This is a genomic window from Methylobacterium sp. 2A (genome assembly GCF_009806555.1).
Lineage (GTDB): Bacteria > Pseudomonadota > Alphaproteobacteria > Rhizobiales > Beijerinckiaceae > Methylobacterium.
In genome coordinates, this window is the sequence record NZ_VUOK01000048.1 from 1 (window position 1) to 230,686 (window position 230,686).

The 230,686-nt window shown below is 69.3% G+C and carries 199 protein-coding genes, 1 tRNA gene and 5 pseudogenes (1 of these 205 cut by a window edge); 112 read left to right on the forward strand and 93 right to left on the reverse strand.

Going from position 1 to position 230,686, the window contains the following annotated elements:
- Positions 1-874: 874 nt before the first annotated feature.
- Complete coding sequence (locus tag FVE89_RS21385; protein WP_160536290.1) at positions 875-1,375, forward strand: DUF305 domain-containing protein; 501 nt, start codon at positions 875-877, stop codon at positions 1,373-1,375.
- Positions 1,376-1,642: 267 nt separating this feature from the next.
- Here the strand turns inward: FVE89_RS21385 and FVE89_RS21390 are convergent, their stop codons facing one another.
- The 6 genes from FVE89_RS21390 to FVE89_RS21415 form a co-directional block, all read right to left on the reverse strand.
- Positions 1,643-2,695 (reverse strand): DNA polymerase III subunit delta', encoded by a 1,053-nt coding sequence (locus tag FVE89_RS21390; RefSeq protein ID WP_160536291.1) that lies wholly within the window; start codon positions 2,693-2,695, stop codon positions 1,643-1,645.
- Positions 2,696-3,075: 380 nt separating this feature from the next.
- Positions 3,076-3,786 (reverse strand): dTMP kinase, encoded by a 711-nt coding sequence (tmk, locus tag FVE89_RS21395; protein WP_342390008.1) that lies wholly within the window; start codon positions 3,784-3,786, stop codon positions 3,076-3,078.
- Between the two features lie 10 nt (positions 3,787-3,796).
- Entirely contained in the window at positions 3,797-5,032 is a 1,236-nt protein-coding gene (locus tag FVE89_RS21400) for a D-alanyl-D-alanine carboxypeptidase family protein (RefSeq protein WP_160536293.1), read from the reverse strand.
- 143 nt (positions 5,033-5,175) lie between these two features.
- Positions 5,176-6,588, reverse strand: coding sequence for a septal ring lytic transglycosylase RlpA family protein (locus tag FVE89_RS21405; protein ID WP_160536482.1), 1,413 nt, complete (start codon positions 6,586-6,588; stop codon positions 5,176-5,178).
- A gap of 433 nt (positions 6,589-7,021) precedes the next feature.
- The gene (locus FVE89_RS21410) at positions 7,022-7,348 is read right to left on the reverse strand and encodes a ribbon-helix-helix domain-containing protein (RefSeq protein WP_160536294.1); all 327 of its coding nucleotides are present in this window, start codon (positions 7,346-7,348) and stop codon (positions 7,022-7,024) included.
- Positions 7,332-7,979: a ParA family protein gene (locus FVE89_RS21415; protein WP_160536295.1), complete on the reverse strand. Its 648-nt coding sequence runs from the start codon at positions 7,977-7,979 to the stop codon at positions 7,332-7,334. Before FVE89_RS21415 ends, FVE89_RS21410 begins: the two co-directional genes overlap by 17 nt.
- A 369-nt stretch (positions 7,980-8,348) precedes the next feature.
- Between FVE89_RS21415 and FVE89_RS21420 the strand changes: the two genes are divergently transcribed.
- The gene (locus FVE89_RS21420; protein ID WP_160536296.1) at positions 8,349-8,909 is read left to right on the forward strand and encodes a PAS domain-containing protein; all 561 of its coding nucleotides are present in this window, start codon (positions 8,349-8,351) and stop codon (positions 8,907-8,909) included.
- A 221-nt stretch (positions 8,910-9,130) separates the two neighbouring features.
- Entirely contained in the window at positions 9,131-10,768 is a 1,638-nt protein-coding gene (locus tag FVE89_RS21425; protein ID WP_160536297.1) for an acyl-CoA synthetase, read from the forward strand.
- 144 nt (positions 10,769-10,912) lie between these two features.
- Here the strand turns inward: FVE89_RS21425 and FVE89_RS30630 are convergent, their stop codons facing one another.
- Positions 10,913-11,077, reverse strand: a complete 165-nt coding sequence (locus tag FVE89_RS30630; RefSeq protein ID WP_202131007.1) for a hypothetical protein — start codon at positions 11,075-11,077, stop codon at positions 10,913-10,915.
- A gap of 268 nt (positions 11,078-11,345) precedes the next feature.
- Here FVE89_RS30630 and FVE89_RS21430 point away from each other — a divergent pair, with 268 nt between their 5' ends.
- Positions 11,346-12,590 carry an alpha/beta hydrolase gene (locus FVE89_RS21430; protein ID WP_160536298.1) on the forward strand — a complete coding sequence of 415 codons (1,245 nt, stop codon included), beginning with the start codon at positions 11,346-11,348 and terminating at the stop codon, positions 12,588-12,590.
- A gap of 337 nt (positions 12,591-12,927) precedes the next feature.
- On the opposite strand, the gene FVE89_RS21435 is transcribed toward FVE89_RS21430, so the two are convergent.
- A complete protein-coding gene (locus FVE89_RS21435; protein WP_160536299.1) occupies positions 12,928-14,397 on the reverse strand; it encodes a hypothetical protein in 1,470 nt (489 codons plus the stop codon).
- A 437-nt stretch (positions 14,398-14,834) separates the two neighbouring features.
- On the opposite strand from FVE89_RS21435, the gene FVE89_RS21440 reads away from it, so the two are divergent.
- Positions 14,835-17,099, forward strand: a complete 2,265-nt coding sequence (locus FVE89_RS21440; protein ID WP_160536300.1) for a TonB-dependent siderophore receptor — start codon at positions 14,835-14,837, stop codon at positions 17,097-17,099.
- Positions 17,100-17,268: 169 nt separating this feature from the next.
- On the forward strand, positions 17,269-18,132 hold the full coding sequence (gene mazG / locus FVE89_RS21445; protein WP_160536301.1) for a nucleoside triphosphate pyrophosphohydrolase: 864 nt from the start codon (positions 17,269-17,271) through the stop codon (positions 18,130-18,132).
- A gap of 143 nt (positions 18,133-18,275) precedes the next feature.
- On the opposite strand, the gene FVE89_RS21450 is transcribed toward mazG, so the two are convergent.
- Positions 18,276-18,881, reverse strand: coding sequence for a DUF2239 family protein (locus tag FVE89_RS21450; RefSeq protein ID WP_160536302.1), 606 nt, complete (start codon positions 18,879-18,881; stop codon positions 18,276-18,278).
- A 118-nt stretch (positions 18,882-18,999) separates the two neighbouring features.
- On the opposite strand from FVE89_RS21450, the gene FVE89_RS21455 reads away from it, so the two are divergent.
- From FVE89_RS21455 to FVE89_RS21465, 3 genes are all read left to right on the forward strand, one after another.
- Positions 19,000-19,335: a GIY-YIG nuclease family protein gene (locus FVE89_RS21455; RefSeq protein ID WP_160536303.1), complete on the forward strand. Its 336-nt coding sequence runs from the start codon at positions 19,000-19,002 to the stop codon at positions 19,333-19,335.
- A gap of 23 nt (positions 19,336-19,358) precedes the next feature.
- Positions 19,359-20,261, forward strand: coding sequence for an alpha/beta hydrolase (locus tag FVE89_RS21460; RefSeq protein ID WP_342390007.1), 903 nt, complete (start codon positions 19,359-19,361; stop codon positions 20,259-20,261).
- Between the two features lie 205 nt (positions 20,262-20,466).
- On the forward strand, positions 20,467-20,799 hold the full coding sequence (locus FVE89_RS21465) for a hypothetical protein (protein ID WP_160536305.1): 333 nt from the start codon (positions 20,467-20,469) through the stop codon (positions 20,797-20,799).
- Positions 20,800-20,808: 9 nt separating this feature from the next.
- On the opposite strand, the gene FVE89_RS21470 is transcribed toward FVE89_RS21465, so the two are convergent.
- The 6 genes from FVE89_RS21470 to pabB form a co-directional block, all read right to left on the reverse strand.
- Positions 20,809-22,506 (reverse strand): HAMP domain-containing methyl-accepting chemotaxis protein, encoded by a 1,698-nt coding sequence (locus tag FVE89_RS21470; protein ID WP_160536306.1) that lies wholly within the window; start codon positions 22,504-22,506, stop codon positions 20,809-20,811.
- Positions 22,507-22,844: 338 nt separating this feature from the next.
- Positions 22,845-23,378: a ferritin-like domain-containing protein gene (locus FVE89_RS21475; protein ID WP_160536307.1), complete on the reverse strand. Its 534-nt coding sequence runs from the start codon at positions 23,376-23,378 to the stop codon at positions 22,845-22,847.
- A gap of 219 nt (positions 23,379-23,597) precedes the next feature.
- Positions 23,598-24,044: a DoxX family protein gene (locus FVE89_RS21480; RefSeq protein WP_160536308.1), complete on the reverse strand. Its 447-nt coding sequence runs from the start codon at positions 24,042-24,044 to the stop codon at positions 23,598-23,600.
- Positions 24,041-24,895, reverse strand: coding sequence for an aminotransferase class IV (locus FVE89_RS21485; RefSeq protein ID WP_160536309.1), 855 nt, complete (start codon positions 24,893-24,895; stop codon positions 24,041-24,043). Before FVE89_RS21485 ends, FVE89_RS21480 begins: the two co-directional genes overlap by 4 nt.
- Entirely contained in the window at positions 24,882-25,496 is a 615-nt protein-coding gene (locus tag FVE89_RS21490) for an aminodeoxychorismate/anthranilate synthase component II (protein ID WP_160536310.1), read from the reverse strand. The genes FVE89_RS21485 and FVE89_RS21490 overlap by 14 nt, the downstream gene beginning before the upstream one ends.
- Entirely contained in the window at positions 25,493-26,863 is a 1,371-nt protein-coding gene (gene pabB, locus FVE89_RS21495; protein ID WP_160536311.1) for an aminodeoxychorismate synthase component I, read from the reverse strand. Before pabB ends, FVE89_RS21490 begins: the two co-directional genes overlap by 4 nt.
- A 523-nt stretch (positions 26,864-27,386) precedes the next feature.
- Here pabB and rimO point away from each other — a divergent pair.
- The gene (gene rimO / locus FVE89_RS21500) at positions 27,387-28,736 is read left to right on the forward strand and encodes a 30S ribosomal protein S12 methylthiotransferase RimO (RefSeq protein ID WP_160536312.1); all 1,350 of its coding nucleotides are present in this window, start codon (positions 27,387-27,389) and stop codon (positions 28,734-28,736) included.
- 39 nt (positions 28,737-28,775) lie between these two features.
- Here the strand turns inward: rimO and FVE89_RS21505 are convergent, their stop codons facing one another.
- Both FVE89_RS21505 and FVE89_RS21510 read right to left on the reverse strand, forming a co-directional pair.
- Positions 28,776-29,372: a hypothetical protein gene (locus FVE89_RS21505; RefSeq protein WP_160536313.1), complete on the reverse strand. Its 597-nt coding sequence runs from the start codon at positions 29,370-29,372 to the stop codon at positions 28,776-28,778.
- Positions 29,373-29,395: 23 nt separating this feature from the next.
- Entirely contained in the window at positions 29,396-29,701 is a 306-nt protein-coding gene (locus FVE89_RS21510) for a hypothetical protein (RefSeq protein WP_160536314.1), read from the reverse strand.
- Positions 29,702-29,978: 277 nt separating this feature from the next.
- Here FVE89_RS21510 and dinB point away from each other — a divergent pair, with 277 nt between their 5' ends.
- Entirely contained in the window at positions 29,979-31,061 is a 1,083-nt protein-coding gene (gene dinB / locus FVE89_RS21515) for a DNA polymerase IV (RefSeq protein WP_160536315.1), read from the forward strand.
- Positions 31,062-31,214: 153 nt separating this feature from the next.
- Positions 31,215-31,466, forward strand: a complete 252-nt coding sequence (locus FVE89_RS21520) for a hypothetical protein (RefSeq protein WP_160536316.1) — start codon at positions 31,215-31,217, stop codon at positions 31,464-31,466.
- A 58-nt stretch (positions 31,467-31,524) separates the two neighbouring features.
- On the opposite strand, the gene FVE89_RS21525 is transcribed toward FVE89_RS21520, so the two are convergent.
- The 3 genes from FVE89_RS21525 to FVE89_RS21535 all read right to left on the reverse strand — a co-directional run bounded on the left by FVE89_RS21525 (position 31,525) and on the right by FVE89_RS21535 (position 33,430).
- On the reverse strand, positions 31,525-31,725 hold the full coding sequence (locus FVE89_RS21525; RefSeq protein WP_160536317.1) for a hypothetical protein: 201 nt from the start codon (positions 31,723-31,725) through the stop codon (positions 31,525-31,527).
- Positions 31,726-31,815: 90 nt separating this feature from the next.
- Positions 31,816-32,442, reverse strand: a complete 627-nt coding sequence (pncA, locus tag FVE89_RS21530) for a bifunctional nicotinamidase/pyrazinamidase (protein ID WP_160536318.1) — start codon at positions 32,440-32,442, stop codon at positions 31,816-31,818.
- Between the two features lie 10 nt (positions 32,443-32,452).
- Positions 32,453-33,430 (reverse strand): quinone oxidoreductase, encoded by a 978-nt coding sequence (locus FVE89_RS21535; RefSeq protein WP_160536319.1) that lies wholly within the window; start codon positions 33,428-33,430, stop codon positions 32,453-32,455.
- Positions 33,431-33,622: 192 nt separating this feature from the next.
- On the opposite strand from FVE89_RS21535, the gene FVE89_RS21540 reads away from it, so the two are divergent.
- Together FVE89_RS21540 and FVE89_RS21545 are read left to right on the forward strand one after the other, a co-directional pair.
- Positions 33,623-33,919, forward strand: coding sequence for a succinate dehydrogenase assembly factor 2 (locus tag FVE89_RS21540; protein ID WP_160536320.1), 297 nt, complete (start codon positions 33,623-33,625; stop codon positions 33,917-33,919).
- Between the two features lie 23 nt (positions 33,920-33,942).
- Entirely contained in the window at positions 33,943-34,173 is a 231-nt protein-coding gene (locus FVE89_RS21545; protein ID WP_160536321.1) for a hypothetical protein, read from the forward strand.
- 139 nt (positions 34,174-34,312) lie between these two features.
- Here FVE89_RS21545 and FVE89_RS21550 read toward each other — a convergent pair whose 3' ends face one another.
- The 7 genes from FVE89_RS21550 to msuE form a co-directional block, all read right to left on the reverse strand.
- On the reverse strand, positions 34,313-34,594 hold the full coding sequence (locus tag FVE89_RS21550) for a hypothetical protein (protein WP_160536322.1): 282 nt from the start codon (positions 34,592-34,594) through the stop codon (positions 34,313-34,315).
- A gap of 149 nt (positions 34,595-34,743) precedes the next feature.
- Entirely contained in the window at positions 34,744-35,919 is a 1,176-nt protein-coding gene (gene ssuD / locus FVE89_RS21555) for an FMNH2-dependent alkanesulfonate monooxygenase (RefSeq protein ID WP_160536323.1), read from the reverse strand.
- A 131-nt stretch (positions 35,920-36,050) separates the two neighbouring features.
- Positions 36,051-36,905, reverse strand: a complete 855-nt coding sequence (locus FVE89_RS21560) for an ATP-binding cassette domain-containing protein (RefSeq protein ID WP_202130979.1) — start codon at positions 36,903-36,905, stop codon at positions 36,051-36,053.
- A complete protein-coding gene (ssuC, locus tag FVE89_RS21565) occupies positions 36,905-37,687 on the reverse strand; it encodes an aliphatic sulfonate ABC transporter permease SsuC (RefSeq protein ID WP_160536324.1) in 783 nt (260 codons plus the stop codon). The genes FVE89_RS21560 and ssuC overlap by 1 nt, the downstream gene beginning before the upstream one ends.
- A complete protein-coding gene (locus tag FVE89_RS21570) occupies positions 37,687-38,712 on the reverse strand; it encodes a sulfonate ABC transporter substrate-binding protein (protein WP_160536325.1) in 1,026 nt (341 codons plus the stop codon). The genes ssuC and FVE89_RS21570 overlap by 1 nt, the downstream gene beginning before the upstream one ends.
- A gap of 5 nt (positions 38,713-38,717) precedes the next feature.
- Positions 38,718-39,677 carry an aliphatic sulfonate ABC transporter substrate-binding protein gene (locus tag FVE89_RS21575; protein ID WP_160536326.1) on the reverse strand — a complete coding sequence of 320 codons (960 nt, stop codon included), beginning with the start codon at positions 39,675-39,677 and terminating at the stop codon, positions 38,718-38,720.
- A 20-nt stretch (positions 39,678-39,697) separates the two neighbouring features.
- Positions 39,698-40,300, reverse strand: coding sequence for an FMN reductase (gene msuE / locus FVE89_RS21580; RefSeq protein WP_160536327.1), 603 nt, complete (start codon positions 40,298-40,300; stop codon positions 39,698-39,700).
- A 522-nt stretch (positions 40,301-40,822) separates the two neighbouring features.
- Between msuE and FVE89_RS21585 the strand changes: the two genes are divergently transcribed.
- A complete protein-coding gene (locus FVE89_RS21585; protein WP_160536328.1) occupies positions 40,823-41,023 on the forward strand; it encodes a hypothetical protein in 201 nt (66 codons plus the stop codon).
- A gap of 184 nt (positions 41,024-41,207) precedes the next feature.
- Here FVE89_RS21585 and FVE89_RS21590 read toward each other — a convergent pair whose 3' ends face one another.
- The 4 genes from FVE89_RS21590 to FVE89_RS21605 form a co-directional block, all read right to left on the reverse strand.
- Positions 41,208-42,689 (reverse strand): carbohydrate porin, encoded by a 1,482-nt coding sequence (locus FVE89_RS21590; RefSeq protein WP_202130980.1) that lies wholly within the window; start codon positions 42,687-42,689, stop codon positions 41,208-41,210.
- A 120-nt stretch (positions 42,690-42,809) separates the two neighbouring features.
- Positions 42,810-43,736: a Gfo/Idh/MocA family oxidoreductase gene (locus FVE89_RS21595; protein WP_160536330.1), complete on the reverse strand. Its 927-nt coding sequence runs from the start codon at positions 43,734-43,736 to the stop codon at positions 42,810-42,812.
- A gap of 1 nt (position 43,737) precedes the next feature.
- Positions 43,738-44,718, reverse strand: a complete 981-nt coding sequence (araD1, locus tag FVE89_RS21600; RefSeq protein ID WP_160536331.1) for an AraD1 family protein — start codon at positions 44,716-44,718, stop codon at positions 43,738-43,740.
- 84 nt (positions 44,719-44,802) lie between these two features.
- Complete coding sequence (locus FVE89_RS21605) at positions 44,803-46,410, reverse strand: aldehyde dehydrogenase (NADP(+)) (protein WP_160536332.1); 1,608 nt, start codon at positions 46,408-46,410, stop codon at positions 44,803-44,805.
- Between the two features lie 143 nt (positions 46,411-46,553).
- Here FVE89_RS21605 and FVE89_RS21610 point away from each other — a divergent pair, with 143 nt between their 5' ends.
- A complete protein-coding gene (locus FVE89_RS21610; RefSeq protein ID WP_160536333.1) occupies positions 46,554-47,294 on the forward strand; it encodes a FadR/GntR family transcriptional regulator in 741 nt (246 codons plus the stop codon).
- A gap of 389 nt (positions 47,295-47,683) precedes the next feature.
- On the opposite strand, the gene FVE89_RS21615 is transcribed toward FVE89_RS21610, so the two are convergent.
- Positions 47,684-49,483: an IlvD/Edd family dehydratase gene (locus FVE89_RS21615; RefSeq protein ID WP_160536334.1), complete on the reverse strand. Its 1,800-nt coding sequence runs from the start codon at positions 49,481-49,483 to the stop codon at positions 47,684-47,686.
- Positions 49,480-50,631 carry an aldose epimerase family protein gene (locus tag FVE89_RS21620; protein WP_202130981.1) on the reverse strand — a complete coding sequence of 384 codons (1,152 nt, stop codon included), beginning with the start codon at positions 50,629-50,631 and terminating at the stop codon, positions 49,480-49,482. Before FVE89_RS21620 ends, FVE89_RS21615 begins: the two co-directional genes overlap by 4 nt.
- A 149-nt stretch (positions 50,632-50,780) precedes the next feature.
- Here FVE89_RS21620 and FVE89_RS21625 point away from each other — a divergent pair, with 149 nt between their 5' ends.
- The 4 genes from FVE89_RS21625 (at position 50,781) to FVE89_RS21640 (ending at position 53,978) form a co-directional block, all read left to right on the forward strand.
- Complete coding sequence (locus tag FVE89_RS21625) at positions 50,781-52,085, forward strand: sugar MFS transporter (protein ID WP_160536335.1); 1,305 nt, start codon at positions 50,781-50,783, stop codon at positions 52,083-52,085.
- 15 nt (positions 52,086-52,100) lie between these two features.
- Positions 52,101-52,976: an SMP-30/gluconolactonase/LRE family protein gene (locus tag FVE89_RS21630; RefSeq protein WP_160536336.1), complete on the forward strand. Its 876-nt coding sequence runs from the start codon at positions 52,101-52,103 to the stop codon at positions 52,974-52,976.
- 185 nt (positions 52,977-53,161) lie between these two features.
- Positions 53,162-53,392: a hypothetical protein gene (locus FVE89_RS21635; protein ID WP_160536337.1), complete on the forward strand. Its 231-nt coding sequence runs from the start codon at positions 53,162-53,164 to the stop codon at positions 53,390-53,392.
- A 4-nt stretch (positions 53,393-53,396) separates the two neighbouring features.
- A complete protein-coding gene (locus tag FVE89_RS21640; protein WP_160536338.1) occupies positions 53,397-53,978 on the forward strand; it encodes a hypothetical protein in 582 nt (193 codons plus the stop codon).
- 31 nt (positions 53,979-54,009) lie between these two features.
- Here FVE89_RS21640 and FVE89_RS21645 read toward each other — a convergent pair whose 3' ends face one another.
- The gene (locus FVE89_RS21645) at positions 54,010-54,315 is read right to left on the reverse strand and encodes a hypothetical protein (protein WP_160536339.1); all 306 of its coding nucleotides are present in this window, start codon (positions 54,313-54,315) and stop codon (positions 54,010-54,012) included.
- A complete protein-coding gene (gene fdh, locus FVE89_RS21650) occupies positions 54,312-57,527 on the reverse strand; it encodes a formate dehydrogenase (RefSeq protein ID WP_160536340.1) in 3,216 nt (1,071 codons plus the stop codon). The genes FVE89_RS21645 and fdh overlap by 4 nt, the downstream gene beginning before the upstream one ends.
- A 226-nt stretch (positions 57,528-57,753) precedes the next feature.
- On the opposite strand from fdh, the gene FVE89_RS21655 reads away from it, so the two are divergent.
- From FVE89_RS21655 to FVE89_RS21790, 27 genes are all read left to right on the forward strand, one after another.
- A complete protein-coding gene (locus FVE89_RS21655) occupies positions 57,754-57,990 on the forward strand; it encodes a hypothetical protein (RefSeq protein ID WP_160536341.1) in 237 nt (78 codons plus the stop codon).
- A gap of 20 nt (positions 57,991-58,010) precedes the next feature.
- Entirely contained in the window at positions 58,011-58,925 is a 915-nt protein-coding gene (locus tag FVE89_RS21660; RefSeq protein ID WP_160536485.1) for a 4Fe-4S dicluster domain-containing protein, read from the forward strand.
- Complete coding sequence (gene nrfD / locus FVE89_RS21665; protein WP_160536342.1) at positions 58,922-59,983, forward strand: NrfD/PsrC family molybdoenzyme membrane anchor subunit; 1,062 nt, start codon at positions 58,922-58,924, stop codon at positions 59,981-59,983. Before FVE89_RS21660 ends, nrfD (FVE89_RS21665) begins: the two co-directional genes overlap by 4 nt.
- A gap of 589 nt (positions 59,984-60,572) precedes the next feature.
- Positions 60,573-61,688 carry an NAD-dependent epimerase/dehydratase family protein gene (locus FVE89_RS21670; RefSeq protein ID WP_160536343.1) on the forward strand — a complete coding sequence of 372 codons (1,116 nt, stop codon included), beginning with the start codon at positions 60,573-60,575 and terminating at the stop codon, positions 61,686-61,688.
- Positions 61,685-62,746, forward strand: a complete 1,062-nt coding sequence (locus FVE89_RS21675) for an SDR family NAD(P)-dependent oxidoreductase (protein WP_160536344.1) — start codon at positions 61,685-61,687, stop codon at positions 62,744-62,746. Before FVE89_RS21670 ends, FVE89_RS21675 begins: the two co-directional genes overlap by 4 nt.
- 10 nt (positions 62,747-62,756) lie before the next feature.
- The gene (locus tag FVE89_RS21680; protein WP_160536345.1) at positions 62,757-64,064 is read left to right on the forward strand and encodes a TIGR04295 family B12-binding domain-containing radical SAM protein; all 1,308 of its coding nucleotides are present in this window, start codon (positions 62,757-62,759) and stop codon (positions 64,062-64,064) included.
- On the forward strand, positions 64,049-65,182 hold the full coding sequence (locus tag FVE89_RS21685) for a glycosyltransferase family 4 protein (RefSeq protein ID WP_160536346.1): 1,134 nt from the start codon (positions 64,049-64,051) through the stop codon (positions 65,180-65,182). The genes FVE89_RS21680 and FVE89_RS21685 overlap by 16 nt, the downstream gene beginning before the upstream one ends.
- A complete protein-coding gene (locus FVE89_RS31295) occupies positions 65,179-66,498 on the forward strand; it encodes a glycosyltransferase (protein ID WP_246731097.1) in 1,320 nt (439 codons plus the stop codon). Before FVE89_RS21685 ends, FVE89_RS31295 begins: the two co-directional genes overlap by 4 nt.
- A complete protein-coding gene (locus FVE89_RS21700; RefSeq protein ID WP_160536347.1) occupies positions 66,495-67,598 on the forward strand; it encodes a glycosyltransferase in 1,104 nt (367 codons plus the stop codon). The genes FVE89_RS31295 and FVE89_RS21700 overlap by 4 nt, the downstream gene beginning before the upstream one ends.
- On the forward strand, positions 67,595-68,707 hold the full coding sequence (locus FVE89_RS21705) for a glycosyltransferase (RefSeq protein WP_160536348.1): 1,113 nt from the start codon (positions 67,595-67,597) through the stop codon (positions 68,705-68,707). Before FVE89_RS21700 ends, FVE89_RS21705 begins: the two co-directional genes overlap by 4 nt.
- A gap of 15 nt (positions 68,708-68,722) precedes the next feature.
- Positions 68,723-69,730, forward strand: coding sequence for a UDP-glucuronic acid decarboxylase family protein (locus FVE89_RS21710; protein WP_160536349.1), 1,008 nt, complete (start codon positions 68,723-68,725; stop codon positions 69,728-69,730).
- Positions 69,731-70,036: 306 nt separating this feature from the next.
- Positions 70,037-71,119: an inositol-3-phosphate synthase gene (locus FVE89_RS21715; protein ID WP_160536350.1), complete on the forward strand. Its 1,083-nt coding sequence runs from the start codon at positions 70,037-70,039 to the stop codon at positions 71,117-71,119.
- Positions 71,120-71,228: 109 nt separating this feature from the next.
- Complete coding sequence (locus tag FVE89_RS21720) at positions 71,229-71,819, forward strand: histidine phosphatase family protein (RefSeq protein ID WP_160536351.1); 591 nt, start codon at positions 71,229-71,231, stop codon at positions 71,817-71,819.
- Positions 71,816-72,604, forward strand: coding sequence for a TIGR04290 family methyltransferase (locus FVE89_RS21725; protein WP_160536352.1), 789 nt, complete (start codon positions 71,816-71,818; stop codon positions 72,602-72,604). The genes FVE89_RS21720 and FVE89_RS21725 overlap by 4 nt, the downstream gene beginning before the upstream one ends.
- Positions 72,601-73,515 (forward strand): beta-xylosidase, encoded by a 915-nt coding sequence (locus tag FVE89_RS21730; RefSeq protein WP_160536353.1) that lies wholly within the window; start codon positions 72,601-72,603, stop codon positions 73,513-73,515. Before FVE89_RS21725 ends, FVE89_RS21730 begins: the two co-directional genes overlap by 4 nt.
- Positions 73,516-73,603: 88 nt before the next feature.
- Positions 73,604-74,263, forward strand: a complete 660-nt coding sequence (locus tag FVE89_RS21735; RefSeq protein WP_160536354.1) for a cytochrome c3 family protein — start codon at positions 73,604-73,606, stop codon at positions 74,261-74,263.
- Positions 74,251-77,055, forward strand: coding sequence for a 4Fe-4S dicluster domain-containing protein (locus tag FVE89_RS21740; protein ID WP_160536355.1), 2,805 nt, complete (start codon positions 74,251-74,253; stop codon positions 77,053-77,055). Before FVE89_RS21735 ends, FVE89_RS21740 begins: the two co-directional genes overlap by 13 nt.
- Entirely contained in the window at positions 77,052-78,410 is a 1,359-nt protein-coding gene (gene nrfD / locus FVE89_RS21745; protein ID WP_160536356.1) for an NrfD/PsrC family molybdoenzyme membrane anchor subunit, read from the forward strand. Before FVE89_RS21740 ends, nrfD (FVE89_RS21745) begins: the two co-directional genes overlap by 4 nt.
- The gene (locus FVE89_RS21750) at positions 78,407-78,922 is read left to right on the forward strand and encodes a DUF3341 domain-containing protein (protein WP_160536357.1); all 516 of its coding nucleotides are present in this window, start codon (positions 78,407-78,409) and stop codon (positions 78,920-78,922) included. Before nrfD (FVE89_RS21745) ends, FVE89_RS21750 begins: the two co-directional genes overlap by 4 nt.
- Positions 78,919-79,446 carry a cytochrome c gene (locus tag FVE89_RS21755; RefSeq protein WP_160536358.1) on the forward strand — a complete coding sequence of 176 codons (528 nt, stop codon included), beginning with the start codon at positions 78,919-78,921 and terminating at the stop codon, positions 79,444-79,446. Before FVE89_RS21750 ends, FVE89_RS21755 begins: the two co-directional genes overlap by 4 nt.
- Positions 79,443-80,420, forward strand: a complete 978-nt coding sequence (locus FVE89_RS21760) for a hypothetical protein (protein WP_160536359.1) — start codon at positions 79,443-79,445, stop codon at positions 80,418-80,420. Before FVE89_RS21755 ends, FVE89_RS21760 begins: the two co-directional genes overlap by 4 nt.
- Positions 80,413-80,934, forward strand: a complete 522-nt coding sequence (locus tag FVE89_RS21765; protein ID WP_160536360.1) for a hypothetical protein — start codon at positions 80,413-80,415, stop codon at positions 80,932-80,934. Before FVE89_RS21760 ends, FVE89_RS21765 begins: the two co-directional genes overlap by 8 nt.
- The gene (gene coxB / locus FVE89_RS21770; RefSeq protein WP_160536361.1) at positions 80,931-82,013 is read left to right on the forward strand and encodes a cytochrome c oxidase subunit II; all 1,083 of its coding nucleotides are present in this window, start codon (positions 80,931-80,933) and stop codon (positions 82,011-82,013) included. Before FVE89_RS21765 ends, coxB begins: the two co-directional genes overlap by 4 nt.
- Positions 82,014-82,047: 34 nt before the next feature.
- Entirely contained in the window at positions 82,048-83,745 is a 1,698-nt protein-coding gene (gene ctaD / locus FVE89_RS21775) for a cytochrome c oxidase subunit I (RefSeq protein ID WP_160536362.1), read from the forward strand.
- Positions 83,742-84,419 carry a cytochrome c oxidase subunit 3 gene (locus FVE89_RS21780; RefSeq protein WP_160536363.1) on the forward strand — a complete coding sequence of 226 codons (678 nt, stop codon included), beginning with the start codon at positions 83,742-83,744 and terminating at the stop codon, positions 84,417-84,419. Before ctaD ends, FVE89_RS21780 begins: the two co-directional genes overlap by 4 nt.
- Positions 84,416-84,712: a cytochrome C oxidase subunit IV family protein gene (locus FVE89_RS21785; protein ID WP_160536364.1), complete on the forward strand. Its 297-nt coding sequence runs from the start codon at positions 84,416-84,418 to the stop codon at positions 84,710-84,712. Before FVE89_RS21780 ends, FVE89_RS21785 begins: the two co-directional genes overlap by 4 nt.
- A gap of 348 nt (positions 84,713-85,060) precedes the next feature.
- Positions 85,061-86,098: a LacI family DNA-binding transcriptional regulator gene (locus FVE89_RS21790; RefSeq protein ID WP_160536365.1), complete on the forward strand. Its 1,038-nt coding sequence runs from the start codon at positions 85,061-85,063 to the stop codon at positions 86,096-86,098.
- A gap of 12 nt (positions 86,099-86,110) precedes the next feature.
- Here the strand turns inward: FVE89_RS21790 and FVE89_RS21795 are convergent, their stop codons facing one another.
- Genes FVE89_RS21795 through FVE89_RS21805 form a run of 3 tightly spaced genes read right to left on the reverse strand, consistent with a single transcriptional unit; the run spans position 86,111 to position 89,843 of the window.
- Positions 86,111-87,856, reverse strand: coding sequence for an ABC transporter ATP-binding protein (locus tag FVE89_RS21795; protein WP_160536366.1), 1,746 nt, complete (start codon positions 87,854-87,856; stop codon positions 86,111-86,113).
- 11 nt (positions 87,857-87,867) lie between these two features.
- Entirely contained in the window at positions 87,868-88,605 is a 738-nt protein-coding gene (fhuF, locus tag FVE89_RS21800) for a siderophore-iron reductase FhuF (RefSeq protein WP_160536367.1), read from the reverse strand.
- Entirely contained in the window at positions 88,602-89,843 is a 1,242-nt protein-coding gene (locus FVE89_RS21805; protein ID WP_160536368.1) for an MFS transporter, read from the reverse strand. The genes fhuF and FVE89_RS21805 overlap by 4 nt, the downstream gene beginning before the upstream one ends.
- A gap of 278 nt (positions 89,844-90,121) precedes the next feature.
- On the opposite strand from FVE89_RS21805, the gene FVE89_RS21810 reads away from it, so the two are divergent.
- Complete coding sequence (locus tag FVE89_RS21810; RefSeq protein WP_160536369.1) at positions 90,122-90,340, forward strand: hypothetical protein; 219 nt, start codon at positions 90,122-90,124, stop codon at positions 90,338-90,340.
- Between the two features lie 9 nt (positions 90,341-90,349).
- Here FVE89_RS21810 and FVE89_RS21815 read toward each other — a convergent pair whose 3' ends face one another.
- The 6 genes from FVE89_RS21815 to FVE89_RS21840 all read right to left on the reverse strand — a co-directional run bounded on the left by FVE89_RS21815 (position 90,350) and on the right by FVE89_RS21840 (position 97,631).
- Complete coding sequence (locus tag FVE89_RS21815) at positions 90,350-90,754, reverse strand: phage holin family protein (RefSeq protein ID WP_160536370.1); 405 nt, start codon at positions 90,752-90,754, stop codon at positions 90,350-90,352.
- Positions 90,755-90,823: 69 nt separating this feature from the next.
- On the reverse strand, positions 90,824-91,249 hold the full coding sequence (locus tag FVE89_RS21820) for an RNA polymerase sigma factor region1.1 domain-containing protein (RefSeq protein WP_160536371.1): 426 nt from the start codon (positions 91,247-91,249) through the stop codon (positions 90,824-90,826).
- Positions 91,250-91,321: 72 nt separating this feature from the next.
- Complete coding sequence (locus FVE89_RS21825) at positions 91,322-92,398, reverse strand: acyltransferase (protein ID WP_160536372.1); 1,077 nt, start codon at positions 92,396-92,398, stop codon at positions 91,322-91,324.
- Between the two features lie 189 nt (positions 92,399-92,587).
- Entirely contained in the window at positions 92,588-95,800 is a 3,213-nt protein-coding gene (locus FVE89_RS21830) for an ATP-binding protein (RefSeq protein ID WP_160536373.1), read from the reverse strand.
- Positions 95,797-96,657 (reverse strand): hypothetical protein, encoded by an 861-nt coding sequence (locus FVE89_RS30635; protein ID WP_202130983.1) that lies wholly within the window; start codon positions 96,655-96,657, stop codon positions 95,797-95,799. Before FVE89_RS30635 ends, FVE89_RS21830 begins: the two co-directional genes overlap by 4 nt.
- On the reverse strand, positions 96,654-97,631 hold the full coding sequence (locus FVE89_RS21840; protein WP_160536374.1) for a DUF559 domain-containing protein: 978 nt from the start codon (positions 97,629-97,631) through the stop codon (positions 96,654-96,656). Before FVE89_RS21840 ends, FVE89_RS30635 begins: the two co-directional genes overlap by 4 nt.
- 239 nt (positions 97,632-97,870) lie before the next feature.
- Between FVE89_RS21840 and FVE89_RS21845 the strand changes: the two genes are divergently transcribed.
- The 4 genes from FVE89_RS21845 (at position 97,871) to FVE89_RS21860 (ending at position 102,581) form a co-directional block, all read left to right on the forward strand.
- Positions 97,871-97,947 (forward strand) — tRNA-Arg (locus FVE89_RS21845).
- 631 nt (positions 97,948-98,578) lie between these two features.
- The gene (locus FVE89_RS31300; protein ID WP_246731115.1) at positions 98,579-99,058 is read left to right on the forward strand and encodes a site-specific integrase; all 480 of its coding nucleotides are present in this window, start codon (positions 98,579-98,581) and stop codon (positions 99,056-99,058) included.
- A 216-nt stretch (positions 99,059-99,274) separates the two neighbouring features.
- On the forward strand, positions 99,275-101,881 hold the full coding sequence (locus FVE89_RS21855) for a hypothetical protein (protein WP_160536376.1): 2,607 nt from the start codon (positions 99,275-99,277) through the stop codon (positions 101,879-101,881).
- A gap of 193 nt (positions 101,882-102,074) precedes the next feature.
- Complete coding sequence (locus FVE89_RS21860) at positions 102,075-102,581, forward strand: hypothetical protein (RefSeq protein ID WP_160536377.1); 507 nt, start codon at positions 102,075-102,077, stop codon at positions 102,579-102,581.
- 794 nt (positions 102,582-103,375) lie between these two features.
- Here the strand turns inward: FVE89_RS21860 and FVE89_RS21865 are convergent.
- The 7 genes and pseudogenes from FVE89_RS21865 to FVE89_RS21890 all read right to left on the reverse strand — a co-directional run bounded on the left by FVE89_RS21865 (position 103,376) and on the right by FVE89_RS21890 (position 110,674).
- A complete protein-coding gene (locus FVE89_RS21865) occupies positions 103,376-104,440 on the reverse strand; it encodes a hypothetical protein (protein ID WP_160536378.1) in 1,065 nt (354 codons plus the stop codon).
- The gene (locus tag FVE89_RS31305; RefSeq protein ID WP_246731102.1) at positions 104,421-105,326 is read right to left on the reverse strand and encodes an ADP-ribosylglycohydrolase family protein; all 906 of its coding nucleotides are present in this window, start codon (positions 105,324-105,326) and stop codon (positions 104,421-104,423) included. Before FVE89_RS31305 ends, FVE89_RS21865 begins: the two co-directional genes overlap by 20 nt.
- Positions 105,319-105,942, reverse strand: a complete 624-nt coding sequence (locus FVE89_RS31310; protein ID WP_246731103.1) for a cyclin-dependent kinase inhibitor 3 family protein — start codon at positions 105,940-105,942, stop codon at positions 105,319-105,321. The genes FVE89_RS31305 and FVE89_RS31310 overlap by 8 nt, the downstream gene beginning before the upstream one ends.
- 633 nt (positions 105,943-106,575) lie before the next feature.
- Positions 106,576-106,842, reverse strand: a pseudogene (locus tag FVE89_RS21875) (helix-turn-helix transcriptional regulator); the annotation flags it as partial.
- 24 nt (positions 106,843-106,866) lie between these two features.
- Positions 106,867-107,601: a hypothetical protein gene (locus FVE89_RS21880; protein ID WP_160536380.1), complete on the reverse strand. Its 735-nt coding sequence runs from the start codon at positions 107,599-107,601 to the stop codon at positions 106,867-106,869.
- 54 nt (positions 107,602-107,655) lie between these two features.
- Positions 107,656-110,022, reverse strand: coding sequence for a glycosyltransferase (locus FVE89_RS21885; protein ID WP_160536381.1), 2,367 nt, complete (start codon positions 110,020-110,022; stop codon positions 107,656-107,658).
- Positions 110,023-110,134: 112 nt separating this feature from the next.
- Entirely contained in the window at positions 110,135-110,674 is a 540-nt protein-coding gene (locus tag FVE89_RS21890; protein ID WP_160536382.1) for a glycosyltransferase family 4 protein, read from the reverse strand.
- A gap of 1,409 nt (positions 110,675-112,083) precedes the next feature.
- Between FVE89_RS21890 and FVE89_RS21895 the strand changes: the two genes are divergently transcribed.
- The 10 genes and pseudogenes from FVE89_RS21895 (at position 112,084) to FVE89_RS21935 (ending at position 122,654) form a co-directional block, all read left to right on the forward strand.
- Positions 112,084-112,488: a helix-turn-helix domain-containing protein gene (locus tag FVE89_RS21895; protein ID WP_160536383.1), complete on the forward strand. Its 405-nt coding sequence runs from the start codon at positions 112,084-112,086 to the stop codon at positions 112,486-112,488.
- Positions 112,489-112,640: 152 nt separating this feature from the next.
- Positions 112,641-112,934: pseudogene (locus FVE89_RS31315) on the forward strand (cation transporter); the annotation flags it as partial.
- Between the two features lie 275 nt (positions 112,935-113,209).
- Positions 113,210-113,524, forward strand: a complete 315-nt coding sequence (locus FVE89_RS21905; RefSeq protein ID WP_160536384.1) for a hypothetical protein — start codon at positions 113,210-113,212, stop codon at positions 113,522-113,524.
- 132 nt (positions 113,525-113,656) lie between these two features.
- A complete protein-coding gene (locus FVE89_RS21910; protein ID WP_160536385.1) occupies positions 113,657-114,991 on the forward strand; it encodes an efflux RND transporter periplasmic adaptor subunit in 1,335 nt (444 codons plus the stop codon).
- A gap of 14 nt (positions 114,992-115,005) precedes the next feature.
- A complete protein-coding gene (locus tag FVE89_RS21915; protein ID WP_160536487.1) occupies positions 115,006-118,254 on the forward strand; it encodes a CusA/CzcA family heavy metal efflux RND transporter in 3,249 nt (1,082 codons plus the stop codon).
- A gap of 71 nt (positions 118,255-118,325) precedes the next feature.
- A complete protein-coding gene (locus tag FVE89_RS21920; RefSeq protein WP_202130984.1) occupies positions 118,326-118,706 on the forward strand; it encodes a hypothetical protein in 381 nt (126 codons plus the stop codon).
- Positions 118,703-118,966, forward strand: coding sequence for a hypothetical protein (locus FVE89_RS30640; RefSeq protein ID WP_202130985.1), 264 nt, complete (start codon positions 118,703-118,705; stop codon positions 118,964-118,966). The genes FVE89_RS21920 and FVE89_RS30640 overlap by 4 nt, the downstream gene beginning before the upstream one ends.
- Positions 118,967-119,135: 169 nt before the next feature.
- Positions 119,136-119,534 (forward strand): hypothetical protein, encoded by a 399-nt coding sequence (locus tag FVE89_RS21925; protein ID WP_160536386.1) that lies wholly within the window; start codon positions 119,136-119,138, stop codon positions 119,532-119,534.
- Between the two features lie 149 nt (positions 119,535-119,683).
- Entirely contained in the window at positions 119,684-121,234 is a 1,551-nt protein-coding gene (locus FVE89_RS21930; RefSeq protein ID WP_202130986.1) for a TolC family outer membrane protein, read from the forward strand.
- A gap of 136 nt (positions 121,235-121,370) precedes the next feature.
- Positions 121,371-122,654 carry a multidrug ABC transporter ATPase gene (locus FVE89_RS21935; protein WP_160536387.1) on the forward strand — a complete coding sequence of 428 codons (1,284 nt, stop codon included), beginning with the start codon at positions 121,371-121,373 and terminating at the stop codon, positions 122,652-122,654.
- 18 nt (positions 122,655-122,672) lie between these two features.
- Here FVE89_RS21935 and FVE89_RS21940 read toward each other — a convergent pair whose 3' ends face one another.
- The 3 genes from FVE89_RS21940 to FVE89_RS21950 all read right to left on the reverse strand — a co-directional run bounded on the left by FVE89_RS21940 (position 122,673) and on the right by FVE89_RS21950 (position 126,953).
- Positions 122,673-123,929, reverse strand: coding sequence for a sodium:proton exchanger (locus FVE89_RS21940; protein WP_160536388.1), 1,257 nt, complete (start codon positions 123,927-123,929; stop codon positions 122,673-122,675).
- A 313-nt stretch (positions 123,930-124,242) separates the two neighbouring features.
- On the reverse strand, positions 124,243-124,758 hold the full coding sequence (lspA, locus tag FVE89_RS21945; RefSeq protein ID WP_160536389.1) for a signal peptidase II: 516 nt from the start codon (positions 124,756-124,758) through the stop codon (positions 124,243-124,245).
- Positions 124,758-126,953 carry a heavy metal translocating P-type ATPase gene (locus FVE89_RS21950; RefSeq protein ID WP_160536390.1) on the reverse strand — a complete coding sequence of 732 codons (2,196 nt, stop codon included), beginning with the start codon at positions 126,951-126,953 and terminating at the stop codon, positions 124,758-124,760. The genes lspA and FVE89_RS21950 overlap by 1 nt, the downstream gene beginning before the upstream one ends.
- 100 nt (positions 126,954-127,053) lie before the next feature.
- Between FVE89_RS21950 and FVE89_RS21955 the strand changes: the two genes are divergently transcribed.
- Positions 127,054-127,455, forward strand: a complete 402-nt coding sequence (locus tag FVE89_RS21955; protein ID WP_063110606.1) for a helix-turn-helix domain-containing protein — start codon at positions 127,054-127,056, stop codon at positions 127,453-127,455.
- 446 nt (positions 127,456-127,901) lie between these two features.
- Here the strand turns inward: FVE89_RS21955 and FVE89_RS21965 are convergent, their stop codons facing one another.
- From FVE89_RS21965 to FVE89_RS22015, 11 genes are all read right to left on the reverse strand, one after another.
- The gene (locus FVE89_RS21965) at positions 127,902-129,161 is read right to left on the reverse strand and encodes a multidrug ABC transporter ATPase (protein WP_342390002.1); all 1,260 of its coding nucleotides are present in this window, start codon (positions 129,159-129,161) and stop codon (positions 127,902-127,904) included.
- Positions 129,162-129,233: 72 nt separating this feature from the next.
- The gene (locus FVE89_RS21970) at positions 129,234-129,968 is read right to left on the reverse strand and encodes a DUF4396 domain-containing protein (protein ID WP_160536392.1); all 735 of its coding nucleotides are present in this window, start codon (positions 129,966-129,968) and stop codon (positions 129,234-129,236) included.
- 8 nt (positions 129,969-129,976) lie between these two features.
- Positions 129,977-132,436, reverse strand: coding sequence for a heavy metal translocating P-type ATPase (locus FVE89_RS21975; RefSeq protein ID WP_160536393.1), 2,460 nt, complete (start codon positions 132,434-132,436; stop codon positions 129,977-129,979).
- 67 nt (positions 132,437-132,503) lie between these two features.
- Positions 132,504-132,986, reverse strand: coding sequence for a DUF305 domain-containing protein (locus FVE89_RS21980; protein ID WP_160536394.1), 483 nt, complete (start codon positions 132,984-132,986; stop codon positions 132,504-132,506).
- A gap of 55 nt (positions 132,987-133,041) precedes the next feature.
- Positions 133,042-133,374 carry a four-helix bundle copper-binding protein gene (locus FVE89_RS21985; protein WP_160536395.1) on the reverse strand — a complete coding sequence of 111 codons (333 nt, stop codon included), beginning with the start codon at positions 133,372-133,374 and terminating at the stop codon, positions 133,042-133,044.
- Between the two features lie 180 nt (positions 133,375-133,554).
- On the reverse strand, positions 133,555-133,950 hold the full coding sequence (locus FVE89_RS21990; RefSeq protein WP_160536396.1) for a DUF305 domain-containing protein: 396 nt from the start codon (positions 133,948-133,950) through the stop codon (positions 133,555-133,557).
- Positions 133,951-133,978: 28 nt separating this feature from the next.
- A complete protein-coding gene (locus FVE89_RS21995; RefSeq protein WP_160536397.1) occupies positions 133,979-134,344 on the reverse strand; it encodes a hypothetical protein in 366 nt (121 codons plus the stop codon).
- Positions 134,345-134,368: 24 nt separating this feature from the next.
- Positions 134,369-137,518 (reverse strand): efflux RND transporter permease subunit, encoded by a 3,150-nt coding sequence (locus FVE89_RS22000; protein WP_160536398.1) that lies wholly within the window; start codon positions 137,516-137,518, stop codon positions 134,369-134,371.
- 11 nt (positions 137,519-137,529) lie between these two features.
- Positions 137,530-139,263 (reverse strand): efflux RND transporter periplasmic adaptor subunit, encoded by a 1,734-nt coding sequence (locus tag FVE89_RS22005; protein WP_160536399.1) that lies wholly within the window; start codon positions 139,261-139,263, stop codon positions 137,530-137,532.
- Between the two features lie 86 nt (positions 139,264-139,349).
- A complete protein-coding gene (locus FVE89_RS22010) occupies positions 139,350-139,820 on the reverse strand; it encodes a hypothetical protein (RefSeq protein WP_160536400.1) in 471 nt (156 codons plus the stop codon).
- A 91-nt stretch (positions 139,821-139,911) separates the two neighbouring features.
- Positions 139,912-140,124, reverse strand: a complete 213-nt coding sequence (locus FVE89_RS22015; RefSeq protein WP_160536401.1) for a heavy-metal-associated domain-containing protein — start codon at positions 140,122-140,124, stop codon at positions 139,912-139,914.
- Positions 140,125-140,588: 464 nt separating this feature from the next.
- Between FVE89_RS22015 and FVE89_RS22020 the strand changes: the two genes are divergently transcribed.
- On the forward strand, positions 140,589-141,329 hold the full coding sequence (locus FVE89_RS22020; RefSeq protein ID WP_160536402.1) for an NYN domain-containing protein: 741 nt from the start codon (positions 140,589-140,591) through the stop codon (positions 141,327-141,329).
- Positions 141,330-141,342: 13 nt separating this feature from the next.
- On the opposite strand, the gene FVE89_RS22025 is transcribed toward FVE89_RS22020, so the two are convergent.
- The 5 genes from FVE89_RS22025 to FVE89_RS22045 form a co-directional block, all read right to left on the reverse strand.
- Positions 141,343-141,819: a DUF411 domain-containing protein gene (locus FVE89_RS22025; RefSeq protein WP_202130987.1), complete on the reverse strand. Its 477-nt coding sequence runs from the start codon at positions 141,817-141,819 to the stop codon at positions 141,343-141,345.
- 18 nt (positions 141,820-141,837) lie between these two features.
- Entirely contained in the window at positions 141,838-145,011 is a 3,174-nt protein-coding gene (locus FVE89_RS22030) for a CusA/CzcA family heavy metal efflux RND transporter (RefSeq protein ID WP_160536404.1), read from the reverse strand.
- On the reverse strand, positions 145,008-146,543 hold the full coding sequence (locus FVE89_RS22035; protein ID WP_160536405.1) for an efflux RND transporter periplasmic adaptor subunit: 1,536 nt from the start codon (positions 146,541-146,543) through the stop codon (positions 145,008-145,010). Before FVE89_RS22035 ends, FVE89_RS22030 begins: the two co-directional genes overlap by 4 nt.
- Positions 146,540-146,950 (reverse strand): FixH family protein, encoded by a 411-nt coding sequence (locus tag FVE89_RS22040; protein ID WP_160536406.1) that lies wholly within the window; start codon positions 146,948-146,950, stop codon positions 146,540-146,542. Before FVE89_RS22040 ends, FVE89_RS22035 begins: the two co-directional genes overlap by 4 nt.
- 84 nt (positions 146,951-147,034) lie before the next feature.
- Positions 147,035-147,439, reverse strand: a complete 405-nt coding sequence (locus tag FVE89_RS22045; RefSeq protein WP_160536407.1) for a hypothetical protein — start codon at positions 147,437-147,439, stop codon at positions 147,035-147,037.
- Between the two features lie 805 nt (positions 147,440-148,244).
- Between FVE89_RS22045 and FVE89_RS22050 the strand changes: the two are divergent.
- Positions 148,245-148,922, forward strand: a pseudogene (locus FVE89_RS22050) (adenylate/guanylate cyclase domain-containing protein); the annotation flags it as partial.
- A gap of 69 nt (positions 148,923-148,991) precedes the next feature.
- Entirely contained in the window at positions 148,992-149,165 is a 174-nt protein-coding gene (locus tag FVE89_RS31320) for a PepSY domain-containing protein (protein ID WP_246731119.1), read from the forward strand.
- A 34-nt stretch (positions 149,166-149,199) separates the two neighbouring features.
- On the opposite strand, the gene FVE89_RS22055 is transcribed toward FVE89_RS31320, so the two are convergent.
- Positions 149,200-149,661 carry a hypothetical protein gene (locus FVE89_RS22055; RefSeq protein WP_160536409.1) on the reverse strand — a complete coding sequence of 154 codons (462 nt, stop codon included), beginning with the start codon at positions 149,659-149,661 and terminating at the stop codon, positions 149,200-149,202.
- A gap of 227 nt (positions 149,662-149,888) precedes the next feature.
- Here FVE89_RS22055 and FVE89_RS31325 point away from each other — a divergent pair, with 227 nt between their 5' ends.
- Positions 149,889-150,446 (forward strand): toll/interleukin-1 receptor domain-containing protein, encoded by a 558-nt coding sequence (locus tag FVE89_RS31325; RefSeq protein WP_281409000.1) that lies wholly within the window; start codon positions 149,889-149,891, stop codon positions 150,444-150,446.
- A gap of 26 nt (positions 150,447-150,472) precedes the next feature.
- On the opposite strand, the gene FVE89_RS22065 is transcribed toward FVE89_RS31325, so the two are convergent.
- Together FVE89_RS22065 and FVE89_RS22070 are read right to left on the reverse strand one after the other, a co-directional pair.
- A complete protein-coding gene (locus FVE89_RS22065; RefSeq protein ID WP_160536410.1) occupies positions 150,473-150,829 on the reverse strand; it encodes a hypothetical protein in 357 nt (118 codons plus the stop codon).
- A gap of 43 nt (positions 150,830-150,872) precedes the next feature.
- Complete coding sequence (locus FVE89_RS22070; RefSeq protein ID WP_160536411.1) at positions 150,873-151,997, reverse strand: DNA-binding protein; 1,125 nt, start codon at positions 151,995-151,997, stop codon at positions 150,873-150,875.
- A 577-nt stretch (positions 151,998-152,574) separates the two neighbouring features.
- Here FVE89_RS22070 and FVE89_RS22075 point away from each other — a divergent pair.
- From FVE89_RS22075 to FVE89_RS22150, 16 genes are all read left to right on the forward strand, one after another.
- Positions 152,575-153,360, forward strand: coding sequence for a hypothetical protein (locus FVE89_RS22075; RefSeq protein WP_160536412.1), 786 nt, complete (start codon positions 152,575-152,577; stop codon positions 153,358-153,360).
- Between the two features lie 13 nt (positions 153,361-153,373).
- Complete coding sequence (locus FVE89_RS22080; RefSeq protein WP_160536413.1) at positions 153,374-153,673, forward strand: hypothetical protein; 300 nt, start codon at positions 153,374-153,376, stop codon at positions 153,671-153,673.
- 302 nt (positions 153,674-153,975) lie between these two features.
- A complete protein-coding gene (locus FVE89_RS22085; protein ID WP_246731106.1) occupies positions 153,976-154,986 on the forward strand; it encodes a DUF6634 family protein in 1,011 nt (336 codons plus the stop codon).
- Between the two features lie 90 nt (positions 154,987-155,076).
- A complete protein-coding gene (locus FVE89_RS22090) occupies positions 155,077-155,511 on the forward strand; it encodes a hypothetical protein (RefSeq protein WP_160536415.1) in 435 nt (144 codons plus the stop codon).
- A gap of 9 nt (positions 155,512-155,520) precedes the next feature.
- On the forward strand, positions 155,521-156,315 hold the full coding sequence (locus FVE89_RS22095) for a metallophosphoesterase (RefSeq protein ID WP_342390000.1): 795 nt from the start codon (positions 155,521-155,523) through the stop codon (positions 156,313-156,315).
- A gap of 61 nt (positions 156,316-156,376) precedes the next feature.
- A complete protein-coding gene (locus tag FVE89_RS22100) occupies positions 156,377-158,323 on the forward strand; it encodes an AAA family ATPase (protein WP_160536417.1) in 1,947 nt (648 codons plus the stop codon).
- A complete protein-coding gene (locus tag FVE89_RS22105; RefSeq protein ID WP_160536418.1) occupies positions 158,320-159,285 on the forward strand; it encodes a metallophosphoesterase in 966 nt (321 codons plus the stop codon). Before FVE89_RS22100 ends, FVE89_RS22105 begins: the two co-directional genes overlap by 4 nt.
- 169 nt (positions 159,286-159,454) lie before the next feature.
- Positions 159,455-160,177: a 3'-5' exonuclease gene (locus FVE89_RS22110; protein WP_160536419.1), complete on the forward strand. Its 723-nt coding sequence runs from the start codon at positions 159,455-159,457 to the stop codon at positions 160,175-160,177.
- A 423-nt stretch (positions 160,178-160,600) separates the two neighbouring features.
- Positions 160,601-161,023: a hypothetical protein gene (locus FVE89_RS22115; RefSeq protein ID WP_160536420.1), complete on the forward strand. Its 423-nt coding sequence runs from the start codon at positions 160,601-160,603 to the stop codon at positions 161,021-161,023.
- A gap of 711 nt (positions 161,024-161,734) precedes the next feature.
- On the forward strand, positions 161,735-161,959 hold the full coding sequence (locus FVE89_RS22120; protein WP_160536421.1) for a hypothetical protein: 225 nt from the start codon (positions 161,735-161,737) through the stop codon (positions 161,957-161,959).
- Between the two features lie 166 nt (positions 161,960-162,125).
- Entirely contained in the window at positions 162,126-162,440 is a 315-nt protein-coding gene (locus FVE89_RS22125) for a hypothetical protein (protein WP_160536422.1), read from the forward strand.
- A 10-nt stretch (positions 162,441-162,450) separates the two neighbouring features.
- Complete coding sequence (locus FVE89_RS22130; protein WP_160536423.1) at positions 162,451-163,278, forward strand: hypothetical protein; 828 nt, start codon at positions 162,451-162,453, stop codon at positions 163,276-163,278.
- A complete protein-coding gene (locus FVE89_RS22135) occupies positions 163,275-164,030 on the forward strand; it encodes a hypothetical protein (protein WP_160536424.1) in 756 nt (251 codons plus the stop codon). The genes FVE89_RS22130 and FVE89_RS22135 overlap by 4 nt, the downstream gene beginning before the upstream one ends.
- A gap of 80 nt (positions 164,031-164,110) precedes the next feature.
- Positions 164,111-166,441: a hypothetical protein gene (locus FVE89_RS22140; protein WP_160536425.1), complete on the forward strand. Its 2,331-nt coding sequence runs from the start codon at positions 164,111-164,113 to the stop codon at positions 166,439-166,441.
- On the forward strand, positions 166,434-167,447 hold the full coding sequence (locus FVE89_RS22145) for a TniB family NTP-binding protein (RefSeq protein WP_160536426.1): 1,014 nt from the start codon (positions 166,434-166,436) through the stop codon (positions 167,445-167,447). The genes FVE89_RS22140 and FVE89_RS22145 overlap by 8 nt, the downstream gene beginning before the upstream one ends.
- 10 nt (positions 167,448-167,457) lie before the next feature.
- The gene (locus FVE89_RS22150; protein ID WP_160536427.1) at positions 167,458-169,782 is read left to right on the forward strand and encodes a TniQ family protein; all 2,325 of its coding nucleotides are present in this window, start codon (positions 167,458-167,460) and stop codon (positions 169,780-169,782) included.
- A 13-nt stretch (positions 169,783-169,795) separates the two neighbouring features.
- On the opposite strand, the gene FVE89_RS22155 is transcribed toward FVE89_RS22150, so the two are convergent.
- The 4 genes from FVE89_RS22155 to FVE89_RS22170 form a co-directional block, all read right to left on the reverse strand.
- On the reverse strand, positions 169,796-171,436 hold the full coding sequence (locus FVE89_RS22155) for a DUF2235 domain-containing protein (RefSeq protein ID WP_160536428.1): 1,641 nt from the start codon (positions 171,434-171,436) through the stop codon (positions 169,796-169,798).
- Between the two features lie 112 nt (positions 171,437-171,548).
- A complete protein-coding gene (locus tag FVE89_RS22160; protein ID WP_160536429.1) occupies positions 171,549-172,577 on the reverse strand; it encodes a CBASS cGAMP-activated phospholipase in 1,029 nt (342 codons plus the stop codon).
- Positions 172,574-173,047, reverse strand: coding sequence for a hypothetical protein (locus FVE89_RS22165; protein WP_160536430.1), 474 nt, complete (start codon positions 173,045-173,047; stop codon positions 172,574-172,576). The genes FVE89_RS22160 and FVE89_RS22165 overlap by 4 nt, the downstream gene beginning before the upstream one ends.
- On the reverse strand, positions 173,041-174,300 hold the full coding sequence (locus tag FVE89_RS22170) for a nucleotidyltransferase (RefSeq protein ID WP_160536431.1): 1,260 nt from the start codon (positions 174,298-174,300) through the stop codon (positions 173,041-173,043). The genes FVE89_RS22165 and FVE89_RS22170 overlap by 7 nt, the downstream gene beginning before the upstream one ends.
- Before the next feature lie 198 nt (positions 174,301-174,498).
- Between FVE89_RS22170 and FVE89_RS22175 the strand changes: the two genes are divergently transcribed.
- From FVE89_RS22175 to FVE89_RS22185, 3 genes are read left to right on the forward strand one after another with little or no spacing between them, the layout of a single operon-like run.
- Complete coding sequence (locus FVE89_RS22175; RefSeq protein WP_160536432.1) at positions 174,499-175,062, forward strand: hypothetical protein; 564 nt, start codon at positions 174,499-174,501, stop codon at positions 175,060-175,062.
- Between the two features lie 8 nt (positions 175,063-175,070).
- Entirely contained in the window at positions 175,071-175,628 is a 558-nt protein-coding gene (locus FVE89_RS22180) for a hypothetical protein (RefSeq protein ID WP_160536433.1), read from the forward strand.
- Between the two features lie 15 nt (positions 175,629-175,643).
- Positions 175,644-179,066, forward strand: coding sequence for an ATP-dependent helicase (locus FVE89_RS22185; protein ID WP_160536434.1), 3,423 nt, complete (start codon positions 175,644-175,646; stop codon positions 179,064-179,066).
- 254 nt (positions 179,067-179,320) lie between these two features.
- Here the strand turns inward: FVE89_RS22185 and FVE89_RS22190 are convergent, their stop codons facing one another.
- Both FVE89_RS22190 and FVE89_RS22195 read right to left on the reverse strand, forming a co-directional pair.
- A complete protein-coding gene (locus FVE89_RS22190) occupies positions 179,321-180,748 on the reverse strand; it encodes a hypothetical protein (protein WP_160536435.1) in 1,428 nt (475 codons plus the stop codon).
- The gene (locus FVE89_RS22195; protein ID WP_160536436.1) at positions 180,714-181,748 is read right to left on the reverse strand and encodes a nucleoid-associated protein; all 1,035 of its coding nucleotides are present in this window, start codon (positions 181,746-181,748) and stop codon (positions 180,714-180,716) included. The genes FVE89_RS22190 and FVE89_RS22195 overlap by 35 nt, the downstream gene beginning before the upstream one ends.
- A 1,272-nt stretch (positions 181,749-183,020) precedes the next feature.
- Between FVE89_RS22195 and FVE89_RS31330 the strand changes: the two are divergent.
- Positions 183,021-183,444 (forward strand): annotated as a pseudogene (locus FVE89_RS31330) (helix-turn-helix domain-containing protein); the annotation flags it as partial.
- Between the two features lie 166 nt (positions 183,445-183,610).
- On the opposite strand, the gene FVE89_RS22210 reads toward FVE89_RS31330, so the two are convergent.
- The 7 genes and pseudogenes from FVE89_RS22210 to asnB form a co-directional block, all read right to left on the reverse strand.
- Complete coding sequence (locus FVE89_RS22210) at positions 183,611-184,339, reverse strand: substrate-binding domain-containing protein (protein ID WP_160536439.1); 729 nt, start codon at positions 184,337-184,339, stop codon at positions 183,611-183,613.
- Between the two features lie 224 nt (positions 184,340-184,563).
- Positions 184,564-184,656 (reverse strand): annotated as a pseudogene (locus FVE89_RS22215) (tRNA (N6-threonylcarbamoyladenosine(37)-N6)-methyltransferase TrmO); the annotation flags it as partial.
- 221 nt (positions 184,657-184,877) lie between these two features.
- On the reverse strand, positions 184,878-185,651 hold the full coding sequence (locus FVE89_RS22220) for a response regulator transcription factor (protein ID WP_160536440.1): 774 nt from the start codon (positions 185,649-185,651) through the stop codon (positions 184,878-184,880).
- Positions 185,652-185,786: 135 nt separating this feature from the next.
- The gene (locus tag FVE89_RS22225; RefSeq protein WP_160536441.1) at positions 185,787-187,157 is read right to left on the reverse strand and encodes a nucleotide sugar dehydrogenase; all 1,371 of its coding nucleotides are present in this window, start codon (positions 187,155-187,157) and stop codon (positions 185,787-185,789) included.
- A 171-nt stretch (positions 187,158-187,328) separates the two neighbouring features.
- Complete coding sequence (locus FVE89_RS22230; RefSeq protein WP_160536442.1) at positions 187,329-188,678, reverse strand: polysaccharide biosynthesis C-terminal domain-containing protein; 1,350 nt, start codon at positions 188,676-188,678, stop codon at positions 187,329-187,331.
- 105 nt (positions 188,679-188,783) lie between these two features.
- Positions 188,784-190,964 (reverse strand): Wzz/FepE/Etk N-terminal domain-containing protein, encoded by a 2,181-nt coding sequence (locus FVE89_RS22235; protein WP_160536443.1) that lies wholly within the window; start codon positions 190,962-190,964, stop codon positions 188,784-188,786.
- A 37-nt stretch (positions 190,965-191,001) separates the two neighbouring features.
- Positions 191,002-193,017 carry an asparagine synthase (glutamine-hydrolyzing) gene (gene asnB, locus FVE89_RS22240; protein ID WP_160536444.1) on the reverse strand — a complete coding sequence of 672 codons (2,016 nt, stop codon included), beginning with the start codon at positions 193,015-193,017 and terminating at the stop codon, positions 191,002-191,004.
- Between the two features lie 308 nt (positions 193,018-193,325).
- Between asnB and FVE89_RS22245 the strand changes: the two genes are divergently transcribed.
- The 8 genes from FVE89_RS22245 to FVE89_RS22280 all read left to right on the forward strand — a co-directional run bounded on the left by FVE89_RS22245 (position 193,326) and on the right by FVE89_RS22280 (position 201,927).
- A complete protein-coding gene (locus FVE89_RS22245; protein ID WP_160536445.1) occupies positions 193,326-194,045 on the forward strand; it encodes a nucleotidyltransferase family protein in 720 nt (239 codons plus the stop codon).
- A gap of 110 nt (positions 194,046-194,155) precedes the next feature.
- A complete protein-coding gene (locus FVE89_RS22250; protein ID WP_160536446.1) occupies positions 194,156-195,298 on the forward strand; it encodes a DegT/DnrJ/EryC1/StrS aminotransferase family protein in 1,143 nt (380 codons plus the stop codon).
- A 2-nt stretch (positions 195,299-195,300) separates the two neighbouring features.
- Positions 195,301-196,044, forward strand: coding sequence for a sugar transferase (locus FVE89_RS22255; RefSeq protein ID WP_160536447.1), 744 nt, complete (start codon positions 195,301-195,303; stop codon positions 196,042-196,044).
- A 147-nt stretch (positions 196,045-196,191) separates the two neighbouring features.
- A complete protein-coding gene (locus FVE89_RS22260; protein ID WP_160536448.1) occupies positions 196,192-197,199 on the forward strand; it encodes an SDR family NAD(P)-dependent oxidoreductase in 1,008 nt (335 codons plus the stop codon).
- A gap of 8 nt (positions 197,200-197,207) precedes the next feature.
- The gene (locus tag FVE89_RS22265) at positions 197,208-198,488 is read left to right on the forward strand and encodes a hypothetical protein (protein WP_160536488.1); all 1,281 of its coding nucleotides are present in this window, start codon (positions 197,208-197,210) and stop codon (positions 198,486-198,488) included.
- Complete coding sequence (locus FVE89_RS22270; protein ID WP_160536449.1) at positions 198,485-199,777, forward strand: polysaccharide biosynthesis/export family protein; 1,293 nt, start codon at positions 198,485-198,487, stop codon at positions 199,775-199,777. The genes FVE89_RS22265 and FVE89_RS22270 overlap by 4 nt, the downstream gene beginning before the upstream one ends.
- Before the next feature lie 261 nt (positions 199,778-200,038).
- On the forward strand, positions 200,039-200,746 hold the full coding sequence (locus FVE89_RS22275) for a response regulator transcription factor (protein ID WP_160536450.1): 708 nt from the start codon (positions 200,039-200,041) through the stop codon (positions 200,744-200,746).
- A gap of 482 nt (positions 200,747-201,228) precedes the next feature.
- The gene (locus tag FVE89_RS22280; RefSeq protein WP_342389997.1) at positions 201,229-201,927 is read left to right on the forward strand and encodes a response regulator transcription factor; all 699 of its coding nucleotides are present in this window, start codon (positions 201,229-201,231) and stop codon (positions 201,925-201,927) included.
- Between the two features lie 250 nt (positions 201,928-202,177).
- Here FVE89_RS22280 and FVE89_RS22285 read toward each other — a convergent pair whose 3' ends face one another.
- The gene (locus FVE89_RS22285; RefSeq protein WP_160536452.1) at positions 202,178-203,437 is read right to left on the reverse strand and encodes a glycosyltransferase; all 1,260 of its coding nucleotides are present in this window, start codon (positions 203,435-203,437) and stop codon (positions 202,178-202,180) included.
- Positions 203,438-203,705: 268 nt separating this feature from the next.
- Between FVE89_RS22285 and FVE89_RS22290 the strand changes: the two genes are divergently transcribed.
- Positions 203,706-204,701: a polysaccharide deacetylase family protein gene (locus tag FVE89_RS22290; protein WP_160536453.1), complete on the forward strand. Its 996-nt coding sequence runs from the start codon at positions 203,706-203,708 to the stop codon at positions 204,699-204,701.
- Between the two features lie 174 nt (positions 204,702-204,875).
- Here FVE89_RS22290 and FVE89_RS22295 read toward each other — a convergent pair whose 3' ends face one another.
- Positions 204,876-205,967, reverse strand: a complete 1,092-nt coding sequence (locus FVE89_RS22295; protein ID WP_160536454.1) for an NAD-dependent epimerase/dehydratase family protein — start codon at positions 205,965-205,967, stop codon at positions 204,876-204,878.
- Between the two features lie 275 nt (positions 205,968-206,242).
- On the opposite strand from FVE89_RS22295, the gene glmS reads away from it, so the two are divergent.
- From glmS to glmM, 3 genes are all read left to right on the forward strand, one after another.
- Positions 206,243-208,069 (forward strand): glutamine--fructose-6-phosphate transaminase (isomerizing), encoded by a 1,827-nt coding sequence (gene glmS, locus FVE89_RS22300; RefSeq protein WP_160536455.1) that lies wholly within the window; start codon positions 206,243-206,245, stop codon positions 208,067-208,069.
- Positions 208,070-208,393: 324 nt separating this feature from the next.
- The gene (locus tag FVE89_RS22305) at positions 208,394-209,101 is read left to right on the forward strand and encodes a hypothetical protein (protein WP_160536456.1); all 708 of its coding nucleotides are present in this window, start codon (positions 208,394-208,396) and stop codon (positions 209,099-209,101) included.
- Between the two features lie 49 nt (positions 209,102-209,150).
- Positions 209,151-210,551, forward strand: a complete 1,401-nt coding sequence (glmM, locus tag FVE89_RS22310; RefSeq protein ID WP_160536457.1) for a phosphoglucosamine mutase — start codon at positions 209,151-209,153, stop codon at positions 210,549-210,551.
- Positions 210,552-210,623: 72 nt separating this feature from the next.
- On the opposite strand, the gene FVE89_RS22315 is transcribed toward glmM, so the two are convergent.
- Positions 210,624-212,036: an O-antigen ligase family protein gene (locus FVE89_RS22315; protein ID WP_160536458.1), complete on the reverse strand. Its 1,413-nt coding sequence runs from the start codon at positions 212,034-212,036 to the stop codon at positions 210,624-210,626.
- Positions 212,037-212,073: 37 nt separating this feature from the next.
- On the opposite strand from FVE89_RS22315, the gene FVE89_RS22320 reads away from it, so the two are divergent.
- The 5 genes from FVE89_RS22320 to ugpC all read left to right on the forward strand — a co-directional run bounded on the left by FVE89_RS22320 (position 212,074) and on the right by ugpC (position 217,873).
- Positions 212,074-213,411, forward strand: a complete 1,338-nt coding sequence (locus tag FVE89_RS22320) for an acyltransferase (protein WP_160536459.1) — start codon at positions 212,074-212,076, stop codon at positions 213,409-213,411.
- 276 nt (positions 213,412-213,687) lie between these two features.
- Complete coding sequence (ugpB, locus tag FVE89_RS22325; RefSeq protein ID WP_160536460.1) at positions 213,688-215,031, forward strand: sn-glycerol-3-phosphate ABC transporter substrate-binding protein UgpB; 1,344 nt, start codon at positions 213,688-213,690, stop codon at positions 215,029-215,031.
- Between the two features lie 27 nt (positions 215,032-215,058).
- The gene (locus tag FVE89_RS22330) at positions 215,059-215,940 is read left to right on the forward strand and encodes an ABC transporter permease subunit (RefSeq protein WP_160536461.1); all 882 of its coding nucleotides are present in this window, start codon (positions 215,059-215,061) and stop codon (positions 215,938-215,940) included.
- Positions 215,937-216,773: a sn-glycerol-3-phosphate ABC transporter permease UgpE gene (gene ugpE, locus FVE89_RS22335; protein WP_202131004.1), complete on the forward strand. Its 837-nt coding sequence runs from the start codon at positions 215,937-215,939 to the stop codon at positions 216,771-216,773. The genes FVE89_RS22330 and ugpE overlap by 4 nt, the downstream gene beginning before the upstream one ends.
- Entirely contained in the window at positions 216,773-217,873 is a 1,101-nt protein-coding gene (ugpC, locus tag FVE89_RS22340) for a sn-glycerol-3-phosphate ABC transporter ATP-binding protein UgpC (protein ID WP_160536463.1), read from the forward strand. Before ugpE ends, ugpC begins: the two co-directional genes overlap by 1 nt.
- Here the strand turns inward: ugpC and FVE89_RS22345 are convergent.
- Positions 217,843-218,832: an inorganic phosphate transporter gene (locus FVE89_RS22345; RefSeq protein ID WP_160536464.1), complete on the reverse strand. Its 990-nt coding sequence runs from the start codon at positions 218,830-218,832 to the stop codon at positions 217,843-217,845. The genes ugpC and FVE89_RS22345 overlap by 31 nt on opposite strands.
- Before the next feature lie 15 nt (positions 218,833-218,847).
- Positions 218,848-219,489 (reverse strand): DUF47 domain-containing protein, encoded by a 642-nt coding sequence (locus FVE89_RS22350; RefSeq protein WP_160536465.1) that lies wholly within the window; start codon positions 219,487-219,489, stop codon positions 218,848-218,850.
- Between the two features lie 339 nt (positions 219,490-219,828).
- Between FVE89_RS22350 and FVE89_RS22355 the strand changes: the two genes are divergently transcribed.
- From FVE89_RS22355 to FVE89_RS22365, 3 genes are all read left to right on the forward strand, one after another.
- Complete coding sequence (locus tag FVE89_RS22355) at positions 219,829-221,268, forward strand: phosphatase PAP2 family protein (protein ID WP_160536466.1); 1,440 nt, start codon at positions 219,829-219,831, stop codon at positions 221,266-221,268.
- 386 nt (positions 221,269-221,654) lie between these two features.
- A complete protein-coding gene (locus FVE89_RS22360; RefSeq protein WP_160536467.1) occupies positions 221,655-221,933 on the forward strand; it encodes a PepSY domain-containing protein in 279 nt (92 codons plus the stop codon).
- A complete protein-coding gene (locus tag FVE89_RS22365; protein WP_160536468.1) occupies positions 221,933-222,190 on the forward strand; it encodes a hypothetical protein in 258 nt (85 codons plus the stop codon). The genes FVE89_RS22360 and FVE89_RS22365 overlap by 1 nt, the downstream gene beginning before the upstream one ends.
- Positions 222,191-222,374: 184 nt before the next feature.
- Here the strand turns inward: FVE89_RS22365 and FVE89_RS22370 are convergent, their stop codons facing one another.
- Entirely contained in the window at positions 222,375-223,646 is a 1,272-nt protein-coding gene (locus tag FVE89_RS22370; protein ID WP_160536469.1) for an efflux RND transporter periplasmic adaptor subunit, read from the reverse strand.
- A 170-nt stretch (positions 223,647-223,816) separates the two neighbouring features.
- Here FVE89_RS22370 and FVE89_RS22375 point away from each other — a divergent pair, with 170 nt between their 5' ends.
- The 3 genes from FVE89_RS22375 to purD all read left to right on the forward strand — a co-directional run bounded on the left by FVE89_RS22375 (position 223,817) and on the right by purD (position 226,820).
- Entirely contained in the window at positions 223,817-225,037 is a 1,221-nt protein-coding gene (locus tag FVE89_RS22375) for an oxalate decarboxylase family bicupin (protein WP_160536470.1), read from the forward strand.
- A 73-nt stretch (positions 225,038-225,110) separates the two neighbouring features.
- Positions 225,111-225,449 carry a hypothetical protein gene (locus FVE89_RS22380; RefSeq protein WP_160536471.1) on the forward strand — a complete coding sequence of 113 codons (339 nt, stop codon included), beginning with the start codon at positions 225,111-225,113 and terminating at the stop codon, positions 225,447-225,449.
- A gap of 96 nt (positions 225,450-225,545) precedes the next feature.
- Positions 225,546-226,820: a phosphoribosylamine--glycine ligase gene (purD, locus tag FVE89_RS22385; RefSeq protein WP_160536472.1), complete on the forward strand. Its 1,275-nt coding sequence runs from the start codon at positions 225,546-225,548 to the stop codon at positions 226,818-226,820.
- 130 nt (positions 226,821-226,950) lie between these two features.
- Here the strand turns inward: purD and ggt are convergent, their stop codons facing one another.
- Positions 226,951-228,732, reverse strand: a complete 1,782-nt coding sequence (gene ggt / locus FVE89_RS22390) for a gamma-glutamyltransferase (protein WP_160536473.1) — start codon at positions 228,730-228,732, stop codon at positions 226,951-226,953.
- A 271-nt stretch (positions 228,733-229,003) separates the two neighbouring features.
- Between ggt and tsaD the strand changes: the two genes are divergently transcribed.
- Together tsaD and FVE89_RS22400 are read left to right on the forward strand one after the other, a co-directional pair.
- Complete coding sequence (tsaD, locus tag FVE89_RS22395) at positions 229,004-230,095, forward strand: tRNA (adenosine(37)-N6)-threonylcarbamoyltransferase complex transferase subunit TsaD (protein ID WP_160536474.1); 1,092 nt, start codon at positions 229,004-229,006, stop codon at positions 230,093-230,095.
- A protein-coding gene (locus FVE89_RS22400; protein ID WP_160536475.1) for a GNAT family N-acetyltransferase crosses the window boundary here: on the forward strand, positions 230,092-230,686 show its 5' portion. 257 nt of this gene lie beyond the right edge of the window; only the first 595 of its 852 coding nucleotides appear in the window; its start codon is at positions 230,092-230,094; the stop codon falls past the right edge of the window. Before tsaD ends, FVE89_RS22400 begins: the two co-directional genes overlap by 4 nt.

A 230,686-nucleotide genomic window follows, 5' to 3' on the forward strand; every position in this document is an offset into this window, starting at 1 on the left:
TGGGCGTCCATCCGAGGCTCCGGGTCCGGGGTTGCAGGCGTCGCAACCACAGCCTCGCTCGACACCCTCGGATGGACAACCTCCATAGCAATGACATCTAGCCGAACCGCCGACGCCGCGCAGGAGATCCAGCCCCGGTCGATGAACGGGCCGGGTCTCGCGCCTCTCGGCCGGAAAGCTGCTGACGGTGCCGCGTCGGACTGCCGAAGAGTAGACCCTCCCGCCTTCTGCCCGGCCTATGTGCGATGGGTTGGAAGCGGCTGTCAGGATCGCAGGAGGCCCGCATCGGACCGCGTCGCGCACGCATTGACGCCGAACCAGGCACACTGTTACGCGAGTCGCGTCCAGGACTGGAAACCCGTCGAAGGCTGAGCTTGGGCCTCATCGCGTACCTGACGAGGATCGTCGTTCTGGCCGTCATGCTGACGGCCGGCGGCGTTGTTGCGTCCGCGCAGGCGCACGAAGGACACGGCGGACCCCACACCATCGGACATGACCACGCGAAGCGCGTCGGCACCGCTGCGGGCGGTGTCGCGGCGAGGGCTGCGATCGGGGCGAGTTCCACACAGGATGGCTGCCGCGGCGGGATGCCCTCCTGCCCGTCTTGCAACCGCGATGCAGCGTGCTGCTCGCCCGCCGTAACCAGTGACGTCATCAGTGTCGTAGGCCCGAGCGACCGTGGTCGCCGGATCGCTTTCGCGACGCCGCCAGTCCTGTCCGGGCGCGAGCCCGAGCGTCCAGCCGAGCCTCCGAGACCGCTCGGCGCCTGAGCCGCGGCCCTCGCAGGTCGGCGCGGCCCATCTCCGACCCTCCCGGTTCATCGCCCGCGATCCGCCCTCGAGCGGTCGATGGGGCGTATTCCATAGGACATACCATGCGACATCTCGTTGCCGCGGCCACGCTGCTGGCCGCCACCACGGCTGCGTGGGCTCAGCATCCACGCCATGTTCACGACGCCGGACCAAAGCCGGCCGCGACGCAAACATTGGCCACGCGCGAGTTCATCGCCGCTCATCACAAGATGATGGCGGCGATGGATCAGCCATACACGGGCGATCCGGATGCGGATTTCCGCATCCAGATGATTCCGCATCACCAGGGTGCTATCGACATGGCCCGGGTCGCGCTGAGCCGCGCCAAGGACCCGTGGACACGACAGCTCGCCGAGGCGATCATCGTCGAGCAGCAGCGCGAGATCTACGACATGCGCGGCTGGCTAGCCCGGCATGGCTATGCCGCGCCTCCCGGTGGCGAGCCGGTCCATGTGATCGGTTGGAACTCCTACCGAACCCTGCCGGCGAATGCGGGATCTCTGCAGGAAACGCAGGGCCAGTCGTGGACCCCCGGATCGGGGCTGGCTCGGCAAGCACGGTAGGCCGAAGATCGACACGGTGGGCTGATACCGGCCCGCCGTGCTCAGATGGCGGCCCTGAATCCATCATCAGACGTAACAACCAGACTCGACACCCTCCGACCCGAATTCGTGGCGGGCACGGGGCGCGTCCGCTTCGATGCCGTGCCGTCCGAAGCGGACCGGCCGAAAGCCACCCCTGCCGAACCGACCGCTCTGCCGAGGCATGACCGTTGTCCGGAGATACCGGGGATGGATTGCACGGCCGGTCCGGGGCGATCCCGCCGCGCCCTACCCCACCTCCGCCAGCTCCCCGAACAGCGACAGCACCACCGGCCGCCGGTCGAGGTTATAGGTGGCCGCCTCCCGGGCGGCGCGGCCGAACCGCTCGGCGACCTCCACCAGGGCCGCGAGGCGCACGGGCGGCTCGTCCCGGCGCCGGTCGAGTTCGGAGGAGACGAAGCGCAGCACCGCGTCCTGGGCGGCCTCGAACCGCGCCTCCGCGTCCCGGCCCGCCAGGGTCTCGGCGAGCTTGAGCACCCGGCCCCAATCGGGATTGCGCGCCCGCGCCAGCAGGGTCTCCACCTCGGCCACGAGGCCGGCGGTCACCGGATCGAGCATCGCCAGCGCCCGGGCGACCGAGCCCTCGCTCAACGACACCGCCCGGGCGAGCGCCGCGTCGTCGGGCTGCGGGAACGGCGCGGGCAGGGCGCGCACCACCCGGGCGACCTCTTCAGGACTCAGAGGCCGCAGCGTCAGCGCCCGGCAGCGGGAGCGGATCGTCGGGAGCAGCCGGCCGGGCTGGTGCGACAGGATCAGGAACAGCGCCCGGGGCGGGGGCTCCTCCAGCACCTTGAGCAGGGCGTTGGCGGCGTTGGCGTTCAGATCCTCGGCGCTGTCGAGGATGCAGACCCGCCAGCCGGAATCCGCCGCCGTCGCGGCGAACAGGTCGAGCGCCCGGCGGACCATGTCGACCGCGATCTTGGTCGGCAGCGCCTTGGCGCCGGGCGCCCGGTGGCGGCGCAGGGCCACGAGGTTCGGGTGCGACAGGCCCGCCACCTTGCCGGTGACGGGATCGTCCGGCGCCACGTCGAGCCCGGCAGGCCCTCCGCCGCCTGGATAGGCCAGCAGGCGGCGCGCGACCCGGTAGGCCAGCGTCGCCTTGCCGATTCCGGGCGGCCCGCCGATCAGCCACGCATGGTGCAGGCGGCCCGCCGCGACCGACGCCGCGAAGGATTCCGCCGCGGCCTCGTGGCCGACGAGCGTCAGGGTCTCGCGCGGGCGCGGGAGGCCGGGCAGGTCGCCAGGCTCGACATCGTCGGCGGCGCGGTCGATGGGCGTCATGGCGCGTCCCGAAATCTCGTCCCGGCGGGTTCCAGCCCCTCTGGCGACCCCGCCACGGCTCCGCTTACAAAGATCGGCAGGCGGCGCCCAGCGCCTCGGGGCCGGTGGCGCACCGGCCTCGCACGGTGGGCCTCACCAACCCACTCCGCGACGGCCGCACGCGGCCCGATGCGGCCGGGAGTGCAGAGAATGGTTCTCTCTCTGGCATTCTCAAGATCGGAAAATGGCGAGTGGAGGTTCCATCTCCAGCTCGCCATTCATCCCATGATCTTGAGTTGGCTACACCTTAACGGGTGAATGCCAGGGATCGGCGGTAGCCCCCGCCGGTCCCACTCCCGAAGATAGCGCAGACGCGGCGCGCCGCAAACCGTCCAGCCTGGTCACGCCGCATCGCCCCGCGCGCCCTCCCCCGGCAGCAGGTCCGGCAGCCGCGCCGCGACGGTGGCGCGGATCGCGGCCTCGACCGAATCGGGATCGCGGCCCGCATCGATCACCGCGCAGCGCTCCGGCTCGGCCCGGGCGATCGCCAGAAAAGCCTCCCGCAGGCGGATGTGGAAATCGAGGGTTTCGGCTTCGAACCGGTCGGCCCCCTGCCCGGTCCGGGCACCGCGCCCGGCCGCGCGGGCGAGGCCGGCCTTGGGGTCGAGGTCGAGGATCAGGGTGAGATCGGGCCGGGTCGGGCCGACCACGACCCGCTCCAGCGCATCGAGCACCCCCGGTTCGAGGCCCCCGGCCGCCCCCTGATAGGCCCGGGTCGAGTCGATGAAGCGGTCGCACAGGACGGTCTCGCCCCGGCGCAAGGCCGGGCGGATCAGCCGGTCGAGGTGGTCGATCCGCGCGGCGCTGAACAGCAGCGCTTCCGCGAAGGGGCCGTAGGGCTTGGCGACCCCGCCGAGCAGCGCCGTCCGGATCTCTTCCGCGCGCGGCGAGCCGCCGGGCTCGCGGGTCACGCAGACGCCGTGTCCGGAACGCGCCCGCAGGGTCGCGGCGAGGCGGGCGATCTGGGTCGACTTGCCGGCGCCCTCCCCGCCCTCGACGGTGATGAAGACGCCCCGCGCGCCCGCGGAGTCTCCGATGCGTGGCACGGTCACGGCGGCGCGGTCACGACGGGTTGGCGGCCCCGGCGGCGGCCTTGTCGGCGCTGCTCTTGGCGCCTCCTTTGCCGGCCCGGTCGAGGGCCTTGCGCACGAGCCCGGTGCCGAATTCCAGCGCCGCATCCATGGCCCGCTGCGGCAGCGTGCCGGGCTCCACCGCGGCGCCGGCATAGAGCGGCTGGTCGAGGGCGACCGTGTCGCCGCGCTGGACGCGCAGGACACCGACCCGCTGGCCCTCCTCCACGGGGGCGACCAGCGGGCCGGTGTAGATCGCCTTGGCGCTCACCCGGTCGCTGGAGCCGCGGGGCAGCAGCACCCGCACCGGCTTCTTCGCCACCAGCGGCACCGAGCCCGATTGTCCGCCGAACACCGAGGCCTCGGCGACCGTCTCGCCGGGCGCGAAGATCTGCCGGGGCTCGAACGCGCGAAAACCCCATTCCATCAGCTTGCGCGCCTCGGAGGCCCGGTCGCGGGCGGTCTTGAGGCCCGAGACCACCAGCACCAGCCGCTGGCCGTTCTGCACCGCCGAGCCGGTCAGCGCGTAGCCGGATTCCTCCAGGTAGCCGGTCTTCAGCCCGTCCGCGCCGATGTCGAGGGCGAGAAGCGGGTTGCGGTTCTGCTGGCGGATCTTGTTCCAGGTGAACTCCTTCTCGGAGAAGATCTTGTAGTAGTCCGGGTAGGTCTCGATGATGTGCAGCGCGAGCTTCGCCATGTCCCGGGCCGTGACCTTCTGGTCGGGCGCCGAGTAGCCGGTGGCGTTGCGGAAGGTCGAGTTCGTCAGCCCGATCTCCTTGGCGCGCTCGTTCATCAGCCCGGCGAAGGCGTCCTCCGACCCGGCCATGTTCTCCGCGATGGTGATCGCCGCGTCGTTGCCCGACTGGACGATCAGCCCGCGCAGCAGGTCCGCCATCTTGATGCGGCTGTTGACCTGCGCGAACATCGAGGAGCCGCCGCCCCCCGCGCCGCCGCGCTTCCACGCGTCCTCGGTGACGGTGAACTCCGTGTCCATGGAGAGGCGGCCGGATTTCAGCGCCTCGAACACGATGTCGGTGGTCATCAGCTTGGCCATGCTGGCCGGCGAGAAGCGCTCGTCGGCGGCCTTCTCGAACAGGACCGAGCCGGAATCCGCGTCGATCAGGATCGCGTGCGGCGCCGCGGTCTGGAAACTCTGCGCGCCGGCGCCGGCGAGGCTGGCGCCCAGCGCGCAGGCGGCCGCGAGAAGGGTGAGAAGGGTCCTGCGCATCGCCGCTCCGTCCCGCGCCTGCCGATCGGCCAGGCAAACCCCAGCCGTATCGCAATAACAAGCGTGACCATATTACGGTTTCGACGGCGGATCGAACGCGAAATGCCGTCGCGGAGGCCGGATCGGCGCCGCAGGCCGCGGCGTCAGTAGATCCCGGCCATGCGGGACGGCCGCGTCCCGGCCGCCGCCGTCTTGGTCGGTGCCGCCTTGGTCGGCGCCCCCTTGGCGAGGGCTGCCTTGCCCGGCCCGTCCTTGGCCATCGCCATCTTGGACTGCACCTTGCCGGGCACGGCCGCCTGGGCGGCCGCTGCGATCTTCGCCGGGCTCGCCTGCGGCACGGCGGCGTGCAGAGCCGGCGCGTGCGGCGCGGTTCTGGGGGCCGGTGTGGCGGCGAGGCGCGCCAGGGCGAGCTTGGCCGGACCCGGCATCGCCGCGGACGCTTGAGCGAGATGCGTCGGAACCGCGGCGCCGGGCCGCGCCGGGCCGGAAACCGGGGCCGGCCGCCGGCCGGTCTCCGCCAGGGCGAGGCGGTTTGCCGCGGCGGTCTTCGACCCCGTGCCGTGCCCGCCCGCCCCGTGTCCGGCGGCCGGCGGGGCGGCGCCGACGGCGGCCGGGTTGAGGCCCGCGATCTTCAGGTGGGCGTCGGCGGCGACCGGCGCCGGGCGGAACTCCCGCACCCGCGGGGCCGTGGGCTGCACCGCCGCCGGGACCGTCACGGCGGCCGAGGCCAGCACGATCGGGGCGCGGACCGGCGCGGGGCGCGGCGCCGGGGCCGCCTCGGGCTCCGTCCGTTCCTGTGCCCGCTCCTGTGCCCGCTCCTGGACCCGCTCTTCGTCGGGCTTGAAGGCGAGCGGCGCCGGGGCGGAGCGCGCGTAGCGCTCGGTCTCCTCCGAGGGGCCGAGATCGGCCATCATCACGGTGGAGCGGCCGGCCGGGCGGCCGTCGGTGCGCAGGCTGGCGAGCAGCTTGCGGTCGTCGCTGCCGGCGACCGAGGCCTTGCCGACATATTCGACGCGCACATGCGCGGTGCCCTGGCGGTGGAAGCCCAGGGCGTCGGCCGCCTCCTCGGAGACGTCCATGACCCGGCCGGCATGGTAGGGGCCGCGGTCGTTGACCCGCACCACCATCGAGTAGCCGTTGTCGAGGTTGGTCACCCGGGCGTAGCTCGGCAGCGGCAGGGTCGGATGGGCGGCCGCGATCGAGTGGCGGTCGAACACCTCGCCGTTGGCGGTCATGCGGCCGTGGAAGGCGGAGCCGTACCAGGAGGCGAGACCCTCCCGCACGTAGCCCCGCGGGTCCTCCTTGGGCACGTAGGTCTGGCCGGCGACCACGTAGGGCTTGCCGGTGTAGCGGCGCCCGCCGCCCTTCGGGATCACGTCGCCCTCGTTGTAGAGGCGCGGGCTCGCCTTGACCCCGTATTTCGGGTCGATGCCGTTGCCGCTGGCGAGCTTCTGCTGGGGCTGGGTGGCGCAGTTGGCGGTCGCCAGGGCCACGCCCGAGACCGCCAGGAGCCGCAGGGCGAGGCGCGCAGGCCGGGGAAGCGTCGTGCGCACCATCGTGGGGATCACCAAACTCTACGCGTGACCGGGGTCCGGCGGCGGACCGGATCCGGCCGTGCGAAGGGGCACCGGCCGGGTCCACCCACACTTGTATCGGTTGCGTAAAGGAAGCCTGAACGCTGTCGGCAGCCGGGGTTCAGGGGCGGCGCCCGGCAGAGCCGGACCATTCGCCCGTGACCGCAACGTTGACGGATATGTGGCTGCACAGGAACAGGGAATGGCCTTACGGCAGCACGCCTCATTCCTCTCCCGCAGAGGCTACGACGTTCGCGCATCGCGGGCGGAGGCACGCTCTCTTCCCACACCCGCGCGATCCCGGGATCGTCAGGAGCGGCGGAAAGTGCTCGCTTTTCAGCGTATCGGCGCCAGACCCAGCGGGTGGATTCACCGGCCCGCAGACGGGGAGGGAGAGGCGCAGCGGCTCCCGCCCTCAGCGGTCCTGCGTCTCGGTCAGCTGCGCGATCGAGCGGGCGCCGCGCTGCTTGAACAGGAGGTCCAGCCCCTCCAGCATCAGGGTGTGCATCTTGGTCCGCTCGGCGTAGGCGAGGTCGCGGAGCTGGTCGTAGACCGGCGGCTCCAGATAGACCGACATCTGCCGGGCGCGCTGCTTGAGCGTGGCCGCCGGCTTCGGCGCCGGGGGCGCCAGGGCGAGCGACACGATCTCGGCGCCCTGCCGCCGGGTCAGCGATGCGGCCCTGTCCGGCGGGGTCGCCGAGGCGACGATCGCCGCGAGGCTGAGCTTAGGCGGCTTTGACATGCTGGCCCGTCCTCAGGGACTGCGTGCGGCGCTCGATCCAGGACCAGAGGCGCCGGACCTCCCCGGCGGCCTGCCCCTTGGGATTGAACTCGGTGACGCCCTGGCCGAGGCCGATCGCGTCCTGGTGGTCGGTGCGGGCCACGATGTTCACGTCGGGCAGGATGCCGAGCACCGCGAGCCCGTCGGCCGCGTCGCGGACCCGATAGGAGCGCGGCGGCGTCTGGTTCAGCACGAAGGCGAACTTCTTCTCCAGCCGGTAGACCGCCGCGAGCGTCGGCTTGAACGCGCGCAGGTCCGCGGGCGTCGGCCGGCACGGGATGATGCAGAGATCGGCCGCGCGAATCGCCGAGAGCGTGCCGGTGGAATCGACGCCGGGCGTATCGATGAACACGTAATCGTAGGCGGATTCGCGCAGGCGCTCCATCACGGCGTCGATCTGCGTGGCGTCGATCTGCGCCACCTCCGGGCCGTCGACGGTGCGGTGATCGAGCCAGTCCGAGATCGTGGCCTGACGGTCCATCTCCAGGATGCAGACCGTGTGGCCCGCCTCCCGGGCGGCCACCGCCAGGGAGATGCACAGCGTGCTCTTGCCGCTGCCGCCCTTCTGCGTGACGAAGGTGATCGCTTTCATCCTGGGCGTCCTCCAGAAGGCCCCGCGCATCCGTCCGGGCGCGTGCGACTCCCCGTCACTGCGCCGTTGGGGGCAACCTCAGGTGATCACGTCGCGCTCGACTGCGATCCGGAACCCCTGGCGCCCCGACGCACGGTGTGTCCGATATGGTTAACGGCCCGTTAAGATCAGCTGTGGCCCGGACCCTGCAAGCCGATCGGGTGTTTCCGCCAGTTGTTCAACTTTAGGTTAATAACTTTGGTCTAATATGGGTTAAGAGACTTCCCATGGACGTTACCATACTCTAGCTTGTCTGCCGTGACAGTAGGGAGGCGGTGGAGGTTGAAAACCTCAAGTTTAAACATGTTGGACGCTCCCGCAAGGAATGGCATGGCCGAAGCCCCGATTCCGCAATCCGTCCTCGACGCCTCGGGCGTGGTCGGCACGTGGGTCCACGATTACTGGGCCGGGCAGCTGGAACTCTCGGCTTCCTTTGCGGGGCTGCTCGGTCTCGACCCGGAGGCCGCCGCGAGCGGCGTCTCCCTTGAAGCCTTCCTCGACCGCACGCATCCCGAGGATCGCGTCCGGATCGAGAGCTACCTGCACGCGGCCGCGGTGATCGGCGGTTCCGTGGAGGCGGAGTTCCGGACCCGCGATACCCGCGCCGGCATCCGCACGCTGCTGATGCGCGGCCGGATCGAGCATGATCCGGCCGGCCGGGCCATGCGGGGGCGCGGCATCGCCATCGACCGGACCGAGGAGCAGGCGGCCAATCTCCTGCAGAGCGAGCGCGTGGTGAACCGGATGGCGGAGCATGTCATCGCCCTGCGCGAGCTCGCCCGTGCCCTGCACCGGCCGACGCTCACGGACCGGATCGAGCACCTGATGATCGAGATCGGCTTCGAACTCGCCCGCTTCCTGCCGGAGCCCGAGGACGAATCGCGGCATTAGAGCGGGCTCGCCAAAAGGCTCTCCCTCCGGCGGCCCTTCGGGACCGAGCCCGGGAGATCCCGTCCCGAGCAGTACCCTGGATCCGCGAAAGGTCTCGACTTTTCGAAGCCGGAAGCTGTGCGCGGGCTGGCGGGCGCCTCGACGGACGCGATTGATCGCGCCCGCGCCGGCAAGCTACTGTTCCGGCAAAGACTTGCCAGAACGACAGCCGGGAGGACGGGATGGCCCGCGACACGATCTACGACCGCGATCTCGATCGCGTGCCGGCCAACCACCAGCCGCTGACGCCCCTGCTCTACCTCGACCGGGCCGCGCGGGTGTTTCCCGACCACGTCGCGGTGATTCACGGCGCCCTGCGGCGGCCCTACCGGGACCTCTACGCCCGCGCCCGCCGCCTCGCTTCGGCGCTCGCGGCCCGGGGGATCGGCCGCGGCGACACGGTGGCGGCGCTTCTCGCCAACACCCCCGAGATGATCGAGGCCCATTACGGCGTGCCGATGACCGGGGCCGTGCTCAACACCCTCAACACCCGCCTCGACGCCGCCGCGATCCGCTTCTGCCTGGAGCACGGCGAGGCCAAGGTGCTGATCACCGACCGGGAGTTTTCCCGCATTGCCGCCGCGGCGCTGGAGGGGTTGGCGGCCCGGCCGTTCGTGATCGACGTCGACGATCCGGTCCATGACGGCCCCGGCGACCGGCTCGGCGGGACCGATTACGAGACGTTCCTGGCCGGCGGCGATCCGGAGCACGACTGGTCCCTGCCCGACGACGAGTGGGACGCGATCACGCTGAACTACACCTCGGGCACCACGGGCGACCCGAAGGGCGTGGTCTACCACCATCGCGGCGCGGCTTTGCTGGCGCTCGGCAACGTGGTCACGGGCGGGCTCGGGCAGCACCCGGTCTATCTCTGGACCCTGCCGATGTTCCACTGCAACGGCTGGTGCTTCCCCTGGACCCTGTCGATCGTGGCCGGCACCCATGTCTGCCTGCGGCAGGTCCGGGCCGACGCCATGTACCGGCTGATGGCCGCGCACGGGGTGACGCATCTCTGCGGCGCGCCGATCGTGATGCAGATGCTGATCAACGCCTCCGATGCCGAGCGCCGGGAGCTGCCCAAGCGGGTCGCCTTCTTCACGGCGGCGGCCCCGCCCCCCGAGGCGGTGCTGGCCGGCATGTCGGAGGCCGGGTTCGACGTCACCCATCTCTACGGGCTGACCGAGAGCTACGGGCCGGCGGTGGTCAATGCGTGGCACGCCGACTGGGACGCGCTCGCGGCCGACCAGCGGGCGGCCAGGAAGGCCCGTCAGGGCGTGCGCTATCCGGTGCTCGAGGCCCTCGACGTGCGCGATCCCGACACGCTGGAGCCGGTGCCGGCCGACGGGCGCACGATCGGCGAGGTGATGATGCGCGGCAACGTGGTGATGCGCGGCTACCTCAAGAACCCGGCGGCCACGCGGGCCGCCTTCAAGGGCGGCTGGTTCCGCACCGGCGACCTCGGGGTGAAGCACCCGGACGGCTACGTCCAGCTCAAGGACCGCTCGAAGGACATCATCATCTCAGGGGGCGAGAACATCTCGTCGATCGAGGTCGAGGATGCCCTGTTCAAGCACCCGGCGGTGGCGGGCGCCGCCGTGGTGGCCAAGCCCGACGCCAAATGGGGCGAGACGCCCTGCGCCTTCGTCGAGCTGAAGCCCGGGGCCTCGCCCAGCGCCGACGAGCTGATCCAATGGTGCCGGGGCCGGCTCGCCTCCTACAAGCTGCCCCGCCACGTGGTGTTCGGCGAATTGCCGAAGACCTCCACCGGCAAGGTGCAGAAGTTCCTCCTGCGCGAGCGGGCCCGTCAGGACGAGGCCTGAGCGCCGTTCGACACGCGCGAGAAGATCTGGTTTCGAAAAGTCGCGACCTTTCGCGGGTCCAGGGCGGAGCCCTGGTGCCGGACTGCGTCCGGTGTCGGGCTTCGCCCTGACAACCCGCCAAAGGGCGTGCCCTTTGAGAACCCTTCAGGCCTGCGGCGGAGTCCGGCGGTCGGCGCGCACCGGGACCCGCACGGCCCGCAGATCGGCGGCGATCTGGGCGAAGAACGCCTGGAACGACACGAGGCTGAACAGGGCGATGGAGGCGACCAGGGCGGCGGAGACCAGGGTCTTGGCGGTTGCAGGGTCCACGATGGAGGTCCTCGGCTCGGGTCTCGCCCGAGACGATCCGCGGGTGGATCCGGGCGAGGGGCCGGCGAACACGGCGCCGGCACCGTCCCAAGGTGGGCGTGCCGGCCCCACGGCGCCAGCACCGCCACGGTCGCGGCTGGCATGCGCCTGGGTTCAGGCTCGTCGGAACCCATACAACCGCCCCGTGTGCAGCTTTCTTCGGTGGCCGAGCGTTGCGTTTCCCGCAATAAGCGCCCGCGCGGAGCAGGGCGCACCCGGGAGAGACGGCATGGCCGGAAACGGCATCGCGAACGGCGCTTGCGCGGCGCTGCTCGCCGTTCAGGTAGCGGCCCTGGCCGTGGGGGCGGCCTGCGCGCAGGGGACGGTGCCGGCCGAGGTGCCGGTGCAGAGAGCCACGCAAGGGTCGGTGCGCGCACCCAGCGCGCCGCCGGACAATCCGGCCCAGGGCGAGCTGGTGACCCGGGCGGGCTATTTCTACATCGGCGGACGCTACCAGAAGCTCGGCGACAAGACCGTGATGGTCGGCCAGATGTTCGTGCAGTCGCGGACCCCGGCCCGGATCACGCAAGCCTACCCCGTGGTGATGGTGCACGGGCTCGCCCAGACCGGCGTGAACTTCCTCGCCACCGCGGACGGGCGCCCGGGCTGGGTCCAGCGCTTCGTCGAGAAGGGGTTCCAGGTCTACGTGGTCGATCAGGTCGGGCGCGGGCGCTCGGGCACCAACCCGGAGGTCTACGGCCCCTACGACCGGCTCGGCACCCGCAGCCTGGAGCGGACCCACACGGCCCCGGAGGTCTACGACCTGTACCCGCAGGCCAAGCTCCACACCCGCTGGCCGGGCGGCCCCGGCGTGCAGGGCAATGCCGCCTTCGACCAGTTCTTCGCGAGCCAGGTGCCGTTCCTCGCCAACAGCCAGCAGACCGAGGAGCTGGTCGATCCCGCGCTGCTGGCCCTCCTCGACAAGATCGGGCCGGCGATCCTGCTCACCCACGGCCAGGCGGCCCTGTTCGGCTGGGCGGCCTCGGATGCCCGGCCCGACCTCGTGAAGGCGCATGTGGCGGTCGAGCCGAGCGGGCCGCCCTTCTTCGACGTGCAGTTCCGCGGCGGCAAGGATTTCTGGGAGAAGAGCGGGGACGGGCGCGCCCGCGCCTACGGGCTGACCCGCATGCCGCTGACCTTCGACCCGCCCGTCAAGGCGCCCGAGGATCTGGTGGTGGTGCAGGAGGCCAAAGCCGCGGAGGGGCGCGTGCGCTGCTGGCTCCAGGGCGAGCCCGCCCGGACCCTGCCGAACCTCGCCAAGGTCCCGACCGTGCTGGTGACCGCGGAGGCCTCGTTCCACGCCACCTACGATGCCTGCACGGCCGCCTTCCTGACCCAGGCCGGCGCCAAGCCCGACGTGATCCCGCTGGCCGACCGGGGCCTGCGCGGCAACGGCCACATGATGATGCTGGAGACCAACAGCGACGCCGTGGCCGACCTGCTGGCCGAGTGGCTCGCGGGGCGGGTGAAGTAGGCACCGGGCGCCGGCCCTCCCCTACTATCCCACGATGTCTAAAGTGCGATTGGAGACCCGGTTTCAGGCCGATCCGGGTCAAAGGCCGCCGGACTCTCCCCCGCAGAGGCTACTCTGTTCACCCATCTTTGGTGGTCACCGACATTCGCGTGGGGGCGCGACGGGTCGCCCTCTTACTGCCGGAGCGGGGATAGCGATAATTGCAGGCGTAGGCCGACTTTGATCGAGAATACCCAGGCCAAAGTGTTTGTTGTCCTAGTAATTTTCATCCAAAGATGGCATGTAAGTTAATTTTTTTATAATACATCTAGATTTTTTGTTCCTCGCGGTCCCTTAATCAGGCCTTCGACCCAGATGGCTTGTTGTCGTTTCTCGCATCGATCAGCACTACGTCGGGATGCCCCTCGATGCCAAGTTCTTTCAAGACACCAATTACTTTCGCTTTCTCGGCAGCATCAAAATAGGCAATTACTTTGATGCCCTTCTTTGCGCTACTCGAGGCCTGATAAATGGGCAGTTGCTTCTCAAGATTTTGCTTAAGCTTGGTGTTTTTAGCCAACTTCATCTCGATGAGAGTTTTGTCAAAAGCCCCTCGACTAATCTTGAAGTCAACAGGCCCCCGACCGTCGTTCACTTCAGCGCTCGCATCTGACGGCGTACCACACCAGATGAACTTACACAGGATCTGAAGATCACTCTCACGCTGAATGGACTCGCCATTATGCCAGAAAATACGATGGCCGCCCTTGTTCTCTATAACATCTTTAAAAAATGCCAGCCGCTCGTGGGTTTCCTCATAGGTTGTGCCATTAATTCGATAGAAACCACTTTGGGATGCTAGCTGCGCTTGGATGTCCTTTACCTGATGCTCAAAAATAAATCTAGTCAAAGCAACTTTTGCTGAACTTTCGTCGGCGGCTTCTTCGCCGCGATCTTCTTTAAATTTAATATACCAATCAACCAGTTCTGGAAACTGCAAGTATGTTTTAATTGTTGCCTCTGCAATCTCCTTCTGGCTCGGCTCTTTGCCTTTAGGTTTTGCCAATACACTGTCGAAATAGGCAAACACTTGGCCCCGCAATTCAGCGTCAGGCAATGCTCTAGGTATCTCAGCGAACTGGCGAACCATGTCACCCTTGTTTATCCAGTTTTCCTCTCTGGTAAGCATATCTTTCGGGGTCAGTAGCACGTAGTCGCCGTTGATAAACGGTAGCTCATATTGCCCACGCTGCCATGAGCGCGTTTCATAGTTGAACTTTGCTTTCTCGATCCAAACTGTGCGGCGAAGTTTCGGTGGTATATACCCTCTGGCGAACTCCTGGGTGTAGCGGCAGATGTAGTCCAAGATCAGATTCAACGTGAAATCGCTGATGTTGTCTTTGCCAACGCCGCTGCTGATAAGGCAAACTTTCTCTAGATGGCTGCCTTTAGAGATGCGCTCTTTGCCGAAGTCCGCAAAGATAGTATGGAGATTGGCGCTAAGTGCCTCCGCAAAATCTTGCCCTAAGCCAGTACCGCCGTTGCCAACCTGAGAGAACCCGAGCCAGTTTTGCTTCACCTCCGGAAAGCGAAACCACGCTTTAATTAGATCGTCTGTGACGCGACCTGCTGCTACCTCATCCCTGAGAAAGATGAGGTATTTGAGGATCTCGCCGTGTAGTTGCTGATATTCTTCCTTCTCGCTGTGAAAAAGCAAGAACGGGTCAATAAATAATGGCAAGTCATTGATGAGGGAGACGTTGAAGGCGCCGTAGGCTTCTACATCGTCCTCCGACACCTCGAAAAAGTCATTGAAGAAAGTTGCCATGACAAACGGCTAGCAATTGAAGGCCAAATACACATGGCTTCGGTTCCTGTCAGTTTCAACCTAGCAGCATCCCCCGACCGTCTCCCGCGCGGGATTATAGGCATCGCGCCCGATCCTGACGTGGTATGGCCGGCTCCGATCCGTGAATCTGCTAGCCCTCGGAGGGGAGAGGGGGGGACCCGCGGCCGCCCGTCAGCCTGTCCCGGCGGCGATCTTCGTTCTCGCAGGCCCACTACCGATGCGTGTCGCCACGGCAACAGACCTCGCCGGAAGCGCGAAGGCCGCTTGCGGCAGGGCACGGCCGCGCGTACTCCGGGCGTAAGAAAATGCAGTTCCGACAGTAGTTTAGCACAATTCTAAACAGCGCGACAGCAGCGCCGGGCCCGCCTCCGGCGAACGCGGTCGGCTGCCCGCTTCGTCCCACACGGCCAGGTCCCATGCGCGTTGCTTACCCCCGCCCGACTGTCCCCGGCGCCACCCTGCGCGCCCTGCTCGCCGGCGCCTCCCTGTCCGTCCTGGCCCAGGCCGCGCCGGGCCTCGCCCAGGATGCGACGCCGCCGCGCCGCGGCGCGGGCAGCAATGCCCCGGCCGGGGCCAGCGTGCAGCTCGAGGAGCTGAGCGTCGAGAGCCAGGGCGGCGGCGCCCCGGTCGCGGCCCGGGCCGGGGCGGGCGCACGGGCGGTGGAGAGCCCGACCGGGCCGATCGACGGCTTCGTGGCGAAGCGCTCGGCCACCGCCACCAAGACCAACACGCCGCTGATCGAGACGCCGCAATCGATCACCGTGGTCGGCCGCCAGCAGCTCGACACCCAGAACGCCCAGACCCTGACGCAGGCGACCCAGTACGTCGCCGGCACCTATGCGGGCACCTTCGGCGCCGATACCCGCCTCGACTTCTTCCAGCTGCGCGGCTTCGTGGTCAGCGATTACGGCCTCTACCTCAACGGCCTGCAGCTCCTGAACTACGGCTTCGCCTACAGCCGGGTGGACACGTTCGGGCTGGAGCGGATCGAGGTGCTGCGCGGCCCCTCGGCGGTGCTGTTCGGCGCCGGCAATCCCGGCGGCCTGATCAACCAGATCAGCAAGCGCCCGACCGAGAACCCGTTCGGCTATATCGAGGTCGGCGGCGGCTCCTTCGACCAGCGCTACGCCGCCTTCGACGTCGGCGGCCCGGCCGACAAGGAGGGGCACTGGTTCACCCGGCTCACCGGCTATGCCCGCAACGGCGGCACGCAGGTCCAGGGGGCGCCGGACGACAGCTACTACATCGCCCCGGCCTTCACCTATAAGCCGGACGGGTCGACCAAGTTCACGGTGCTGTCGAGCTTCCAGCACGACAACACGGCGGTGACGGCGAACTTCCTGCCCTATTACGGCACGGCGCGGCCGACCGTGCTCGGCCTGCGCATCCCGCGCGCGCTCAACGTCGGCGATGCCGGCTTCAACACCTACCAGCGCGACCAGGCCTTCATCGGCTACGAGTTCGAGCACGTCTTCGACGACACCTGGGCGGTGCGCCAGAACGCCCGCTACGCCTACACGCAGAGCTACCAGAATTCCTATATCGGCCAGCTCGGCTACACCGACCCGCTCCAGACCCAGCTCGGCCGCTACCTGTTCCGGGACAACGCCAAGATCGCGCAGCTCGACGTCGACACCCAGGCCGAGGCCAAGTTCTCCGACGGCTTCTTCCGCCACGACTTCCTGATGGGCGTGGAGTACCGGAACTTCCAGATCCACGACAACCAGGCCTCGGGCTTCCCCGGCCCGGACCTGAACATCCTCGCGCCCTCTTACGGCCCGCAGGCGGTCTCGGCCTCGCCCTACCTGATCAACGCCGACTCGTTCCAGCAGGTCGGCCTCTACTTCCAGGACCAGATCAAGCTCACCCCGGAATTGACCCTGATCCTCGGCGGCCGCCAGGACTTCGTCCAGAACAAAGTCTACGACCGCCTGACCCCGGCCAACACCAACGGCCGCAACGACAGCGCCTTCACCTATCGCGCGGCGGCGATCTACAATTTCGACTTCGGCCTCGCGCCCTACATCATGTACGCGACCTCGTTCCAGCCCGAGATCGGCGTGGACATCAACAACCGCGCCTTCAAACCCGATACCGGCGATCAGGTCGAGGGCGGCGTCAAGTTCGAGCCGCCGGGCCAGGGCTATTTCCTGACGCTCGCCGGCTTCGACATCCACCGCAACAACGTGCTCACCCCCAACCCGGTGAACACGATCTTCCAGACGCAGGTCGGCGAAGTGCGCTCCACCGGCTTCGAGGCGCAGCTGGTGGCCAATATCGCCGACGGCCTCAACGTCGTGGCCTCCTTCACCAAGTTCGACTTCACCACCCTGCGGGACCTTGATCCGGTGCGGGTCGGCAAGACGCCGGTCAACATCCCGCAGACCCTCGCCTCGCTGTTTGCCGACTACACCATCCCGGTCGGGCCGTGGCGCGGCTTCGGCTTCGGCGGCGGCGTGCGCTATGTCGGGAGTTCGTTCGCGGACGTGGCCAACACCCTGCGGGTGCCCGACTACGTGCTGTTCGACGCGCAGGTCCACTACGATTACGAGAACTGGCGCTTCCAGGTGAACGCCTCGAACATCGGCGACCGGCGCTACGTCGCCTCCTGCCAGTCGAACGTGTCGTGCTTCTACGGCGACGCAAGGCGGGTGCTGGCGAAGGTCAGCTACAAATGGTGAGGTGAGAGCTGATCACGTCATGGTTTCGAAAGGGCGAGCCCTTTCGCGGGTCCAGGGCGGAGCCCTGGTCTTCGTCAGGGCTTCGCCCTGACAACCCACCAAAGGGCACGCCCTTTGGAAACCCGGGACCTGTTGCCACGCGGTCGGGAACGGCTCTAACCCCATCGGCATGAGCGAGACACACGAGTCGGGCGACGGGCCGGCGGAGACGGAACTGGGCCGGCTCCTGCGCCTGATGGCGGCGTTGCGCGACCCCGTCCGCGGCTGCGCCTGGGACGTGGCGCAGACACCCGCCACCATCGTGCCCTACACGATCGAGGAGGCCTACGAGGTCGCCGACGCGGTGGCGCGGGGCGATCTTGCCGACCTGCGCGACGAGCTCGGCGACCTGCTCCTGCAGGTCGTGTTCCACGCCCGCATGGCCGAGGAGCAGGGCGCCTTCGCGTTCGACGCCGTGGCCCGCGCCATCGGCGACAAGCTGGTCCGGCGCCATCCGCACGTCTTCGCCCCGGACGGGACGCTCCTGCCGGAGGGCTCTGCCCTGCGCGACCCGGCGCAGGTCGAGGCGCAATGGGCGGCGATCAAGGCGCAGGAACGGGCGGCGCGCGGCGAAGCGCAAACCGCGCCGGACCCGCTCGGCGGAGTCGCCCGCGCGCTCCCCGCTTTGACCCGAGCCGAAAAAATCTCCCGGCGGGCGGCCGGCTACGGGTTCGACTGGGGCAACGCCGCCCAGGTGATCGACAAGGTCCGCGAGGAGACCGACGAGGTCGCCGAAGCCCTGGCGGCGGGCGATAAGCGAGCGGTCGCGGACGAGATCGGCGACCTGCTGTTCTCGGTGGCCAACCTCGCCCGGCATGCCGGGATCGACCCGGAGGCGGCGCTTCGCGACGGCACCGCGAAGTTCGAGCGCCGCTTCGCCGCGATGGCAGCGCATCTGGCGGCGGCCGGGGGCGAACTCGGGCGGTCGGACCTCGCCGCCATGGAGGCCGCGTGGCAGGCGGTGAAGCGCGACGAGGCGAGGGGACGGGCGTAGCGGCCCGTCGCCCAAGTCGCGTCCTCGGTGCCCACGTGCGGGGTCCGCAAATGGTGGTTTCCGGAATGTTGGCTTTCTGACGCGGATCTTGAAAAGCTGCCGTTGCTGGGGCGGACCTCAGCCATCCGCCGCAGGTCGCTGGCTCAGGTGATGGCTGCAAGCTTCAGCGCATAGTCTCGGATGTCCGATGGCCATGCTGTCATGCGCTCTGCAAAGCCGTCGGCATCGCCGGCGAAAAGCGCCCGGATCACCTCCTCAAACCCAGGCAGATTGCCAGCCAACGCCGAAAGGAAGCGGTAGGCGGCCTCTCTCGCTGCCTTCATCTGGGTCTGCCCACCATCTGCCCGCCGCGCTTCGTCAACGAGGCGCCGCAACGCTTGCGATGCACCTCCTGGCTGGGATGCAAGCCACTCCCACTGACGGGGAAGCAGCGTCACCTCGCGGGCGATGACCCCGAGCTTCGGGCGACCACGGCTTCTTGGCGCACCATCAGGATCCGGTCGGCTCTCGGCAGTGCTCGGCGCGTCTCCCGCAGTCGGGAGTTCGGCGAACCGTGCGGTGATATCCGCCTCTGTTCCACGCAGATCGAGGTCGATGACAGCACCCGAACCGTCAGCGAAGACCAAGATCGGATCGCCGTCTTCCGCTTCGTGCGATCTCACGGCGAAAGCCACGTCGATCAAGCGACCGCTCGCGAGTCGCCGCACACCGACAAACGCGGTGAACGTCCTCATAGGGTCTCCAGGCATGGCACCTCCATCCTCGCCGCCGTAGCCGGACCGGCCACTTGATGTCAATTTTACCCGGGTGATATTGCGTCACCGGGGTGCCTTCGATAGCGTCGCCGCCAAGCTGCGAGGGCACATGATGAGAATGGAAGACCGAAAGGCGGTCGTGAGCGCCTACAAGAAGCGAGAGGTCGACAGCGGCATCTACGCTGTCCGCTGCATAGCCTCCGGTGAGGTTTGGGTCGGCGGCGCGCCCGACCTGTCCAAGATCCAGAACCGCCTCTGGTTCACCCTCCGGCAGGGCACGAACACGCACCGTTCGCTCCAGACCGCGTGGAATGCGCATGGGGCGGACGCATTCAGCTTCGAGATTGTCGAGCGGTTGGACGCTGAAGAGATCGCGTACGTCCGCGACCGAATGATGAGGGAGCGCCTCATCCAGTGGGCGGAGCAACTCCGGGCCGTCCGGATATGAGCCCGGAACCCCGGTCTGCCCGTGTGGCGGCCAACGGCATCACCCTGGCCTACGACAGCTTCGGCGACGGGGCGGCTGAGACGATCCTCCTGATTGCTGGACTCGGTTCACAGATGATCCGCTGGGCTGCCCCCTTCTGCCGCGAGTTGGTGGCGCGCGGCTATCGTGTCGTGCGGTTCGATAACCGCGACACAGGGTGCTCGACCCATTTCACCGAGCACGGCGCGATGGACTTCACGACCTTGGCCTCGGCGCTCGCCGAAGGACGGCAGCCGGAACTCGCCTACACGCTCGACGACATGGCCTCGGACGCGCTCGGCCTGCTCGATGTCTTGGCCATCCGCCGAGCCCACATCGTCGGCCGCTCGATGGGCGGCATGATCGCCCAAATCCTGGCGAGCGAGCACCCGTCTCGCGTTCTCTCGCTCACCTCCATCATGTCGGCCACGGGCAATCGCGGTATGCCGTCGGCTGAACCCGACGCCATGACGATGATGATGCGCCCCGCCCCCGAACCTGTCTCGGACGGGGCGGGTTTTCTCGATCACAGCGTTGCCTTCGCGCGGCGTATCGCGGGCACCGCTCATCCATTCGACGAAGAAGCCTGCCGTGCTCTCCTCTGGGAAGAAGTTGGGCGAGGCCGTGCGCCGGGTGGAGTCGGACGCCAGCTCGCAGCGGTTGGGATGGCTGGCGACCGCAGGTCAAGGCTCGCCGCAATCACGGCGCCGACCCTCGTTGTTCACGGGGCGGAGGATCCTCTGTTTCCGCCTGCCTGCGGCGAGGACACCGCAGCCTCGATCCCGGATGCGGAGATGATGTTGATCCCCGGGATGGGCCATGATCTGCCGCCATCCTTGTACCGGGTCATTGCCGATGCAATCGAGCGAACCGCTCGCCGTTCAAGCATCTCGGCCTCAGGAGGGTAGAGGGCCTGACTCCCACAGGTTCGAGCGACCGCTTTCAAGCAGGCTGCTGTACCGTTCCTATGGCAATGATGGGTCGCAAACGGCCTCTCGCCAGGACCCCAAGCGGCAGATCCGGCCCAGGCGGACGATCCCCGCGGCGATCCTCCGCGCTTGCCCGGCGCGCCGAGGGCTCGACAGACCTCAACCCGCGGATATGTTGCCGCCCATGCGCCTCGCCCTCCCCGCCCTCGCTGCCCTCGTTCTAGCCGCGACTGCCCTGCCCCGGCCCGCCAGAGCCGAGACGATCCTCCAGGGGCGGTTCGGCTGCCACAGCCAGGAGGTCACGGACCGCCTGTTCAAGCTGGTCATGGCCGGCGACGAATCGGGGTTCGGGCAGCTCCTGAAGGGCAGCCTCGCGAGCGGCGAGTGCCGCAACTGGGCGCCCGGCGAGGAGGTCCGGCTGGAGGACCGGACGATGAGCTACGGCTGCCTCGCGCCGGCGGCCGGGCAGGAGCGCTGCTACTGGACGCCCCTCAGCGCCATCGAGAAGCCGAACTGAGGGTGGCCCTCACGCCGCCCGCACGGTGTTGAGGAACCGGTCGACCTCGGCCGCGAGCTGCTCGGACTGACGTGACAGGTCGGTCGCGGCCGTGAGCACCTGATCGGCCGCCCGGCCGGTCTGCTCCGAGGCCTGGGCCACGCCGACGATGTTCTCGGTGACCTGCCGGGTGCCGGCCGTCGCCTGCCCGACATTGCGCACGATCTCCTGCGTGGCCGCCCCCTGCTCCTCGACGGCCGCCGCGATCGTCGCCGCGACGGCGTTGATCTCGTGGATGCGCCCGGTGATCGTCCCGATGGCGCCCACCGTCTCGCCGGTCGCGCCCTGGATCCGGGCCATCTGGCCGGCGATCTCCTCGGTGGCCCGGGCGGTCTGGCCGGCGAGTTCCTTGACCTCGGCCGCCACCACGGCGAAGCCGCGCCCCGCTTCGCCCGCGCGGGCCGCCTCGATCGTGGCGTTGAGCGCCAGCAGGTTGGTCTGGGCCGCGATGCTCGCGATCAGCTGCACCACGTCGCCGACCCGGGTCGCCGCCTCGCTGAGGGCGGAGACCTGGGCGGCGGTCCGATCGGCTTCGCCGGCGGCCCGCCGGGCGAGGTCGGTCGAGCCCGTCACCTGCCGGCCGATCTCCTGAATGGAGCTGCCGAGTTCCTCGGTGGCCGCCGCCACCGTGTTGACGTTGGCGGCGGCCTGCTCGGCCGCCGCCGCCACGGCGGTGGACTGGCCGGCGGCCTCCTGGGCGCTGGCCGACATCCGGCCGGCGGTGTCCTGCAGGGTGGCGGCCGCGTTCGAGACCATCCCGACGATGCCGGCCACCGCCCGCTCGAACGTGTCGGCGAGGGCGATCATCGCGCGCTTGCGCTCCGCGGCGGCGGCGGCCTCGTCCGCGTGCCGGCGCTCCGTCTCCTCGGCGGCATTGCGGGCGACCATGGCCTTGATGTCTTCGACGGCGCGGCCGACCGCACCGATCTCGTCCCGGCGGCCCGCCGCCTCGAGGGTGACGTCGCTCGCCCCGCCCGCCATCCGCTGCAGGGCGACGACCAGCCTGCCGAGGGGGCGCGTGACCCCGAACACCGCGATCCCGCCGGCGACGCCGAGCGCCGCCAGCAGCCCCACCACGGTCGTGGCGATCTGCAGGGTCGTCGCATCCGCGACGTCGCCCCGCGTCGCCTGCTTCCCCTCGGCGATCAGGCGCTCCAGCTCCGGGATCTGCGTCTGCATGGCCGCGTGGAACGCCGTGCGCGTCGCCGCCGCCTCCTGGAACGCGATCCGGAGAGCCCCGTCGCGATCACCCGCCAGGGCCGCCGCGTTGCTGCGCGCGACGGTGTCGAACAGCGCGGCACTGGTCCGCCTGATGGTCTCGACCTTCGCCCTGTCGGCCTCGGACCGCGACGCCGCGATGAGGCGGTCGAGGGTCGCCAGCGTGGCCTGGACGGCCGCGTCGTAGCGGTTCCTGTAGTCGATCAGGTCGGCCTTGGGGTCGCCGACGAGGATGTTGCGGTTCATGAGGGCGGCGTCGCCGAAACTGATCCGGACGTTGTGGAGGCCCGTCAGCCGGATCGTCAGATAATCTGCGACGAGGCTGCTGCGCTCCTCGATCGAATTCAGGGTGCGGATTGCAGAATACGCGGTGATGGCGCTGACGAGAGCGGTGATCAGCAGAGGAGTGACGATTTTCGTCAGTATATTGATTCGAGACAGTATTCTCATTGAATATCGAGCCCGAAATGTGTTTGGAAGCACGCGACCACACGACGCGAAGACTCTATCGACGGTGGTCAAATGCTTGTCTCTGCGGGCCTATCACAACGTAACTGTGCGTTCAATATCAAAAAATTGCAAAAAAATTGAGTCTATCCGAAGAACCAATATCAATTTCTGCGCTATGTCAGAATATGATCCCTGAATATTCTGAATAAATATTAGAATTAAGGAGATTATGCCGCTTTCGATCTGGATATCCATTCCAGTCACCGACACGGGATAGCGTGGACGCGCGCGCTCGCTCGAGGCCCGGCGCGGCCGATGGCGGCGCCGGGCACGGGCGTTCAGGCGGCCTTCTTGCCCTTGCCCTTCGACGGTTCCGCATCCTCCGGAGTGCCGGCGGCGTTGATCGATTCGGCGATCTTGGAGAGGAGCGCGTCGGTCTTCTTCTCCTCCTGCAGAGTCTCGTCGAGGAGCTGGGCGGCCTCCGCGTAGCCGAGCTGGCCCGCCCAGGTCTTCAGGGTGCCGTAGCGGGCGATCTCGTAATGCTCCACCGCCTGGGCGCAGGCGGCCAGCACCGCGTCGGCGGCGGGGCTCTCTTCGAACTCCTCCAGATCCTCCTCCATCTCGGAGACGATGCCCTGCATCGCCTCGCAGGTCTTGGCCCGGGCCGGCTTGCCGATGATCTCGAACACCTGGGTCAGGCGCTCGACCTGCTGGGCGCTCTCCTCGGCATGGGTCTCGAAGGCTTGGCGCAGCTCGTCATGCTCCGCCGCCTTGGCGGACTTCTTGAGCGCTTTCACGGATTGCTTCTCGGCGTAGTAGACGTCCTTCAGGGTCTCGTAGAAGGCGTCGTGCAGCGTCTTCTGCTTGGCCATGGCGGTCTGTCTCCGTTGAGCGGCGCCGCGGACGGGTGCGCGGCTTCCGGACGGGGAACGCCGGTCCGGCCGGGCGTATCCGCCCGATCTTTTCCCAATCTCTGGGTCCTGTGGAGGAACCTTTCTGCGCCGCGGCGTGCGCGGCCGGCGGCCTGTGATCCGGTGATCCAGGGCCCGCAGGATCCTGGGTCGCCGGGATCCCTGCATCACGGGATCCTGTCAGGGTGTGGCGGCGGGCGGGCGCCCGGCCGATCCTCCGGTACGGCGGAACGGCCAGTCGATCAGCCCGCCGGCCCAGAGCGCCGCCCAGACGAAGACCGGCTGAAAGGCGAGCCGCGGCCCGTGATACCACCAGGAATCCGGGATGCCGTCGATATGGATGTGTTCGAAGGCGTGCTTGAGATTCGCCGGGTAGACGCAGACCGCATAGAGCGCGAGGCCGATCGCGGCGGCCCGGCGGAAACGTTCGGTAAGGAGGCCGATCGCCCCGACGATCTCGCACAGGCCGGTGGCCTGGATGACGAGGCGGGGTTCCGGCACCCGGTCGGGCATCAGCGGCAGCATCGCGTCGGTCGCCACGAGGTGGACCACGCCGATGAACAGGTAGATCGCCGCGAGCCCGGTGCGCAGCCGGCGCCGCCCGGTCTCGATCGCCCGATCGGTCACGCGACCAAATCCGCCGCGACGCCGCAGGATCGGGCCACGCGGGCGCGCAGGGCCGCCATGAGGTTCGCCACCGCCGGGTGCCCGGCGCCCGGGAAGGCGGTGTCGCCGATGGCGGTCACGGGGGCCAGGAGCCGCAGGGAGTTGGTCAGGAACACGGCGTCCGCGCCCAGGAACTCGGACAGGCTCAGCGACCGCTCCTCGGCCCGCAGACCGCATCCGGCGGCAAGCTCAAAAAGAATCTCGGCCCGCACGATGCCGGCGAGCACGCCGTCGTCGAGCGGCGGCGTCACCAGGGTGGTGCCGAACAGGGCGAAGAGATTGCCGGTGCCCGCGCAGGCGACGTGCCCCCGGGTGTTGCAGAACAGCGCCTCGTCGAAGCCGGCGGACGCGGCCTCCCGGGCGGCCAGCACCGCGTCGCCATAGCCCAGCGTCTTCAGGCGGCTGGCGGGGGAGGTGTCGTTGCGGGCGATGGCGGTCGGCCACAGGCGCAGGGGCGCGAAGGCGACGGCCCGGGTGCTCGGGGCCGCGGTGGCGAAGAGCGTCGGGCGCGGGTCCTCCGGCGGCTTCAGCCCCCGCGGGCCGGAGCCTCGGGTCAGCGTGGTGCGGATCGCGAGCCGCTCCCCCTGCGCCGCCAGCGCCCGCATGGCCGCGCGGATCCGCTCCGGCTCGGCCGGGATGCCAAGACTCTCCGCGGAGGCGACCAGCCGGGCGATGTGGGCGTCCGCGAAGGCCACGCGGCCGGAGAGTGCCAGCGCCGTATCGAACAGGCCGTCGCCGAGCGTCAGGCCGCGGTCGGTGTGGTCGAGGGGGGCCGTGGTTCCGGGCGTGATCGCCCCGTCACGCCACAGCATCGCGGCGTCCCTCCGGCCGCTCGCGCCACGCGCGGGCGAGGTCCAAAAAATTGGCGAACAGGGCGTGGCCGCCCTCGGTCAGGACCGATTCCGGGTGGAACTGGATGCCGTAGGTCGGGTGGGTCCGGTGCGACAGCGCCATCACCTCGCCCTCCTGCGAGACCGCATCGACCGAGAGGTGTTTGTCCATGTCGGGACCGGGATTGACCACCAGCGAGTGGTAGCGCCCGACCGGCATCGGCGCCGGCAGGCCGGAGAACAGGCGCTCGCCGCCATGGGCGATCGGCGTCATCTGCCCGTGCAGCGGGCGCTGCGCCCGCGCGACCGTGCCGCCGAAGGCCGCGCCGATCGCCTGATGGCCGAGGCAGACGCCGAGGATCGGCACCGTGCCGGACAGGTCCCGGATCGCCGGCAGCGAGATCCCGGCCTCCGCCGGGGTGCAGGGACCGGGTGAGACCACCAGGGCCTCCGGCTCCAGCGCCCGGATGCCGGAAACATCCAGCGCGTCGTTGCGCACGACCCGGACCGTCTCGCCCAGCTCCTCCAGGTAGCGGACGACGTTGAAGACGAACGAGTCGTAATTGTCGAGGACGAGGATCATGCGAAGGCCTCGAACACGCGCGCGGCCTTGGCCAGGGTCTCGTCGTATTCCGGGCCCGGCTCCGACAGCAGGGTCACCCCGCCCCCCGCCTGCAGCACCGCCTGGTGCGCGTCCATGAACACGGTGCGGATCGCGATCGAGGTGTCCATCGCCCCGTCGAAGCCGATCCGGCCGATGGCGCCGCAATAGAGTTCCCGGGCATCGCCCTCGATCTCCGCGATGATGTCCATGGCGCGGATTTTTGGGGCACCCGTGATCGAGCCGCCCGGAAAGGTCCCTTCCAGGAGGTCGAGGGCGTCGAGCCCGTCGCGGAGTTGTCCGGTCACCACCGACACCAGATGGTGGACGTTGGCGTAGGTCTCCAGCCCGCAGAGCGTGGGCACGGCGACGCTGCCGGGCTTGCACACCCGCGACAGGTCGTTGCGAAGCAGGTCGACGATCATGACGTTCTCGGCCCGCTCCTTGACGTTGGCCTGGAGCGCCTCGGCGACCAAGCGGTCGGCCTCCGGGTCGTCGAGCCGGCGGGCGGTGCCCTTGATGGGCCGTGTCTCCACGTGCCTTCCGTCGAGGCGGATGAAGCGCTCGGGCGAGGACGAGGCGACGCTCAGCCCCTCGAAGTCCAGATAGGCCCCGAAGGTCGCCGGGTTGGTGGCACGCAGCCGCCGGTAGAGGGCGAAGGGGTCGAAGCCCGCTGGCAACTCGGCGGTGAAGCGCTGGGCGATGTTGGCTTGGTAGATGTCGCCGGCGCGGATATAGGCACGGACCTTTTCGACAGCATCCTCATAGCTTTGCCGGTCGAAGTTCGAGCGCCACGTGAGTTTTTTTCCGGATTGGCCCGGGGCCTCGGCCGGTTCGCTGCCGAGCCGGTCGGCGAAGGCGGCCAGCCGCGCCTCGGCGCGGGCCTGCCGGGCGGCGGGCTCAAGTTCGGGGAAGCCGGTGGCGACGAGGCGGGCGGTGCCGGCGGCCTGATCGATCACCAGGGCCGTGTCGTAAAGGTTCAGGGCGATGTCGTCGGTGAGCCCCGCCCGCCGGGCCGGAGCTGCAACCCGCTCCAGGGCCGCGCCGAGATCGTAGGCGAAGTAGCCGATCACCCCACCCGGGAAGGGTTCTTCCGCACAGGGCTCGATCCGGTAGGGCGCGAGGCAGGCGCGCAGGGCCGCGAACGGGCCGCCCGGCACCGGCGCGCCGTCCAGGGTTGCCTGACCATCGCGAAAACGGAAGCGCGCGAACGGGTCGGCGGCCACGATCGCATAACGCCCGAGCGGATCGTGCCGCATGGCGCTGTCGAGGAAGGCGAGCCCCGGCAGGGACCGCAGCCGGGCGGCGGCCGCGACGGGATCGATGAAGGGGATCTCTCGGGTCCACATGACCGGGTTCGGGGCCGTATCCTCTGGCTGGGCGTCATGCTGCCGTCGCACAGGCGATGCCGCGGGGGAAGCGGCAGTTCCACGCAGGCACCGCCGCCGGGTGCGGGCGGGGCCTGCTCCGGACGCACGATCCGCGTTGTTCATACACCCGTGTCGGACACGGACGCCGCCGACGGAACGCGACAAACCCCTCTCTCGTGCGGAGCTGCGATCTCACACGTTTGGATCTGACACCGCGGGTCTCCCTCCCCCCTCTGCGGGGAGGGAGAGAAGCGGAGGCCTTCACGTGAGTTCTCATGCTGATGTGGGCTCTGAGGAATCGTGCGCAAGCCGCTGCACAACAGCCAAGGTTCGGGTTTTATGACGCCTCGCACCGGTGGCTGACCACCCCTGCGGCGGCCGGTCTCGCGCGGGCGGCCTGGAACGGTTATAGGGGTGCGATCCCGAATTCTCGTCCTCGCGCTCCGTGTGGCTGTCTCACCGGCCATACACGCGGGCGGCGTCCGACCCGTCGAATGCGCCCATGACCGCCACGCCCGCCCCTGTCCCGCCGGCTCCCAAAGCTTCGGCCCCAAAAATCTCGTTCGTCTCGCTGGGCTGCCCGAAGGCGCTGGTCGATTCCGAGCGGATCCTCACCCACCTGCGCGCGGAGGGCTACGAGCTGGCCCGCCGGCATGACGGCGCCGACGTGGTGATCGTCAACACCTGCGGCTTCCTCGACTCGGCCAAGGCGGAGTCGCTCTCGGCGATCGGCGAGGCCATGGCGGAGAACGGACGGGTGATCGTCACCGGCTGCATGGGCGCGCAGCCGGAGGAGATCCGCGAAAAGTATCCCGATCTCCTCGCGGTGACCGGGCCGCAGGCCTACGAGTCGGTGGTGGCCGCTGTCCACGAGGCGGTGCCTCCGGCCCACGACCCGTTCCTCGACCTCGTGCCGCCGCAGGGGATCAAGCTCACCCCGCGCCACTACGCCTACCTGAAGATCTCGGAGGGGTGCAGCAACCGCTGCAGCTTCTGCATCATCCCGTCCTTGCGCGGAAACCTCGTCAGCCGCCCGGCGGCCGACGTGCTGCGCGAGGCGGAAAAACTGGTGAAGGCCGGCGTGAAGGAGCTGCTGGTCGTCAGCCAGGATACCAGCGCCTACGGCGTCGATATCCGCTATGCCGAGAGCCCGTGGCGGGACCGTCAGGTCCGCGCGAAGTTCTACGACCTGACCCGGGAACTCGGCGAGCTCGGGGCCTGGGTGCGCCTGCACTACGTCTACCCCTATCCGCACGTGGACGAGGTCATCCCGCTGATGGCCGAGGGCAAGGTGCTTCCCTATCTCGACATGCCGCTCCAGCACGCGAGCCCGTCGGTGCTCAAGCGGATGCGCCGGCCCGGCAACCAGGAGCGCCAGCTCGACCGGATCCGCAGCTGGCGGCAGACCTGCCCGGACCTCGCGATCCGCTCGACCTTCATCGTCGGCTTCCCCGGCGAGACCGAAGCCGAGTTCGAGGAGCTGCTGGCCTGGCTGCAGGAGGCCAGGCTCGATCGGGTCGGCTGCTTCGAGTACGAGCCGGTGGCGGGTGCCACCGCCAACGCGCTGGGCGACCTCGTCCCGCCGGAAGTCAAGGCCGAGCGCAAGCGCCGGTTCATGGAGGCGCAGAACGGCATCGCGCTCCGGCTGCAGCGCGCCAAGGTCGGCAGGCGGCTTCCCGTCATCGTCGATGCCGTCGAGGGCGGGACCGCCAGGGGCCGGTCCAAGGCCGACGCGCCGGAGATCGACGGCACCGTCCATGCCGCCTTCCGGCGCCCGGTGCGGGTCGGCGACATCGTCACCGTGAAGATCGACCGGGCCGAGGCCTACGACCTCTACGGCAGCGTGGCTTGAGTTAAGGCGGTGTGGAACGCGCCCAGGCGGCCTGCCAAATCATTCGTGCACTGTCGGCTGCGTGCTGGGGGTGTCCGGCGTGGCTGACGCGGATCTCTTCTCGATGTCCTGCGCACCACCGCCCTTCAGCCTGCGTCCGCCGGTAATGAGTTGCCCGACAATGCCGATCGAACCGACTCCGAAGGCGATATAGGCCAGCTCTTTCGCACCGAGATAATACATCGTGCCTGAGAAGAGCAGGATGCAGACGAACGCAAAGAGACCGTAGCGACGTCCCTCGCGAACGGATCCAAGATCCTCCTGCGCCAGCGTGCCGATCAGGCTCAGCTCGGCCTCGCGCAGAGCGATCTCACGCTTCTCGATCTCGTGCGTGTGCCGGATGGTTTCCGTTGCCGTCTGCACGATGAGAGCGGCGGAGCCGGGAGCGAGTGCCTCGATCTGGCGGATCACGTCTGGATGCGGGTACGGGCTGATGTAGCGCTCGACGACGGCGCCCACGCGCGTGACGACTTCCTGCTTCTTCTGCACGGGAAGGGAGGTGCCGCTGAGGGCGCGCTCCATTTCCTCGCGAATGCCTTCTCGGACTTCGTGAACAGTCGTCACCCGCGTCCGCTCATGATCCTTGTCGCGAGCCATCGTGCGGCCGGGTCTGATTCTTTTCAGGATTGATACGGTTCGTGCTTCGTGGCCGAACGCGCGGCAGGGTGAACGATCCCGGCGTCGCCCCGCGTACCATGCATCCGGCTGATCGTAGTTGCTGCATCAGCCAATGCCTGTGCGAGATCCATCGCATCCCGGCGGGATCCGGCGTTGCTACGGTGGCCGCCCAGGAACTTCAGGCGCACGCCGTCATGTCCGACCTCGACAAAGTCATCCAGAAGCCGGGATTGGCCGTACAGCATGCCCGGGCCCGATAAGCCTTGCAGGACGCCCCGCCAGAAGGGCCGCGACTTCAATCCCGACACCGGCATCTCCTGAACACTGACACCATGGTCCGGCCGATTGGACGAGCCATCGACGGGATCGATTCTTCAACGGCAAGCCATTCTGAAAGGTATGCGGCCCGGCAAATTCCGGCAACTCGCGGAAGCGGCGACCAGGTCTCGGAGCGTGTCGGCCGAGCCTCCGGGATGTGCAACGACATGTTTCATGTGAACGGTTGGAGCGTCGCGGCTTGACCCGGCCGTTTCCCACCTGCATCCGGAACAGAGCGGGAACTCGCGGCGGATCTCCGAGGCGGCGATGGATCCGGAGGTCGCGCTCCGAAAGATCATCCATATCGACATGGACGCGTTCTACGCCTCGGTGGAGCAGCGCGACGACCCGTCCTTGCGTGGCCGGCCGCTCGCGGTCGGCGGCTCGAAGGAGCGGGGCGTCGTCGCGGCGGCGAGCTACGAGGCCCGAAAATTCGGCGTCCGCTCGGCCATGCCGTCGGCGACCGCGCGGCGGCTCTGCCCGGATTTGCTGTTCGTGAAGCCGCGCTTCGAGGTCTACCGGGCGGTCTCGGAGGAGATCCGCGAAATCTTCGCCCGGCACACGGCCCTGATCGAGCCGGTCGCCCTCGACGAAGCCTATCTCGACGTCACCGAGAATCTCCTGGGCCTTCCGACCGCGACGGCCGTGGCGAAGGCGATCCGGGCCGAGATCCTGGAACGCACCGGGCTCATCGCCTCGGCCGGGGTCTCGTACAACAAGTTCCTGGCCAAGGTGGCGTCCGACCACAGGAAGCCGGACGCCCTGTTCGTCATCACCCCCGCCATGGGGCCGGATTTCGTGGCCGAGCTGCCGATCGGCCGGTTCCACGGGGTCGGCCCGGTCACTGAGGCCAAGATGAAGCGGCTCGGGATCCACACCGGGGCGGATCTGCGCGCCTGGACGCCGGAGCGCCTGCGCGAGACCTTCGGTTCGGCCGGCGCCTACTATCACGCGGTCGCCCGCGGCATCGACGACAGGCCGGTGCGCGCCCACCGGGTGCGCAAGTCGATCGGGGCGGAGACCACCTTCTCGGACGACACCGCCGCCTTCGAGGTGCTGGCCGCCCGGCTCGCGCCCCTGCTCGACAAGGTCTGGGCCGGGGCGGCCGCCAGGGGCCTGCGCGGCCGGACCGTGACCCTGAAGCTCAAGTTCTCGGATTTCGCCCAGGTCACCCGGGCGAAGTCGCTCGTCGCCCCCGTGCCCGACCGGGCGAGCCTGGAACGGATCGGCCTCGACCTGCTCGCCGGCCTGTTTCCTTTGCGGCGTAGCGCGCGGCTGATCGGCGTGTCGCTGTCGGGTTTCGCGCAGGGGGAGGAGGCGGGGTCGATGCAACTGGGGTTAGAGCTTTAGTCACATAATCAATTTTAGGTTAAGAGTCTTATGCTGCGACGCAGCGCCTATTGTGCGATGCCGCACTTTCGGCTCGGCGGGGCCCTCCCAGATTGAGGGCACGGCGCGCGGCACCGTACGGACGGACGCCGCCGGAACAGAAGGACCCTCCCCATGTCGAACCCTGCTTCCCTGGTCGCCGCCTGCGCGCTGGCGCTGACCCTCTCGGCCGGTGTCGCCCGCGCGGATGGCACTTCCGCCTTCAGCGCCTCCGACACGGCGCTGCTGATGGGCAACACGGCGAGCCCCGGCCGCCTTTACGTGCCGACCCCCAGTGACGAGGATCGGAATGTCACCGGTTCCATTCCGGCCGCCGCGCCCGCCCCGCACGGGCATAAGGCGCCGGCCCGCACGCCGGTCCGCTGAATGAAACCGCAGGCCCGGGCGCGCGTCCGCGCTCGGGCCAATGTGCGGTCGCTAACCCTCAGGCGTTCTTGCGCGGCCGGTGGTCCGGGTCGATGCCACCATCCAGCTTCGTCTCGTTGTCCACGTCACCCTCGAAGGTCGAATCCGCCTGCAGATCGGCGGGATCGGCGCCGCTCATGCCCTTCGAGGTGCCGATGCCGGGATTGCCCTTGAGGTCGGCATCCGTGGGTGTCTCGGTCTTGAGGTGCTTGTTCGACATGCTGGCTCCTGTCGGATGCTGGAGCCGGGCCAACGCATCGCGGCCGTGAAGTCTCCCGCCTGCCGTGCGGCGGTTCGCCTCCCCGGGGGCTCAGCCGATCTCCGCCGCCGCGATCCGGCGCACGCCCGCGGCCTCCATCCGCGCCCAGGCCTGCGCGAGCGATCCCTCGACATCGATCCCCCGCACTGCGTCCGCCACCACGAGGGTGTCGAAGCCCGCATCCCGTGCGTCCAGCGCGCTCCAGGCGACGCAGAAATCCGTGGCGAGGCCGCACAGGACGAGGCGGGTGATCCCGCGCTCCCGCAGAGCCCCGGCAAGCCCGGTGCGGGTGGTCCGGTCGGCCTCCAGGAAGGCCGAGTAGCTGTCGACGCGGGAATCCAGCCCCTTGCGGATCACGAGCCCCGCCCGGTCGGTGGCCAGCCCCGGCGCGAAACCCGCGCCCGCGCGGCCCTGGACGCAGTGCCGGGGCCACAGCACCTGCGCGCCGTAGGGGAGCGCGACCGTCTCGAAGGGCACCTTCCCGGCATGGTTGTCCGCGAAGGAGACGTGGTCGGCCGGGTGCCAGTCCTGCGTCAGGGCGACGTGCCGGAATTTCTGCTGGAGCGCGTTGACCGGCCCGATCACCGCATCGCCCTCCGGGACGGGCAGCGCCCCGCCCGGCAGGAAATCGACCTGCACGTCGATCACGAGGAGCAGGTCGGCGGGGCCTGGTGTCACGTTGCGGGCCCTACGGCAGCATCACGGTCGAGCCGGTGGTCTCCCGGCCCGCGAGGTCGCGATGCACCTGCTGCGCCTCGGCGAGCGGGTAGGTGGCGTTCACCGCGATCTTCACCGCGCCCGCGCGCACCACCGTGAACAGGCGGGCCGCCGCCTCCTCCAGGGTGGCGCGGTTCGACGAGAAGGTCGCGAGCGTCGGGCGGGTCACGTAGAGCGAGCCGCGCGGGGCGAGCAGGCCGAGGTCGAGGCCGGTGATCGGCCCGGAGGCCGAGCCGAAGCTCGCGAGCAACCCGAGCGGCGCGAGGCTGTCGAGCGAGCCCATCAGGGTCGCCTGTCCGACGCCGTCATAGACCACCGGCACGCCCTTGCCGCCGGTGATCTCGCGCACGCGCTTGGCGACATCCTCCTCGCGGTAGAGGATGACGTGGTCGCAGCCGTTCTGCCGGGCGAGCTCGGCCTTCTCGGGGCTGCCGGCGGTGCCGATCACCGTGGCGCCGAGGTGCTTGGCCCATTGGCAGGCGATCAGGCCGACGCCGCCGGCGGCGGCCTGCCACAGGATCGTGTCGCCGGGCTTCACCGCGTAGGTCCGGTGCAGCAGGTACTCGACGGTCAGCCCCTTGAGCATCATCGCGGCGGCGGTCTTCTCGTCGACGCCCTCGGGGATCGGCACGGCCGCGGAGGCCGGGATCACCGGCTCCTCGGCGTAGCAGCCGTCCGGCACGGAGCCGTAGGCGACCCGGTCGCCGGGCTTGAACAGGGTGACGCCCTCGCCGACCGCCGTGACGGTGCCGGCGCCCTCCTTGCCGGGGGTGAAGGGCATGTGCGGGGACTTGTAGGCGCCGGTGCGGAAGTAGATGTCGATGAAGTTGACGCCGATCGCCGCCTGCTTGACGCGGATCTGCCCGGGGCCGGGCTCGGCCAGGGGCACGTCCTCGAAGCGCATCACCTCGGGGCCGCCATACTCGTAGACCCGGATCGCCTTCGGCATCGTCGTGCTCCCGCTCGCCGCCCCGTCCGGGGCGTTGGCCTTTCGAGATAACGATGCGTCGGCCGGAGGCAATTTCTTTTTCTTCCCTGAACTCCCGCGCTTCGGTGCCTCCGGGGTCGGATGCTGGATCCGGGGCGCCCGGCCGCCTATCTTGGCGTGAACGCCCGCCCCTCCGACCGGAAGGTCCGAAAAATGTCCGGCACCACCCGCACGAGCGCCGATCTCGATCCGCGCCGCCGCCGCCTCCTCTACCGCGCCTGGCACCGGGGCATCCGCGAGATGGACCTGATCATGGGCCGCTTCGCCGATGCCGAGATCGGCGACCTGTCGGAGGCGGAACTCGACCAGTTCGAGGCGCTGATCGAGGTGCCGGACCGCGACCTGTTCAAGTGGCTCACCGGCGAGGTTGAGACGCCGTCGAACTACGATACGGCGGTCTGGCAGCGCGTGCGCGCGTTCCACCGGCACGACGCGCCGATCCATTCCTGAGAGAGCCCGCCCGAATGCCCGACATGGACGAACCGAAGCCCGCTTACGACCACCCGGCCCGGTCGGTCGCCACCGAACTCGTCGTGCGCATCATGCTGGAGATGATGGAGCGCTCCGATCCGGCGCTCCGCGCCGAGATCCTGCGGCAGGCCACGGCCCGGGCCGGAGCGATGACCGAGCACATGCCCAACGCGGAGTATTTCCGCGGCCGGGTCGAGGCCGCACTGGCGGAGATCGTCGGGCCGGACGCGTGAGGGGTTTTCCGCAACGCTGACCGGGATCGCGGCCGGGCGGCCGGGTTCCGGCGCAAACCGCCGGAACTCAGGGCCTCGCCGGCACGCGTCATCGCGGGCGCAATCCCGGCCCCGATCGGGGGCCGGGAAGGCCCGCCGCTCAGCGCGCCTCGCTGACCCGCTTGGTCGCCCGCTGCTCCTTCTTGTAGGCGGTGATCGCCGCCGAGCAGTTGGGGGAAAGATTTTTCAAATTGGCTTTGAAGCAGGCCTCGACCTCCGGGCCGCCCGGCGCGTAGGCGCTGCAGTAATCCATGTAGTCGCCGGTGCAGTATTGCTTGAGGGCCTCCCGGGCCGGGGATTGCTCCGCGCGTGCCGCCACGGGACCGAGGATGGGGCCGAGGCAGAGGCCGATCGCCAGCAGGGCCGTCTTGGTCGAAGTCATGGACATCCTTCACGCGTCCAGGCCGCGCGCATACGGCGCGCGGCGATGGGCAGGGCGGATGGGCGCCAAGGATGGCGTCACCATGACACCTGGGCGGCGTGCATGCAGATCAGCCATGTCCGGCACCGGTAGGTAGACCCATGCAGGCCTCAATGCGCCCCGACGCGCCGGGCCGGCACGAGGTCGTTGGCGATGATCTCGCCGAACGGGCCGTCGTTGCGGGCGTTCGTCGCCGGGCGGCCCGTGGTGGCGCGCAAGGGCAGCTTCGGGAAGACCAACTCGGCGAAGCGGTAGGCCTCCTCCAGGTGCGGGTAGCCCGAGAGGATGAAGCGGTCGATCCCGAGATCGATGTATTCCTTCATCCGGTCGGCCACCTGATCGGCCGAGCCGACGAGCGCCGTCCCGGCGCCGCCGCGCACGAGGCCGACGCCGGCCCAGAGGTTCGGCGAGACCACGAGCTTGTCGCGGCGGCCGCCATGGAGGGCCATCATCCGGCTCTGGCCGACGGAATCCTGGCGCTTCAGGGTCTCCTGCGCCTTGGCGATGGTGGCGTCGTCGAGCTTGGAGATCAGCGTCTCGGCCGCCTCCCAGGCCGCGGCTTCCGTCTCCCGGGCGATCACGTGCAGGCGGATGCCGTACGAGAAGGTTTTTCCACGTTCCTCCGCGGCGCGGCGGGCCGAAGCGATCTTCTCCGCGACCTGGGCCGGGGGCTCGCCCCAGGTCAGGTAGACGTCGCAATGCTCGGCCGCCACCGCGATGCCGGCCGGCGAGGAGCCGCCGAAATAGAGCGGCGGATAGGGCTTCTGCACCGGCGGGTAGATCAGCCGGCCGTTCTCGGCGCGCAGGTGCTCGCCTTCGAAGGTCACGGTCTCGCCCGCCAGCAGGCCGCGCCAGATCGTCAGGAACTCGTCGGTGACGGCGTAGCGCGCGTCGTGGGACAGGAACACGCCGTCGCCCGCGAGCTCCACCGGGTCGCCGCCGGAGACGACGTTGATCAGCAGGCGCCCGTTCGAGATCCGGTCCAGCGTCGATGACATGCGCGCCGCCGCGGAGGGCTCCATCAGGCCCGGCCGCACCGCCACGAGGAAGCGCAGGTTCTTCGTCAGCGGCGCCAGTGCCGAGGCGACGATCCAAGAATCCTCGCAGGACCGCCCGGTCGGCAGCAGCACGCCGTAATAGCCGAGGTCGTCCGCGCCCTGCGCGATCTGGCGGAGATAGCCGAGCGAGACCTCCCGGGCCCCCTCCTGCGCGCCGAGATAGCGGCCGTCGCCGTGGGTCGGCAGGAACCAGAGGACGTCGGCGCGCCCGTCTTGCGGTGCAGTCATCGGAGTCTTCCTTGCTGATCGAAAGTCAGAGGTTTCGAAAGGTCGAGACCTTTCGCGGGTGCAGGGCAGCGCCCCGCGATCGGGGCTCCGCCCCGATACCCCGCCAAAGGGCTCGCCCTTTGGGAACCCGGTTATGCGGGCGTCTCGGAGCCGCCGAGCAGGTGATCGAGGATACGGCCTTCGAGGCGCGCGAGATCCGGGTCCCCGCGCCGGCGCGGGCGCGGCACGTCGACCCGCAGGTCGAGGGCGATGCGGCCCGCCTCGACCACGAGGATCCGGTCGGCCAGAGCCACCGCCTCGGCGACGTCGTGGGTGACGAGGAGCGCCGTGAAGCCCTGCGCCCGCCAGATCCGCTCGATCAGGTCCTGCATGCCGATGCGGGTCAGGGCGTCCAGCGCCCCGAGCGGCTCGTCGAGGGCGAGCAGGCCCGGCCGGCTCACCAGCGCCCGGGCGAGCGCCACGCGCTGGCGCTGGCCGCCCGAGAGGGTCGCGGGCCATTGCCCGGCCTTGTCGGACAGGCCGACCTCGGCGAGCGCGGCCAGCGCCCGCTCCCGGCGCTCGGCCCGGGTGCCCTGGCCGGAGAGACCGACCGCGACGTTGTCGACGACCCGCGCCCAGGGCAGCAGCCGCGGCTCCTGGAACATGATCCGCTTCGGCGGCTCGGAGCGGCGGGGGGAGCCCTCCGGCCCCTCCAGGTCGATCCGGCCGCCGGTCGGCGTCTCCAGGCCGAGGATCAGGCGCAGCAGGGTGCTCTTGCCGCAACCGGACCGGCCGACCACCGCGGTGAAGCCACCGGCCGGCAGGAACAGGTTCAGGCCCTCGATGACCGGATGGCCGTCGAAGCTCTTGTGCAGGTCGCGGACGGTGACGGCGATCCCGCGCCGGCCGGACTCCGCGGGCTGGCGCGCGGGGGCGGAACTTCCGGTCTGCCGCGCCTCGGCGACCGGATCGGAAAAAGCCTCGCGGCGGACGGCGTCGAGCAGCATCAGGCGCTCCTGTAGGCGGGGTTCCAGGCGAGGCAGGCGCGCTCGAGCTGGCGGGTCAGGGCGTCGGCGAGCTTGCCGAGGGCGGCGTAGATCAGGATCGCCAGCACCACGACGTCGACCAGCATGAACTCGCGGGCCTGCATGGCCATGTAGCCGAGCCCGGACGAGGCCGAGATCGTCTCGGCGACGATCAGGGTCAGCCACATGATGCCGAGCGCGTAGCGCAGGCCGACGAAGATCGACGGCAGGGCGCCGGGCAGCACCACCCGGGTGAACAGCTCCGTGCGGGACATGCCGTAGACCCGGCCCATCTCCATGAGGCCCGGATCCACCGAGCGGATGCCGTGCAGGGTGTTGGCGTAGATCGGGAAGAACACGCCGAGCGCCACGAGGAACAGTTTGGCCTCCTCGCCGATGCCGAACCACAGGATCACCAGCGGGATCAGCGACAGGTGGGGCACGTTGCGCACCATCTGCACCGAGGTGTCGGTCAGCCGCTCCGACAGGCGCGACAGGCCGTTGGCGAGGCCGAGCGCGAAGCCGATGCCGCCGCCGACCACGAAGCCCGCCAGCGCCCGCAGGGTGCTGACCCCGAGATTGGTCCAGAGCTCCCCGGTCCGCCCGGCCTCCCAGCCGGCCCGGACCACGTCGAGGGGCGCCGGCATGAACCGGTTCGAGACGAGGCCGGCCGAGACCGCGGCCTGCCAGCCGAGGAGGATCGCGGCCGGCAGCAGCCAGGGGATTGCGGTGTCGCGCAGGCGGTCGCGCTTGGAGGTGGTCATCAGCGGTTGGCTCCCTGGGCCTCGGCCTGGCGCTCGGGCGGCGTCCAGACCGCGTCGGCGACCCGGATCGGCTTCGGCAGGAGGCCGAGGCCGTGGAAGGCATCCGCGACCTTCTGCTGGTCGGCGATCACCGTCGCGTCCAGCGGCGCGACGCCGTAGGACAGGCGGCCGAGCGCGACGCTGAGCACGGGCGCGGGGATGCCCACCGAGGGGGCGAGTTCCGCCGCCACGGTGTCGGCATGACCCTCGGCCCAGGCATCGACCGCGCCGATCGCCTTCAGCACGGCCGAGACCACCTCGGGGCTCGACTCCGTGAAGCCGCGCCGGGACAGGTAGAACTGGCGATTGGGGGCAACCCCCTGCCCGTCCGCCAGGACCCGGGCGCCGGTGGAGCGCTCGGCGGCGGCCTGGAACGGGTCCCAGATCGCCCAGGCATCGACGGAGCCGCGCACGAAGGCGGCGTTGGCGTCGGCCGGCGCCAGGAAGGCGAGCTTCACCGCGTCGTAGGGCACGCCCGCCTGCTCCAGGGCGCGCACCAGCAGGTAATGGACGTTCGAGCCCTTGTTGAGCGCGATGGTCCTGCCGCGCAGGTCGGCCACGCTGCGGATCGGGCTGTCCTTCGGCACCAGGATCGCCTCGCCCCGGGGGGCCGGCGGCTCGGTGGCGACGTAGCGCAGCTCCGCGCTCGCGGCCTGCGCGAAGATCGGCGGGGCCTCGCCGGCCGAGCCGAAATCCACCGCGCCGGCGTTGAGCGCCTCCATCAGCGGCGGCCCGGACGGAAACTCCGACCACGCCACCGTGACGCCCAGCGGCTGCAGCGCCGACTCCAGGCTGCCGCGGCCCTTCAGGAGCACGAGGGAGCCGTATTTCTGGTAGCCGATCCGGATCGTGCCGCCCGCCGCGCGGGCCGGGCGCAGGGCGCAGGCCGCCGCGAGGCCGAGACCGGCCGACAGCAGCAGGCGGCGGTTCGGGGCGAGGCCGGCGGGGCGCCGCAGGGGCAGGGTACGGGACGGGCGGTCGGTCATGGATCTCAGCCGTTGCGGGCGGGGGGCGCCCAGACCGCGTCGGCGATCCGGACCGGTTTCGGGATCAGCTTCAGGGCGTGGAACCGGTCGGCGACCTGCTGCTGCGCGGCGATCACGCGCTCGGTCATCGGCCCGATCATGTAATCGGTCCGGTCCACCGCCCGGCGGGTCGCGGCGAGCGGCACGCCGGTGCCCTGCGACAGGAGTTCGGCCACCGCGCCGCGGTTCTGCGTGCACCAGGCCGCCACCTCGCCGAGGGCGTCGATGGTCGCGGCGAGCACGGGTCCCCGGCTCTCCGCGAAGGGCCGGCTCGCCAGGAAGAAGTTGTTCTGCAGGGCGATGTCGGCGGCGCGCGTCAGCACGCGCACCCCCTCCCCGGCCTCGGCGATGGCGAAATACGGGTCCCAGATCGTCCAGGCATCGATGCTGCCCCGGGCGAAGGCCGCCGCCGCGTCCGCGGGCGCCAGGGTCACCGGCTCGATGTCGGCATAGGTCAGGCCCGCCTTCTCCAGGGCCGCGATGGTCAGGTTGTGGGCGCTCGACGCCTTGGCGAAGGCGACGCGCTTGCCCTTGAGGTCGGCGAGGCTGCGGATCGCCGAGCCCTTCGGCAGCAGGATCCCGATGCCGGAGCTGCCGGATTCCTGGGCGGCCGCGTAGACGAGGTTCGAGCGCGCGGCCTGGGCGAAGATCGGCGGCGCGTCGCCGGTCTGGCCGAAATCGATCCCGTCGAGCGACAGGGCTTCGAGCAGCGGCGGCCCGAACGAGAACTCGACCCAGCGGACCGTATGGCCGAGGGGCTCCAGCCGGCGCTCGATGATCCCCTGCTGCTTGGCGACGACCAGGATGCCGTTCTTCTGGTAGCCGATCCGGAGGATCCCCGGCTCGGTGGCGTGGGCGCTCCGGGTGACGGCGAGGCCTACGGGAAGCGCCGCCAGGGCGGTGAGCAGGCTGCGGCGGTCGAGCATCGGGGAACTCGCTCTGAGACTTACTCGGCGGCCGCGAGGGCGACCGGGGCCACGTCTTGGACCGCGCCTTGGACTGCACCTTGGGCCGCGCGGTGGGCCAGCAGCGCCGCGAGCTGCCCGCCCGCCTCCACGGCCCGTGCTTGCACCCCCGCCTCCGCGAGCACGCCCGCCTGGAAATCCGCGTCCGAGGCGTAGACCGCGGTGGGAATCTGGAGCGCGCCGAAGAAGCCGAAGAGCGGCCGGAAGGCGTGCTCCACCACGAGGGCGTGCCGCGCCCCGCCGCCCGTCGCCACGATGGCCACCGGCTTGCCGGCGAGCGCCCCCGGATCGACGAGGTCGAACAGGTGCTTGAACAGGCCGGTATAGGCGCCCTTGTAGACCGGGGAGCCGACGACCAGCCCGTCCGCCGCCTCGATCGCGTCGAGCAGGGCGCGGGCGGCCGGCGTGAGCTGATCACGGGTCCAGGCGGCGCCGAGGCCGGGTCCGGCATCGACGAAGTCCAGAACCCGGGCGTCGAGGGGGCCTCGAGCGCTGGCTTCGCGCAGCACGGCATCCACCAGCGTGCGGGTCTTGGACGGCCGCTGCAGGTTCGCGCTCAGCCCGACGAGTCTCGGTCGTGTCATGCTTCAGGTGCCTTGCTCGGTGCCCATGGGGGAGGCGCAGGGCGCCGGTCGAAACGCACGGGCGCCCCGCCTGATCTCCCGACGGGGGTCTAGAATTGATGACCCTTCCGCCGCAGGTCAATGAAAGGCGTTTCCTTATTCATGGGGCGCGGGAAAATTGTTCTCCCCATTTTGCGGCCTTGGCAGCGAAGTTTTATTCCGGTGCCCGCGGAGATCCATCGCGGCGGATCCGGATGACGTTCCGGGAAAACGGCTGGACAGCAGGTTTAATCTCCGGACCGCCTCGGCAGGAGTTCGATCCTCCGTCGGCGGCCGGCTGCCAGGCACAGGCCTCATCCGACTCGGGGGCGGCCTGCGGCACGAGCCCGGCTTCGCGATCGAACGGCCCGAATCGGGCGATCGAGCCGCCCGAGCCCCCGGTCGGGACAGCGCCGCCCGGCACCAGCCTTGACTTCCAGATTATAGCTGTTCTAATTCGCAACAGAGCGGCACGGCGCCGATCGTCATTCGGAGATACGCGACATGGCCAACGCCCATTGCGAGAGCTGCAAGTTCTTCGACGAGCACACCGGCAACGGCGCGGCGCCCCAGGCCGATGCCGGCCTGTGCCGGTTCAACCCGCCGGTCAGCCAGCCGGAGCCGGAATCCAAGGGCCTGTGGCCGGTGGTCTCCACGAACGACTGGTGCGGCCACTTCACCGCCGAGATGACCGCGGCCGAGTGAGCCCTGCGGGGTTCCCCGCGTCTCGGCGGCGGGTGAATGATCGGGGCCAGCCATCGCGGCTGGCCCTTTTTCGTGGGCGGCTCCGGCCGGCCCGAAACGAGAACGGCCGCGCGGAGGACCCGCGCGGCCGTGTCCGTCCGGTGATCCGCGAGCCGGGCGGGGCCGGCTCGCCTGGAGGGGGGCCTCAGAGGCTCCCGGGTCCCCTGGCGAAGCCCGCCAGGGTGAACAGGTCCACCGACAGCTTCGCGCCGACCACGAAGGCGTCGGGAATCCGCTTCGGTTGAGCGAAGTAGCGCTCCTGCAATTGTGGATTGATGACGTATTGCAGGTTCGGCATCAGGCGGATCGCCGGGGTCAACTGGATGCCGTAGTTCACCTCCAGGATGGTCTGCGACGAGGAAACACCGCCATAGCCCAGGCCGACCTTGGCGCGCGCCGCCCGGAGGTTGGCGGTACCGAGCGGCGAGAAGTGCTCCCAGGAGAAGCCGAAGCCGATCGTGTCGTAGGGCCGGCCCGCGAAGGTGCCGGTGAGGACGGCGCCGCCGTTCAGGAAGTAATCCTCGAACTGCCGCCCGCCGGTCCCGGCGAGGAAGGCCCCGAACAGGGTCAGGCCCTGCACGCCGGCCGGATCCGGACGCCACACCATCTGGTCGAACCGGGCGTAGATCGCCGACCGGCCGAACCGGGTCAGCGGATCGAGGCCGCTGAGCAGGTAGGAACCCCGCCGGACGTCCTGCACCGGATCGGTGTAATCCGACTGGTCGATGATCGCGCCGATGCCGTAGTTGCGCGGCAGCGGGTCGTTGCCGAAATTGGTCGAGTAGCCGACCTCGACCGGCACCACGACGCCGGTCGCGCCGCGGGTCGACCAGTCGATCCCGTTCTGGTCATCCCGCTGATCGCGCGGATTCACCTCGTAGACGCCGGCATGCACGAACACCTTGTCGGTGACCCAGGCCTTGGCGTGGGCGCCCCAGGTGGCGATCGGCCACCACGTGATGTTCGTCATCTTGAACGCGCCCTTCGGCGCGCCGCAGATACCGTTGTTCTGGAAGTTGCAGTAGAACGGCGAGGCCAGGAAGTTCGGATTGGCGAGCAGCCGGCCGACCTCGATGTCGAGGCGGTTGTCGAACAGCTTCTGCTCGTAGGACAGCGCGGTCAGGTGCGCCGTCTGGCCGCCGCCATAGATCTCCTGCACGCTGGTGGTGTTGCCGATATAGTCCTGCGCGAGGCTGCGCCCGTGGCGCTGGGTCACGATGGCGTGCACCGAGCCACCCTCGACCCCGGCGAGGCGGCCGAGATCGGCGTCGAGGCCGAAGAACACTTGGCCGGCATAGTCCGAGCCCTGGCGCCGGCCGCCGGATGGGTTGGTGGCGAACTGGCCCGTGTAGTTCAGGATCGCGGTGACCCCGTGCCCGAGATCGACGGTACCGGGCGGCAGCGACGCCGGGGCCGCGGCGGTGCCCTCCGCGATGCCCGAGGCCGCCGCGCTGCTGGCGCCCGCGAAGCTCCGGCCCTCACGGATGACCCGCCGCCGGGCCCGGTTCGCACGGTACTGGGCCTTCTGCGCCGGGCTGGCCTTCGGCCCCGGATTGACCAGGCTTGGCCCCCCGTCCGGCGCCGTGGCCGCGACCTGAGCCGCGGCCGCGCTGACGCCAGCCGTCATCGTTGCAGCGCACAGTGCGAGCGCCGCCCACTTTGTATGCTTCCTTTTCATCGTGACTCCCCCTTAACCGCGCGGCCTTCTCGGCTCTGTCGCGTTCGTGTTCCGCAGGGGCCTCCCCGGTCAGTCCGTGAAAGCCTCCACACTGCGGCGCTCGCCACGCAGGAAAGCGTCGGCGGCGTGGATCAGTGGATTCAGGTCGACGTTGCTGGCGCCGGAGCGGACCAGGGCGGCGAAGCGGTCGTAGAGGCCGCGATACTCGGCCTCGGGCGGCAGCGCCTGGTCGCGGCCGTCGATAGACAGGACCGCGCCGCCCTTCGACAGGACCAGGGTCCCGTCCTCGGTCTCGACGCGGATGTCCCAGGTCTGCGGACCGGTCTGGCGCCAGTCGAACGTGGCGTGGATCGGGGTGCCGGCGGCGTCCGTGAAGCGCAGATCGGCGGCGATCGGCGCCTGCCGGTTCTGCGGGATCTCCAGGGTCGCGCCGGTGAGGAAGAAGGGCGGCAGGATGTGGGTCGCGATCGACAGGGCGTTGATCCCCGGATCGAACACGCCCATCCCGCCGGCTTCCCAGATCCAGTCCTGGCCGGGATGCCAGTGCCGCACGTCCTCCATCCAGGCGATCGACACCGACCGGATCCGGCGCGTGGACAGCCAACTGCGCGCCGGCTCGACCCCGGGCGCGAAGCGGGAATGCCAGCTCGCGAACAGGCTCACCCCCCGCCGACGCGCGGCCTCGGCGAGGAGCCCGACCTCGGCCAGGGTCGCTCCCGGCGGCTTCTCCAGGAAGACGTGCAGTCCCGCCTCGATCGCCGCCAGGGCCGCTTCGAACCGCGCCTGCGGCGGCTGGCACAGGGCGACCGCCTGGAGGTCGCCCTGTGCCGCGATCATCTCGGACAGCGTCCGGTAATTGGGCACGCCCTCGTATTCGCCGTGGCGGCTCGCCACGGCCACCAGCGTGTAGTCCGGCGAGGCGCCGATCACCGGCAGATGCTGGTCCCGGGCGATCTTGCCGACGCCCACCAGACCGATGCGGATCGGATTCGTCATCTCAGAGTCCCCGCACGGAGATGTCGGCGGCCGGGGCGACCGCCAGGGGATTGCGCAGGGGCAGCGTGAAGGGCGCGGCCGCGATCTCGAACACGTCGCCCGGCCGGGCCGCGATCCCGTCGCTGAACGACAGGGTGGCGGTCCCGAAGAAATGCACGTGCACGTCGCCGGGCCGGCGGAACAGCGCATATTTGAAGTGGTGCCGCTCCAGGTTGTCGATACTGTGGGACATATTCGCCTCGCCCGAGAGGAACGGCTTCTCCCAGAGCACCGCGCCGTCGCGCAGGATGCGGCTCGTGCCGCGCACGTCCGGCGGCAGCGCGCCGAGCCAGAGTTCCGGACCGAGCGCCGCCGGGCGGAGCTTCGAATGCGCGAGCCACAGGTAGTTGCCGCGCTCGGTCACATGGTCGGAGAATTCGTTGGCCAGCGCGAAGCCGAGGCGCACCGGGGTCCCGTCGGCATCGATCAGGTAGATCCCGGCGATCTCCGGCTCCTCGCCGCCATCCTGCGCGAAGGCGGGGGAGATCAGCGGCTCGCCGGTCGCGACGATCGCGCTGCCGTCACCCTTGTAGAACCATTCGGGCTGGATTCCGGTCTCGCCGGGCGCCGGCTTGCCACCCGCGACGCCCATCCGGAACATGCGCATCGAGTCGGTCGGCGCCGGATCGGCCGCGGCGGCGCGATGCATCTTGTCGCGGCCCTCGGCCGAGCCGAGATGGGTCAGCCCGGTGCCGCTGAGCAGCAGATGCGCGGGATCCGCGTGGTCCACCGGCGGCAGCAGGCGCATGGCTGCCAGATCGACGACTTCGGACAGCCCGGCCCGCTCCGCCGTGGCGGCCAGATCGTCCCTCGCCGCGAGGGCCTTCCGCGCCAGCTCCAGCACGGTCCGGACGCCGAGCACCTGCCGCGCCGTGCCGTTCGCGAGGAGGGCGACGCCCCGCTGCCCGTCCGGGCGCTGGAATTGTAGGAGTGATCGTCCCATCGTCATTTCCCCCCGGGGCATCTTTGTCGGCGGCCTCTGCGGGCCGTCCCGAGACGCGGCTGAAGCGAGCCGCCCGGCGGCCCGTCAGCGGCCGGATTGCGGTTCGAGGACGCCGTCGATCCGGCGCGCGAGATGCCAGGGATTGTCCGGGCGCAGGGACGGCGGCAGCAGCGCCTCGGGCAGGTCCTGGTAGCAGACCGGGCGCAGGAACCGCTCGATCGCCAGGGTGCCGACCGAGGTGGTGCGGCCGTCCGAGGTCGCCGGGAACGGGCCGCCATGCACCATCGCGGGGCAGACCTCCACGCCGGTCGGCCAGCCATTGGCGAGGACGCGGCCGGCCTTGCGCGCCAGCAGCGGCACCAGCTGGGCGGCCAGGGGCTCGTCCGCCGGGTCGAGGTGCAAAGTCGCGGTGAGCTGCCCGCCGAGGGACGCGATCACCCGGGCGATCTCCGCCCCGTCGGCGGCCGCCACCAGGATCCCCGCGGGGCCGAACATCTCCTCGGTCAGCGACGGGTCGGCCAGCAGGTGGCGCGCCTCGGTGCGCAGCAGCGCGGCGGGGGCGCCCCCCGGCCCGGCCTTCGCGCCGCGCGCCGCCACCGTCACCCCCGGGCGCTCGGCCATGGCGGCGACGGCGCCCTCGAACCGGGCGCGGATGTCGGCCGTCAGCATCGTGTGCGGCGCGCTCTCCCGGATCGCCGCCCCGGCAGCCTCCGCGAAGGCCTCGAGCTCGGGGCCGGCGATGCCGATCAGCAGGCCCGGATTGGTGCAGAACTGCCCCGCCCCCAGCGTGAGCGACTGCACGAAGGCCGTGCCCAGGGCCGCGCCCCGGGCCCGCAGGGCCGCGGGCAGGAGCAGCACGGGATTGACCGCGCTCATCTCGGCATAGACCGGGATCGGCTCGGGCCGGGCGGCCGCCACCCGCATCAGCGCCAGCCCGCCCCCGCGTGAGCCGGTGAAGCCCACGGCCTTGATCCGCGGATCCGATACCAGCGCGGCGCCGAGGGCGTTCGACGGCCCCGGCAGGTAGGAGAACACGCCCGCGTGCAGGCCGCTCGCGGCGACCGCGGACCGCACGGCCCGGGCCACCAGCTCCCCGGTCCCGGGATGGGCCGGATGACCCTTCACCACCACCGGGCAGCCGGCCGCGAGCGCCGAGGCGGTGTCGCCGCCCGCCACCGAGAAGGCCAGCGGGAAGTTCGAGGCCCCGAACACCGCCACCGGGCCGAGGGCCACATGGCGCCGGCGCAGGTCCGGCCGGGGCAGCGGCTGGCGCTTGTGCTGCGCCGGATCGATCGTCGCCTGCACCCATTCGCCCGAGCGGACGAGGTTCGCGAACAGGCGCAGCTGCCCGATCGTGCGGCCGCGCTCACCCTCCAGGCGCGCCTGCGGCAGCCCGGTCTCGGCCATCGCCCGCTCGATCAGCGCTGGGCCGAGATCGGCAATGGCCGCGGCCGCCGCTTCGAGGAAGCCCGCCCGCGTCTCGGGATCGGTCTCCGAGAAGCTCGGGAAGGCCGCCTCCGCCAGCGCGCAGGCGGCCTCGACCTCGCCGGCGCCCGCGGCCGAGAACACCGGATCCAGGGCCGCGCCGGTCGCCGCATCGACGGCCCGGAACGTCTCCGAGGTCGTCACGTCCCCCTCGCCGATCAGGACGGTGCCGCGGATCGCCGCGTTGTCTTGAGGTTGTTTACTCATACAAATAGGTTAGATCAGTTCGATCTGAGCCGCAAGCGCTTCCGCCATATCGCTTAAGGATGCCGGCGCTTGCGCTCATACAACTTCCGGGTACGATCCTGGGGATCCTGGCCCGTCCCGTGGCTCGGACTGGGAGGTCGTGGGTGAGACAGGATCGCGGACACGAGGATATCAGGCTTCCGCTTGCGTCAGGCTCGCGTCGCATCCACGGCTCGGTGGCGCGCGACCTCGGGGTGGCGATCCTGGGGGGGCGTTACGCGCCGGGCGACGTGCTGCCCGGGGAGATCGAGTTCGCGGAGCAACTCAAGGTTTCCAGAACGGCCTATCGCGAGGCGATTCGGATCCTGAGCGCCAAGGGGCTCGTGGAGAGCCGCCCGCGCACCGGGACGCGGGTGAGCCAGCGCAGCCGCTGGAATCTGCTCGATCCGGACATCCTGGCCTGGGCCTTCGAATCGGAGCCGAGCGAGATCTTCATCCGCGATCTGTTCGAGCTGCGGATGATCGTGGAGCCGGCCGCGGCGGCGCTCGCGGCCGAGCGGCGCTCGAGTCTCGATCTCGCCCGGATGGGCCACGCCCTGGAGGAGATGGGCCGCCACGGCCTCAGCACGGATGAGGGCCGGGCCGCCGATCAGGCCTTCCACACCGCGATCCTGGAGGCCGCGCGCAACGGCCCGCTGGTCGCCCTGTCGAGTTCCATCGCGGCGGCCGTCACGTGGACGACGATCTTCAAGCATCGCCGCCAGAGCATGCCCCGGGACCCGATGCCCGATCACCGGGCCCTCTACGAGGCGATCGTGGCGGGCGATCCGGAGGCCGCCCGCCGGACGATGACCGAACTGGTCCGCCTCGCCCTGGCCGACACCGAATTGGCGCTTCGGCCCTGAAAATCCGGGTTTCCAAAGGGCGAGCCCTTTGGTGGGGTATCGGGGTGAAACCCCGATGTCGGGCTTTGCCCGAACCCGGCAGGGTTCCGCCCTGCACCCGCCAAAGGTCCCGGACCCAGCCCTTTTAAGGTGTTTGCGGAAGCAACGAGACAGGGGCCAAGCGCACTCTCCTCCCCCTTGTGGGGAGGAGTTGGAGGTGGGGGTGGTGCAGACGGCACCGCTGCGCCTCATCCTGCACCACCCCCACCCCTGGCCCCTCCCCACAAGGGGGAGGGGAAAAGGCGTTGCTCTTTCAGGATGTTAGAGCCACGACTTGCGATTTTCGCAGCTGGCCCAAACACCTTAACAGGGCTGGTCCCGGACCTTTCGAATCCGGGACCTTGTGCCAATCAGTGGTTGTCGCGCGGCAGGCCGCTGGTCTGGGCGATGCGCTGGAAGCGCTCGGCACCCTCCAGGATCGCGCCCGTGTGCATCTGCCCCACCGTGGCGCGCTGCATCGCCTGCCAGGGCGTCTGCGAGGCCGGGTAGGCGTAGCCGCCCGCCGCCTCCAGGGCCTTCCGGCGGCGCTCCAGCTCGTCGGCATCCACCAGCATGTCGGCGGTGCCCCGGCGCAGATCGACCCGCACCCGGTCGCCGGTGCGCAGCAGCGCGAGGCCGCCCCCGGCCGCCGCCTCCGGCGAGGCGTTGAGGATCGAGGGCGAGGCCGAGGTGCCGGACTGGCGCCCGTCGCCGAGGCACGGCAGCGCGTGCACGCCCGCCTTGATCAGCTCGGCGGGCGGGCGCATGTTCACCACCTCGGCCGCCCCGGGATAGCCCACCGGCCCGGCGCCCCGCATCACCAGCAGGGTCTCCTCGGTGATGCCGAGGCTCGGATCGTCGATCCGGTGGTGGTAATCCTCCGGCCCGTCGAACACCACGACCGGGCCCTCGAAGGCGTCCGGATCCTCGGGGTTCGACAGGTAGCGCTTGCGGAATTCCTCGCCGATCACGCTGGTCTTCATCACCGCGGCCTCGAACAGGTTGCCGCGCAGCACGAGGAAGCCGGCCGCCTCCTTCAGGGGCTTGTCGATCGGCCGGATCACGTCCTCGTCCTCGATCGTCGCGCCGCGGCAATTGTCGCCGATCGTGCGGCCGTTCACCGTCAGCGCGCCCTCGCGGATCAGGCCGCGGCTCATGAGCTGCGCCACCACGGCCGGCAGGCTGCCGGCGCGGTAGTAATCCTCGCCGAGATAGGCGCCGGCCGGCTGCAGGTTGACGAGCAGCGGCACGTCGAGCCCGTAGGTCTGCCAGTCGGTGATGTCGAGCTCGACGCCCATGTGCCGGGCGATCGCCGCGAGGTGGATCGGCGCGTTGGTCGAGCCGCCGATCGCCGAGTTGACCACGATGGCGTTGAGGAAGGCGTCGCGGGTCAGGATCTCGGAGGGCTTCAGGTCCTCCGCCACCATCTCCACGATGCGCTTGCCGGTCTGGTAGGCGACCTCCTGCCGGTCGCGGTAGGGCGCCGGGATCGCCGCCGAGCCCGGCAGCATCATGCCGAGCGCCTCGGCCAGCGTGTTCATCGTGGTCGCCGTGCCCATCGTGTTGCAGAAGCCGGTCGAGGGCGCCGACGAGGTCACGAGCTTGATGAAGCCGTCATTGTCGATCTCGCCCGCCGCCAGCATCTCGCGGGCCTTCCAGACGATCGTGCCCGAGCCGGTGCGCTGGCCCTTGAACCAGCCGTTGAGCATCGGGCCGACCGAGAGGGCGATGGCCGGGATGTTCACGGTGGCGGCCGCCATCAGGCAGGCCGGGGTGGTCTTGTCGCAGCCCGTGGTCAGCACCACGCCGTCGAGCGGGTAGCCGTAGAGCAGTTCCACGAGGCCGAGATAGGCGAGGTTCCGGTCGAGCCCCGCGGTCGGCCGCTTGCCGGTCTCCTGGATCGGGTGGACCGGGAATTCGAGCACGATGCCGCCGGCCTCGCGGATGCCCTCGCGGATCCGCTCCGCCAGGACGAGATGGTGGCGGTTGCACGGCGAGAGGTCCGAGCCGGTCTGGGCGATGCCGATGATCGGCTTGCCCGAGCGCAGCTCCTCCAGGCTGAGGCCGAAATTCAGATAGCGCTCCAGGTAGAGCGCCGTCATGTCGATATTGGCGGGGTTGTCGAACCAGGCGCGGGAGCGCAGGGGCCGGGCGGTCTTGGAATCGGTCATCGGTGGGTCCGGTGGGCGGGGCTGGTCGAGAAGCGGTAGGTGATCACGTTCCGGTAGGTCTGGCCGGGATCGAGCCGGGCTGAGCCGAAGGCCGGTTGATTGGGCGTGTCGGGAAAGAGTTCGGGCTCCAGCGCCAGGGCGTCCGACTGCCGGTAGGCGAGGCCGGATTTCCCCACCGCGGTCGCGTCGAGGAAGTTGCCCGCATAGAACTGCACCCCCGGCTGGTTGCTGGCAATCTCCAGTATTCGACCCGATTCCGGATCCTCGACCCGGGCCACCGGGTGCGGCTCGGCCGTGGGCGCGTCGGTCACGATCCAATTGTGGTCGTAGCCGCGCCCGCGGACGATCTGCGCGTCCCGGCCGTCGCGGATGCGCGCGCCGATCGCCGTCGGCGTGCGGAAGTCGAACGGCGTGCCCGCCACCGGACGATGCTCCCCGGTCGGGATCAGGGTCGCGTCCACCGGCGTGTAGCGCTCGGCCGGGATGGTCAGGAGATTGTCCAGGATCGAGCGGCCGGAGCCCTCGCCCGCGAGGTTGAAGAAGCTGTGGTTGGTCAGGTTGACGATGGTCGGCCGGTCGGTGGTCGCCTCGTAGGTGACGGTGAGCGTGCCGGTGTCGTCCAGCCGGTAGGTGGCGGTCGCCGTCAGCGTGCCGGGATAGCCTTCCTCGCCATCCGGGCTGACGTAGCGCAGGCTCACCGAGGGGGCGGCCCCACCCGTCACGGCGGTGATCGTCCAGAGCCGCTTGTCGAAGCCGGCCGCGCCGCCATGCAGGGCGTTCGGCCCGTCATTGGTGGCCAGCGTGTAGGTCTGCCCGTCGAGGGTGAAGCGGCCCGCCCGGATGCGGTTGGCGTAGCGGCCGACGCTCGCGCCGAAATAGTTGGGCTTGGCGAGGTAGCCCGCGAGGTCGTTGTAGCCGAGCACCACGTCGGCGGTCTTGCCGGTCCGGTCCGGCACCTCGAGCGTCCGCAGGATCGCCCCCCAGGACAGGATCCGCGCCGTGACCCCCCGGCCGTTGGTCAGCGTCACCTCCTCGACCGTGCGGCCGTCCGGTAGGGTGCCGAACACGGTCCGGACCGGCTCGGCCGCCTGGGCCAGCGCCGGAATCATCGCGCCGGCGCAGAGCGCCACGGGTCCTACGCCGCGCATCGTGTCCTCCCTGGGTGGATTCCCTGCCGCGCCGGGCACGCGCGCACGGGAGCCGCGGTTGACCTCCGCGAATCCCGTATATACTCAGACAAATGAAAGGGGCAACACGGTGCCCGCTCAATTGGCCCGATAGGGAAAGGAAACGCGCGATGGCAGCACCGATCGCGAGCGTCGGACCGGCGGCGGGCCGGACGGCCGCGGCCGGCGTACAGGATCAGGCGCGCTACCGCCCGGCCCTGTCGCTGCTGGCGAGCCTGTTCTTCATGTGGGGCTTTATCACGGTGATCAACAACACGCTGCTGCCGCATCTGCGCAGCGTGTTCGACCTCGACTACACCCAGACCACGCTGATCGAGTCGGTCTGGTTCATCGCGTATTTCGTAGCCTCGATCCCGGCGGCGAAGCTGATCGCGCGGGTCGGCTACCAGCGCGCCTTGGTGATCGGCCTCGGCATCATGGCGGCCGGCACCTTCGGGATGGTGCTGGCCTCCCGTGAGGTCTCCTACGCGATCACCCTGACCGCCCTGTTCGTGATCGCGAGCGGCATCACCCTGCTGCAGGTCGCGGCGAACCCCTACGTGGCGGTGGTCGGCCCGGCCGAGAGCGCCTCGGCGCGGCTCAACCTCGTGCAGGCGTTCAACTCGCTCGGCACCACCCTGGCGCCGCTGTTCGGCGGCTACCTGATCCTCGGCCGCTCCACCTCGGGCAATGCCGCGGCGGGCACCGTCCTGACCCAAGCCGAGCGGCTGGCCGACGCGCAGTCGGTGCAGCTGCCCTACCTGATCGTGGCGGCGGTGCTCATCGGGCTCGCCGTGGTGATCGCCCGGTTCCCGCTGCCGGCCATCGGCGGCACGGCGGGCGCGGCGCCCGCCAAGGCCGGGGGCGCGGGCGGGTCGCTCTGGCGCCACCGCAACCTCGTCTTCGGCGTGCCGGCGATCTTCATCTACCTGATCGCCGAGATCGGTGTGTCGAACCTGTTCATCAGCTTCGTGTCGCAGCCCGAGATCGGCGACCTGACCCACGTCCAGGCCGCGCGCTACCTGTTCCTGCTCTGGGGCGGGATGATGATCGGCCGCTTCGTCGGCAGTTACCTGATGCAGAGCCGGCCGGCCGAGGCGGTGCTCGCCGGGGCGGCGATCGGCGCCTGCGCGGTGATGCTGGTGGCGGCCTTCGGGACCGGCCCTCTCGCCCTATGGGCGCTGATCGCGGTCGGCCTGTTCCACGCGATCATGTTCCCGACGATCTTCACCCTCGGCATCCGCGGCCTGGGGCCGCTCACCGAGAAGGGCGCGGGGCTGCTGATCATGGCGATCGCGGGCGGCTCCCTGGTGGTGGTGCAGGGCTGGGCGGCGGACCGGTTCGGGCTGCAGCACTCCTTCCTGATCACCGCGGCCTGCGAACTCTACGTGCTGTTCTACGCCGTCTGGGGCTGCCGGGCCTCGCGGGCGGCCTGACCGGAAGGCGAAGCCATGGCAGCAGGGATCCGCATCGTCGCCCGTTCCGGAAGCCAGATCGGGCGCGACCGGCTCGGCGAGGGCCCGATCTGGGTGCCGGAGCGAGGCACGCTGTTCTGGGTCGACATCGAGGCCCCGGCCCTGAACTGGCTCGACCTCGCGAGCGGCGAGACCGGCCGCCGGCCCTTCCCGGAGCCTTTGGGCTGGATCATCCCGCGCGCCGGCCGGCGGGACTTCATCGTCGGGCTCAAGAGCGGCTTCGCGACCTACGACTTCGAGGCCGACCGCCTCGTGCCGATCGGCGACCCGGAGCCCGACTATCCCGACAACCGCCTGAACGACGCCAAGGTGGATTTCGCCGGCCGGATCTGGGCCGGCAGCATGCACCAGGCCGAGACGGCGGTCTCGGGCTCCCTGCACCGGCTCGATCCCGACCTGACCTGGAAGCGGATGGACGGCGCGTACGGGGTCGCCAACGGCCCGACCTTCAGCCTCGACGGCCGGATCATCTATCACAGCGACAGCGCCGCCCGGACGGTCTACGCCTTCGACCTCGCCCAGGACGGGACGCTCTCGGGCAAGCGGCCGTTCCTGCGCTTCCCGGATGAATGGGGCTGGCCCGACGGCATGACCACCGATGCGGAGGGCTGTCTCTGGATCGCCCATTGGGGCGGCGGCCGGATCAGCCGCGTGGATCCCGAGGGGCGGCTGATGCGGGCGGTCACCCTCCCCGCCCCCAACATCACGAGCTGCGCCTTCGCGGGCGACGGGCTCGACCGCCTGTTCGTCACCTCGGCCTCGCGGGGGGCGGAGGGCGTGCCGGAGGCCGGGGCGCTGTTCGAGGTCGATGTCGGCGTGCGGGGGCTGCTGCCGCGGGCTTTCGGGGGGTGAGGCCGGATCCGGCCGTCATCGTGCGCGGAGCGAAGCCGTCCGGGGTTACCCGACATGGGCGGGCGTGGCGCGGCCTCGGTTGCGCTTTGTGACGGTCCCCTTCCAGCGGCCATCACGATGCGGGCGCCATCGCCGGGGCCGTGCTACCATCGGGCTTCGGTCGGGAGAGGCACCGCGAGACACGGATGGATCTGGTCACGCCGCACGATGTCCTGTCGGCCTATGCCCAGGCCGAGATCAGCGCCGACGATGCCATCGCGTCGCTCGGCCTGAATGGGGTTCGCGACCTGATCCTCGCGATGGCCGAGGCCGGACATCACCTCCCGCGTCCGGCCGAGGCGGACGTCGAGGCCCAGCTAGCCGCCGCGATGCCTCTGCTGCTGTCCGTTCTCAACGACGGACGCGGCGATGCTTGACCTTGTGATCCCCGATACGGGCCCCCTGATCACGCTGGCGCTCGCCGATCGTCTGGATCTGCTCGATCGGTTCCGGTGCCCGATCCTGGTCACCGACATGATCCACGCCGAATTGACGCGCGGGCCCGATACGGCACCCGACAAGGCCGCGTTCGAGCGCTGGTATGCCGGGCGGGGCAACCGGGTCCAGACGGTGGACACCCTGTACGGTACGATGTGGCGGGAACTCCCCGAAGCGACGCGGCGGACCATCAAACGGCAATTTCCGAATGCCGGTGAGGAATCCATCCGGGAGTTCGCGGCACGGGTCGCCGATGTTCTGCCAGGGGATGACCAGATCCTCGTCCTGTTCGAGGAGGACAAGGTCAAACGCATGACCTTCGGCAGGCATGTCCACCTGCTCCACACCTGGGCCTTCCTGGTGGCCCTGGAACGGATGGGCGTCATTCCGTCGGCCGACGATCTCCTCAAGCAGGTCGAAGACCGCGGCCGGATGATTGCGCGTGATGTGTACGAACGCCGGGCCTCCGCGGAGGGTGGCGGGCCGCAGGATTGGACGGGTGACTACGACCGTCGACCGGCCTGACGGGTCTCGTCGCCCGCTTCCCGATCGGATCCTACGCCGCCACCAACTCGGCGAGCCACCCCCGCGCCTTCTGCAATTCGTCCCAGGGCGTCTCCCCGAGGGGGAAGTGCACCCCGAGGACGACGCTCAGCACCGCGTTCAGATGGGCGAGGTGCTGCCGCTCCTCTGCGCTGCGGATACCGCCGCCGCGCCGCTCGGCGATGATCGCGTCGCGGAACCGCGTCAGCTCGGCGGTCGCCTCCGAGAGCGTGTCGTCGTCGCGCTCGGGCTTGCGCGCCAGCACCGTGTCGAGGGCGGCGAGCGCCCGGTGCCCGCAATCCTGTCCGGGGGCGCTCACGACACCGCCTCCGGCCGCCGGAGCACGTCCGGACGGGCCTTGCGGCCGGGCCGGATGTTGCAGGTGATCGCCTTGGTGGTGTGGATGCTGGTGTTGGCGTCCCCCGTGATCGCCAGCAGCACGTTGGCGACGTCGCCCCGGGCGTAGCCCTGCCAGCCATAGACCCAGGGCATCCCGATCTGGTGGACCACCCGTCCGTCGATCCGGAACGGCTTCAGCCGCTCCGTCACCATCGCCTTGACCTCGACCTCGCCCCGCAGGGTCGAGATCACCGTCCAGCCGAGATGGTCGATCCCGAGTTCCGCGGCGAGTTCCGGCGAGATCTCCACGAAGGCCTCCGGCTGCAGCTCCGCCGTGTGCGGCATGACCCTCGTGGCGATGCCGCCGCAATGCATCTCGGTGAGGCGGAAGGTGGTGAACACATAGGGGAAGCGCGGGTCGGCGGTGGCGTGGAGTTCGTTGCCGGGCCGGCCCCAGAGCTTCGCCGTCGGGTTGCGCTGCTGCTTCGGATAGAGCGGGTTGCGCACCGGGCTCTCGATCGGCTCGTAATGGGTCGGCAGCGGGCCGTCCTTGAGGCCGGAGGGGACGAACAGCGCGCATTTGCCGTCCGCCTCCATGATGAACGGGTCGTCGCCGCCGAGCGCGTCCATGCCGTGCGGCCGCTTCGACCAGTCCGGGCGGTAATCGGGCCGCTTGTCGGCCAGGAAGTCCGGCACGTCGTCGCCGGTCCACTTGGCTTGCGCCTCGTCCCACCAGATCATCTTCTTGCGCTCCGACCAGGGCTTTCCGGCCGGATCCGCGGAGGCGCGGTTGTAGAGCGTCCGCCGGTTGAGCGGCCACGTCCAGGCCCAGCCGAGATGGGCGCCGGATTCCCCCGGCCCGTCCGGCCGGCGCGAACGGGACAGGTTCTTCCCCGCCTCCGGGAAGATGCCGCAATACATCCAGCCGCCGCAGGCCGTGGAGCCGTCGTCCTTGAGCTGGCGGTAATCCGGGACCTGCCGCCCGTCCGCCACGGTCCAGCCGTTGATCTCGCGCAGCACCGCCTCGGCGTCGGGCTCCTGCTTCTCGCCCTTGAGTTCGTAGTCCCAGGTCAGCGCCTGGATCGCCCGGTCCTTCGGCTCGGTGGAATCCCGGTAGAGCTCCTTCAGGCGCCGCCCGAGATGGACGATGAACCAGAGATCCGAGCGGCTGTCGCCCGGCGCCTCGCAGACCACGTCGTGCCACTGCACGAGGCGGCTCGTGTTGGTCACCGATCCGTCCTTCTCGCCCGGCATGGCGGCCGGCAGGAAGAACATCTCGGTGCCGATCTCCTCGGGCCGGACCTCGCCCTTGCGCACCCGGTGGCCCTGCTGCCAGAAATTGGCGGTCTCCGTCATGGCGAAGTCGCGCACCACCATCCATTCGAGGTTGGCGAAGCCGCGCTCGACGAGCTCGGAATTCACCGCCCCCACGGCCGGGTTCTGGCCCAGGATGAACTGGCCCTTCACCACCCGGTCCGACATCGCCATGGTCATCGGCTCCTGGGAGGCGTCGCCGGTGAGCTTGGGCAGGAACTGGTAGCCCCAGTCGTTCCCGGCCGTCGCGGTCTCGCCGTACCAGGCCTTGAGCAGGCTGATCACGTATTTCGGCATGTTCGACCACCAGCCCGTGGGCGGCGTCTCGGTCTTGAGATACCGGTCCAGGGTGGCGTGGTCGTGGAACACGTTCGGCTGCGGCAGGTAGGTCGGCAGCATGTTGTAGAGCGTCGGGATGTCGGTGGAGCCCTGGATGCTGACATGGCCGCGCAGCGCCATGATGCCCCCGCCCGGCCGCCCGACATTGCCGAGCAGCCCCTGGATGATGCTCGCCGCGCGGATGATCTGGACGCCGGTCGAATGGTGCGTCCAGCCGACCGCGTAGGTGAAGGCCCCGGTCCTCTCCCGCCCTGAATTCCGCGCAAAAGTCTCGGTGATGCGGACGAAGAGATCCTTCGGGCAGCCGGTCACCCGCTCGACCATCTCAGGGGTATAGCGCGCGTAGTGGCGCCTCATGATCTGGTAGACGCAGTTCGGGTGCTGCAGGGTCGGGTCCTGCGGCGGCGGCGACTTGGTCATGCTCTCGAAGGCCTCGCCCTCGTCCGACCCGCCTTCCTGCGACTGCACCCGGTGCTCGGCCACCGGCGAGGGCACGGTCTTGCCGGCATATTGCCACGTGTCCTGCGAGTAGGTCCCGGCCACCGGGTCGTAGCCCGAGAACAGGCCCTCGTTCTGCTCCGGGTCGCCGTAGCCCTCCTCGATGATGTGGCTGATATTCGTGTAGGCCATCGCGAAGTCGCGGAACCAGAGGTCGTTCTCCAGGATGTGGCGGATCATCCCGCCGAGGAAGGCGATGTCGCTCCCGGAGCGGATCGGCGCGTAGATGTCGGCGAGCGCGCTGGTGCGGGTGTAGCGCGGGTCGATGTGGATCACGGTCGCGCCGCGGCGCTGGGCCTCCACGACGAAGCGGAACCCCACGGGATGGTTCTCCGCGATGTTGGAGCCCATCTCGATGATGCAGTCGGAATTGGCGAGGTCCCACAGCGCCATGGTGGCGGCGCCGCGCCCGAAGGTGGTACCCAGACTGGGCACCGAGGACGAGTGNCAGATGCGGGCCTGGTTCTCGATGTTGACCATCCCGAGGCCGCCGCCGAACAGCTTCTTGATGAGGTAATTCTCCTCGTTGTCCATGGTGGCGCCGCCGAGGGAGCCGAGACCGAGGGTGTGGTTGACGATCCGGCCGTCCGGCAGGGTCTCGGCGAAGGTCTCGTCGCGGACCTGCTTGGTGAGCTGCGCGATGCGCTCCATCGCCCAGGCGAGCGGCCGCTTCTCCCAGCGGTCGGAATAGGGCGCGCGGTAGAGCACGTCGCTGATCCGCTCCGGCGAGAGCAGCATGCCGAGCGTGCCGGCGCCCTTCGGGCACAGGGTGCCCTGGTTGATCGGGCTGCGCGGATCGCCCTCCACGTGGATCGGCTTGCCGTTCTTGGCGTAGATCAGCTGGCCGCAGCCCACCGCGCAGAACGGGCAGACGCTGGTGCCGATCCGGTCGGCCTCCTCCAGGCGCGGGCGCAGGTTCGCGGAGGTCGTGCTGCGCGCCGCCTCCGCCATCACGCTCTGCCCGGCGAGCTGGCGCGGGAGCGACCAGTCCCGCACGAAGCCCGCCACCCTCTCCGTCAAGCGTCTGCGGATCGTCGCCATCGTGCCACCCGTTGCTCGGTCTTCGCGGGGTTAAGCCGGGCAGGCGGCCGTTTTGTTCCCGGCCTCGGCGCCGTCCTGGTGCCGTCTTGGCGCCTTCGGAAAGCAATCGCGCCGCAGGATCGGGTCAAGTTCGTATCGTGGCAGAAACTTCGGTGACATGCGGCGGTTGTCGGAGCAGCTGCGAGCTATTCCAGCCTGCAACGACCGCGCGCCCAGGGGACGAAGTGTGACGTATGTTAAAGAGGGCGTGGTCACCATCGTCCAGGAGAGCCGCTTCCAGCTCACGGACGATAACGGGATCGCGCACCTGTTCCTTCTGGACCGCAACGCCGGGGCCGAGCCGGCGCAGCTCGCCCCGCTCCAGGCCCGTCAGGCGCGGGTGCGCGTCACCTACGAGCAGGCCCGCAACCTGATCGGCCTCGTGGCCCGCTCGGTCAGCCTCCTTCCCCCTGCGGCCCGCTGAGGAGGCGTCAGCCCGTGAACATGCACCCCCGTGCCCTCGAGCACGCCACCTCCACCCTGGATCACGTGATCCCGAACGAATCCGAGCTCACCGCCGGGGCTCGGATCGTGCCGGGCCGGTCCTACGGCTTCTTCACCGACACCACCGTGTGCATCGGCTGCAAGGCCTGCGAGGTCGCCTGCAAGGAGTGGAACAACCTGCCGGCCGACAATCTCGGGCTCACCGGCCAGAGCTTCGACAACACCGGCGCCCTCTCGGCCAACACATGGCGGCACGTCGCCTTCGTGGAGAAATCCGGATCCCACGGCCTCCGGGACGGTCTGGACCAGAAGTTCCAGTCCGGCTGGCTGATGATGAGCGACGTGTGCAAGCACTGCCACAACGCCCCCTGCCTGGAGGCCTGCCCCACGGGCGCGCTGTTCAAGACGGAGTTCGACACGGTCGTGGTGCAGCAGGACATCTGCAACGGCTGCGGCTACTGCGTCCCGGCCTGCCCGTTCGGCGTGGTCGACGTCAGCACGGTGGACGGCAAGGCGCACAAGTGCACCCTCTGCTACGACCGCCTGAAGGGCGGCCTGGAGCCGGCCTGCGCCAAGTCCTGCCCGACCGACTCGATCCAGTTCGGCGAACTCTCCGATCTCCAGGTCCGGGCGGCCGAGCGGGTCGAGCACCTGCACGGCATCGGCGTGGAGAGCGCCTACCTGTACGGCACGCCCGATGCCCCCGGCGCCACCGGCGGTCTCGGGCACCTCAACGCCTTCTTCCTGCTGACCGACCGGCCGGAGGTCTACAACCTGCCGGCCGCCCCGACCCGGCCGGCGAACCGGGTGGCGCCGAGCCTCGCCACGGGCCTCGCCACGGTGGCGGCCCTGGCGCTGGCGAGCGCCTTCCTGTTCGCGCCGTCTCCGGAAGACCGCCGCGGAGGCCGCCGATGACCACCACGATCAGCCCGGACGCGGCTGCCGCCACGCAGGACGGGCCCGAGGACGCGCCCCGAATCCCCCGCCGGGCGACCGCGCCGCCCTCGGTCCACGGAAGGCCGAACCGGGCCGGCTGGACCGGGCCGACCTATTACGGCCGCTCCCAGCTCAAAGCCTCGCCCTTCGAGAACCCGGTGGTGGGCGGCTACATCTTCCTCGCCGGCCTGTCCGGCTCGGCCGCGGTGATCGCGGCGCTGGCCGACCTCCGGCAGGGCGCGGCGGCGGCGGCGCTGGTCCGCCGGGGGCGCTACCTCGCGCTGGTGGCCCCCATCCTCGGTGCGCCGCTGCTGATCTACGACCTGCACACGCCGAAGCGCTTCTACAACATGCTGCGGGTGGCCAAGCACACCTCGCCCATGTCGATCGGCACCTGGATCCTGATGGGCTTCACGGGGGCGGCCGGCCTCACCGCGGCGGCGCAGGCCGGCACCGACCTCTGGCCGCGGCTGCGGGGCCTGAACGGCCTCGCCCGCGCCGCCCAGGTGCCGACGGCGCTCACCGGCCTCGGCCTCTCGACCTACACGGCCTCGCTCCTCTCGGCGACCTCGACGCCGCTCTGGGCGGCGGCCCCGCGGAGCCTCGCCATGCGGTTCGGCGCCTCGTCGATGGCGTCCGCCGCCTCGGCGCTCGCCCTGACCGAGCCGGATCCGGACCACCGCCGGGCGCTGGAAGGCACGGCCGCGGCGGCGCTGGCGGTCGAGCTCGCCGGAGCGGCGATCGCGCACGCCACCTACCGGCGCACGGGGGTCGAAGGGGCGCTCAAGGGGAAGGCCGGCCGGGTGGAGCATATCGGGGCGACGCTCCTCGGCACCGCCCTCCCGCTCGGGATCCTGGCGGCCTCGCTGCTCACCCGCCGGGGGCTGCCGCGCCCGGTGACGGCGCTCGCCGCGGTGGCGACGCTGGCGGGCACGGCGGCCCTGCGGGTCTCGATCATGGCGGCGGGGGATCGCTCGGCCGAGGATCCGGACGTGAGCTTCCGGTTCAGCCAGCCCGAGAACCTGCCGGAGCGGTGAGCGGGAAAGCGCACGGTGCCCGTTGTCGTGCGCCTACGCTGTTCACGCATCGCGGTCTGAGGGACGGTTTCGATTGATCCGGATCGAAGCCCGCTGCGCCCTCCCTCCCCCGCAAAGGGGGAGGGAGGGCGCGGTGTCTGCCCGCCCAATCCGACGACGACCTGTGAATCCGCTAGCCCGACGGGCAGAGAGGGCCGGGCGGCGACCTCCATGGGCGCGGTTCTACATCGGGATTTCTCGATCAGATCGCCGGATTACGTGCCGACGGCACGGAAAATACGTATGACTATTTTCTCTTTCGACTTTGCCCGTCGTGAAATCTGAATAGCGCCGTATAAATCCCCAAGTGCCATCCGAGACAAGCTGGCCTTCCGCCTGTCTAGGGCCGCTCAAGCCCCTGACCAGATGGGGCGGATCGTCTCGTGAAGATTTGTTCCGCGCGAAGAGCAATTGCTCATACTTTCCCTGAACTTAGCATTAAGGCGCCCATTTTCGCCGCTCAAAGGCAGAATTTAACCTGAGTTGTTTCCTTCGGACCGAATTCCCGATCTACATAGCTTTAAATCCTCGCAGGGGAATATCGCACCTCGTGCCGGAATCCGTGCTCATCACCGGCGGCGCCGGCTTCATCGGCCGCCATCTCTCCCTCGCGCTGCTGCGTCGCGGCTACCACGTGCGGGTGCTCGACAGCCTGATCGAGCAGGTCCATGGCGGCGACAGGAACGGCGCCGAGGCGTTGCCACCCGAGGTCGAGTTCCAGGCCGGCGATGTTCGCGACGGCGCGGCGGTCGCGAAGGCCCTGCGCGGGATCGACCGGGTCGTGCACCTCGCCGCCGAGGTCGGCGTCGGCCAGAGCATGTACGCGGTCGAGCGCTACGTCTCGGTCAACGATTGCGGCACGGCGGTGCTGTTCCAGCAGCTGATCGAGGCCCCGGTGAAGCGGGTGGTGGTGGCCTCCTCCATGAGCATCTACGGCGAGGGGCTCTACCGCACCTCCGACGGCGGCACCGCCGAGGAGGTGGTCCGCCGCCCGCGCCGGCCCGGGGAGCCCTGGGACCCCCTCGACGCGCAGGGTCAGCCCATGCGGCCGATCCCGACGCCGGAATCGAAGCGCCCGGCTCTAGCCTCCGTCTACGCGCTGACCAAGTACACGCAGGAGCGCCTGACGCTGACGCTCGCCCCCGCCTACGGGATGGAGGGCGTGGCGCTCCGCCTGTGGAACGCCTACGGACCGGGCCAGGCGCTGTCGAATCCCTATACCGGCGTGCTGGCGATCTTCGCGGCGCGCCTCCTCAACGGCCAGCCGCCGATGATCTTCGAGGACGGCGAACAGCGGCGCGACTTCGTCCACGTGGAGGACGTCGCCCTGGCCTTCGCGCTGGCCCTGGAGCACCCGGCCGCCGCCGGTCAGGTCTACAACGTCGGCAGCGGCGAGGACCGCACGGTCAGCGAGGTCGCCCGGCTGCTCGCCCGCGCCATGGGCCGCGAGGGGATCGCGCCGGAGGTGACCGGTCAGGCGCGGCTCGGCGACATCCGCCACTGCATCGCCGATATCGGCAGGATCCGGCGGGAACTCGGCTACGCGCCGCGCCGCGACTTCACGGAGGGGCTCGCCGAACTCGCCGCCTGGGTGGCCGAGCAGCAGGCCATCGACCGGGTCGCGGAGGCGCGGCGCGAGCTCGAAGCGCGCGGTCTCGTCGCGTGAGCGGGCGGCCGATCCTCGTCACGGGCGGCGCCGGCTTCATCGGCGCCAACCTGTCGGACAGCCTCGCGGCCGACGGCCACGCCGTGATCGTCTACGACGCCCTGTCGCGTCCGGGCGTCGCCGCCAACCTCGACTGGCTGCGCCGCCGCCACGGCAGCCGGATCACCGCGATCGTCGCCGACATCCGGGACGCCGAAGAACTTGCCCGCGCGGTGGCGGAGGCGGGGGCGGTGTTCCACTTCGCCGCCCAGGTCGCGGTGACCACGAGCCTCGTGGCGCCCCGGGCCGATATGGAGATCAACCTCCTCGGCACCGTGAACCTGCTGGAGGCCCTGCGCGCCCTCTCGCGGCCGGTGCCGCTCCTCTACGCCTCGACCAACAAGGTCTATGGCGACCTGCCCGATATCGCGCTCGAAGCGGTCGGCGACGCCTACCTGCCGGCCGATGAGGGCCTGCGGGCGCGGGGCATCGGCGAGGCGCGGCCGCTGGACTTCCACACCCCCTACGGCTGCTCCAAGGGCGCGGCGGACCAGTACGTGCTCGACTACGCCCGCAGCTTCGGCCTGCCGGCGGCGGTGATGCGGATGAGCTGCATCTACGGCCCCCGCCAGATGGGCAACGAGGATCAGGGCTGGGTCGCGCATTTCCTGATCCGGGCGCTCGCGGGCGAGCCGGTCACGCTCTACGGCGACGGGCGGCAGGTGCGCGACATCCTGCACGTGCGCGACGTGGTGGCGGTCTACCGGGCGGCGCTCGCCCGCATCGACGCCGCTTCGGGTCACGCCTTCAACATCGGGGGCGGCCCCGGCAACGCCGTGAGCCTGCTCCAACTCCTCGACCATGTCGGCGCGCTGCTGGGGCGCCCGGTGGTGCGCGGCGTCCAGGACTGGCGCCCGGGGGACCAGCGCTACTACGTCTCCGACACGCGCCGGGCCTTCGGGACCCTCGGGCTCGCGCCCTTCCTGGACTGGCGCGACGGCGTCGCCGACCTCGCCGCCTGGCTCGCGGCCGAGCGCGCGCGGCCGGGCGCCGCCCCGATCGCGGGAGCGGCCGCATGAGGGTCGTGTCATGAGGGTCGCGCTCGTCAACCCGCCCTGGGACTACCGCAACAGCATCTATTTCGGCTGCCGGGAGCCGCACCTGCCGCTGGAACTCGGCTATTGCGCCGCCCTGCTGGCGTCCGCCGGCCACGAGACCCTGCTGGTCGACGCGCATCTCGAAGGCCTCTCCGCCGCGGTTGCCGCCGATCGCGTCGCGGCCTTCGCGCCCGCCATGACGGTGGTGGCGACCGCGCCGACCTACCTGTTCTGGCGCTGCGCCCCGCCGGAGCTGCGGGTGCCCCGCCTGTTCCTCGACACCCTGGCGGGCCGGGGCGGGGCCACCGTGGCGGTCGGGCCCCACGGCTCCGCGACGCCGCGGCCCGTCCTCGACAAGCTCGGCTGCGCCATCGTGGTGCGCGGCGAGTGCGAGGAGGTCGTCGCCCGCCTCGCGGGCCTGCCCGACCTGCGCCCGGAGACCCTGCGGGCCGTTCCCGGCCTCGCCTTCCGCGACGGCGATACGGCCGCGGTGACCGGCCCGCCCCAGGCCGGCCGCTTCACCGACCTGCCGGCCCTGCGCTGGCCGGATTCCTGGATCGCCCGGCACCGGCACCATCACCACCGGTTCGAGGCCGCGCCGGACGGCCCGGGCGCCGAGGTCGAGGCCTCGCGCGGCTGCCCCTATACCTGCTCGTTCTGCGCCAAGATCGATTTTCGCGATGCCTATCGGCGGCGGGATCTCGGGATCGTCCTCGACGAGATCGACGGGCTGATCGCGCAGGGCGTCACCTACGTCTATTTCGTCGACGAGATCTTTCTGCCGCAGAAGCCCCTTCTGGAAGCGCTGGTCGCGCGAAACATCCGCTTCGGGATCCAGACCCGGATCGACCTGTGGAAGCCCGACCTGCTCGATCTCCTCGGGGCCGCGGGCTGCGTCTCGATCGAGGCCGGGATCGAGAGCCTGACCGAGGAGGGTCGCGCCGCCCTCGACAAGAAGTGCCGCGCCTCGACCGACGATCTCGCCGAGCGCCTGATCCACGCCCGCCGCACCGTGCCCTTCGTGCAGGCGAACCTGATCGCGGTCGCGGGCGACGATCCCGATCTCGTCGCCGCGTGGCGCGACCGCCTGCGCGGCCAGGGCGTCTGGGCGAACGATCCCGTCCCGCTCTACCCCTATCCGAGCTCCCCCGATTACCGCCGCCTCTGGGGCCTGCCGGATGACCGGGCCTGGGAGCGGGCGCATGCCCATTACCTCGGCCAGTTCACGCAGTTCAGCGACATCCAGGACGAGCGCCCCCTCCCCCTCCCGGAGCTGGAGGCCGCATGCGGGTGCCGCTGAGCCAGTCCCGGGATCCGGCGCCCCACGTCCTGATGAGCGCGGATGCGGTGGGCGGCGTCTGGCCCTACAGCCTCGACCTCGCCGCCGGGCTGGTCGGCCGGGGCCTGACGGTGACGGTGGCGATCCTGGGACCTGCGCCCTCCGGGGCGCGGATCACGGCGGCCGAGGCGGCGACCGGCGCGCGCATCGTGGCCACCGGCCTGCCCCTCGACTGGACCGCCGGGACGCCGGAGGCCGTGCTGGACGCCGCGCGGGCGCTGGCGGAGCTTGCCCGCGCCATCGGGGCCGATTGCGTGCATCTGCACAGCCCCGCTTTGGCGCTGGCGGCGTTTCCCGTCCCCGTGGCGGCCGTCTGCCATTCCTGCGTGGCGACGTGGTGGGATGCCGTCGAGACCGGCCCCCTGCCTCCGGACCTCGCGTGGCGCCACGACCTCACCGCCCGGGGCTGCCGCGCCGCCGACGCCCTGCTGGCGCCGACCCGGGCGCATGCGCTGGCGACGGTCCGGGTCTGCGGCCTCGTGCAGCCGCCGGCGGTCGTCCGCAACGGGCGTGGTCTCAGCGGCCTGCCGCCCCGGGCTCCGGTCCCGCACGCCTTCACGGCCGGCCGCCTCTGGGACCGGGCCAAGAACGCCGCCGCCCTCGACCGCCTCGCCGGCCGCCTGTCCGCGCCGCTGCGGGCCGCCGGCCCGGTGGAAGGCCCGAACGGCGCCCGGGTCGAGACACGCCATCTCCACCGCCTCGGGCGGCTCGACGAGGCGGGCATCGCCGACGAACTCACCGGCCGGCCGGTCTTCGTGTCGCTCGCCCGCTACGAGCCGTTCGGCCTCGCGGTGCTGGAGGCCGCCGCCGCGGGCTGCGCCCTGGTGCTCTCCGACATCCCGAGTTTCCGCGAATTGTGGGACGGCGCCGCCGCCTTCGTGGGCGCGAACGACGATGAGGCCGCGGCCGAGGCCGTCCAGGGCCTCCTGGACGATCCCGCCCGGCGCGAAGCCGCCGGCCAAGCCGCTGCTACGCGCGCCGCCCGCTACGGGGTCGAGGCGATGACCGAGGGCGTGCTCGGGGTGCTGCGCGGCCTCCTCGACGCGGCGCCGGCCCGGCTCGGCGGAGCCGCCGCATGAGGATCGCCTACTTCACCCACTCGCTCGCCTCGTGCTGGAACCACGGCAACGCGCATTTCCTGCGCGGCGTCCTGCGCGAGCTGATGGCGAGCGGCCATGACGTCGCCGCCTACGAGCCCGAGGGCGCCTGGAGCCTCGAAAACCTGCTGCGCGACCACGGCGCGGCCGGGCTCGACGCCTACCGGGCGGCCTATCCGGAGCTCGCCTCCGACCGCTACGCCGCCATCGACGCGGTGGTCGAGCGCGTGGCGGATAGCGACCTCGTGCTGGTCCACGAGTGGAGCGATCCGGCCCTGGTGGCGGCCCTCGGCCGGGCCCGGCGCCGCGGGGCGCGCTACACGCTCCTGTTCCACGATACGCACCACCGGGCGGTGAGCGCTCCGGAGGAGATGTCCCGGTTCGACCTCTCCGGCTACGACGGCGTGCTCGCCTTCGGCGAGACGCTCGCGGCCGTGTACCGGGCGCAAGGCTGGGGCCGCCGCGCCTTCGTCTGGCATGAGGCGGCGGATACGCGGCTGTTCCACCCGCCGGCGGAGGAGCTGCCGGACCTGACACGCGCCCCCCCGTCCCCCTTTGCGGGGGAGGGTGGCCCCCGAAGGGGGTCGGGTCGGGACGTAGTCCCGCAAGGGGGGAGCGACGGTGCAGGATACGGCTCGGCCTTCACATCGGGCGAGGTTCCGGCTGAAGCGGCGCTCCCCTCTCCCCCCCTGCTTCGCAGGGTACCCTCCCCCGCAGAGGAGGGAGGGAGCGCGCCCGCCGGCCTGATCTGGATCGGCAATTGGGGCGACGACGAGCGCAGCGCGGAGCTCGAGACCTACCTGTTCCGCCCGGCCGCCGAGGTCGGCCTGCCGCTGGACATCTACGGCGTGCGCTACCCCGCTTCGGCGCTCGCGACCCTGAAGCGCTATGGCGCCCGCTATCACGGCTGGGCGGCGAACGCCGCGGCACCCGGCCTGTTCGCCCGCCATCTGGCGACGGTGCACGTGCCCCGGCGCTTCTACGTCGAGCGCCTGCCCGGCATTCCGACAATCCGGGTGTTCGAGGCGCTGGCCTGCGGCATCCCCCTGGTCTGCGCCCCCTGGGACGATGCGGAAGGGCTGTTCCGGCCGGGCGGGGACTATCTCGTCGCCCGCACCGGCGCCGAGATGGAGGGCCACCTGCGCGCCCTCCGGGCCGATCCCGGCCTGCGCCGCGCGCTCGCGGCCTCCGGCCTCGCCACCATCCGGGCACGCCATACCTGCGCGCACCGCGCCGAGGAACTGCTCACCATCGCCGCGAGCCTGCGGGCGCCCGCCACCCTGGAGGCCACCGCATGAGAATCGCCTTCTACGGCTCCTCCCTGCTGTCCTCCTACTGGAACGGCGCCGCCACCTATTACCGGGGCATGCTCGCCGCCCTGGCGCGGCACGGCCACACGATCACCTTCTACGAGCCCGACGCCTTCGACCGGCAGCAGCACCGGGACATCGAGCCCCCGCCCTACGCCGCAGTGAAAGTCTACCCGGCCACCATCGAGGCGGCCCGCGCGGTCATCGCCGAGGCGGCGCAGGCCGACGTGGTGGTGAAGGCGAGCGGCGTCGGCGTGTTCGACGACGAGCTGCTCCACGGGGTCATCGCGGCGTCCCGCCCGGAGGCTTTGCGGATCTTCTGGGACGTGGACGCCCCGGCGACGCTCGCCGAGATGCGCGCCGATCCCGGCCACGCGCTCCGCCGCGCCCTGCCCGATCTCGACCTCGTGCTGACCTATGGCGGCGGCCCGCCGGTGGTCTCGGCCTACGAGGGGTTCGGCGCCCGGGCCTGCATCCCGATCTACAACGCGCTCGACCCGGACACCCATTATCCGGTGCCGCCGGAGCCGCGCTTTGCCGCCGACCTCGCCTTCCTGGGCAACCGCCTGCCGGATCGCGAGGCGCGCGTGGAAAAATTCTTCCTCGCCGCGGCGGCCCGGCTGCCGGAGCGGTCGTTCCTCATCGGCGGCAACGGCTGGGAGAGCCGCGGCCTGCCGCTGAACGTCCGGCATCTCGGCCACGTCTACACGCGCGAGCACAACGCCTTCAACACGACGCCGCTCGCCGTCCTGAACATCGCCCGCGACAGCATGGCGGCGGTGGGATTCTCCCCCGCAACCCGGGTGTTCGAGGCGGCCGGCGCCGGCGCCTGCCTGATCACCGACGCCTGGGAGGGCCTGGGCCTGTTCCTCGACGAGGGCACCGAGGTGCTGGTCGCCCGGGACGGGCGCGACGTGGCCGACCATGTCGCATCCCTCACGCCCGAACGCGCCCGCGCCATCGGCGAGGCCGCCCGAAGCCGGATCGTGGCCGAGCACACCTATGGGCGCCGCGCCGTGGAGGTCGACGCGATCCTGCGCGCGGAAGCGGCCCGCAAGCGGGACGCCAACCAGCGGAGCGTCGCGTGAGCGCGGCCCCGATGCGCCTCGTCGTCTTGGGGCTCAGCCTGTCCTCGTCCTGGGGGAACGGCCACGCGACCACCTACCGGGCGCTGCTCAAGGCCTTCGCGGCAAGCGGCCACGACGTGCTGTTCCTGGAGCGCGACGTGCCCTGGTACGCCCAGCACCGCGACCTGCCCGATCCCGATTTCTGCGCCCTCGCCCTCTACGCCGACCTCGACGGGCTCGACGACCACCGCGCCGCCATCGCCGGGGCGGATGCCGTCATCGTCGGCTCCTACGTGCCGGACGGCATTGCGGTGGGCGCCCGGGTGCGCGACTGGGCGCGGGGCGTCACCGCGTTCTACGACATCGACACGCCGGTCACCCTGGCGGCCCTGGAGGCCGGCACCTGCGCCTATCTCGCGGCCGGGCAGATCGCCGATTACGATCTCTACCTGTCCTTCACGGGCGGCCCGATCCTGCGGCGCCTGGAGCGGGCCTACGGCGCGCCCGCGGCCCGCGCCCTCTACTGCTCGGTCGATCCCGACGCCTACCCGGCCCTCGACCGCCCGGCCCGCTACGATCTCAGCTACCTCGGGACCTACAGCCCCGACCGGCAGCCCACGCTGGAGCGCCTGCTGATCGAGCCGGCCCGGCGCGCGCCCGATCTGCGCTTCGCGGTGGCGGGTCCCCAATACCCGGCCGGCATCGACTGGCCCGCCAACGTGGAGCGGATCGAGCACCTGCCGCCCGACCGGCACCCTGATTTCTACGCGGCGAGCCGCTACACCCTCAACGTCACCCGCGCCGACATGATCCGGGCCGGCTGGAGCCCGAGCGTACGCCTGTTCGAGGCCGGCGCCTGCGGCACGCCGGTGCTCTCCGACCGCTGGGACGGCCTGGACACCCTGCTCGTCCCGGACCGGGAGATCCTGCTTCCCGAAGGCCCGGACGAGGTCCTGGCCATCCTGCGCGGGCGCTCCGAGGCGGACCGGCGGCGCCTCGGCACGGCCGCCCGCGCGGCGATCCTGGCGCGGCACACCGCCGCCGCCCGCGCGGCGGAGCTCGAAGGCTTCCTCGGCGCGGCGCGGGCGCAGCGGGCACCCGCCCCCGATCTCGCGATCATCGATCACTAGGCAGTCGGGAGAATGATGGTGGCAGCCAGGAGCGGTATCCGAGTCCTCGTCGCCGGCGGCGCCGGGTTCATCGGCTCGCATCTGATCGACGCGCTCCTCGCCGACGGCGCCCGCGTCACCTGCTTGGACAGCCTGCTCACCGGACGGCGGTCGAACCTCGCCCATCTCGCCCGCGAGCCGCGCTTCGACTTCGTGGAGGCGGACGTGACCGAGCCCCTGCCGGCCCTGCCGAAGGCCGCGTGGGTGTTCAACCTCGCCTGCGCGGCCTCGCCGCCGCACTATCAGGCCGACCCGGTCCACACGATGATGACCAGCGTGCTGGGCACCGGCCGGCTCCTGGAATACGCCTGGGATGGGGGCGCGCGCTTCCTCCAGGCCTCCACCAGCGAGGTCTACGGCGATCCGGAACGGCACCCGCAGCAGGAATCCTACTGGGGCAACGTGAACCCCACGGGGCCGCGGGCCTGCTACGACGAGGGCAAGCGCTCCGCCGAGACCCTGACCTTCGATTTCGAGCGCCGGCACGGCCTCGACATCCGCGTCGCCCGGATCTTCAACACCTACGGGCCGCGGATGCGCGCCGATGACGGCCGCGTCGTCTCCAACGTGATCTGCCAGGCGCTCGCGGGCGACGACATCACGGTCTACGGCGACGGCGCGCAGACCCGGTCCTTCTGCTACGTCAGCGACTTGGTGGACGGGCTGCTCCGGCTGATGGAAGCGGCGACCCCCCTCGACGGGCCGGTCAATCTCGGCAATCCCCACGAGATGACCGTCGGCGAACTGGTCGACCGCGTGGTGCGGATGACCGGGACGCCGTCCCGGATCGTGCGCCGGCCCCTGCCCGTGGACGATCCCCAGCGCCGCCGCCCCGACATCACCCGCGCCGAGACCCTGCTGGGCTGGTCGCCCAAGGTGCCGCTGGAAGCGGGGCTGGAGGCGACGATCGCGTGGTTCTCCCGCGAGATCGCCCCGCGCGCCATGCGTCCGCCGATCGAGGAGCGCGCCGTTGCCGCCGGCTAGAACAACTCCCGATCGCCGCGCAACGGGATCGTCGGCTGCGTCCATGCCGAAGCGGGCGCAGGTCCCCTCTCGCGTGCGGGAGAGGGACAGGGTGAGGGACGAGAACGTTCAGAAAACGGCGCGGCCTGTCCGCGCGTCTACGGCGTGCCCTCTCCGGAGACTTCTCATCCCCCACCCCTACCCTCTCCCGCACGGGAGAGGGGGGCCGTGGCGTCCGGCAAAGCCGTTGGTGCCTGACAGGCGTGTCCTACCCGGTGATGCGATCGGGCACGGCTCTGAACCCCACCCCGGGCGGCCGAGGCGGTGATGGCCCACTCTCCCATCCGCGTCGGCCTCGTCGGGATCGGCAACTGCGCGTCGTCCTTCGTGCAGGGGCTGCATCATTACCGCGACGCCGCCCCCGGGGACGCCGTGCCGGGCCTGATGTCGCCGGATCTCGGCGGATACCGGGTGGGCGACATCGCGGTGGTCTCGGCCTTCGACGTCGCCGCCGCCAAGGTCGGGCGCGACCTCGCCGACGCGATCCTGGCCGAGCCCAACAACACGCTGCGCTTCGCCGCCGTGCCGGAGACCGGCGTCACGGTCCGGCGCGGGCCGACCCTCGACGGGATCGGGCGCTATCTCGAAGGCGTGGTCGCGGAATCCTCCGAGCCGGTGGCCGACGTGGCGGAGGCTTTGCGGCGCACGGGCACGCAGGTGCTCGTCTCGTACCTGCCGGTGGGCTCGCAGGCGGCCACGGAATTCTACGCGGAATGCGCCCTGCAGGCCGGCTGCGCCTTCGTGAACTGCATCCCGGTCTTCATCGCGTCGAACCCCGAATGGGCGGCGCGCTTCGCCGCCAGGGGGCTGCCGATCGTCGGCGACGACATCAAGAGCCAGGTCGGCGCCACCATCGTGCACCGGGTTCTGGCCAACCTGATGCGCGAGCGCGGCGTGCGGCTCGACCGGACCTACCAGCTCAATTTCGGCGGCAACGCCGACTTCCTGAACATGCTGGAACGCGAGCGGCTGGAATCCAAAAAGCTCTCGAAGACCCGGGCGGTGACGAGCCAGCTCGATGCGCCGCTGGCGCCGGGCGACGTCCATGTCGGCCCGAGCGACCACGTTCCGTGGCTGACCGACCGGAAATGGGCGCATATCCGCCTGGAGGGCACGGCCTTCGGCGGCGCGCCGCTCAATATCGAGCTGAAGCTCGAAGTGTGGGATTCGCCGAACTCGGCCGGGATCGTGATCGACGCGGTGCGCTGTGCCCGGCTGGCCCTGGATCGGGGGCTCGGCGGGGCGCTGGAGGGGCCGTCGAGCTACTTCATGAAGTCCCCGCCCCGGCAGTTCACCGACGCGGAGGCGCGGGCGCGCACCCTGCGCTTCGTGGCGGGCGAGGGGGTGTGATGAGGGATGCTCCAGATCCGACACGCGCCTCTCCCTCCCCCGCAGAGGGGGGAGGGAGAGGCGCGGAGGCGTCGCGGAAATCCGCTTTTGCGCCGAGCCGCGTCGCCGCATGAGGCGGGTCATCCTCGTCCGCCACGGCAGTCATGACCGGCTGGGCCGGATCCTGTGCGGGCGCATGCCGGGCGTGTCCTTGAGCGCGACCGGCCGCGCCGAAGCGCAGGCCCTCGCCCGCCGCCTCGCCGGGAGCGGCGCCGGTACCCTGCTGGCGAGTCCCCGTGAGCGCACCGCCGAGACCGCCGCCCCGATCGCCGCCGCCCTCGGCCTCACGGTCGCGACCGAGCCCGACCTCGACGAGATCGCCTTCGGCGCCTGGACCGGCCGGACCTTCGACGCCTTGGCGGACGATCCCGATTGGACCGCCTGGAACACGGCCCGCGCCACGGCCCGCCCGCCGGGCGGCGAAGGCATGGCGGAGGCGCAGGAGCGCATCGTGCGGGTTCTCGACCGCTTCGCGCAGGACGGCGCCCCCGTCATCCTGGTGAGCCACGGCGACGTGATCCGGGCCGCGCTGCTGAAAATCCTCGGCCTCGGCCTCGACGCCTACGATCGCATCGTGGTCGATCCCGCCTCCTGCAGCGAGCTCGCCCTCTGGCCCGGCGGCGGCCGGGTCGTGTCGCTCAACGAACGGACCGCCCCATGAATGCCGCCGACATCACGGCCGCGGACTTGCGCCGGCAGGCCGACGCCCTCGGCCCCTGGTTCCACAACATCGACCTCGGCGACGGGGTCTGGACCGCCCCGGATCATTTCCTCGGCGATTATCCGGGGGTGAAGTGGCGCCGCTTCGCCGAGGCCATCCCCGCCGATCTCACCGGCCGGAGCGTCCTCGACATCGGCTGCAACGGCGGCTTCTACGCCCTTGAGATGAAGCGACGCGGCGCCGCCCGGGTGCTCGGGCTCGATTCCGACGACCGCTACCTCGAACAGGCCCGCTTCGCCGCCGCCCATCTCGGCCAGGACATCGAGTTCCGCAATCTCTCCGTCTACGATCTCGGCGCATTGGGCGAGCGCTTCGACATCGTGCTGTTCATGGGGGTGCTCTATCACCTGCGCCACCCGCTGCTCGCCCTCGACCTGATCCGCGAGCACGTGGCCGGCGACCTCCTGGTGTTCCAGTCGATGCTGCGCGGCAGCCGGGCCATCGAGCCGGTCGCCGAGGATTACGACTTCTGGGACATGGACCCGTTCGAGCGCCCCGGTTACCCGCGGATGCACTTCGTCGAGCATTCCTACGCGCACGACTGGACCAACTGGTGGATCCCCAACCGGGCCGGCATCGAGGCGATGCTGCGGGCGAGCGGTTTCCGCATCGAAGCCCAGCCCGAGGCTGAGGTCTATCTCTGCCGCACCGCGCCGGTCCCCTACGGCGTGGGGGCCGCCTATCCGGCGCGGTCGAAGTCCGGGGAACGCGGGGGAACGCGATGATCGACTCGGTGATGCTCTGGAACGAGCCCAACAACAAGTCGCACTGGGACCCGGAGATCGACCCCGACTGGCTGCTCTTCGCCGAGATGGCCAAGGCGGCGGGCCACGCCGTCCGGGACGCGAACCCGCACCTGATCCGCGTGCTCGGCGGCATCTCGCCGATCGATCCGATCTTCATCCGCAACATGGAGGCCCGGGGCGTGCTCGACGCCGTCGACGCGGTGGCGGTCCACGGCTTCCCCCTCGACTGGAACCTGTGGTCGATCCACGACTGGCCGGCCAAGCTGGAGGAAATCCGCGCGGTCACCGACCTGCCGGTCTGGGTCTCGGAGGTCGGCGTCTCGACCTTCGGGGCCGAGGAGGTTCAGGATTGGGGTCTGCGCCGGACCCTGGACCTGCTCTCCGGCCGGGCGCCCAGGATCCACTGGTACAGCCTCTACGACCTGCCGCGGGAATGGGAGGCCACCACCCGCCACAAGGAGGCGGAGGGGTCTTCCTATTACCGGCACTTCCACATGGGCCTGCTGCGCCAGGACGGCACCCCGAAGATCGCCCTGGAGAGCTTCGCCCGCCACACCCCCGAGATCGGCCTGTGCCAGTGGTTCCACTTCGAGGATCACCGGCTCGACGAGGCGGTCTCCTGGATGAAGCGGCTGGGGGTGCGCTATCTCCGCACCGGCCTGTCCTGGGCCGACAGCTTCCGCCCCGGGGCGCTCGACTGGTTCGACCGGCAGATGGACGCCCTGAAGGATTTCGACGTCACCGTCACCTTCTGCTTCACCCCGGAGCACCGGGGGATCTCGCCCCACCACACCAGCGCGCCGCTGGTCCGCGCCGAATACGCGGAGTTCTGCGCCGCCATGGTCCGACGCTATGCCCCCGCTTCCGCCGGAAGTGACAACATAGATTGACGCCCGCCCCAGGCGGGGCGGCTATCCCTCGTGCCGGCGCCGCAGCGCGCCCGACCCGTTTCCGGCCTCGCGGAGGTGGACCCGCGGAATGGTGCAGATCTTCCGTCCGGGCGCCGATACGGTCGCCCGGGTCGTCCTCGCCTCCATCGCGGCGGCGCCGATCCTGTCGGTCGGCCTCGCCTACGCGGTCTGGCGCTCGCCCTACGCCACACAGCAGGAGGTGACCCGCGAGCAGCCGGTGCCGTTCAGCCACGAGCACCATGTCGGCGGCCTCGGGATCGATTGCCGCTACTGCCACACCTCCGTCGAGCAGGCCGCCTTCCCGGGGATCCCGCCCACCGAGACCTGCATGAGCTGCCATTCGCAGATCTGGACCAACGCGCCGATGCTGGCGCCCGTGCGGACCAGCCTCGCCGAGGGGCGGCCGCTGGAATGGCGCAAGGTCCACACCCTGCCCCACTACGTCTACTTCAACCACTCCGTGCATGTGGCCAAGGGCGTCGGCTGCACCACCTGCCACGGCGAAGTCCAGACGATGAAGCTGATCCGGCAGGTGGCCCCGCTCACCATGGGCTGGTGCCTCGACTGCCACCGCGACCCGGCCCCGAACCTGCGCCCCCGCGAGGCGGTGTTCGACACGAACTGGACGCCACCGCCCGACCAGAAGACAATCGGCGCGCAACTCGTGAAGGCCTACCACATCAAGAGCCCCGAGAGGCTCAGCGAGTGCTCCATATGCCACCGCTGAGCGCCCCCTCCCGCCGCGAGGCCCTGGGCCTGCTCTCCGCGGGCATCGCTTCGGGCCTCGGTGCCTGCGCGAAGCCCTCGGAAGAACTCGTACCCTACGTGGTACAGCCGGAGCTGCTGCTGCCCGGCGTGCCGGCGCGCTACGCCACCGCCCTGTCGCTCGGCGGCTGGGCCCGGGGTGTCCACGCCATCGCGGTGGACGGGCGGCCGATCAAGATCGAGGGCAATCCCCTGCATCCGGCGAGCCTCGGGGCCACCGACGTCTTCGCCGAGGCTGCGATCCTCGACCTCTACGATCCCGATCGCGCGCGCACCGTGACCGAGCGGGTGAGCGGCATCGCCTCCTGGGACATGGTCGAGCGGGCGCTGGCCGCGCCCCTGGCGCAGACGCGCCGGGAGAAGGGCAAGGGCTTCCGCCTGCTGACCGGGCACGTCACCTCGCCGACCCTGCTGCGCCAGATCGCGGCCCTGCTCCAGGCGATGCCGGAGGCCATCTGGCATGTCCACGAGCCCCTGGACGATGCCGCCGCCCTGCGCGGGGCGGAGCTCGCCTTCGGCCGCCCCCTGCGCCCCCTGCCGGATCCCGGCCGGGCCGAGATGATCCTCTGCGTCGGCGCCGACCCGCTCGGGCCGGGCCCGGACCAGATCCGGTTCGGCCGCGCCTTCATCGACCGCCGCCGCGACCCGGCCCGGTTCGGCCGGCTCTACGTGGCCGAGACCGCGCTGACCCAGACCGGCATCAAGGCCGATGCCCGCTGCGCCCTGCACCCGGCCGACGCGGCCGGCCTGCTGGCCGCCCTGGCCAACGCGCTTGGTGCGGCCCTCCCCGCCCCGGATCTGCCGCCGGAGGCGGCCCGGTTCGCCGCGGCCGCCGCGGCGGATCTGCGCGGGGCCGAGGGCCGCGCCCTCGTCCTGGTCGGCGACGCGCTGCCGCCGGAGCTGCACGCGCTCGGCCACTGGATCAACGGCCGGCTGAAGGCTCCCGTGACCTACACGGCCCCGCTCGACCTCGCGGGCGACCGCGCGCCCGCCGATCTCGCCACCCTGGCGGCGGATCTGGACAGCGGCGCGGTCTCCTGTCTCGCCATCCTCGGCTGCAACCCGGTCCAGACGGCGCCCGCCGACCTCGCCTTCGCGGAGCGGATCGGCCGGGCCGGCTTCTCGGTCCATGCCGGGCTGCACGGCGACGAGACCGCCGGGGCCACCCACTGGCACCTGCCGCTCGCCCACGCGCTGGAGAGCTGGTCGGACCTGCGCGCCCGCGACGGCACCGCGAGCCTCGTCCAGCCGCTCGTCCGGCCCCTCTACGGCGGCCGCTCGGACCACGAGATCCTGTCGCTGCTGGCCGGCGAGCCCGCCACCGCCGGCTACGACCTCGTCCGGGCGACGTGGCACGATCAGGGCGGCGGCGATTTCGAGGGCTGGTGGCGCAAGGCGCTCCACGACGGGGTGATCCCCGACAGCGCCGCCAAGCCGGTCGAGCCCGGCGCGGCGCGATTGCCGAGCCTGCCCAAGCCCCCGGATCCCGGCTTCGCGGTCGAGCTGCGCGCCGATCCCTGCCTGTATGACGGCCGCTACGCCAACAATGCGTGGCTTCAGGAATGCCCGAAGCCGGTCTCCAAGCAGGTCTGGGGCAACGCCCTGGCGGTCTCGCACGCGGAGGCGGCCCGGCGCGGGCTCGAGGCCGGCGACGTGGTCGTCCTCGGGCTGGGCGGGCGGCAGATCGAGGCGCTGGTGGCGGTGGAATCGGGCGTCGCCGACGGGGCGGGCGCCCTGACCCTCGGCTATGGCCGTCCCCGGGCCGGCGCCATCGGCAACGGAATCGGCGCGGACGGCTACCGCCTCGCCACGGTGGCAGCCCCGCGCCTGCTTCCCGGCGTGAGCCTCGACAGGACCGGCCGACAGGGCGAGGTGCTGCGCACCCAGAACTACACGCAGATCGAGGGGGAGACCAAAAAGCTCTTCCGGCAGATCGTCTTGGCCGATCTTCCTCAGGCAAAGCCGAAAGGCATCGGCGCCGACCGGCCGACCCTGCTGGACCCCTGGACAGGGGACGCCGACGGCCATGCCTGGGCGATGGTGATCGACACCCAGGCCTGCATCGGCTGCAACGCCTGCGTGGTCGCCTGCCAGTCCGAGAACAACGTGCCGATCGTCGGGCCGGAGGAGATCGCCCGGGGCCGGATGATGCACTGGCTGCGGGTCGATCTCTACGATTCCGGCACGCCCGAAGCGGTCAATGCGGGGTTCCAGCCGGTGCCGTGCATGCATTGCGAGCACGCGCCCTGCGAGCCGGTCTGCCCGGTGGCGGCCTCGGTCCATGACGGCGAGGGGCTCAACCTTCAGGTCTACAACCGCTGCGTCGGGACGCGCTTCTGCGAGGCGAACTGCCCCTACAAGGTGAGGCGCTTCAACTTCTTCGGCTATGCCGACGGGCAGCCCTACGCCACGATGGGCGCCGAGAGCATCAAGGCGCAGCACAACCCGAACGTCACGGTCCGCGCCCGCGGCGTGATGGAGAAGTGCACCTACTGCATCCAGCGGATCGCCAACGAACGGCAAGCCTCCGAGCGCGACGGGCGGCCGATGGGCGCGGTCGCCACCGCCTGCCAATCCGCCTGCCCGACGAGGGCGATCACCTTCGGCGACCTCGCCCAGCCCGATGACCCGATCCGCGCCCTGCGCCAGGACCCCCGCCACTACGCCCTGATGGAGGAGCTGAACACGCGGCCGCGCACCACCTACCTCGCCGACCTGCACGCCCCGAACCCGGATCTCGGGGGCCGGACATGAGCGGCGGCGGCCAGGCCCATCGCTGGATCGCCCCGGCGCAGCTCAGCCACGGCGCGATCTCGGCGGCGATCGCCGACCCGATCCAGAAGCGCGGGCCCGGCAAGCTCTGGTTCTACGCGCTGCTCGCCACCCTGCCCTTCGTGCTGGTGACCCTCGGGGCGATCGGCGCGGTGCTCACCGTGGGGATCGGGCTCTCGGGGGTGAACACCACCGTGGTGTGGGGCTTCTCGATCGCCAACTACGTCTGGTGGATCGGCATCGGCAATGCCGGCACGCTGATCTCGTCGATGCTGCTGCTCACGCGCCAGCGCTGGCGCGCCTCGATCAACCGCTTCGCCGAGGCGATGACCCTGTTCGCGGCCGGGATCGCCGGGATCTTCCCGATCATCCATCTCGGGCGGCCGCTCTACGCCTACTGGCTGGCGCCCTACCCCAACACCATGGATCTCTGGCCGCAATGGCGCTCGGCCCTGGTTTGGGATTTCTGGGCGATCCTCAGCTACATCCTGTTCTCGGCCCTGTTCTGGTTCACCGGCCTGCTGCCCGACCTCGCCACGATGCGCGACCGGGCCACCACCCGGCGGGGCCAGCTGATCTACGGCGCCCTGGCGCTCGGCTGGCGCAACTCGGCCCGGCACTGGCAGGTCTACGAGACCTACCACAAGACCATGGCGGCGCTGGCCGTGCCGCTGGTCTGCTCGGTCCACTCGATCGTCGGCCTCGACTTCGCGGCGAGCCTGATGCCCGGCTGGCAGGAGAGCATCTTCCCGCCCTACTTCGTGGTCGGCGCGATGTATTCCGGCTTCGCCATGGTGGTGGTGATCGCGATCTTCGTCCGCTGGGGTTTGCGGCTCCAGTCGGTGATCACGCCGGCCCATTTCGACGTCATGGGCAAGGTCATGCTGTTCGCCAGCGTGGTCATGACCCTGTCCTACGCCACCGAATGGTTCATGGCCTGGTACGGCGGCGAGCATCCCGACCGGGACGTGGTCCGCTACTTCTTCGAAGGCGACTATCGCTGGTTCTACTATGCCCTGATCGCCTGCAACTGCGTCGTGCCGCAGGCCCTGTGGTTCCCCTTCGCGCGCCGCAACCTCTGGGTGCTCGCCGGGATCTCGGTGGTGATCAATATCGGGATGTGGCTCGAGCGCATCCTGATCGTGTGGAACACGCTCTCGCACGGCCACGCGATGAGCCTGTGGCGGACCTACCATACGAGCCTCTACGACCTCGCGATCCTGTTCGGGCCGCTCGGCCTGTTCGTGCTCGGCTTCCTCGTGCTGGTGCGGATCTTTCCGATCGTCTCGATGCACGAGGTCCGGCAGATCAGCCACGATGAGGGGGCGGCCGCATGAGCGCGCCCCTGCTCGCCGAGTTCGAGACCCCCGAGGCCCTGGTCCGCGCCCTGCGGCTCGCCCGGGCCGACGGCCACCGCCTGCTCGATGCCTTCACGCCCTTCCCGCTGGAGGAGCTGTCGGGCGCCCTCCCGCCGCCGCGCAACCCCGTGCGGCTCGTCATGGCGGTGGCAGGCTTCGGATCGGCGGCCGCGATGTACGGGCTGCAATGGTACAGCGCGGTCGTCGATTACCCGCTGAATTCCGGCGGGCGGCCGCTCCATTCCTGGCCGGTCTTCACCCTGGTGCCCTTCGAGTTCGGCGTCCTGGCGGCGGCGGTGGCGGGCTTCGCCACGCTGCTCTGGGCCTGCGGCCTGCCGCGGCTCAACCATCCGGTCCACGACAGGCCGCATTTCGAGCGGGCGAGCCAGGACCGGTTCCTGCTCCTCGTCGCGCCGAAGGACGGGCCCGCGCCCCTGCGCCGGCGGCTGGAGGAGGCCGGCGCGCTGCTCGTCTCGGAGATGTACGGATGAGGCGCGCGCTCCTCCTCGCGGCCCTTCCGGCCCTCTGCCTTGCGGCCTGCGACGACCCGTCGATGCGGGTGCAGAACCGCTACGAGGTCTACGGGAAGGCGCCGCTCTTCCCGGGCGGCGCCGAGACGCAGACGCCCCCCGCCGGGACCGTCGCCCAGGGGGATGCCGCCTACGCGGCCGGCCTCGACACGCCGCCCCCTCTCGACGCGGCTTTGCTCGCCCGCGGCAAGGCGCGCTACGAGGCGATCTGCACCCCCTGCCACGGCTATTCCGGCCACGGCGACGGCATGGTCGTGCAGCGCGGCTTCCCGCCCCCGCCCTCCTATCACGAGGACCGCCTGCGGGCGGCGCCGGCCCGGTACTTCGTCGACGTGATCACCAAGGGCTACGGCGTGATGTACCCCTACGCCAACCGGGTCGCGCCCCGGGACCGCTGGGCGATCGCCGCCTATATCCGGGCGCTCCAGCTCTCGCAGGGCGCCCGCGTCGCCGAGGTGCCGGGCCTCGCGGAGCACCTGCCATGATGGAGGCGATCGCCCGCGGCTGGCTGGTGGCATGGCTCGTCTGGAGCGCGGTGCCCGCGGGCAGCCTCGTGCTGATGCTGATCCACCGGGTGACCGGCGGCCGCTGGGGCGAGGCCCTGGCCCCCGCCCTGCGGCCGGCCGCTGCGCTGATGCCGCTCGCGGCGCTGACCTTCCTCGGCGTGGCGCTCGCCCTGCCGGCCCTCTACCCCTGGGCCGCCGATCCCGGCACGGTGAAGCCGGACATCGCCGCGCTCTACCTCGACCCGGCCCTGTTCGACCTGCGGGCGGCGGTCACGCTCGTCGGCTGGTCGGTCCTCGCCCTGCTGTGCCTCGCCGGCCGCTGCTCCCCCCTCGCGGCGGCGCTCGGCCTCAGCTTCTACGGGCTGACCATCAGCCTCGTGGCTCTGGACTGGATCCTCTCGGCGGAGCCGCACTTCACCTCCTCCGCCTTCGCCGCCAATGTCGCCCTCCACCAGATGCTCGCGGCCCTCGCCTGGGCCGCGGTGGCGAGCCCGCCGGGGCTCGACGCGAAGCGCGCCTCCGACCTCGCCGGGCTGATCCTCGCGACCCTGCTCGGCGTCCTCTACATGAGCCTGATGTCCTACATCGTCGCGTGGTACGGCGACCTGCCCGAGAAATCGGTCTGGTACCTGAAGCGCGGCACCGGCCCCTGGATCGCCGTGCTGCTGGCCGCGCTGGCAAGCGGCGGGCTCCTGCCCTTCGCGGCCCTGCTGTTCGCCCGGATCCGGCGGAGCGCCGCCGCCCTGCGGGTGGTCGGCCTCCTCGTTCTGGTCGGCGTCGCCCTGCACCTCGCGTGGTACGTGCTGCCCGCCTACGAATCCGGCGCGGGGCCGGCCGCGGCCTGCGCGGTTCTCGGCGTCGCGCTGCTGGCCCTGCTGTCGGTGCCGGTCGGCCGCCCTCTCGCCCGCCGCCTGTCCCGGATCCGGCCCGCCGGGAGGCCGCGCCATGCCTGATCAGGCCTCCCCCGTGGCCGACGGCCAGCTGCATACCGGCGTTCACGACGACGCGGTGGGCCACGCCCGGCCCGGCACCGAGGCGCCCGCCCTGGCGCTGCGCCCGGTGCTGCTCACCGGCCTGTTCATCGTGGTGTTCGTCGCCGCGACGCTCGCGGGCCTGCGCCTCTACTACACGGCGACCGTCGACCTGCCGCTGATGCGGCCGCCCCGCAGCTTCGCGCAGCCGCAGCTGCAGCGGGCGCCCGCGCGCGACCTCGACGCCCTGCTCCGGGACCAGAAGGGGCGGCTCGAAGGCTACGCCTGGATCGACCGCGACAGGGGCATCGCCCGGATGCCGATCGAGGCCGCCATGGCCCGCCTCGCCGCGGAGGGCGATGCCGGCTTCGCCGCGCCGGTCCAGCCCGAGCAGGTGCCGCCGCTCGGCAGCCGCGGCGGCGCGTCGAGCGCCCTGCCCTCGCCCGACGGGCAGCCCGGCACCCAGCAGCGCGCCGCCTCCGACGGGGCGCAGTGATGGGATCCCTCATGCCCGCCTGGCTGATGCCGGTCGCCGCCTCGACGCAGGCCGCCAAGGTCGACCGGATCTTCATCGGCCTGACCCTGGTCTCGGCGGTGATCGTGCTCCTCGTGGTCGGCCTCGTGGTCACCTTCGCGATCCGCTTCCGCCGCGGCTCGAAGGCCGACCGGGGCCCGCTCCCCGAGGTGGTCTCCCGCGAGTTCGAGATCGGCTGGACCGCGGCCACGCTGTTCGTGTTCGTCTTCATCTTCTGGTGGGCGGCCTCGGCCGAGATCGGCGCCTTCTCGCCGCCGAAGGACGCTCTGGAGATCCACGTCGTCGGCAAGCAGTGGATGTGGAAGACGCAAGGATCCAACGGCGCCCGGGAGATCAACGAGCTGCACGTGCCCGTGGGCGTGCCGGTGCGCCTCGTCCTGACCTCGCAGGACGTGATCCATTCCTTCTACGTCCCGGCCTTCCGGCTGAAGCGCGACGCGGTGCCCGACCAGACCACCGAGGCGTGGTTCCAGGCGACCAAGACCGGCACCTTCCAGCTCATGTGCAGCGAGTATTGCGGCACCGACCATGCCCGCATGCTCGGCCGGGTGATCGTGATGGAGCCGCAGGATTACGCGGCGTGGCTCTCGGCCCAGCCCGAGGGCGACGACCTCGCCCACCAGGGCGAGCGGCTGTTTTCCGAGAAGGGCTGCTCCGGCTGCCACGCGCCGGGCTCCTCCGTGCATGCGCCGAGCCTCGCCGGCATCTGGGGGCAGGCCGTGCAGCTCGACGGCGGCAAGCTCGCCACCGTCGATGCCGCCTATATCCGCGACTCGATCCTGCAGCCCGCCCGGGACATCGTGGCGGGCTACGCGCCGGTCATGCCGAGCTTCAAGGGGCTGCTCTCGGACGGCGAGATCCAGGCGCTGACCGCCTATATCCGCTCGCTCGGCGCCGGGCCGCGGGAGATCCGCACGCCGGGCGTGCCGCCGCTGTCCTCGCGGGTGCCCGGCGCCCAGCCCGCGCGCAGCCCCGCCATGGTGCCGGGCGCCCCCGTCCTCGACACCCCGGCGCCGGCCGGACCGGCGGTGCGCCCGTGACCGCCATTGCAGCATCGCGAACCGGAGTGCGCCCATGAGCACGCGCGTCGCCGAGAGCCCGGCGAGCCTCGCCGATCCGGACGAGCTCGCCCTCGGCCTGCCCGAGAGCTACCTCTCGGCCGGCAGCACCCTCGGATCGTGGCTCACCACCACCGACCACAAGCGGATCGCGATCCTCTACGCCCTGTCGGTGACGCTGTTCTTCTTCATCGGCGGCGTGGCCGCCACGATGGTGCGGCTGGAGCTGTTCACGCCCCAGGCCGACCTCGTCGGCGCCGACACCTACAACAAACTGTTCACGCTCCACGGCGTGATCATGGTCTGGTTCTTCCTGATCCCGTCGATCCCCACCACCTTCGGCAACTTCCTGCTGCCGCTGATGATCGGCGCGCGGGATCTGGCCTTCCCCAAGCTCAATCTCGCGAGCTGGTATCTCAACGTCCTCGGCGGTCTGACCACCACGGCCGCCGTGCTGGCGGGGGGCATCGACACCGGCTGGACCTTCTACGTCCCCTACTCCACCACCTTCTCCAACACCGCCGTGACGGTGGGCGTGATGGGGGTCTTCATCTCCGGCTTCTCGACGATCGCCACGGGGGTGAACTTCATCGCCACCACGCACCTGCTGCGGGCGCCCGGGATGACGTGGTTCCGCCTGCCGCTGTTCGTCTGGGCCATGTACACGACGAGCATCATCTTCGTGCTGGCGACGCCCGTCCTGGCGCTGACGCTGATCCTGGTCGCGGCCGAGCGGACGCTCGGGCTGCCGATCTTCGATCCCGCCCGCGGCGGCGACCCGATCCTCTACCAGCACCTGTTCTGGTTCTACTCGCACCCGGCCGTCTACATCATGCTCCTGCCCGGCATGGGCATCGTCTCGGAGGTGATCACCTGCTTCGCGCGGCGGCGGATCTTCGGCTACGAGTTCATGGTCTACGCCCTGGTGGCGATCGCGGTGATCGGCTTCTTCACCTGGGGCCACCACATGTTCACCTCAGGGATGTCGCCCTACGCGGCCCTGATCTTCTCGTTCCTGTCCTTCGTGGTCGCCGTGCCCTCGGCCATCAAGGTGTTCAACTGGACCGCCACGCTCTACCGCGGGCAGGTCGGGTTCGAATCGCCGATGCTCTACGTGCTGGGCTATATCGGCCTGTTCACGGTGGGCGGCCTGACCGGGCTGTTCCTGGCCTCGATCCCGATCGACGTCCACGTGCAGGACACCTACTTCGTCGTCGCGCATTTCCACTACATCATGGTCGGCGCGACCGTGTCGGCCTACTTCGCCGGCCTGCACTTCTGGTGGCCGAAATTCACCGGCCGCATGTACCCGGAGACCTGGGCGAAGTTCGCCGCGGTGCTGATGTTCTTCGGCTTCAACCTGACCTTCTTCCCGCAATTCATCGCGGGCTATCTCGGCATGCCGCGGCGCTACCACGTCTATCCGCCGGAATTCCAGGTCTGGAACGTGCTCTCCTCCTCGGGCGCCGCGGTGCTGGCCGCGGCCTACCTGATGCCGCTCGGTTACCTGACGTGGTCGCTGTTCTTCGGCGCCCGGGCGGTGAACGACCCGTGGAACGCCTCGGGGCTGGAATGGCGCACCACCTCGCCGCCGCCGCGGGACAACTTCTTCGGCCGCCCGGCGGTGCTCGGCAAGCCCTACAACTACCATCCGGAGGGTGCGGAGCCGGTGCACGACCAGCCGCGCATGCCCTCGCAGGGCTCGCTGACATGAGCGACCCCGCGATCGCCACCGAGGCGCTGCTGCGCGAACCCTGGGATGGCCTGAAGCTCCCGGAGGAGCAGGCGCTGTCCTATCAGCGCACCGGCGCCACCTTCGGCATCTGGATCTTCATCGCCAGCGAGGTGCTGTTCTTCGGGGCGCTGTTCCTGTTCTACACCGCCGTGCGGGCCGAGCACGCGGAGGCCTTCGCGGCCGCCGCCCGCGAGACCAACATCGTGTACGGCACGGTGAACACCGCGCTCCTGCTGACCAGCGGCCTGACCGCGGCGGCCGCCTCGCGGGCCTCCGAGCACGCCGCCCTGATCCGGCTGACCCGCTGGTGCCTCGTGGCCACCGCTCTGCTCGGCCTCGCCTTCCTGGTGGTGAAGGGGCTGGAATACCGCGAGGACATCGCCGAGCACCTCGTGCCGGGGCCGGGCTTCAAGCTGCCGGAGGCGTCCGCGCAGCTGTTCTTCGGCTTCTACTGGCTCTCGACGGCGATCCACGGGATCCATCTGATGATCGGCATCGGCCTCGTGGCGCGGCTGATCGTGATCGGCTGGCGCCATCCGGAGCGCATCCCCGGCAATCCGCAGGTGGAGGTCACCCTGCTCTACTGGGGGTTCGTCGACATGGTCTGGCTGTTCCTCTACCCGGCCCTGTATCTCGCGGGGCGGTCCGGATGAGCGCCCCCGTCTCCGCGGGCGCCGTGTGGCGCCGGGTGCTGCCGGTCTGGCTCGGCCTGATGGCGCTGCTGGCGCTCGCCTGCGCGGCCGCCTACGCGCCGCTGGGGCCCTGGACTGTGGCGGTGAGCTTCGGCATCGCCGCCACGCAGGCCCTGCTCGTCGCCCTGCTGTTCATGCGCCTGGACAGCGCGAGCGCCCTGATCCGGCTCACGGCGGCCTGCGGGCTGTTCTGGTCTGCGATCCTGTTCTCGCTCAGCCTCGCCGACGTGCTGAGCCGCCTCACCCGGACCTGAGCGACAGCATCCTGGGATCACAGGATCGTGTGACGGTCCTCACCCGGATGGGGGATGCGCCGCTCCGCCGGGACCCCTACGGTCAAGACGTACTCCGAGGTACGAGACCCCCCTTTACGAGACCCCCTTGCAGCCCGCCCGGCCCCGCCGCGGCGGGCTTCTTGTCGCCGACGCGACGCCTCGCGATGACCGCGGGGCGATGCCGCTTCCGGAGCCTGCTCGCCAGACGATCCTCATATTCGAGGATCTGTTCGCGCTTTGATGCGGCTTTATCTCACATTGAGTCGCCTTTAGACTGGATCACGACGGCAACGCGGGGAGCGCCGCCCCGGCCGGCCGGAGGTGACGATGGGCCAGACGACGATCAAGGACGTCGCGCGGCGGGCCGGCTTCAGCTTCCAGACGGTGTCGCTGGTCCTGAACCACCCCGAGAAGGTCGCCCGGACCACCCGCGCGACCATCGAGGCGGCCATGCGCGACCTCGATTTCGTGCCGAGCCTCGCGGCCCGCGCGCTGCGCAAGAAGCCGAGCCGCAGCATCGCCTGCGTGTCCTGCTTAGGCGCCGAGACCGTGGATGACGGGCCGGATCCGGCGCCGGAGGAGGACCAGGGCCTCGTGCTGCAGGCCTTCGCGCAGGTGACCGACCAGCACGGCTACACGCTGATCCACCGGCGCTGCCGCAGCGGCGACCCGGACAGCCTGGCCCGGATCGCGAGCCTCGTGAGCGAGGCCCGGGCCGACGGGCTGGTGATCTTCGCCGAGCGGCGGGACGATCCGCTGATCGCGCTGCTGCGGGCCAAGCGCGTCCCGTTCGTGGTGTTCGGCCTCGACGTGCCGGGCGCGCATTGTGCCGCGCGGGCCGAGCGCGACGCGGTCCACGAGGCCGTCGCCTACCTCGCGCGGACCGGCAGCCGCGCGATCGGCTTCCTCGGGGGCGCGCGTGCGGCCGAACGGTTCCGGGGCTATCGGGACGCCCTGGCGGAGGCGGGGCTGCCCGTGTCGGCCGATCTCGTCGCGCCGTGCGACTGGACCTCCGCGGACGGCTACCGGGCGACATGCGCCCTGCTCGACCGTCCGTCCCGCCCGGACGCGATCGTGGCGGCCAACGATCGGGTGGCGTTCGGCGTGCTGAAGGCGCTGCACGACCGGGGCGTGCGCGTGCCCGGAGATGTCCGCGTCGTCGGCTTCGACAACCTCGCCCAGGGCGCCTACACGATCCCGAGCCTGACCTCGATCGCGGTGCCGACCCTCGACATGGTGCGCTTCGCCTTCGCGACGCTGGTGGCGGTGATCGAGGGCGCGCGCGCGCCGGACGACCTCGCCCGGAAGCTTTTTGCTACCCGCCTCGTCCTGCGTGAATCCACGGCGGCCCGGACGCAGCCATAGGGCCGGGCGGCCCTACTCCGCGGCGAGCACCGGGTCGGTTTCTCCGCCCCCGAACTGGGCCGCGTGCAGGCGGCCATAGGCGCCCCCGGCGGCGAGCAGAGCCGCGTGGCGGCCCTGTTCGACCACGCCGCCCGCCCCCAGCACCACGATCCGGTCGGCGTCGCGGATGGTGGCAAGCCGGTGGGCGATCACCAGGGTGGTGCGCCCGCGGGCGAGGTCGGCGAGCGCCCGCTGGATCTCCCGCTCGGTCTGCGTATCGAGCGCCGAGGTCGCCTCGTCGAGGATCAGGATCGGCGGGTTCTTCAAAAAGACCCGCGCGATGGCGATGCGCTGCTTCTGCCCGCCCGACAGGCGCACGCCGCGCTCGCCCACCACCGTGTCGAGCCCCTCGGCCAAGCTGTCGATCAGCTCGCCGAGCCGGGCGCGTCTTGCGGCCGCGTCGATCTCGGCCTCGGTGGCGTCGAGGCGGCCATAGGCGATGTTCTCCCGGATCGTCCCCGCGAACAGGAACACGTCCTGCTGCACGATGCCGATCTGGCGGCGCAGGGAGGCGAGCGTGATGTCGCGGATGTCGATCCCGTCGACGGTGATCCGGCCGGCTTCCACCTCGTAGAAGCGCGGCAGCAGGGCGCAGAGCGTGGTCTTGCCGACCCCCGAGGGGCCGACGAAGGCCACGGTCTCGCCCGCCGCCACCGCGAGGTCGAGGCCGGAAAAGACCGGGCGGCCCGGGCCGTAGCCGAAGCCCACCCCCTCGAAGCGGATGTCGCCGCGTAAGGATTCCACAGCCCGGGCATCGGGCCGGTCGGTGATGTCGGGTTCGGTGGCGAGCAGCGCCTGGAAGCGCCGGAAGCCCGCAACCCCTTTTGGATACGTCTCGACGACGGCGCCGATCTTCTCCAGCGGCCGGTAGAACACGCCGACCAGCAGCAGGAAGCCCACGAAGCCGCCGGGCGTCAGGTCGCCCCGGACCACGAAGGCGGCGCCCCCGAGCAGCACCGCGATCTGCACGAGGCGCAGGCCGAGATAGTTGATCGACAGCCCCGCCGCCATCAGCCGGTAGGCCTCGAGCTTGGTGTCCCGGTAGCGGGCGTTGTCGCGGGCGAACAGGGCGCGCTCGTGCGGCTCGTTGGCAAACGCCTGCACCACCCGCATGCCGCCGACATTCTCCTCGATCCGGGCGTTGAAGGCGCCGACCCGTCCGTACTGCGCCTGCCAGTTCCGGGTCATGCGGCCGCCGTAGCGAATCGACACGAAGGCGATCACCGGCAGGATCGCCCCGGTGATCAGCGCCAGCGGCGCGTGGACCATCAGCATCAGCGCGAAGGCGCCGATCAGCGTCATGATCGCGATGAACAGGTCCTCGGGCCCGTGATGGGCGACCTCGCCGATCTCCTCCAGGTCCTTGGTCACCCGGGCGACGAGGTGGCCGGTCTTCTGGCCGTCGTAGAAGCGGAACGAGAGCTTCTGCAGGTGGTCGAAGGCCCGTTCCCGCATCGTGGTCTCGATGTTGATGCCGAGCACGTGGCCCCAGTAGGTGACCACCACCATCAGCCCGGCATTGGCGACGTAGACCAGCGCCAAAGCCGCCGCGGCGAGCAGGATCAGGCCCCAATCCTGCCGGGGCAGCAGGCTGTCGATGAAGCCCTTCACGGCGACGGGAAAGCCGAGCTCCAGCAGGCCCGACAGCACCGCGCAGCCGAAATCGACCAGGAACAGGGTCCGGTACGGCCGGTAATAGGCGAGGAAGGCCTTCAGCATCGCGGCTCGAATCAAGTCTGGGCGGCGCACGCGGCGGGGCAGAGCGCGCCGCAGGACGGCACCCCCGGCAGGCGGTGGCGCAGGCAGCAGACCCGCCGCCGCCGGCAGCCCGGCGCCCCCGGGCAGAGCGCCTGCGACAGCGGGCTCTTAGAACAGGCGGGGCCGGCGCGCCATCCGAGGCCGGACGCGACGTCGTCACAGGCCGCATCCGCCCCGTCCCCGAGTTCCCGCGCGACGTAGTCGAGGATCACGGCGGCGTTGCCCCAGAGGATGCGCGGGGCGATGCCGCAGCGGGCGTGGCACAGTTCCACGAAGGGGCGCAGATGCGCCTCCACCAGCCCGGCGAGGCCGGGGGCCGGGCAGGATCCGCACCCCTTCGCGGGCAGGCGGAAGCGGCAGGGCCGCCCGGCCCCGTCGCGCTCGAGGCTCAGCGCGTCGAAGGCGAGCGGCAGCGGGCGGCCGAGGCGGACCAGGGCGGTCAGGGCCGGCGTCGCCAGGGCCGCGAGGTAGAACTGGCTCCAGTACGAGACCAGGACGCGCCGGTCGCAAGGGGCGCAGCCCGCCTCCGGGCCAAGCCCCGCCGCGGGGCCAAGCCCCGCCGCGAAGGCATCGAGCGTCGCGTCGAACACGAGCGGGTCGCGCAACGCCCCGAGCGGCAGCGCCCCCGGACCGCCGGGGCCGTCGGCGACGCCGTCCCGATAGGCGGCGAGGGAATCGGGGACCCGGGCGGCGACCTCTTCGGCGATCATCGCAGGGCCGCCCGGTCGGCCCGCAGGGTCCGGCCCACCGCGACGGCGAGCCACGCGACCGCGGCGGCGTAGGGCGGCAGGGTGGCGGCGAAGTAGCCCGGCCAGCCGATCCAGCCGGCGAGCGCGGGGGCCGCGACCCGCAGGGGCATCGCGGCGAAGAAGGCCGCGCCGAACAGCAGCGCGTAATCGGTGGCCGGGCTCGATCCCTGCGCCCAGCGGTAGATCATGTTGAACACCGGCACGCCGAGGAACCCGCCCGCGACGAAGCTCAGCACCGTGGCGGCGATGGCGAGATCCGCCATCCGGCCGGCGCAGGCCCCGGCCATCAGGCCCCCGGAGGCGAGGACGCCGGCGGCACCGAACGCGATCAGCCGCACCGTGCCGAACCGGGTGGCGAGCCCGCCCGCCGCCAGCGCCATGACGAGGTTGACCGAAGGCAGGATGGTGCCGGTCAGGAACCCCACCTGCCCGAGGGGCACGCCGAGATCGAGCAGCGCCAGGGTGTTGGATCCGGAGAGCAGGTAGGCGGACGCGAAATAGGCCCCGAGCACGAGCACCCGCCCGCCGAGGACGCGCAGGCGCGCGAGCGAGCCCGACCGAAGTTCCGGCCGGCCCCCGGCCCCGCGGCGCTGGGCCTCCGGGTAGACCAGGATCGGCAGGAGGCAGAGGGCGTCCAGCGCCGCGCAGGCCAGGACGGCCCCGTACCAGCCGAGCCGGTCGTAGGAGCCGACCAGAACGCCGACGCCCAGGATCCCGCCGAGCGAGGCCCCGCACAGCTTGGCCGAGGCGACGAGGGCGCGCCGGTCCGCCGGCACGGTCTCGACCACCAGGGCTTCGAGGGCGATGTCCATGGTGGCCACGCAGGCGCAGGCCGCCACCGCCAGGGCGAGGAGGAGCGGGAGCGGCCAGTGCGCGCCGAAGCTGAGGAGGACGAGCAGGAGCACCGTCGCCCCCTGCGCGGCCGCGATCCAGCCGATGCGGTGCGGGAGGGCCGGCAGGTGCAGGCGGTCGAGGAGCGGCGCCCAGAGGACGGTGAGCCCGACCGGCAGGTTGATCAGCTGCAGCAGCCCGACCTCGGCGAGTTCCACCCCCCGCGCCCGCAGGATCAGCGGCGCCCCGCCCGACAGGAAGCCGAGCGTCGCCCCGAAGGTCACGTACAGGCAGAAGAACGGCGCCAGCGGGCGCAAGGCCGCCAGGGTGTCGGTGACCCGGATGCCGATGGCGTGTCCTGCCGCCATGGGTCTATGCCCGGGATCCGGCGCCGGGATGACCGTCCATCCGGCGGCTACAGTTTATAATCACACCAATCTATTGATGAACCTCAGTTTTTGCTGACTATAGAGGTTGATGTCGGGGATCAAGCCTGGGCTATGGAGCCGCTGCGCGGCCCCGTCCTCGCGACGGGATCGGACCCGATCGACCCGCGCAGCCGGGGATGAGACCCGGGCGTTAACACTCTATCAACCATAATCCGGGCAGATTTTCCCATCGTGAGCTCAGCCTGGAGGAACGATCCATGACGCGGCGCCGGGACTTCGACGCGCTGAGCGAGGCGCAGATCGCCGCGGGACGCACGCAGAAGCGCTGGGTCGCGCCGAAGGCCGCGTTCCGGCCCGCCGGACCGTTGGCGGTGTCGGACCTCCTCGACACGATCCAGCACGTCGCCGAGGCGGCCACGGGCGAGCGCAGCTTCCTGCACCTGCGCCCCGCAGGGACCGGCACAAGGGGGCGCTGAGCTCCCGCGTCAGGCTCCGGTTCCGGTCACGTCCCGGACGGTCCGCTTCGCCTGCCGCCACGTCCGCCAGGGTTCGAGATTCGAGAGCGCCATCCGGCGCGCGCCGAGCCAGCCGAGCCAGAGCGCCATCACCAGGAAGGGCGCGGCGACGATCAAAGCCGCCGGCGCCTCGGAGCCCAGCGGCAGCGCCAGCAGCTTCACCACCCCGTCGAGGCCGAGGAAGAAGGTCACGATCAGGAGGATCGGAATCGTCCCGACGATGGCGACCAGCGAGACGATCGCCCGGACATTGCCGTCGATCTCGGTCCGCGCCAGCGTCAGCAGCGCCTCGACATGCGCGGTGCCCTCGCGCAGGGCCGCGATCAGCAGAGCCAGGGTTCCGTCAGGGGTGTTTCTGTCAGGGGTTTGGCGCATGGTGCCGGATCTTCCGTGAACAGCCGCGGGCCAACGGGTCCGCCGGCCGATGCGTTCCGCCCTGCCTGCTTACAGGAGCAGCAGCACGGCCCCGAGCACGAGCAACGTCGCGAGGCCCGCCAGGGCGACGGCCCGGTTGACTCCCGCCCCGTCATCCGGATCGGCCTGAGGCGGCGGGATCGCGTGCGACCCGGCGGTCGTCGTGGAAGCCGCCGCGTCCGCGCCCTCCGCCGCCCGGACCGGCGGGACGGGGCCGGGATCCCGTGCCGGGAGGGTCAGGGCGGTCGTGGGCGGCTTGTCGGCGGGCGGCCCGAAAACGTCCGGCTCGACGCTGATCCCGGCCGCCTCCAGCTCCAGCATCACCAGGACGAGATCGTCGACATCCATGCGCTCCACCGGCAGCGCGTCCCGCAGCTCCTCCGCCGAGAGTTCTCCACGGTCCCGCCCGCGGGCGATGAGCCGGTCGAGGGTCCCGCGATCGATGGTCTGGGACATGTCCGGCCTCCGTTCCGGCCTCCCGCCGGCTGGTCCGTGGCCAACGCGCGAGCGTGGGGGCGGTTACCGGCCTCAGGGGGTGACGACGGCCTTGGCGGGCAGGGCCTCGCCCGGCGCCAGACCGGCCGCGCCGGGCCGGGGCCGGAGCATCGGCCGCTCCACGCAGTACCAGCTCAGGATCCCGAGGGGGAGCGCGGCCGCGAGCGTCAGGGCTGCCCCCGTCCAGGGGGAGAGCCCCGGCACCCGGGCGATCAGCAGGTTCTGGATCGGCCACGCGTAGAGATAGAGCCCGTAGGAGGGATCGACCTGCGCGGTGGCGCGGCTGAGCGCGAGGGGCCGGACCGCGAAGGCGAACCAGAAGATCAGGTAGCCGCCGAGCAGCGCGAAGGCCGGCTCGGCGAGCGGCGGGCTGAACAGCAGCGGCAGGAGCAGCAGGGCGGCCAAAGCCGCGCCCCGGCCCGTATAGGCGATCCGGTCGGCGAAGAGCTGGAAGGCGCCGCCGCAGGCGAACACGAAGGCGAGGCGGATCATCTCCGACAGGGAGCCGAGCCCGTCGCCCGGCTGCCCGATCGGCAGGCAGAGCCGGCGCAGGACGAGCAGGCCGCCGAGACCCGCCAGGATCGCGAGGTAGCGGCCCCGCCGCCGCAGGGCGCGGGCGGTGCCGACGAGCCCGAGCAGCAGGTAGCAGCCGAACTCGCAGGGGATCGTCCACATCGACCCGTCGAGCAGCGGATAGGGCAGGTCCGCGAAGGCGCCCGGCACCACCGGCATGAGCAGCAGGGCCAGCCGGACCAGGGTCTCAGGGAGCGAGAGAGCCGCGGGGTCGCCCCCGGCCGGGGGCGCGACGACGCCGATGCACAGGAGCGAAGCCACCACGAAGCCCGGGTAGATCCGCCGCACCCGCCGCATCAGGTAGTCGGCGAAGGAGCGCTTGGCCCGGTAGCTCGCGGTGATCAGGTAGCCGCTCACGAGGAAGAAGCCGTCGACCGCCACCTCCCCGAACGACAGGGTGCCGAACACCCGGGTAAGCAGCTCGCGCGACCGGTCCCCGTCCGCCAGTTCGGGGGCGTGGGCGAGGATCACCAGAGCCGCGAACAGGAGGCGCAGCGTCCCGAAATTGTTCGCCCGGCCGGCCACCGCCTTCGCCACCCCTGCCCGCTCCACAATCCGTCTGACCGGCCCAGGGGCCGGCGAATCAGGCGTCCCTACAAGGGCACGGCGGCAACACCGGGGCGGGATCTGCCGACACGCTTGCGGCGGCCCTGGATCGGGGCTCCGCCCCGACACCCCGCCAAAGGGCTCGCCCTTTGGGAACCCAGCTCCCGCGGGCTCGACGGCTCAGGCCGACCCGGCCGAGCGCTTCGCCTGCCGCACGACCTCCTCCGGCGTCGGCGGGTTGGCCGGATGATAGGACAGGCAGAGCGGCGTGCGCAGCTTGGCCGGGCGCCCCGAGCCCTCGGTGGCGAAGTAGAACTCCCCCGCCCCCAGCTTGCCGATATCGGCGGCGCTGCCCCCGCTCGCCGCCAGGATCTCCTGGGCGGCCGCGATGGTCGCGGGTGCGCTCTGGCGGCCGAAGAACTGCGTGGTGCAGTTCGAGACCACCTGATTGTGGATGCCCCGCGGCACCTGCGTCGCCACGATCATGCCGAGCCCGTATTTCCGGCCCTGCGCCACCAGCTTGATGCCGCTGCCGAGGCTCGGCGAGGCCCCCTGGGCCGGCAGGAAGGTCTGCGCCTCGTCGATCACGTAGAGCAGGCCGCGGGGCTGCGGGTTCTTCTTGATCCAGCCGAACAGCGCCATCTGGAGCCGGTTCACGAAATCCAGCCGGGCCGCCTCCGAGGCGAGGCCCGACAGGTTGATCACCGAGATGCGGGTGCGCGCCGGGTCGCGCCCGAAGAACAGGTGGCGCGGATCGAGCACCGTGCCCTCGACCTTGAGCAGCGGGTTCGTGGCGATCGCCGCGCGCAGCTGGTCGGCCATGCCGGCCGCGTGCTTGGCGGCGTTGCCGATGTCGCTGATCCCGTCGGGCAGGTCGGCGAGCAGGGCGATGAAATCGCCGAGCTTGCCGCCGCCGCGTTCCGAAAAATGCTGGAGCGCCCCCGCGAGCACGCCGCGCAGGAGGTTGGTCTTGGCGCCCGCGAGCGGCCCGAGGGTCTCGGCCGCCATCTCGATCGCCTGCTGGCGCTCGTCGCGATCCTCGCCCAGCTCCGCGAAATCGGGCAGGACCGAGAGGAACAGCGGATTGCCGGCATGGACGCCCGGCGTCCAGACCACGACCTCGACCCGCTCGGCGTAGAGCGCCGCCTTGTGCGCGTCCTCCGGCGAAAACCCCTTCGGCGGGTCCGGCCACGGGTCGCCGAGCCGCGCGAGATCGTTGTTGGGATCGATCACGATGGCGGGGAGCCCCGCCAGGGCGGCCTCCTCCACGAGGCGGCGCAGCAGCACGGTCTTGCCCGATCCCGAACCCGCGATGATCGCCGTGTGCCGGGGCAGCAGGCGCAGCGGCAGGCTGACCGCGGGGGCGTCGGGGGTGAGCCGGTGGCCGACCGGGATCGCGTCGGGCGCGGGCTCCGGCACCGCGGGAGCGCCCCGGGATCCCTCCGCCGGCCGGCCGGCATCCGCCTTCGCGTCCGACATGCCCGCGGCCGCGGGACGCCCGGCAGCGGCCTTCGCGGTGGCCTTCGGGGTGTCTTTCGGAGCGGCCGGGCGCTCGGCAGCCGCTTCGACCCCCGACGAGGCCGGCTTCGCCCCGCTGCCCGCGCCATGGGCGAGGCCCGCCGCCCGGAAGAAGGCGGTCTTCGCCAGGGGCTGCTCGGCGCGGATCCAGCGCTCGAACCGGTCGGAGATGCCCTCGTCCTGCGCCCAGGCGCGCAGGTCGCGCAGGCCGGCGAAGACCCGCAGGTCGTCGTCGGACGGATCGAGCGCCCGGCCGCCCGCCGCCGTGAACGCGTCGACGAGCTGCTTCGTCTTGGCCCCGCCCGGCATCGGCCCGCGGCGGACGAGCAGCAGCTCCCGGTCGGGGATGCGCGGCGAGATCCCCGAGGCGGTCAGCGCCGCCCGCAGGCGGGCCTGGAACGCGATGGCGTTCTGGTGCTGGAGCGCCCGGTAGCAGACGTGCCGCTCGCGGTCGTTCTGGTCGCGGTGGATGAAGATCAGGCGTCCATGAAGCGGCGGGATTCTCTGGTCCGGCTCCCCCTTGCTGGCGACGTCGAGGGAATCGTCGGGGTCGTCCTCCAGGGCGTAGAGGTCGAAGACGTCGCGCAGGAGCTGGCCGAGCCAGCGGTCCTCGTCGCTGCGGATGCCCGCGATGTCGGCCGCGGCGCTGGCCTTGGGGAGGTCGAATTCGGTTTTGAGCTTCCCGTCCACCTTGGCGTCCACCGTCACGCCGAGGTCGCCGCATTCCGTGACCGCCCCGTCCGCGAGGCAGCGGCGGCGGAAGGCGTCGCAGCGCATCAGCAGGGTGCGCGGCATCATGTTGGCGGCGGCGGCGGCGGCGATGGCGCCCTCGCTGAACGGCCAGGTCGGGAACTCGGCCTCGAACCCGGCCTCCGCGTAGGCCGGGGCGAGCCGGCTGGCCACCAGGGCGGTGGCGGCGGTGCGCTCGTTCATGCCGAGCAGACCCGTCGGCTCCGCGAAGCGTTCCAGCATCGACTTCAGGCTGCGCGCGCTGAGGCGCTGCCAGGATTCCTCCAGACAGGTCACCACCGTCATGCTGCGGTCGCAGACGATGTTGACCTCGAGCAGGCCTGCGGCCAGCACCTCGGCGAGGCCGGCCTCCGCGTCGAGCCCGTCCTGGACGGCGAGCCGGCTGCTCTCGATGATCCCGTCGATCTGGTCGACCGCGACCAGCGTCGGCCCGCTGAGCGCCATGATCCAGCACATGCCGCGCACGAGCTCGACCGGGGCCGGCGGCGGCGTCTTGAAGCCCAAGGCGGCCCGTTCCGTGGGGTCGGCGTCGTAGCCCTGCAGCCAGGCATGGGCGAGGCCGGCCACGCCGAAATCCTGTGAGCGCAGCAGGCAGAGCGCCCGGAACACGTCGAAATGCTTGAGCGCGCGGCCCGCATCGATGCTCATCGGTGCCTTGATCAACACCTCGACGATTCGGCGCGCATCTGCGTCTGGGTGTTTGAAGAACGCTTCAACGTGCGCTTCGACGCCGAAGCGACGCGCCACCCCGGCCAGCACGGCATCGGATTGCCGCCGCCCGTCCGGCATCGTCTGCAGCAGGGCGGTGACGAAGCTCAGGGCGGCGCTGCGCCAGAAATCCGTGAGCCCGAGGACGTCGAGCGGCACGAACCACGCCCCCGTGCGCCACGCCTCCTGCCGGATCTGCCCGACGAGGTGCGTCTTGCCGACCCCGGCCGGACCCACGAAGACGCGGCCGAGGGCGCGGTCGGCGGGCTTGCGGGCCTTGGCGTGGAGGTCGGCGACGAGGTCGGGGACGAGCCGCTCGTTCGGGCTGCCGGTGGGCGGGGTATCGACCCAGATGCTGTCGAGGGTGCGTACCCAGTCGAAATCGACCCGGCGCAGGGCGTCGAGGGCATCGGTCATGACTGGATCCGGAGGATGTGGAAGGGCTCGCCCGCGGGGCTGAACGCCGCCTCGCGCTCGGCGTCATCGAGCGACCGGGGGTCGCTGAACTGGCTCAGCCGCGCGGTCCTGTCGCCTTTCAGGATTGCCGCAAGGCCCGCATCGACCGTCGCGCGGTCGAGGTCGGCGAGTTCGGCGCGCAGCGCGCTCAAGCGCACGGCCTTGGCCCGCTCCCCGCCGGTCAGCGCCAGATAGGCCGCCTCGATCCGCGTGCGAATGTGTTCGGGGCTGAGAGGAGGCGTGGGGCTCGTCGTTTTCCCAAGAGGGACTGTCTTCCGTGAGCCGGTCCTCTTCCTGGGGGCGGGCGCTTCCGGAGGGCCAGCTGATTTCTTGGCGCCACCCTTTTTGCGGGAACTGACCGCTTTCTCGGTGCGCGCGGTCCTCTCGTTGCCGTCAGCTGTCTTCGCGCCCTTCGCCGCCTTCGAACCTTCCGCCTTTGGGGGCGCCTCGGCCGCCTTCTTGCGCGTCGTTGGTGTCTCCGGTGGCGGCTCGTCGGGGACAGGACCGACGAAATCGGCCAGCGGGCGACCGCTTGCGGCAAGGTCAGCCCCGATTCGCCGCAGCCAGTCCTGCAGCACCCGGAAGGCCGGCGGCAGGGCGACGTCCATGTGGGTCCCCGCCCAGTTCCAGCCCTTGTCGGTGACGGTCAGCCGCAGCGCGCGCGCCTGCTTCTCCACTGTGAGGTGGCCCCCCGCGACCAGGGCCGTGCGGTCCGCTGGCTTGACCTCCGGCACGAGCGTGCCCTGGAGAGCGGTTCCGCCCCGGCCGAGGAGGCACCAGAGCATCAGGGCCTGCTGCGGCGTCGGCGAATCACTCATCGGCTGAACCCCCCTCCTGCGCGCCGCAGGCGGACCACGGCGCGGATCTTCTCGATGGCGAGCGGAAGGTCGGCCGCCACCTGATCGTTGGTCAAGCGCAGAACCAGGTAGCCGGCGGTCAGCAGCTCGTAATCCCGGTGGCGATCGGCGCCGAACTTGGGCTCGGCCCGGTGCTCGGGGCCGTCGAGTTCCACCACCACGCGCAGCGTCGGGCAGAGCAGATCGACCCGCGGCCGTGCCCCCCAGGCGCCGACCGGGACCGGGGCGTTGCAGACGAACAGGCCCGCGAGGTCCGGATCCTGCCCCAAAGCCGTCGCCACCCGCCGCTCGATATCGCTCGCCGGGATGCCGCCGGGGGCCGGGATGAAGCGCTCCGCGACCGGCCGGTCCGCCTCCGCGAAGGCGTGGGCGCCGTAGAGGATCCGGTCGTAGGGGGGCGCCTCGGGCGGTTCGGCGGCGAGCGCCGCCACCGAAGCGACCCCGTGCCGGGCGCACCATTCCAGGGCCTCGATCGCCGGCCGGGCGCGGGCGGGCGAGGCCGGATCGATCTCCCAGATCAGGACGAGCCCGGCGGGATCGATCGCCTGCGCGAGGCGCCGCAACTCGAGGTCATGCGCCAACCGGCGGAAGCGCGGCGCGAGGCCGAGCCGCGCGCGCTTTGCGGCCGCCTTCAGCCAGGGATCGGCGCTGACCGGGGCCACGGAGGCGTCGCGGCCGTGCCAGTGCGGCCAGCGCGCACGGGCGAGATCCGCCAGATCGTCGAGGAGCTGGTCGATGCATGCCGTGCCGGACCGGTCCGCATCCGCGACCAGGAGCGCGCTGCGCTCCGTGCCCTCCGATACGAGGGCGCCGATGGTCGCGCGGCCGGCACCCAGGACGACGAGGCGTTCGCCGGGCCCGAGCGCGGCGATGCGCCGGGCCAAGTCGCCTGCCGTGATCTGCGGCCGTGCCACGATGCCGAGCTGGGGGGACATGTGCAAACCGAGACCGCACCGTCGGCGTGCTGCCGGCGCCTCCGCCCCGCAGCCCTTCTTCGGGTCTATACAGCACAGCTTCGCGCGTCTGGCTACGCCCGTGACATCTTCAGGTTGTTATAGCGTGGAGGGTATACCACCGTGCCGTTCCGCATCGGCGGGTCTCCTGCGGCTGATCGATGTGGCCGCGGACGCCGTTGCGCTGGCGGCGCGGTTGGGCTAGGACATGGCCACGGCCTGCACCCGTAGCTCAGCTGGATAGAGCGTTGCCCTCCGAAGGCAAAGGTCACACGTTCGAATCGTGTCGGGTGCGCCAATCTTAAGGCTCTGATTTCCTTATAGATTTGGCTTTCAAGGTTCCGTCCGCAAAGCCCATTTTCGATCCGTCTGTCACACTGGCGTCACAAGCACAGTGAGCACGGAGCATGGCTACCATCCGAAAGCGCGGGCAAGCGTGGCAAGTTCAGATTCGCCGCGATGGATTTCCCCCGATCACCAAATCGTTCCGTTCGAAGGCTGATGCGGACGGTTGGGCGCGAGAAACTGAGCGTCAGATCGAAAATGGTGGTGGGCCAAGTGGGAGCCGGACGGCGCATAAGCTGACCGTTGGCTCACTCCTTCAACGCTATGAGGCAGAGGTCACGAGCGGTAAGCGGGGGCAAAGGTTCGAAGCATCTCGCATTCGGACGTTCTTGCGCTCTCCGCTGGCGAACGTAGCGGCGCATCGGCTGACGGCCTCTATGGTAGCGGCTCACAGGGATGAACGTCTTAAGGCCGTGAAGGGGGAAACGGTTCGAAGAGAACTGACGGTCCTGCGACACTGTATCGAAATCGCCCGAAAAGAATGGGGTGTGCCCTTCATTGGCAACCCGGTCCGTCAGATCACCCTCCCCTCTCCGTCCAAGGTAAGAGGTCAAAGACTTCCACAGGGCGCCGAAGCGTCCCTTATGACCGCCTTGTCCAGCACGAGAGCGTGGTATCTCCGGCCCTTTATCATCCTTGCAATTGAGACAGGGATGCGGCGTGGCGAATTACTCGCTCTACAATGGAGCGATATCGATTTCTTCAGTCGACTTGCCGTCGTGGAGGTGTCGAAAAACGGGCATGGAAGAACAGTCCCACTTACACCCAAGGCGATCGAGATACTGATTGAACTACCGCGAAGAGGCAAAAACGTCTTCCCTGTGAAGGCTAACGCGGTAAGATTGGCATGGGAGCGGCTTCGTAAGCGCGCTGGACTCGAAGAAGTGAAGATGCATTCGATGAGACACGAAGCTATCAGTCGAATGTTTGAGATCGGTCTGACGATACCCGAAGTTTCCGTCATAAGCGGTCATAGAACACTATCATGTTTGCAACGATACACTCATCTGAAGCCTGAAAACGTGGCTGCGAAGCTGGCACGGCTGTCTGGGCAAACCTCGTAATGATTACAGGCGACGAGGCAACTCAAGGCTGTATTTCTACAACCTATGGTAAGACTGGTGGCCTGTAATTATAACAGACCGGAGCCCACCAGGATTTTTTGGTTTGAGACGAAAAACGTAGGACCCGAAACAAAAAGACAGCCCAGAGGCTAATTCGAAGCATATCCATAATAGACTTGACATGTCTGGTAACATCTGTCATATTCGTAACCGTAATTGCTTGAAGGCCGTTGCGGCTTTTTAGGCGTTTCCTCAACCATTGTCACAATCGAAGAACGAGCCCTTTCCCATACCGAAGGGGCGATTTGTTGTGCGTATTCCATAGGTATATTAGTGAGATTCCAATTCGTAGACGGCCCGACATCAAGTAATAAGTCTGGGATTATCATCAAATGCGTTACTCAAAGATACTTCAATGGCGAGAAATCCATCATCGCGCTTCCTTCAATCGACACGTGTTCCGAGATTGCGGCGCGTGCAAGCGAACAGTTCCCGGGGGTGCCGATTGAGGTCTACCATTCGAAGTTGCCTCGCGAGGACGGAAGCGGATCAGTCAAGATAGATGTAAGCAGGGCTATAGGGAACAATGACCTGGGCGGTGGTCGTATCGTTATCATCTGTCACGCAACGTTATGCTCGCTTGAGACCACGCTAGATTTGAAAGAATGGCACTGCTATATCGATGAAACGCTAGATGTATTCCACCCTTTCGAAGTTAATCTGCAAGACACGCACCATCTGCTAACAGATCATTTGGTTATGCTCCCTGTTGAGGGGGATTATGCTCGCATTGAGTCGCGAAATGATACGGCGCTTACAGTCATACAGGAGAATCGGAACAAAGACGCCTTCAATGAAATGCTTAAAGACGTTGCGGCACGAACTCTGAGTCCGTACTTTGATTGCTACACTCACGAACTCAACTACACCAAACTTCTGCGCGGTTCAGGGAAGGAACAAAAGCTTTATCATCTCTCAGTCCTCCATCCACGGGTTGTTTCCTCGTTCTCGCAGGTGACTGTGTTCTCTGCCCGATTTGAGGAAAGTCTACAGTACCATATATGGGAGCGTGAAGGTGTCGTTTGGGAACGGAACGAGGCACTGACGGAGCAACTGAAATTCACACAGCATTGCGGTTACGAAAGACTGGTTGTGTATTGGGGTTATGAAGCCAACTTTTCTAAATCAATCCGTGACAAGCACCCTGAAACGTACGAAGAGTTTATAGCGGCAGGACTATCGAGGATAGATTGTCGGCAATTCATAAGGCTGGAAAACAATGATATCAAAAAGATTAGTACCCTTTCCAGACATCCAGCAGGCGAGACAATACCCGGTAGGTCCCATGGGCTGAACAAGTATCGACATATTGATCATGCTTTCATCGCGACCGCGACGAACTATTCTCCTGTTGCGAGTGCTTTTCTCAAGAATCATTACGGATTTGGGCGTGATCAGCAAGTAGTGTCATTCGCGTGTCATAATATCTATCAGGCCATCAGCCGTACTTCGATGCGCGACGGTGATATGAGCCGTGAACGGGTATGGGTTGTACCGTCTCAGAAACATGCTGAATGGCTTTCTCAGATCTTCAAAGGGTCAACATGTGTTTCGCTGGCGCTCAACCAGCCCGCGGCTGTCGAACGGGGACGGGTAGCTCGTTTTGATAATGATAAAGAGCGTAAGAACCAGTCGAAGCAGATAACAAGACTGAAGGCCCGTCAGAAACGGGACTTTATCGAACGAATCGGTGTCGACCTGTTAGAGAATGTCGTCCCCTTTTATAATCAGAATGTCGACGTTAATACCTTATATATAGATCAATTCGTCGACATGTATAGATCTAGCCGGTTTGATCATTTAAAACAAAAAGATGGACAGGTCATACTGATGAAAGACCATGAATATATCAATTGGTTAAAAAAACAATTTCATAATAATTATGTGAAGAAAGACGACATTCCTTTGGTATCTCCAGCGTTTTACAATCCACTTTGGGTCGGAAAAGGCAAGAGAGGTAAGATGAATGTCGTATTCGCCTCTGGCATCATGATGGATTACGATAACAGCGAATTGACTCCCGAGACTTTGGCGGAAATATTCGATGCACTTCAATGTGTAACTTATTCGACATACAGTAATTCTCCGGGCAACCTGAGATATCGTTTGTACATACCAACCACCCGGCCAATGCTAATCCCTGAATATACTGCCATTGTAGACGAGATTATCAGGGTCATCGAAGAGGCGGGGTACCACGGACGAAACAAGTCACCGGCGAAGCCGAACGGGAGCGGAAGCGAAAGCGAGAGCGACCGTTTCACAATGGGAGGCAATCTCAAGCGCCATGGGATCGATATGGGAAAACGGGGACCATACAGCCTGTTTCATCTCCCCTGTCGCTCACCCACGGGTCACGGCTTCTTCAACGACCATTCAGGGCCAGGAAGGGCGCCACTGGACGTGAACCAGTGGCTCTTATCCCTTCCACCCATCGAGGAATCCCAACCCCGGCAGACCCGATCTAATTATAATTACGCGGATCGAGCCCATACCCTGACACAGCGACAGAGGGACGGGATCGAGGGGGCCATGGCGGAATGGTTCAGAACAGGGACCCTACCGAAGCAGGGCAACGATGCGATGTGGGTTCTCTACGCGTCTCTTAGGGATCTGCACCTACCGGACGACATCATGGAAGAGCACATGCGAACCGCTGCTGATACGGCCAACTCACCCAAAGATCGCCATGAACAGGTCGATCACCTGATGAGTAATCTGAGGACTTTCAGGCAAAGAATTGGTTTCAACACGGCGGCCTGAAGCGTTGATCTATGTAATTGCGTGGAATATACGTCATTCTGCGCAATAAATACTTGACTATTGAGCGTACTTGCTGTATATTTTCATTATAGACATAGGGGTGGGGGCGAACGGAACAGAAGTTTTCCTGGTTCGGTTTGCCCTCCAATCCGCACCACCAAAAATAATAATCCAGTGACAGACTTCATTATGAATGACAAACTCAAAAATTGATACTAGTAAAGAGGCAACATTTGTGATAGAACCAAACTACAAATTATTGTTTCAAGATTTGATTAATTCAGGCAACGGCATAAGTAGCGATTTAAGACATCTTCTTCGTATCACTCTGCTCATAGGCGCATCTGAAGCACAGCGCCGTATCTTCATCAACGTGGGAGAGGCTTCGAGAGAGTACAGGCGCATAATGCATGGACTGGTTGATTTAGGCGAACGAGTTGATGATATGTTCGATGATCGTGGCTGTATTCGGACGGAGTATCGCATGACCGTGTTTGAAGCGGTGGAAATCTGTGAGCGACTGTCGATGATTGATAAGGCCGAGACTAAGGCGCGATACAGTAGATTGAAAAGTGCTTTGGCTAACAGCCTGTGTGAGAATTGTCGCGGTGCGCTACTAGTGGCGCAGAAATCAATTATGGGGACGCCACCTGATAAAGTGTCCTGCCCCGCTTCTTGCCCTTGTTATCATTCTGACTAATAAGGCAAGGGCGCATCTCACTGACCTCGCCCATTCGCAACGATAACAGGAGCACGAGCCTACAGCCGCCGACCTTTCGATACCGTCGTGTTAGGAGGGTGGTGGGATCGCATAGGAACCACACCAGGGCTTACGAGCGGTTTGAGGCATCGACGACCGCCACGGATCGTTCAAACCGCCCATGGGCCTTCCTATGCGATGATGGGGCAACGATGGGGACAGCGCCTACCTCACCCTCCCCTCGCCACATCCGCTCCCGTTATCATTCCGATTGACGATCCTGCCAGCCATCTAACCGGCCTCGCCCCATTCGTAACGATAACGAGATCGTCCGCCTACAGCCGCCCACCATCCGATACCGTTGGCTCAGGAAGGGGGCAGGAGCCTATAGGAGCCTCACCGGCGCTCACGAGCGGTTTCAGGCATCGACGACTGCCACGGACCATTCGAGCCGTTCCTGGGGCTTCTTATGCGATGGTGGGGCAACGATGGGGACAGCGCCTACCTCACCCTGCCCTCGCCACATCCGCTTCCGTTATCACACCGATGAACAGGCCAGCCAAGCTTTTCGCCAGCCTCGCTTCATTCGTAATGATTACGAGATCGTCCGCCTACAGCCGCCCACCATCCGATACCGTTCCATTGGAAAGGCACACAGAACCGCGGATAACTATAACTGTTTGCTCGCCTAGACATACAACACTCGATTATTTTGTGACAAATCCAGATTCGGTTTATGCCGGCGCCGACACGGCCTGGTTGAACTTGTTGCTGTATGCCGAACGAAAATGTTATCAAATAATAAGAGCCTCTACTCTTCGAGAAACTTCATTTGCTACAATAGACCGTTTCTCGAATAGCCACTTTAGATCAGATTTCTGCGAAAAATCTTTGGTTTGACCGTCAAGTGTCACCACCGTTTCTGCTTTATGTAGCACCTTGTTCCTGATAGTTCTAAGCCACCTGTAGGCGCTTACGAAATCAGGGCCCCATGAAGTCGCATTCTCCATCGATGCACCAAAGATAGCTTTGCCGATTTTGGTTCCAAGCTCATTAATTGAGGCTGAATCTATATCATTCTGCAAGCCTGTGTCCGATCTGTGAGTTGCCACTCTTGATAGCTCTCTCGCTAACAGGGTTTCAAAACTGATCGCAAGATTTGCAGCCGCCATCAAATTATTATTAGCGAGCATGTATGCGTTTGCATCAAAAAAAAGTTGATCGGAAATGGGCAATTCCTCGCCACTATCTACTGTGCGGCAGAATACACCGACCGCCCCCGTATCTCTCGCCGGGCGTCTCATTGTAAACCCGCCGCCAAAGTTGTCTACCATACCGGACCACGGTCTATGACCATCTCCCGGGTGTACTTCAATGCCTATGTTATTTAATTGATCGGCGCTGAACAAGGAATAATAATGAAATTCTTTGAACGATGATCGTGCCGCTGATATAATGGCATTTGATACATCAAGAGCTACAGTATTCACTGCGTCAATGACCTGGCGATGGTCGGCTTGTATGTCTACATCAGCCATTGCGTATTCGGCTTGAACGTGGGTGTAGGCAAATATATTAGTATTATCGTGCACATATTCAATATTTTCGACATGGTCTGCGCCAGGCATTTGCGGATTTTCATTGTATATCGTACTTAGTCTAATTTGATACTCTCTAATATTGGTTCGAACTCGGCATAGCACGTCGAGTCTGAGTGAATACGGTAAATCAAACTCGATCTTTATCGGAAGTTGGCTAATACGATCCGCCATTCGTTTGCTCGCATCTTTGAAAGTTTGAGGGTTCTTCGCGTCAAACCAAATCAATCGCCGGCGTTCGTCAATCAACGTTTGCCGCATGCAGGAGTTCGGATGCTGTGATCAATCGCTTATTCCAGGCGAGTCGTTCGAACCATTGCTCAGGGATAGTGGAGGCACCGTAAGCCGCTCCCGCTATCTGCCCGGTTACGGCCCCTACCGTATCTGCATCGTCTCCTAGGTTGACCGCCAGGAGCACAGCATCACGAAAGGTGGTCGTCTCATTCACGCACCAAAGGCTCGCTTCGAGTGTGTGGATGACGTAGCCCGTGGACTGGATATCGTTTCGGGTTTTGCCCCTAAACGATCCATCGATGACCCGCTGAACGCCAGGACAGAATGGGCCATAGGAGCGCGAGAGAGCGTCCGACAGCGGTTCACCCTGGATCAGTAAGGCAAGGACCGTCGCCAGAGCTTCGCAGGCGTCTACGGCCTCTGTAGCACCATGGGTGACGTAGCTTTGGCGCCGAGCCGCATCCCTCAAGCGTTCCGGGTCGTTATGATAACGGATCGCACACGGCGCGAGCCTCATTATCGAACCGTTACCCGCGGTCCTGCCATCGGTCGGACCGGCTATTGGGTCACCCGTGCGTCGGAACTGTTCGATAGCGTTCCTCGTGGTGATGCCGATATCGAAACAGGTCCCCGTGCTGGAGTTTTCACCGTGGAGATACCAGCGAGAGAATCGTTCCATCAGATCCCGTTCGTCCAACCCGTCACAGGCGATGAGCGAATCACCGAGACACAGGGCCATTGAGGTATCGTCCGTCCACTCGCCCGCATTCAGGTTAAACGGTCCGCCCCCTACCATGTCAGTTACAGGCGGCTTGGCGTCTCGTGCCTCGAATTCCAGGGTGGTTCCGAGAGCGTCACCCACCGCAAGGCCGATGAAAGCGCCGAGAGAACGATTACGAACGGCATCAGACATCGCGCGCCCCTTGCCGCAGAACGTAAGCTTCCTGCTCTGGTGTCTCTATCGCTCCCGGTCGAACAGCGCGAACCCGTTCAATCGCCGTCGAAGGGTCCTCGCCCATTATCGTTATGAGCGTGGCCGCGACCAGACCGGCTCTGCCCAAACCACCCCTACAATGGACGACAACGGACCTGCCTTCTCGTAATCGTTCCGTCAGGCGTGGCCCCATCGTCTTCCATGCCACATCGAACGCTGGCCCTGGAATAGAAACATCGGGGATCGGGGCGTGAAGCCATACGATACCCGCCTCCCGCACAGCCTCAGGCAACCCACGGACCTTCAGAAGATCGAATTCGTGCGACTCAAGAAGGGTGAGAACGCACGATGCGCCCCACTCTTTGATCGCCTCTACGTCCGCCCTCAGGTCACGATCCCATGGACCACCGACCGACGAGGGATCAACCTTACCTGGGCACAGAGTAATACCCACTCGGCCGCCGTTCTCGCCAGCAATTATAGTTGCAATTTGAAGGGGATGTGTAAGTGATGTCCGGATCGTCTGCTGTGCTTTGGGTGAGCTGTGCGATCCGAAAACAGCAAAACCCGTATGCCATATATCCTCGTCCGCCATGTCGCCTCCGATTGAGATATTATATCATGCGGAGTGGCGAATGGAAGCGTTGCAGCGATTGGCTTATTTGATGTCTGCTCACCCGCTGATGCATGATATAACTACGCCATGCACATCCATCCCGTTATCGTAACGCTGAAAAGCGGCTCCCCTGATCTTTCAGAGGATCCTATAGCCCCCTTGCCTCTCGCGTTGCTTCATATCGAACAGTTATGGAAAAAGAGAGGTAGGCGCCGCTCCTGGCCCAAGGATCAGTGGGCGGTCGTTCGGAAGACGATCGAACCATTGCTCTACGCCAGGATCGAACTGGAGGACGTTCATCACAAGAAGGGTCTCTTGCATCCTGGGACGGCGATCCAGGCACGATCCATACAACTATTATCGTGTAGTTTCGAAAACGGCCCGCTTCCCATCATATCGGCCTTTGCGGAGTTCCAGCTAACGTTCGACCGGTCATTCAAGGACACAGAGGAACTGTACGACTGGCAGGAACAGACCGATTGGTTAGATTGGTCCATGTGCTTCGGCTTTCGATTGCAGGATGGGGGTGAATGGGACGCCACATGGGAGCACAGTGGCATCGATTCGACCTAATCGGTCCTTACGACCTGACTACGGGCCGTCCTGAGAAGATTATTTCCTGATAATCTCGGTCAAGGCCACCGCCACTCCCTTATTGGATAAATCAAGTTGTGGAAATAATTCATTAAGCGTTGTACAAAGATCAGCTGTGCCTCCGTACTCGCTGCTCTCTTCAATAATCGAAGTCATCGACACTTTGGTCACGTCACAGATTGTTTGAATGGTATCGAGGCTCGGTAGGCTCACGCCCCGTTCGATGTTCGATACGGCCTCCTTCGGACGGTCGATCAACTCAGCCAATCGCTCGCGATTGAGGTCGGCCGGTTCACGTGTCGAACAGGGCTAACTGGTTGTGGCGAATAAATGTAGCGTTTTATGATCGAGAGCAATTTGCCACAGATACGAATTTTCAGCCGGCCGAACAAACTTATTTATTCCTTTTCTTCGAAACATTTCGCTCCATAAATGCACGGCGGCGCTACGAACTGTTTTAGAAAGAATATACTCATAGTAGGCAGGATCTACTGTGCGATCGGCTTCCGACCAATGTACCGGATAAAAAACGTCGCTACTCAACGCGTGGCCAATTAGATCGTATTGGGTCAGCGACCGGGTTAGAAGCTTTGGTCCTGTCGCGCCCCATTCACCATGTCCCTGGTCAAGCTCACAAACTCTAATCATATCGCGCAATATTTCTTTTTGGTTATTTAATCTAAGTACTGCATTGTTGACGAAAATATTGTCCTCTTTTCCGAAAATTAAGTCAGCGCAAGGCCACTTGTTGGTAAGACAAATTACATCGACATCTATCCATGTGGTGTCGAATCTATCGAGTAGAAGGTAACGAAAATAATTCGCGAATGCGGAAATCTGCCCTTTACCCGGCCCGCCTTGGTAATAATATATTTTCGCAGGATCGGCGACTTTGGATGCGTCTACCCACTTACAGAAATTGGGACAAATGACTTTATCGTAACTATAGAAACTGATGATGTGGCCGAAATCAGCAAAGCTTTTTAGGCAAGTCAAGTCATACGGAGATAACTTGCCATGAAAGAATGTTGAGATGTTCGACATTTGCGTTAGGCCATCGATGTTTTAGTACTGCGGGATAACTTGATCCCGATTAATCTATGTAATCCGAGAAATTTGTTTCTTGCGAGACGGTGTCTTCAATACGGTTTCGAGAGGCAGGCTTGCATTGATCGCTTCCTCTAAAATATCGGCGAATGCGCTGGCTCGGACTGGCATACGATATTGTCGGGAGATTACTTGCATAGCTTTAGTTGAGACTTCGAAACCAGTGCGGCCTTCGGGTATGCCATCAATTTCGAAATGTTTCAAAGCACCAATATGATCGCTGTTCCCATATACATCTTTAATGTCGCTGTACTTATTAGCGTAAGCGGATGCCTCAGCATTGATGACTGTTCTGAACTGAGCTTGAGCTTCTTCATAATCTTTGAGAATGACCATTAGTATGACGATCACTCCACGGATTGATGTAATTGAGGTTGCGCTCGCTGTCTTGTCAAAAATTGCAGCAGTCAACTGAGAAGCGAGTTTCGCGTCCGAGTAGATACTATCAATTAGAATGTAGCAATAATTAACAAGAGAGCCATCTAACTCCGGGGAGGACTCGATCATTTTTACAAGCGCAGCCGTTGCATCTTCAGATCGCCGCAAGTGAATCTGTATTAACAATTGAGTTTCTGCAGTCATGCGGCTATTCGAACTTTGGCTGATTTCAAAAATTTTTGAATTTCCCAATCGTTCTACGGGCATTTTCCTATATACATCGGAGTCCTGTAAAGGGTCACCTGCCTTGCTCTCCCAGGATCTTGCTGCGGGCATCGCTCCGATAGCTCTTGCGTACTCTGCAAGCGCAGAAATGTGCGCGGTAATATTGCCGCGGGTTTCGTGTATCAAAGCTAGAATGTCTTTGTGCTCAGATGATTTTGTCGACCATTCCGAATAGCCAATCTGATCATTAATTGTCTGCTGACCAGCCGCAACTTCAATAGCATCGCGCCATGCTCTCTGGTCAATATCGAATCTCAAAGACTCAATAACTCGAAGTTTATTTGTCAGACGGGAGGTAGCTGAAACCATGCTCGGACGGCCGACTTCGTAAAGGTACAGGGGCTCCGGTAAGATGCGGATATCCGCACCAGCTTGTAATGCACGCGTATAAAGCTCATAATCTTCATAGCCAACTCCATATAATTCAGTATACCCTCCCAACGCAGCGAGAAAGCTTCGCTTTATTAAAGCTGTGGCTGCGCCATACACATTTTGCAAATGCGAAACTGAAATTGGACCACCCAACGGAACGTAAGAAACTTTAGCGGGATGGGTCTCCGGAGACAATTCGTATGTGGTCCTATTTGATTCCTCTAGATAGACGTTAAGGCAATTTGTTATATCTGCACCGGTTGACGTGGCGCTACTAACTAGTTGCTCGACTGCTGTTGGAAATAAAAGATCATCATCATCCAAAAACAACAGATAATCAGATTGACTATTTGTTGCGATGGTATTCCGCGCGGCACCTAAGTAACCATTTTCTTTTCTGATAAGTCGGCCGCCAACTCTGTTTAGCAATAATTCGATGTCCTGTAGGGATGCTACAGTTGCGTCTTTGAAAGAACCATCATCGACAACTATAAGCTCAATATTTGTGTATGTCTGACGAAGAACAGACATGATGGCGCCTAATAATTTTTGCGGGCGTTCATAATGCGTAATGCCAACAACGACCTTTGGCTGGGGCGTCACCGTCTCTTTATTTAGTGGCGAATTATCAATTGATTGATGGAAGGCAAGCCAACTCTTTTCAAGTTCATTGATGGACTGAGATAGTTTTGTTGGTCTTGCCCCCCTATTGACTAACTGTTTTATCCGAGCAGATAGCAGTTTGGGGCTTATTTTTACCACGGCATCGGCGTGACAGTTAGTGTCAATAAGTTCTTTGGCGCCTCCCTCGATTGACGTCAGGATGGGCTGGCCACAGATAATTGCCTCTACGACTGTATATGGAGAGTTTTCGACTCTTGATGGAATGACGACCAATGAATCTTGCTGATTGCGGAGAAACGCTTGCGCTGCATCCCTATTAAACCCGACCTCAAAACTAAAATTAAAGTCCCATTTTCTGGACCGTTCAGTCAAGTAAACGCCAGATAGCTGCCCATTTATTTCACTAAACCCGCCAACAAATGTTACAATCACACTCATTTCAGTGAGAAAGTCATTTAATATATCCAACGAGTCACAGAAATCTACGATGCCCTTTCTTGGTTCGTGCCGACCGTAGAAGATAATCTTGCGAATTTTCCGTGGCTTGTCTAAATGAGTAACATCATGACGTTCTATGGTTACATTTGGGGTGTAGAGGTTTTTGATTATTTTGATTCTATTCTGAGCAGGAAGCTTGAATCCATTGTTGCTAAGCCAACCAATTAGATATTGGCTTGGGCTGATTAATGTATCAGCCATCCGGATGGACTCGCTCTCAAGAAAATCAACCAATAGTTGGTCCGGACTTACAAATAAACTTCGATTAGCGTGTATCGTCCATCTTGTTGGTCCATGAGCTTGTACCACTAGCTCACTTGAAAGGAATGCTATACCTTGGTTTTTTGCGCTTAGGCAAAAAAAACCCAAGACCTTTATAATCGTGGAAGTGAACACAGTCGTAATCTACCTCGCAATCACGCAAGTGTCGATAAACTATGTAGGCTCTATTTTGTGCGGAAGACTGATCCCATGTGGCGTTGTCGCCATTTATTACTATTAAGTTGACGTTCTTGTTCAACAAATGAGCGAGTAAATGGCTATGAGAATGCTGATCGATCTTGCTATGTGGGAAAAACAAAAGATCTACTTGGTGGCCACCAGCAGAAAGAGCGTAGGATAGCTCCAGAAACGCTGCGCCAATACCGCCTGATGGTCCGAAAGCACTAAGTTCTTCTGTAACTAAGGCAATTCTTTTTGTCATTTGTTGAATCTTAAACTTGTGCAAGAGGTTGGTCGGATTTGGCTTTTGCGTGTAAAAGATGCGAGGCGCACGCGCGGAAATTGCATTATCACGGGGCCGTGATCCCGGCAACATCCATATTTCAGCCGGATAATCCTTTGTATTATCCAATAAAATCCTTTGCCTTTTAAAATAATACCTTGCATCGCCTCTGAGATTACCAGGATATATTCGTCACTATGAGGTTCAGGGGCATTGAACCGTCGTATCATGAATGATAGAGATTTGCGGGGTATCTCGTTCATGATCTAAAGCGATCTGTTGCCGATATGGGTCGACCGGATGAATCTTGCCTCTATAATAATCGCGATAAAGATGGTATTAGTAGACGAGATCTAATATAATTTAATCGTTAGTTCGCCAGCTGTCCGAGTCCCGATACGGTAGCGCGGGAATTTGGCCATAGTGTCTGCGAGCATCCTGAGGGTCGGTGTCTCGTATCGCCGGCCTACTGACGTAATACGATGCCCCGTAATCGCATCACGTAAGCTTTCTTCGATCCCCGCTTCAAGCGCTAGGATCCTGAAGGTGTGTCGCCAGCCGTGATTAGGACCGATGCCCGGATCCAGCTTAGCGGTCTCGCGCATCCAATTCGTCACGGGTGCATTGATACGAGAGCATCCGGCCGCGATCCGCAAGCGCTTCATATTCCGGTCTCAGATCGTAGGCTGATGCTCCCTGCCCACGCGTGGCCTGATGCCCGTCCTATCTTTCAGGAGCGTTGTATCAGGCTTCCTCTATGGCCCCTTGCCTGTCACAACGCTGTCACAACGATAAGGCGGATCGTGCGGCTAGGCTCGCTTGTTATTGGACCAGAGTGGGTGTAGCGTAAGGCGGTAACAGACTGATCATTCAAGGGTTTTGAACCGCACGGTTGATCAACCGTTGACCGAAGCTCGATCTAGCGTTGCCCTCCGAAGGCAAAGGTCACACGTTCGAATCGTGTCGGGTGCGCCATTTCCTCTTGGACGCCACATAAGTTCCGACTGGCGTCATCCAGGCGCGACTCCACGCCAGGAAAGATTCTACAAGTATAATCTTGTGGCGCAAGACTTTTTCGCCTCCGTTCGCGTCCCGGCGATCCGTGAGTTGATCAAGCCGCCTGATCCCTCCGCGTCGGGGTCGGGGATGTGACGTTCTCAGGGACGGCGCTTGATATTTGCGGCCACCTTTCTTCGGCTCAGCCCTGAATGGCGCGTCTTCTTAGGCCAGAGACGCCTCTCCGGTCGCCCGTCGGTCGTGGCTTGCGCGTGTCATCCGCACCGATGGCAGAAATCGACCGCTGCAGGTTCGTGTTTTCGGAGCCCGACCGGGCTGGGGCCACACTCAGATCCTCCCCAAAGGTCAGGCACCAATATGTACGCGTCCCCGGTGCATGCAGTCGCGGACACGCCGTCCTGGCGGGATCGGAGCCGGCCGATCAAAGAATGCGCAGCGCCGGTGGACCGACTTGTCGTGTGCCTTCACAAGCCGCTGTGATGCCCGTACGTCTCTAGTGACTAGAGCATCAGAGGGGTCGTATGCGGTCATTCGCCATCGGCGTGTTGTCGGAGCGGACCGGGGTCAAGGTCCCGACCATCCGGTTCTATGAATCCATCGGATTGCTGCCCGCGCCGGAACGGACGCAAACCAACCGCCGGACCTACGACGAGGAGACGGTCAAACGCCTGCGCTTCATCCGGCACGCGCGTGAGCTTGGGTTCGAGGTGGAGGCCATTCGGGCGCTGCTCGATCTCGCCGCCCATCCCGAGCGGCCCTGCGCGGATGCCGATGTCGTCGCCCGGCAGCAGCTTGCCGACATCGACGACCGGATCGAGCGACTGACGGGTCTCAGGGCAGAAATCCAGGCGATGCTCGACCGCTGTACCGGCGGCCAAGTCCGCGAGTGCAGGATCATCGAGGTGCTGGCTGATCACGGAGAGTGACTGAGCGAGCGGCGCTGATCATGCCGGAACCAAGTCTCCTCTAGCTGCCAGAGGAAGCGAGGCATCTTCAGATCGCCTTGCGGGGCCTGCTCCGCCCGAGTGAGCCAGACCGGGGCGAAGTCGACGGACACCACGACCAGGATGATCGTTCCCACGCCCATGGCGGGCACACCCATGCGCCGGCAAGCTTCGGCAGGGCCTTCGCCGTCGGGGTCGTCCTAACGTCCAGGTTCGTGGTCGTCGGGGCGGCCTATGGCATCCTTTGGCAATCCGTGGCGCTCCTGGCGGATGCGGGCCACAACCTTTCCGCCTTGCTCGGCCTCGTGGTGGCCCGGGTCGCGACCGTGCTGGCGAAGCGAGCCCAGACCTCCCGCCAAACCTACGGGACGAACGGTTCCTCGAACCTCGCATCCCTGTTCAACGCCTTGTCCCTCTTCGTCGCCGTGGCGGGACACGACGCTTCCCAGCCAGTGCCACCTCGGCCGGATGCGCTTCCAACGATGGTAGGGCCGAGAGGCATGCCCCGGGTCGCTTGGTCCGAAGGGTCCCGGGGCTAGCGGCCGAGGATGCTCAAGATCCATGGCCGGGCGGCCGATGCCCCGAACGCGCGAAATTCGACTTGTGCAGAAGACCTCCACTCGCGCATAAGGGCGGCATGACCGTAGGGCGGTGGCATTGGGGCGGCGGCGCGCCGCGAGGCTGGTGGACAACCGCCTCGCGCATGCTCGCGTTCGTGCTGGCGCTGACGCTGGCGGCACCCGACCTTGGCCTCGCCGCCGACATGACCGGCGCCCAGGTTCGGCATGCGTCGATTTCGGACGCTCCAGCGCTGACCGTCGACGCAGAGCACCCCGTCTCGGGATCCGCTGAACTCGGCCTCGCCTGCCACGTGCATTGCGGCTGCCATCCGGTCATACGGACCGAGGGCGGCGCCGTCACGACATGTCCCGATACCGGCCGCCGCGTCGCGTCCGTGGTCGCTGGACCGCTGGCGCCCGTTTGGCCCGATCGCCTGTCGAGGCCGCCTCGCGTGTGAGGTGAGCGCGCCCCGAGCGGCGTGCGCGCCCGGCCGAAGGCTGGGCACCCGAAAACCCCACACCTGAAATCTAGGAGCCGATGCTCGCTCGCAATCCGGGCGGCGCGCGGCATCCCGGTCGAGTCCGGCTTCATGCGCATTCTCCTGTCCGCGGCCATCCTGGTCGCCGGCATCGCCATCGGCGGTGCCGTTCCCGGCGTGTCCTCACGCATTCACGAAACCCTCGACGCCGTGGGCGCCCGGAACATCCCGTTCCTGCAAGCAGCCCCTGGGATGGCCTCCCCGCCGGCGAGCGACGAGAAGCCTCACGAGGACGCCGATGCCCATGGGTCGGAGCCGGCACCGCTGGAGCCGAACGGTGCCGGCGAGGCGCATGCCCCGGAAGGCATCGTCAGGATGCGGCCCGAGCAGGTCGCCGCGCAGGATATCAAGGTCCTGAAGGTCGAGGGCGGCACGCTCGCAAGGCACCTTCTGGTGCCCGGAACCATCACGCCCAACACCGACCGGATCGCCCGCATCCCGGCCCGGGTCGTCGGCACGGTGGCCGAGTTGCGCAAGCGCCTCGGCGACGACGTCCAGAAGGACGAGATCGTCGCCGTGCTGGACAGCCGCGAGGTCGCCGACGCCAAGAGCGAGTACCTGACCGCCTTGGTCCAAGCCGAACTTCAGAAGATCAATTACGAGCGCCAGCAAAAGCTACTCGCGTCTCAGGCCGCGTCCGAGGCCGCGTTCCAGAACGCCCGTGCGACGTTCCTGGAGAACCAGCTGCGCGTCGACCTCGCCCGCCAGAAGCTGTCCGCGCTGGGGCTCAACGCCGCCGAGGTCGCGGCGGCCCAGAAGCGCGACGAGGCCACCCCGAACCGGTCGAGCCTGCGCCTGTTCGAGTTGCGCTCGCCCCTATCGGGACGCATCGTCGAGCGCAAGGTGGACGTGGGCACCAAGCTCGGCGGCGAGGGGGATCCCGCCGACCTCTACACGGTGGCCGACCTCTCGTCCGTGTGGATCGAACTCTCCGTATCGACCCTGGATCTGGCCAATGTTCGGGATGGCGCGCGCGTCGCGGTCTCCCTGGGTCAAGCGGGTGGCGGCCGCCATGGGGAGGGTAAGGTCGTGTTCGTCAGCCCGCTCCTCAACCAGGAGACGCGCTCGGCCCGGGTGATCGTCGCCCTGCCGAACCCGGACCTCGCGTGGCGGCCCGGCACCTTCGTCACCGCCGAGGTGGAGATCGCCCGGGACGCGGTCGCCGTGCGCATCCCCAAGGCCGCCCTTCAGACCGTCGAGGGCAAACGCGTGGTCTTCGTGCGCACCGAGGCAGGCTTCGAGAGGCGCGAGGTCGAGCTCGGGCACTCCGACGACGAGGCCTTCGAGGTCACGGTGGGCCTCAAGGCCGGCGAGGAGATCGCGGTCGGCAACTCCTTCCTGCTGAAGGCCGAGCTCGGCAAGGCCGAAGCCGGCGACAACGACTGAGGGGCATGCCGACCATGATCAGCCGCATCCTCGACATCTCGGTCCGCCAGCGCTGGCTGGTGCTGCTCCTGTCGCTGCTCGCCGCCGGCTTCGGCGGCTACGCGCTGACGAAGCTGCCTATCGACGCGGTGCCCGACATCACCAACAACCAGGTGCAGATCAACACGGTCGCGCCCGCGCTCTCGCCCTTCGACATCGAGCGGCAGGTGACCTACCCGGTGGAGACCGCGCTCGCCGGGATCAAGGGCCTCGAATACACCCGCTCCCTATCGCGCAACGGCTTCTCGCAGGTCACGGCGGTCTTCAGCGACAACGTCGACCTTTACTTCGCCCGCCAGCAGGTGGTGGAGCGCCTGAGCGAGGCCCGCGAGGCGCTGCCCTCCGAGGTCGAACCGCACATGGGCCCCATCACCACGGGCCTGGGTGAGATCTACATGTGGACGGTCCGGTACGCCGCGCCCGCAGAACGCAAGATCGCGGCTCCCGGCAAGCCGGGCTGGCAGCCCGACGGCGCCTACCTGACCCCCGAGGGTCAGCGGCTGACAAACGACCTCGAACGGGCCGCCTACCTGAGGACGATCCAGGACTGGGTCATCCGGCCCCAGGTGAGGACCGTTGCGGGCGTGGCCGGGGTCGACGGGATCGGCGGCTTCGAGAAGCAGTACCACGTCCAGCCCGACCCGACGAAGCTAACCTCGCTCGACCTGTCCTTCGCGGACGTCGCCCGGGCGCTCCAGGCCAACAACGCCAACCAGGGCGCCCGCTACCTGGAGGACAACGGCGAGGGCTACGTCGTCAGGTCCTCGGGTCGCCTGGAGAGCATGGACGAGATCGGCAACGTCGTCGTCACGACCCGCGGCGGCGTACCCGTCCGGATCAAGGATATCGCCGAGGTGCGCATCGGCCGCGACCTGCGCACCGGCTCGGGCAGCCAGAATGGGCAGGAGGCGGTCGTCGGCACCGCCCTGATGCTGATCGGCGAGAACAGCCGCACGGTGGCGGCCGCCGTCGACGCTCGCATGGCGCAGATCCGGCGCGCCCTGCCGCCGGGCGTCGAGGTCCAGACGGTCCTCGACCGGACGCAGCTCGTCGAGGCCACGATCCGCACGGTGGGCCGGAACCTCGCGGAGGGCGCGGCCCTCGTGATCGTCATTCTGTTCCTGCTGCTCGGCAACATCCGGGCGGCGTTGATCACGGCGCTGGTCATCCCGGTCGCGATGCTGATGACCGTGACCGGCATGGTCGAAGGAAAAATCTCGGCCAACCTGATGAGCCTCGGGGCGCTGGATTTCGGGCTCATCGTCGACGGGGCGGTGATCATCACCGAGAACGCGCTGCGCCACCTCGCCGAGCGGCAGCACGCGATCGGGCGGCCGCTCGAACTGGAGGAGCGCCTGGAGACGGTGCGCGCCTCCGCAGAGGAGATGATCAAGCCGTCCCTCTACGGGCAGGCGATCATCATGCTGGTCTACGTCCCGCTCCTGACCTTCACGGGCGTCGAAGGCAAGATGTTCCAGCCCATGGCGCTGACCGTCATCCTGGCGCTCGCGGCCGCCTTCGTGCTGTCGCTGACCTTCGTGCCGGCCCTGATCGCCATCATGATCACCGGCCGCGTCACGGAGAAGGACAACTTCATCATCCGGGCGCTGAAGGCGGCGTATCGGCCGATCCTCGCCGTAGCTGTCCGGACGCCGTTCGCCTTCATCGGCGCCGCCCTGCTGCTGCTGGTGGGGGCCGGTCTGCTTGCCGCAAGGCTCGGGACCGAGTTCATCCCGACCCTGGACGAGAAGAGCATCGCGATGAACGCGCTGCGCATCCCCTCGACCTCGCTGAGCCAGTCGCAGGCGATGCAGCTCAGGATCGAGCAGGCCGTCTCGAAGTTCCCGCAGGTCGCCTACGTGTTCTCGAAGACCGGTACCGCCGAGGTCGCCACCGACCCGATGCCGCAGAACTCCTCCGACACGTTCGTGATGCTCAAGCCGCAGGCGGAATGGCCGGATCCGGAGCTGTCCAAGTCCGAGTTGCAGGAACAGATCGAGAAGGCCGTGGGCGAGCTCGCCGGCAATACCTACGAGTTCTCCCAGCCGATCCAGCTGCGCTTCAACGAGCTGCTCGCCGGGACACGGGGCGACCTCGCCGTGAAGGTGTTCGGCGACGAGTTCGGGGCGATGAAGCAGGCCGCCAACCGAATTGCCGAGATCCTGCGGGGCACGCACGGTGCGGAGGACGTCAAGGTCGAGCAGACCGCCGGACTCCCAATCCTTGAGATCAAGATCGACAAGGCCGAGGCTGCGCGGCTCGGTCTCAGCACCGGGGCGATCCAGGAGGTCATCGGCGCGGCCATCGGCGGCAAGGATGCGGGCGTCGTCTTCGAGGGCGACCGGCGCTTCCCCATCGTGGTACGTCTGACCGACAAGGTCCGCGAGGACCGGGAGGCCCTGGAGAACATCCCGGTGTCCCTGCCCCCCGGGCCGAACGGCCGCGCCGCCTCCGTGCTCCTGAAGCAGGTGGCGAGCTTCACCGTGACCGAGGGACCTAACCAGGTCAGCCGCGAGAACGGCCGGCGGCGCGTCGTGGTCACCGCCAACGTGCGCGGCCGCGACATCGGCTCGCTCGTCGCCGAGGCCCAGGCCAGGGTGGCCAGCCAGGTACAAATGCCGCCAGGCTACTACGTGACCTGGGGCGGCCAGTTCGAGAACCTCGCCTCGGCCCGCCAGCGCCTGACCGTGGTGGTGCCGGTGTGCTTCTTCCTGATCTTCCTGCTGCTCTACTCGGCCCTGGGTAGCGCTCGGGACGCGCTCCTCGTGTTCAGCGCCGTGCCGCTGGCGCTCACCGGCGGCATCGCGGCCCTGTGGCTGCGGGGGATGCCGCTGTCGGTGCCGGCCGCGGTCGGATTCATCGCTCTCTCGGGCGTGGCGGTGCTGAACGGCCTCGTGATGCTGACCTTCGTCAAGCAGCTCGTGGCCGAGGGACGCCCGAAGCGGGAAGCCATCCTGGAGGGAGCCATGACCCGGCTGCGGCCGGTGGCGATGACGGCGCTCGTCGCCTCCCTGGGGTTCGTGCCGATGGCGCTCGCGACCGAGACCGGTGCCGAGGTGCAGCGGCCGCTCGCCACCGTGGTGATCGGCGGCCTGATCAGCGCCACCCTCCTGACGCTCGTGGTCCTCCCGGCCCTCTACGCCCGCTTTGGCAGGGCGGCGACGCCGAAGGCCACTATGCGGCCGACGGAGACGGTGCCGCGGCACCTCAGGGCCGCGGAGTAGGCCCGTGCGCGTCCTCGCGATCACGGCCGCCATGGCCTCCCTCGCCGCCTTCCACTTTCGCATCTCCCGCGATGGGCGGCGACGGCGGCGACCCACCGTTCGGGTCGTCCTGGGGGCCGGTCGACGCTGTCCCGCATCCGCTCAGGGTCGTCCGCGACGCCAACCTGACCGCGCTCCACCATCCGAATGGCTGGCAGCCCCTTCTCCGGGCGGCCACCGCGGAGGTATCCCTCAAGGTCTGCCGGGACAAAGGGCTGCAACAGGTCGTTCGGGGCGGCTTGCCGAAGTCGGGCGAGGCCCTGGCGAGGACGCGGCGCGCCATCCACGACGAGGGCGTGCGCCGCTATGGCGCGCCCGGACCGGGGCCCCTGGCCGATTTCGAGCCCTGCCGGGCGACCGGGCGCTCCTGGCCCGCCGCGAGTTCACGGATGGGCGGCGCGAACGCGTCATGACCGCATTCGGCCCCGGCTACCCAGCCTGCTCGGCAGTCCGTCGCGAGGCGACCGGACACCCGGCCGGCGTGCACGTCGCCGACCTGATCGGTGTCGACGCCCCCTTGATGAGGCTCCTCGGTGCAAATCCCGGCGGGTGCGGCATGCGCGGGAGCGGATCCCTCGAAGGCGGAAGCTCGTTCGGTGGCGCCAGGACGACGAGCATGGCCGGCGTCGGCCTCGCGGCGTTCCGGTACGGCACGGCGGCCCGGGCGAAGTGACGAGGTCGGGATGAAGCCCCCTGTCGAGAGGAGCCGCGTTCAGGATCGGACGGTTGTGGCTCGCGTGCTCGATAGCGGGGGATACAGCGCGCGCCTGCAGTCTGCACCGGGCGGTCCGTCGGCACCATCCATCCTGGCTAGCCCTACGGTGGCCGGAAAGCCTCGGTTCATGGCCTCGTCCCTCATCGAGCTTCGGCGGCTCCGGGACCGGCGCGCCGACGGGACTTGGCGCCGTGCATTGGCCTGCCTGCTCGCCTTCGCCCTGATCATCGCCCTCGTGGACCCGGCGCTGACATCGCCCCGGGTCGGACCCGACCACGCGAATGGGCCCGGCACGTTGTCCCTGTTCGAGCCGGATGCGACCGTGTCGGCTGCGGACGACCGCTCGGACCGCGGGCACCCAGGATCGCCCCGGTGCAACGGTCACTGCTCCTGTCATGGGACCATTCGGCCCGACGGCGCCCTCGCGGTGCCCGCGCGCGTCGCGCAGGCCCTGGAATTCCCGTTGTCCGGCGACGGCTTCCGGTCCCGAAAGGCCGCCCCGCCCCACGACCCGCCACGCGCCTGATCGCTCGGCTGCCGCGAGCCGCGGCGGCGCCCCGGGTCAAAAGCTTCGTCCCATGACCCGGATGTGAGTGCGCTCGCCTCGCGTGAGCGCGCGGCCCGTCGCCGTGACGGAGCCGCAGGTCGGAACCGCCTACGAGATCGGGTGGAGCGATGCGCGTACCCAGTCCCCCCTTGGCCACCCCCGCACGGCCGACCGTCGACCCCGGCGCCGACGGGCTCCGGCCAGCCCGAAGACAACCGTCGGACGTCTTGGGCTCCTCAGTAAGAGGGAGCCCACTGCCGTCAGACACCCCGGAAGCGGTCTGGCCGCCCCGAGCGAGGCTTGGGCCATGTCGGCTCGGCCGGCGCGCCCTCGCGGTGGCGCTCGCGGCACTCGCGGCCGCGGTCGGCAGCCCGCGGGCCGAGACGCTGGAGGGCTCGCTGGGGCGCGCATACCGCGCGAACCCGGAGCTGAACGCGACGCGGGCGGGCTTGCGGGCGACGGACGAGGAGGTCGCGATGGCGCGGGCCGGCTACCGCCCGACCGTCGCCGCGGACGCGGACATCGGGGTACGGAACGTGCAGGGGGTCGCAGGTGGCGAGCGCCTGGCGCGCACCTCTTTCCCGCGCGGTGCGGGGCTGACCGTCGAACAGACCCTCTTCAACGGCTTCCAGACGGACAACGACACCCGTCGTGCGGAATCGAACGTGCTCGACCAGCGCGAGGCCTTGCGCTCCGCCGAGAACACGATCCTTTTCAACGCCGCGCAGGCCTACATGGATGTCCTGCGCGACACCGCGACCGTGGAGCTCAACCGCAACAACATCGCGGTTCTGGAGGAGCAGCGCCGCCAGACGAGCCTGCGCTTCAGACTCGGCGAGCTGACGCGGACGGATGCCGCGCAGGCCGACGCCCGCTTGGCCGGAGCCCGCTCGCAGCTGAGCGCGGCGGAGGCGCAGCTCCGTGCCCGCACCGGCGTCTTCCGCCAAGTCATCGGCGTGGACCCGCACCGGCTTGCCCCCGGGCGCCCGCTCGACCGCCTGGTCCCGCCACGTCTCGAACTCGCGCTCGGCATAGGGCTGGCCGAACATCCACGGATCCTCTCCGCGCTCCACGCGGTCGATGCCGCGGAGGCGCAGGCGAAGGTTTTCGAGGGGAGGCTCTACCCTCGGGCCGGCGCCTCCGGCGTCGTGCAGAGGCGCCGCGACGAGGAGGAGCCGGGGGACGATGTCCTCGCGGCCGGGATCACCGGGCAGGTGACGGTTCCCGTCTACGAGGGCGGGCAGGTCTACGCGCAGGTCCGGCAGGCCAAGGAGCAGGCCGGGCAGCTGCGCATCGAGGCGGAGCAGGTGCGCGACGCCGTCCGCGCCGGCATCGTCGCAGCCTGGGCACAGCTTGAGGCCTCGAAGGCGCAGGTCGCCGCCTCACAAGCCCAGGTCCAGGCCAACGAGGTGGCGCTGGCCGGCGTGCGCGACGAGGCGCGGGCCGGCCAGCGCACCACCCTCGATGTCCTGAACGCCCAACAGGAACTGCTCAACGCCCGGGTGGGTCTGGTCGTGGCGCAGCGCGACCGCGTCGTGTTCTCCTACGGCCTGGTCCAGGCGCTCGGCCGCCTCACCGCGCGCTTCGCGGAGCTGCCCGTGGCCCCCTACGGCGCCAAGGCCCACTACGACCAGGTCGAGAACCTCTGGGCGGGCCTGCGCACGCCCGACGGCCGCTGACGCCCAGCCCGGGTCCGCCTTTCTCCCCGGATTGCCCGCGGCCCGGCCACCCTGCGCCAACCCTGCTTCCAACCCCGCCGCCGACACGGAACGGCCCCGGAAGCCCAGAGGCCCTCACGAGAGAGGGCCGGACACCATGTCGGAGCCCTTCTTGGTCACGCCCTCCCTGATCCATGCCTTGGCCCATCGGATGACGGGGATCGATTACCCCCACAGCCACTGGTGGGTCGACCTCCCGGCCCTGCTCGCCTTCGTGGTCGCGCCGGCCTGGACAGGATGGCTGCTGGTCCGGCTCGGCCTGCGATGGCTGGGGCCGGGAGGACGTCGACGGGTCCACCCGGTTGCCGTTCCGTCGCGCCAGCACCGGACCGGGTCGGTGCCGTCATTGGGCGGCGCCCGCGAGGGCACCTATGGCTGGCGCCTGGAGCGTTTCGTCGTCCGTGCGACGCTGCGCTTCCAGCTGCGTCTCGTGCTGCTCTCGCTGCTGACGCTGCCCGCGGCGTGGCTCCTCCTCGAAATCCCCAAGCACATCATCAATCGCGCCATCACCGACGCTGACGGAGATGGGCATCCGGAGATGGTGGTCCTCGGCTTCACCCTGAGCCAGGTGGAGCTACTGTTCGCCCTGTGCGGGAGCTACCTGGCCGTGCTCACGCTCGGCGGGCTCTCGAAGTATGCGGTCAACCGGTCGCGCGGCCGCGTCAACGAGCGTCTCGTGCGCCGCCTGCGCCTCGCCATCCTCCGTCGTGCGCGCGACGAGCCCTCGCCCGATCGACGGGCCGCGCTGGCGGCCGTGGCCATGCAGGAAGTCGAGCCGATCGGCTATTTCGGCGGGAGCCTCGTTGTCGTGCCGCTCGTGCAGGGCGGAACGCTCGCGACCAGCATCGTCTTCCTGCTCATCCAGAACGCCGCCCTCGCGTTGGCGGCGCTGATGATGCTGCCGGTCCAGCTCACGCTGCTGCCGCCCCTGCAGCGGCGCCTGAACGCGAAGGTGCGCGAGCGGGTTCACGCGACGCGGGCCTTGGGAGGTCTCCTGACCGCGGCGCCGGCCGGTCGGGAGGCCACGCCGCCACGCGACCGGCCCGCACGGACGCCGGCCCGGTCGCGGCAGATGCGCTTGGCCGAGGACCTTGAGCGCGTGCGGGTCGAGATCAACGACCTCAAGGGCCGCCTCAAAGGCTTGTACAACTACACCTCCAACCTGACGCCGTTCTTCTTCTTCGCGATCGGCGGCTACCTGGTCGTGCAGGAGCGCCTCTCGCTCGGCGCGCTCGTCGCCGCGCTGGCGGCCTACAGGGAGATCGCGCCGGCGATGCGCGAGGTGTTCGATTTTGTCCAGAGCTGGTCCGACGCGAACGCCCGCTTCGAGGAGGTCACGACGGCGCTCCGCCCCGCTCCGCCCGACCCTGCACCCCGGTAGGCCCGAGCGGCCAAGCGTTCAATCCGGCCGCTCCGGCCGGCCCGGGGCGCCCGCCGCGGGCGGCAGGAAGGCGACGCGCAGGAGCTCGACGAGGTGGCGGCGGTTCACGAGAAACAGGATGGCGGCGAGCCCGAGATAGATCCATGCGAGCGTGGCCAGCGTCGCCACCGTGCGCGCCGCGTCGTCCCGGTAGGCGAAGGCCAGCACCACCTGCAGGCCGAAGAGGCTTGCCAGGGCGAATGCCGAGAGGAGGTCGAGACGTAGCCGCAGCAGCAGGCCTAACGCGAACAGCGATTGCGCGGCGGTCAGGAAGAACTCCTCCACCTGGCGGGCGTCGAGCGGCAGGTTCGCCAATGAGCCCGCGCCGACGCTCATCGCGAGCGGCAGCATGCCGACCAGTAGCGTCCACTGGCTGATCTTGTCGCTGACGAGGGTGCCGAGCCCGTTGGCGGCCCGGCCCGCCAGCACGAACAGGACCGCGACGGTCATGGCCGGGGCTTCGCTCGCCAGCGGCGCGAGCCACTGGATGAGGAGGAACTCGTCGAGGCCGAGGACCCGGCCGGCGCCGACCAGCGCCTCGGCGAACGGCTCGGCCGAGATCAGGATGATCCCGCAGGCGACCAGCGTCAGGGCCGCCGTCGCGGCCCACCGCATAGCCACGGGCAACGCGTTCAGGGCGGCGGCGGGGCCGGGCTCCTCATCCTCATCCTCATTTTCGTCCTCAGGCGCGCTGCGGGTGCGCCAGACATAGGCGCCGAAGAACGCCGCCAGGACCACGAAATCAAGCGGCCCGATGCCGTCCTTGAGCACGATGACGAAGGCGTACAGGCTCGCCAGGAGCAGGAAGGCGACCTCGACCGCGTTGGCTCGGGTCAACTCCACCGCGCGGCCACCGCCCCGCGCCCAATGGATGGCGACCAGGAGCGGCCAGGCCAAGCCGACGAGCAGCCGGTTGGCCCCCGTCATGTTGGCGGCGGCGTAGTGCACGTACTGCGAGCCCGGCCCCACCTTGCCGGCCTGGTAGGCGTAGTAGAGGTCGACCGCATATTCGGGCAGCACGGTCACGAGGGCGACGACGGCGATGATCAGCCCCTGCGAGACGTGCCGCTCGGCGGCTTCCGCCCCCCAGGACAGCAGGAAGCCCGCCGCGAGAATGGCGGCCCCGAAGGCCGCCGTCTCGCCGATGGGCCCGACCTGCAGGCCGGCCAGCCGTAAGGTAAGGGCCGGTGTCGCCGCCGCGACCGCGAGGGCGACCAGCATCAGGAAGCGTCCCACTCATCCCTCCTCGTCACACTCACGGGCCGTGGCAGCCGGGCGCGGGCGGTCCCCGTCGGCGGGCGTCGCCGTCGGGCGGACCCACGGCCGCGGCGTGGTGACCGAACCTCGCCGGGCGCCCTACCCGATGTGTCCGGCGGCCGCGGCCAATCCCGCCCCTATCACGCTGGCGGCGCTCACCCGAGGTGCGTGATCGGCCGGTCGGAGGGGGCTCGGTTCGGCTCTCCGACAGGAACGGTGCGGCCGCGCCGAACGGCTGGCGTGAGCCGAGGACGCACCCGGTCCGCGGGGCGGCGACCGCCGGATCGAGCCCTCACAAACTCTTCCCCTCGGCGGCGGCGCGCCGCCGATCGGACACGAGGAATCCGTCGAGGAGCAGCAGCACCACGCCCGCCGAGATCCAGACGTCCGCCAAGTTGAAGGTGAACCAGCGGATGCCGCCGGCGTGCAGGTCGAGGTAGTCCGTGACGACGCCGTCCATGAGCCGGTCGACGAAGTTGCCGGCGGCCCCGCCCGCTATCGCGGCGAGCCCGAGGCGTTCGAGCCCGCCGCCCGCGGCCAGGGCCCAGCCGGCCACGAGGCAGGTGAGCGTGCCCTGGATGGCGAGGAGCAGCGCCAGCGAGGACGGGTCGTGCGCCGGGAACAGGCTGAAGCTGATGCCGTGGTTGAACGACAGGCTCAGGTCGACGAAGGGCAGCGCGCCCCTGACGGCGCCCTCCTCCAGCCACGCCTCGGCCACCGCCTTCGCGCCGAGGTCGATGGCCGCGGCGGCCACCGCGACCCCGGCCACGGTCGCGGCCCGGCCGGCCCACCCTGACCGGGAGATCATCAGGCCCTCAGGAGACGGAGCGCGTTGGCCGTCACCAGGACGGTCGCGCCGGTGTCGGCCAGGATGGCCGGCCAGAGGCCGGTGATGCCGGCGATGGTCGTCACCAGGAACACGGCCTTCAGGCCGAGGGCGATCGCGACGTTCTGGCGGATGTTGCCCAGGGTCGCCCGAGAGAGGGAGACCAGCGCGGCCACGTCGCCCACCCGGTCGTTCAGCACCGCCGCGTCCGCCGTTTCCAGGGCCGCGTCGGTGCCGCCGCCCATCGCGATGCCGACGCTGGCGGCGGCGAGCGCCGGCGCGTCGTTGATGCCGTCGCCGACCATCGCCACCGGAGCCGCCGCCTTCAGGGCCGCGATCTCGGCGAGCTTGTCCTGGGGCAGGAGCTCGGCCTTCACGTCGAGCCCGAGTTCGGACGCGACCGCCTCGCCCGTGCGCCGGTTGTCGCCGGTCAGCATCACGCTGCGGACGCCGAGCTTCCGCAGGGCCGAGATGCCAGCCGCCGCGTCGGCGCGGGGCTCGTCCCGGACCGCGATGGCGCCCAAGGCCTCGGCGCCGCGGACGACGATGACCACCGTCTTGCCGCCGGCTTCCAGGTCCGCGACCGCGCGCTCGGCCTCGGGGCCGAGCCGCGCGCTCTCGGCGGCGTGGCGCGGGGAGGCGACGAGCACCGTCTGACCCATCACCGTGGCCGACACCGCCTTGCCGGGGATGGCGCGGGCGTCCCGCGTCGGCCGCAGCGGCACCCCGTCCGCGCTCGCCCGGTCGAGGATGGCCCGGGCGATGGGGTGGCTGCTTCCGCTCTCGACCGCGGCGGCCAACCCGAGAAGCGAGCGCTCCGACGCGTCCGGGGCGAAGACCAGGATGTCCGAGACCCGCGGCCGTCCGGCGGTCAGCGTCCCGGTCTTGTCGAACGCGACCGTGCGCACCCGCCCGATGACCTCCAGCGCGGCGCCGCCCTTCACGAGCAGCCCGCGCCGCGCCCCGGCGGCCAGTCCGGAGGCGATGGCCGCCGGGGTCGAGAGCACCAGCGCGCAGGGGCAGGCGATGAGGAGGAGCGCCAGGCCCCGGTAGATCCAGGTGCCCCAGTCGGCGCCGAGCAGCGGCGGCACGACCGCGACCGCGGCCGCGAACGCGAACGCGATGGGCGTGTAGACCGCGCTGAACCGGTCGATGAAGCGCGCCGTGGGCGACTTCGACGCTTGCGCCTCCTCGACGAGGTGCAGGATGCGGGCGACCGTGTTGTCGGCCGCCGTCTTTGTGACCCGGACCTGGAGCGCGCCGTCGGCGTTGACGCTGCCGGCGTAGACCGGGTCGCCGACCTCCTTGGGCTTCGGGACCGACTCGCCGGTGATGGGGGACTCGTCGAGGCTCGACGCGCCGTCGGTGATCACCCCGTCGGCGGGCACGCGGTCGCCCGGCCGCACGACCACGACCTGACCGATGGCCAGCGATGCGGCTGCCACCTCGCGGGTGGTGCCATCGGCCTCGTCGACCAGGCGGGCGGTCTTCGGCACCAGGGCGGCGAGCGCCTTGATGCCGGCCCGCGCCCGGCCCGCCGCCACGACCTCCAGCATCTCGCCGACCGTGAAGAGCAGCACGACGATGGCGGCCTCCTCGGCGGCGTGGATGGCGAGCGCCCCCGCGGTCGCGACCGTCATCAGCATCTCGATGGAGAAGGGCGTGCCGGCGAACGCCGCCACGGCCGCGCGGCGGCCGTAATAGGCGAGGCCGACGAGCGCCCCTGGCCAGTAGGCGTACTCGCCCACCACGCCCGGCGCGACCCGCTCGACCAGGAAGCCGGCGGCGAACAGGGCGCCGATCAGGATGCCCAGCAGCGCCTTCCGGGTCCGCCAGAGCGGCGGCTCTGGCTCCTCCGCGGTCTCGGCGGGCGGGGCGCCGCCCGAGGCTTGGGCCATGGCCAGGTCCGCGGCCGTGGGAAGCGGCGCGACGCCGTAGCCCAGGCGCTCGATTCGCCCCTCCAATTCGGTCCTCGGGGTCGCGGCCTCGTCGAGCGCGAGATCGAGGACTTGGCTGCCGTAGTTCACGCGCACGTCCGCGACGCCCGGCAGCCGGGAGACGGCGGTCTCGATCTTCCCGGCGCAAGTCGGGCAGTCCATGCCCTTGACCTTGTAGCGCAGGGCCTGCGGTCCGTTCGTGGGGAAGGATGTGCGGTCCGCGCCGGCGGCCTGGTTCATGGTGCGCTCCGTTCGCCGGGCTCCTGGTCCGGACTGGTAAGGTCCCCTACATGCACCCTGTAGTCACTACAGGGTCAAGGCCGTGCGAACCGCCCCTTCCATGACCATCGGCAGCCTCGCGGAGGCCACGCAGACCCGTGTCGAGACGGTCCGGTGGTACGAGAAGGTCGGGTTGCTGCCCCCGCCGGCGCGGTCGAGCGGGAACTACCGGCTCTACGGGCCCGAGCACCTGCGCCGGCTGAGCTTCATCCGCCGCGGTCGCGCCCTGGGGTTCACCGTGGAGCAGATCCGGGACCTGCTCGCCCTGGCGGACGACCGTGAGCGTTCCTGCGGCGAGGTCGACACCATCGCCCGCGCCCATCTCGCCGACGTGGAGCGCAAGCTGGCCGACCTGACCCGGCTCGCCTCGGAACTGCGTGAGGTCATCGGCCAGTGCGGCTGCGGGTCGGTCGCCGACTGCCGCATCATCGAGGCCCTGTCGCCGTTGGGTGAGCCCGCGTGAGCGACCTTGGCCCGAGGTCAGCGAGCGACGTAGGGTGTCATCAGCACCCGGCTCTCGAACAACCCCTTGGCCGCGAACCCGCAGCACGCGACGGCGAGGACAGCGACCGTAACCGCGGCGAACGCTCGGCGCGCGGCGGCCCGGACGTGCGGCCTGATGCGACGGCGGAGGCCCGCGTTCCTCTGGCCCCAGGAATGGCGTTCCTTCATCACCAGCTCGGCCTTTCCTGAAGGGGAGGCTTGTCACGATTGCGCCGTCACGACGCCCGCAAGGCACTAGCTCCGCCTCAAAACCGAGAGGCGGATTTGCGGTGAGATGTATGCCCGACCTGCCACCGTGTGGTAATTACGAAGGCTGGCAGATGTACACCAACAAGCCGACGCTTCGTCCAGGCGCGGTTAGGCACAAGGGGATCCGCGGCGCACGCATAAGCGCAAGCCGAGCGACTACTTCGACCCAACCGGTATGGGGGCGAAATTCCTCTGTGATTGACCCGCGACGCCGGCGTTTAGGCCAGGAAAGCGCGACCAACCCTGCGAGTCGGGGAAGCTGAGCGCCCTGGTTACCTCCTCGAACCGGGCGCGCGCGTCCGACCAGCCCTGCGCGAAGTCGAACAGCTCCCGCAGGGCCGGTGAAATCTCCTTGTAGGCCGCGAGTGCGGCAACCAGCGCCCCGAGCGAGAGCCGGCCCTGGATGACAAGGTAGCCGCCGATCGAGAAGAAGAAGAACGGCGTCAGGTTGGCCGTGTAGTTGTAGAGACCCTTGAGCCGGCCCTTCAGATCGGCGATCTCGACGCGCACCCGCTCCAGCGCCTCGGCCTGGCGCATCTGGCGGAGGAGGACCGGAGGATGTTCCGCGGTCCCGGCTTCAGGCGCGGTCAGGAGGCCGCCGAGCGTCCGGGTCGCGTGCACCCGCTCACGCACCTTGGCGTTCAGGCGCCGCTGCAGCCGCGGCAGGAGCGTGAGCTGCAGCGGCAGCATCACCAACGCGGCCAGCGCCAGGGCGGCATCCTGGAGGAGTAGGAAGGCCACGCTGGTCAGGAGCGTGCCGCCCTGGACGAAGGGCACGGCCACCAAGCCCGCGCCGGCGTAGCCGATGGGCTCGACCTCCTGAACGGCGACGGCGGCCAGCGCCGCGCGGCGCTCGGGCGACCGCTCCCCACGGGCCCGCCGGAAGACGGCGAGGCGCAGCCGGCGCACGAGGCGCTCGTTCAGGCCGCCGCGCGTCCGGTTGACCGCGTACTTGGCGAGGCCGCCCAGCGTCAGCACGGCGAGGTAGCTCGCGCACAGCGCGAACAGGAGCTCGACACGTCCAAGTTCGAGCCCGAGGAAGGCCATCCCGGGATGGCCCTCGCCCTCCGCGTCCGAGAGGGCGTGGTTGATGATGTGCTTGGGGATCTCCAGGAGGAGCCACGCGGCCGGCAGCGTCAGGAGCGAGAGCAGCAGCAGCCGCAGCTGCGGGCGCAGCGTCGCCCGCAGGACGTAGCGCTCAAGGCGCCACTCTTCCGGACTGCCCGCGCCGCGCCGGCGCCGTTCGCGCAGCGTGCGCCAGGCGAGGCGCAGCGCCATCCACCCCGTCCAGGCCGGCGCCACGACGAGAACAAGGACCGACACGAGCTCCATCCACCAATGGCCGTGAGGTCCGTCGAGGCCGGCGACACGGTGGATCAGGTCGTGGACGACGATGGGCGTGAGCAACGATGGCACCGCGACGGGAAGGTGGATGCAGGCGGAACAGGTCCCGCCGCGCAATCAAGCCGGATGGGAGGGCATGCCGGCCTACATGCGTTCCTTGATGCCGGCGCCGACGAGCCACCAGTTCACCGGGTAGCTCGTCAGGAATCCCGCGACCATGGCGACCTGCATGGCGGCCCAGAACTCGACCGAGTTCACCGGGGCCCGCTGCCCCGTCAGGTGCGGGAACAGGTAGAACTGCGCGAAGGCCATGAAACCGTACATGCCGACCTGCCAGGCGATCAGCGAGGCGGTGTCCGCCTTCACGGCCGCCACGAGGCCCTGGCCGGGGGAGAGCCCCCGCATCGGCACGATGGCGTAATACTGGAACACGATCCCGAGCGCGTAGGCGAAGACGAAGTCCACCACCCAGACCGCGTACATCTTCTCCTCGAACAGGGAGTGCCAGCCGAACCAGACCGCCACCACCGGCACCAGGAAGGCGAGCCACTCGGCGGCGACGTCGCCCAGCATGCAGCCGCTGCCGCAGTGAAGCGCGCCCTTGCCGACCATCACCGGGAACGGCGTGCCGGTCATGTTCGGCGGCTCCTCGCCCCGCTCCTTGGCGAGGTGGTGCGCCTCCCTCGTGGCGAGGCGCCCGTATCGGAAATAGGCCCAGACAACGGCCACCGTGCCGAACAGGGCGCTGACCGGCCAGACCACGTTCATCACGGTCATGTGCTGCGGGTGGCGGATGACCTGTCCCGACAGCAGCAGGGCACACGCGGCCCCCAGCAGCAGGGACGCGACGGCGAGGGCGTGGAGCCAGGTCGGGAACATGGAGGCTCCTAGCGGGCGGACGAGGGATCGAGCTTCGTCGCCCGCAGGCGCAGGGCGTTGCCGATCACGCTGACCGAGGACAGCGCCATCGCCGCGGCCGCGATAACCGGCGAGAGCAGGATACCGAGGAACGGGTAGAGGATGCCCGCCGCCACCGGCACGCCTGCGGCGTTGTAGATGAAGGCAAAGAACAGGTTCTGGCGGATGTTGCCCATGACCGCCCGCGACAGGCGCCGGGCCCGCACGATGCCGAGGAGGTCGCCCTTGAGCAGCGTCAGGCCGGCGCTCTCGATGGCCACGTCCGTGCCCGTGCCCATGGCGATGCCGACGTCCGCCGCGGCGAGCGCGGGAGCGTCGTTCACGCCGTCTCCGGCCATCGCGACGACCTGACCGGCGGCCTTGTGGCGCTCGACCACGGCGGCCTTCTGGTCGGGCAGCACCTCGGCCTCGACCTCTTCGATGCCGAGCCGGCGCGCCACGGCATCGGCAGTCGTGCGGTTGTCCCCGGTCAGCATCACGACCCGGATGCCCTCGGCTCGGAGAGCAGCGAGCGCTTCCGGCGTCGTCGCCTTGACGGGGTCGGCGATGGCGATGACGCCGGCCACGCGCCCGTCGACGCCCGCGAAGATCGCCGTGGCGCCGTCGCGCCGGAGCTCTTCGGCCTCGGCCGCGTGGGCCGAGACATCGACGCCCTGCTCGCGTAGGAAGGCGGCGTTGCCGAGGGCCACGCGCCGGCCCTCGACGGTGCCGAGCGCGCCCTTGCCAGTCGGGCTGTCGAAATCCTCGACGGGGGAAGTCGCGATCCCTCGCTTCCCGGCGGCCGCCACGATGGCCAGGGCGAGCGGGTGCTCGCTTGCCCGCTCGACACTCGCCGAGAGGCGCAGCACGGTAGCCTCATCGAATCCGGTCGCCGCCACGACCCGCGTCACCGCCGGCTTGCCCTCCGTCAGCGTCCCCGTCTTGTCGACCACCAGCGTGGTGACCCGCTCCATGCGCTCCAGGGCCTCGGCGCTCTTGACCAGCACCCCGGCCTGGGCGCCGCGGCCGACCCCGACCATGATCGACATCGGCGTGGCGAGGCCGAGCGCGCAGGGGCATGCGATGATGAGCACCGCGACCGCCGCAAGCAGCGCGAACGTGAAGCGCGGCTCCGGCCCGAACGCCATCCAGGCGACGAAGGCGAGCACCGCCACGCCGATGACCGTTGGCACGAACCAGCCGGCGACATGGTCGGCGAGGCGCTGGATGGGCGCGCGCGAGCGCTGCGCCTCGGCCACCATCTGGACGATGCGGGCCAGCATGGTGTCGCGCCCGACCTTGGTCGCCTCGACCACGAGCGAGCCGGACTGGTTGAGGCTGCCGCCGATGACGGTGGCGCCGACCTCCTTGCCGACGGGCATGGATTCCCCCGTCACCAGGCTCTCGTCCACCGAGCTGCGGCCCTCCACGACGGCGCCGTCGACCGGCACCTTCTCGCCGGGGCGCACGCGCAAGCGGTCGCCTACGCCGATGGCGTCGAGCTGCACCTCCTCGTCCGTACCGTCGGGGTGGATGCGCCGGGCCGTCTTCGGCGCGAGGTCGAGCAGCGCGCGGAGCGCGCCACCGGTGCTCTCGCGGGCGCGCAGTTCCAGCACCTGCCCGAGCAGCACCAGCACGGTGATGACCGCGGCCGCCTCGAAATAGGCGGGTACCGCCCCGCCGTGCCCGCGCAGCGCCTCCGGGAAGAGCCCGGGCGCGAACGTCGCGACCACGCTGTAGGCCCAGGCCACCCCCGTCCCGAGGGCGACCAGGGTGAACATGTTCAGGTTGCGCGAGACCACGGAGCGGTAGGCTCGCACGAAGAATGGCCAGCCGGCCCAGAGCACGACCGGGGTCGCCAGCGCGAACTGTATCCAGTTGGACGTCTGCTGGCCGAGGCGCTCGGTGAGGCCGAACAGGTGGCCGCCCATCTCCAGCACGAACACCGGCAGGGTCAGGACGAGCCCGACCCAGAACCGCCGGGTCATGTCGACGAGCTCCTCGCTCGGGCCTTCGTCGGCGCCGACCATCGCCGGCTCCAGGGCCATGCCGCAGATCGGGCATGCCCCGGGGCCGACCTGCCGAACTTCCGGATGCATCGGGCAGGTGTAGATCGTGTCCTCGGGCACCGGGTCGGCCTTCGTCGCGGCTTGGCCTGGGTCGACATAGCGGACCGGGTCGGCCTCGAACTTGGTCCGGCAACCGTTCGAGCAGAAGTAGTACGGGTGCCCGTCGTGCTCTGCCCGGTGCTTCGTCGCGTGCGGGTCGACCATCATCCCGCAGACGGGGTCCCTCACCCGGTCGGCACCGGCATCGCTCGCCGTGCCGCCGGCCTGGTCGCCGTGCGCATGGCCATGAGCGTGCCCGTGACCGTGACCGGCATGGCCGTGGCCGCCCGCGCAGGCGTGGCCTCCCGAAGCGGGGTGGTGTCCCTGTGGCGCGTCGCTCATGACCGCTCCTTCCGCATGGCCGAGGAGGCGCCGCGGGGCCACGAGCGACCCGACGGCAGCCGGTGGCTTACTGGCGGCCTTCCTTCTGGGCGTTCTTGTCGAGCCAGGACTTGAGCTCGGCGATGCTCTTCTCCTGCTCCTGGATCGTCTTCTCGGCGATCTTCTTCGCCTCGGGATTGTCGCCGTTCTTCAAGCCGACCTGGGCCATCGCGATGGCGCCCTGGTGGTGCGGGATCATCGCGCAGATCCAGGCGACGTCGGCGTCCTTGGCCATCATTCCCTGCATCATGGGGCCGTTCATCGACATCATGGCCTGCTGCAGGCGCTTCTGGGCCTCGGTCATCTGGCCGCCCATGCCCTGCATGGCCTGGGACATGTGACCCTGCATGTCCTTCATCGAGTCCTCCTTGGCGGCCGACGCCGCCTTGCAGGCCGCGGGAAGCTCGAACGAGGGCCCCTGCATGGAGCCGTGGTCGTGGTCGGCGGCGAAGGCCGCCCCTGTGCCGGCGAGCGCCAGGGTCGCGGCGAGGGTCAAGGTGCGAACGAACAAGATTGCCTCCTCAGGTCGGTTGGCGGGGGCGGCCGGCCGGGCTGCCGGGTCGGGTTCAGGCGGCCATCTTCCGGCAGCTCTCGGCGCAGGCCCGGCACTGCGCGACGCAGTCCTGCATGTCGCCGACCTGCTCGCAGCTCCTGGCGCAGGCCTCGCAGACCTCGGCGCAGGCCCGACAGGTGTGCTTGTGCTCCGGTAGGCCGATCAGCATGAAGTGCGCCGAGGTCCGGCAGATCTCCGCGCAGGCCATCATCAGCCGGAAATGCCCCGGCTCGACGTGCTTGCCGCCGGCCGGCAGGCAGTGGCTCGAAGCCATGCCCAGGCAGGTCTGGTAGCAGCGCAGGCATTCGTCGATGCAGGATTGCATCTCGCTCGACACGTGGATCATTCCAGTCTCCATCTCAATTATATTGGCGGATATGGGAACAGCTAGTGATCTGATATAGTATTATCTCGACCATATAGCCATAACCTGGATATTAAACCCCTCAATTCGAGAAGTGTTCAGAAATAAATACTCTGGACGATCACGGATTTGGGAGCGTCGCCTACCTGCGCAAGGGCGACCTCACTGGGTGCCCTTCTTCTTGAGGAACGCCTCCATCTGGGCGATCTCGACGTCCTGGGCCTTGATGATCTCCTCGGCCAGCTTCCGGATCTCGGGGTCCTTGGAATACTGGAGGGCAACCTTGGCCATCGCGACGGCGCCCTTGTGGTGGGGGATCATGCCGCGCACGAAGTCGACGTCGACGTCGTTCGAGTAGCGGATGTCCATGTTCCGGTGCATCTCGGCGTCGACGTCGCGGAACGCCTTGGTCGCGGGCGTGTCGGTCTGGGACGTGGCCGCCGGCATTGGATGGTGGCCGGCGTGGTCCATGTGCTCGCCGCCTTTCATCTCGTGGGCGGCCGCCGCGCCTGCGAGGGCGAAGGCCACGGCGGCTACGGTGGTGGTAAGGGTCTTCATCGAGGCGTCTTCCTGCTCGGGGTCGGGCTCAGTTGAACTTGCCGCTGGCGGTCTCGCCGCCGGGCCCCGTGAGTTGCACGGCGCCCTTCGGGCTTTCGCCGAGCGCGGTCGCGGCCTTGCCGGTCATGCGGTTGCCGTCGGCGGGCTCCAGGGGCACGCGGGCCGGCTTGCCGCCGACGACGAGGATGGCCGTGCCCTTGAAGCCGGCCGCGGGGACCGGCTTCTGCCCCTCGTCGGACAGGAAGACGTCGACGGTCTCGCCCTTGGCGACGAGCTCGACGTGGAACTTGCCGGCGTCCGTCACCCGGCCGCCGTGCTGGCCGGCGGTCTCGTGGGCGCAGACGGCCGACGCTGTGAGAAGGGCGGTGATCAAGGCCAGCCTGGGTAGGATCATCGTGGGTCTCCGGGGATGTGCGGGTCAGTACGCCTCGGCCGGGCGCGGGCGCGCGCCGTCCAGGGGTGGGTGGGCCGGCGCCTCGGCGTGGAGGGCGCGCAGCCGCTCCAGCGGCCGGCGGCCGAAGCGCAGGAACAGGACGGGGGTCAGGAAGGTGTCGAGCAGCGTCGCGCTGACCAGGCCACCGAAGATCGTCACCGCCACCGGGTGCAGGATCTCCTTGCCCGGGCTCAAGGCGTCGTAGAGCAGCGGCACCAGGGCCACGCCAGCGGACAGCGCCGTCATCAGCACCGGGGTCAGGCGCTCCAGGCTGCCGCGCACCACGAGCTCCGGCCCGAACGGCACCCCCTCGTGCAGCGACAGGTTCAGGTAGTGGCTGATCTTCAGGATGCCGTTGCGCGCGGCGATGCCGGTCAGCGTGATGAAGCCGATCATCGACGCCACCGAGAGCGGCTGTCCGACGAGCCACAGGGCAGCCACCGAGCCGATCAGGGCGAGCGGCACGTTGCCCATGATGATGAGCGCCAGGGCCGCCGAGCGGTAGCGGCTGAACAGGATGGCGAAGACCAGGGCCAGGGACAGCGCTGAGAGCGCCGCGATGGTCCGGCTCGCCTCTTCCTGCGCCTGGAAGGTGCCCTCCAGGCTGGTGAAGAAGCCCGGTGGCATCGGCTCCTTAGCGACGGCCTCGCGGATGGCCGCCACGATGGTGGCCATGTCGCTCGCGCCGTCGGTGTTGGCCTGCACCACGATGCGGCGCCGGGCGTTCTCGCGCAGGATCTGGTTCGGCCCGTCCGTCTCGCGGATGTCGGCCACCTGCCGCGCCGGCACCCAGCCCGAGGGGGTCTCCAGGAGGAGGTCGCCCAGTCCTGCCGTGGTCCGGCGGTCCTCGGACAGGCGCAGCACCACGTCGAAGCGACGCACGCCATCGACCACCGTCGAGACCACCCGCCCGTTCGACAGCCGGCTGATCTGCTCGACGACGGCCGCCGGCTGGACGCCGTAGAGGGCGGCCCGGGTGTAGTCGACCCGCACCTCCAGCTGCGGGATGCGCACCTGCCGCTCGACCTGCAGATCGACGAGGCCGGGAATCGTGGCCATCCGCTCGCGGAGGGAGTTCGCCACGCGGCGCAGGGCATCGAGGTCCTCGCCGTACACCTTCAGGGCGATCTCGGCGCGCACGCCCGAGAGCATGTGGTCGAGCCGGTGCGAGATCGGCTGTCCGACGTTCACCGCCACCGGCAGGGCCGCGAGGCGCCCGCGGATGTCGGCGACGAGGGCCTCCTTCGGTCGCTTCTGCCCGTCGTCCAGGGCCACCTCGATCTCCGAGGCGTGGACGCCCTCGGCGTGCTCGTCGAGCTCGGCCCGGCCGGTCCGGCGCCCGACCGCCTTCACGCCCGGGATGTCCAGGAGCAGCTTCTCGGCGATCAGCCCGACCCGGTTGCTCTCGGCGAGCGAGATGCCCGGGTTGAAGGTCATGTTGACCGTGAACGAGCCCTCGTTGAACGGCGGCAGGAAGGCCCGGGGGAGGTTCCACGCGGCGATGCCGGCCGCGACGACCGCCACGGCGACGGTGCCGACCAGCAGGCCCTGGTGGCGGAAGGCCACCCGCAGCAGGGCGGCGTTGCCGCGCTTGAGCAGCTTGAGGAAGCGGCTGTCGTGCTCCTCCAGGTTCCTGAGCCCGGGCAGCAGCAGCGACGCCAGCACGGGGGTCAGGGTGATGGAGGTGAGCAGGCTCGCCAGGATGGAGATGATATAGGCCTGCCCCAGCGGCGCGAAGAGGCGGCCCTCGATGCCCGACAGCGCGAACAGCGGCACGAAGACCAGGATGATGATGAGCGTCGCGTAGACGATGCCCGAGCGCACCTCGTTCGAGGCCTCGACCACCACCTGGAACACGCCCTTCGGGTTGCCCGCTCGCCGGTTCTCGCCGAGCCGGCGGTAGATGTTCTCGACGTCGACCACCGCGTCGTCGACGAGCTCGCCGATGGCGATGGCCAGGCCGCCGAGCGTCATCGTGTTGATCGACAGCCCGAACAGGTGGAACACCACCGCCGTCGTCAGCACCGAGACCGGGATGGCGAGCAGCGAGATGGCCGTGGTGCGCACGTTCAGCAGGAAGGCGAACAGCACCACCGCCACCACCAGCACGGCCTCGACGAGGACGCGCTCGACGTTGCGGATCGAGGTCTCGATGAAGTCCGCCTGGCGGAACAGGAGCTGGTCGGCCTTGATCCCGCCGGGCAGGGTCGGGTTGAGCTCCTTCAGGGCGGTCTCGATGCTGCGGGTGAGCCGCACCGTGTCGACGTCCGGCTGCTTCTCGACCGAGACGATGACCGCGGGCTTGGCCATGTAGCCGGCATCGCCCCGCTTCACCTTCGGGGCGAAGGACACCTCGGCCACTTGGCGCAGGTAGACCGGCGCATCGGCGACCGTCGCGACCACGAGCTTGCGCAGGTCGTCGAGGCTCATGGTCCGGCCGATATTCCGGATCAGGTACTCGCGCGCGTTCTGGTCGGTGAAGCCGCCGCCGGCGTTGGTGCCGAACTGGGCGAGCGCCGTCTCAAGCTGGGCGTTCGTCACCCCGAGAGCGCGCATCGCCGCGGGGTTCGGGCTGACCCGAAACTGGCGCACCTCGCCGCCGATGGGGATGACCTGCGCCACGCCCGGGATGGTCAGCAGCCGCGGCCGGATCGTGAAGTCGGCGACCTCGCGCACCTGCATCGGGCTCGCGGTCTCGCCGGTGACCGCCACCAGCAGGATCTGGCCCATGATCGAGGAGATCGGCCCCATGACCGGCGTGACGCCGCGCGGGAGCTGGTCCTGTACCAGCGACAGCCGCTCCGCGACCTGCTGGCGATTCCGGTAGATGTCGGTGCCCCAGTCGAACTCGACGTAGGTGATGGAGAGCCCCACACCCGAGACGGAGCGCACCCGGCTCACCCCCGGCAGCCCGTTCATCCGGGTCTCGATGGGGTAGGTGACGAGCTGCTCGACCTCCTGGGGCGCGTAGCCCTCGGCCTCCGTCATGATGGTGACGGTCGGGCGGTTGAGGTCGGGGAAGACGTCGACCGGCAGCTTGGTGGCCGTGAAGGCGCCGTACAGCACCAGCACCGCGGCGAGCGCGAGGACGAGAAGGCGGTTGCGGACCGATTGGCCGACGAGGAAGGTGAACATCGGCGGCCTCCTCAGCGGACCTGGTCGAGGAGCTCGGCGCCCTGGGTCACGACCCGCTTGCCGGGCCCGATCCCCTCGGCCACCAGCACGCGGCCGCCGTCGAGTGGCTCGACGCGGACCGGCCTGGCCTCGAAGCGCTCGGCGGTGGTGTGCTCGTAGACGACGTCCTGCCCGTTGCCGGCGCGCACGACGGCCGAGCGCGGCAGCGCCATCCCGGCCTGCTCGGTGTCGGTGCCGGCGAGCACGGTGACGAACTGCCCGACCCGCAGGCCGGCGGCGTCGCCCTGGACCGCGAACTGCACCGGGATGGCCTGGTTGCGGTCGGCGAGGCCCGCACCCTGGTAGGCGAGCTTCAGGGTGCGCCCGTCCGCGAGCCGAGCTGTGGCGTTCTGCGCCGTGGTCAGGGCGTCGAAGCTGAGGGCCTCGACCCAGAGGCGGTTCGGGTCCACGACCTGGAAGACCATCTGGCCGGGGCTGGCCATTTGGCCGGCGACCGCCGCGGCCTGCGCGACCACGCCATCGACGGGCGACACGAGCGGCTCGGGCTGCTGCCGGATCTTGTCGAGGGCCGTGCGCCGGTCCTGGAGGCCCTGGAGTTCGGCGAGGGCGTCGTCGAGCTGGGTCTGAGCCACCGCACCGGTGAGGGCGAGCCGCTTGTAGCGGTCGACCCGGCGCTCGACGATGGAGATCTGCTGGTCGAGGTTCCCTTGGGTCTGGCGCATGTCCGAGACGTCGACCGCCTGGATCGGCGGGGTCACGGTCGCGAGCACGTCCCCCTTGCGCACCTTGGTGCCGAGGCGCGGGAAGATGCCGGACGGCGGAGGCGACAGGCGGCCTCCGACCGAGGACTGCACGACGCCGCTGGCGTTCGGGTCCGGGATGATGCGTCCCGGGAGCTCGACCGAGCGGTGGAAGCGGCTCTGCTCGGTCATGGCCGTGCGCAGAACCAGGAGCCGCTGCGTGGGCTTAGGCACGAACACGGAGCCGTCCGGCAGGCGCTGCGCCAAGTCGGAGGAGCCCGGGGCGCGGGGCTCGATCAGGGCCGCGCCCTGCACGGGCGCGCCGTGGTCCTCGTCGCCGTGGGCGAAGGCGGCGGTGCCGAGGACGATGGTGATGCCGATGGCGAGCAACGCCACCGCTGGCGCGGCTCGGCGACCGCGCGCGAGCGCCGTCACGAGCACGCCGAGCAGGAAGGCCACGGCGACCGCGGCCATTAGGGCCGGATCCCTGGCCGTCAGGCGCTCCCTAATGCCGTGGGTGACCTCGGACACGCGCGTCAGGGCCGCTTGCGCCGGTGCGGGCCTGGCAGGCGGGGCAGCTGCGATGGCGTTACGGTCCGGCACGGTGACCGCGATGGTGAGCACGTCCACGGCGTCGCCCGCGATCACGGTCGCGACTAGCTCGTGCCGGCCGGGCTTCGATAGCCAGGGGGCCGGCAGCGCGTAACCGCCCTCGGGCGTGGCGGTCGCGACCTTCGGACCCTCGGGTGTCTCGATCTCGACGGTCGCGCCGGTCACCGGCTCGTTCGTCCGGAAGCGATCGAGGAACAGCGTCAAGGTGCCGTCGCGCGGGATGGCGACGAGCTCAAAGGCGTCCGAGAGCGCCTCGCCGCGCGGGGCAATGGTCTTGGAGACGGGCGGCGGGGCGGCGCCGTGGTCGTGGCCCTCGTGGGCGTGCACGGGCCCCGCCAGGACGGCGGCGAGCAGCGCCACCGCACCCATGGCGGCGGCAAAACGGGTCGGCATGGAAACGGTATCCTCGCGTCGGAAGGTCCGGGCGTCGCCCAACACGGGCGCACTCCGGGCGTCGCGCGCCTCAGGCGCGCCCTACTTCACGCGAGGGTTCGTGGGGGCTTAGGCAGAGCCTCAGGGCCCGGGCCCGAACGGCCGGTAACGTCGCGGGGGATCAGCGTGACGGTCCGGAACAGGGCCGGCGACAAGGCATAGGGCACGGACAGGACGCCGGTCGCGCAGCAGGCCATCGGCCCGCAGCAGCAAGTCTTGTAACCTGTCTGACAGCAACCGCTCTCGCTCGGCTCGATGCGCGCCGGCTCGACGGCGGCGAACGGGAGCGCGACCTTGAACCAGGTCGGCGCCTTGGAGCAGACCGCCGATTTGGCGGATACGGAGACCTCCGCCTTGAGCGTCGATGGCGCGACTTTCGACTTCGACGGCGTCGCGGCCACGTGGTGGCCGTGGTGCGCGTGTCCCTCATGGGCATGGACGGCGGACGGCGCGACGTAGGCGATGATCGCGAGGATCATCGCCGCCATCAGGCGCGCGATTTGCCGGTCGAGGCTCATGGATCTGGCTTACACCGATGCCGGTGGCGGGACTATGTCAAAGTATAAGACGTGAATGCCGAAACGGAGGTTTGGTTGCCACCTCGACGTTTCAAGCCGCCGCGAGCAGAGGCTCGGCCGGGTAGCCGGCGGCGACGATGGCGAAGGCGATCCGCTCAAGCGGTCCCGCGGCGCCGGACACGGTGACGAGCTCGGCCCTCAGGTCGACCTCGACCCTTGCGTTCGGCTCGATGGCCAGGACGGCCCGGGTCACGGCCTTGGCGCAGCCGTCGCACCCCATCTTCTTGACCTTAAAGCGGTACATGACGCTCTACCCTCGGTGGCGTCCCAACCAGATGGGGCTTCCCACAGTGGGAAGGTCAAGGGTTGGGTTTGGCCCAGGGCTTGGCGCGGCCGGGTGCGCCGACGAGGCGGTCTCGTTCTCTCGTGGACTTGGGGCTCAACCCTCATCTCGGTCAGGAGGTCGGTCAGCTCGGCCGGGAGCGATGCACGTGGTCACGGCTTCGGGTGAAGGGTCGATACGGGCCCAGCGGCGATGCGCGACCAATCCCGGTGGCCGCGACGCATCCTGGACTGTCACGCCGCGGGTCGGCGGGGCCTGCGCACCCGTGAGGGATAAAAAGACAGTACCATGCGAGGCGAACTCAGAATAGAACGGCCTCGGAAACCAAGAAGCCCACAGGTTGGAACCTGTGGGCTTCGCACGGGCCGGAGCCCATGGGGTGCTGACGGCGCACCGTTCAGCGTTGACGGATCGGATATGAGTGCATGGGGCCGGATAGTCAAGCGGGAAAATCCAGGATCCGGGCTGCACTCTACATCGACGGTTTCAATTTGTATCACTCCGTCAATGACTTAGGGGAACCCTTTCTGAAGTGGTGCAACTTCTGGAAGCTGGGGGAGTCGATCATCCCGCGCCGGTCGGAGGAGCTCGTCCGCGTCGTGTTCTGCACGGCCTATTACCCGGGCGATCACAGCAAGAAAATCCGCCATGAACGCCTGGTCCGAGCCCTCAAACTGGTCGGCGTCGAGACCGTCCTTGGCCACTTTAGCCATGAAGATGCCAAGTGCCGGGACTGTGGATCCATTTGGCAGAAGCCGACTGAGAAGGCGACGGACATCAATCTCGCGCTCAGCGTCTACGACGACGCAGTACAGGACGTCATGGATACTGCATATCTCTTGACGGCCGATACGGACCAAGCGGCGACAGCCAAGCTGTTCGCCAAGCGCTTTCCCGGCAAGAAACTCGTCAGCGTCAGTCCCCCGGGCCGGACCCATTCGCAGCACATCCTGTCGCACACCCCGCACAAGATCGCGCTCAACCGGGAGCATATCGAGAGGGCGCTGTTCCCGGGGCTCGTCACCGCGGAGGGGCAGGCCTCCGTCATGCGCCCGCACGAGTACGACCCGCCGGCCGGCTACGTGATGTGGGACCAGCGTCCGAAGCCCGCGCCCAAGTCGGGGGCGAAGGCGGCCGCGCCGGCGGCGGCGATGCCCGAGCGCTGAACCCGCCGCGGCCTCAGGCCGGTTCCCCGCCCCGGTACCGCGCGAACGTCGACCGAACTTCCTTCCCGAACAGGACGACGTCGTAGGTCTCGGGCTGCATGTCCTCGACCTCCATGCCGGGCGAACCGACCGGCATGCCCGGCACGGCCAGACCCGTTCCCTCGGGCCTCTCCGCGAGGAGCCGCTTGATCGCCCCGGCCGGGACGTGCCCCTCGATCACGTAGCCGCCGACCTGGGCGGTGTGGCAGGAGGCAAGCTCGCGAGGCACCCCCAGGCGGATCTTGAGCGGGTTCACCGGGCCCTCGGTCACGGTGACGGTGAAGCCGGCCTCGCGCAGGTGGGTGACCCACCTCTCGCAGCAGCCGCAGCTCGGGTCCTTGGTCACCGCGACCGTCGGCGGCCCCTCCGCCAAGGCGCCCCGTCCGAGCGCCAGCCCCGCCGCCAAACCCACGAGCACGGCACGTCGGGGTGGCATCGCATCGCTCCTCATCGTCATCTCCCGTTCGCTTCACTCGGCCGCCTGCGGCAGCCGCATCGCCTCAGCGTTCGTCCCCTCGCGGACCGCGCCGGCCGGGGACAGGCCCCGCCCCTTCACCAGGGCGTAGACCGCCGGGATGACCACCAGGGTCAGCACAGTCGAGGAGACCATCCCGCCGATCATCGGCACCGCGATGCGCTGCATGACCTCGGAGCCCGAACCGGTGCTCCAGAGGATGGGCATCAGACCCGCCATGATGGCGACGACCGTCATCATCTTGGGCCGGACCCGCTCGACCGCGCCGACCATGATGGCCCGGCGTAGGTCCAGGGGCGCGAGCGGGCGTCCCTCGCGCCCGCACTGTGCGCGGACCTCGTCGAGGGCGTGGTCGAGGTAGACCAGCATGATCACCCCGGTCTCGGCAGCGACGCCGGCCAGGGCGATGAAGCCGACCGCCACCGCGACCGACAGGTTGAAACCCATCCACCAGAGCAGCCACACCCCGCCGACCAGGGCGAAGGGCAGCGAGAGCATGACGATCAGCGTCTCGGACAGGCGTCGGAAGTTCAGATAGAGCAGCAGGAACACGATCAGCAGCGTCAGCGGCACCACGACCGCGAGGCGCGCCTCCGCCCGCTCCAGGTACTCGTACTGCCCGCTCCACTGCAGGGTCGTGCCCTGGGGCAGCCGCACCGCGTCTGCCACCGCCTTGCGTGCCTCGGCGACGTAGCCGCCGAGGTCGCGCCCGGCGATGTCGACGAACAGGTAGACCGCGAGCTGCCCGTTCTCGGTGCGGATCGAGGTCGGGCCCCGGGTCAGCTCGATCTTGGCGACCTCGCGCAGGGGCACCGTGCCCCCGGCCGGCAACGGCACCTGCACCTCGTCGGCGATGGCGCGCGGGTCCGAGCGGAAGGCGCGCGGGTAGCGCACGTTCACGGTGTAGCGCTCGCGGCCCTCGACCGTGTTCGTCACGGACTGGCCGCCGAGCGCCGTCGCGACGACGTCCTGCACGTCTCCGACCATCAGGCCGTAGCGTCCGAGCGCCTCGCGATCCGGGGTGATGTCGAGGAAGTAGCCGCCGATGACCCGCTCGGCATAGGCGCTCGACGTTCCGGGCACGGCTCGGATCACCCCCTCGACCTGACGGGCGACCCCTTCCATGGCCTTCAGGTCGGTCCCGAGCACCTTCACCCCGACCGGCGTGCGGATGCCGGTCGAGAGCATGTCGATCCGGGCGCGGATCGGCTGCGTCCAGGCATTCGACACGCCCGGGAACTGGAGCGCCGCGTCCATTTCCGCCTTGAGGCTCGCGAGCGTCACGCCCGGGCGCCACTCCGCCTTCGGCTTCAGGGTGATGACCGTCTCGAACATCTCCATCGGCGCCGGGTCGGTGGCCGTGTTGGCGCGGCCCGCCTTGCCGTAGACCGAGGCCACTTCGGGGAAGCTCTTGATGATCCGGTCCTGGGTCGCCAGGAGCTCGCCGGCCTTCGTCACCGAGATCCCGGGCAGGGTCGTCGGCATGTAGAGCAGGCTGCCCTCGTCGAGGTCGGGCATGAACTCCGACCCGAGCTGCCGGGCCGGCCATGCGGTCGCCGCCAGCACGCCCAGGGCGAGGAGGATGGTGAGCACCCGGGCCCGCAGCACGCCGGCGATGAGCGGCCGGTACAGCCAGATGAGGAGCCGGTTCAGCGGGTTGCGGTGCTCGGGCACGATGCGCCCGCGCACGAACAGCGCCATCAGGGCCGGCACCAGGGTGACCGAGAGGAGCGCCGCGGCCGCCATGGCGAAGGTCTTCGTGAAGGCCAGCGGCCCGAACAGCCGCCCCTCCTGGCTCTCCAGGGTGAAGATCGGCAGGAAGCTCACCGTGATTACGAGGAGCGAGAAGAACAGCGACGGCCCGACCTCCCTCGCTGCCTCGACCAGGACCTCGACCCGGGGCTTGCCCGGCGGCGCCCGCTCCAGGTGCTTGTGGGCGTTCTCGATCATCACGATGGCGGCGTCGATCATGGCGCCGACCGCGATGGCGATGCCGCCCAGGCTCATGATGTTGGCGCCGATTCCGAGCGCCTTCATGCCCGCGAAGGCCATCAGGATGCCGACCGGCAGCATCAGGATCGCCACCAGGGCGCTGCGCACGTGCAGGAGGAACACCACGCAGACGAGGGAGACCACGATGCTCTCTTCGACCAGCGTGTGCCGCAGGGTGTCGATGGCCGCGTCGATGAGTTGCGAGCGGTCGTAGACCGGCAGGATCTCGGTGCCGGCCGGCAGGCTTTTCGCCACCTCGGCGAGCTTCGCCTTCACTCCCTCGATGACGTTGAGGGCGTTGGCGCCGAAGCGCTGCAAGACGATACCGCCGGCGACCTCGCCCTCGCCGTTCATCTCGGTGAGGCCGCGCCGCTCGTCCGGCCCGAGTTCCACCCGGGCCACGTCCCGGACCCGCAGCGGCGTGCCGCCCGAGGTCTTCAGCACGATGTTCTCGATGTCGGCGACGCTGCGGATGTAGCCGCGGCCGCGCACCATGAACTCGAACTCCGAGAGCTCGACCGTGCGGCCGCCGACGTCCGCGTTGCTCGACCGAATGGCGTCCCGGAGCTTGTTGAGGGAGATGCCCTGCGCGCGCAGGCGGTTCGGATCGACGACGACGTTGTACTGCTTCACGAAGCCGCCGACGCCCGCGACCTCGGCCACACCCTCGGCGCGCGAGGCCCCGAAGCGGATCACCCAGTCCTGGATCGAGCGAAGCTCCGCGAGCGTCCGCTCACGCGCCACCACCACGTACTGGTAGACCCAGCCCACGCCGGTCGCGTCGGGCCCCAGCGTCGGCGTCACCCCCGCGGGAAGCCGGCTCGCCGCCCCGTTGAGGTATTCCAGCACGCGCGAGCGGCCCCAGTACGGGTCGGTGCCGTCCTCGAAGATCACGTAGACGAAGGAGACCCCGAAGAACGAGAAGCCGCGGACCACCTTCGCCTTCGGCACCGTCAGCATGGCGGTGGTCAGCGGGTAGGTGACCTGGTCCTCCACGACCTGGGGCGCCTGCCCCGGATACTCGGTGTAGACGATGGCCTGCACGTCCGAGAGGTCGGGGATGGCGTCCAGCGGCAGGGTCCGCAGCGCCAAGACGCCGGTCGCGACCGCGAACACGGTCCCGATCAGCACCAGGACGAGGTTGCGGGCCGACCAGCCGATGAGGCGCGCGATCATGGCGTCGCCCCCGTGCCTGCCGCCTGCCGATCGTCCTTCGGCGCGGTCAGGGACTGCAGCGCGGCCTTCAGGTTGCTCTCGGCGTCGATCAGGAAGTTCGCCGCCGTGACCACCCGGTCACCGGCCGAGACGCCCTCGCGGATCTCCGTGTAGCCCCGGCCGCGCAGGCCGACCCTCACCGGCTTCGGCTCGAAGCGCCCTTCGCCGTGGTCGAGGAGCACGACCTGGCGCTCGCCGGTGTCGATGACGGCGTCGTTGGGCACCGCCACCACCGGCTTGGCGTCGCCGGTCGCGATCTCGACGTCGGCGTACATCGACGGGCGCAGCGCTCCGTCCGGGTTCGGCAACTCGATGCGTAGCCGGGCGGTCCGGGTTTCCGCAATCAGGTGCGGGTAGATCCGCGTCACGGTCCCGGCGAAGGTCCGCTCGGGGAAGGCCCGGACCCGCACCGTGGCCTTCTGCCCCTCCGCCACCGGGGCGAGGTCGCGCTCCGGCACGTCGGCGAGCACCCAGACGCGGGTGTGGTCGACGATGCGGAACAGGACGTCGCCGGACTTGGCCTTCATCCCGTCCGAGACGTTGCGCTCGACCACGACGCCGTCCCGCGGCGAGGACCAGACGATGGAGGGCGGCACCTTATGGGTGCGCTCGATCTCGTCGATCACCTCCGGCGGGATGGCGAGGTTCTCCAGGCGCCGCCGGCCGCCCTCGTAGCCGATGGAGGTCAGGTACTGGGCCGCGACCGCGTTGATCTCGGGCGCGAACAGGCGCAGCAGCGGCTGGCCTTTGTGGACGTGGTCGCCGGTGGTGACCGGCTCGACCTTCTCGATGTAGGCGTCGGTGCGCATGGCGATGACGGAGATGCGGCGCTCGTCCTCCTCGACGCTGCCTGGCGCCCGAACCGGCAGCGACAGGACGCGGCGCTCGGCGACCTCGGTCCGCACGCCGGTGCGCTGGACCTTGCCCGGCGAAATCTTCACGCCGCCGCCCTCGTCCTCGCCCGCGTAGACGGGGATGTAGTCCATCCCCATCGAGTCCTTCTTCGGAACCGGCGAGGTGTCCGGCAGCCCCATTGGGTTGCGGTAGTAGAGGATGCGCCGGGCGATCCCCGCAGCCTTGGCCCCCTCGTTCGGCCCCGTGCCCTCCCCGACCTTGTCGGCGGGCATGGCTTCGCCCTCGTCGGCGACGTCGAAGCGCACGTCCTCGCTGGCTCGGACGGCCCGGAATTCCCGACCGTCGGCGGTCGCCGTCGGAGACGCCGAATAGACCGGCTTCCCGTCCGGGTCCTGGTAGTAGACCACCGGCCCGGACGACGGCTCGGTCTTGGAGGCGGCCGCCCGCGGGTTGGGCTTGGCGGTCGGCATCCAGTGCGCGAACGCCGACCTTGCGCGCTCGGCGAGCGCGGGGCCGAATTCGGAACGGGCCTGTTCCACGAGCGCCGGCACGGGGACGTCCCCATGCCCCGCCCCGTAGCCGACGGCCCCCGCCGCTAGCGCGGCGAAGGCCCCGGCCGCCCAGGCGGCGCGGCTCATTTGACGGCCTGGAAGACCAGCTTGTCCTCGACCGTGCCGGTCTCGCCCTGGACCTTGGCCCCAAGCGACAGGCGCCAGCGGCCCTGCATCGAGAGCTTGGCCTTGAACCGGTAGACGCCCGGCTCGGTCGAGGGCACCTGCTCGACCTTGGTGGCCATCTCCTCCATGGCGTCGGGGGCCATGTCGAGGCGCTTGGCGAAGACCACGGCGTCGGTCACCGGCTTGGCGCTTCGCTGGTTGACCAGCCGAACGGCGATGACGGCCTCGCCGACCTTCGCCTCCTGCTGCACGAGCTGGAACTGGTAGTCCTTGATGTCCGCCCGGGCGGGCACGGCGAAGGCCGACGCCAATAGAGCGGCGGCGAGCAGCGCGGCCGGTAGGGCGCGCGCGAAGGGGTTCTTGGTCACGGATGATGTCTCCTGAACGCGATGGATGGCGACGAGCGGGCGCGCGTCACCGTGCCGGCGCTTCGTGGCGCCGGCGTCATCGGTTCAGGCTCGGGGAGGCTCCGGTAGCGGCGGCGCCTGCACGCTGGCGAGCGCCGCAGCGCCGGGCCAGGTTGGCGATGCACGGGTCGCGCCCGGGACTGGGACGGCCAACGTCGTGGGCAGGAGCGAGACCGCGGTGGCGAGGCACAGCGCCATCAGCGGGCAGCCCTTGCCGCAATCGGGCTTGGCGGCCTCCTCGTGCGGGCAGCAGGGCATGTCGTCCATGGCCATGCCGCCCGCGTCATGGCCCATGTCCATGTCGGGCATGGCGCGGTGGTGGACGTGGGCCGACGGCTCCGCGAAGGCGCGCATGCCCGCGGTCGCCGCGGGGACGGCGGCAGGCGTCAGGGCGAAGCCGATGACCGCTAGGAGCGGCAACAGTCGCCGGAGGGCGAGCCAGAGGGTCACGGGATCAGGATGCCAAAATCCGGGCCCCAACGAAAGCCCTACCCGTCGGCCGGGTGGGCAAAATCCGGCGCTTTGCACCCGCACGTGAAGTCCGCACGGGTTGGAAGCCGCGTGAAAACGCGGGCACGCCCCGCACCGGGACAACAATTTTTCGCCCGCTGGCCTTTCCAGCGCGCCAAGAGGCCGTTCGGATGTCGGCGCAACATGAATTCCTGCACCATCCGGAGTGCTTGAGGGGAGATCTTTCCACCGCCGCGGCGTTTTCGCCCAGCCTCCGTGGGTTTCGGACGTGTGTTGGTCAGGCTGCCCGGGGCCGCTTCCGCATCCGGAGCTGCCATCGCTCATGTCCGGATAGAGGGTGCAGCCTTCCCCGATGCCGTCTCGGCGCAGCGATGCGCCTGCCTCCGCAGCCACGTATGGGCCGGATCGCTCCGGATGCGCGGACGCCGGAGTGACGTTGAGGCGGGCCGCGGCATGGGTGACGTTAAGGTCCTTGAGCAGGGCTTCGGGCCCGACCACGACCAACAAGCCGACGCGGCAATCGCGATACCCAGTGCTCGGCTCCTGGACCTGCAAGCCGGCCGCTCCGCCGCCGGGGCGGCTGGCACCTTGGCTGAAAAACGGACCGCAGGCCGCGTCGGGGCCGCCATCGGCCGGCATGCCGCGCGAAGAGACGGATCGACGATGAACCCAGTTCCGGTCTGTCGTGATCCCGGACGCCCGCCCGCGCGATTCCTTCGGGGCATGACCTTCCATCCACGGCGGGCGCGGTGCAGGCTGGAGGCGATGGTTCCGGGAGAAACGCATGGACGAGGTCGACGAGCGACGGCTCGCCGCCATCCTGGTTGCCGATGTCGTCGGCTATAGCCGCCTCATGGGCGCCGACGAGGCGGGGACGCTGCGCCGGCTGAGAGGCCTGCGCCGGGAACTGCTCGATCCGCGCATCGTGGCGGCCCGGGGCCGCGTCGTGAAGTCGACCGGCGACGGCCTGATCGCCGAGTTCCCCAGCCCGGTCCGGGCCGTGTCCTGCGCCGTCGCGATCCAGAGAGCGATGCTGACGCGTGAAGCCGGCGTGTCCGAGGACCACGCGTTCAGGCTGCGCATCGGCATCAACGTCGGCGACGTGGTCGCCGAGCCGGACGGCGACCTCTACGGAGACGGCGTCAACGTGGCGGCTCGGCTCGAACCCTTGGCGGAGCCGGGCGGGATCTGCATCTCGAACACGGTTCACGATCAGGTGCGGGACAAGCTCGGCTACCCATTCGAGGATCGGGGCGAGCAGGCGTTGAAGAACATCGCCCGGCCTGTCGGCATGTTCGCACTACCCGCCACGGCCATACTGTCGATGCCGGCCGAGGAAGACGGAGAAACCGAGCCTGCGGTCCGGGTCCGGCCCGCGGCGAGCCGGTTGTCGGGACGTCCCGCGCTCGCCGGCGGGCTGCTCGTCCTCACCGCCCTCGGCGGCGTTGGGCTTTGGTCCTGGATGGCGCCACGCGAGCCGGGGCAGATCCCGCCGGCGGCCCTTGCCGACGGTCGTGTCGGCCCGGACTGGATGTCGGCCGCCGAGATCCGTCAGAAGCTTCTGGACAGGGGCTACACGTCGGTCACGGAGCTAAAACCCGATGACGGCCTGTGGGACGGCAAAGGGATCAAAGACGGCGTGGAGGTGAGGTTCCACGTCGATCCGCGGACGGGGGCGACGCTGTCCGAGAGGGCGGATGACTGAGGCGCCGCAGTCCGACCGGGGCGATGCCCCGGTCTCAGGGCGACCCTCGACTACCCGTGGCCGGCGAAAGCGGCGCGCCGTAGCGGAACGTCGAGGTGCCCCCTGATCGCTCGGTGAATGCACCCTCCCCATGGTCGGCTCGCGCCGTCGTCACGGTGCCATGCAAGATGCCCGAGCCGGAGCAGTCGACGCTCACCGGTACGGGCGCATGCTTGAGATCCAACGTGAAGCTGCCGCTGCACGCGACGTACCCCGTCGCGTCGCGCGTGAAGAAGCTGACCCGCAGGAGGCGGACCGACGCGTGGCCGGTCAGGACGCTGCCGTCGACGCGTTGGATCCGAAAAGGCAGGGCGTCGAAGCCGAGCGTGCTGCCGCCATCGTCCGAGCCAAGTTGGATGCCCGGTAGCGCTCCTCCCCCACATCCCGATAGGAACGGCAGCAGGATACCTGCGCAGCCGAGGAGCGCGCGCCGCCTCATCGAAACCTGGTTCGCCATACCGCCCTCCACGTACGCCCAGCGCATGGGCCCGCGCATCGCCCCCGCTGCCTGACGGTCCCGGGTTACAGTGTCGTTCATCGCCGGTGCCTTCCGCATCGCTGGCGGTCGCCGTACGTCCTCAAGCGGTTAGAGGATCAAGAGGCCTCGGCGCCTGCCGGCCGGCGCCGTAACGCGTAAATCGCGACGCCGAGGCCCGGAGGAGGCTCGGCATCCACCTCGCACCGCTGGAGCGGGACAACGTGCAGACATGGTTCGACGGCGACATGGATGCCGGCGACAGGCTCGACACCGGCATCGCCCGGGCATTGCGCGGCGCCCACGTCTTCGTCGGCCTGCTCAGTCCAGACTACCTAGCCAGCAACTACTGCTGGAGGATCGAGTACCGCCGCGCCATGAACCGCCGCGCCCGCGGCCTCATGCGCGTGGTCGCCGTCGTCCTGCGCCCCTGCGACTGGAAATCGACCCCGGTCGCCGGCTTCAAGCTCCTGCCGGAGGACGGGCGCGAGGTGACCCGGTGGCGCAGCGCGGACGACGCCTACCTCAACGTCGCCCAGGGTATCCGGCGGGTGGTCGCGGCTGTGCGCAAGGAGCTGGCCGCACCGGCCGGACGCCCCGTCCGGGCGAAGCGCGCAGCCCCGGGGCGTGCCGCACCGGAGGCCGAAGCGAAGCCGCCGCACAAACCCTCCCTGCCCGCCAAGCCGAAGACGCCGCGCCCTGACGCCCGGGATGCCGGGGCGACGACGCGGAGAGCCGGGAGCGCGCGCAGCAAGGCCGGACGGTGACGGAACCGGTCCCGCCGGGCCCGTTCCTAGACCGGGCCCAGGTCTGCCTCGGTCCAGATCAGCCGGACGGTCGTCCCGTCCACCTCCGCCTTCAGGCCGGTGAGATCCCGCGGCGCCTGCGCCAGGCCTTCGAGCGCGGCCCGGCCCGAGCCGTTGAGCGTCAACTCAAGCGCGGCATCCTTGCACCCGGCCATCCCGACGGCCTCGTCGACGAGCCGGCCCAGATGCATCTGGGCAGAATCGGCCCCGGCGTCCCGGCCGTATAGCCTCGCGTCACGGGCCAGGTCGTGGATGCGCGAGCTCCGCTGCCTTTGCATGGAGCGGTTGCCCATTGCCTCCCTGTATGCACCCTGGACCCTGGCCTTGATCTCGGCAGGGGTCACGCGATCGCCTCCCATACGAGTGCTCGGCCAACGGCGGGGCGGCTCAGCCGTTCCGGGCCATCCCCGGCATCGCGCTCTCGCCGTCCCAGGGCCGTTCTCCCGTCACGGCGGCGAACCGCTCGCCCTGGAGCTCCTGGAACGGCCGGCCCTCCTCGATCCGCCCCCGCAGCTTGTAACGGAGCCGCCCGGGGGTGATCCTCTGGAAGCGCTCGGAAGCCCCGATCCACTTGGGATCCAGACGCTCCAGGATCTTCTCCGCCGTCAGCGGCCCCTCCCTCGCTAGGAGGTCGTGGACCTCGCGCACGAACCGGCGCCAGAACCGGCGCTTGCCCGTCTCCAGGCTCTCGCCTGCGGGAACCGGGGGCGTCGGCAGGTCATCCCGCGGTTCGGGCCCATCCCGCGGTTCGGGCCGCGGTTCGGCCAAGCCAAAACGCCCGTCGATCTCGGTCAGCCCCCCACCCGTCTCCGCCATCCGGAGCAGGTGGTATCGAAGCCAGGCCGGGGTCAGCGGGAACCCCACGCTCTCGCCCCGTTGCCGTAGCGAGGCGGGCAGCGCCCGGTAGATCGCGTGCACCGGCATGGAACCCCGCTCGCGCATCGCCGCCTCGACGGCGTCGCGCACCTCCGCCCAGAACGCATCCGCCTCCCGTGCGAGCTTCCGCCCCGTGAGGGCATCGACGAAGCCGCGCGCGGCTGAAGACGCGGCCGTCGGCGGTGCCGCGGCGGCTCCGGCCGCCGGCGCCCCGTCGCCGGCGGAGCGCAGCCGATCCAGCTCGGACTGCAGCGCCGCGACCTTGTCCTCCAGGTGGTCGACCTGGGCCGCGGCCTCCGCGAGGATCTCCTCGTGCCTTTCCCGGCGACGCTCGACCTCGTCGAAATCCGACAACCGCTCCCGGGTGGCCTCGATCCGAGCCTGCTCCAGCAGGTCCCGCGCCAGTATGGTGAGGCGCTTCCCGAACGCCTCCGGCAAGTCCGCCTGCTCGACGGCCGGATGGTAATCCTCTTCCGCCTTCCACTTGGCGAGCGGCTTGGCGATGTCGCCGAAGGAGCCGCCCCCGAGCTCCCTCCTGACCGAGCGGACCGAGACCCGCTCCTTCAAGCCTCCGGCCGGCGCCGGCCTCGCGCGTATCCGCGCCGCCGCGGCCCTGACCTCGTTCTCAGTGACCATGCCCGTCATCCCCGGCCCGTCTCGGCATCATGGCCGCGAGCGGTGAAGGAATGGTCGTCGTGGCCGGCCTTCCGGCTGCATGGGGGGCCCGGCCACGAACCTGCGTTCGGGGTCACGCGGCCGTTGCGACCGAGGGCAGTTCGGGCCGTCCCGCCGAACCGCAGTCCCGGGGTTGGCGCGTAACGAATAACGCTACCCGTTACGCGTACGGTCGCCGCGCCTCCCCCGCCGAGGATGCTGGGCGCCGCTGACGGGAAAGCGCGATGTCCTCGACCGCTCCGCCACCGGGACGAGGCAAAGTCGCGGGGCGTGATCCCGCGGCGAGGAAGCCCGTCGGCTTGGCTCTGGCCGACCCGCGGTCGCCCGGCTGCGTGGGCAACACTCGGGCGGGCGAGCGGAGCCCGTGCTCAGGAACGACCAGTCTCGGCCGAGGGACGAGCCGGTTCCTGAAGCAACTTCGCCTTAACCTCAGGACTTCAAAACCTATAGTGACTATACATTTTGCTGGCGTCTCGGCCCGTGGGTGTCGTATTATTCCATCGTGCCAAGGGGCACGGACTAACTCACGGAGGTTCCCGTGATCGCAGCGTTCTTCGCCGACGACATGTCGGCCAGCCATGCCGCCCTCCTCGCAAGCAGCGCCTTCGACCGCCGCGCCGACGAACCCGCTCTCTCGCCCGGCCTCGTCGCGGGTGGGGATCGGATCGTCGAGGCGCTTCCGACATCCCTCGACGCCGCGCGCGCTTGCGGACGCCACCTCATGGTCGCCCTGCCGCTGGCCCACCTGGATGACCGCGCCATCCGGAGCCGCGTCGACGTCGCGGTCGTCTCGTTCGGGCCCAGCCCGGTGGCGGCGTCCGCCGCGCTCCGCGCGATGGCGGCGGGCGCGCTGCCCGACCTTCCCCCGCCCTGGCTGCTCGCCTGCTGCGGCAGCGCGCGTCCGGCCGGCCTGCGCGCCTTGCCGATGGCGCTGACGACCCTGGGGCGCGGTGTGGCCGCGCGCGTGCTGGACGGCGAGCCGGGTCCCGACGTGAGATCGCATTCCGTCGGCCTCGCCGCCGCCCTGTACCTCGCCGCCGAGGACCCGTACGCCTCGCGCCTGGATCCGGCCCGCCTCGCCGCGCTGTTCGAGGGGGCGGGAAGCGCCGCCGATCTAAGGCTCCGGACCAGCCTGCTGGAACTGGCCGCCGACCTCGACGACGGCGGAGGCGATGCCGCGCGGGCGCCGGCGCCCCGGCCGCCGGCCCGGCGCCCGGCCGCGCGGCGCAAGCCGAGTGTGCCCGGTGCGCGCAGGCTCGCGACCGCCAAGCCGCACATCGCACCGCGTCACGCGGTGGGCTGCGCGTGTTCCGCCCTGGCCTGATCGGGAGAGTACCATGACCATCCGCACCAAGCCCGCCCAGAAAGACAAGCCCGCCGGCCGGCCGATGCCGGATCCCGGCAGGAGGCGCCGCGCACGCGGTCGCTCCGACGCCAGGAAGGCCCTCGACCGGACCATGGGGCGCCTGGAGGCGCGCCCCGCCGACCTCGTCGCCCCTACGCATGCGGGCTGGGCCGAGCTCCCGCTCCTGCTCGACGGCGACTTCGACCGCGACGACGATGAAGGGGCGGTGACCCTCGCCCAGCGCCTTCACCGTGCCGTCCGCGACGAGGAGGGCGGGTGGGACCTCTCCTGAGCGGCTCGGACGCGCGATCCGTCCGTGTTCGGGCCGGGCGCAGGGTTCCGGCGGATCGATGATATCCACAGGGCTCTGTGGATATCCAATATTTATGTGCGTAATCACTTGTAGTGCGCCGAAAATTATTGCATCTCTACTCGTTTTCGCGCTATTATTCGCTTCCTCAATCTCGCATGTCTGACGCAACCGATCCGGCGCCTCCTCGCCGGGCGGTTGCGCGTCCGTGCCATTCACGGAGGCTCCCACTGATCAGCGCCTTTTTCGGATGCTCCGGACGTTCGGACGCCACGCACGCCGCCTTGATCCTCGCCGATGCCCATGCCGCGCTCAGCGAGGCGGTGAGCCTCGTCCGCATCACCTTGCCCGGGGAGGCGCGCCTCCCCGAACTCCGCATCCGCGCCGAGGAGGTCACGGTAACGGAACACATCACCGCGGCGGTGGACGGGGTCGATGACCTTGTCGCCGGGGCGATCGCCGCCGCGGCGGCCGCCGGCAGCCACGTGATCCTCGACGTGCCGGGCCGGTGCCTTGCGGACGCCGCACTTCGTTCCCGCGTCGAGGCGCCGGTGCTGGTCGTCGGCGCGACGCCGTTCGACGAGCACATGGCGACCCATGCCCTGACCCCTGCCGATGCACCGGCCGATGCAGGTGCCGGAGCGCCCGGCCCCGACGGCGCGGCTTCGGTCGGGCCGGCCCCGGCCTGGCTGCTGGGTTGCGGCCGCGGCGGGGGCGCCTCTGCCGCCGCGGCATTCGCGGCCGCGATGACGCGATGCGCGGCCGCGACGTCGGCCGGGAGACCGCGCGTCCTGCCCGCGGTCCTGCCGTCGCTGAGCCGTACCGAGGCGACCCGTGTCATCGAGGGCGACCGGACCGCGCGGACCCTCGCGTCCGGCCTGCCGCTCCTCGCCGCCTTGCGCATCGTCGCCGGGGACCCGTACGCGGAGGAGGTCGATCCGCAGGCCTACGCCGCCGCGCTGGGAGCGGAGTTCGCGTCCGCGCGGCAGCCCGACCAGCGGGAGGCTGGCGACCGGCTGCACGACCTCGCCGACGAGCTGCAGGGAATCCGGGACGGCGCCAAGCCGGATCCGGAAGATCTCGCCGATGCGCCGCGCCTGGAGGAGTGGCGGACCGCGACCCGCGAGGTCCGCATCCTCGCGGGCCGGGTCTACGGACACCCCAGCATCCCGGACGGCAGAAGGATCACCACGTCCGACCTTTACGCCATCGACCGGACGAGGACCTGGGCGCGAACGATGTCCAGATACTATCGCCTGGGTTCGCCCGCCCCGGGCCACGCCGGTCCGGCCTAGCCCGACCGGCCGAGCTACGTCCCTTCCTGCCCTTTCCCCACCCGGCCGCGCGCTGGACGGCGGAGCCATGTCCGACCAGGAGGCGAGCGGATGCGTGCGACCGACGGGGAGAGCGCGAGGCCGGCCGGGGATGCCGGCCTCGCCTCGGTGGCATGTCCGGTTCTGGCGGTCTGGCGACGGTGCGACCCGGGCGAGATCGCGCCCGGGACCGTCGTCGAGATCGAGCGCGCGGTCGCCGGGTCGGGGCTGCTCCTGCACCACCGGCGCTGGCCGGATGCCCTGCGCGGGGATCCCGCCGCGGTGGTGGCCGCCGCGATCGACGTCATTCACGGCCACCCGCCCGGCACCCCGGCGACCGACCTCGTCATGAGCGGCCTGCTCGTGCACGCAGTGCGCGGCGACGCGACCGCCGCCCTCGTGCTCGCCCATGGGCTTGCCGCGCTCGCGCACCGGCATCCCCGGTCGGGCGAGCTCCTCGAACGGGCCGAGCGCTGGGCCCGTCGCTGGCCCCGCCGGCTTCGCTGAACCTGGGAGGTGCATGGATTGCGTATCTGGATCTTTTCGGACCTTCACCGCCGCACCTACGCGAGGCCCTGGACGCCGGCGGCCATCCCGGACGCGGACGTCGCCGTCGTGGCCGGGGACGTCGGAGAGGGCCTCGCCGACACGGTCGCGTGGCTCGCCGCCACGGTCCGCCCGGCCATGCCGGTCGTGCTGGTTCCGGGCAACCACGAGTATTACGGCGGCACGCTCGACGGGGAGCTCGCCCACGGACGGCGGGCCGCGGCGCGTCAGGGCATCGACCTCCTGGAGAACGACACCGTCGCCCTCGCCGGCTGCACGTTCTCGGGCTGCTCGCTGTGGACCGACTACGCCCTCGACGGCATCGCCGGGCGCGCCGCCGCGATGGACGCCGCGCGCGCGGGGCTGAACGACCATCGCAGGATCGCCTGGTCGCGCGACCCCCGATGGAAGCCCTTCCGGCCCGAGGAGGCGCTGGCGCTGCACGTCGCGTCCCGGCGCTTCCTTGAGCGCGCCCTCCTGGAGCGCGATCCGCCCGACCGTCGGCGCGGCCCGCACGTGGTCGTCACCCACCACGCGCCGAGCCCCGGCTCGGTCGCGCCGGCCTACGCCGGCCACCCCCTCAACCCGGCCTTCGCCTCGGACCTCGACGCGCTCGTCGCCGCGGGGCGGCCCGACCTGTGGGTGCACGGCCACGTGCACACCTCGTTCGACTACCGCCTCGGCGCGACCCGCGTCGTGTGCAACCCGCTCGGCTACCCCAGGGAGAACGCCAGCTTCGACCCCGGCCTCGTGGTCGAGCTCTGAACCGGGGCCGCCCGCACCCCAGCCGCCGACTGCCGCCGACCCGCACGACGGGGGACCATCCATGATCGACGACCTCACCTATTTCCGTGACGACCTCGACGAGGGCGAGGCCGACCTCGACCGGCGCGGGCGGCGCGCCCCGTCCGTCGAGACCCTGGCCGTCTTCGCCCTGGAGGCGGCCATCCCGGCCGCCGAACGTCGCCGCATCGCCCGGGCCAAGACCTACGCCCTCGTCGTCGAGGTGCCGTCCGCGGAGTGGGTGGAGCCCATTCGCTCGGCCTGCGGCGCGCTGGGGGCGTGGCCGACCGTCCATGCCCGCACGGGCGCGGACCGCGAGGATCGCCCCGAGCGCGGCAACGACACCGTCGCGCAGCGCCTTTCCGAGGGCGGCAGGGTCCTGGGGATCTCGCAGGATTGCGGGCGGTACCTGCCCTCCGCCCTGCTCGCCGCCGCCGACGGGCGCTACCGGGTCGGCGTGCCCGCCAACGCCGTCCTCGCGCGGGCGATCCGCGCCGCCACCGGGCAGCGCGCGCCCGAGCTGCCCCCGTCCGCGGCGGCGGGGCTCGGGCTCTGGGACCTGTGCGCCGCGATCCGCGCCGGATCCGCCCGCGCCTGCGTCGACCGCCTCGCCGCGGCGTCCCGGTCCCGGTCCACCGTCGACCGGCAGACCGCGGACGCGCCGCCGTTCGCGAGCTTGCGCGGGTTCGGCGCAGCCCACGACTGGGGCACGCGCCTGATCGACGACCTGGAAGCCTGGCGGGACGGGCGGATCGGCTCCTTCGAGGCGCTCGACCGCAACGTGGTCCTGGCGTCGACGCCCGGCCTCGGGAAGTCGACCTACGTTCGCTCGCTGGCGAAGGCCGCCCGGCTTCCGCTGCTGGTCAGCTCGGTCTCGACTTGGTTCACCCAGTCCAACGGGTACTTGGATGGCGTCGTGAAATACGTCGATCTTCTATTCGAGGAAGCCTATTCGCGGGCTCCATCGATACTATTTCTAGACGAAATCGATAGTATACCAAGTAGATCTTCAATGGACGGAAGAAATTCCTCGTGGTGGACCCCGGTGGTGACTCATATTCTTCTGAAAATCGATGAATGCTGTGCCCGGGATGGCGCCGGCGTGTGCCTGATCGGCGCGACCAACCACCCGGAGCGGCTCGACGCCGCCCTGGTGCGCCCCGGTCGGCTGAACCGGGTGCTGCGCATCGCGCGCCCGTCCGCCGCCGACCTCGCCGCCATCTTCCGGCAGCACCTCGGCGACGACCTCGCCGAGCTGGACCTCGGCGTCGTGGCCGAACTCGGCCTCGGCGCGAGCGGGGCCCAGGTCGTGGCGTGGGTCAGGGAGGCGCGCGCCAGGGCGCGGGCGGAGGGGCGCCCGATCCGGGCGGAGGACCTGCTGGGGGCGGTCGCGCCGCCGGACACCCGGACGGCCGGTGAAAAAATGCGGAGCGCGCTGCACGAGGCCGGCCACGCCGTCGGCGCCGAACTGCTGAAGATCGCCGAGGTCGAGCAGGTCGACCTGATCCTGCGCGAGACCGCCGCGGGCGGCACCGCCATGCGCGGGCGCCTCGGCCTGTTGCCGACCCGGGACGACCTGGAGCGGATGGTCGTCGGCCTGCTGTGCGGCCGCGCCGCGGAGACGGTGTTCCTCGGGGAGGCGAGCGCGGGGTCCGGCGGCGACGCAGGCTCGGACCTCGCGCGCGCCACGGCCTTCGTCGCGGGCATCCACGGCTCATACGGTCTCGGCGGCGGCCTCGCCTACCGCGGACCGATGGAGGAGCTCGGCCGCACCCTCGGCGGCGACCCGGCCCTGCGCTCGGCCGTCGAGGCCGACCTCGCCCGCCTCGGCGCGGAGGCGGAGCGCCTCGTCTCCGAACACCAGGACATCGTGCAGGCCGTGGCGGAGGCCCTGCTCGACCGGCGCGTGCTGAGCGGCGACGCGCTGCGCCGGTTCATCTCCGACGCCCGGCCCGGCCGGGCCCGGCAGGCGGGGAACGGCGGCCGATGACCCGGCACGCCGATCCCCGGGCGGCGGGGCTGGGCGCCGTCCCCGCGCCAGAGCCGGCCCGTGCCGCGACTGCAACGTCGAGCCGGTACCGCCTCTGGGTGATGTCGGACCTCGTCATCGACCGCCATCCCTTCGCGCTGCCCGCCCCGCTTCCGGACTTCGACGCCCTCGTGGTGGCCGGCGACGTCTCCGACGACCTACGGGTGTCGGTCGAGTGGCTAGCGCGGAGCCTCGACGGCCGGCAGGGCTCGCGGCCGGTCGTGCTGGTGCCGGGAAATCGCGAGTTTTGGGGAGGCCGGGACGGCCGAGGGGACATCGCGGGGATCCTCGCGCGCGGCCGCGAGCTGGCGAGCCGGGCCGGGATCGCGCTCCTGTCGGACGACGGCGTGCGCGTCGACGATGGCCGCGGGACGGGCCTGTACGTCCTCGGCGCCACCCTGTGGACCGATTGGGCCCTGCACGGATCCCGAAGGGCGACCCTCGCCCGCGGCCATGCCCGGCATCACCTCGGCGACTGCCGCCGCATTCGCCGCGCCGGCGCGCTTCCCTACCTGCCCCACGATGCGGGCGGCGCGCACGCGCGGTCGCGGGCGTTCATTGAAGACGCGCTCGGGTCCGTCGTCGCGCAGGCGACGGGGTTCCGGCCATCGCCGGTGGCGCTGGTCCAGGATGCGCGTCCGGGCGACCGTGCGGTTGTCGTGACTCATCACGCTCCGTCCGCGCGCACCCTGCCGCCCGAGGTCTTGCCCGAGCTCGCCGACGAGTGGGTCGGGGCCTCGCTCGCCTCCGACTTGGAGGGGCTCATGTCCGGCTGGGGCGCGCCGACGCTCTGGATCCACGGCAGCGTGCCCGGTCCGGTGGACGTGACGGTGGGACCGACGCGGATCGTCGCCAATCCAAGGATCTCCGGCTGGGAATGCGGCCGGGCCCCGTTCGACCCAACTTTCATCGTGGAGGCCTGAGTGCATGGCGCATAGTCGCACCGGAATCATGCCATCCCCCGGACCCGCCTCGGCGACCGACCGGGCCCTGCCAAGCCGGCGGCGCCATCCCGACCGCGAACGGCAAAGCGCAGCCGAGGCGCCGGACACGCTCCTTTGCCTGGACATCGAGACCGTCGCTGACACTGATATGCCGGTCGTCGATCCGGACAGGTTCCCGAAACCTTGCTGGCACCGGATCGTCGCCATCTCCTACGTGGAGGCTCGCATCGCGGTCGACCCGGCGACCGGCCACGAGCGCTACCTGGTGCGGCAGTGTCGAAGCGGTGGAAACGAGGACTGGGACGAGCGACGACTGCTCACGGCGTTCTGGAAATTCTTCGCGGCCGGCCGCTACCGCATCGTAACGTGGAACGGCCGCTCTTTCGATGTGCCCGTACTCCAGGCCCGCGCGCTGATCCACGGCATCCCAGTCCAGGCCTGGTACTGCCGCGGCGACCGGTGGAACGGATACGGAAGCCGGTACGCGCCCGACTGGCACACCGACCTCATGGACGTGCTTTCGGGCTTCGGCGCCTCCCCACGCATGGGCCTCGACGAGTGCGCGGTCGCGCTGGGCCTGCCCGGCAAGGCGGGCGAACACGGCGCCCACGTCGCCGACCAGATCGCGCGTGGCGACCTCGCCGGCGTCCGCGCCTATTGCGAGACCGACACCTTGAACTCCATGGCCCTCTACGTCCGCCATGCGCTCCTGTGCGGGAAGACCGACGCCGAGGGCCACGACGCGAGCCTGCGCAGCCTCGTCGACTACCTCGCGGCCGAGGGCCGGACCCGCCCGCACCTGCGCGCCTTCCTCGACCGGTGGATGAGCTCGTCCCGCCCCGCCCCGATGTTCGTGGCTGACGGGGCCTGACCGGCCGCGCTGCGGCGGCTCCCGGGACCGCCGCCGATCAAGCCGCGCACGTGAGGGAGTCGCGGATGCGGGCCTGCCCGGTACCGAGCCGGCGAAAGCCAGGCCTGGACGGCGGGCCCGAAGCCGCCGTCAGCTCGGACGGCCGCAAAGTTGCGGCGGCCGGCACGAGGACCGGATCGACGCGGACCGGCGGAGGTGGCCATCCACGTGGCAAAGTCGAGGCCAAAGGGCGGGGCTTGGCCCCCGTCATGGAGGGTCGAGGCGCAGAACGACCTTCGGATCGGAGGTCCATGCCTGGAAACTGGGGGAAAATCTCGAAATTATGCGTCGTCCAGGACTGGGAGCTTGCATGGGGCGGGCGGAACCTCTAAGGGATGGAATGCGCCCGGGTGTCCTTGGGCGGCGTCGGCTTCCGGGGATCCGATGAGTAAGTCGGAAGACTATCAAGGCCTCCGCGAAAGGCTTGAGCGGAAGCTCAGGGAGAAGGAGGAGGCTTATTCGGCGGCAAGCCTGGCTCACTTCCGCGAGGTCGAGGATCTCAGGCTCCAGATCCATCTCGTCGACCAGGTCCTGCGGGGTGGCGGCGCGGCGTCGGAACCATCCGAGGCGGCCGAGGGTGGTTCCAAGATCCTGCTCGCGGGAGAGGTCCCGCAGTTGATCCTGCGTGCCCTGGCCGAGGCCGAACCGCACGGATTGAGCGGCGGGGAGCTGAATGAAATCGTCGTCAAAGCTGGGTTCGCCAAAGACTCGGCGGAGAAAAATAAAACAAAATTAAGGTTAGCAGGGCGCGCGCATCGAGACCCGAAGGCGGGGGGGCGGTGGCGTCTTGGGCCGGGTCAGGCCTAACCCGCCGCGCCGTTTCGTCGGCCCTAATTCGCGAGGATGGAGAACGGATGAGATCAAGCGCCAAGCTCAAGGGGGCCCGGGCCCCGCCAAACGAAAAAGCGCCCGACGCGAGGTCGGACGCTTTTCGTGGACGCGCTACGCAGGATGGGGGCATCCTGCCTGCGACTTCCGAATAGCCGTGCGCGGCGCGTACGACTACTTGCTGGGGCAGTACCACCTGCGTACCAGCCGTGTTCAATACTTTCCAAGCACCACATCGACGTCACGTTGCGCAAACACCGTGACGCCCACTGAGTTCGAAGCGAACAAGAGGCGCAGGGCGCCTGTGGTTCGAGGCGAACAAAAGGCGCCAAGCGGCGCCTGTGGAATCTCGTTGTTACCGTGCGGCCGCTCCGGCCGCAAGCGGGCATGGTGGTTTTCCACAGGCGCGCGGCGGCCGCCCCGTTCGAAGGGGCGCCGCACGCCTTTGACGACGACGGATCGAGCATCGGTCGCCCGATCCGTGTCTCGGCCGCCCCGACGGGGTTCGCCGAGGCCCGACGACATCGTCCCTGAATGAAAACCCGCGCCGTGCGCATCCCGTCCCCTGCCTAAGGGGGCCGGTTCCAGTCCTGGATCCCCGCGAACAGGACGGACCCGACCGGGGCCACTCCGCGCATCCCCTAAGCCCGCGCCTCCGACCCCGTCGGGAGGCGACAGGAGACCTGTGCCATGCGTCCGCCCATCCCCGACCTCTTCACCCGCGTGGGCATCGTCCTGCCGGATCATATCGCGCCGCGGCGGCCGGGTGCCGCCCCGGCGGGCGTCCCGGGCGACCCCGGCGCCGGCCGACCCGACCGGCACGGACCGGGGGCCGAGCTCCCGGACGCCGTTCCCGCGCCGCCGTCCGAGGAGCGCGGTCGTGCGCTCCGCGCCGCCGGCGACCGCGACGGCTGACCAAGGCTCGTCGGCGGCCGGTCGACGAGGATCGACCGCCGGCCCGCGGCGCGGGCGAGACCGCGCCGCCCGATCGACCCGGGCCGCGCATCGGCGCGGTCCTCGACCTTCAGCGTCACACCCCGCGCGGCGACACCCTGCCTCGGCGGGTCGGGAGAACCTTGCCATGGATCGGCCGACGACGACCAGGACCACGAACCCCACCAGCTGCCCCCTCGCCTCGACCGCCGCGGATCCCGCGTCGTCGCGTGGCATCCGGACACCCCGCCGCCGTCCCCTCGCCGCGTCGTCGACCCGGACCCGGTCCTACGACGCGGCGGACGAAGCCCTGTCCATGCCCGTCGAGGCGACCTTCGACTTCGAGCGCCTCGACTTCGTCGTCATCGACGGGAGCGGCCGGTCCCTCCGGCCCTCGTTGGGCGTGACCACCGACAGTGCCACCGGCGCCGTGCTCGGCGTCTTCTGCGAACTCATGGGTTGAGGAGGATCGGATGCAGCCCCAGGCACAGCTTGCGACGCGCGTCGCCCCGGTCCTGCCGCCGGCCGCCCGGGTCCCCGGGGCAGTCATCGCCGAGGATGACGGAGCGGCGCCCGCGAGCCGCCGCACGTCGTTTGCGGTGCCGCACGACTTCGGCCTCGGTCCGGTCCCGCGATCCCTCGGCCCCGTGCGGGCCCCCCGCTCCTGGGTGCCCGATGTCGTGCGCCACGAGAAGCTGCCGGGCGGCTTGGCGATCACGACGAGCCTGTTGGAGACCGCCGGTCTCACGATGGCGCTGTGCGACCCGGTCAACACCCTCGTCGTGCCATGCGCCCACGTCCTCCACTACCAGGAGGTGGACCGGGACGGCCGCGTCCGGGATGCGTGCCATCGCCCCCAGGTCGTCACCCGCCGCCGCGACGGCGGCGTCCTCGCCTACACCTTCCTGGCCACCTGGGAGCGCGACAGGGCGGCCCTCGATTGGCGGCGGACCGAGGCGGCCGTGCGAGCCGCTTACCGCACGCTGGGCGTGGAGTTCCGTGTCCTCACGGAACGCACCCTGTTTTCGCGCGTCCTGCGCGAGAATCGCGCCCGCATGCTGAAGGAGCGGGCCGGCCCCGGGGCGAAGGACGACCTGGAACGCGTGCACCGGGCCCTGATGCGGCATGGCCTGACCACCACCGTCGCCCGCTTCCATCGCTCGGCGAGACCCTTCCCCGCGCGCAGGATCGACCGGACGCTCGCCTGCCTGATGGAGCTCGCCCTGGCCGGTTCCATCAGGCTCGATCTCCGGCAGCCGCTCGGGTCCGGGACCCGCATCATGCGGGCCGCCGCGGCATGAGCATCGGGAAGGACGACGCCGACGAGCCGCCCCTTCGCCTCAAGTCGTCGGCGACGCCGGCGAACCTGGGCCTCTTCCCCGGCGCACCCGTCGTCCGGGAGGTGAAGCGGCGCAATTACCTGCGCGCGGTGGACGGCGACGGGGGCGATCACAAGGCCCTCGGGGCCGCCCCCTTCCGCTCGCTTCTGGAGCGGGACCTGCGCACCTTGCTCGGCGCCAATCCGGACATCGCGCACTACGCCGTCGAGCCGCACGAACTGACCTATTACATTCCGGACGGCCGGGGCGGCCAGGAAAAGCACGTCTACGTCCCGGACGTCGTATGCCGTTACCGGGCCGGCGCGGTCACCGTGATCGACGCCAAGGCGCGCTTTATCGCCGAGCGCCCAGCCTGGACGAGGCGGCAGCCGCACATCGAGGAGGCCTACCGCCTCGACCACGGCGTGGTGTTCCTGACCCTGGACGAGGCGGAGATCCGGGCCGAGCCCCGGCTGTCGAACTGCCAGGTCATGGAGCGGCACCGGTACATCGTCCCGGACCAGGTCGCCCTGCTGCGGGTCCGCGACGCCTTGGTCGAACTCGGCCTGCCGACCACCGTCGCGGCCGTGGTGCGCGCCGCCCGGCTGAACGACAGGCCGGGCGAGTGCCGCGCCTACACCGCGCTGATGAACATGGCGCTGGCCGGCGAGGTGGCGCCCGACCTCGCCCGGCCCTTCTCCTTCCAGACCGAGATCCGCGAGGTGATGGCGTGAACGCCCCATTCCCCGTTCCCTCCGCTCGTCCCGGCCCTTGGTCGGGACCGCCCTCCGCGCAGGCAGCGCATGATCTGGCGGTGTCCCGGCCGCTCGATCTGCGTAGCAAGGACATCTACAGCCTCAAGGGCCGGATCTGCGAGTTCGAGCGTCGCCTCGACGGCAAGCTTCAGTTCCTGCGCGTCGACGACAAGGACGTGATTTTCCTCACCGACGAGCAACTCGCCTTCCTGTCGGCAAGGGGTGAGGCGCGGCTCGTCGCCGGCAACTTCCAGTACGGGAAGCCGCGGGGCCCGCTGCCGAACCGCCTCAAGCTCACGAAGGAGCAGGAGGCCCAGGCGACCCGGAAGCTCGATTACGTGAACGCCTGCATCCGGGGCCACGCCGAGAGCGAGCCGCGGCCACGCACGCCCTACGCGTTCCGCCGCTCGAAGCCGGCGCTCGACCCGATCATCCTGAGGGTGGCGCTGGGCAAGGGCGAGACAGCACCGCACTTCACCACAGTGCTTGGCTGGGTCGACCTCTGGATGACGCTCGGCGACATCCACGGCATCGCCTGCCTCGTCGATCGCCACATGCACAAGGGCAACCGGCGCCGGCCCTTTGGGCATGTCGGCGAGGTCGCGCTGGAGCGCGGCATTTGGCGATGGCTCAGCCCGAACATGACGACGGAGATGGCGTACGCCAAGGTCGTCAGCTCAGTCAAAGCCTACAGGCGCAAGCTCGCGCGGCATCTTGCGCCGGAGGAACTCGACCTGATCGAGGTCCCCTCGCTGCGCACCTTCCAGCGGCGGTGCAAGGACGTCGACCGGTACGTCCGGGATTACTACCGCAAGGGCCCCGAGTACGCGGCGAAGATGCATCGCACCTACCAGGTGCAGCCGCTCCCGGCGCGACCCTACCAGGACGTCGAGGTCGATAATTGTACCCTGGACATCGCGCTTGTCGACGACGACAGCGATTTCGTCCTCGGCCGGCCGGACCTGATCGTCTTCCGCTGCCGGAGGACGGGGATGATCATCGGCGTCTCGCTGGGGTACGAGGCCCCCAGCTACGCGAACTTCGTCGCAGGCCTCCGGCACGCGATGTACCCGAAGGACATGTCGGGCTTCCCGGCCGTGCGCATGCCCTGGCCGTGCTTCGGCCGCATCGAGAACCTCTGGGTCGACAATGCCCTCGCTTTTATCGGCGACGACATCAGGGCCGCCGCGCGCGAGCTGAAGATGAACAAGCCGAGATTTAAGCCGCGGTGTCCCTGGCTCAAGGGAGCCTTGGAGCGGTTCTTTGGCTACCTCAACACAGGTCTCGTCCACGTGCTCCCGGGAACGACCCTGTCCAATACAGTCAAGCGGCGCGAGCATGACAGCGACGTCCTCGACCGCGCCAAGATCCGACGGTCGGATTTCCTGGCGCTGCTGACGTTTTTCATCTGCGACGTCCACAACGTCCACAAGTCCAAGGGGCTTGGCCTGCTGCGGGGCATCGGCGACATCCCGCTCCGGGTCTGGAACGAGGAGGCCGCCCGCCATCCCAGCGGCCCGCTGCCGCCCGCCGAGCTGTTCGTCGCCCTGAGCGGCGAGTGGGAGTACCGCACGATCCAGAACGACGGGATCGTCTGGGATTACGTCAAGTACGAGTGCGCGGAGCTGATCTCGCTCATCACCAACCCGGGGCACAGGAACGCGCGGGAGGACGGCGCGGGCACGCGCTACAAGTGCGCGCGCGACCCGGCCGACATCGGCCGGATCTACGTGGTCGACCCGTATGACCGGGACGGACGCATCATCACCGTGCCGGCGACGGGGGCCCACCGCGCCTATGCCGAAGGACGTCACCGGCACGTCCACGACCTCGCCGTGGCCAACGCCCGCCGCATGGTCAAGGGCGCGTTCGATTTCGACGCCCTGATGCGGGCGCTCGACATCCTCGGTGAAACGGCCGCCGCCGCCAGGGCGAAACCGGAGCGCAAGGCCATCCAACGCGGCCTCGCCCGCTTCATCGACGCCGAGAGCAAGAGGCGCTTCCGCAGCGAGGTCCGCCCGGGAGCGCCGGCGCTTCCCGCCACTACCGCGGGGCACCTCGATCCCCTGGCCATCGCGCGCCGCCCGAAGGCCGCGGTGCCGGCCACGCCCGCGCCGGAACCCACGCAGTCACGGTCGGGACCCACCGCAGCCGGGGACGGGCATCCGTTGGGCCTGGCCCCGCCGCAGGGAGGCGTGCCGCCCGATGAGGCCCCTCCATCGGTCTCGACACATCAGGCCGCGGAGGAGCCCGGGCCGAGCTTGCCGCCCCCCATCCCGGTGCCGGCAGCGCCCCTCCCCGCCGCGCCGGCCTTCGAGCCGGCGGACGACCTCGATGACGAACTCCTGGCCCTCAAGGCCACCAAGAACTGGAGGACGGGCGATGAGTGAGACCCACCGCGACGGCGAGACCCTCAGCCGCGCCGAGCGCGCGGCCAAGCCGGCGCGCGAGCGCCAGCTCATCATGAAGAACCTCTTCGTGGGGCACGATAGATTCGAGACCGCGACCGAGGCGGTCTCGCGGTTCCACAGGCCCGTGAAGGACGGCGTTCCGGATTTCGGGTCGCTATTCGTGCTCGCCGGCGACCCACGAACGGGCAAGAGCTATGCGCTGAGGCGGTACGCGCGCGGGTTTCCGGCCGACCTGACCGGGACCGAGGGAATTGTGCGGCCGGTGGCGTATGTCGACCTGCCGGTCGGCTGCAACAAGTCTGGTTTCGTCACGGCGGTCGCCGGCGTGCTGAACGCCGGCGACGTCACCCGGATGAAGGTCGACGCGCTGTTCGGCAACGTGCTGAACGCGCTGGTCAAGCAGCGGGTCGAGCTGCTCATCCTCGACGAGGTCCAGGAGGCCTTCACCACCGCGCGGCCGGGCGCCCTGAAGGACTGCCAGGGCCTGGTGCGCAAGATCCTCAACCTCGGGACGCTCAACGTCGCCGCCGCGGGCCTCGTCGAGACCTACGGCATCATGGCGGCGGACACTCAACTGGAGGGACGGGGCGGCCTGCCGCACCACATCATGTTGCCCTACAGCTGGGACAGCAAGGAGGAGCGCGCCCTCTTCCGCCTGCTTTGTGCCGAGATCGACAGCCGGCTGCCCTTCGCGGCGAAGTCCGGCCTCGGATCGCAGTGGTTCGCCGCACGGCTCTACTGGGTGACCGACGGCATCATCGGCCGGCTGAAGGACTTCACCTTCTCGGCTGGCTGCCGAGCCCTCAACGACGGCGCCGAGCGGGTCGAGGTCGGACATTTCGCCGATGCCTGGGACCTGATCAGGCCGGTCGGAATGAACTTCAACCCCTTCCGCGACGACATCGACCAAGCCCCGGCCCGCGTGACGCAGGCCAAGCCGACGCTGCAGCCGAAGGACCCGGCGCAGGGCGCCTTCGTCAAGTGAGGATGCCGGCATGAGGACCTTCACGGACCTGCACGGGCGCTTCGAGCCGCCGCTCCCCGATTGGGGGCCGCCCCACCCGGGCGAGCCCGCCCACGGCTACGTCGTGCGCCTCGGGGCCATGAGCGGGATCGGCAGCGTCGCCGTCCTGTTGAACTCGCACGGGCTGAACGGGCGGGACATCCAGCCCGCCGAGTGCCTGGAGTTCGCGCTGTCTTTCCCGATCTCGGGAAAGGAGCAGCTGATCCATGCCACCCCCGTGGTCTCCCCGACGTCGGTCGCGATCATGGGCCAGGAAATCCGGCGGCGGCATTGGCAGGTCGGCCGGCGCCGCTTCTGCCCCGCCTGCCTCGCCGAGAGCCCCCATCACCGGGTCTGGTGGGACATGCCCGCGTTCGCGCGCTGCCCGCACCACGACCTCGACGTCGTCGACCGCGATGCCTCGGGCCATCCCGTGCCATGGTGGTCGGCATCGTTCACGCGCGCCCCGACCGGGACGGACCTGTTGCGGTACGGCGTGCCGCGACGCCCGTTCCCGCGCCCGTCCCTGGAGAGCTACGTCCTCGCCCGCCTGGGCGTCATCGAGGCGCCAGCGGTCCCGCTGCTCGACGGCCTCTCCACCCTCGGCGACGTGCTCGATGCCGTGGAGTTCGTCGGACGCGTGGCCCTGGGGGGAAAACTTCGGTCCCGCCCGGTCGTCGGCATGACCAAGGGCTTCGACCTGCCTGCCGTGAACCGGGCCGGATATGGCGTGCTGGCCCGGGGGACCGACGCGCTCGTCGCCCTGCTCCACGAGGTCGCCGCCGCGCGGGCGGCCTGCGGGGACGGGCGCGGCAAGCGCGCGAGCTTCGGCTGGATCGGCGCGATCCTCGACGTCGAGAAGGGCTCGCATGTGGGAATCCTCGCCGATTGCCTGCGGCGGGTGGCGGTCGAGCGAGGCGATTTCTCCCCCGCGACCTGCGAGGCCTGGTATGCCGGCGAGGCGGGTTGGCTGCCGGTTCCGACCCTGGCGGGCGAGCTCGGCCTCACGGAGGAGCGACTGCGTCGCCTGTCGGAGGCGCTCGGCATCCATGAGCGGCAGTTCGGCATCGCGCGGAAGCGCTACCGGGCCTTCAGCCCGGAGCAGGCGGCGCTGGTCAGGCGGACGATGGCCTCGCTCCTCGACCGGGACGGGGCCGCCGACGCGCTAGGGATCCCGCGCGGCACGTTCGACGCCCTCGTCGCGGCCGGCATCATCGCCCGCTTCGTCCGCATCGGGTCCGGGCCCGGCCGCGACCGGTTCCGTCCGGAGGACGTGGCCGCCCTCGCGGCGCGCCTGCTGCACAAGGTCGAGACAGCGACCGAGGTGCCGGACGGCCACCTGCGGCTGGCCGATCTCAAGCGGACCTGCAAGACCGATCCGGCGCGATCCGTCGCGGCGATCCTGAAAGGGTACGCGGCCCCGCGGGGGAGGACCGGGCCGAGCGTCGGCGACCTCCTGGTCCCCGACCCTAATCGGCACCGCGGGGATGGGATGCGGGCCGCGCGCGCGGCCCTGCGGACGCTCCCCGGCCTCAGCCGCTACCAGGCCGCCACCGTCCTCGGATGCAGGGTCGAGGTAGTCGACGGCCTGATTGACGGCGGCCACCTGCCGGTGTGCTCCGGGGGTCGTGGCTGGCGCCGGATCGACGAGGCCGCCTTCGACGCGTTTCATCGTACCTGGGCGCCGGCGGACCTCTTCGCCGAGGCCGCTGGCGCTACGCGCTCGGGCCACGAGGCCGGGCCGATCCTGCAGAGGCTCGGGGCCGGTACGTTGCACGTCGCGCAACGGGACGGGAGCGTCGCGCACATGGCCGAGCGCGCCAGCGCCCGGGCGGCGCTAAGGCTGTCCCTCGACCCCGACGACCCGGCGGGCGGCAGCCTCCTCGCGTTTGAGGCCGCGCTCCTGCGCGCGCTGGCACGGCGAGGCACGTTCAAGCTCGTCGGGCGGAGCCGCGGCCTGACCCTGTCGAGCGCCGCCGGGGACCTGACGGTCCGCATCGCGGCTCAGCCCGACCGCGCGACGGTCGAGGTCGTCCTCACCCGCGGGGCGCGCCCGCCCGGGGAGGACCATGCCGGCCCGGGCGGACGGCTGCGATGGCGCGAGGCGGCCGGTCGGCTCGAAACTATCGACACCGTGCCGGCTCCCGAACTCGCAACCCCGGCCGCGTGGCCGGATCTCGTGGCCCGCACGGTCGCCAGCACCGAATTCCTGCGCGCGACGTTCCCGCAGGTCCGGGCGGGCGCCGCGCCCGGGACCGTCAAAGCGGCGCGGCCGGCCCTGCCCGCCGCGGGCCGATCCGACCGGCCCGCGACGTGAACGCGCCGTCCGGTCATCCCGTGGTGCCACGGCCTCGGTCGTCAGGGGCCTGCCCCTGGGTGGGCGCGCCCGTCCCGACAGTTCTCGACGGCTCCGCGGCGGCCGCCACCGGATCTCCGTAGAACGGCCTGAACCGGACATGGTGCGCCAGCCCCGCAGGGCGGTAGGGCGCGGCCCCGTCGCACTGGACCACCGACGCGAGGCGGAAGCGCTCGTCGACGCTCGGGTGCACCGTGGCGTCGGGCCTGATGTCCCGGTCCATGGCCTCCCAGGTCTTGCCCTGCGCCCAGCGTCGCACCCAGCCCGGAACCCACGAGGCCGAAACGCGGGCCGCGATGGCATCCCGCATGCCGGCCACCTCGCAGTGCTGCACGCCGGTGGCGGACGGGTGCAGGCGCAGCCGCGGGATCCGCATCACCTCGACCGGGTGGCGTAGGTCGGCGACGGCCGGCATCCCGTCCACCTTGAGGCCGTCCGGGACGCCGACGGCCTGCTCCAGCATCCACCGGAGCGCGATGTCGGACAGACGGGACTCGGTCTCCTCGTAGCTGCCGCCGATGTCCGAGTGGTTGCCGGCGAACCAGAACTGCCGGAACTGGTCCGGCGCGCCCGGCGCCCGCGGCGGGCAAGCCTCGGTGGGGCCCCACCTCACGCGGTCGAAGTCCTTGCGCCGCTCGTCGATGGCGATGGCCGCGCGGGCGTAGCCGACCTGGGCACTGAGGAGGCGGTCGAAGTTCTCGCCCTTCCACTCCGCCACGTGGCTCTTCGATTGGCCGGGCCCGGGCCAATCCGCGATGGTCTTGGTCCTCGCGGCGACGATCCGGCGTCGAATCGCGAGGGCGGCCCCGGCCGACGCGGCGACGAGAACGCCCGCGGTGATCAGGTCCGCCTTCCAGAAGGAGCCGTCGAACAGGTAGGAAACGCCCCCGACCAGGGCGGCGGTCACCGCGATGGCGATGCCGAGGGGGATGACCGCCGCGGCCACGAGCCCGGCCTTGATCAGCGTGCGCTTCGGGCCCGCGACGCCGAGCGCCGCGACCGTGTCGAAGGTCCCGATGAAGTACGGCTCGACATTGGACTTGCCGCCGCCGTCGGGGTGGTCCGAGCCGTACCGCGCCCGGAACCGGCGGGCGAGCTCGTGCCGCTCCGCGTCGAAGTCCGCGCGCGGGTGGCCGGCGCCGTGCTCCAGCACCGTCTCGACCGCTTCGCGCGCGATGTCCCGCGTCATCTTGCGGAAGCGCAGCAGCGGGCCGGCGGCGCCCCGCGCGGGCACCCCGCAGTACATCAGGAGGTTGGCCACGCACCGGACCGTGTAGGCCCCGCGGCTGAAGCCGATCAGGTAGATGCGGTCGCCCGGCTCGTAGTGGTCGATGAGGAAGCGGTAGCAGTCGGCGATGTTCGTGGTGATGCCGCGCCCCGAGAGGGAGGCGGCCATCTTCTGCACGAACCGCACCGGCGCCGTCAGGGCCGTGGCGCCGATGTCGGTGCCCAGCCCCGGGTCGTAGAAGGCGACCTGCTCCGCCGGGTCGATGCCGCTCTCGGGCCCGACCTTGCAGACCCGGTACATCTTGTAGACGTTGCTGACGCGCTGCTCGGGGCGGACGCCGCCGTCCTGCCCGGTGCCGTCGGAGAAGACCACGATATTCTTGGGCATCCGCCTGCCTCCAGAACGCCGGAGCCCGGGATGGGCGACGGCCGCATCGGCGTCCTGGGCAGCGATGCCGCCCGGGACGGGGTTTCAGATTTCGGGACGCGCCCGGGCGGCCTCAGACGACCGGGCACGGGGCATACGGCTCGACCTCGTCGGCCAGGAAGCTCCGCCGGATCTCGCGCCCGGCGCCCTCGACGAGGACCCGGGCCATGGCCGGCAGCTCCGCCTTCGCACGCAGGTAGTCGTCCAGCGCGATGGGGTTTGTGCTCTCCGGCGCGTCGATGCGCGTCAGCCGGTCACGACCGATGAGCAGACCCGCCTGCCCGAGGGCGTTGTGCGACTGCGCCTTCATGGCCGCCTGGATGACGCCGCGCCACTGGATCATGCCGCCGGAGGTCTTGTTGGCGTCGACCTTGAACGCGGTCTCCCCACAGCCGAGGCTGAGCACCTGGATCTGGCCGCGGTCGATATCGAAGCAGGCGAGCGCGTCGACCACCGCGTTCATCGTCGGGTTGTTCGACCACAGGCCGCCATCGACCATCACGTAGCCGTTGTTCGACAGGGCCTCGAAGTAGGTCGGGGCGGCCGCGGTGCTCAGGGCGACCCTGACCATGCGCTCGGAGCGGTCCTTCCGGTACGCGGGGTGGTGGGGCGTCTTGAAGACGAACGGCTCGCCGTGAAACCCCTCGAAGGCGGGGATGCAGAGCCGGGTCCGGGCCTCGCCGAAGGTGGTCTCCCCGAAGATCCGCAGCAGCTCGTCTTCGAGAGGCTTGCGCTCGTAGACGTAGCGGTAGCGCTGCCGCACGAACCGGGTGAGGCGCTCGATCCGCGACGGGGGCGGGAAGATGTTGCCGCCGCGCTCGACGTAGACATCGCGGATCTCGCGCGCCGTCAGGCCGTGGGCGAGCGCGAGGGCGATGATGCCGCCGGTCGAGGTCCCGGCGATCATGTCGAAGTGCCGGGCGACCGAGCGCCCTTCGAGGAAGCGGCCCTCAAGCTCGGCGAGCACCGCGGCCGGGAGGATGCCGCAGATGCCGCCCCCGTCGACGGAGAGGATCCGGAAGGGCCGGTCCTTGGGCCACGGCAGGGGCTGCCTGCGGTCCTGCTGGGTGCCGTCGGAGCGGCGCGGGGGAACGTAGCTCATCGTCCGGCTTCCTTGGCGGCAGGGGGTTCGGCATGCCGGCCGCCCCCGGACCACCGTCCGGTCGCGCGCCAGCCCTCGTAGCAACCGAGCCAGTCGAGGGCCCAGGGGATGGTCGTCTCGGCGATCAGGCGGAACGGGGTCCACTCGCCGGTCTCGTGGTCGAACAGGCAGAGGACCGGGTCGCCGGCCCGATCGACGTAGACGTGGGGCAGCGGGCCCTCGCCATCCCCCGGGCGGCGCCGGAGGGCCGGCGAGATCACCCGGACCTCGGGTTGCTGCCGCAGGGGGGCGATGCGCTCGACGACGAGGGGGACCCGGTACGAGACCCGCACCTCGTAGGCGAGCATGAAAGGCTTGAGCGTGCCGAGCCAAGTCGCCGTCCGCTCGGAGCGCTCGACGAGCCGGAACGATGGCCAGGAGGCCCGGATGGCCCGGTCCTGGTCGGCGATGGAGGGGAAGACGCTTACCACCGGCGCCCCCCGCGGAAGGTGTGGGCGCTCGCCCGGGCCGGCGCCGCGGCGGCCGCGCCGCCGACGCCGACCAGCGCCGGACGGCTCGGGACGTAGAGGCCGCCCCTGGGCGTGTAGGCGTGGAGACCCGTTTGGACCGCCCGGCCGGTCCGGTCGTTGAAGCGGCGGACCGAGGTCGAGACGACGTGGCTGCCGAAGCGCTCCCGCAGCCAGTCCTGGATGTCCTCCAGGCTCGAACCGTGCTGCTTGATCCACGCGAGGCCGTCGGCGAGGTCCGTGAGCTTGGCGGCGTACGCGTCCTGCTGGGCGAGGTTCTCCGGCCAGCGGTCGGTGAAGCAGTCCTCCAGGTGGACGGGGTTGACGACCTTGATGCGCTGACGCCGGGCGCTGGCCGCTCGCAAGGCGCTCGCCACCGTGCGTGCGAGGCGGATCACCATGTCGGTGAGCGGCAGGCCCGGCTGCGAGGCCTGCCCCGCGAAGCAGGAGAGCATCACCGAGGGCGGGATGCGCCCGGTGGCGCCGGCGTAGGCCACGTTGCGGTGGCGCTTGAGCAGTTGCAGGGCGACGGTCGCCACCGCCTTCACGATGATGGGCACCTGGTCGAGGATCTCGTCGACCTCGGCGTCCGCCCGCACCTCCATGCCGTAGGCCTCGTGCAGCCGCTTGTTGAAGGCGGCCGCGAACCGGCGCTCCAGCGGCGTGCGCGCCCGGTACCATTCGGCGAAGCCGTAGGCGTTCATCGGCACGTGGAAGTGCTCCGACGCGGGCTTGTCCGGGTGGGCGTGGAAGATGTGGCTGACCCGTTCCGCGCCGTGTCCCAGCCGCACCGCCGGGGTCACGTCGACGTGCATCCGGTCGGCATAGCGCACGGTCACGCACCGGGTCTGGCGCTCGACCTTCTGGCCGGTCGGGTACCCCTCCAGCGAGCGGTACAGCAGGTCGAGCACCTCGTCCGGATCGGCATGCGGATCGAGGTCGAGCGCCGCGACGATGTCGAGGTCGTACTCGTCGTCCGTACCACGCGTCGACGTCGTCGCGTCGATGGCCATGCTGCCCTGCGGGTAGAAGCGCAGGATGCGCCCGTTCAACGGGGTGCCGGGGCGTTCCGCGAACTCGCGGATGGCCTCGTAGCGCCCCCCCGCCTTCGCGTGCAGGCCCGGCGGCAGCTGCACCGAGATGGCGATGTCGGCCATGACCGCATCGAGCGCGCTGGCGAAGGGGTCGATGTCGGGGGGCTGTCGGAAGTGGTTCATGAATTCGCTCCTTGGCTGGACGCTCGTCAAGGTTGAAAACCCCTGCGTCCGTGGCATCCTGCCGAGGTATGCCGGCCAAGCTCGCGTCTCAGAATTTGGCCGGCGCGGATTCTGAAAATCGCGGGCGGGGGGCATAGGGGATGTCGGTCGGACGTTTGGCCGGGCGGCCGGCTGCGGAGGCGAGCCGGGGGCGAACGGGTGGGCGATGACCTCAGCCCGGAGGAATTCGGGGCGGCCTACCGCGGCCTGTCGCGCGACGACCGCAAGAAACTGGTCGTCGTCGCGAAGCGGTTATGCGGGGGCACTGCGCTCAACCCGGGCGACCTCCTGAACGAGGCGATCTGTCGGACCCTGCTCGGCACGAGGCAGTGCGGCCGGGAGCTGAACGTCGTCGCCTACCTCGTGGGCGTGATGCGCAGCCTCGTCTCGCACGAGCGGGAGAAGCAGAAGCGGTCGGTTGCGACCGACGACGCGGAGGAGGTCGACGCCCACATGCGCGCCCGGCTCGGCGAGAAGCCGAGGGCCGGTAGCGCGGAGGACGCCATCATCGACGCCCAGGAGAGGGCGAGGATCATCGCGGAGGTGTTCGAGATGTTCCGGGACCAGCCGGAGGAGCTCGCGGTGCTCGAAGCCCTCAGGGACGAGCTCGCCGGCAAGGCGCTGAGGGAGCGCACCGGGCTGGCACAGGGTGATCTCGACTACGCGAAGAAGCGCATCAGGAAGGCGCTCTCCCTCCGCTACCCGAAAGGATGGAGATCATGAACCGAGACATGACCAAGGACGAGAGGTTCCTGGATGCCCTGGATGACCTCTACATCGAGGGGATCCTGGCGGCCTCTCCCGAGGAGCTCAAGGCGGAGCTGCTCGCCATCGGAGAGGACCCGGACACACTCGTCGCCATCGCGGACGCCGCTTTCGAGCGTGCCCACGCCGCCTGCGCCGCCGACGCGTGCCCTGCCCCAACCGCTGCCGCACCGGTTGCGTCGACGGCCGAAGCCGGGATCGACCCCTTCGCCGTACGGGCCGACGGAGGATTGCGCGGCGTGGCGCGCAGCTTCGGCTGCAACCTGAACTTCCTCGGGCGGCTCAAGGACCGGCTCATCCGCGTCGAGGATCTGAGCGCCGGGTTCCTGGCACGTCTGGCCGAGGCGCTCGGGACCGGCGCGGACGAGCTTGCCCGCTTCCTCGCGGGGCCGGCGCGGGTGCCCGTGGCCGCGCGGTTCAAGTCGGACGGCAAGCCGGAGGCCGTCGAGAAGCAATCGCTGGCCGAGGCCATCGAGAGTTCGGGGCTGAGCGACGAGCAGAAGCGGTACCTGGCATCGCTTTAGAGGGACATCGCCGCCGTGGACGCGTTCGAGGTTGTCAGGTCGAGGGCGGCAGAGGTCCACGCGGCGGCGGTCGAGGGGGGCGCCGATCCGCTTCGCCCCCTTGATCTCGTGGTCGCGGCCATCGATGCCCACGAGATCGATCTCAGCTGGCTGCGCCCCGGCGATGCCTACCTTCGCGGCGGGCGCGGCCTCTACGACCCGAGCCTCCCGGCCATTGCCTGCGAGGATCGCGGGGACCCGACGGCCAAGGCGTTGCTCGCGGGGCACGAGCTGGGGCACGCCGTCCTGCACGATCCCGACGAGGTCATCGTCGACGGCGACATCGACCCGAGCCGCGCGGTGGAGGCCGCCGCCACGGGCGTGGAGAAGGTCGAGGGTTACGGCCGGCGCGAGCGCCGGGAGCTGCAGGCCGACCTGTTCGCCCGCGAGTTGGTCCTGCCGCGGGCCTTGGCGCGACGCCTCTTCCTGGAGGACGGGCACGGCGCCACCGACATCGTCCGCCTCACCGGGCTTCCCCACGCCCTCGTCGCCCAGCAGTTGGCCGATTGCCTGCTGCTGCCGGAACACCGGCCGCGCGCCGAGCCCGGTGCCGTGGCCGGACCTCCGCTCGACGACAGCCAGCGGGCCGCCGCCTTCCACGAGGGTACTCCGTTCCTCCTGCAGGCGGGGCCCGGTACTGGGAAGACGCGCACGCTGGTCAGCCGCATCGAACGGCTCCTCGACCGGGGCGCGACGGCATCCGAGATCCTCGTCCTCACCTTCTCGAACAAGGCGGCGGGCGAACTCGTCGAGCGGTTGACCGCCCGCCTGCCCGAGGCGGCCGCCGCTGCCTGGATCGGCACGTTCCACGGCTTCGGCCTCGACGTCCTGCGGCAGTTCCACGACCGCGAAGGGCTGCCCGACGACCCGCGGCTCGTGGACAAGGCCGACGCCGTCGGCATGCTCGAAGATCTCGTTCCGCGGCTGCCGCTCCATCACTTCCGGAACCTGCACGACCCCACGCTCGAACTGAGCGACATCCTCGCCGCGGTGTCGCGGGCGAAGGACGAACTCACCCTTCCGGACGCGTACATGGCCCTCGCCGAGCGGATGGCGGAACGGGCCGGCGACGACGGGGAGGCCCGGCTGCGCGCCGAGAAGGCCATCGAGGTCGCGGCGGTCTACTGCGTCTACGACGCCGAGATGCGGCGGCTCGGTCGGCTCGACTTCGGCGACCTCGTCATGCGGCCGACGCTCCTGCTGGAGCGGGACCGCGACGCCCTGGACATCCTGCGCGCCAAGCACCGCCACATCCTCGTCGACGAGTACCAGGACGTGAACCGGGCGAGCGTCAGGCTTCTCAAGGCGCTGGCGGGCGGAGGCGAGCGGCTCTGGGTCGTCGGCGACTCCCGCCAATCCATCTACCGGTTCCGGGGCGCCGCCTCGGCAAACATGACGGGCTTCGAGGCCGATTTCCCCGGGCGCCGGATCGGGCGCTTGACGGTGAACTACCGCTCGTCGGCAGAGATCGTGGCGACGTTCTCGGCCTTCGCGACCGACATGGCGGCCTCGCGCGGCGTCCTTCCGCTCGACCTCACCGCCCACGCGGGTGCCTCGCACGCGCACCCCGAGACGCGCACGGTCGAACGCCCGGAGGACGAGGCCGCCGCGGTCGCCGCCCGCATCCTCGAACTTCGGCAGGTCCACGGCGTGGACTTCCGGGATCAGGCCGTCCTGTGCCGAGGCAACGCCCGCCTGGCCGCGGTCGCGGCGGCGCTCGAACGGCGCGACGTTCCCGTGCTGTTTCTCGGCACCCTGTTCGAGCGGGACGAGATCCGCGACCTGCTCGCCGTCCTGGCGTTGCTGGTCGATCCCAAGGCCGGCACCCTGGCCCGGGTCGCGCGCATGCCACGGTACGCGATGCCGCTCGAAGATGTCGGCCGCCTCCAGCGCGTCCTCGCGCGGTGCGAGGAGCCGATGGCATGGGCGACGGAATCAGCGGTCCCGCTCGGCGCCGAGGCGGCGACGGCGCTGGCGAACCTCCGCGCCGACCTTGAGGGCCTAGGCGCGGCCAGCCACCCCTGGGAGGCGCTGTGCCGCCTGCTGTTCGACCACCGGTACCTGCTGCCCGATCCCCGCCCGCCGCTCCGAACCCGGGACCGGATGCGAATGGTGGCCCTCTGGCAGTTCCTCGCGTTCTGCCGCGAGCTGCCGCCGGGCCACGGGCTCCCGATCCAACGCCTGCTGGACCGCACGAGGCGGTTGGTCCTCCTGTCCGAGGAGCGGGATCTCCGCCAGATGCCCGCGGCCGCGGCCGCGATGGACGGGGTCAGCCTGATGACCGTCCACGCCAGCAAGGGCCTGGAGTTCGAGGCCGTGCATATCCCCGGCATGGTCGGCCAGGGATTTCCGAGCGGCGGCCGGACCCCGCGCTGCCCGCCCCCGGACGGGCTCGTCGCCGGCGCCGAGGGTCTGTCGGGCTTGGACGCGGTCCGGCGCGGTCATGCCGAGGAGGAGGAATGCCTCTTCTTCGTCGCGGCGTCCCGGGCACGGCGTCACCTCACCCTCCTCGCAGCGCGCCGCAAGGCGAACGGAAGCGGGCGCCCGCTCTCGCCCTTCCTCGACAAGGTCGCCGAGGTCGTGCGGGACGTGCCCGATCCGCCGCTGCACCTGCGCGAGGCGCCCGAGCCCGACCGTCACCGGATCGGCGTCGCGTGGGAGGGGCCGCCCTCCTTCACCGCCGAGCAGATCTCACTCTACGACCGGTGTCCCCGCCGCTTCTTTTACACGCACGTGCTGGGCGCGGCCGGCGGTCGCCGCTCGACCCCCTTCGTCAGGATGCACGACGTGGTGCACGAGGTACTGCGCTGGCTCAGGGAGGACGCGCGGAATTGGGGCCTCCCGCTTGAGGCGGTGCGGGCGCGCTTCGACGTGGTCTGGTCCGAGAAGGGACCGACCGAGGGATATTCCGAGGAGCTCCGACGGATGGGGTTCGAACTGGTGGAGGCGCTCATGCGAACCCGGGAAGGACATGTCCCCGGGCTGCGCGAGCCCGTCGCCATCGATCTCGGCGGCCTCGGCCTCGTCGTGTTGCCCGACGAGGTGCGCGGCGATGGGGCGGCCACGGTCTACCGAAGGGTGCGGACCGGCCGGCGGAGGAAGGAAGAGGAGGACGACCTCGTCTACGCCGCATATCTCATGGCGGCCGGCCTGCGCCACGGCCCGGGTGCGCGGGTCGAGGCCATCCACCTGAGCGGGGACGGCGTGATGGACATCCCGTTGACCCCGAGGAAGCGAACGAACCGCGAGCGCAAGCTGCGACTGATCGCGGAGGGCATCCTCGCGGGCGACTTCCCCCCGGAACCCGACGAGAGGACCTGCCCGCGGTGCCCGCACTACGTGACCTGCGGGCCCGTACCGGCGGGCATCCTCGCGGCTCACCGTCCCGATGGGGCGTAGCCGACGGCTGGACCAGGTCGTGACTACGCTGCGGACGATACCGTAGCCGACTGCGTCGGGCCCGGCTCAGGTGCCTGAGATGAAAATCGTGAGCCGTGGCGGTTATTTGACCGGTAAAGTGCCGACCGCACGCCACGACGTACCCGATCAGCCGTCATCTAAGCTGCGACACGGCGGCACCATTCGCCCGACCTTGAGGTGCCGGGCTCCGGTCCGGCTGCCGGCTCCGGGCCCGCGGGTCAGCCGCGCTTCGCCTAGTGCGCCGCCGGCACCCGGGCATGAGCCGTCGCCAGCCAGCTGCGCAGCGCGTCCGGGTCGACCCACCCCGCCTCCATGGCCGCAGCGGCCAGCATGACGAAGACCACGACCCAAACCACCGCCGTCGTTCGACCTTCGGCGCGCCGATAGGCAGCCATAGCCCCGGCGAGCGGGCCGTCGGCCAGTGCGTCATAATCGGCGTCGTCGAGAAAGCCGTAGAGCTTCGTGCGCCACGCCGACCTGGACGCCTCGACGACGCCGAGGAACCGGCGGTTCGTCGAGACCGACACGGCGTAGGAGATGCCGACATACGCCGCCACGACGGCGTACAGCCCGGCGAAGCCGGCTCCCCCGGCACCTCCGCCTTTCGCGGCGTCGATGGCGAGCCGGACCACGAGCGCGCCGATCGCCACGGCCACGTCCCTCCACACGGCCGCGGACAGGTCGCGGGACTGCTGGAGGAGCTTCTGTACCTCGTCCGACAGCGTCTTGCGCAGATCGGACAAGGCCTTCAACGTGTCCTTGCTGCCGGCGCGTAGGTGCGCCTTGTACAGAAGCCGGGCCGAGTCCAGGGCCGGCCCGACCCGCTTCGGCAGCCCCGCCCGGAAGCTCTCCCCCGCGGTCCACTCCCGCGACAGCTCGGCAGACAGGAAGGTATGCCGCACCTCGACGTCGGTGCCCTCCAGGTAAACCCAGGCCGCGGCGGCCTGCTGCGCATCGAACCCATCCGCGCCGAGACCACCGTCCCCCAGCGTGAGCTTGCGCGGCGGCTGGCCGGCGAGCATCGCCATGGGCGTGGCGCCGTCGCGGTAGAGCTCGTTCGGCAGCGACAGGGCGATCATCGTTCCGGCTGCCTCCCGCCACGCCGGGGCGGCGGGACCCTCGACCCTTGCGGCTCCGGCCACGTAGGGCTCGATCCGGGGAGGCGCCATCTGGTCGGGGGATTGGCTGCGGACGACCCGCCTAGGTCCGGCCTCCGGGCGGGGTTCCGGCACCGGGGCGACCGCCGGGGCGTCGACCCAAGGCTCGACGACGTGCCCGCGCGTGCGGAAGCCGTCGGCGGCCCTGATGAACGCTAGGCGCACTGCCGAAACGCGGCAGGCGCGGTCGGCATCGAGCAACAGGGATCGCCAACCCTCGGGCGTGAAAAGGTGCTCGGCTCCGTCGCGGCGCGCATAGGTCAGCGTCACGCGCACCCTGTCGCCGTCGGGTGCATCCCGCGGCGCCACGTGGTCGTCCGAGCCGTCGAGGCAGTCGAGCGTCAGCCACGGCGCGCCGGCATCGGCGACGGCCTGCCAAGCCGTCAGTGCCTCCCGCGACAGCATCCCGGCGACCGTCATCCGGCCGGCGTCCTCGTTGACGACGAAGCCCGGTGCAGACCGGCTCGCCTCAACGGCCGCGTGAACGGTTCTCAGTGTCGACATCGTCCCTTAGGACCCCCGCCGTCAGGATCTCGATCCTCTCCCGCCCGTCGGGCATCGTCGTCCGGGTCGGCCTGTGCGCCTCGTCGTAAAGCACCAGCACGCCCTCCTGGGTCTCCATCACGCGCTTACGAGGCTTCTGCACGCGCTCCGGATCGATCTCGAACGATTCCTCCGCGACGCCGCGGTCCCGCAGTTGGCGCTCCAGGGTCCCTCGGATCGACGCACCTTCCGGCAGCACGCCGAAGAGCGCCGTCAGCAGCGGCTCGCGATCTTCCGGGTCGTAGCGCTGGCCGCCCTGCCGCAGGACATCGTAAAGCCGGTTGACGCCGCCGGCCTGCACATCCGCGGGCAGATCGGGCTTATGGGTCTTGTAGGCGACCTTGACGGCCTCGACGAGCTTGCCGGACAGGTCGCCCGGCTCGTTCACGCGGCGCGCGTTCAGGAAGCCCTCGAAGTATTCCGAGATGTGCGTCCGCTTGCTGCGGTCGCGGACCATCACATGGCCGCCCGACCCCGGCGCCAGGCGAACAAGGGCGATCTTCTGCATGGCTTCCGGTTTCTTCACGAACGCCTCCTGGAGCCGTTCGAGGCGAGGCTGTGCGGCACCGAGCGAGTAGCGGACCACCTCGTCGTGGTCGTACTTGACCAGCGCGTAGACCGGGTCGTCCGTGCCGACCCCGAGCTCGAACACGAGGAACGCCCCGTTGCTCGTCCCGGAGCGGTGCCGGGTATGGAAGTCCCGGGCCAATGCCTGCGTCCCGGCTGTGAAGTCGCCGCCTCCCGCGATGCCGCGGAGCGCCGCCTCGACGCCGGAACCGACGCGAAACGCGAACAGGTTGCCGGTCAGGGCCGAGCGCACCCGCGCGAGGAAAAAGGCTGGCTCCTGAAGCGGGGTGATCTCCGGCAGGAGGGTTGGCTCGTCGAGGTCCTTGCCGACCACATGGAAGATCATCCGCCGGATCGACAATGCGTCCTTCTCCGCATCGGTCAGAAAAGCCATCTCGCTCCCTGGGGTCGCATCGTTCCTCTCACGACCGGTATAGCGAGGGCAGCCGGATCCCGCCCGCGGTCATTCAACCTCAGGATGGTTTTCAACCGGGACAATCGGCCCGACGTCTGTCTTGTTCTGCTTATGTTCTCATGATTGCCAGCGCGATGCAACCTCGCGGCGCGATGGCAGGCGGCGCTGCGAGAGAACTCGGCGCGATGCCGTGATCACCCGCGTCACGGTTCGTCCGCTAGGGTGGGAGCCGAAGCTAAGCTCTGGCAGCCATTTGGCAGGAAAAGCAGCGACCGTACGCCACCGGCGGCCCTATCGACCGCCACCTTCACCACGACCGGGCGCCACCATTGGCCCGACACGATTTCGCCTTACCCGGCGGCCGTTTCGCCGGGAAAGCCGTCATGTCGCGGGGAGGCCGAGCCGTCGCACTCACCGGGCACAACCGCCATTCCCGGACGATGCCATGAATTTGCTGCCCGGGTTATGGACGGGTCGGGGATGGCCGACAGAGAAGAGGTGGTTGTGACGCTGTCGACGGGCCTACGTCAGCTGACCCGGCTCGCCGAGCGGATGCGAGGGAAGGAGAGCCCGACGTCCCGTCGGCGCGGAGGCGAGGTCGGTGGCGTGCCGGAGGATAGGGGCGTGTGGCTGTCGGGCGCAGTTGCTGGGTGCTGAAGCGGTTTTCTATCGTCCTTCAATAACTTGCACCCATATGGTTCGATCTGCCGCCCGCTGAGATCCGATTTGGCGCCAACAGAGGTTCTATCTTCGGGTTCGGCGGCTTGCTCATCGATGCGCGCCTTGATGCGGGCGGCTGAGCATCCTCATAGACCGATTTTCGAGCCGTGTGGGCCCAGCCAACCGGGAGTCGGGTGTTTGATGGCGCAGAGGCGTAAAAGTCGGCTCTTTGTTGGCGCGAAGTCGGGCTTGGAGTGCTTGGCGCTGACGCTAAAGGGTTGATATCGTTGAGGGGGTAGTCGCGCCTTATCTGACGCCCTAGATTTCCGTACAGAACTGCGAAGACCGGGCGTGGATGATGAGCCTGCCCCGGCGATAGGCGCCTCCAGGCCTGCCTGGTCGCCTATGATGCGGATCACGTCCGCCCCAACCTCCACCCTGTCGACAATCGCCTGAAGCCACGCTTTGCGGAACGGGATGTCTCCCGCCGTCACGTTCTCCGCATCAGCCGACCGAATCGTTCGATCAGAGCGGTGCCGGTTCGCTCCGCAACGCGGTCTGACCTGACCGGTTGGTGGGCTGAAGAGCCTGTTGCCGTCCTCCGTGTCGATCGATCTGCGTGAGCGCGTTGTTGCGGCCGCCACAGAGGGCCTCCTGCCATGCGGCGGCAGCCCGCTTCAGGGTGAGCGTGTCGAGCCTGAGCCGTTGGGCGGCGCGGCTCCGGCAGGAGGGTCAGCAGGCCGCCCTGCATGCCCGGGGCGGCGACCCGCACGCGCGGGCCATCGCGGCACAGGCCGCGCTGATCCTCCTCACCTATGAGCGCGAGCCGCAGCTCTTTCTGCACGAGCCCCGCGCGTGACCCTGGCCGCCCGGGGCGTGACGACCAGCACGAGCAGCCTGTCGCGCTTCTTCGCCCGCCACGGCATCAGCCGTAAAAAGGGCTCTCGTCGCGGCTGAGCAGGAGCGCGCGGACGTGAGGGCGGCCCGCCAAGCCTGGATCGAGGTCCGTCAGGATGAGCGCATCGGCGGAGAGGTGAGCTGCCCGGAGGTCCGCAAGAGCCTGCGCTTCGCTTCCGGCGCCGGCCCGGTGACGATTGAGATCGGCCGCGCACCGAACGCGCAGATCAAGCTCGGCCTTCTTCCGGCGGATTGACCGCGAAACCGGGATCGTCGCGCTTGCTTCACGGCCCGCTGATCGGCGCGAGCTCGTGGCGGGCAAGGATGGCCTGCCCCTTCTCGGAGACGAGGAACAGGGCGAGGCGCATCGCGTCCGGGTTGTCGGTGATGAGCGCCATGGCATAGGTCGCCGGCACCGACAGATTGGACGGCAGTCGCACGAGGCTGAGACCGGGCGCCTCCTTCATCGTGCCGCCTTGGCCGCTGCAGTAGTACAGGAGCGCGTCGGCATTGTTGCCCAGGAAGACGGTGGCGCTGGGACTGCGGCCCGCCATCGGCACCATCGCGTTTGGCGAGCCGAGCAGCTTGAGCGCCTTCCTGTCCAGCACGGCCTTGGCGCCGGGATGCACGGACTCGGCACGCTCGAAGACGGCTTGGGCATAGTCGCCCCCGGGATCGGCGCCGGGCGTCGAGGTCGCCAGCCGCAAGTCGGGCTCAAGCAGGCGGTCGAGCAGATTGTCCGGGGTCAGGCCGAGATCGGCGCGGGCGAGCACGCACAGCCTGTTGCGGGCGAATGGCACGACGGCCTTGGCCTTGCCCGCCTCGGCGAGGCGGCGCGGGCCTGCCAGGTCGGCCGAGAGATAGAGGTCCGCCTCCTCTCCGTCCTCGATCCGTTGTCGCAGCAGCCCAGCTGGCCCGAAGGTGGGTGCGGCCACCGCCTCCGCGGGTAGGCCGGAGGCGGCAATCACGTCTTTCAGGGCGGCCACGAGGCTGCCAGCCGCGTAGACCCGCACCGGTGCCGCCCGTGCTTCAGTCGCAAAGGTCAGCGCGATAGATCCCAGGAGCGCCGCTAGACGAAGCGCACGTGTCGGCGCGCGGAGGTAAGAGGTGATCAAGTATATCTCCGGACAACTGCCTCAAGGTGAATCCGATTGGATATAGCCTGATCACCGATTGACGGCACCCCGGGCGCGGACGTTTTACGCAGCCGGTCGAGGTGTCGGATATCGGTCGCGTCGTCGCCGGGCTGCGGTGGGGCGATGGGCGTGAAGAGGGACCGGTCTGGCTTGAGGTCGAGGAGCGGCGTCCCATCCAGGCAGTCGAGGCCTTGGGAGCGCTCTCCGCCGAAGTGGAATCCGGTTCGGCGCGAGAGAGCGCGTCGCGACAAAGGCTGAGAGCCGCGCTCGATGGCAACGCGATCGGGCGCGGCTCTAACCGTCAGCGTGTGCCCCTTGATGGCGTCCATCCGAGTCTCCGGGTCCGGGGTTGCAGGCTTCGCAACCACAGCCTCGCTCGACACCCTCGGATGGACAACCTCCGTAGCAATGACATCTAGCTGGCCAAGGGACCGACGCTGACGCCCCTCTGTAGCGACCAGATGGCAGCCTGCGTTCGATTCTGCACGTTGAGCTTGCGCAGGATGCCGCGGACGTGGATCTTGACCGTCGCCTCCGAGATCGTGAATCGTCGAGCGATAAGCTTATTCGCGTAGCCTTCTGCAATACAGCCGAGAATTTCATTCTCGCGCTCGGAGAGCGGAACCGCGGCGGGGAGCCCTTTTCCGGCCAGCAAACGATTGCTCTGGACCCGCGAAGGCGGCCGGAGTCGTGTCAGCATGTGGTGCGAGATCACGCCATAGCCGGCGAGCACCACATTGAGCAACTTCAGCAACGTCTCCTGATCGACGTTGCGACTCAGGATCGCGTTGGTGCCGGCGATCTTCCATTGGAAATCACCGTCCTCGCGCGACTGATCGTGGAGCAGGACGATACGCGCGTTGGGAAACAGGTGACGCAGCGCGAGCACGTCGTTCCTGTCGAAGGTTTGACCGTCTGCGATGTCGAAGATGATGAGGAAAGGTGTCGCACGATCGGAAACGGGTACATCGATCCCGCGCCAGCTCCGACGCGTGCAGAAAACCTGAAATCCATTGTTCGTGAGAATTGACTTGATGCCGGCCACGGCAAATTCACGATCGCCGATCACGATGACCCTGTCATCACGATGGTTGTGATCGACTTCGATGGACGCGATGGAAGGATGGGCTGCGACGAACGAATTTGCTCCCGAGGACTTAAGCGATCTTAAGCCAAGATGACCAGACATGTCATAAACCTCCCGCGTCTGATTTCACCATCGTGAGGATCGTCGTTTTTTCTATAAATGGTGAGCTGATAAGGATGCTTGAATTGGGGGGAATCTGCAATGCTTTTTTGCCGCCGGATGACGGCATATATTGCATTATGCCTTTACAATACCCGATAAGCTTAGCCCAAGACGACTGTACACGTTTCTGGTATCAATTATCAAGGAAATGGACTCTGCGAAGGATTTGTAATCGACGCAATCGTGGTCCGTCGCAATCAGCGCGGCATCATAGGGGGCTTTGTTTTGGTGCGGCCAAGCAACGCTCGTGCGGCCGGCGAATTCCACGTACTCGCGCGTTCCCGGGATGCTGGGGATATAGGGGTCGAAGTAGTCGACCTGTGCGCCGCGGCGTTCGAGAAGGCGCATCAGCTTGAGCGATGCGCTCTCGCGGATATCCTCGACGTTCTTTTTGTAAGCCATACCGACGAGCAGAATCCGCGCGCCGGTCAGGCCCCTGGCGAAGCGCCGGTCGAGCTCGTTGTGCAGGCGCTCGACGACGAGGTGCGGCATCTGCGTGTTGATCTCACCGGCAAGCTCGATGAAACGCGTCGAGATCTCGTGCTCGCGGGCCTTCCAGGTCAGGTAGAACGGGTCGATCGGAATGCAGTGACCACCGAGACCCGGCCCGGGATAGAAGGGCATGAAGCCGAACGGCTTGGTGCTGGCCGCATCGATCACTTCCCAGACGTCGATGCCGAGTGCGCCGTAGATGGTCTTGAGTTCATTCACGAGGGCGATGTTCACCGAGCGGAAGATGTTCTCGGTAAGCTTCACGGCCTCCGCCGTCCGTGACGAACTCACGCGCACGGTCGTCGTGACGATCCCGCGGTAGAAGGCATCGGCGAGGTCGAGCGAGACGGGATCGTCCGCCCCGACCACCTTCGGCACGTCGACCGTCGAGAATTTCGGGTTGCCGGGGTCCTCGCGCTCCGGCGAGAAGGCGAGGAAGAGGTCCGTCCCGCAGGTGAAGCCTTCCTGCTCAAGGGCGCGCTGCATGACCTCCTGCGTCGTGCCGGGCCAGGTCGTCGATTCGAGGATCAGGAGCTGACTCGGGCGGACGAAGTTGGCGATCGCATCGAGCGTGCTCGCGATGTGGCTGAGGTCGGGTTCCCGATGCGCGGTGAGCGGCGTGGGCACGCAGATGACGATCACGTCCGCTTCGCAAATCCGGGAGAAGTCGGTGGTCGCCTCCAGCCGCTCCCCATCAACCGCCCCGGCGATCTCCTCGGACGCGATCTGGCGCAGGTAGCTCTCGCCGGCATTGATCCGGCGCACCTTCTCCTGGTCGATGTCGAAGCCGAGGATGCGGAAGCCGGCCTTCCACGCGGCTCTCGCGAGCGGCAGGCCGACATAGCCGAGCCCGATGATCGCAATGCGCGCCTCCCGGGCGGTCAGGAGAGCCTTGAGGCCGTCGGCGCTCCGCGGGGCCGGGACCAGGGGCGAGCGGGCGGGAACCTGTAGCATCTGTCGCGTCTCCGGCGGGAATGAGGGTTCGTTACGATCGAAGCGTCCACCTCATGATCGGATCGACCGGGGCAGCTTCACAGCCCATGAAAAGGAGAGGATCGGGACGAAGACGGCTTAGCCCATTTGGACTAGGCAGTTTTCCGCCCGCAATCCTGCGGGCGCAGACGTTCAGCGGACCGCTGTGAACCGCCGCGGCAGCGGAAGCGGGTGGATACCAAGATGGCGCCAGACGATCGGGGCCATCAGGCCGTTCCAGGACAGGAGAGCGGCAACGTTCGCCGCCGCGGCGCCGAGCAGCCCCCAGCCGGGCACGAGGAGAAGCCCCAGGACGACGTAGACGGCGAGGCTTCCCGCGAGCACCTCCGCGGCCGCGATCTCCCGTCCGGTCATCTTCAGGAGCTGCAACTGCGCGCCCGCACTCGTCGCGATCACCTGGCCGGCGATCAGGATGCCGAGCGCGGTGCGCCCCATCAGGAAGGTCGGCCCGTACCATGCGAGGAGACGCGGGCTCGCGAGCCAGACCGTGACGCCGACCGCAAGGGCGCCCAGCGTGCTCCAGAGCGAGGACCACGCAACGAGCGCGCGCAGGTCGGCCAAGTCGCCGCGGGCGTAGATGCGCGCGATCAGCGGCGTGAAGTAGGCGTTGACCGCGAGTCGGGGCAGCAACACGAGAGCGGCGAGGTTCGTGATGAGGGCGAAGCACCCGGCCTCGATCTCCTGCCCCGTGGAACCGAGCAGGAGCACGCCGCAGCGGTTGATGAGCACCTCGGCGGCGACGAGGGCGAGGAACGGATAGGCCGCCCGGCGCCACGCGGGGGCCTCCTCGTCGAGGGGCGAGCCTTCGCAGGCGGCGCACAGGCGGCGCGCCCGGCGCGTGGCGATCGCGAGCGCGGCGACGGAACTCAGGATCGTCGCGGCCATCACCACCGGGGCGCCGACCTCACGGGTTGAGGCGAGGGTGGCGAGACCGAGGAGCGCGAGGAGGCCGCCGTCGCGCAGGATCCGGTCCGGCACGAGCGCCGTGATCGCCTGGCCGAAGGCGCGGATGATCGCGCAGCGCACCAGGAGAAGCGCCCAGACCGGGATCAGCACGAGGCCGAGAAGAAAGGTCAGGGCCGAGTCCGGCGTCAGCCGGGTCGCCGCGGCCGCGACGAGGAGGCCCCCGACGGCGGCGATCCGGAGCGACAGTTTCAGCACCCGGCGCTCGACGAACGCGACGAGGCCGATCGCCGTGCCGGGGACCCCGCGTTCGAGATAGGCCGGCAGGAAGCGCACCAACGCCGAATCGTAGCCGAGCGCCGCGACGTAGGAGACCACCACGACGATCGCCGTCACGTAGGCGTAGAGCCCGTAGCTCGCCGGGCCTGCGAGGCGCGCGGCCTCGCGTTGGGCGAGGTAGGTCAGGGCGACCCCGGACATCTGGACGCCGAACGCGAGGAGGCTCGTCTTGGCGAGCCTTCGCAGGAGGGCATTCGCCGAGGAGCAGGACGCCGCGAGGGTGGGCGGGGCAGCTGCCATGGTCGATCGTCCCTTGTCTTGTCTTGTCTTGTCTTGTCTTGCCTTGCCTTGGCGCAGGCCCGGCCGAAGCGCCGGGCACGGTGAGCGAATCGTATCGGGCAGCGCTCAAGCGCGGCCGCGTGGCCGGCGAGCCATGGCTTCCAGCGCGTCGCCGAAGCGGTAGGCGCGGTGGCGCTTCAGGTTCACCTCGGTCAGCACCGCGCCGAGCGGCCGCAAGGCCAGGCCGATCCCGCCGCTGCCGCGCAGCAGCGCGAGCGCGTTCTCGACGCAGTGGCGTGGCGTACGGCCCCAACGCACGGCAAGGAGGGTCTGATCGGCCGAAAGGCCGAGGACCTGCACCTCGGGGTTTTCCAGGAGGGCGCCGGCATCGACGACGACGAGAGCGTGGCGCTCACGCAGCCGATCCAGCAGGCGCGCCACGTCGCGGCCGATGAGAAAGGCGAGCGGATCCTGATCGCGCCGCGTCACCGACAGGACTCTCAGGGGAAGGTCCGCCACGGGCCGCGTCAGCGTCATGCCCTCGGGTACGGCGAATGTCGCTTCGGACGGTTCCCGGGCGCGAGACGGCGGCACGACGGCCCTGGCCCCGAAGTTGAGATCGACCAGGATCACGTCCGGGACGAGTGAGGCGGCGTAGAGCGCGAAGGCCCGCGCCAGCGCCGGCCCCCCCTCCCCGGACAGGCTCGATGTCACGAGGACGATGCGGTTCGCCTGCCGTGCGCCCTCGCCGCCGAGCGTGGCGATGAAGAGCGCCCGGAGCGTCGCGGCCCGCAGGCCGGAGGGCCGGGTCCATGGATTCCAGGCCCGGGGCACGCGGGGTATCAGGCCCAGGCAGGGAACCCGGAGCTCGCTCTCGAGGCAGCGTGCGTCGCGCAGGGTGTCGTCCTGCCCGTCCCGCCAGACCGCCGCGAAGGCGCCGAGCGCCAGGCCGAGCACGAGGGCCGGCGGGAGGAAGAGAACGGGACTGGCCGAGGCCGGCTTCTGCGGCGCCGCCGCGGCGGACAGCACGCGGGCGTCGACGATCACCTGCTCCTGGTTCTGGAGGAGCTTCTGCTGCTGCAGCAGCCCGTCGTCGTAGATCTGGCGCTTGGCGTCCGCGATACGCATCAGTTCGCGCAGCTGATCGGCGGCGGGCTGGCTGTCGCGCAGACGCGTCCCGATCTCGTCGAGCTGGCGCTCGAAGGCCTCCGCCCGCCCCGCCGCCATCGCGAGCTCGGTCGCGAGGGGACGAAGAGCCCGATCGACCTCGGCGACGATCTCCGCGCGCACGCGCCGCCGGTCCGCTTCGGCTCCGGGCCCCTGCGCGGCGAGGGCCTGCTCCTCGTCTTGGAGCGCGGCGAGGCGCGGGGAGGCGACGCGCTTCGCCTGCGGGCCCTGCCGAAGCGCCGTGAGCTCCGCCCGCTCCGCCTCCACCGCCGCGACGGCCGCCCGCGCGACCTGGGTTCGGCCCTTGAGCACGACCGCCTGCTGCTCCTGCTGCTCGACCGCGGCCGCGTCGAGGATCGCGTGGCCGAGCCGGAACGCGCGGATATGGGCGCTCGCCTGCTCCATCTCGGCGCGTAGCTTCGGCAACTGGCGGTCGAGGCGGGCGAGTTCCTGGCGGATCGAAGCGCGCTTCTGCTCCTCCTGCGCCGCGAGGTAGGTGTCGACGACGGTGTTGGCGATCGTCGCGGCGAGGCTCGGGCTCGTGGCGCTGAAGCGTACGGAGATGACGCGGGAGCGCGGCTCCGAGGCGACCTTCAGGTTGCGCTCGAGGTCGTCGATCACGAACTCGCGCGCGGGCTGATCGGGATCGCCCGCCCCCTCGGCGGCCTCCGCCCGGTCTCCGGGAAGCAGGCGCCTCTCGAGATCGGCGAACCCGCGCGCAAGGCGGTGCAGGCGGCCGATCTGGCCGAACTTCGCGGCCTGGAAGGCCTCGTCATCGGCGAGTATGTCGAAGACCCGCGCGAGGGATTCCCGCGAACCGACCGCGGAGACCTCCGTCTCGATCGCCATGGCGCTGTCGTCGACCCGTTCCGCGCGCGCACCGGCGGGCGCAGGCGGCGGCGCGATCACGAGTTGCGCGCGGGCGGTGTAGACGGGCGGGATCAGGATCCCGGCGGTCCCGGCGAGCAGCGTCGTGCAGACGCCGGAGGCCAGGATCAGGCGCCACCGGCGCCGGAACAGGTTGGCGAGCTGCGCCACGGAGCGGGCGGAGCCGCGCGGGCCCTGTTCCGGTGCGCCGGCGTCCGGCGGGGGCGCAAGGATCAGGCTGGGCGTCGCGGGAACGGAGGTGAATGTGTTCATGCCTCGCCCCTGCACCGTGCCGATACGGCTGTTGTCCTCAGCATCCCGCGACCATCGCACCCTCCCGGGCGGGGGCCGGCCCTGGCGCGAGCGCGGCCCGGTCCGGCTCCCGCCCGGCCCCCGCCTGCCAATGCCCCATCCAGGCGGACAGCATCGTCAGCGCCCAGATCTCGCGTGAGCGATCCCAGCGTCCGGACAGGTGCTCCGCCCAGGCTCGACGCACCGCGCCGCGGTCGAGCAGGCCGTCATTCCCGAGGTCGAGACGGTTCATCTGCGCGTCCGACCAGTCCCGCAGCGGACCGCGCTGCCAAGCGCCGACGGGCACGTCGAAGCCGCGCTTGCCCTGGAGCAGTTCCTCGCCGAGGTGACGCTGGAGCAGGCGGCGCAGGATCCACTTGCCGCGACCGCCGCGCAGCTTCATCCCGAGGGGGATACGCCACGCGAACTCGATCACGCGATGGTCGAGGAGCGGCGCCCGGCACTCGAGTCCCACCGCCATGGAGGCGCGGTCGACCTTCACGAGGATATCGCCCGGCAGGTACTCCGTGGTGTCGCGGTACAGGATCTGGAGGATCGGGTCGGACAGTCCGCCCGGCCTCCACCCCGCCGCCCGCCGCGGGACGGCCGGCCCGGAGGGAAAGCCCGTCACCTGATCGTACCAGTCGAGCGCGTCGGAGGCGGTGAGGAGATGGGCGAACTTGTGGAGCTTCTCGCGCCGGAGCGCCCGATGCAGCCGCGCCGGCACGCGGCAGGCCCGCAGGAGGTCGTCCCAGGCCGTCGGGCTCATCGCCGTGAGGCATGAGGCGGCCGCCCGCCGGACGCCCGATGGCACGCGCAGGAGAGGCGCGATGCGATCGTAGAGGAAGTGGCGGGCATAGCCGCCAAATCCCTCGTCGCCGCCGTCTCCGGACAGGGCCACGGTCACGTCGCGTCGGGCGAGGCGCGAGAGCAGCAATGTCGGGATCTGCGACTCGTCCGCGAAGGGCTCGTCCCAGATCTCGGGAAGTTCAGGGATGACGGCCATCGCCTCCGCGGGCGTGACGCGGAACGTGGTGTGGTCGGTGCCGAGATGCGCCGCGACCCGGGCCGCCTGGTCGGCTTCGTCGTACTCGGCCTCGGCGAAGCCGATCGTATAGGTGCGGACCGGCCGTCCCGAATGCTGCTGCATGAGCGCGACCACGAGGGAGCTGTCGATGCCCCCCGAGAGGAACGCGCCGAGCGGCACGTCGGCGATCATGCGCTGCGACACGGCGAGGCGCAGGAGCCGGTCGAGCTCCTCCTCCACGGCCGCCGGATCGGTTTCCGCCGGAAGGGGGGCTGACGTGGCGATCGCCTCCTCCAGGGTCCACCAGCGCCGGACCCGCCCGGGAAGGTCGTCCGGGCTCAGGCGCGCGAGGTCCCGCGCCTCCACGGAGAGGCACCCGCCCGGTGGGAGCTTGACGACCTCGCGCCAGATGCAGCCGTCCTCGCCGATCCAGCCCTGGCGCAGGAAGGCCGAGACCCCTGCCCGGCTCAGGCTGGGCCGGAAGCCGGGGAGCGCGGCGAAAGCCTTGAGCTCCGAGGCAAAGGCGAGCGCGCCGCCCGCGAGCGTGACGAAGAGGGGCTTCTTGCCCAGGCGGTCCCGGGCGAGGTGCAGGACGCGCTCCCGGCGGTCGAAGAGCGCGAGGGCGAACATCCCGGCGCAGCGTTCGAGCGCCCGCGCGAGTCCCCATGTCTCGCAGGCCGCGAGCAGAACTTCCGTGTCGGAATGGCCGCGAAAGACGTAACCCTCTGCGGTGAGGTCGCGGCGAATCTCCTGGAAATTGTAGATCTCGCCGTTGAACGTGACCACGAGCCGGGCGCTCTCCGAATGCATCGGCTGGCGGCCCGCGGGCGACAGGTCGATGATCGAGAGCCGGCGGTGTCCGAGCGCGACGCCCGCCTCCGGATCGGACCAGAAGCCCGAACCGCATGGGCCGCGATGCGCCAGCCGCTCGGTCATCGCCGCAACCGCGCTCAGGGTCTCGGGATCCACGGTTCGGGGATCGGCCAGAAGGCCGGCGATGCCGCACATGTCAGCTTCCATCGTGGAGGAGGACGCGACCGGGAGCGACGGTGCCAGCCGCCCTCCAGGGATCCGCCACGCCCGGACAAGAACCCGCAGGTCATCGCCGCGGAGCATCCGGATGTCGCTTCGAGTAATTACTATTGTCTACGAACTATTGGCTGTAAATATCGTATCCAGAACTAATCCGAACGGGCTAGTTCGTTGTTGATCTTGTCTTGCCATGGGCATCGGCAGGACAGATCCCAGGACAGATCCGAGGCCGGGGCGTTGCGATCGATGGTCGCGATCCCGGCGGGACAACCTGGGAGCCGGTCATGAAGGCGGTCATCCAATGCGGGGGAAAGGGCACGCGCCTGATGCCCTACACCATGGTCCTGCCCAAGCCGCTGATGCCGGTGGGCCCCCGGCCGGTGCTGGAGCTCGTTCTGCAATGGCTGCGCCGCAACGGCGTGTCCGAAGTCTTCATCACCACGGGCTATCTCGGCGGCCTGATCCGCACCGCGTGCGGCGACGGCCGGAAGTGGGGCTTGACGATCAAGTACACCGAGGAGGCCGAGCCCCTCGGAACGATCGGCCCCCTGCGGATGCTGCGCAAGGCGCTGACCGAGCCCTTCCTCGTGGTCAACGGCGACGTGCTCACCGACCTCAGCGTGCCCGCGCTCCTGTCCATGCACCAGCGCATGGGCAACGTCGTCACCATCGCCACGGTCCAGCGCACGATGAAGATCGATTTCGGCATCCTCGAGCAGGTCGACGGGCGCGTGACGAAATTCCGGGAGAAGCCCTCGCTCAACCACACCGTGAGCATGGGCGTCTACTGCATGCAGCCGAGCGTCTTCGAGTATATCCCGCCGCGCATCGCCTACGGCTTCGACAACCTCGTTTTCTCGCTCCTCGACCGGCAGGCACCCGTTGGCGCCTTCCGCCACGACGGACTCTGGCTCGACATCGGGCGCGTCGACGACTTCCGGAAGGCCCAGGAACTGCCCTGGGAGGACCAGCCGCCGGCCTTCGAGACGATCGCTGCCGAGTGACGCGCTCGAGAACCATGACGCGCTCGAACCGTGACGCGCTCGAACCGTGACGCACGCCAAACCGCGCCGCATGCGCCCTGCGCCCGGGCTGCGCATCAGGAGGAACCGGTATGCTACTCGTCTCGAGTCCCACACTCGGAGAGGCCGAGAAATCCGCGCTCCGCGACGTGGTTGAGAGCGGCTGGATCACCATGGGCCCGCGCGTGCGCGCGTTCGAGGAGAGGTTCGCGGCGCTGCACGGCGCGCCGGACGCGGTCGCCGTCAGCTCCTGCACCGCGGCGCTCCACCTCATCCTGCTCGCCCTCGGGATCGGCGCGGGCGACGAGGTCCTCGTCCCCTCGATGACCTTCGCGGCGACGGTGAATGCGGTGCTCTATGTCGGCGCCACGCCCGTCATGGTGGATATCGCCAGCCTCGATCACCCGATCCTCTCGCTCGCCGACGCCGAGGCGAAGTGCACGGCCCGCACGCGGGCGGCGATCGTGATGCACTATGCCGGCTACGTCACGGACCGCGACGCGTGGCGCGCGCTCGCGCGGCGACGCAACGTCCTCATCGTCGAAGACGCCGCCCACGCCGCCGGCGCAGCCGGGGTCGGGACCTTCGGGGCCGCCACCGCCTTCTCCTTCTACGGCAACAAGAACATGACCACGGCCGAGGGCGGCATGATCCTCGCCGAGGATCCCCGGCACCTCGCCCTGATGCGGCTCGCCCGGGCGCACGGGCTGACATCGGGAACCTTCGAGCGCAAGCAGGCCCGGGCTCCGACCTACGACGTCGTGAGCCTGGGCTACAATTACCGGCTCGACGAGTTCCGGGCGGCGCTCGGCCTCGCGCAGCTCGACCAGCTCGGCGCCTGGACCGCGCGCCGCCAGGCTTTGACCCAGGCCTATTTCGCCGCGCTCACCGCGCAGGCGCCGACCGTCGGCCTGCCCTTCCATCGCCTGGCGAACGATCCGGGGACGACCTCCGCCCATCACATCATGCCGGTGCTGCTGCCGCCCGGCAGCGACCGGGACGCGATCGCCGGGTTCCTGAGCGAGGCCGGCATCCAGACCACCATGCATTACCCGCCCGCGCACCGGATGACCTTCTACCGGTCCTTCCTGCCCGAGCAGGACCTGCCGGTCACGGACGCGTTCGCCCGCCGGCAGATCACGCTGCCCCTCCATCCCGGGTTGAGCGAGGCCGACGTCGCCCACGTGGCGCGCACGCTCGCCGACGCCCTCACCCACGTCGCACGGGGAGGTTGACCATGGCCAATTCGGTATCGGTGCCCCCTTCGGTCGCCCCGGCCGCGCGCGAGCGGACGCTGCACGCCTTCGACGTCGTGATCGCCGCCGCGGCGCTCCTGCTCCTGGCACCCCTGATCGGGCTCGTCTGCCTCCTGATCCTGGTCGAGAGCGGGCGCCCCGTCTTCTTCCGGCAGCGCCGCCTCGGCCGAAACGGGCAGCCCTTCCTGATCCTCAAGTTCAAGAAGTTCCGTGATGCGCGCGACGGCTCGGGACCGGGCCTGACCGTGACGAACGACACCCGCATGACGCGGGTCGGCGCATGGCTGCAGCGCACGAAGATCGACGAGGTGCCCCAGTTCGTGAATGTGCTGCGCGGCGAGATGGCGATCGTCGGTCCCCGGCCCGAGTCCCTGACCTTCGCGGACTGCTTTCACGGCCCCTACCGGGAGGTTCTGCGCTACCGGCCCGGCATCTTCGGGCCGAACCAAGTTCTGTTCCGGCACGAGGACGATCTGCTTGCCGGACAGCCGGACCTCGACCGCTTCTACCGGCAGGTCCTGTTTCCGCTCAAGGCGTCGGCCGACCTCCTGTACTTCTCCGGCCGCACCGCGCGGTCCGACCTGCGCCTCCTCGTCAGGGCGATGGTCGCGATAGGCGGCGGCCACGCCTCGCTCGGCCCCACCCTCGACGCCCGTGTCGACCGGCTCGCCAGGACGCAGGCAGCGGATCGCGTGCCGAACACCGATGCCTTCATGAAGGTCTAGACCGCTTCCTTGTCGTCCGTGGATCCCGGAAGACGATCCATCGCTCTGTTCTGACTGCTGTTTTCTACGCCGAGCCGGCCACCGCGTCGACGGACCATGGTCGAGTCCCGCCGCAGGCGCCGATCCGAGCTACGAGGAGGGTTTGAGGTGAGCTATCGCGGTGCCAAGGTCCTCGTCACGGGCGCGGACGGCTTCATCGGCTCGCATCTGACCGAGATGCTGGTCGAGCACGGTGCCAGCGTCACGGCGCTGGCGCTCTACAATTCCTTCGACCAGCACGGCTGGATCGACGACCTGCCGGAACCGGTCCGCCGCGGGTGCGAGGTGGTGCGCGGGGACATCCGCGACGCGGCCTTCGTGCGCCCCCTGGTGCAGGGCCGGGATGTGGTGTTCCATCTCGCCGCGCTCATCGCGATACCCTATTCCTACGTCGCCGCGCGCAGCTACGTCGACACGAATGTCGGGGGCACGCTGAACCTGCTCGAAGCCGCCCGCGACTTCGGGGTCGGACGCTTCGTCCAGACATCGACGAGCGAGGTCTACGGCACCGCGATCACGATGCCGATCGCGGAGACCCACCCGCTTCAGGGCCAGTCGCCCTACTCGGCCTCGAAGATCGGCGCCGACATGATGGCGGAGGCCTTCGCGCGCTCCTTCGGGATGCCCGTCGCGATCCTGCGGCCCTTCAACGCCTTCGGACCGCGCCAGAGCGAGCGCGCCGTGATCCCCTCGGTGATCCGGCAGGCGATCGATCCGGCCTGCGAGGTCTTGAGCGTCGGCGACACGAGCACGATCCGCGACTTCACCTACGTGGAGGACACGGCGCGCGCCTTCCTCGCCATCGGCGACGCGCCCGACATCGCCTACGGCCAGCCCTACAACGCGGGCAGCGGCGTCGCCGTCACCATCGACGACGTCATCGCGGCGGTGCGCGACGTCACGGGCTGCACCAAGCCGCTTCGGCACGATCCCGCCCGCGCGCGGCCGGACCGCTCCGAAGTGCGCGCGCTGCTCGCCGAGAGCCGTCGCCTCCACGAGGCCAGTGGCTGGACCCCGCGGGTCAGCCTCGCGGAGGGACTGCGGCGCACGGTCGACTGGTGGCAGCTGCGCTGCGCGCGCGGCGCGATGCGCCGCGAGACCCGGTTCATCGCGTGAGCGCCGCCATGACCGTCCGCCGGATCTTCGCGGCCGCCGCCCTCGCCGGCACGGCCCTGGTCGCCACGGCGGGCCGGGCGGCGCCGGAGGATGCCGGGGCGTCGAACGCCCTCCTCGAGACCCCGGCCATGGCCGAGCCGGCATACCTCCAGCCAACCCGCGACCCCGTCTTCGGCACGCCGCTCGTGCGCATCACCGCGCCCGAGCGGCCGATGGCCGGCGGGCGCTGCGGCGTGCGATATTGCACCCACCGCTATTCCACCGCGCAGGCCTGGAACGCCGATCAGAGCCTCCTGGTCATCGTGAACGGCTGCGGCGGGGCCTGCTTCCTGAACGGACGGACGTTCCAGCCGCTGTTCCGCCGCGACATGGCCGGCGAGTGCGAGTGGCACCCCACCGATCCGGCCGCGATGATCTGCGTCGACGGGCGGGCGGTCTATGTCTGGCTCCCGCGCGCGAACCGGCGGCGCACGTTCCAGACGCTTCCCACCTATGCCGGGGCGCAGTTCGGTCCCTACAAGGGCAATCCCTCCGCCGACGGCGAGCGCATCGTGGTCCGCGCGCGGGATGCCCAGGGGCGGCGCGTCGCCTTCGCCTTCGACCTCGCGACCGGCCGCATCCATCCGCCGATCGACCTGGGCAAGCTCGAGGGCGAGAACAACTACTGCACGATATCGGCCTCGGGCGCCTACATCGTCTGCGGCCAGAACCTGCCGGACGAAAAGGAGACGCTCTACGTCTTCACGGCCGACGGCGAGCCGGTCCAGCACTGGGCCGAGCACCACCGGCCCGGCCATGGCGACCTCACGACCGATCCCGACGGCGCGGACGTCTATGTCGGGATCAGCAAGTCCGATCCCGACCGCTTCCACGTGATCAAGCGGCGCCTGAGCGACGGCCGGATCACCGACCTCCTGCCCTACGGCCAGGTCTCGCACGCCTCGCTGCGCAACACGCGCCGCCCGGGCTGGGTGTTCCTGTCCTTCACCGGCGACCGGCAGGCGGTCGGCGGCACGCCGGATAACGGCAAGGCGCCCTTCTACCAGGAGGTGCTCGCGCTCCGCACCGACGGGAGCCGCACGGTGCGCCGGATCGCGCAGACCCGGAACGCCGCCGCCGACTACTGGAGCGAGACCCATGCCGCCCCCTCGCCCGACGGATCCCGCGTGATCTGGTCGAGCAACTGGGGCCGGGCGGGCGGCCCGGTCTCGGACTACGTCACGACGGTGGATTGGCCGGATTCCCGAAGCCGCGCGGCGGGCGAGCCGGCCGAGGAGGCAGAGCGATGACGACGCGGCGCGCTTCCCGTGCAGGCCTGGACCGTCCCCGCTGCCTCGGACTTGCGATCGCGGCCTGCCTCGGCCTCATGGGCGCCCGGGGCGCTTGTGCCGAGGAGTACCGCCTCGACGTCGGCGACGTCATCGAGATCTCGGTCGCCGGCATGCCGGAGCTGCGCCAGCGCGTGCCCGTGCAACTCGACGGCTCGATCTCGATGCCGCGCCTCGGACGCCTCCAGGTCGCCGGAACGACCGCGGGGGAGACCCAGGCCATGGTCCAGTCCGTGCTGTCCTCTCAGCTCCTGCGCCAGCGTATGCCGGACGGGCGCGAACTGGCCTTCACCGTCGAGCCGCGGGAGATTGCCGCGACCGTCGTCGAGTACCGGCCGATCTACGTGGACGGGGACGTGTCGCGCCCCGGCGAGCAGCCCTACCGGCCGCTGATGACGGCGCGCCAGGCGATCTCGATGGCCGGCGGCTACAACCTCGTGCGCTTCGGCGCCAAGTCGCCGACGTCGGAGGCGGCGGATGCGCGCGGCGAGTACGAGATCGCCGCGGCGGACCTCGCCAAGGAACAGGCCAACATCGCCCGGATTCGGCGCGAGCTCGGCGACAGGGATGCGGCCGTGCCGCCCCCGGCGAGCGCCGTCCCGCGTCAGATGCTTCTCGAGATCCAGAAGTCGCAGGCCGACCTCTATGAGGTCAACCAGGCCGACTACCAGCGGGAGCGATCCTTCCTGAGGCGGGGCACCGACCAGCTCGTCGCGCAGACGCAGATCCTCACGCGCCTGCAATCCGAGGAGGAGCAGGGTGTCACCGCCGACAAGGCGGAACTCGACCGTCTGACGGAGCTGCTGAACCGCGGCGCGGTCGTCAGCCAGCGCGTCACGGATGCACGCCGCAATGTGCTGCTCTCCTCGACGCGCAACCTCCAAGTCACCGCCCAGCTCATGCTGGCCACGAAGCAGAAGGATGAATTCGCACGGCAGATGGAGCGGACCGACGACCTGCGGCGGGTGAAGCTGCTCACCGAGCTCTCGGACCGGCTCGCGAAGGCTGAGCAACTCAAGGCGCGCGGCCGCGCGTTGAAGGAGCGGATGGCCCTCCTCTCCGCGCAGCCCGAGGAGGTGCCCGGCTGGCGCCGCGTCCCCACGGTGAGTCTCGTGCGCCGGATGCCCGGCGCCGGCCGGGTGCGCATTCCCGCGAGCGAAGACACCGAGCTCTGCCCCGGCGATGTCGTCGAGGCCACCCTGAGGTCGCAGGCCGATGTCGCTGCCAATCCCGTCGCCGCCAACCCCTGAGCGGACGCGCCTGAAGCGGATCGCGGGCATCGCGGCCGGCCGCCGCACGGGCGGCGGGCGCACGCACGGGCCGGCCGGTCACCCCGGCGTCCGTGTCGATGGGGCAAGAGGCCGTAGCGCGTGGGATCCGGGGCGTTTCCCGTGATCCGGGAACTTGGAAAACGCTCTGACACCGGGTGTGCGTTGCGGTTTCCGGAGCTGAACAGGCTGCTTCGGCGGAACATGCCCTCGTGGCGTCCAGAGCGAGCCTGGGGTGGGGACATGAACAGCAATCGGCGCATCGCCGTCGTGGCGCACAGGCACGATCTCTTCCAGCTCGTCCTGGTGACGATCCTGCAGGCGGAGCTCGGCTTCTCGGAGGTCGCGGTCGCGATATCGACCGAGGACGTCGTCACGCACCTGGCCGATGCGGACGATACGATCCTCGCCCTCTTGGATCTGCGCATGCTGGGCTTCGGCGAGGCCGGGCGCCTCCTGATGCTGCGCGAGTGCTTCCCAAATGCCCGTCTTGTCGCGGTCGGGCCGATGCAGCGCGCGAACGTGCTCGAGGCCCTCGCCGCCGGCGTGCACGGCTACATCTCGCCCGAAATGAACATCCAGGACCTCAGCCGCGCCCTGTCCACGGTTTTGGACGGCCAGATCTTCGTGCCCGTCATCGTCACGGACCTGCCGCACACGTTCGGCCCGCCCCCGAGCGGCGCGGCGCCCGTCAGCCCCGTGCCGAACCCCCCGCGTCGTTTTTCCGGACCCGGCAGGGCTGAGATCGACTTGACGCAGCGCCAGCGCGATGTCCTGCGGCTTGTCATCCAGGGTCAGTCCAACCGGCAGATCGCCGCGACGCTCGGCCTCCGCGAGAGCACGGTGAAGGCCCACCTTGCCAACGTGTTCCGGCTCCTCGGCGTGCGGAACCGCTCCGGCGCGGCCGGCCTCGGCATGCGCATGCTCGGCATGGAGGGGGGGCTGCCGTAGCGGACGACCGGCTCCGGTCCGCCTGACGGCGCCGTGCTGGAATGTCCTATTTCGGATGATCTATGAGGCCAGGACCAGAGAGTCTGATTGGTAATCGTCAGTTCGTACGCCGTCATCCCAGTACCATGCGCCTAATCCGTTGGGATAACTGCAATGGAGTAAGAATCTGTTTATCATGGCCGTAGGTCCGAAATGCCGGTCGCCGTGGGGGCGGACAGGCGCTCGCTGGGACCAGGCCTGAGGAGGGGACATCCGATGTCCGGAGGATGCGCTGCGCGTCTCGCGCCGAACGAAAGGCCGGACGCCCCGCGATCGGGACTGGATTCCACAGGCAGGCTGTCTCTCACGGTCCCGGATACGGCTCAGGGTGTCGAAGGGTAGAATTTTGGAGGGGGCCCATGTTCGACCTGACTTTCAAATCGGCTCAACGGACGACGGCCTCCTGTTTTCCGAGCCCGCTGCCGACGGCACCGAAGACCCCGGTGGTTCTTGTCGATCGCTGCGCGCTGTCGCGCGAGGGCCTCGCTCAGGCGCTTCGCGAAGGACCCTTCATCGTCGTCGCGTCGGAGGACGATGTCGCCAATGTCCGCCTCCCGGCCGAGGCTATGAGCGGCCCGTTGCTCGTCATACGCGCCATGTCGGGGGATGAAATCGACGACCCCCGCCCCCTGAGAGCCGTCCAGGCGCGGTTCCCGGACTGCGCGATCGTGGTGTTCTGTCCGGACTGTGCGCCGGAGAAGGTGACGGCGATGCTGCGGCTCGGGGCGATGGGGGTGCTCACCGATCCCGACGAGCGCGACGGCATCATCGGTGCGCTGGAGCTGGTGACGCTGGGACATTACGTCGTTCCCCTGGACGCCGTCGCCTCGTGCCTGGACCTGCGCATCGACGAGCCGGTCGAGGCGATCACGGCTGCCGCACTTGGCGATCCCGGCAGGCGAGAGCCGGAACTCGGCCGTCTGTCGGTGCGGGAGGTCGAGATCCTCCTGTCGTTGCTGGCTGGCGAGCAGAACCGGTGCATCGCGCGGCGCCTGTCGATCACCGAGGCGACGGTGAAGGTCCACGTCAAGGCGATCCTGCGCAAGATCAAGGCCCAGAACCGGACCCAGGCCGCGATCTGGGCGCTCAACAGGATCGAGAAGCTCGAAGCCTACCGGGCCTCCGGTTCCGGCATGGGCTGATCCGGCTCCGCGGGCGCGTGCGTCCCCGGCTTCGGAGCCGGCCTGCCGCTCGACCGCTTGGCCGAAGGGGATAGCGGTTCGGCGTACGTGAACGCGCCGGAATATGCCGACCCGACGCCGTGGCCATTGCGGCCCTGTACCCGTCGGCCCGATCGAAGGGCACCGCGTGTCCGCTGCCCCGTGCAACGTCGGCTCAATCCGGCCCTGCCCTGCGCGGACGGCTGGATGCGCGCCCCTGAAGGCAGCGGTCTCAGGCCGGCGTGACGGCCGGCATGACGGCTGGCATGGCGAGCGTGCGATAGAGCGACGCGTATTGCGCGGCAATGCTGTCGAGCGAGAGCCGGTCGCGGACGAGCGCGGCGCCCTGCCTGCCCATCGCCTGCGCGCGCTCCGGCGCGTTCAGGAGTTCGAGGATGGCGGCGGCCAGAGCCCCGGGCGTGCGCGGCGGCACAAGCAGGCCGTTCTTCCCGTGCCGGACCACGGCCCTGCAGCCGGGCATGTCCGTGGTCACGATCGGCAGGCCGGCGAGCGCGGCCTCCAGCAGCACGCGCGGCAAGCCTTCGCGGAACTCGGTGGGGAGGACGAACAGGTCGGCGAGCGCCAGGAGCGATTGGACGTCCTGGCGTGGCCCGATCCAGCGCACGGCCCGCGATCGCTGGCACAGCGCCATCAGACGCCGTTCTCGGCGCCCCACCTGCTCCCAGGGGCCGACGAGGAGGAAGCGCACGTCGGGCGCAACCGCCTGGACGAGCTCCGCGGCGGCGAGCAACGTTCCCGTACCCTTGAGCGGTTCGATGCGCGTGACCGTGATCACGACGCGCGCGCGGCCGAGCCCGAGCTGTTCCCGCAGCAGCGCGGGGTTCGGCAGCCCGGCGCGGGCGCGATCGATCGCATCGACGTCGATGCCCGAGCCGGGGATGAGGTGCGCGCGCTCGGGATCCGACATCCCCCCTTGCGCGAACGTCGCCTGGTCCGCCTCGTTCTGGAAGACCGCAACCGCGCCGCGCCGCGCCGCCTGCCGCTGGATCGCGTTGTAGACCGGCCGCAGGCAGCGCGCCCCAAGCCCGCCGGATGAGTGGACGCGGCCTGTGCCGTTGATCGTCCGGACGAGGCGCGGGACCGCGCGTTCCGGCCGGACGAGAGCCGTGTAGAGGTTCGGCTTCGTGTCGAAGGACTGCACGATGTCGGGGCCGACCGCGTCGATGATGGCGCCGAGCGCGCGCACGGCCCGCAGGTCCCCGAGCGGATCGAGCCGGCGCGTGAAGGCGTAGTCGTGGAGCGGGATGCCGGCCCGGCTGAACGGGGCGGCGGCGCAGTTCGCGGCCGCATGGACCTCGAAGCCATGCCCGGCGAGCGCGTGCAGGAAGGGGATGCGCAGGTGGTGGTCCTCCCCGCCGACGCACAGGAGACGCGTGCGCCGGCCCGGGCCGGGCGCGGGCAGGGAGAGACCCTCCGCCGTCGCGAGACGCGGCGCCTCGACGGACGGCATGAGGCGATCGAGCTGCGGCATCAGACGATCCTTCGGCACGCGCCCGGTCGATGCGGCAGACGATCCAAGACGAATGGACCCACATCGCGGCTGCGTGCGTAAGGATCGGTTATAAATCCTCTCCGGGAGATCGGCGAATTCTTGTCAGAATTAGTCCGTTTTCGCCATGGGCAGCCGCAGCGTTTCGGGCGATCTTCGACGCTGTCAATCCGTCGCGGCGGTGCTGTCCGTACGGCCGCCTCGGCCGTCCTCTCGACCCGCACGCCGTGCAGCCTCTGCGAGGGGACCGATGAGCGGTACGCTGGTGATCTCGCTCGACTTCGAGCTCTATTGGGGCGTCCGCGACCGGCGCCGCCTCGAGGAGATCCGGTCGGACCTGCTGGCCACGCGGCAGGTGATCCCCGCGATGCTCGCGCTGTTCGAGCGTTATGGGGTCCGGGCGACCTGGGCGACGGTCGGCTTCCTGTTCTTCGAAACGCGCGCGCGGCTGCTGCGCGCGCTACCCGCGGCCAAACCCACCTATAGCGAGGCGAAATACTCGCCCTACGGCGAAATCGCGGCGATCGGCGTCGACGAATCCTCCGATCCCTGCCGGCTCGGCCGCTCCCTCGTCGAGCTGATCGCCGCGCATGCGGGGCAGGAGATCGGCACGCACACCTTCTGCCACTATTTCGCGCTCGAGGCCGGCCAGACGCCGGAAGCCTTCCGCCAGGATCTCGCGGCCGCCGTCGCTGCGGCGAACCGGGCCGGCCACGAGGTCCGGTCGCTCGTCTTCCCGCGCAACCAGTGCAACGCGGAGTACCTGCCGCTCTGCGATGAGGCCGGCATCGCGTGCTTCCGGGGCAACCCGCGCTCGTGGCTCTACCGAGCCCGCCCCCGCGGCGAGGAGCGGCGCGTCCTGCGCGCGCTCCGCCTGCTCGACGCCTACGTCAACATCTCGGGCCATCATACCTACCGGCGGACGACGCCCGGGACGGCCGGCCGTCCCCTCGACGTGCCCGCGAGCCGCTTCCTCAGGCCCTGGTCGTCGCGCCTGCGCTGGCTCGAAGGCCTGCGCCTGCGGCGGATCAAGAGCGCGATGACGCATGCCGCCCGGCGCGGCGAGGTTTTCCATCTCTGGTGGCATCCAGAGAATTTCGGGACCGACTGCGCCCAGAACCTGCGATGCCTGGAGGTGCTGCTGCGGCACTTCGCGAGCCTGCGCGAACGCTACGGGATGGAGTCGCTCAACATGGGCGATTTCGGGAGCGCATCCGTCAATCTCGCGAAGCAGGCGCGCGGATAGAGCGCCCGTCGGCGAAGCGGCTCCGGCGCGTCGGAACAATGGGTTCGAGGCGCCGGCCTGATGCGACCGAGGCCGGAAACGGCTCCGTCAGGCTGCCGGAAAGGTCCGGCATGGACGAACACGCATCGCTCGGGCGCCCGGTCCCTGGGAGCGACGGCGGCCGCCGCTCCCCGATCACGCCCCAGGAAGCGCGCAGACGTCCTCGTGCGCGGGTCCGGATGCGGCGGCCAGGCAGCCGGCGAGGCGGTCTCCGTCCTGCTCCCCGTAGAAGCCGCGATACCACGCGACGAAGGACGCGACGCCCGATTCGATGGGCGTGGCGGGCACGTAGCCGATCAGGCTGTGCAGGAGATCGGTGCCCGCGACGGTCTCGGGCACGTCGCCCGCCGGCAGGGGCCGGTAATGTCGCGTCGCGCGCCGACCGAGTGCCGCCTCGATCGCCTCCACGAAACGCATCAGATGCACGGGCTGGCCGCCGCCGATGTTGACGATGCGGTAGGGGGCCACCGGGCTCAGCGTGTCGCCGGGCACGGCTGCGGCGCCCATGCCGGGCCGTGCCGGAATCACATCCGTCAGGCGCAGGATGCCCTCCACGAGATCGTCGATGTAGGTGAAGTCCCGCCGACTCCGGCCATGGTTGTAGATCTCGATCGGTTGGTCGGCGAGCATCGCCTTCGTGAACTTGAACAGGGCCATGTCCGGCCGCCCCCACGGACCGTAGACCGTGAAGAAGCGGAACACGGTCGTCGGCAGGGTCCAGAGATGGGCATAGGCGTGGGCCATCACCTCGGTGCCGATCTTCGAGGCGGCGTACAGGGTGAGCGGGGCCGCCGTGCGGTCCGTCTCCCGGAAGGGAAACGTGCCGTTGCCGCCATAGGCCGAACTCGTGGACGCGATCAGGAGATGGTCCACGGGATGATGGCGGCAGGCCTCCAGGACGTTGAACGTCCCGATCAGGTTGGCGTCGATATAGGCGCGCGGATTGTCCAGGCTGTAGCGGACGCCGGCCTGGGCGGCGAGGTGGACGACCTTCTGCGGCCGGACCGTCCGGAACAGGCGGTCGAGGGCATCGGCATCCTCAAGCATGAACTCGTGCGCGGTGAAGCCCGGGAAATCCCGCAGCATCCGGTGCCGCTCCTGCTTCAGCGCCACGTCGTAATAGGCCGTCATGCCGTCCAGGCCGACGACGGCGTGGCCGGCCAGAAGGAGGCGTCGCGCCACGTGAAAGCCGATGAAGCCGGCGGTGCCCGTCACCAGAAAGCGCATGGTCTGATCTCTCTTGAGGAAGCAGGCGGCCGGCCCTGCGGCCTCGGAGGCAGTCGAGGATCGGGCCGTTTCGCCGATGACGTTGCGGTGGCGCAGTGTATCTATCGAAAATATTCAGTATCAACATCGATCGACTGAATAGTTCGGGCATCATCCCTTCTGGCTAGCCAGGAATCGTATGATGCGTCCGGCGTTCCGCGCGTCATACTTCCCGGCCCGGCAGGAAGCGGACTCGGCGTCGTCGAGGGCGCGCCGGCGGGCGGGAGCGGCGAGCGATGTGCGGGATCGTTGGGATTGTCGGGCGCCAGACGGTGGCGGGATCGGTGGTGGAGGCGCTGCAGCGCCTCGAATACCGGGGCTACGACTCGGCGGGCGTGGCGACGCTCGAGGCGGGGCGGCTCGAGCGGCGGCGCGCCGAGGGCAAGCTGGTCAATCTGCAGCTCAAGCTCCTGCGGTCGCCGCTCTCGGGCGCCATCGGCATCGGCCACACGCGATGGGCGACGCACGGGCGTCCCAACGAAACCAACGCCCATCCCCACGCCACGAAGCGGCTCGCGGTGGTCCATAACGGCATCATCGAGAACTTCCGCGCACTGAAGAGCGAGCTCAAGGCCGAGGGCGTGGTCTTCGAGACCGACACCGACACCGAAGTCGTGGCGCAGCTCGTCAGCTTCAACATGGACCGGCAGATGGACCCCGTCGCCGCGGTGGCCGCGGCGCTGCCGCGCCTGCGCGGCGCCTTCGCGCTGGCCTTCCTCTTCGCGGGCGAGGAGGACCTTCTCATCGGCGCCCGCCACGGAGCGCCGCTGGCCATCGGGTACGGCGCGGGCGAGACCTATCTCGGCTCCGACGCGCTGGCGCTCGCGCCCTTCACCGCGCAGATCACCTATCTCGAGGACGGCGATCTGGCGGTGCTGACGCGCGACGGCGCCACGATCCGCGACCCGGCCGGCGCGATCGTCGAGCGGGCCCGCCAGACGATCGCCACCCAGGCCTTCCTCGTGGATCGCGGCAACTTCCGCCACTACATGGCCAAGGAGATCCACGAGCAGCCCGAAGTGGTGGGGCGCACGCTCGCGCACTACGTCGATCTCGCTGCGGGCCAAGTGACCCTTCCCGAGCCCTGGCCCGCAGGCTGGGCGAGCCTCACGCGCCTCTCGATCACCGCCTGCGGCACGGCCTACTATGCGGGGCTCGTGGCGAAGTACTGGTTCGAACGCCTCGCCCGGCTGCCTGTCGAAATCGACGTCGCCTCCGAGTTCCGCTACCGCGAGGCGCCCCTCGCGGCAGGGAACGCGACGCTCGTCATCTCGCAATCCGGCGAAACCGCCGACACCCTGGCCTCCCTGCGCTACGCGAAGATGCACGGCCAGCACGTCCTGGCCGTGCTCAACGTGCCGACCTCGACCATCGCGCGCGAATCCGACGTCGTGTTCCCGACGCTCGCCGGTCCCGAGATCGGCGTGGCCTCGACCAAGGCCTTCACCTGCCAGCTGACGGTGCTCCTCTGCCTCGCCATCGCGGCAGGGCGTGCGCGCGGACATCTCGACGAGGCCGCCGAGCGCCGCCTCGTCGACGCGCTCATCGCCGTCCCGGGGCTGATGGCGGAGGCGCTGAAGCGGGAGGGCGAGATCGAGGCCCTGGCGCGCGAGATCGCCAAGGCGCGCGCCGTGCTCTACCTCGGGCGCGGAACGGCCTATCCGCTGGCGCTCGAGGGGGCCCTGAAGCTCAAGGAGATCTCCTACATCCACGCCGAGGGCTACGCGGCGGGCGAACTCAAGCACGGGCCGATCGCGCTGATCGAGGACACGGTGCCGGTGATCGTGATCGCGCCCCATGACGCCACCTTCGAGAAGACGGTGTCGAACATGCAGGAGGTCGCAGCCCGCGGCGGGCGCATCGTCCTGATCGGGGACGCTGCGGGTGCGGCGGCCCACGGGCTGGATACGCTGGCCACGCTGACCATGCCCGACCTGGACCCCGTGGTGGCGCCCATCGTCTACGCCGTCCCGGTGCAATTGCTGGCCTACCACGCCGCGCTCGGCCTCGGCAAAGATGTCGACCAGCCCAGAAACCTCGCCAAGTCCGTCACCGTCGAGTGAGGCGCGCGTGATCCGGCCAGCCTCCGGTCCTGCGGGAGACGCGCCGGCGCAGGCTCGTGCGGACGAGCCCGGCGGCGCCCCGTCAGCACACCCGTCCCCGGCGAAGGGCGGCCTCCGGCATGGCCGCCCCGGGGCCGGAACGGCCGCTTTCGTCCCGCTCGCACAGGGCCGGACCGTGCGTCCGGAGCCGTGCCCGACCGCGCGGCCGGCGCGTGCCGCTCCGACGCTTTGTTCCGGCGCGCCCACCTGCGCCGACCCGGTGGCCAGTCCGGCGCAGAGCGCCCGCGCGGCGAACGCCCGCCCTCGATCGTATCGGAGCCTGCGATGATCGTCGAACTCTTCGGTCCCCCCGGAGCGGGCAAGACCACCTTCGCGCGCGGTCTCGCCGCCGGATTGCGGGCGCGCGGCTACGCCGCCGAGGCCGTCGTCAGCGCCCGCACCTCCGAGGCGGAGCGCGACGGACCCGTCCGCGCGCGCGGCCCCGTCGGGGGCGCGGCGTCCGGCCACGCCACCGCGCAACCCGACGCGCGCCGCGACGGTCTCGGACGGTCGCTGCTCACGATCCTGCCGCCTCGGAACGTCTTCTGGAACCTGCGTCTGCGCCGGTACCTGCGCCGCCTCGCGGCAGCCTGGGCCCGCAGCGAGGCGGTCCCTGGCATCCGCGTCTTCGACCAGGGCTATGCCCAGGCTCTCTGCTCCCTGATCTCGCTCAGCCGCTCCACCGATCCGGGGCGCATCGCGATGGCCGCCGCGCTCCTGCCTCGGCCGGCCCTCCGGATCGCCCTGCACGCGCCGGGCGAGCTCCTCGCGGCCCGCCAGGAGGCGCGGGTCCATAAGGCCGGGCTTCTGGAACGGATGCTCGAACTCGATGCCGCCACCAACCTGCGGCAGGCGGGCATCTGCGACACCCTGTTCGGGACCTTCCAGGGAAGCGCCCCCCTCCTGCGGACGACCTCGCTCGACGAGGCGAGCATGGCGGGCTTCGTCGACACCGTCGCGGCCGCGACGACGCAGTGGTCCCGGGTCGCCTGAGCGGCCGCGGACAAGGGCAGGTCTTCTGACCTCACGCACGAGGTAGATCATGAGCATCGCGACGATCAACACGCTTCGGCCCGCGGCCCGCCGGCTCTTCGGCACGGACGGCATCCGCGGCCGTGCGAACGGCGTGATCACGCCGGAACTGGCGTTGAAGGTGGGTCAGGCGGTGGGCACGGTGTTCACGCGCGGCGAGCACCGCCACCGGGTCGTCATCGGCAAGGACACCCGGCTCTCGGGCTACATGATCGAGACTGCCCTGGTGGCCGGCTTCACGTCGGTGGGCATGGATGTGCTCCTGCTCGGCCCGATGCCCACCCCTGCCGTGGCCATGCTGACGCGGTCGATGCGTGCGGATATCGGCGTGATGATCTCGGCCTCGCACAACCTCTACGAAGATAACGGCATCAAGATTTTCGGCCCCGACGGCTTCAAGCTCTCGGATGCCATCGAGCGCCAGATCGAGGCCCTCATCGAGGGCGACCTCACGACCCGGCTGGCGCCCTCGGGTGCGCTGGGGCGGGCCAAGCGCATCGAGAGCGTGCACGCGCGCTACATCGAGGCGGTCAAGCGGAGCCTGCCCCGCCGCATCAGCCTGGAGGGGCTTCGCGTCGTGGTGGACTGCGCCAACGGCGCGGCATACCGCGTGGCGCCCGAGATGCTCTGGGAGCTCGGGGCCGAGGTCATCGCCATCGGGGTCGAGCCGGACGGCTTCAATATCAACCAGGGCGTGGGCTCGACCGCCCCCGACGCGCTTGTGCGCAAGGTGCGCGAGTTGCGCGCGGATATCGGGATCGCGCTCGACGGGGATGCCGACCGGGTGCTGGTGGTGGACGAGCGCGGCGCGGTGGTGGACGGCGACCAGCTCATCGGGGTGGTGGCGCGCGCGTTCCACGACGACGGGAGGCTGACGCAACCCGGCATCGTGGCGACCGTGATGTCGAATCTCGGGCTGGAGCACTACCTCGCGGGACTGGGGCTCGGGCTGATCCGCACGGCGGTCGGGGACCGCTACGTGCTCGAGCACATGCGCGCGCACGGCTACAATCTGGGGGGCGAGCAGTCCGGGCACATCATCCTCTCGGACTACGCGACCACGGGCGACGGACTGATCGCGGTTCTGCAGCTCCTGGCGGTGATGCAGAAGAGGGGACGTCCGGTCAGCGAGGTCTGCCATGGCTTCGACCTCCTGCCGCAGATCCTGCGCAACGTGCGCTATCGCGCGGGCGAGCCATTGCTGGTCGATGCGGTGGTTCGTGCGATCGCCGCGGGGCGCGAGCGTCTGGGGGAGAGCGGACGTCTCGTGATCCGCCCGTCGGGCACCGAGCCCGTGATCCGCGTCATGGCCGAGGGCGAGGACCCCGCAACAATCCGGAGCGTCGTCGACGATGTCGTCGACGCCGTCTCGAGAGCCGCAGGTGACGCCGTCGAGGACGCGGCCGCCTGAACGGCCGCCTAGCGCCTCCGCCCCGCGGGAATCGCCATCCGGCCGCTCCCGCATCGGCCGGAGGCCCTGTCGTCAGTCCCGTATGAGGGGCGGCCCGAAAGCACCGGACGCGAAGGGGGCGGTTCCGGTCGTGACCGGTGCGAGCCGGCGCGGCGATCGGCCCGAGGCGGCGTGCCGGCCCGGAAGGCGCCGGGGACCGGCCTGCACCAGGCAGATGCAGAACCACACGATGGGATGGCGCAAGGTCACGTGGAAGACGCTGAACAGCATGAGAGAAGCGATCATGGCCGTGAGGCTGGCCACGTCCGGCCGGTAGCTCTGCCGGATCGTGCTGAGCATCAGGGCCACGAAGCCCAGGAGGAGCGGCAGGCCGCCCTGGCTGAAGAGTTCGAGATAGGTGTTGTGGGACTCCATGGACTCGCCGTGCTCGGCGCCACTGCCCAGGCCGGCTTCGGTCTCGGTCCGCGCCCATTTCTGGCGCGCCACGACTTCGGGCGGAACAGGGACGTGCGAGGACGGCCCGAGCCCAAGGAAGTAGGAGTCGAAGCCCTTCTGGATCGCGCCGCCCCAGAGATAGACGCGGACGGCGGCCTCATCGAGCGTCTGATCGGCGTCCCGTGAGATGTCCTTGGCGACGCTCTCGAGTTTCACCGCGTGCAGGAGCAGCGCGCCCGCGAGGCCGAGCGGCACCGCCAAGCCAATCGCCAGGACGGCGACGGTGAACCGATAGGGCGCGCGCGCGTAGCCGCCGACAAGGAAGCGGCGCAGTTTGGCGAGGGTGAAGGCGGCCAGCGCGACGACGAGGGCGAGCCGGAAGGAGTTGCCCTTCGTCATGAGCCCGGCCACGACGGCGGGCGTTCCCCACAGCAGCAGCACGAGTCGTTCCCGCCGCCCGAAGGCGGTCTCGGCCGCGTAGGCCGCAATGAGGACGAGCGCCGTGCAGAGCAGGCTGAGCTGGTTCGGGTTGTCCGACCAGCCCCGGAAGCGGTCCCAGTACCAGCCGTCGAGCCCTGGGACCCGGAGATCGAGGAGGCCGGAGGCGATCTGGCAGGCGAGCGACACACCCCCGATCCGCGTCACGAGGCAGGCCGTCCGGCGCAGCCCCTCCGATGCGTTCGATCTGGCGAGGCACAGGCTGCTCACCGCGGCCACGATGGAGAAGGCCAGGACATCGTGGACGATGTGGGCCTGATCCTGATGGTCTTTGAGCGCGAGGCCCGTCAGCAGCCCGAGCGACTGCGTACCGGCGAAGAACACCCAGAAGGCCAGGATGCGGCCGGCCGCAGGTGGAAGCACGATCGGGCTCCGGAAGACCGCTCCGTAGACGTGCGCGCAAATCCAGATCAGAAGGCACAACTCGCCCGGACCGATCGGGAGGCTGCCGATCCTGAGCTGGGACGCCGCCGACAGCAGGAGCCCGAACGCGAGGACCGCGTCGCGCCACCAGGCCTCGTCCGTACCGGCTTCCGGGTCGAGAACCGGCATACGCCTCTCCGCACGCTGCCCGCGCCGACGCGAACCCGTGTGGCTGCCGGCCCTGTGCGAGGATGAAGCCGTGCGCAGGGGCCTGCAACCCGCCCGATGGCTGAGGGACGGCAATTCCGGGCTACGCCGATGGCGCGATTGCGCAGGCCCGCACAGGCGCAATCATGGCGGTGGGCCGAAATCGACCGCCTCCGGTAATCCGACCATGACAACGATCTCCGCGCCAGGCGATGCGCCAGCGTCAAGCCAAGCGCCGGCGCCGAGCGACGGCAGCGCCTCGGGTCGGGCGCCGACCGAGCGGGCCCATTTCGAGACCCTCGACATCCTGCGGGTCGTCGCGTGCCTCGCCGTCATACTCTATCACTACACTTTCCGGGGCGCCGCCCGGGACGGCATGACGACGTTCTCGCTCGAAGACATCCACTTCGTCACCAAGTACGGCTATCTCGGCGTCGAGCTCTTCTTCGTCATCAGCGGGTTCGTGATCAGCTACTCTGCCGAGACCCGGAGCGCCGGTGCGTTCCTGGTCGCGCGGGCCACGCGCATCTATCCCGGCTTTCTCTTCTGCATGTCGTTCAGCTTCCTCGTCCTTTGGGCACTCGGCCCGCAGGGCCAGGCCCTCGACGGCGCGCAATGGCTCGCCAATCTGGCGATCGCCGCACCGGCCTTCCACGCGCAATTCGTCGACGGCGTTTACTGGTCGATTGTCTGCGAGCTCATCTTCTACGCCTGGATCTTCCTCCTCAAGACGACATGCGCGTACGAACGATACACGCTCGCGATCGTTGCGGCCTGGATGGTCGTCTCGGTCTTGAACATATGCATCTGGAAAAACGCCATCCTATCGTACCTGTTTTTGACGAAATACAGCGCCTATTTTGCAGCAGGAATAACGATATACGAGATATTCTATAAATCAAGATCTGCGGGCTTTCCCGTGTTTCTCGGGCTGATCCTGCCGCTGGTCCTGATCCAGGGCGCGGACGAGATCCGGTACCATCGGGCCTATTATGCCGGAACGGATTTCGACGTCCGGGTCGGGGCGGTGCTGAACGTCGCGGTGATCGCGATCGTCGTCGCAGCTCTGCGTCGGCCGCCGATGCGCGCGCGACGCGGCGTGACGGTCCTTCTCGGTGCAGCCACCTATCCCATGTATCTGATCCACCAGAGAATCGGCTACGTGATGCTGGAACGGCTCGCCCCGTCCTGCGGCCGCCTGCCCGCCCTCGGCCTCACGATCCTCGTCCTGTTCGTCGGCTCGGCCCTGATCTGGCGGTTCATCGAGACGCCGGTACAGCGATTGCTGCGGACGATGCTGACCGGCCGGTTCCGTCCGCGCCAGCCGCCCGCGGTCACTGCGCCGCCGTCGCCCTGATGGCGGGGTTCGGAAGGCCGACCGAATCCCGACCGGCCGACGCCGGGCGTCTTCGGCGACCAGACCGCCCAGGCTTGCTGGAGCCGGATCAAACCCTGCGATCAAACAGCTGGGGTCGGGCCGCGGCGCCATTTCGCCGGCTGCTTTATTCTGCCATCGGGTCCGTGCATGATGGAACAACGAGCATCGTGTCCTCGGATACAGGTGCTTTCGCGGACTCGCGTCGCAAGCCTGACGTCAACGGGCGTGTCGATCCCGCTACAGGGAGAAAATTGGATGGATCGTCGCGTCCTGTTGGCCGGCGTCGGCGGTCTCGCCGCATGGACTGCGCTTCGCCCGGCGGCCTCGGCTGCGGCCGGGGACAGGACGCCCATCGTGCTCTGGCACGCGATGTCGGGCGCGAACGGCGAGGAGGTCGACCGTCTGACGCGCGCCTTCAACGCGAGCCAATCCGAGGTGACGCTGGGGGCGGTGTTCAAGGGCACCTACCCCGAGACGCTGACGGCGGCGATCGCCGCCTACCGCGCCGGCAAGGCGCCGCACATCGTCCAGATCTTCGAGGTCGGCACGGGCACGATGCTGCAGGCCGGCCCCGCCATCAAGCAGGCCTGGAAGCTCGCGGAGGAGACCGGATTCGGCCTCGATCCCAAGGCCTACATCCCCGGCGTGCGCGGCTATTACAGCCTGCCGGACGGCAAGCTCGCCTCGATGCCGTTCAACTCCTCGACGGCGGTGATGTGGTACAACCGCGACGCCTTCGAGAAGGCGGGGCTCGATCCCGACACGCCGCCGGCCACCTACGACGATTACGCCAAGGCGGCCCGCACCCTCGCCTCGAAGGCGCCCACACCGATCGCGAGCACGTCGGCCTGGATGACCTGGATCCAGTTCGAGGAATACGCCGCGATCCAGAACCTCGCCTACGCCACCGAGAACGACGGCTATGACGGCCTCGGTGCGGAACTGCTGATCAACACAAAACCCTTCGTCGACCAGCTCCAGCGCTTCATGGACCTGTCGAAGGACGGGGCCTTCAAGTATACCGGCCGCGACACGGCACCGGACGCGATCTTCTATTCCGGTCAGGCCGCGATCGGGTTCGGCTCGTCGTCGGGCCGCGCCGACATCGTCAAGAACGCCACGTTCCGCTACGCCGAGACCTTCCTGCCGACGGAGCCGGCTCTGAACCCGCGGCCGAACAACTCGATCATCGGCGGCGCCAGCCTGTGGGCGATGACGGCGCCCAAGCGCACCGAGGCCGAGTACAAGGCCGTCGCGGCCTTCTACGCCTTCATCGCGAAGCCCGAGCAGGTCGCCCTCTACGCCCAGAATACCGGCTACGTCCCGGTGACGCTCGCGGGCTATGAGGCCACCAAGCAGGCGGGCTATTTCGACAGGAATCCCGGCACCGACGTGCCGGCGCGGCAGCTCTCCCGCGGGGACCTGACCCCGAACTCGCGCGGCCTGCGCCTCGGCCGCCTGCCGGAGATCCGCGCGATCCTCTACGAGGAGATCGAGAAGGCGCTCCAGGGCCAGCAGACCGCGCAGGCCGCAATGGACAGCGCCGCCGCGCGCGGCAACCGGGTGCTGCGCGACTTCCAGAAATCCGCGCGCGGCTGACGCGGCGGATCGGAAGGCTCTCCAGGCATGGAACGACGGACGCTGTTCCCCGGCCGGCTGCTGCCGGCCCTGCTGATCCTGCCGCAGCTCGTGCTGACGGTGGTCTTCTTCCTGTGGCCGGCCGTCCAGGCGATCAAATCGAGCCTGGAGCGCGAGGACGCCTTCGGCACCAGCACGGAATTCGTCGGGCTCGACAATTTCACCGACCTGTTCGCGGATCCGCTCTATCGCGCGGCGATCGGGCGGACGGTCGTGTTCTGCGCCTGCGTGACCGCGGTCTCGATGGGCGTGGCGCTGGTGCTCGCCGTCCTGGCCGATACCGAGATCCGGGGCCGCGCCTTCTACCGCACGATGCTGATCTGGCCCTACGCGGTGGCGCCCGCCATGGCGGCGGTGCTGTGGGTGCTGATGTTTCACCCGCAGATCGGCCTCGTCGGCGCGTGGCTGAACCGGATGGGGATCGCCTGGGACTACAAGCTCGACGGCACCCAGGCCATGGCGCTCGTGATCCTGGCCGCCGCCTGGAAGCAGATCAGCTACAACTTCATTTTCTTCCTGGCGGGCCTCCAGGCCATCCCGAAGACGATCATCGAGGCGGCCCGCATCGACGGCGCCCGGGGCCTGCGCCGGTTCCGCACCATCCTCCTGCCGCTGCTGATGCCGACGGTCTACTTCCTGCTCGTCGTCGATCTCGTCTACGCGGCCTTCGACACCTTCGCGACGGTCTACGCGGTGAACGGCGGCGGGCCGGGGCAATCGACCCAGACGCTCGTCCTCAAGGTCTATCTCGACGGCGTGGTCAACGCGAATGTCGGCGCGTCCTCGGCCCAATCGGTGGTGCTGATGGCCGGCGTCATCGTCCTCTGCGCCCTGCAGTTCCGGTTCCTCGGGCGGAAGGCCGTCACCTGATGCCCCGGAGAGCGCTGAACCTGATCCCCCACGCCGTGCTGATTCTGGCGATCCTGCTCTTCGCCCTGCCGATCTGGATCGCGATCGCCGGCTCGACCCAGGATTCGGCCGCGATCGCCCGCGGCGAGGTCTCGCTCGTCCCGAACCTCTCCGGCCTCGGGGTCTACCGCGACGTGCTGGTGAACGGCTCGGCGGGGGCCGGGCCGGTCTGGCGGGCGCTCCTCGTCTCGGCCGGGATGGCGCTCGCGATCGCGTTCGGCAAGATCGCCCTGTCGCTGCCCTCGGCCTATGCGGTCACCTTCTTCCGCTTCCCGTTCCGCATGGCGGCCTTCTGGCTGATCTTCCTGACTCTGATGCTGCCGGTCGAGGTGCGGCTGATCCCGACCTTCCAGGTCATGTCCTCCCTCGATCTGATCAACAGCTTCACGGGCCTGACGATACCGCTCATCGCCTCGGCGACGGCGACGCTGCTGTTTCGCCAGACCTTCCTCGCCGTCCCGGACGAGCTCGTCGAGGCGGCGCGGATCGATGGGGCCGGGCCCTTGCGCTTCCTGCGGGACATCCTGATCCCGGTCTCGGGTGCCAATATCGCGGCGTTGTTCGTGATCCTGTTCGTCTACGGCTGGAACCAGTACCTGTGGCCGCTGCTCGTCGCGACCGATCCCAGGCTCGACACGGTGGTGATCAGCATCGTCAAGATGATCGGCGTCGATACCGCGACCGAATGGAACAAGGTCATGGCGACGGCGGTGCTGGCGCTCATCCCCCCCGTGGCGGTGGTGCTCCTGATGCAGCGCTGGTTCGTGAAGGGCCTGACGGAGGGCGACAAGTGATGGCGGGCCTGAAACTCGACGGCCTGCGCAAGAGCTTCGGCAGCAACGCGATCCTGAAGGGAGTCGACCTCGCCCTGGCGGACGGCGAGATGCTGGTGATCGTCGGCGCGTCGGGCTGCGGGAAATCCACCCTGCTGCGCATCGTGGCGGGTCTGGAGACGCCGACCGCCGGGCGCGTCCTGATCGACGGGCGCGACGTCACGGATCTCGACCCGTCGGCGCGCGACATCGCCATGGTGTTCCAGAACTACGCCCTGTACCCGCATATGAGCGTGTTCGAGAACATGGCCTACGGGCTGAAGATCCGCGGCCTGCCCCGCGCCGAGATCCGCGCGAAGGTCGATGCGGCCTCGGCCCTGCTGGGCCTGGAGGCGCTGCTCGAGCGCAAGCCGCGTCAGCTGTCCGGCGGCCAGCGCCAGCGGGTCGCCATGGGGCGCGCCATCGTCCGCGACCCGAAACTCTTCCTGTTCGACGAGCCCCTGTCGAATCTCGACGCCAAGCTCCGGGTGCAGATGCGCGGCGAGATCCGCCGCCTCCAGCGCCGGCTGAAGGTGACGAGCCTCTATGTCACGCACGATCAGGTCGAGGCGATGACGCTCGGCGACCGTCTGCTCGTGATGCACCAGGGCGTGCCGGTTCAGCTGGCGACGCCGGCCGAGGTCTTCGAGCGCCCCGCCGACACCTACGTGGCGGGGTTCATCGGCTCGCCCGCGATGAACCTGCTGCCCGGCCGGCTCGGGCGGAACGGCACGCGGGTGACGGTCGCGGGCACCGACATCGACCTCGGATCGCGGCGGTTCGACCGGCCAGACGGGTTCCCCGTGGTCCTGGGCATCCGCCCGGAACATGTCGTGCTCGACGCGGCGGGCACGACATGGCCGGTCGAGGTCGTTGAACTCCTCGGGTCCGAGATGCTGGTGCATGCCGGCCGTCCGGGCGAGGCGTCGCTGACGCTCAGGATCGCGAACGGCACGCCGGTGGGCGACACCATCCAGGTCGCGTTCCCCGCCGCGCAACTCCACATCTTCGACCAGGCGACCGGCCTTCGGATGGAGGCCCGGGAGCCGGCCTACGGCAGCACGAGGCCGGCGACGCCGTAGATCAGGGCCGCGACCAGACCGGCGGCCGGCATCGTGACCACCCAGGCGACCACGATGCCCTGGGCGACGTTCCAGCGGACCGCCGAGACCCGCCGCGCCGCGCCGACGCCGACGATCGCCCCGGTGATCGTGTGCGTGGTCGAGACCGGGATCCCGAACGCCGTGGCGGCGAACAGGGTCAGCGCACCGCCGGTCTCGGCGCAGAAGCCCTGCATGGGCGTCAGCCGCGTGATCTTCGATCCCATCGTGTGCACGATGCGCCAGCCGCCGAGCAAGGTGCCGAGCGCCATGGCGGACTGGCAGGACAGCACCACCCATAGCGGCACGTGGAACCCGCCACTGCCCTCGCCGTGGGCGTAGAGCAGCACGGCGATGATGCCCATGGTCTTCTGCGCGTCGTTGCCGCCATGGCCCAGGGAGTAGAGCGAGGCCGAGACGAATTGCAGGTTGCGGAACAGTCCGTCCACGGCGACCGGCGTGGAGCGCACGAAGATCCACGACACGCCGAGCACGAGCAGCAGCGCGAGTACGAAGCCCAAAGCCGGCGACAGCACGATGGCGGCGCTCGTGGTTATCACGCCAGGCCAGACGATGGCGCCGAGCCCGGCTTTCGCGATGCCGGCCCCCAGGAGGCCGCCGATGAGGGCATGCGAGCTGGAGGACGGGATGCCGGCATACCACGTCAGCAGGTTCCAGGTGATCGCGCCGCCCAGCGCGCCCAGGATCACCCGGTCATTCACCAGCGCGACGTCGATGATGCCGGACCCGACCGTGCCGGCGACGTGCAGGCCGAAGACCAGGAAGGCCACGAAGTTGAAGAAGGCCGCCCAGAACACGGCGTAGCGCGGCGCCAGCACCCGGGTCGACACGATGGTGGCGATCGAGTTGGCGGCGTCGTGCAGCCCGTTCAGGAAGTCGAAGACCAGGGCGACGGCGATGAGGAGGATCAGGAGCGTCACGCGCGGGCCGTCGGCTCAGACGTGCTCGACGAGGATGCTGCTGATCTGGTTCGCCACGTCCTCGAACCGATCCATGACCTTCTCCAGGCTGTCGTAGAGTTCGGACCCGACCAGGAAGGCCATCGGCTCCTGCCGGGAGGCCTTGAACAGCGCCTTCAGCCCGGCATTGTGCAGGTCGTCGGCGCGGCCCTCCAGCTGGATGACCCGCTCGGTCAGGGCGTTCAGCGCAGTGGCGTTCTCGCCCAGCGACCGCAGCTTCGGGAGAGCCTCGGCGACCACGGAGGCGGCCTCCTGGATCACGGTGCCCATCTCGCGCATCGCCGGCTCGAAGGTCGTCACCTCGAAGAGCTGAACGGCCTTGGCGGTCTTGAGCATCTGGTCGATGGCGTCGTCGAGGGCGGTCACCAGGGCCTGGATGTCGCCGCGGTCGAAGGGCGTGATGAAGGTTCTGCGGACCGCGAGCAGGGCGTCCCGGGTGATCACGTCGGCCTTGTCCTCATGCTCGGCGATCGCGCGGCAGGCCAGCGACACGTCCTGCGTCCCATCGAGCAGCGCCCGCAGCGCGGCCGCGCCGTCCACGAGCGTGGCGGCATGGCGCTCGAACAGGTCGAAGAAGCGATCCTCCTTCGGCATGAGCGCGCGGAACCAACCCAGCATGCGAAGCCCCGGTGTTGCGGTGTGATCGTCCCTGAGACCGCGGTCGTTCTCGGCTGCCCACGGCGGCAATCAGGTTTTCGAGGTATCAACCCGCCAAGGTAAGGGCGGATCTGCAGCCGGCTAGGGTTTGGCCACCGACGCCGCGTGCGATTTCCACCGGGCGCCTCGAACAGCCCGGCCTCCGGGAGCCCTTCGGGCACCGTCTGGGGTTCGGTTCCGCGCCCCGCGCGTCGGCCGACATCGGCTGCCGGCCGTGCCCTGAAGGCCGATCGACCGGAGGTCGGCGGATGGCGCGCATGCGTCCCTATTCGCCGACGATAGCGGCGCTATCCTCATCCGATGACCAGATTTGCCGAACACGTTCTCATCGTCGCCCTCACGCTGATACCGCTGCGCGCGGAGGCGCAATCGCCGCCCAATCTCACCGCTCTGGCCGGACTCGCCCCGGTGGCTGCGCTCCCCAACGCGCCCGAAGGCAAGGCGGCCCTGGACGCGAACCTCAAGGTTACGGGCGACATCCAGACCGGCGCTCTCCAGCAGCCAATCCTCATGTCGTTCCCGGAGCAGCAGAAGCTTGCGCTGCGCGACTGCTTCATCACCGATGGCAATGCCGCCCAACTCGCCGATGGCCTCGGATCAAAACTCGGGGCCGCCTATCAGGGCAGAGCCCAGTACAAGGATTTCAAGACCTTCACGAGCATATCCCAATCGGTCGCTGATTTTATCGGATATACGAACACCATCGCCAAATCCGACTCGAACGCAGGTAAATATTTTTTCGCCAACGCGACGACGAACGGCAAGGATCCGGTGTCCGAGGCGGCGACGGCAATCCTCACCGCCAAGGGCGGCGTGACCGATGTGTTCGGTAAGGCCTATGGGCGCCCGGCCGGCAGCCCGGGAGCCGATTCCTACGGCAATGCCCGCCCGTTTCAGACCGAGCCGCGCCTGATCGCCTTCCGCAGTGAAGACTATTTCGGTCGTCCCTCGCACAGCCTCGATTGGCTCCGCGGCCCCAACCAGAACCTGTTCGACAGTCCCTCATACCCGAGCGGTCACACCACCTACGGCTACACCGAGGCAATGGTCCTCGCGATCCTCGTGCCCGATCGATACCAGCAGATGATCGCCCGAGCCGCCGAATACGGCAACAACCGCATCGTCGTGGGGGCGCACTACGCGATGGACGTGCTCGGAGGCCGGGCCACGGCCCTGCACGCTGTCGCTCATCTCCTCGCCAACGATCCGGCCTATGTCGGGCAGACCCGCAAGAATCCCGCTGTCCTCAACGAGATGAGCCACGCATCGAACCGCGAGATCGTCATCACCGACTATCCGGCGGCGCTCAAGTCGGCTCGGGCCGATCTCGACGCCGTGCTCAGGGACGCTTGCGGCGACACCGTCGCGGCCTGCGCCGCAGCCGATGACGGGCGTTTCAAGGACCCGGCGGCCAACGAGGCCCTCTACAACGCCACGCAAACCTACGGTCTACCGGTCGTGCACCGGAACACGGCCGATGGGCGGGAGGATGTCGGCACGCTCGCGCCGGAGGCCGGGCATCTCCTGACCGCCGCGTTTCCCACGATCACGCTTGCCGAAGCCAACGCGATCCTGACCGAGACCGAGGGACCCGGTGGCGGCTTCCTGGACGATGGCTCAAGCTTCGGTGTGTACGCACAGCTCAACCTCTACGCAGCCGCAGGTCGTGCAGCCGCACTGGCCGCGACCAGAGCGAGGACCGAGGCGATCGACCCGTCGCCGGCACGGCGCGATCGGTAACCGTGCATTCGCGGCGGCCTGATTCGGTCTCGAGCGCCTGTTCAAGGCCGCAGCCTTGTGCACCTACAGGCCGGTCTGTTCCCGCCCGCCTGGGACCGCGCCCGGTCGCCTTGCCAGGGTGGGCGGTCCCAAGCCTTTGTGGTCCCAAGCCTTTGTGGTCCCAAGCCTTTGTGACGCGCTTTCGCGCCGAACCCATGGTCACTTCGGCGCGAAAGCGCCCGAGCCACGATCGTCTCGACCTTCGACGGGCTCGGCACGCTCAGGCGGCGTGCCGGCCTCATCGGCGCCGAGAGCGTCAGGGGCACCGTCCGTCCACGCCCACATCCAGGCCGCAACTGCTCCGCACGCCGCCCGTTATCGGACGCGGTCAGAAATGGAGGCGGTCAATGGAATCCGCTGCGCGCGTGTCGCTCCCCGTGGCGCCGGCACTCGGCTGCGTTGAGCCGGCGTTGGCCAGGAAGGACGGGCCTGGACCGGACCGGATGCCGGTCGAGCGGGTGAAGCGGATGTTGTTCGAGGCGGGCTGTACTTCGGTGATCCGGGTGAGAGCCGATGACGGACATCGGGAAGGCGAGGGTCTGAAGACCGGCGTGCCGATGGAGGTCCACGTCGATCCCAGGACCGGCGCCGTCACCGGAGAGAAGCCCGACGATGATGACGATTGATGCCCAAGTTCACGCTGGACGGCGTTGACGACGGTCCGCTCCGCAAGAAGGAAAAGCGTACGGCGTACCTGATCGCCGTGCACCAGAAGCGCGAGGCCGTCCGCGTCTACGCCGTGCTGGCCGTGTCGGCCGAGACCGCCCTGAGCCAGGTCCGCGCCCTGGCGACGGAAGACATGGCGGTGGACGTGGTGGGCGCTCTGTCGCGCGATCTCGCTCGACAACTCGGCCTCAAGCCCGGTGAGATGCGGCTCGTGTGAGCGCCCGCGGGAGGGCTGCCGGTCGGGCTCGCGCGACCCTGCTCCCGCGTCCGTGATGGGGAAACGGGATTGTACGCGGAGCAACGCCGGGCCACGCCCGACTGCGGTGCCCCGCGGAGGCTCCGCGCAGAGACGTCGCAGGTATCCTGTGCGATCGCGGCGCTGCGCCGGCCGGCGCGCCCGCTCACGTGCCCGCCTTGCCCTCCGGCTGCGGCGTGACCCTGTCGCCATCGCGCAGGGAGGCCGGCGGCCCCACCACCACGCGCTCGTCCCCGGTCAGGCCCGCGCGCAATTCCAGAGCCGTCCGGGTCTGGCGGAAGATCGTCACCGGGCGCATCCGCGCCACGGTGCTGCCGTCCGCCCCCGTCTCGATCACCGCCACGCGGGTCCCGTGCTGGTCGAAGATCAGGGCGTCGCTCGGCACGCTCACGGCGGGCGCGACCCGCGGGATCTCCAGCGTGATGGTGATGTAGAGCCCCGGCCGGAGCGCGCCGTCGGGGTTCGGGATATCGACCTGCGTGACCAGCGTGCGCGCGGAAGAAAGCAGCGTCGTCGACGAGCGCGAGACCTTTCCGGGAAAGATTTTTCCGGGGATCTGCGCCACCTCGACCCGCGCGTCGAGCCCGTCGCGGACGCCGTCGGCGGCGTAGAGCGGCACGTTCACCGCCATGCGCAGCACGTCGTCCCGGTTCAGCGTCAGGAGCGGCGCGCCCGCGTTCGTGTCCGCCGTGACCGCGTCGCCGACATCGTTGTTGCGCGCCGTCACCACCCCGTCGAACGGCGCGCGGATCTCCTCGAAGCCGGTCAGCACCGCGAGCCGGCTGACCTGCGCCTCCTGGGCGGCGATGTTGGCCTCGGCGACCTTCACGGCGGCCTTGGCGGCGTCGACATTGGCGGTCTGGGTCAGAACCCCGGCCTGCGACGTGTCGGCGTTCTGCCGGGTCTCGACGCCGGTGCCGGCCAGCGTCGAGGTCCGCCGGTTGTTCGCATCGGCGAGGTGACGGTTGGCCTCGGCCTGATCGACCATCGCGCGGGCCTGGATCAGCGCCGCCTGGAGCTGCACCACCTGTGCCTGGGCCTGGACGAGCTGCTGGTCGAGATCGGGGGCGCTGATCCGGAACAGCAGGTCGCCCTTCTTCACGTGCGAGCCGATATCGACCTTGCGCTCGACGATGTAGCCGGTCGCCCGCGGGTAGAGATTGGCCGTGTCGAAGGCCTGGGTCGTGCCGGTCTGGGTGAGGCTGAGGGGGCCGGAGGCCCGGGCGGCCTTGGCCACCCGTACCGAAGGCGGCTTGATCTCGGCGGATTGCGGCGGGCTCGCCGCCCGGGACGCGTCCGGCCAGAAGCGGTATCCGAGGAGGCCGGCGCCGGCCAGCACCAGCACCGCGAGCCAGATACGGCCGCTCCGCGCGGGCGGCCGGGCCTGGTCTGCGGCTGAGCTATCCCGGTCCGCCATCCTGCCCTCGGGCGCGCTGCGCCCCACCGCGGGCCAAGTGCCCGCCCGGTGCTGTGTTCATCATATAGTCCGCGGACCGGGTCCGGGCGAGATGCCGCACTGCACGATCCGGACCGGATCCTCCGGTCCCGCACTCCGTTATTGACCCAAACAGCAGGGTTCGAGCGACGATGACCGAGATCTCCAGGCGCGCCATCATCGCCGCGGCCGGGGGCGCGATGGTGGCGTCCCGCGCGGCGGCGCAATCCTCCGATCCGGTTCTGCCCGAGCGCGGCGACAAGGGCGCCGACATCCTCGGGCCGCGCAACAAGCCGCGGGCCGGCGAGGAGCCCTTCACCCTGGCCCCGCCCGCCACCGACCACGGCACGATGCCCAACCTGAAATGGTCGTTCACCGACAGCCACATGCGGCTGGAGAAGGGCGGCTGGGCGCGCCAGACCACGATCCGCGAATTGCCGGTCTCGAAGGCCATGGCCGGGGTCAACATGCGGCTCAAGGCCGGCGCGGTCCGCGAGATGCACTGGCACAAGGAGGCCGAGTGGGCCTACATGATCAAGGGCAAGGCCCGGATCACCGCGATCGATCAGGACGGGCGCACCTTCGCGGACGATGTCGGCGCGGGCGACCTCTGGTACTTCCCGGGCGGCATCCCCCACTCGATCCAGGGGCTTTCCGCCGACGGGGTCGATGGCTGCGAGTTCCTGCTCGTGTTCGACGACGGCGCCTTCTCGGAGGATTCCACCTTCCTGCTGACCGACTGGCTGGCGCACACGCCGACCGACATCCTGGCCAAGAATTTCGGATTGCCGGAGAGCGCCTTCGCCAAGGTTCCTCAGAAGGAGCTTTACATCTTCCCCGGCCCGATGCCGGGGCCGCTCGCGGCCGACAAGATGGGCGGCTCCGGGCCGGTGCCGAAGAGCTTCAGCCACCGGATGCTGGCGCAGGAGCCGCTCCGGACCAAGGGCGGCAGCGTGCGCATCACCGATTCCACGGTGTTCCCGGCCTCGGTGACCATCGCGGCGGCCCTGGTCGAGGTCGAGCCCGGCGGCCTGCGCGAGCTGCACTGGCACCCGAACGGCGACGAGTGGCAGTACTACCTCTCGGGCCAGGGCCGGATGACGGTGTTCGGCTCCGAGTCGAAGGCCCGCACCTTCGACTATCAGGCCGGCGACGTCGGCTACGTGCCCTTCGCCATGGGCCACTACATCGAGAATACCGGCGACACGACGCTGACCTTCCTGGAGATGTTCAAGAGCCCGCGCTACGCCGACATCTCGCTGACCCAATGGCTGGCGCTGACCCCGCATCCCCTGGTGGAGGCCCATACCGGGATGGATCCGAAGCAGGTCGAGGCCCTGTCGGAGACCAAATCGCCGGTTGTGCCCGGTTGACGCGCCCCGGAACTTGGCGCGACCTCGATACGTCGACCGTGTAGACGGATCGATCCCTTTTACGGAGAGCCCCATGCGCGCCGCATCCCGCGCGCTGCTTGCCCTGGCGCTCGCCCTTCCGGCGGGCACCGCCCGGGCGCAGGTGCAGCAGAACGATCCGAACGCGGCCAATGCCTCGTTCGCCCTGCAGAGCCAGATCCGCACGCTCAACCAGCAGCGGGTCACGGATTACAACACGCTGAACCAGTCGATCCAGCGCAACGTCCAGTTCGAGTCCTTCGGGCCGGTCCTGCCCTACCGGGGCCTCTATGGCGGCCACCAAGCGGGGCATCTTGTCGGGCGCCATGTCGGCACCCGTGGGTTCGTCCGGCGCGGCGGCGGCATCAACACGAGCGTGTGCACCGGCTGCTGAGCGGCCGGGAAACCTGCGCAGAGCGGGGAAAGCCCGAAAAAAACCTTTCCCCGCCAGCAGGCTTCGCCCAGAACCTGGGTTCATGGTGGCGTACGCATGAATATCCTGCTGATCGGTTCGGGCGGCCGCGAGCACGCCCTGGCCTGGCGACTGGCCCAGAGTCCCCTCTGCACCCGGCTGTTCACGGCGCCCGGCAATCCCGGCACCGCCCGCCACGGCACCAACCGGCCCGACCTGACGGTCACCGACCACGCCACGGTGGCGGCCTTCTGCGCCGCGGAATCGATCGGCCTTGTGGTGGTCGGCCCCGAGGCGCCCCTGGTCGCCGGGCTGGTCGATGACTTGAAGGCCGCCGGGATCCGCGCCTTCGGCCCGACCCGCGACGCCGCCCGGCTCGAAGGCTCGAAGGGCTTCACCAAGGATCTCTGCGCCGCCTGCGGCATCCCGACCGCCGCCTTCGCGCGCTTCACCGCGCTGGAGCCGGCCCTGGCCTATGTCCGCCAGCAGGGCGCCCCGATCGTCGTGAAGGCCGACGGGCTCGCGGCCGGCAAGGGCGTCACCGTCGCCGAGACCCTGGACCAGGCCGAGGACGCGCTCACCGCCCTGTTCGCCGAGCCCGGCGCCGAGGTGGTGGTCGAGGAATGCCTGTTCGGCGAGGAGGCGAGTTTTTTTGCACTCTGCGACGGCACCCGGGCGATCCCGCTCGGCACCGCGCAGGACCACAAGCGCGTGTTCGACGGCGACCGCGGTCCCAATACCGGCGGCATGGGCGCCTATTCCCCGGCCCGGGTGGTCACCCCGGAGATCGAGGCCCGGGTCATGGCGGAGATCATCGCGCCGACGCTCGCCGGCATGCGGGCGCGGGGCTGCCCGTTCACCGGCATCCTCTATGCCGGCCTGATGCTCACCGCGGACGGCCCGAAGCTCATCGAGTACAACACCCGCTTCGGCGACCCCGAGGCGCAGGTGCTGATGCCGCGCCTCGCCTCCGACCTCGTGCCGGCCCTGCTCTCGGCCTGCGACGGCGACCTCTCCGGCGTGAGCCTCGAATTCGACGCCCACCGCGCTGCCCTCACCGTGGTGATGGCGGCGGCCGGCTATCCCGGGGCCGTGGTGCGCGGCTCGGTGATCCGGGGCATCGAGGCGGCCGAGGGCGATGGCGTCCACGTGTTCCAGGCTGGCACCCGGGCCGAGAACGGGCAGCTGCTGGCCGATGGCGGCCGGGTTCTGGCGGTCACGGCGCTCGGCGACAGCGTCACGGATGCCAAGGATCGCGCCTACGCGGCGGTGGCGCGGATCGACTGGCCGGAAGGGTTCTGCCGGCGCGACATCGGCTATCGGGCCGTGGCGCGGGAGGCCGGACAGGGCTGAAAAGTCCCGGTTTCAAAAGGTCTTCGACCTTTTGCCGGTGCAGGGTGGAACCCTGCTGGGCCGGGGCGAAGCCCGAGCTTCGGGGCTCCGCCCCAAACCCCGCCAAAGGGCTGAGCCCTTTGGGAACCCGTTACTCCCCCACCGCCGCCCCGGCCGGCCTCCGGTTGTCGTTGGCGCCGTAGAGCAGGCCCGGGCGCATGCGCTGCGTGCGCGAGGCGTCGTTGCCCGACGAGGCTGCCTCCGGGGCGTCCGGCGCGGCGGCGCGCACCGCGATCAGCTCCTCCGCGCCCCAGGGCTTCTGCTCGACGATCGTGTGGCCCATGCCGCGCAGGATCCCTTTCGTATCCGCCGAGAGCGCGAAGGGCTCGGCATAGACCGTGTCGGGCAGCCATTGATGGTGGATGCGCGGGGCGTCCACCGCCTCCTGCGGTTCCATGCCGAAGTCGAGCATGTTGATCAGCGTCTGCGCGTTGATCGTGATGATCCGCGAGCCCCCCGGCGAGCCCGCCACCAGCCCCACCTTGCCGTCGCGCAGCACGATCGTGGGGGACATCGAGGAGAGCGGACGCTTGCCCGGCTGGATCGCGTTCTTCGTGCCCTGAACGAGGCCGAACAGGTTCGGCACCCCGGTCTTGACCGTGAAATCGTCCATCTCGTCGTTGAGGAAGAAGCCCGTGTCGCCGGCGATCACCCCGGCGCCGAAATAGCCGTTGATCGTGTAGGTGAGCGAGGCGGCGTTGCCGGCCTTGTCCATCACCGAGATGTGGGTGGTCTCAGGCCTCTCGTGCGTCTCCAGGCCCGGATCCGGGTGGATCTCGGCCGAGGGGGTCGCCCGGTCCGGCCGGATCGAGGCCCGGAGTTTTTCCGCATAGGCCGGCGACAGCAGCCGGGCGACGGGATTTTCGACGAAGGCCGGGTCGCCCAGCAGCAGGTTGCGGTCGGCATAGGCGCGCCGCATCGCCTCGACCATCAGGTGCACGGTGCGGGCGGAGTTGAACCCCGCCGCCCGCAGGTCGTAGCCGTCGAGGATGCCGAGGATCTCGCAGAGCGTGACGCCGCCGGACGAGGGCGGGGGCGCCGACAGGATCGTCGCGCCCCGGTAGCGGCAGGTCAGCGGCTCCGACTCGGTCACCGTGTAGGCCGCGAAATCGGCCGCATTCAGCAGGCCGCCCCCCGCCCGGGAGGCTGCCTCCACGGCCTGCGGGATCGCGCCCTTGTAGAACGCGTCCGCGCCGTGCCCGGCGATGGCCTCAAGGGTGCGGGCGAGATCCGCCTGGATCAGCCGGTCTCCGGGCCGCCAGGGAGTCCCGTCCGGCCGCAGGAAGATGCGGGCGACGTTCTCCTGCCCGGCGAACAGCTTGGTGCCGGATTCGAGGATGTCGGTGTCGCCGCGGGTCAGCACGAACCCGTCACGGGCGAGCGCGATCGCCGGCGCCATCACCTGCGCGAGCGGCAGGGTGCCGTAGCGAGCAAGCGCCGTGTTCAGGCCGAGCACCGTCCCGGGCACGCCGGCCGCCTTCCAGCCGCGCAGGCTCGCGCCCTTCACGACGTTGCCGGCGGCGTCGAGATACATGTCGCGGGTGGCCGCCGCCGGGGCGGTTTCGCGAAAATTGATGAAGCGGCTCCGGCCGTCGGCCGCATGCAGCACTAGGAAGCCGCCGCCGCCGAGATTGCCGCAGCACGGGTTCACCACCGCCTCGGCATAGGCCACCGCCACCGCGGCATCGACGGCGTTGCCGCCGGCCTTCAGGATGTCGGCGCCCACCTGCGAGGCGAGGCGCTGGGACGAGACCACCATCCCGTTCCCGGCCTCCACGGCCGGCCCCGAGGCGGCCCGGGCCGGGGTGCTGCCGAAGGGGATGCCGAAGGCGAGCAGGGCGGCCAGGGTCAGCGCGCGTGCGGGTGCGATCATCCCTGCCCTCTCCGGTGCGGGTTCCGCGCCGCCATATAGGGGATCACACGCCAGAGTCGCTGTCGCCCAACGCAGCAGCATCCTCACGTCATCCAGGCCGCGACCGCACGCTTCGTCGCCCTGCCCCGTATCGCGGGCCGAAGGGCGCCGAAAATCCCATCGGCACGGGCCGGGACGCCGTTCGGCTCACGGCTTGTCAGGATGCGGATCCGGATGGAAAGACCGGTTCAGATCAGGCCCCGCCTTCGCGCCGGGGCCGGCGGCGGGTAGAATGCAGCCGAACGAGGAGATCCAACGCGTGCAGACAACCGTGCTCGGCATCGAGACCACCTGCGACGAGACCGCAGCCGCCGTGGTCTCGATCGACGCGGACGGCCTCGCGCAGATCCGCGCCAACGAGGTGCTGAGCCAGATCGCCGAGCACGCGGCCTATGGCGGCGTCGTGCCCGAGATCGCCGCCCGCGCCCACGTGGAGGTTCTGGACCGCCTGATCGCCCGCGCCCTCGAAAAGGCAGGGATCGGCTTGCCCGATCTCGACGGGATCGCGGTGGCGGCCGGGCCGGGGCTGATCGGCGGCGTGCTGGTCGGCCTCGTCACCGCCAAGACCCTGGCGCTCGTGACCCGCAAGCCGCTGCTCGCCGTGAACCATCTGGAGGCCCACGCCCTCACGGCCCGGCTGACCGACGGAATCGCCTTCCCGTATCTGCTGCTGCTGGTCTCGGGCGGCCACACCCAGCTTCTCGCCGTGCGCGGCGTCGGCGATTACGTCCGGCTCGGCTCCACCATCGACGACGCCATCGGCGAGGCCTTCGATAAGGCTGCCAAGCTCCTCGGCCTCGGCTATCCCGGCGGCCCCGAGGTCGAGCGCATGGCCGAGGCCGGCGATCCCGAGCGCTTCGCCCTGCCCCGGCCGATGCTGGGCCGGCGCGAGGCCGACTTCTCGCTCTCCGGGCTCAAGACCGCCCTGCGGATCGAGGCGGAACGAATCGCCCCGCTCGCCGAGCGCGACGTCGCCGATCTCTGCGCCGGTTTCCAGGCCGCGGTGGTCGATGTCGTGGTCGACCGCACCCGGGTTGCGCTCCGCGCCTTCTCGGGCGTGGCCGGGCGGCCGACCGCCCTGGTGGCCGCGGGGGGCGTGGCGGCCAACGGCGCGGTGCGCCGGGCGCTCGCCGCGCTCGCCGGCGAGGCGGGGTTGAGCTTCGTCGCCCCGCCCCTGCAGCTCTGCGGCGACAACGGCGCGATGATCGCCTGGGCCGGTCTGGAGCGCCTGCGCCTCGGCCTGGTGGACGACCTGACCGCCCCGGCCCGGCCGCGCTGGCCGCTCTCGGCCGATCCGGCCGCCGCGGCGGTTCAGGCCGGATGAGTGAGGCGGCGCGGCGCGCGTATTGGCGCGATCTGGTCGAGCGCCGCCTGCCCGGGGCCGCCCGGCCGGACTGGCCGGTGCGCCTCGACCATTGCTTCGCGCGGATCCTCCTCGACAACACCTGCGGCGGCCCCTGGCGCGACCATGTCCGCCCGCCGGCCCACGTCAACACGCCGCTCGATCGGTTGGAAGCGGCCATCGCGTTGGGCGAGGCCGTGCTCGCCGGCCAGGCAGATCTCGCCCTCCTGAACCGCCGCTCCCTGGCGTGGCGCGGCAAGATCGCGTGCGCCGCAATTCCCGATTCCCTCCGGGACGGCGATCTGATCCTGCGCCGCTGGCATCCGGAGGACACCGCGCCCTTCGCGGCGCTCAACGCCGACCCGGCGGTGATGGCCTATCTCCCGCGGCCGCGGACCGAGGCGGAGAGCGCCGCCGAGGCGCGCACCCACGATCTGCGCTTCGTGGCCGACGGCTTTGGACCCTGGGCCGTCGAGCGGGACGGGCGGTTCGCCGGCTTCGTCGGCGCCTTCCGGATCATGCGGGCCATGCCGTTCCCGGGCGGCGAGCGGGTCGGCGCGACGACCGAACTGG

Bases quoted from the DNA above. Each gene is read 5' to 3' on its own strand.
- FVE89_RS21385 (WP_160536290.1), top strand. From the start codon at position 875: ATGCGACATCTCGTTGCCGCGGCCACGCTGCTGGCCGCCACCACGGCT.
- FVE89_RS21390 (WP_160536291.1), bottom strand. From the start codon at position 2,695: ATGACGCCCATCGACCGCGCCGCCGACGATGTCGAGCCTGGCGACCTG.
- FVE89_RS21400 (WP_160536293.1), bottom strand. From the start codon at position 5,032: ATGCGCAGGACCCTTCTCACCCTTCTCGCGGCCGCCTGCGCGCTGGGC.
- FVE89_RS21405 (WP_160536482.1), bottom strand. From the start codon at position 6,588: ATGGTGCGCACGACGCTTCCCCGGCCTGCGCGCCTCGCCCTGCGGCTC.
- FVE89_RS21410 (WP_160536294.1), bottom strand. From the start codon at position 7,348: ATGTCAAAGCCGCCTAAGCTCAGCCTCGCGGCGATCGTCGCCTCGGCG.
- FVE89_RS21415 (WP_160536295.1), bottom strand. From the start codon at position 7,979: ATGAAAGCGATCACCTTCGTCACGCAGAAGGGCGGCAGCGGCAAGAGC.
- FVE89_RS21420 (WP_160536296.1), top strand. From the start codon at position 8,349: ATGGCCGAAGCCCCGATTCCGCAATCCGTCCTCGACGCCTCGGGCGTG.
- FVE89_RS21425 (WP_160536297.1), top strand. From the start codon at position 9,131: ATGGCCCGCGACACGATCTACGACCGCGATCTCGATCGCGTGCCGGCC.
- FVE89_RS21430 (WP_160536298.1), top strand. From the start codon at position 11,346: ATGGCCGGAAACGGCATCGCGAACGGCGCTTGCGCGGCGCTGCTCGCC.
- FVE89_RS21435 (WP_160536299.1), bottom strand. From the start codon at position 14,397: ATGGCAACTTTCTTCAATGACTTTTTCGAGGTGTCGGAGGACGATGTA.
- FVE89_RS21440 (WP_160536300.1), top strand. From the start codon at position 14,835: ATGCGCGTTGCTTACCCCCGCCCGACTGTCCCCGGCGCCACCCTGCGC.
- mazG (WP_160536301.1), top strand. From the start codon at position 17,269: ATGAGCGAGACACACGAGTCGGGCGACGGGCCGGCGGAGACGGAACTG.
- FVE89_RS21450 (WP_160536302.1), bottom strand. From the start codon at position 18,881: ATGCCTGGAGACCCTATGAGGACGTTCACCGCGTTTGTCGGTGTGCGG.
- FVE89_RS21455 (WP_160536303.1), top strand. From the start codon at position 19,000: ATGAGAATGGAAGACCGAAAGGCGGTCGTGAGCGCCTACAAGAAGCGA.
- FVE89_RS21465 (WP_160536305.1), top strand. From the start codon at position 20,467: ATGCGCCTCGCCCTCCCCGCCCTCGCTGCCCTCGTTCTAGCCGCGACT.
- FVE89_RS21470 (WP_160536306.1), bottom strand. From the start codon at position 22,506: ATGAGAATACTGTCTCGAATCAATATACTGACGAAAATCGTCACTCCT.
- FVE89_RS21475 (WP_160536307.1), bottom strand. From the start codon at position 23,378: ATGGCCAAGCAGAAGACGCTGCACGACGCCTTCTACGAGACCCTGAAG.
- FVE89_RS21485 (WP_160536309.1), bottom strand. From the start codon at position 24,895: ATGCTGTGGCGTGACGGGGCGATCACGCCCGGAACCACGGCCCCCCTC.
- FVE89_RS21490 (WP_160536310.1), bottom strand. From the start codon at position 25,496: ATGATCCTCGTCCTCGACAATTACGACTCGTTCGTCTTCAACGTCGTC.
- pabB (WP_160536311.1), bottom strand. From the start codon at position 26,863: ATGTGGACCCGAGAGATCCCCTTCATCGATCCCGTCGCGGCCGCCGCC.
- rimO (WP_160536312.1), top strand. From the start codon at position 27,387: ATGACCGCCACGCCCGCCCCTGTCCCGCCGGCTCCCAAAGCTTCGGCC.
- FVE89_RS21505 (WP_160536313.1), bottom strand. From the start codon at position 29,372: ATGGCTCGCGACAAGGATCATGAGCGGACGCGGGTGACGACTGTTCAC.
- dinB (WP_160536315.1), top strand. From the start codon at position 29,979: ATGGATCCGGAGGTCGCGCTCCGAAAGATCATCCATATCGACATGGAC.
- FVE89_RS21520 (WP_160536316.1), top strand. From the start codon at position 31,215: ATGTCGAACCCTGCTTCCCTGGTCGCCGCCTGCGCGCTGGCGCTGACC.
- FVE89_RS21525 (WP_160536317.1), bottom strand. From the start codon at position 31,725: ATGTCGAACAAGCACCTCAAGACCGAGACACCCACGGATGCCGACCTC.
- FVE89_RS21535 (WP_160536319.1), bottom strand. From the start codon at position 33,430: ATGCCGAAGGCGATCCGGGTCTACGAGTATGGCGGCCCCGAGGTGATG.
- FVE89_RS21540 (WP_160536320.1), top strand. From the start codon at position 33,623: ATGTCCGGCACCACCCGCACGAGCGCCGATCTCGATCCGCGCCGCCGC.
- FVE89_RS21545 (WP_160536321.1), top strand. From the start codon at position 33,943: ATGGACGAACCGAAGCCCGCTTACGACCACCCGGCCCGGTCGGTCGCC.
- FVE89_RS21550 (WP_160536322.1), bottom strand. From the start codon at position 34,594: ATGACTTCGACCAAGACGGCCCTGCTGGCGATCGGCCTCTGCCTCGGC.
- ssuD (WP_160536323.1), bottom strand. From the start codon at position 35,919: ATGACTGCACCGCAAGACGGGCGCGCCGACGTCCTCTGGTTCCTGCCG.
- FVE89_RS21560 (WP_202130979.1), bottom strand. From the start codon at position 36,905: ATGCTGCTCGACGCCGTCCGCCGCGAGGCTTTTTCCGATCCGGTCGCC.
- ssuC (WP_160536324.1), bottom strand. From the start codon at position 37,687: ATGACCACCTCCAAGCGCGACCGCCTGCGCGACACCGCAATCCCCTGG.
- FVE89_RS21570 (WP_160536325.1), bottom strand. From the start codon at position 38,712: ATGACCGACCGCCCGTCCCGTACCCTGCCCCTGCGGCGCCCCGCCGGC.
- FVE89_RS21575 (WP_160536326.1), bottom strand. From the start codon at position 39,677: ATGCTCGACCGCCGCAGCCTGCTCACCGCCCTGGCGGCGCTTCCCGTA.
- msuE (WP_160536327.1), bottom strand. From the start codon at position 40,300: ATGACACGACCGAGACTCGTCGGGCTGAGCGCGAACCTGCAGCGGCCG.
- FVE89_RS21585 (WP_160536328.1), top strand. From the start codon at position 40,823: ATGGCCAACGCCCATTGCGAGAGCTGCAAGTTCTTCGACGAGCACACC.
- FVE89_RS21590 (WP_202130980.1), bottom strand. From the start codon at position 42,689: ATGACGGCTGGCGTCAGCGCGGCCGCGGCTCAGGTCGCGGCCACGGCG.
- FVE89_RS21595 (WP_160536330.1), bottom strand. From the start codon at position 43,736: ATGACGAATCCGATCCGCATCGGTCTGGTGGGCGTCGGCAAGATCGCC.
- araD1 (WP_160536331.1), bottom strand. From the start codon at position 44,718: ATGGGACGATCACTCCTACAATTCCAGCGCCCGGACGGGCAGCGGGGC.
- FVE89_RS21605 (WP_160536332.1), bottom strand. From the start codon at position 46,410: ATGAGTAAACAACCTCAAGACAACGCGGCGATCCGCGGCACCGTCCTG.
- FVE89_RS21615 (WP_160536334.1), bottom strand. From the start codon at position 49,483: ATGACCGATTCCAAGACCGCCCGGCCCCTGCGCTCCCGCGCCTGGTTC.
- FVE89_RS21620 (WP_202130981.1), bottom strand. From the start codon at position 50,631: ATGCGCGGCGTAGGACCCGTGGCGCTCTGCGCCGGCGCGATGATTCCG.
- FVE89_RS21625 (WP_160536335.1), top strand. From the start codon at position 50,781: ATGGCAGCACCGATCGCGAGCGTCGGACCGGCGGCGGGCCGGACGGCC.
- FVE89_RS21630 (WP_160536336.1), top strand. From the start codon at position 52,101: ATGGCAGCAGGGATCCGCATCGTCGCCCGTTCCGGAAGCCAGATCGGG.
- FVE89_RS21635 (WP_160536337.1), top strand. From the start codon at position 53,162: ATGGATCTGGTCACGCCGCACGATGTCCTGTCGGCCTATGCCCAGGCC.
- FVE89_RS21660 (WP_160536485.1), top strand. From the start codon at position 58,011: ATGCACCCCCGTGCCCTCGAGCACGCCACCTCCACCCTGGATCACGTG.
- nrfD (WP_160536342.1), top strand. From the start codon at position 58,922: ATGACCACCACGATCAGCCCGGACGCGGCTGCCGCCACGCAGGACGGG.
- FVE89_RS21680 (WP_160536345.1), top strand. From the start codon at position 62,757: ATGAGGGTCGCGCTCGTCAACCCGCCCTGGGACTACCGCAACAGCATC.
- FVE89_RS21685 (WP_160536346.1), top strand. From the start codon at position 64,049: ATGCGGGTGCCGCTGAGCCAGTCCCGGGATCCGGCGCCCCACGTCCTG.
- FVE89_RS31295 (WP_246731097.1), top strand. From the start codon at position 65,179: ATGAGGATCGCCTACTTCACCCACTCGCTCGCCTCGTGCTGGAACCAC.
- FVE89_RS21700 (WP_160536347.1), top strand. From the start codon at position 66,495: ATGAGAATCGCCTTCTACGGCTCCTCCCTGCTGTCCTCCTACTGGAAC.
- FVE89_RS21710 (WP_160536349.1), top strand. From the start codon at position 68,723: ATGGTGGCAGCCAGGAGCGGTATCCGAGTCCTCGTCGCCGGCGGCGCC.
- FVE89_RS21715 (WP_160536350.1), top strand. From the start codon at position 70,037: ATGGCCCACTCTCCCATCCGCGTCGGCCTCGTCGGGATCGGCAACTGC.
- FVE89_RS21720 (WP_160536351.1), top strand. From the start codon at position 71,229: ATGAGGCGGGTCATCCTCGTCCGCCACGGCAGTCATGACCGGCTGGGC.
- FVE89_RS21725 (WP_160536352.1), top strand. From the start codon at position 71,816: ATGAATGCCGCCGACATCACGGCCGCGGACTTGCGCCGGCAGGCCGAC.
- FVE89_RS21730 (WP_160536353.1), top strand. From the start codon at position 72,601: ATGATCGACTCGGTGATGCTCTGGAACGAGCCCAACAACAAGTCGCAC.
- FVE89_RS21735 (WP_160536354.1), top strand. From the start codon at position 73,604: ATGGTGCAGATCTTCCGTCCGGGCGCCGATACGGTCGCCCGGGTCGTC.
- FVE89_RS21740 (WP_160536355.1), top strand. From the start codon at position 74,251: ATGCCACCGCTGAGCGCCCCCTCCCGCCGCGAGGCCCTGGGCCTGCTC.
- nrfD (WP_160536356.1), top strand. From the start codon at position 77,052: ATGAGCGGCGGCGGCCAGGCCCATCGCTGGATCGCCCCGGCGCAGCTC.
- FVE89_RS21750 (WP_160536357.1), top strand. From the start codon at position 78,407: ATGAGCGCGCCCCTGCTCGCCGAGTTCGAGACCCCCGAGGCCCTGGTC.
- FVE89_RS21755 (WP_160536358.1), top strand. From the start codon at position 78,919: ATGAGGCGCGCGCTCCTCCTCGCGGCCCTTCCGGCCCTCTGCCTTGCG.
- FVE89_RS21760 (WP_160536359.1), top strand. From the start codon at position 79,443: ATGATGGAGGCGATCGCCCGCGGCTGGCTGGTGGCATGGCTCGTCTGG.
- FVE89_RS21765 (WP_160536360.1), top strand. From the start codon at position 80,413: ATGCCTGATCAGGCCTCCCCCGTGGCCGACGGCCAGCTGCATACCGGC.
- ctaD (WP_160536362.1), top strand. From the start codon at position 82,048: ATGAGCACGCGCGTCGCCGAGAGCCCGGCGAGCCTCGCCGATCCGGAC.
- FVE89_RS21780 (WP_160536363.1), top strand. From the start codon at position 83,742: ATGAGCGACCCCGCGATCGCCACCGAGGCGCTGCTGCGCGAACCCTGG.
- FVE89_RS21785 (WP_160536364.1), top strand. From the start codon at position 84,416: ATGAGCGCCCCCGTCTCCGCGGGCGCCGTGTGGCGCCGGGTGCTGCCG.
- FVE89_RS21790 (WP_160536365.1), top strand. From the start codon at position 85,061: ATGGGCCAGACGACGATCAAGGACGTCGCGCGGCGGGCCGGCTTCAGC.
- FVE89_RS21795 (WP_160536366.1), bottom strand. From the start codon at position 87,856: ATGCTGAAGGCCTTCCTCGCCTATTACCGGCCGTACCGGACCCTGTTC.
- fhuF (WP_160536367.1), bottom strand. From the start codon at position 88,605: ATGATCGCCGAAGAGGTCGCCGCCCGGGTCCCCGATTCCCTCGCCGCC.
- FVE89_RS21805 (WP_160536368.1), bottom strand. From the start codon at position 89,843: ATGGCGGCAGGACACGCCATCGGCATCCGGGTCACCGACACCCTGGCG.
- FVE89_RS21810 (WP_160536369.1), top strand. From the start codon at position 90,122: ATGACGCGGCGCCGGGACTTCGACGCGCTGAGCGAGGCGCAGATCGCC.
- FVE89_RS21815 (WP_160536370.1), bottom strand. From the start codon at position 90,754: ATGCGCCAAACCCCTGACAGAAACACCCCTGACGGAACCCTGGCTCTG.
- FVE89_RS21820 (WP_160536371.1), bottom strand. From the start codon at position 91,249: ATGTCCCAGACCATCGATCGCGGGACCCTCGACCGGCTCATCGCCCGC.
- FVE89_RS21830 (WP_160536373.1), bottom strand. From the start codon at position 95,800: ATGACCGATGCCCTCGACGCCCTGCGCCGGGTCGATTTCGACTGGGTA.
- FVE89_RS30635 (WP_202130983.1), bottom strand. From the start codon at position 96,657: ATGAGTGATTCGCCGACGCCGCAGCAGGCCCTGATGCTCTGGTGCCTC.
- FVE89_RS21840 (WP_160536374.1), bottom strand. From the start codon at position 97,631: ATGTCCCCCCAGCTCGGCATCGTGGCACGGCCGCAGATCACGGCAGGC.
- FVE89_RS31300 (WP_246731115.1), top strand. From the start codon at position 98,579: ATGACCGCCTTGTCCAGCACGAGAGCGTGGTATCTCCGGCCCTTTATC.
- FVE89_RS21860 (WP_160536377.1), top strand. From the start codon at position 102,075: ATGACAAACTCAAAAATTGATACTAGTAAAGAGGCAACATTTGTGATA.
- FVE89_RS21865 (WP_160536378.1), bottom strand. From the start codon at position 104,440: ATGCGGCAAACGTTGATTGACGAACGCCGGCGATTGATTTGGTTTGAC.
- FVE89_RS31305 (WP_246731102.1), bottom strand. From the start codon at position 105,326: ATGTCTGATGCCGTTCGTAATCGTTCTCTCGGCGCTTTCATCGGCCTT.
- FVE89_RS31310 (WP_246731103.1), bottom strand. From the start codon at position 105,942: ATGGCGGACGAGGATATATGGCATACGGGTTTTGCTGTTTTCGGATCG.
- FVE89_RS21880 (WP_160536380.1), bottom strand. From the start codon at position 107,601: ATGTCGAACATCTCAACATTCTTTCATGGCAAGTTATCTCCGTATGAC.
- FVE89_RS21885 (WP_160536381.1), bottom strand. From the start codon at position 110,022: ATGGCTGATACATTAATCAGCCCAAGCCAATATCTAATTGGTTGGCTT.
- FVE89_RS21895 (WP_160536383.1), top strand. From the start codon at position 112,084: ATGCGGTCATTCGCCATCGGCGTGTTGTCGGAGCGGACCGGGGTCAAG.
- FVE89_RS21905 (WP_160536384.1), top strand. From the start codon at position 113,210: ATGCTCGCGTTCGTGCTGGCGCTGACGCTGGCGGCACCCGACCTTGGC.
- FVE89_RS21910 (WP_160536385.1), top strand. From the start codon at position 113,657: ATGCGCATTCTCCTGTCCGCGGCCATCCTGGTCGCCGGCATCGCCATC.
- FVE89_RS21915 (WP_160536487.1), top strand. From the start codon at position 115,006: ATGATCAGCCGCATCCTCGACATCTCGGTCCGCCAGCGCTGGCTGGTG.
- FVE89_RS21920 (WP_202130984.1), top strand. From the start codon at position 118,326: ATGGGCGGCGACGGCGGCGACCCACCGTTCGGGTCGTCCTGGGGGCCG.
- FVE89_RS30640 (WP_202130985.1), top strand. From the start codon at position 118,703: ATGACCGCATTCGGCCCCGGCTACCCAGCCTGCTCGGCAGTCCGTCGC.
- FVE89_RS21925 (WP_160536386.1), top strand. From the start codon at position 119,136: ATGGCCTCGTCCCTCATCGAGCTTCGGCGGCTCCGGGACCGGCGCGCC.
- FVE89_RS21930 (WP_202130986.1), top strand. From the start codon at position 119,684: ATGCGCGTACCCAGTCCCCCCTTGGCCACCCCCGCACGGCCGACCGTC.
- FVE89_RS21935 (WP_160536387.1), top strand. From the start codon at position 121,371: ATGTCGGAGCCCTTCTTGGTCACGCCCTCCCTGATCCATGCCTTGGCC.
- lspA (WP_160536389.1), bottom strand. From the start codon at position 124,758: ATGATCTCCCGGTCAGGGTGGGCCGGCCGGGCCGCGACCGTGGCCGGG.
- FVE89_RS21950 (WP_160536390.1), bottom strand. From the start codon at position 126,953: ATGAACCAGGCCGCCGGCGCGGACCGCACATCCTTCCCCACGAACGGA.
- FVE89_RS21955 (WP_063110606.1), top strand. From the start codon at position 127,054: ATGACCATCGGCAGCCTCGCGGAGGCCACGCAGACCCGTGTCGAGACG.
- FVE89_RS21970 (WP_160536392.1), bottom strand. From the start codon at position 129,968: ATGTTCCCGACCTGGCTCCACGCCCTCGCCGTCGCGTCCCTGCTGCTG.
- FVE89_RS21975 (WP_160536393.1), bottom strand. From the start codon at position 132,436: ATGAGCGACGCGCCACAGGGACACCACCCCGCTTCGGGAGGCCACGCC.
- FVE89_RS21985 (WP_160536395.1), bottom strand. From the start codon at position 133,374: ATGATCCACGTGTCGAGCGAGATGCAATCCTGCATCGACGAATGCCTG.
- FVE89_RS21990 (WP_160536396.1), bottom strand. From the start codon at position 133,950: ATGAAGACCCTTACCACCACCGTAGCCGCCGTGGCCTTCGCCCTCGCA.
- FVE89_RS21995 (WP_160536397.1), bottom strand. From the start codon at position 134,344: ATGATCCTACCCAGGCTGGCCTTGATCACCGCCCTTCTCACAGCGTCG.
- FVE89_RS22000 (WP_160536398.1), bottom strand. From the start codon at position 137,518: ATGTTCACCTTCCTCGTCGGCCAATCGGTCCGCAACCGCCTTCTCGTC.
- FVE89_RS22005 (WP_160536399.1), bottom strand. From the start codon at position 139,263: ATGCCGACCCGTTTTGCCGCCGCCATGGGTGCGGTGGCGCTGCTCGCC.
- FVE89_RS22010 (WP_160536400.1), bottom strand. From the start codon at position 139,820: ATGAGCCTCGACCGGCAAATCGCGCGCCTGATGGCGGCGATGATCCTC.
- FVE89_RS22015 (WP_160536401.1), bottom strand. From the start codon at position 140,124: ATGTACCGCTTTAAGGTCAAGAAGATGGGGTGCGACGGCTGCGCCAAG.
- FVE89_RS22020 (WP_160536402.1), top strand. From the start codon at position 140,589: ATGGGGCCGGATAGTCAAGCGGGAAAATCCAGGATCCGGGCTGCACTC.
- FVE89_RS22025 (WP_202130987.1), bottom strand. From the start codon at position 141,819: ATGAGGAGCGATGCGATGCCACCCCGACGTGCCGTGCTCGTGGGTTTG.
- FVE89_RS22030 (WP_160536404.1), bottom strand. From the start codon at position 145,011: ATGATCGCGCGCCTCATCGGCTGGTCGGCCCGCAACCTCGTCCTGGTG.
- FVE89_RS22035 (WP_160536405.1), bottom strand. From the start codon at position 146,543: ATGAGCCGCGCCGCCTGGGCGGCCGGGGCCTTCGCCGCGCTAGCGGCG.
- FVE89_RS31320 (WP_246731119.1), top strand. From the start codon at position 148,992: ATGTCGGCCGCCGAGATCCGTCAGAAGCTTCTGGACAGGGGCTACACG.
- FVE89_RS22055 (WP_160536409.1), bottom strand. From the start codon at position 149,661: ATGGCGAACCAGGTTTCGATGAGGCGGCGCGCGCTCCTCGGCTGCGCA.
- FVE89_RS22070 (WP_160536411.1), bottom strand. From the start codon at position 151,997: ATGGTCACTGAGAACGAGGTCAGGGCCGCGGCGGCGCGGATACGCGCG.
- FVE89_RS22080 (WP_160536413.1), top strand. From the start codon at position 153,374: ATGACCATCCGCACCAAGCCCGCCCAGAAAGACAAGCCCGCCGGCCGG.
- FVE89_RS22090 (WP_160536415.1), top strand. From the start codon at position 155,077: ATGCGTGCGACCGACGGGGAGAGCGCGAGGCCGGCCGGGGATGCCGGC.
- FVE89_RS22100 (WP_160536417.1), top strand. From the start codon at position 156,377: ATGATCGACGACCTCACCTATTTCCGTGACGACCTCGACGAGGGCGAG.
- FVE89_RS22105 (WP_160536418.1), top strand. From the start codon at position 158,320: ATGACCCGGCACGCCGATCCCCGGGCGGCGGGGCTGGGCGCCGTCCCC.
- FVE89_RS22110 (WP_160536419.1), top strand. From the start codon at position 159,455: ATGCCGGTCGTCGATCCGGACAGGTTCCCGAAACCTTGCTGGCACCGG.
- FVE89_RS22115 (WP_160536420.1), top strand. From the start codon at position 160,601: ATGAGTAAGTCGGAAGACTATCAAGGCCTCCGCGAAAGGCTTGAGCGG.
- FVE89_RS22120 (WP_160536421.1), top strand. From the start codon at position 161,735: ATGCGTCCGCCCATCCCCGACCTCTTCACCCGCGTGGGCATCGTCCTG.
- FVE89_RS22125 (WP_160536422.1), top strand. From the start codon at position 162,126: ATGGATCGGCCGACGACGACCAGGACCACGAACCCCACCAGCTGCCCC.
- FVE89_RS22130 (WP_160536423.1), top strand. From the start codon at position 162,451: ATGCAGCCCCAGGCACAGCTTGCGACGCGCGTCGCCCCGGTCCTGCCG.
- FVE89_RS22135 (WP_160536424.1), top strand. From the start codon at position 163,275: ATGAGCATCGGGAAGGACGACGCCGACGAGCCGCCCCTTCGCCTCAAG.
- FVE89_RS22145 (WP_160536426.1), top strand. From the start codon at position 166,434: ATGAGTGAGACCCACCGCGACGGCGAGACCCTCAGCCGCGCCGAGCGC.
- FVE89_RS22150 (WP_160536427.1), top strand. From the start codon at position 167,458: ATGAGGACCTTCACGGACCTGCACGGGCGCTTCGAGCCGCCGCTCCCC.
- FVE89_RS22155 (WP_160536428.1), bottom strand. From the start codon at position 171,436: ATGCCCAAGAATATCGTGGTCTTCTCCGACGGCACCGGGCAGGACGGC.
- FVE89_RS22160 (WP_160536429.1), bottom strand. From the start codon at position 172,577: ATGAGCTACGTTCCCCCGCGCCGCTCCGACGGCACCCAGCAGGACCGC.
- FVE89_RS22170 (WP_160536431.1), bottom strand. From the start codon at position 174,300: ATGAACCACTTCCGACAGCCCCCCGACATCGACCCCTTCGCCAGCGCG.
- FVE89_RS22180 (WP_160536433.1), top strand. From the start codon at position 175,071: ATGACCAAGGACGAGAGGTTCCTGGATGCCCTGGATGACCTCTACATC.
- FVE89_RS22190 (WP_160536435.1), bottom strand. From the start codon at position 180,748: ATGTCGACACTGAGAACCGTTCACGCGGCCGTTGAGGCGAGCCGGTCT.
- FVE89_RS22195 (WP_160536436.1), bottom strand. From the start codon at position 181,748: ATGGCTTTTCTGACCGATGCGGAGAAGGACGCATTGTCGATCCGGCGG.
- FVE89_RS22220 (WP_160536440.1), bottom strand. From the start codon at position 185,651: ATGTCTGGTCATCTTGGCTTAAGATCGCTTAAGTCCTCGGGAGCAAAT.
- FVE89_RS22225 (WP_160536441.1), bottom strand. From the start codon at position 187,157: ATGCTACAGGTTCCCGCCCGCTCGCCCCTGGTCCCGGCCCCGCGGAGC.
- FVE89_RS22230 (WP_160536442.1), bottom strand. From the start codon at position 188,678: ATGGCAGCTGCCCCGCCCACCCTCGCGGCGTCCTGCTCCTCGGCGAAT.
- FVE89_RS22235 (WP_160536443.1), bottom strand. From the start codon at position 190,964: ATGAACACATTCACCTCCGTTCCCGCGACGCCCAGCCTGATCCTTGCG.
- asnB (WP_160536444.1), bottom strand. From the start codon at position 193,017: ATGTGCGGCATCGCCGGCCTTCTGGCCGATCCCCGAACCGTGGATCCC.
- FVE89_RS22245 (WP_160536445.1), top strand. From the start codon at position 193,326: ATGAAGGCGGTCATCCAATGCGGGGGAAAGGGCACGCGCCTGATGCCC.
- FVE89_RS22250 (WP_160536446.1), top strand. From the start codon at position 194,156: ATGCTACTCGTCTCGAGTCCCACACTCGGAGAGGCCGAGAAATCCGCG.
- FVE89_RS22255 (WP_160536447.1), top strand. From the start codon at position 195,301: ATGGCCAATTCGGTATCGGTGCCCCCTTCGGTCGCCCCGGCCGCGCGC.
- FVE89_RS22265 (WP_160536488.1), top strand. From the start codon at position 197,208: ATGACCGTCCGCCGGATCTTCGCGGCCGCCGCCCTCGCCGGCACGGCC.
- FVE89_RS22270 (WP_160536449.1), top strand. From the start codon at position 198,485: ATGACGACGCGGCGCGCTTCCCGTGCAGGCCTGGACCGTCCCCGCTGC.
- FVE89_RS22275 (WP_160536450.1), top strand. From the start codon at position 200,039: ATGAACAGCAATCGGCGCATCGCCGTCGTGGCGCACAGGCACGATCTC.
- FVE89_RS22285 (WP_160536452.1), bottom strand. From the start codon at position 203,437: ATGCCGCAGCTCGATCGCCTCATGCCGTCCGTCGAGGCGCCGCGTCTC.
- FVE89_RS22290 (WP_160536453.1), top strand. From the start codon at position 203,706: ATGAGCGGTACGCTGGTGATCTCGCTCGACTTCGAGCTCTATTGGGGC.
- FVE89_RS22295 (WP_160536454.1), bottom strand. From the start codon at position 205,967: ATGCGCTTTCTGGTGACGGGCACCGCCGGCTTCATCGGCTTTCACGTG.
- glmS (WP_160536455.1), top strand. From the start codon at position 206,243: ATGTGCGGGATCGTTGGGATTGTCGGGCGCCAGACGGTGGCGGGATCG.
- FVE89_RS22305 (WP_160536456.1), top strand. From the start codon at position 208,394: ATGATCGTCGAACTCTTCGGTCCCCCCGGAGCGGGCAAGACCACCTTC.
- glmM (WP_160536457.1), top strand. From the start codon at position 209,151: ATGAGCATCGCGACGATCAACACGCTTCGGCCCGCGGCCCGCCGGCTC.
- FVE89_RS22315 (WP_160536458.1), bottom strand. From the start codon at position 212,036: ATGCCGGTTCTCGACCCGGAAGCCGGTACGGACGAGGCCTGGTGGCGC.
- ugpB (WP_160536460.1), top strand. From the start codon at position 213,688: ATGGATCGTCGCGTCCTGTTGGCCGGCGTCGGCGGTCTCGCCGCATGG.
- FVE89_RS22330 (WP_160536461.1), top strand. From the start codon at position 215,059: ATGGAACGACGGACGCTGTTCCCCGGCCGGCTGCTGCCGGCCCTGCTG.
- ugpC (WP_160536463.1), top strand. From the start codon at position 216,773: ATGGCGGGCCTGAAACTCGACGGCCTGCGCAAGAGCTTCGGCAGCAAC.
- FVE89_RS22350 (WP_160536465.1), bottom strand. From the start codon at position 219,489: ATGCTGGGTTGGTTCCGCGCGCTCATGCCGAAGGAGGATCGCTTCTTC.
- FVE89_RS22355 (WP_160536466.1), top strand. From the start codon at position 219,829: ATGACCAGATTTGCCGAACACGTTCTCATCGTCGCCCTCACGCTGATA.
- FVE89_RS22360 (WP_160536467.1), top strand. From the start codon at position 221,655: ATGGAATCCGCTGCGCGCGTGTCGCTCCCCGTGGCGCCGGCACTCGGC.
- FVE89_RS22365 (WP_160536468.1), top strand. From the start codon at position 221,933: ATGCCCAAGTTCACGCTGGACGGCGTTGACGACGGTCCGCTCCGCAAG.
- FVE89_RS22370 (WP_160536469.1), bottom strand. From the start codon at position 223,646: ATGGCGGACCGGGATAGCTCAGCCGCAGACCAGGCCCGGCCGCCCGCG.
- FVE89_RS22375 (WP_160536470.1), top strand. From the start codon at position 223,817: ATGACCGAGATCTCCAGGCGCGCCATCATCGCCGCGGCCGGGGGCGCG.
- FVE89_RS22380 (WP_160536471.1), top strand. From the start codon at position 225,111: ATGCGCGCCGCATCCCGCGCGCTGCTTGCCCTGGCGCTCGCCCTTCCG.
- purD (WP_160536472.1), top strand. From the start codon at position 225,546: ATGAATATCCTGCTGATCGGTTCGGGCGGCCGCGAGCACGCCCTGGCC.
- ggt (WP_160536473.1), bottom strand. From the start codon at position 228,732: ATGATCGCACCCGCACGCGCGCTGACCCTGGCCGCCCTGCTCGCCTTC.
- tsaD (WP_160536474.1), top strand. From the start codon at position 229,004: ATGCAGCCGAACGAGGAGATCCAACGCGTGCAGACAACCGTGCTCGGC.